This is a genomic window from Pseudarthrobacter sp. lyk4-40-TYG-27 (assembly GCF_030209295.1).
GTDB lineage: Bacteria > Actinomycetota > Actinomycetes > Actinomycetales > Micrococcaceae > Arthrobacter.
The window spans coordinates 1-230686 of record NZ_JARVSH010000006.1; the positions used below are offsets into that span (position 1 = coordinate 1).

A 230686-nucleotide genomic window follows, 5' to 3' on the forward strand; every position below is an offset into this window, starting at 1 on the left:
CATATCTCCACCTACGCCGGGGCCGCGACCCTGTACGAGGTCGGGTTCAACCACTTCTTCCGCGGCAAGGACCACCCCGGCGGCGGGGACCAGGTCTTCTTCCAGGGCCACGCCTCCCCCGGCATGTACGCCCGGGCGTTCATGGAAGGACGCCTCTCCGAGGAAGACCTCGACGGGTTCCGTCAGGAAAAGTCCCGCGCCGGCCACGCCCTGTCCTCCTACCCGCACCCGCGGCTGATGCCGGACTTCTGGGAATTCCCCACCGTGTCCATGGGCATCGGGCCGATGAACGCGATCTACCAGGCCCAGAACAACCGCTACCTGCACAACCGGGGCCTGAAAGACACCTCGGACCAGCAGGTCTGGGCGTTCCTGGGCGACGGGGAAATGGACGAGCCCGAGTCCCGCGGCCTGCTCCAGCTCGCCGCGAACGAGAACCTGGACAACCTGAACTTCGTGATCAACTGCAACCTCCAGCGCCTCGACGGCCCGGTCCGGGGCAACGGGAAGATCATGCAGGAACTCGAAGCGTTCTTCCGCGGCGCGGGCTGGAACGTCATCAAGGTCGTCTGGGGCCGGGAATGGGATGACCTGCTCACCCGCGACACCGACGGCTCGCTCGTGAAAATCATGAACGAAACCGTCGACGGCGACTACCAGACCTACAAAGCCGAATCCGGCGGCTTCGTCCGCGAACACTTCTTCGGTAAAACCCCGCAAACCAAAGACCTCGTCGCGGACCTCACCGACGACCAGATCTGGAACCTCAAACGCGGCGGACACGACTACCGCAAGGTCTACGCCGCCTACAAAGCCGCCACCGAGTTCAAGGGCAAACCCACCGTCATCCTCGCCCACACCGTCAAAGGCTACGGACTCGGACCACACTTCGAAGGCCGCAACGCGACCCACCAGATGAAGAAACTGACCCTGGATGACCTGAAGAAGTTCCGCGACCACCTCCGGATCCCGATCACCGACGAACAGCTCGAGAAGGATTCGTACCGGCCGCCGTACTACCACCCCGGTAATGACGCGCCGGAAATCAAGTACATGATGGAACGCCGTGCAGCACTGGGCGGCTCCGTGCCCGAGCGGCGCAGCAAGCACTCCGAGATCACCTTGCCGGACGCGAAGTCCTACGAGGTTGCCAAGCGCGGGTCCGGCAAGCAGCAGGCCGCCACCACCATGGCATTCGTTCGCCTGCTCAAGGACCTGATGCGGGATAAGAACTTCGGCAAGCACATCGCCCCGATCATTCCCGACGAAGCCCGGACGTTCGGCATGGACGCGTTCTTCCCGACCGCGAAGATCTACAACCCCAAGGGCCAGAACTACCTCTCCGTGGACCGCGACCTCGTCCTGGCCTACAAGGAATCCCCCGCCGGCCAACTCATCCACCCCGGCATCAACGAAGCCGGCGCCGTGGCAGCCTTCACCGCCGCCGGAACCGCCTACGCCACCCACGGCGTGCCGCTGGTCCCGGTCTACGTGTTCTACTCCATGTTCGGCTTCCAGCGCACCGGCGACGCCTTCTGGGCCGCCGCGGACCAAATGACCCGCGGCTTCATCATCGGCGCCACCGCAGGGCGGACCACGCTCACCGGCGAAGGCCTCCAGCACGCCGACGGCCACTCTCCCCTGCTGGCCTCCACCAACCCCGCCGTCCTCACCTACGACCCCGCCTACGGCTACGAAATCGGACACATCATCCGCTCCGGCCTCGAACGCATGTACGGGCCGGACTCCACGGACAAAAACCTCATGTACTACCTCACCGTGTACAACGAACCCATCGTCCAACCCGCCGAACCCGAAAACCTCGACATCGAAGGCCTCATCAAGGGCATCTACCTGCTCGCCCCGGCAAAGATCGACGGTCCCCGCACCCAGATCCTCGCCTCCGGCGTCTCCGTGCCCTGGGCCATCGAAGCCCAACGCATCCTCGCCGACGACTGGAACGTCTCCGCCGACGTCTGGTCCGTCACCTCCTGGAACGAACTGCGCCGCGACGGCCTCGCCGCCGAAGAAGAAGCCTTCCTCAACCCCGGCCAACCCGCCCGCACCCCGTTCGTCACCCAGCAACTCGAAGGCGCCACCGGCCCCATCGTCGCCGTCACCGACTACATGAAAGCCGTCCCCGACCAGATCCGGCAATTCGTCCCCAACGAATTCGCCACCCTCGGCGCCGACGGCTTCGGCTTCTCCGACACCCGCGCAGCAGCCCGCCGCTACTTCAAAAACGACACCCACTCCATCGTGGTGCGTGCCCTTGAAATGCTGGCGCGCCGTGGCGAGGTGGATGTTGACGCCCCGGTCAAGGCCATCGAGAAGTACAAGCTGCTCAACGTCAATGCCGGTACCACCGGCAATGCCGGCGGGGAGGCCTGACAGCCTTTCGCAGCAGAACCAACGGCGGCCCCCTCCATCACGGAGGGGGCCGCCGTTGTCCGTTCCGGGGTGCCTGCCTGCTGTGACGCAGCGCAAAGCGGATTGTAGCCTTCGCACAAATGGAGCTTGCGCGGTGGGGGCCGTATGCTCAAAGAATGCCAGCACCAGCCAGCCCGTCCGCCAAACGGAAACCGAGCCCGCCGAAGGTCACACCGGAGAAGTCCGAAACCCTTAAGCAGCTGCGGGCCAACGTCGGCCAGCTTTCCACAACCACCATGCGCAAGCTTGAGCAGTCGCTGCCCTGGTACAGCCGGCTCAGCTCCGACGAGAGGTCGGCCCTGGGCATGGTGGCGCAGAACGGGATCGCGGCATTCGTCACCTGGTACGAGCGTCCAAGCTCTCCGTCGTGGATCCTGACGGATGTGTTTGGGACGGCGCCCACGGAACTGACCCGCTCCATCAGCCTGCAGAAGGCGTTGCAGCTGATCAGGATCGTGGTGGAGGTTGTCGAGGACCAGGTTCCCGTCATTGCGCCGGAGGCAGACCAGCCGTCCCTGCGCGAAGCAGTCCTTCGGTACTCGCGTGAAGTCGCGTTCGCCGCAGCCGATGTCTACGCCCGGGCCGCGGAATCGCGGGGATCCTGGGACACCCGGCTGGAAGCCCTGATCGTGGATGCGATCCTTCGGGGTGAAAACACTGATGCGCTCCGCTCCCGCATCGCGGCCCTCGGCTGGAAGGCGCAGGAGCGTTTCACGGTCATGGTGGGGAACTCGCCGTCCGAACCCAGCGCCAGCTACGTGAGCGAACTGCGGCGGATGGCCGGGCGTTTCGCAGAGGACGCACTGGTGGGGATCCAGGGTGACCGGTTGATCCTCATCCTGGGCGGGGTGCAGGACCGCGAATCGGCCTATGTGAAGCTGAGCGAAATGTTCGCACCCGGCCCCGTGGTCTACGGCCCCGAGGCCGGTTCCCTGCTGGAGGCCAGCGGATCGGCGCAATCGGCGTTTGCCGGCCTCACTGCCGCCCGGGCTTGGCCGTCGGCGCCTCGGCCGGTAGCGGCCGACGATTTGCTGCCGGAACGGGTGATTTCCGGCGATGATGCCGCACGGCGTTCCTTGGTCAAGAATATCTACCGGCCCCTCGTGGCAGCGTCCAACGGCCTGGTGGAAACCCTGGGAACCTACCTTGAGCTGGGACATTCGCTGGAGGCAACGGCACGGGAACTCTTCGTCCACGCCAACACCGTCCGGTACCGGTTGAAGCGTGTTTGCGACGTCACCGGCTGGGACCCGCTGCTGCCCAGGGAGGCTTTTGTGCTCCAGGCAGCGCTCGTGGTGGGCCGCCTTTCTGCCCCGCCAAAGGCCGCCACGGAGCGGCAGTCGTCCCGGAACCAAGCGTGAGTCATTGTAGACTTCCTACAACCTGACCCCGTGAGCTTGGTGCGGTGAAACACCGCTGGATCACACAGTAATTTGGAAAGCTGGTTACGTGCTTGCAATAGTCTGCCCTGGACAGGGCTCGCAGACCCCGGGTTTTCTGGCCCCTTGGCTGGAACTACCTTCGGTGGCAGGCCAGCTGGCCGCCCTGAGCGACATCGCGGGGATCGACCTGATCGCCCACGGGACCACCTCCGACGAGGAAACCATCAAGGACACTGCCGTTGCGCAGCCCCTGATCGTTGCCGCAGGCCTGGTCACGGCGGCTTCCCTCTTCGACGTGGAGCTCAATTCCCTTCCGGTTATCCTCGCCGGCCATTCGGTGGGTGAAATCACTGCTGCCGCCCTCGCCGGCGTGCTGACCGAGCAGGAAGCCATGACCTTTGTCCGCGAACGGGCCAACAGCATGGCCGCCGCGGCTGCCGTCACACCCACCGGCATGAGCGCCGTCGTGGGCGGCGACCCCGCCGAGGTGCTGGCTGCCATTGAGTCAGCCGGCGCGGCCCCTGCGAACGTCAACGGCGCCGGCCAGACCGTTGCGGCCGGAACCTTCGACCAGCTGAAGGCGCTGGCCGCGAACCCGCCCGCCAAGGCCCGGGTGATTCCGTTGAAGGTGGCCGGCGCGTTCCACACCAGCCACATGGCACCGGCCGTTGACGCGCTTAAGGCGCTGGCGCCGCAGCTGAACCCGGCAGCCCCCAAGGTGCCCCTGCTGTCCAACTACGACGGCGGCGAGGTCACCGACGGCGGTGCCGCCGTCGAGAGCCTCATCGCCCAGGTTTCCCGCCCGGTGCGCTGGGACCTCTGCATGGACGCGATGGTCAAGCGCGGTGTCACCGGACTCATCGAACTCGCCCCCGCAGGCACCCTGGCCGGACTCGCCAAGCGAGGCATGCCCGGCGTCAAGACGGTAGCGGTCAAGACTCCCGAAGACCTCTCTGCCGCCCTGGCACTGTTCGCAGAACTGGAGGGCAACGCATGAGCGTCCCCACGCTGAAGCAGGCTCCCATCCATGAGCACACCCGCATCCTCGGGCTGGGGGCGTACCGTCCGGACGTCATCGTCACGAATGAGGACGTGTGCCAGTGGATCGACTCCTCCGATGAGTGGATCCGCCAGCGCACCGGCATCGTGACCCGGCACCGTGCGGCCGCGGACGTGAGCGTGATCGACATGGCTGAGGGCGCTGCCCGCGAGGCCATGCAGAAGGCCGGGATCGAGGCTTCGCAGCTCGGCGCAGTCATCGTGTCCACCGTGACGCACCCGTACGCGACACCCTCAGCCGCTGCCAGCCTGGCGGACCGCATCGGCGCCACACCGGCACCGGCCTTTGACATCTCCGCAGCCTGCGCCGGTTACTGCTACGGCATTGCCCAGGCCGACGCCCTGGTCCGTTCCGGCGCCGCCAAGTACGTCCTGGTGGTGGGCGCGGAAAAGCTCTCGGACGTCATCGACAACCGGGAACGCACCATCTCTTTCCTGCTCGGGGACGGCGCCGGCGCCGTCGTCGTGGGTCCCTCCGACACTCCCGGCATCGCCCCGTCGGTCTGGGGTTCGGACGGCAGTAAATGGGATGCGATCGGCATGACCCGTTCCCTGCTGGACGTCCGCGATCTCGGCATGGCGGCCCGGCAGTCCGATTCCACCGGCGACCTTGCCCTCCTTGAAGAAGCGCAGGAACTTTACCCCACGCTCCGGCAGGACGGCCAGACCGTGTTCCGCTGGGCCGTGTGGGAGATGGCGAAAGTTGCCCAGCAGGCGCTCGACGCTGCCGGCATCGAGGCGGAAGACCTGGTTGCGTTCATCCCGCACCAGGCGAACATGCGCATCATCGACGAGATGGTGAAGAAGCTGAAGCTGCCCGAGACGGTTACAGTGGCACGGGACATTGCCGACGCCGGCAACACGTCCGCGGCCTCCATCCCGTTGGCAACGCACCGTCTCCTGCAGGAGAACCCCGGGCTGAGCGGCGGGCTGGCGCTGCAGATCGGTTTCGGCGCCGGGCTGGTCTTCGGCGCGCAGGTAATTGTCCTTCCCTAGATACGCCCAAGGGCCGCGACCGCGACCCGACCGTTTCCGGCAGCCCCTGCCGGCAATACAAGAAAAGGAGCCACCAATGGCTAGCAACGAAGAGATCCTGGCCGGCTTGGCTGAAATCGTCAACGAAGAGACCGGCCTGGCCCCGGAGGCCGTCGAGCTGGACAAGTCCTTCACCGAGGACCTGGACATCGACTCCATCTCCATGATGACCATCGTGGTCAACGCCGAGGAAAAGTTCGGCGTCCGCATTCCGGACGAAGAGGTCAAGAACCTCAAGACCGTCGGCGACGCCGTCAGCTTCATTGCCGGAGCACAGGCCTAATCCAGGCTTCCGCCGTCTCACGGCTTGGCTGGGCTGCCGATCCGGATTGACCGGATCGGCAGCCCGCCGCATCTAACCGGCACAGTGCCCCCGACCGGGACTGGCCGATCATCAAATGTGCGGGACCCTGCGGTTGGCGCAGGCGGATTCCCCACCGACGAAAGAGTGATCCCATGACGCGCAAAGTAGTCATTACCGGTCTGGGTGCCACCACGCCCATCGGCGGCGATGTACCCACCATGTGGAACAACGCCCTCAAGGGGGTCTCCGGTGCCCGCACCCTGGAGGACGACTGGGTAGCCAAGTACGAGCTCCCCGTCCATTTCGCTGCCCGCTGCAGCACACCCGCGCTGGACGTCCTGAGCCGGGTTGAAGCAAAGCGGATGGACCCATCCACGCAGTTCGGCGTCATTGCGGCCCGTGAGGCCTGGGCCGACTCCGGCATCACCGAATTCGACCAGGACCGGTTGGCTGTTGCGTTCGCCACCGGCATTGGCGGGGTCTGGACCCTGCTGGATGCCTGGGACACCCTCAAGGAGAAGGGCCCGCGCCGGGTCCTGCCCATGACCGTTCCCATGCTGATGCCCAATGGCGTGGCCGCGGCCGTCAGCCTGGACCTGGGCGCCCGAGCCGGCGCCCACACCCCGGTGTCCGCATGCGCCTCAGGCACCGAAGCCATGCACCTCGGCCTCGAACTCATCCGCTCCGGCAAGGCGGACGTAGTGATGTGCGGCGGCGCAGAAGCCGCAATCCACCCCATGCCGTTGGCGGCCTTCGCCTCCATGCAGGCACTGTCCCGCAGGAATGACGAGCCCGAGCGCGCCTCCCGTCCCTACGACACCGACCGTGACGGCTTCGTGATGGGCGAAGGGGCCGGAGCGCTGGTCCTGGAGGCCGAGGAGCACGCCCTGGCCCGTGGAGCACGCATTTACGCCGAGCTCGCCGGTACGTCCGTCACTGCCGACGCGTACCACATCACCGCTCCGGATCCCCAAGGCCTCGGCGCCACCCGCGCGCTCAAGGCAGCGATGTTCGACGGCCGCATCCAGGCCGAGGACGTGGTGCACGTCAACGCCCACGCGACGTCGACCCCCGTAGGCGACAAGCCGGAATACACGGCACTGCGTGCCGCCCTGGGCAGCCACGTGGACAACGTGGCGGTTTCCGCCACCAAGTCGCAGATGGGGCACCTCCTGGGCGCGTCCGGCGCGGTGGAGGCGGTCCTGACCGTCCTGGCCGTCCACGAGCGCAAGGCTCCGGTCACCATCAACCTCGAGAACCAGGACCCTGAGATCCCGCTTGACGTTGTCACCTCCGCCCGTGACCTGCCTGCCGGCAGCATCGTGGCACTCAGCAACTCCTTCGGCTTCGGCGGACACAACGCCGTGGTGGCCATCCGCAGCATCTAGCCCCCGGTCCTGCACAACGCGTGGACAGCAAGAGGAGGCCCCGCCGGCTGGCGGGGCCTCCTCTTGTGCTATGGATGGGTACTCGTTTGGCCGCCCGGCAGGACGACGTCGGTCAGCCCACCTGGTGCAGCCAGCGGACGGGGGCGCCTTCGGCAGCGTGGCGGAACGGCTCCAGTTCCTCGTCCCACGCCTCGCCCAGGGCCAGCGAAAGTTCGTGATAGACGGCGGCGGGATCGCCCGCACCTGATTCGTAGGCGTAGCGGATGCGGTCCTCCGACACCATGATGTTGCCATGGACGTCGGTGACGGCGTGGAAGATCCCCAGCTCTGGCGTGTGCGACCACCGGCCGCCGTCCACGCCCTGGGTGGGCTCCTCGGTCACCTCATAGCGCAGGTGCGCCCAGCCACGGAGGCAGGACGCCAGCTTGGATCCCGTGCCGGGGGTTCCGGTCCAGGAAAGCTCCGCACGGAACATTCCGGGCGCGGCAGGCTGCGGGGTCCACTCCAGGTCCGTCCGCTTATCCACCACAGCCCCGATTGCCCACTCGACATGGGGGCACAGGGCCGTAGGGGCTGAGTGAACAAACAGCACACCGCGGGTCATTGCAACAGACATTCCATCCTCCATAGCTCTAGGTACGTCTTCCCCAACGACCTCTGCCCGGATGGAACTGCCGTGCCCTGCACTGCGGCGGTGGTTCCCGATATTCAGGTGTATCAGATTAAGCTGTGTCCGGACTTGCCGAGCCGCATGAAGCTCAGGGAGCTTCAAGCGGGACTTGAAAGTTGCCGGACGTGACTCTCATTGTGCCGTACCCCGTGGAATTACGCCAGTGCGATGAGCCACACCGTCAGGCCCGGGGGTGAGCCTGCTGGTAGCTCTTCCGCAGGCGGTCAACCGAGACGTGGGTATAGATCTGGGTCGTGGCGAGGCTGCTGTGGCCCAGGATCTCCTGCACGGCACGCAGGTCCGCTCCGCCGTCGAGCAAATGCGTTGCAGCGGAGTGCCGCAAGGCGTGGGGCCCGGACACGGAGGTGTCACCGAGGGCACCGAAAAGAGTGTTGACCAGGGTGCGGACCTGGCGCTGGTCAACCCGGCCACCGCGGGCGCCCAGGAAGAGCGCCGGCCCGCTGGTGCCCGTCGCCAGGGCAGGGCGGCCCCGCCGCAGCCAATCGTCGACAGCGAGGGCGGCCGGAACCCCGTAGGGCACGGTGCGCTCTTTGTTCCCTTTGCCGATGACCCGCAGCGTCCGGCGGTCCGGGTCCAGATCGTCGACGTCCAACCCGGCAAGTTCACCTACCCTGATGCCTGTGGCGTAGAGGAGTTCCACGATGGCACGGTTACGCACGGCCAGCGGTTCACCGTCCAGTGCCGCGTTTTCGAGCCCTTCCAGCATTCGCGCCAGCTGGGACGCCTGGAGTACTCCCGGCAGTGATCCTTCGCGTTTGGGGGCTTTCAGGCGCAGGGCGGGGTCCGTCTCCAGAAGTTCTTCCCGGAGGGCCCAGGCAGTGAATGCCCTGGCCGTAGCGGACCGGCGCGCCAGCGTTGAGCGTGCGGCACCCGCCGAGCTCTGGCTGCCGAGCCAACGGCGGAAGGTTCCTAGTTCAAGGTCCTTCAGCCCGGTCGCGCCCTCGGATGCGGCGTGCGCCAGGAGGCTCCGCAGGTCCCCCAGGTAGGCACGCCGGGTATGCTCCGACACGGCCCGCTCCCCCGACAGGTAGGCGGCAAATGCGTCCAGTGCCGAGCCGAGCTCCTTGGGCAGTTCGTCATGGTCCACTCCTACACTGTCTCAGGCTTGCCCTCGTTCACCGCAGCCGGACACGGTCATACCTTGCCTCGTTTCCAGCCGCCGCGTTCAGAGACGGCCAGCCCGAGCAGCCCCAGCCGGCCGAGGCCGGCGCGCACCGAGTCCTGTCCCAATCCGGCCACCGCCGAGAGCTTTTCCACCGACGTGGTGGAGCGCAGCGGAAGTGCATCCAGCAGGATCAGGTCCTCCAGGGTCAGCCCGTCCTGCACGGCGGCTGCACCTGGGCGTTGTTCGGGCAGCCCCGCTCCGCTGGGCGCGGCGAGTTCGGCCACTTCCGCGGCATCGGTGACGCAGACCGCGCCGCCGTCCCGCAGGAGCCGGTGGCAGCCGGCCGAGTTGGCACTGTGGACTGATCCGGGGACCGCCCCCACTGCCCGCCCCAGGGTTTCGGCGTGGTGGGCTGTGTTCAGCGCACCGGAGCGCCACCGCGCTTCCACCACCACTGTCACTGACGAAAGCGCAGCAATCAGCCGGTTCCGCTGCAGGAACCGGTACCGCGTGGGAGCCGATCCCGGCGGTACCTCCGCCAGGACCGCGCCTTGGTTGGCCACGGCCCGGAGCAGGTCCTCGTTTCCCGACGGATAGAACCGGTCCACTCCGCCGGCCATCACAGCGATGGTCGGGACGGCCGAGGATCCCCCCGCGAGGGCGGCCCGGTGCGCGTGTGCATCGACGCCGTAGGCGCCGCCCGACACTATCGTGAAGCCCCGTTGCGCCAGCGAGTAAGCCAGATCCCCTGTTACCGCAGCCCCGTAGCTGGTGCTGTCGCGGGAACCTACCAGGGCGATGGACATGGCTGCGTCCGGCAGCGGGTGTTCCTGACCCCGCCACCAGAGGCACAGGGGCTCCTGGATGCCGAGGTCGGCCAGCTGGGAGGGCCACAGCTCGTCCGTGGGAATGATCAGGCGGCCACCCAGCCGTGCCAACGTGGCCAGGTCACGTTCCGGAGCCAGGTCAGGGATCCGCGGCTGCCAGCGCTTCAAGGCTGCAGCCATTCCCGCCCAGCTGCTCGCCCCGCTGTCAGCCAGCAACGAGGTGATTTCGCGCTCCAGGTCAGCCCCGGCCGTGACCCGACCGGTGGCAATCCGAAGGGCATCCGTTGCCCCCGCAACATGCACGAGGGCCAGGCCTGCGGCGTCCTGGGGCTCCATGAGGCGGGACAACGCTGCCCGGGACAACCGCTCGTCAACCTTTGCTGGATGGTTTGCCGAATCGTTTGCCACGCGCAGTTCCTTTAGTTCGTTCACGTTTGCCGTCCTCCTCACGCCACCGCCGCGGCAGCCTGCCGCAAGCCAAGCGCCTGCCCGATGTCGTTGGCGTCCGGCAGGTCCCGCCGGCCCAGGTCGGCCAAGGTCCATGCCAGCCGGAGGACGCGGTCATAGCCGCGGGCGGTCAGGACCCCGCGCTCCAAGGCCTGGTCCAGGATCCGGGTGGCTGCCGGAGCGAGCCGCAAGTCACCGCGCAGGATGCGCCCCGGGACCTGCGAGTTCGTTTCCAGGCCAAAGCACCGCAACCGCTCTCCCTGCCGCTCACGCGCTGCCCTGACCCGCAGGGCGACCGTTGCGGTATCTTCCTCCCGGCCGGCCTGCCCGAACTCGGCCAGGGACACCCTTTCCACCTGCAACTGGATGTCCACCCGGTCCAGGAGTGGGCCGGACATCCTGGCGAGGTAACGGCGGCGCATCACGGGGGTACACGTGCAGTCCAGGCCTTTGCCGGAGGCCTTCCCGCACGGGCAGGGGTTTGCGGCCAGCACCAGCTGGAAGCGGGCCGGGTAGGCGGCAGTCCCGGCCGCCCGGTGGATCACCAGCTCACCGCTCTCCAGGGGCTGACGCAAGGCATCGAGAACCCGGCGTTCATATTCCGGGGCCTCGTCAAGGAACAGCACGCCGCGGTGGGCTCGGGATGCCGCCCCCGGCCGGGGAAGTCCTGAACCGCCTCCGATGATGGCCGCCGCAGTGGCTGAGTGGTGCGGGTTTTCAAAGGGTGGCCGGCGCAGAAGCTGGACCGCGGACGCCGGCAGGCCGCACAGCGAGTGGATGGCCGTGACCTCCATGGACTCATGGTCACCAAGATCCGGCAAAAGGCCCGGCAACCGTTCCGCAAGCATGGTCTTACCTGCTCCGGGAGGAAAGCGAATAACGGTGTGAGCGAGGGTGCTGCGATTCTTGCATTATCAGGCAGAACGGTGCGAACACCACATGAACACCAGGGTCGGACTTCTTCCTGCTTAGGCGCATGGACGCGCCGGGAGACAGGAGCCGCGGCATGGACGGATAATGAGCGGCTATGGAACCAAATGCTGAGGTTCCCGCGGTCCCTGTCCAGGGGAAGAGTGGGCCTCGCCTGGTTCAGTTGATGTCCGCGCGACGCATGCCGGGCCTCGGCATATCCAAGGGTTCTTGCCAGTCCGGTCTGCATGACGAAAGAAAGAACCCCGACAGCCGGGGCTGTCGGGGTTCCGTCGAGGCCTGTCAGGAGCCGCTGATCTTCCCTGCCGCGATGAGCTGCTGGGCGCGATGCTGCTGCTCATCGTCGCCAAAGCGCGTCACCGCCGTCATCAGATCCATGCCATCCTCAAGTCCGCCATAGATCTCCTCCAGCCGCTCGCGCGAGCCGCCGAGCAAGTTGATGCCGCCCAGCGCGTTGATCTGCTCGAGCTGCAGGTAGGCGCGGTACACGAGGTCGACGTGTACACCGTCATCGGCGGTGAAGGGGTTCGGGACGTAGTCGGCGTCCGGCGTAAGGCCATCCGTGTCGAGGCCCAACTGGGCCAGCTCGTTCTTGTTCATGGATGCTTCTCCTTGGTTTTGGGACTGTCACTCGGCTGTGACGACTCTCGATCTGAGACGGTCAGGATGCCCCCGGCCGGGCTCCGCCTGGCTGGAACGCCTGCGGGCCGACCATGATGATCACATTGATTTGGACGTCACTTACCTGGCGTACCAGGACGTCATCGACGCCTTTCAGCATACCGATGGGTGGACCAGCAAGCGTGGCAGGAAAGCGTAAAGACCATGTGTGCGCGCCCTGCTGACATCGAAATTCTGGCTGATTGGTGGACGGTAACCAGGATCGGTCCGACCAGCTCTGGGGTTCTCGTGGGTACCGCAGACCTACAAATTCCGTTGCATGTCCTCCAGAATGGGGATACACCAGGGCTAGGCTGGCGGAACACAAAGTCGGAGGAGGATCCCCTGAAGCGCAGAACCGGGTTGTTAGCGGCCAGGAATACTGCCCACAGGGGCGGGGAAGCCCGGGTCAACCGCCGCTTCGAAGCGTTTCGCGAGGTCCGCCGGCTATTGAACGGTGACCCGGTGGTATCTAGGCGAGGCTCTAGCTGCGCTTTTCGAGCGGACGATACCTGTCGCCGAGCATGCGCGCCCAGGCACAGGGGCGCGCATGCTGTACCTTCTCGTCACTGGAGACAGTCCCTGTCCGGGTCCGCCTAATGAATTCCGGCCGCAGCGGGGGCGTTGGCCTGTGCCGCGGTTCGGGAAGGCAAGGTAGCTGCAGCCAGTATTCCTGCAGCCACCAGCAGCCCAGCCGCGACGGCAAGTGCGCTGCCGTATCCGGCGACCAGTTGGCCTGCCTCGGTGACGGCCGAATGCTGGCTGCTGTTGCTGACCGTTGCAGCAACGCCTGCCAAAACGGCCAGTCCGAGGGCAACGCCGATTTGCTGGGCCGAGTTCAGCAGCGCAGAGGCAATTCCGGCCTCGGTTTCCTTCGTGTGATATACGGCGGCCTGGGTCAGGGCGATAATGCCGAGACCGAACCCAAGGGCGAGGATGAACATGGCCGGTGCCAGGTGCAGCCAGTAGTTCGTGTTTACCTGGATGAAGGAGAACCAGAAGGCAGCCCCGGCACTGAGCAGTGCCCCCGCTGCTGCGATGAGGCGCGTGGCCATCTTCAGCAGCAGCTTAGGCGCGGCCCCTGCCCCGAGCACCAGCCCTGCCGCGAACGGCAGCCAGCTGGCACCGGTCCGCAGAGGGCCGTAATGCTGAACCTGCTGGAGATAGAGGGTGATCACGTAGAAGCTGCCCATGGGACCAATGGCTAGCAGCAGCATGGAGGCGTATGCGCCAGCGCGGCCACGGTCCCGGAACAGCCCCAGTGGGACCAGCGGCGTGCTGCTGCGGGATTGCAGGGCGATGAAGGCAGCCAGCAGCAGGGCTGCAGCGGCTACCAGACCAAGGCCCAGAGGGTCAGCGAAACCCTCCTCGCCAAAGCGGGTAATTGCGTACACCAGGGCGACCATGCCGCTGGTTCCCAATACGGCGCCCCTGACATCGAGACTCCCGGCGTGCCGTCCTGCGCTCACCAAGGTCCGGCTGCCCAGGAGCACGAGGATGCCGATGGGTACGTTGATGAAAAAGACCCACCGCCAGCCGAGGGTGTCGGTCAGGCCGCCACCAAGAAGCAATCCCACCACAATTCCGAGAGCGGACATCGCGCCGTACAGCGACAGGGCTGCATCACGGGTCTTGCGTTCGGAGAAGGTTGTCGCAATGAGGGCCAGGGCGTTGGGCGCAACCAGTGCTGCTCCCAGCCCCTGAACCGCTCGGGCGGCGATGAGGGTCTCGCTGTTGGGGCCAAGACCCCCGGCCAGCGATGCGATGACGAAGAGGGCGAGACCGGCCTGCAATGCATGCCGCCGTCCGTAGAGATCGCCAAGCCGACCGCCCAGGAGCAGCAGAGCCCCGAACGTGAGGTTATAAGCATTCACAATCCAGGGCAGATGCACGGCGTTCACCCCGAGTTCCTGCTGGATGCTAGGCAACGCGATGTTCACGATGGAGTCGTCGAGCACCAGCATCAGCTGTGCGGTCGCGATCACCAGCAACGGCACCAATCCGCGCCGCTGTCCTGTTTTTCCGGTCATAGCATGTCCTCTACAAATTGGCGGGCAGCAGAGCCCGCAGAAAGTTCAGGGGGTACCCGAGTCGGGTGTTTTTTGGGGTTGCGCGGCCTGCTGGGGTTCGGGTGGACCCCGCTGGCCAGTTGTGGAGGGATTCATTCGCCCGCGGGCGCGCTTCGATGCCTCCTGTTTCGGGAGGGGGCGCCAACTTCTGGGCCGTTTTTGCGGCGTGAAGTTCCAGGGAATTACTAGCCGCTAACCACGTAACCGGCGGCAATGACGGCTTGGCGTACAGCAGCCGCGGCGGCTTTGCCGCCCATCAGGAGGCGGGAAAGGCCACCAGGAACGAGCTCAATAGCCACAGAATCCACTCCCTCAAGGACCAGGACGGCCTTCTCGACTGTCTGGGCACAATGCCGGCAGGTTAGGCCCTCGAGAGTGAGCTCAGCAGCGGAGGAGGTGGGCTGCGAAAAGACGTTGGCTGTGCAGCAACTGCATCCCGCACTCGAGGCGAGGGGAAGCTCAGTGCGGTTTCCAGATTCAAACATGTCAGTTTCCATTCCTTGATGGAGCATCAATGGGCGCTGGGGTTGACGGGCCGTGAAAGCGGGTGTTGGCACCGGCCGGGACATGCCTTGTCACTGACAACGCATCCACTATACCCCCCGGGGGTATAGTGGATGCGTGGGTAGATTTGAGCGCCGTTTATGCGTGCCTGCGGTATGGGGGTCAGTACAGCTTTCGTACTTGTCCGGTAGAGAGAGCAGGTCGCTGAATTGAAACAAGGCGTCACTGCGGACGCTTTACACGACGAAGGAGCAGAGGAAGAACTATGGCTGTAGACCTCACACGTATGCAGAAGGCCAATTTTGTCGACGAGGACAAGTACGAACTCATTACTATCGGGCGGATCACGAAAAGGATGGTGACCCTTGACGGGGCCAGCGCCCTTCTCGTCCGTTTCCCGGTGGGAGCATCAGTGACGGAGGATGCGGTCAAGACCGGAATTCTCGACACGGATATGTGTCCCATGCCGCATGTCGCCTACATCCTGGAAGGCAGTTTGGGGGTGCGCCAGCGTACCGGATCCGAGGAGGAATTCTCAGCCGGAGATCTTATGATGCTGCCGCCGGAGCATGAAGCATGGACCGTCGGGGACAGGGACTGCGTCTTTATCGAATTCATGCGTGGGACCAGTGACGTCTACGACTACTGGCCGGAGCACTGAGCGGGCGCGTAGGCGCCATGTGAAGTGCGGGCACGATGAGCGCTGAAGATAGCGCTCATCATGCCACGTCTCCCGTTGGGCAAGTCGCCGCGCCTAACGGGAGGCGTGCCAGAAGTCATCATCTAACTGTTCGCCGGCTTCGTCCCAGAGGGGATGGCGGCGCTGTAACATCGAGGGTGTCGACGACAGTCAGGCTGCCTACTTCCGTCGTCGGCGGTCTGCCTGTTCGACCAGTTCCGTAATCCATGGCCGATGTCCGCGTCGAAATTCCATCCACTCAGGCAGGCCCTGAATAGAGGGGCCGGACCTATCGATGTCGATGGTGATCCGGCCGCCACCCACAGGTGCGTTGGTGATGTGCAGATCACCATAGGCTTCCGGAAGCACAGGATCCATCCACAGTCCCCGACGGGAGACATGAACGTCGTACCGCATCAGGTTCGTCACCAGGAGGATCGGGGCCGTTGCTGCCCAAGCCTGGGGCGAACACGCCGTTGGATAGGGTACGGGTTCGGCGAACTGATCACGGCTGAAGCCGCAGAAGAGCTCGGGCAAGCGCCCGCCCGAGAATTCGGCGGCTTCCAATATCGCAGTGGTAATGCGCTGTGCTTCCGCCACGAAGCCGTATCGCAACAGACCGGCAGCGATGATTGCATTGTCGTGGGGCCATACCGAGCCGTTGTGATAGCTGGCCGGGTTATATGCGCCCATGTTGCTGGCCAAGGTCCGTATACCCCAGCCGCTGAACATCTCCGGAGACATAAGCCGCTCGGCAACCTGCGGAGCCTTGTCCTCGTCTACGAGTCCGTAGACCAGACAGTGGCCCATGTTGGAAGCACACGCGTCCACCTGTCGCTTCCTGCCGTCGAGTGCGATTGCATAGTACCCCCGGTCCGGCATCCAGAACTGCTCGTTAAATCTCCGCTTCAGTTCCGCCGCCCGATCGGCGAGATCATCTCCCCGTGCCGTGTCGCCCGCGTCGTATGCCATCCAGGCACGCGCGGTATACGCAGCATAGACATAGGCCTGGACTTCACAGAGCGCGATCGGGGGCTCCGCAAGTGTTCCATCGGCAAAATTGATGCCGTCCCAGGAGTCTTTCCAGCCTTGGTTTATCAGGCCCTGGTCGTTGAGCCGTTCATATTCGACGAAACCGTCGCCGTCCTTGTCCCCGTAGTGACGTATCCATTCCAGGGCGCGGTCCGCGTGGGGCAGCAAACCGGCGATAATATCTGCTCCGAATCCCCACCGGCTGACGGCTCCGAGCACATCCACAAATAACGGAGTCGCGTCGACGCTCCCGTAGTAGGCTGATTTGCCTCCAAGGGCCAAACCGGCATTGAGGCTAAGCCTTACTTCGTGCAGGATCTTGCCGGGCTCCTCCTCGGTCAGCGGGTCCACGATGGTTCCTTGCCGGTCCGCCAGCGTCTGCAGCGTCCCCAAAGCCAGTGAGGGATCCACCGGTAACGCCATTTCCGAGGCCCACAGGGAATCCCGGCCAAAGAGCGTCATGAACCACGGCGCACCTGCCGCCACCACAACGCGTTCGGGATGATCCGGATCCTCGATCCGGAGGGCACCCAAGTCGTCGTAGCTCCGCCGTAACGTACGCTCAATGGATCGGTTACCCATGCGAACGACGGGAATCCTGGCAACCCATTCCTTGCGGCGCCGGTCACTGGGGGACAACTCCTCCCCCTCAGGGTGGACAAGGGTGGCGCTCCGGCCAGAGCCTTCAACCTCAACCCGGGCACTGACGACAGCGCTCCAGTCCCCTTGCGGTGGGACAGATACCAGAAAGGTGACCCCCTCCGGCTTCACCTCTGCTCCCGGAGCCTGAATGACGACCCGTTTTCGCATGCCTTGCCAGACACCGGAAATGGTCAGCTGGTCCCCATCCACGTACCGGGTTGCGTCCCACGCACGCTGGATCCGGGCTTCCTTCACTTCAAAAAGGTCCGCGAAGTCAGCTTCAACCTCGAGGGAAATCGCGCATTCGACGGGTTTGGTTGAATAATTGCGGACGGTAAGTCGCTCCTGAATACCCGCGCCGACTTCCCGCAGGCGCTCCACGATCAGCGGGCTGTCGGCATATCCGTCGGAACGGGGAACGCGACCTGCAAACAGGGCCCGGAACGGCTCGCGCGTCTCGGCAGCGAGGGACTCAAGCGGATGACTGTTGACTGTCAGGTTCCAGCGGGACAGGAATCGGGTGTCCTGCACGAACAGGCCATGCGGGTGCTCGGGATGAATGTCGCCATTGGGCAAAGAAATGCAGAACGAGGTTTCCTCGACCAGGGTGACGGTCCCTGCCCCTACTGGGCCGGCAGCCGTGTCAGCATTCCATCCAGCCATCCTGGTTCCTCCAAGAAAGCAGCGCCGGCACAACGTGGTCTCTTAGACACGCTTGGGCGACGGCACCTCTGTTTACTTGACCCTACTCTCCCCCGGCTAAGGGGTGTAGACCCTGTTTCATATCCCTGCATGGCATCCAGAAACAGGACCCAGTGCAACGTACCTGTATAGCAGGAAGCCGGGAAACGGCGGGCCTGTCAACCGCGGGGCACCGTATGGTGGGCGCTGACCGTTAGGAAGCTGCCCGAGGGGCGAACCAGCCGGAGAAGTCCGCAGCCCACTCTTGCGGGCCAACAAACCCGATGGAGCCCAGCTGCCGCGCCTCCTCACAGCGGCGCAGACCCCACCAGAGGTCGTAGAGCACCCGCGGGGCGACATGAACCTGAAGATCCGGGACACGTTCTGCGCGGCCGATGCTCGCGGTTGTCTTGCTGTTCTCTGTGCAGATCCAGCCATGAAGGGGAGCTCCCCTGACGTTGTCGAACTCGAACCCCAGGACAATCGACTTCCTGGGCAGGGAATCTGTCACAAGGCTGCGGCCCATGTGTTCGAGCAGCGTGCCAAGCCCTGTCCGCAGGTCATTCTCAAAGGGCGCATGCCAATGACTCGCCCAGAGGCCCAGCGACTCCAAGGTCTGCCGCAGCGCGTAGCCGACCGGCGTCAGTCTGTAGCGTCGTGAGCCGCGGGGGCCGGTTTCATCGTTGCGAACGACAAGCTCCAGCTGGACCAGGCGCTTGAGCCGCTGGGAAAGCAGTGTCCGCGAAAGGTCAGGCAGGGCCCGGGACATATCGTTGAACCCCATTTCACCGCAGAGGAGTTCGCGCACGATCAATAGGGACCAGCGGTCACCCAGCAGCCGCAGCCCTTGTGATATCGACCAATAATCGGCACTCGGGCGCCCTGCTGTTTTCGCCAGGTCGTCTTGTTCCCGGGTGAACTGCTCCGAAATGGTCGTCATCGTCCCTGAGCTCCAAGCGATCCGTGAGTTGTGCTGCCACCATTCTTCCCGACCCTTCGAGGTGCTGTGTGTGCGCCACGCACATAAGTTGATGCCCGCCTGTCCGTCGCAGGCCTTCACCGGTTCTGCCTTTAAGCAAGAATCGAAGGTTGGCCGATAACCGTCCAACCTTCGATTCTGCGGTCCGTTTGCTAGAGCCGGATGTCTGCAGACTCCCCCGGTTTCAAGGCGATGAGGAGTTCGCTGAGCCCGGCATCGGCGAAAAGCTTGCTGATCTGGTCCGCATTCTGGCTGAAATGTTCCCACGAATCCTCGTGCACTGGAACGACCTTCTTGACACCCATGATCTTGGCCGCCTCCAGGGCCCGGTCATTGCTGAGGGTGATGTACGCGCCATCTGCGATCACATCGAATTTTGCGCCGCCGACGAAGAGCACAGCGATATCAATGGCTGGAAAACGATCCGCAATTTCGCGCACGATATCCAGCTCGGAGTTATCACCGCTGATGTAAATCGTCGGCATGCCCTCTGCTTCGAGGACAAAGCCAATAACGGGCCCGAGTGCGTCCCACACGCCCTCCGGGCCATGATGCGCCGGCACTGCCGTGATTTTCATCTGCCTGCCATCGGGAAGCGTAACGGTATGAGTCTCGTAGTCGCTGGTCCCGCGGACGTTGGGGCCGAAGTTCTTCGCAGCCTCCGTCGTGGTGAGGGCAAGCGGCACCATCGTCAGAAAACCCCGGCCGGCCACGTCCAGGTTGTCGATGTGCTCGTGGGAGGCGAGTGCCAGGTCAACGTGGCCAAGCTCCTCGGGGGTGGCGCTGGGGGCGAGCTTCTTGATGACGGGTCCGGCGATTGGGTGGTGGTAGACCTGGGGGGAATCGAAGGTGGGGTCAGTGATCATCCGGTAGCCGGCGATCTCGAGGAGCAGGGTCGGTCCTCCAATGAGGGTTGCTTTGACGTCGTCCATAATTTCAGTCCTTTATCGGGTCGGTGGCGGCCGGGGTTCAGCTCTTGCTCGTCATTTGAGCCGTGATGTCTTCCGCCCCGTGCAGGACATAGACGAGCTTGCCGTCATCGTCGAAAGCCGGAGCGTTCAGGGGCTGGAACCACCGGGGCTCGAAAATCCCGTCTGAGTTCTCGATGTCATAGCGAACAGGCGGAAGAATATCGATCTTGCCGGTTTCGACAACACGCTCGATGGAGCTGCGCAGAATCTCTGTTCCCTTGGCGTCAGGGTTGTCCGGGTTGTCCGGAAAAGCCTCGAGGATGTCCATGCCGACGATTCCCTCGCGGCTCTTTCCCGTAGATGCAAGGAACGAGTCAGTGGCAGCGACGATCGTTCTGTCGGGGGTGACGATGATGTATTGGTTCGGCAGACTTTCGAAGATTTTCTGAAAGTCGGGGTTATGTGCATCTGAGGATGACACTTCGACTCCTTTCCCTGATGAGCGACTCTTTCGCGTCTCGTATTGCCATTGCAGCAGGTGGGGCCGCCCCCCACTAGTGCAATACATGGACTGGAAGGAGTCAGCGTCCCTGCTGTTTCGCCGACCAGGGCCTGCCGCAGATGTCGGGAAAAACGGGGATGCCCTTTGGCTTGGGCCATCGGCGGCATTTGTCCCAGATCCCTAGAGTCCGAAGGCGGTTCCGTGGCCATGCTCGAACACGAGGTTGGTCTGGGTGCCTGCGACGGCAGGATTCGATGACAGATGGTCCAGTACGAATTGACGGATGTGCTCGGTATTCCTGGCCGTGATGTGGATCAGGAAATCATCTGCACCGCCAAGAACGAAGAATTGCTTGATCTCGGGCAGGTCCCGCAACTCATTTCCGAAGGCATTCATCAGGTGCCGGGCCCCAGGCCTAAGCCGCACGCTGACCAGGGCCTGGAGGGGCAGGCCCATTGCTTCGGGTGCGACTTCGACGGTGAAGCGCTTGATTACCCCCGACTCTTTGAGCGCCTTGAGGCGGGCAAGACAGGTTGACGGCGCAAGTCCGAGGGCCTCCGACAACGACTGATTGGTACGCCTTGAATTATTGGACAGCAGGCCTAGAAGCTTGTGGTCCACTTCGTCCAATGGCACCTGTTGCAGTTTCTGCGAGTCCGACACTCTGTAACGCTCCTCACAATGCAGGAATTAATGAGCTGCTTCCATTCTGCCGCAGATCCTGCGAGCAGGGCTCACGTTTCCGCATTTTCTGTCATTCTTTTGCCCACAAGCATCAATCCCCTCAGAAAGCATGAGTCATGATCATCTCCGTCCCCAAGGAAATCAAGAACAACGAGTTCCGCGTCGCGATCACTGCCGCCGGCGTCCACGAATTCAAAGCAAACGGCCACGACGTGCTCGTGGAAACCGGCGCCGGCGCCGGTTCCGGCATCAGCGATCAGGAGTACGCCCTTGCCGGAGCCGAGATCGTCGAGACCGCAGAGGAGGCCTGGGCGCGGGCCGACATGGTGATGAAGGTCAAGGAACCCGTGGCATCCGAATACCGGCACTTCCGTGAGGGCCTGCTACTTTTCACCTACCTGCACCTTGCAGCGGAACCCGCACTGACCCAGGCGCTTGTCGAATCCGGTGTCACCGCCATCGCGTACGAGACCGTTCAGGAAGGCCGGGCACTGCCGCTGCTCGCCCCGATGTCCGAAGTGGCCGGCCGGCTCTCCGTCCAGGTCGGTGCGACCTCGCTCATGGCGCCGGCAGGGGGCAAGGGTGTGCTGCTCGGCGGCGTTCCGGGCGTCCGTCCCGCCAAGGTTGTCGTCCTCGGTGCAGGCGTCGCCGGCACCAACGCCGCGGCCATGGCGCTCGGCCTCGGCGCCGACGTCACCATCCTGGACATCAACATCAACCGGCTGCGCGAGCTGGACGCCCAGTACCAGGGCCGCCTGAAGACCGTAGCGTCCAACTCATACGAGATCGAAAAGTCCGTTATCGATGCTGATCTCGTCATCGGCTCCGTCCTGATCCCGGGCGCCAAGGCACCCAAGCTCGTCACCAACGACCTCGTGGCCCGGATGAAGCCCGGCTCGGTGCTCGTTGACATCGCCGTGGACCAGGGCGGCTGCTTTGAAGATACCCACCCCACCACGCACCAGGAACCCACGTACAAGGTCCACGAGACGATCTTCTACTGCGTGGCCAACATGCCCGGCGCTGTCCCGAACACCTCCACCTACGCCCTGACCAACGTCACGCTCCGCTACGCGGTGGCTTTGGCCAACTACGGCGTCAAGGGTGCTTTCGACCGGCTCCCCGCTCTCGCCGGCGGTCTGAACGTGGCGGCAGGCAAGGTCACCCACAAGTCTGTCAGCGATGCCCACGGGCATGACCTCGCCGACTGGCAGGACCTGGTAACGGTTTAAGGCATCGGCCGTGTCTGCCCGATAGAAGGCAGACACGGCCCGCTTCACAGGAAGGGAAAGCATCGAATGGCATTTCACCTGCAACCCAAGTGGCAGCCGCTGATTGGCCAGCCGGTCATTGTTAAACTTCAGGATGAGGAGATCCGGCGCGGAGTTGTCGATGCAGTCACCGACGATGATCAAATCCTGTGGCTCGACAGTGACGGCGCTGAGCCCCGCCGGCTATTTCACCGGGCAGACGGTTTCAACGTGTGGGTCGACTACAAGTGGGAAACCGAGAGGTTCAGCCGTTGCCCTGACTTCCAGCGGGAGGCTGCATCATGAGGGGCGGGCAGTCCAAGGCGGCTGGATACGTACAGCATCGGGAACGGTTTCACAGTGATAATGAATTGTCAGCAGCAATCACCAGGCTGCGTTCCCAACGGGACAACAGTGAAGCGTCAGGTGTTCTTGTCACCTGGCACGGCCCCTGGTCCTACACCCTGGAGCTCTGCCACCGGATTCCTCCCGGGCTCGTCTACGAGTGCATCGCGTCTGAACGACTGAATATGGCACTCTAATTCAGACCCGGCCTGACGGGCCGCGCCCATCAGCGCTCCCCCAGCAGGCTCGTAACCTCAACGACCGTCCTTTCCGATGGGCGCCAGGCACACGGTCCGCGCGAATGATGTGCCCGCAGTACATGTCGATCACCTGAACCGCCACGAAAATGGTCGAAGATGAACAGCCGCAAGCCCCTCCCCTACCTGGTGTGTCAGAGAGCGGGGAGCGCCACCGGCCCTGTGCAACCTGGCAACGACAAAGGAGCCCTGATGTCCGAACTCACTGTTGAAAGAGCAGATCTCGGCATGGCATGGGCGGTCAAAGACAGCTTTGTCCGCTACGTGCAGTCCATGCATGACGGACGCATACTCTTGCGTGACGGTGCTGCCGTGACCAATACCCGGCAGTTCTATTTCCCGTTCAAGAGCCTGGACCAGTCTGCCGGTGACCACTTTGTGCTCCAGTTCGGTGGGGAGGCGCGCTTCCTCGCCCACCATGGGCTTATGTCGGTCGCAATTTGCAACCCAAAAATAGAAGTCGGGCCGGACGGGGCATGCCTGTCCATCGAGCAAGGAAACGAGACGGTGCAGCTCGCCGATCTCCGTTTGCCGGCGGTGTCGGTGGAAGACGGCGTAACCATGTGGGCGAATGTCCAGGTAGCGTTGACCAGCGCAGGAGCGGCTGTCTTCGCAGACAGCTACTCAGCCGGAGAGACCCTGGCTCCGCTGACCATGAGAGCACCATCCTTCGAGAAAGTACCGTGACGTCGTCTTTGAGGGAACCTGTTCGACACCGCTTGGGGCCGGTGCTGGGAAACACCTGAAGACACGGGTGCGTTTGTTTGTTGCAAGGAGCTCAAGATACGTAGGCGCTTCAACATACCTGGCCCTTCGCGTTTAGGCATGGTTCGTTTGTTTGATCCGGTAGGGGCGGTGGCCGCCGGCGGCGAGTAGGCATCTAAGTCTGTAGTTAGTGAAGTTGCGGAAGCCACGGGCGATTCTGCGGGTGGTTTCGATGACGCCATTTATCGCTTCGGTGGGTCCATTGGAGGCGCCGTTGGTGTCGAAGTAGGCCAGGATCGCTGCCTTCCATTGTTTGAGCGTCCGGCCCAGTCGTGAGATTTCCGGGATCGGGCAGGACGGGAACGAAGCGATCACTTCGTTGATTAGTTCCCTGCCTCGCTCGACCTCGTGGTGCGGGTCCCCGAGGGTGAGCTTCGCGTCGAGCCGGGCGGTTTGTTTGTCGGTGAGGTGTTCGGCGCCGACTTGCAGCGCCCGGCGGATGCCGTAGAGCGGATCGCCCTTGCGGCCGCGGTGTCCGAGGGTGTCCTGCTGGACGCGGCGGCGGACCTCATCGACCATGGCCGATCCGAGTTTTACGACGTGGAACGCGTCCAGGACGGTGATGGCTTCTGGCAATTCATCGCGGATTGCGTTCGCGTAGCCACGGAACGGATCCAGGGCCGCTGTCTTGATGCCGGTGGTGAAGGCGGCACCGCGCTCTTTGAGCCAGTCGGCGTAGGCCTTCCCGGACCGTCCTGGAACGAGGTTCAGCAACCGGGCGTGAACTATGCCGCGGGCGTCCCGTGTGTGGTCCACGATCCCGGTGACCATGCCGGATCCCGGCGGGCCCGTGTGTGACCAGACATGCTCGTCGACGCCGAGCGCGTTCACGCCGGCCAGCCGTTCCGTGATGCCGATGCGCCTGGTGGCCTCTGCCTTGATGGCGTCCCAGACGGTGTGCCAGGAAAAGCCGAGCTGATGGGCCAGGGCTGAAACGGAAGTGTCGAAACGCTGCAGCGCGTCGGTCGCCCATGCCACTGCCCGGGCGGTGAGTTTCGCCCGCGGCCCGGCCAACGGGTGTTCCTCGGTGAAGGTGTTCCCCCGGACAGTCCGGGTCGGGGCAGCGCCAGACGCGATTGGCCCACAGCAGCCGCACCGGACGACCGAAACACGGGGTGTCATGGAGACGAACCGGCCGGCGGCCGTGCCCGACCGCGACGACGCCGCAGCCCGGACAGCCACTGAGGGTTTCACCGGTTTCGACGTGCAGAACCAGGCCGTTGGCGGTTGCTGTGACGGAGTTGATGTGGAGGCCCTCGACACCGAGCAGCGCATCCGGCGCGCGTGCACCAGCGGCCACCGGAACAAGACATAGAGTTATTCATGTCAGGGTCTCTTTTGGGTGTTGGTTTGCTTGGCCGCAACCAATTCAAAGAGGCCCTGACCTTATTCCCACCGCACCACGCCGCACCGACAACATCCAATGCCCGGCGGGGACAGTCTCAGCCAGCACTAACCACGCTCATCTGCGAAGGGCCACATACCTGGCGCATCCGATCACGACGGATATGGCATGTTCCCGCCCCCTTGGAATGACTGGTGCCGGGGGCAGGAGGCGCGGCGCCGGATGTCCAGGACACGTCCAAGCCGCAACGGCAGCGCCGCCACACCACTTGGTCTACTGGGAAGCCACTGTTGCGGTCGTTCGGACCAGGTGGGCGAAGCGTCGTGCCATTGCCTCAGTATGCTCCCTCACAATCTGGTCTTGATTCTCGAACGCCTGCATACCATGCCCTGCCCGCTCCATGGCAACCGCGTCATTCTCGTCGACCAGGGATAGCCACTGGCGGTAGACCGCCGGCGACAGCTCAGGGTGAAACTGAACTCCCCACGACATTTCGCCTACCCGGAAAGCCTGATGCGGATACTGGGCGGTCATCCCGAGCCAGACCGCCGAAGGTGGCAGGTGGTCGATCATGTCCCCATGCATGGCCCCGGCGCAGAAAGGGCCCGGTAACCCGGCCATCAGGGGATCCCCGGCCGCCTCGGACCGTAATGCTACCTCTACGACTCCCGCCTCGAGGCCCTGGTCGCCCCTGGTCACCGTACCGCCGAAAGTCTGTGCCATCAGCTGAGCTCCGAGGCATATCCCAAGTGTGGGCTTCCTGTGGCTGGCAGCAGCTGCCATAAGGCTGCGGATGTGGGCAAGCCAGTGATAGACATGGTCGTCCAGCGAGCTCATGTCACCGCCCAGGACCACCAGGGCGTCCTCCCGAAGTATTTCCGGGATCACGTCGTCATTAAATGGCTGGACAATTCTGGTGGTTATACCCTCATCGTGCAGCCACAGGCCGAGACGGTCGATCGGGCAATAGGGATCCGGCTGTATGACGAGGGCCTGCAAAGTGCCGGCGCCTCGGGAAAGATCTGGCTGGTAGGTCATGCTCGAATTCCTTATCGGGCGATCGGAGTTTCCAATACTTCAAGGTAGCGAACGGCATCGCCGCGACCGCAGTGCCATTTGCACATGGAGATCCGAATGTGTGTGCTTGCAGAGCTGAGGCATTGGCGCTTCGGATGGCTGGGGTCGACACTATTCACACCATGGGACGGTCCTTGAACAGGAATTTAGTTTGGGCGGCCGTTGCCGTCACTGAAGAACCGCGCGCTGGCCTTCCCGCACCGCCAACCGTGCGGCAATGCCTGTGGGTAGCCAGTCTCCGGATTCTTCGAAGGAATGACCGATGAGCTGCTCTACGCGCTGGAGGCGTTGCCGGAGCGTGTTGCGGTGGATGTGCAACTTGGAGACCGTGTCCGCAATGGATCCCTTGTTGGATAGCAGCATGGCAACTGTTTCGGCCAACTGGGTTCCATTTTCTGCGTCGTAGCGCATGAGGGACCTGAGTTCAGCGAGCACGTCCTTGATCTCCGCAGACATCCCTTCCCCTACGAGCGGCACGTCCTGCAGATGTTCTATTTCGCTGAAAGAGGTGACCCGTCTCCCGGACGTCCTGGCAACCAGTTCTGTCCATGCCAGTGCGGTCTCGGCGTCGGAAAGCGCAGGCTGCAGGGAAGCGACATCGCGGGCCACCGGACCGAGGCCGGCGAAGGCTGAGACGCCGCGGTGTTCGTCGAGCTCAGAAAGAGTTGTCTCCAGCTTCGCCTTGATCTCCTCTCCCGTACCGGAGGGGGTATCAATAAAGAGCAGGCTGAGGGGTCCCTCCGTGAAGACGAGGGACCGTGGGCCGGCCAGTTCCTGCAGGTAGGGGGCAATGCGCCTGGACACCGCATCCGAGTCGAATTTCAGCCGTTTCACCCGTACCAGGACAGGCAGTGTGCGGCCCTTTGACCAGCCTGACTCCTCCAGAATGCGGGCGAATGTGCTCGTGCCGACGCTTCGAAGCAGGCGTGAAGCATGGGAGGAACCTACCGATTCCAGTTCTACTGCTTCAAACAGGGCGGCCAGTTGGGAGCAAATGGCGCTGAGTCGGTCAAGTTCCCTGGCGGAATAGCGGCGTGGACGGTAGCAGGTGACGATGCCCCGGGTGCTCGTCAGGCCGAAGGAAACAGATATCCGCTCATGTCCGGCGAAGTTGGATTCGATAAATTCGGAGGTTGCTGTTCGTGAGTGAGTGGTTCGAACCACTGTTCCGCTTCGCTCGCCCTTGTCCATTGCGATGGCAGTGGGCGGGGATGTGGCTGGACCACGACCGAAATATTCGATGACGCAACCGTCGGAGCTCATGTGCTTGAGGATCGACTGGGCGGCCACTTGAGCGCATTGCAGAACCGAAGTGGCGGAGTTGATCGGGAAATCTACAAGGAAATGTGCTGCTGCAGACTGACGCCGCAAGTCATCAACAGTCTCAGCCTGCAGCAGGCCGCTGGCAAGCAGCATGCCCACCTCGTCGGCAATCAGCTTTGACTCCCACGTGAAGGTTTCCTCGACATACGACCAGAGGCTGAATACACCCAGGAGCGTCCCGGTCGGAGCCACGATCGGGACTACCAGCATCGAGTTGAAATCTTCTTCCTGCAGTTCGCTGATGCTGACGAACCGCGGATCCTGCTGAATGTTTTTGTTAAGGACAACTGACTGCCGGGTAAGCCCCACCCAGCCGGTTACCCCCTCGCCGAGGCGAAGGGTGACCCTTCCAACTTGCTGGCTCTGCACTCCAGCGGTACCTGCACGCATAACAAGAACTTGTTCCTGTTCATCCCACAGGTAGACGAAAACCCCTGCTGAGTTTGTTGCCCTGGCAACCAGGTCCACTGCCCTTTGAGCAAGCGCGAGCGGATCGGGTCCTTCCATCATGAGCTGCGTGAGCTCAGACAGGGTATCTGCCCGGAGCTCTGCTATTTGGAGTTTTTGGCGATAGTCAGCCGGCAGGACCTCGTTCGGTTGCGGCGCCGCGGGCTCAGCAGGGGTATTCATCTTTTCAGCTTAGGAGGCTCATGCCCATGGAGGCCCGACTGAACTGCCTTGGCGCGTTGACGCCAATCCAGGCCGCCTCCTCCTCCGCGGATCCGATCCGGTACAAGGCGGCGTTGCGTTCCTCGGCAGCGTAGACCTGCACAAGTTCGCCTTCCGGCGGAAGCATCCCGTGTACCTGGACCTTTCGACCAAACTGCTCCGTCCATCCGTACGGAGCCTGTTCCAGTTCAATGGATTCGAAGCCGGCGAAGTATTCAGCCAGGGCTGCACCGTGCCGTTGCGCCTGAGTCCAACTCTCGAACCGCCGAAACGTTCCGTCCTCGGCCTGCCGTGCCGAAACGTCTCCGATAGCGAAGATCCCGTCAGCGATTTCACCGCTGGTCAGCAGCGCCTTCCCGTCGGCAGTGCAACGGACTCCGTTGGAAATGTCGAGGTCGCTGTAGGTCAGCCATTCAGTATTGGGCCGGGCGCCGACAGCGCTGATAACAAGGTCGGCGTGCAGGTCCAGGCCGCTGACCTGGACTGTCCATGCGGCATCGGTTTTCTGAATGGACTCCACAGCAACTCCAAAGTGGGTTACAACACCGGCCGAGTGCATCCATGCCTTTGCTTCTTCCCCCAGATGTCCTGAAAAGAAGCGCTGCATTGGTTGCGGAGCCAGATCCACTACGGTGACCGCAAGCCCACGCTGGGCCAGTGTGGAGGCGAGCTCCGCACCAATGGTTCCGGCGCCGATGATGATCGCACTGGCAGCCCCTGCATCCACGGCATTGCGCAGGGCGAGGGCATCCTCGGCGGTTCTCAGGCTGAGAACGCCTGCCGGCTCTTTTGGCAGTCTGATGGAACCGGCTCCGGATGCGATGACGACCGCGTCAGCCGCCACTTCTCCGAGCTTGTCCAGCAGAACAGTCCGCTTGTCAGGGAGCAGCCCGATCGCCTTTGCGTTGAGGATCGGCGTAGCCTCCGGCCACCACTCGGCCGGTTCGACGGAACCAGTGCCTAAAAGAAACTGCTTGGATAGCGGGGGCCGGTCGTAAGGCGCATTCGGGTCGGAATCTATGACGATAAATTCGCCTGCAAACCCAAGCTCACGGCTGCGTTCAATCAGCATCGCCGATGCAACCGAAGCGCCAATAATCGCGACCCGGTCTGGCAGATGTGTCACGACGCCGAAACCTCTGCGGCTTTTTCGCCGGCCTCGGTCGATTCCCGTTCAAGGATTGCCCGTTCAGGGCAGTTCCGGATGGCCTTGCGGACGTTCGGCTCGTCGCCGCTGTTTTCGCGGCCAGGAATGACGTGCGCATAGCCTTCCTCGTCGATCTCGAAGGTTTCGGGTGCCAGCGCCCAGCACCGGGCGTGGCCCTGGCAACGCCCTCCATCGACCCAAAGTTCTCCCATAGTGATCAAGCTCCAATCTTGAGGGTAAGCGGGCCGACGCCGTGCCACGGCTCGTCGTCATTCGCCCGTTCAAAGTGAGGGACAGCCTTCAGGAATTCCTCCATGGCAATAACCATCTCGGCGCGGCCAAGGTTCGATCCAAGGCACCGGTGGATACCGCCGCCGAAGGCCAGATGGCGGTTGTCTTCACGGTCAATCTTGATTTCATTGGGTTCTTCGTAGACCTCCGGGTCCCGGTTGCCCGCGCCGAAGACGAGCACGACGCGTTCCCCGGCCTTGATCTCCTGGCCACGGACAACTGTGTCTGCTTTTGCTGTGCGGGCCATGGCCTGGACCGGAGAAAGCGTCCGCAGGAACTCCTCGGCAGCTGTGGGGATCAGGTCCGGGTCTTCACGCAACTGCTGCTGGGCGTGCGGGTTGCCGGCAAGGTACCAAAGGGCGGACCGGATTGCCCAGGCGGTCGTATCCAGCCCGGCCAGGAAGAGCAGGTAGCAGTACGACAGCAGATCTTCACGCGTGAGCTTCCGTCCCTTCACCTCCGCTTTCAGAAGCTGGGTGATCAGATCGTTGCTGGCCTCTGCTTCCGGTCCGGCCTTTTCCCGTTCGTCGAGAAGGCGGTCGAAGTAATCGTTGAGCTCGCGTCCGGCCGCGTAGGCCGTTTCAGGATGGGCCGTGCGCTCATAGATGATCTCATCGATCCACCGGTCGAAAATCGGCCAGTCCTGCTCCGGATATCCGGCCAGGCGGCTAAAGATGATTGTCGGCATCGGGCGGGCAAGCTTCGCCGAGACATCAACGACGTCGCCCGCCGCGAGGACCTCCTGGCAGAGCTGCCGGGCGGTCTCCCGCATTCCCGGGCCCAGCTTGGAAACATTCATGGGAGTGAACATCGGCAGCAGGATCTTGCGGAAGTCAGCGTGGGTCGGCGGATCGATGTCAATCGGGATAAGGGGGACATCGGTGCCGAAGGCAGGGAGGAGCATGGAGGGACCGACAGCGAAAGTGTCAGGATCCTGCTCTGCATTGAAGATGTCTTCGCTCTTGGTGATGTACCAAAAGCCCCCATACTTGTCGCTGTGACCGACAGGACCGTTGGCGAGCATGTCCTGGTAGTCGTCGAAAATGTTGTCGAGTGCCCGTCCGTGGAAGTCAAAGTCTGACTTGTTGTGGCTGAGCCCGCGCTCGGTTTCTGTGCTCATGAGAATTGCTCCTGAAGTAGTTGCTCTGACTGTGCGTGTGCCGCGGCCTTCTCCACGAGATCCACGAAGAGAGCCTTCTGGGCTTCGTCATAATCGACCATGTGTTCGGGATGCCACTGCACCCCGATCAGGCTGGCATCATCGGCTTCGATTGCCTCAATAACATCGCCTTCCCGTCCCACAATGCGAAGGGCTTTCCCGAGCCTTCCCAGGCCCTGGTGGTGGTAGCTGTTCACCGGGATGCTCAGGCCTTTAGCGATCCGGGCAAGTTCGGAATCAGGTTCCAGCTGCACCCTGTGCCACGGTTGGTGCGAAGGGTTGTCCTGCCAGTGCCCTCGGTCCGGGCTTACTTCCTGGACCAGGGTTCCGCCGCGAATGACGTTGACAAGCTGCATTCCCCGGCAGGTCGCCAGGACCGGTATGCCACGAAGCATGGCCTCGTTGTAAAGCTCGATCTCGAAATCGTCCCGGATATCGCAGACGTCATAGACCGTGTCGATCGGGTCCTCGCCATACAGTCGGGGGCTGATGTCGCCGCCGCCGGTGAGGATGAGCCCGTCGAACCCTTCAAGGGCCGCATCGGGGATTGTTGCCGTTGACGGAAGAATGGCAGGACGGCCGCCCGCGGCAAGGACGCCGTTGGCGTAGGCCATGTTCTGGACTGTTGAAGGCATCGGGCCGAAGGCGGTATCGACGGTTTGCCGAGCCGCTGAAATGGCAATAAGGGGCGCCCTCATGTCAGTAAACCAGCCAGCCACCGTCGACGTGGATGGTGGTACCGGTCACCCAGCTGGCCTCGTCGCTGGCCAGGAACGCGACGGCGTTGGCAACGTCGGACGGGCGGCCGATACGTCCGAGCGGCGTACGGTCAAGGAGGAACTTCACGGCCTCTTGGTTCTCCAGCACGGACTTGGTGAACGGGGTCTCGATGAAGCCCGGGGCAACAGCATTGACGCGGATCTTGGAAGCCGCGGTTTCGATGGCCAAAGCCTTCGTGAACATCAGGAGTGCACCCTTGGAAGCGTTGTAATGCACCTGGGGGTGCCCGCTGCTGGCGATGACGATATGGGCCTCGACTGATGTGATGTTGACGATGGCGCTGGTTGAATCGTCGCCTCGGGCGGCGGCGCCCTTCTCCAGCAGCGGACGTGCAGCCTGGCTGACCAGGAACGGGCCTGTGGAGTTCACGGCGAAGACCTGGTCCCATTCGGCAACGCCGAGGTCATCGAAGTTGCTGCCCTTGACGATGCCTGCGTTGTTGACGAGGGTGTCGAGCCGGCCGAACTTGGCATCGATCTCGGCCATGCCGCTGCCGACCGAAGCCTCGTCGGCGACGTCCATAACAACAGGAACCATTTCCGGGTGCTGGCCAACCAGGCGCTCGAGCGCGGCCTCGTCACGGTCGAGGGCTACGACGGTAGCGCCCTCCTTGAGCAGCTTTTCTGCGATGGCAAGGCCGTTTCCGGACGCGGCTCCGGTGACTGCGGCGATCTTTCCGGGGTGAGTAGTCATTGGGTGTTTCTTCTTTCTTGGTAAGGAAAATGGTGGATTGAACGCTTCTCAGCGCTGCACTGGGCGCTAGATTCGTTCCAGGTAACGTGCGATTTCGAAGTCGGTGACACTGGTCTGAAGCTTGCGGAGCTCCCAGCGCCTCGTCTGGACGTAGTGCGTGACGAAGGTTTCACCGAAGTACTCCTTGGCGACCTCGCTCTTCTCGAACTGTTCGATGGCCTGGCCGAGTGTTGCGGGGAGCTCCTTTACCTGGTGTCCCTCCTCCAGGGCGTATGCGTTGCCTACCACCCGCTTGGGAGCGGTCATCTTTGTGTCCACGCCGTGCAGGCCGGCGGCGATGCTGGCAGCGATGACCAGGTAAGGATTGGCGTCAGCGCCAGGTACCCGGTTTTCGATGCGCGCAGCACTGCCCGTTGACGGGATGGACCTGATGGCAACCGTACGGTTGTCCAGGCCCCAGGTGGCGCTGGATCCGGCCCATTGCCCGCCTTCGGTCCGCTTATAGGAGTTGATGGTGGGCAGGTAGAGGGCGGTAAGCTCCGGCGCCGTCTCGACGACGCCCGCCAGGTAGTTGTACCCGACGGCGCTCAGCTCGCCGGGCTCCTCGGCATTGGCGAAAGCTGACTTGCCGGATTCCGGATCCCAGAGACTCTGGTGCATGTGGCCGGAGGAGCCGGCCCACTCCGGGTTGATCTTGGCCATGAACGATGCCGTGTAGCCGGCTTCAGCTGCGACCTCCTTGACGGTGGCCTTAAGCCGGAGGGCGTTGTCCGCGGCTGCGAGAGCATCCGAGTAGTGGATGTTCATCTCGAACTGGCCCGGGCCGTTTTCGCTGTTGCTGGCCTCGATGAAAATGCCCTGCTCAGACAGGCGGCGGCGGATCTCGCCGATGAGGAACTCGGTGCCTGTGTCCCTGACGAGGCTGTAGGTGTGGCTGCCAGCCGTGATGGGAGTCAGGTCACGCCAGCCGTTGGCGGCAAGCTCGGTTGGAGTCCCCTTGAACAGGTAAAACTCGAACTCGTAGGCGCAGACCGGCGAGTAACCGAGGTCTTCGGCTTTCTTCACAACCCGCTTAAGAATGCTCCGGGGACAGATCGCCGCCGGCTCGCCGGACATTTCGTAGGCATCGCAAATGACGGATGCGACCCCAGGTTCCCCCGGAACAACCTTCAGGGTGTTGAGATCCGGCAGCAGGGTCACGTCAGGGTAGCCCGAGTCCCACCCCGTGTAGCTGAGATCAGAAATGATCTCATCCTGAATGTCCCAGCCGAAGATGATGTTGCAGATGTTTGTGCCGCGCTCAGCGACACTTTCCAGGAAGTACCGGGCGGGGATGCGCTTGCCGCGCCACACACCGTCCAGGTCCACGACGCCCACTTTGAAGGTTTTGATGTCGTTTTCGGAGACGAACTTTTGCAGTTCGTCGTGGGCTGACCCTGCGGCGGTTTTATCCTGCATGTCGATTGCCTCGAGTTCTTGGAGGTCCTCCGGGACCTGTGTGATCGGATTCACTGTGTACCTCTTTATCCTCATTGATATCGGTTACTAAAGACACTAAATGCGGGGTCTCGCGGGCGTATGTGCAAAGTGCACATCATGATTGCCGGCTACATGCATTCGGTAAGCCACGTCACATTTGAGACCGCGTCCCTGCACTCAGGCCAAGGCTTTGTTGTGTTCCTGCCCGGTTCCAGGGGTGCGAAAATCCCCGGAACCGAGCGGGCAGGCAGGCTTAGTAGACGTCCTTGACGTAACGTCCTTCGCCTTTCATGGACTGCAGGTAGTCGTGCGCCAATTCGGGCGTCATTCCACCGTGGCTGATGAGCACGGCCAGCAAGGCTTCGTCAACGTCAGGTGCTATTTGTTTGCCGCCGCACACGTAGACCGAAGCACCGCCCGACAGCCAGGCAAAAACGTCTTCACCTTCCTCGCGGATCCTGTCCTGGACGTAGACCTTGCCCTGTTGATCCCGGGAAAACGCCAGGCTGAGCCGGTCCAGCACTCCATTGGTCTGCAGTTCTTCCATTTCATCCTGATAGAGCCAGGACGGCTTCTCGTGACGGTCCCCGAAGAGCAGCCAGTTCCGTCCCCGGGCCTGTGAGACTTCGCGCTCACGAAGGAAGCCGCGGAACGGGGCAATTCCGACGCCTGGGCCGATCATGATCACATCAGTTGAGCTGTCGTCGGGCAGGTGGAACTCGTGGGCCGGCAGCGGGAACACTTTCATGGCCGTCTTGGTTTCCGCGGCGGACTGGAGGAAACCGCTGCAAGCGCCCGAATGCCGGCGCCCGGCAGCCTCGTACCGCACGGAAGAGACCGTCAGGTGGACACGGTCACCGTCAGCAAGTGGACTGGATGCGATGGAGTAAGACCGGTGCTGCAAAGGCCGCAGCATTGGGATGAACTCGTGCGGATCAACATCTGTTGATCTCGTTTCCTGCAGGACGTCCAGCATGTCCCGTCCCCACAGCCAATTCTCCAACGCCAGGCGATCACCGGACTCGACGAGGTTCCGCACGGGATGATCGGGCGCGAGATCTTCAACCAGCCAGGCCACGATGCCCAGATGAGGCAGCCGAAGCTCATAGTCGTTTTGGAGGGACTCGCGTACTGTCTTGCCGTCGTTACCGAACACCTCGCTTCCCTCGAGGCCCAGAAAGGCGAGGAGGTCATCGACGAGCTCGCCGGAGTTGGCCGGGATTACGGCGAGTGAGTCACCCGGCCGGTAGTTGCGGCCGTCGCCGCTGACCTCCAGCTCATAGTGCCAGACCTCTTTTTCAGACTCCGGAGCGCTCAGGAGGCGGGCCTCGACGACAGTGGCCGTATCAGGTTCCCGGCGGGTGGTTTTGGGCTGCTCAGCGGGCGTTGTTCCCGGGGCGGAGGAGGCTTGCGGGGTTTTGCCTGGCTTCTTGGGAACAACTGTCTTGAAGGTCTCAAGCATGCCCTTGATCCACTTGCCCGACGTCAGGTCATAGTCGACATCGCAGTCAAGGCGGTCAAGGATCCGCTTGCCGCCGAGTTCGCCAAGACGTGTGTCAAGGTCGATGCCGGCCTTGCAGAAGTCTTCGTACATCGAGTCGCCAATGGCAAGGACCGCGAAGGGCACATCCTCAAAGAGGTCTGCGCCAGCGCTCTGAAGTTGATCCCAAAACGGTTGCGCGTTATCGGGCATGTGGCCGTTGTCGTGTGTGGCGGTAACGATCAGCAGCCGGTCCTTGCGCGCCGCATCTTCGGGGGTGAGCATGTCCAGGCTCATCAGCTCGGCTGCATAGCCCTGGGCGTTTGCCTTGTCCACGATCTTGGATGCCAGGAATTCTGCGTTCCCGGTCTGGCTGCCGTAAAGCACGCTCAGGGTCTGCACAGCACTGTCTGTTGCACCGGAAACTTCGGAAGAGATGCCTTGGTCGGTGCGGACCAGTTCCCCTGTCTCAGTTGTCACGATCAGTCCTTACAAAGACGGTTTTGAGTTCGGTGTAGGCCTCGATGGCTGCCTGGCCCAGTCCGCGGCCGATGCCGGACTGCTTGAAGCCGCCAAAGGGCGTTTGCATCCGGATCGAAGAGTTGGAGTTGACGGACAGAGCCCCGGACTCCACTCCCCGTGCTGTCCTGAGTGCCTGGCCTACATCGTTGGTCCAGATGGAGCCGCTGAGCCCGTAGATGGAGCTGTTTGCCAGGGCGATGGCTTCTTCCTCGGTGTCAAAGGGGATGACCGAGGCGATGGGGCCGAAGATCTCATCAGTTGCCACCCGGCTCTTGGGGTCCGGCGCAATAACGATCCGCGGTGCCATCCAGAAGCCGGGACCCTCCGGTGCCTCGCCTGCGGTGACAACGTTCAGTCCGTCACCGAGGAAGCTGGACACGGATTCGCGGTGGCTGGCCGATACCAGAGGGCCGAGATTTGTTGTGGCATCGAGCGGGTTACCGATCTTCAGGGCGCGGGTCGTTTCGATGAACCCTTCAACGAACTCGTCGAAGACTCCCCGCTGAACGAGAAAACGGCTGCGGGCGCAGCAGTCCTGACCAGTGTTGTCGAAGACAGACATAGGCGCCGCCTGGACGCACTTTGCAAGGTCTACGTCGTTGTAGACGATGCTGGCGGACTTGCCACCCAGTTCGAGGGTGACCCGTTTCATCGTCTTGGACGCTGCCTGGATAATCGACCGGCCGGTTTCGGTGGAACCGGTGAAACTGACCTTGTTAACGCCGGGGTGTTCGGCAAGGGCGTTACCGACGCGTGCCCCAGAGCCGGTGAGGACCTGCAGCGCGTCGCCGACGACGCCCAGTTCGTTCACGATTTGGCCAAGACGGACAGTGGACAGCGGGGTGAGGGCCGCAGGCTTAACGATTACGGCGTTGCCGCAGGCGAGGGCAGGTGCGATACCCCATGACGCGATCGGCAGAGGGAAGTTCCACGGGGAGATGACGGCTACGACGCCCATCGGCTCACGGAAGGTCATGCTGATGCCACCGTCGACGGGAATGGTGTCGCCGAGGATCTTGTCGATAATGCCCGCGTAGTACTTGAAGCATTCGGCTACTCCGAGCACTTCCTGCCGGGCGGCGGCCAGCGGTTTGCCCACGTCGGTTGATTCGAGCAAGGCCAGCTCGTCGGTGTGCGCGATGACAGCGTCCGCGATGGCCCAGAGGGCGTCACGGCGTTCGGCGATAGGCTTCCGCGCCCAAATGCTCTGCGCCTTCCGGGCACGCTCGACGGCCGCGTCAACCTCAGCCAAGTCGTACGAAGGGACTTCACCAATCAGTTCCTCTGTAGCGGGGTTGTAAACGGAAATAATGCTGCTCATACTCGGGTGCTCCTTCAGGAGAGTGGATTTCGTCAAAGATTCCTAGTCCCATGTGGAGTCTGGGAAGCTCCGTTGGTATCGAGCATGCCCGGGCTCCGGCCAGGGAGCGAGTGCGACGGGCACCACATCGATGTCAGGCATGTGCAACCTGCACACCGGGGTGACATGCGCCAAAACTGTGCATTGCGACCATGAGCGGTGGGGATAGTGTGCAGAGCTGACACAGCAGCGTGTAAGGAGCGACTTTAGGCTGTAACCCAGTTCACAGCAGCCGTGGCAAGGGGGCCACGACTGCAGTTGGATTTCAGCGGTGCTACTCATTTTCGCCCTGTCGAAAGCATCGTGAAATGACTAGGCTTCAAACGTCCGGGAGGGACGAATGGCAACTAATAATGTTCAATTTGAGCCGGTGGATGCCGGACCCAACGGACTCCTGACCCCCGACAAGTTACTCGGCCGCGGGCTAGGTGTCGGATCAATCGTGTTCATGGTTGTGGCTGGTGCCGCACCGATGACAGCTGTCGTGGCCGGCTGGCCTGTGGTGGTATCTGCCTCGGAAAGCACGGGCGGTCCACTGTTCTTCCTCATCGCCACGGCGATCCTGTTTCTGTTCGCGATTGGCTTCACGCGTATGACGCCGTTCGTGAAAAATGCGGGGGCCTTTTACTCCTACATACAGACTGGCCTCGGCCGGGGCATGGGGCTAGGGGCTTCCACCTTTGCACTGGGTACTTACCTGCTCCTGTTTCTTGCGCTGTGTTCATACCTGGGATCAGCGGCCCAGACCACTGTTCACGATCTGGGCGGCCCGGATCTGCCTTGGTGGCTGTGCAGTCTGGTGCTGATGGCGATCTGCGGTGCTCTTGCGTACCGGGACGTCGAGCTCTCCGCCAAGGTGCTGGGTGTGGTCCTGGTCATTGAAACGGTCGTTCTGTTGGCAGTAAACATCGGGGTGGTTGTCCACGGCGGTGCGGAAGGTTTGAGCGGTGACTCACTGTCCCCCGCCCGTCTGGGTGAAGGTGTCCCGCCGCTGGGCGTCATGTTTGCCTTCTTCTCATTCATTGGTTTTGAGGCCACCGCTGTTTTCCGCAACGAAGCGCGTGACCCCGACCGCACAATACCGCGCGCAACGTACATCGCCGTCCTCGCTGTCGGCATCTTCTACACGTTCACCGCATGGGCCATGCAGGCCGGTATCGGTGACAGCAACATCGTTGAAGTGGCTACGAATGATCCCACCAGCATCGTGGTCGGTTTGGCCGCGAAGTACGTCTCCCCTGTCCTGGCAACTCTCCTTCAAGTCTTCCTGATCAGCAGCCTCTTCGCCTGCATTCTCACGTTCCAGAACGTGCTGACGCGCTACCTGTTCACCCTCGGAACGCAGGGCGTGCTCCCCTCCGGGCTTGGCACGGTCCATCCCCGACACCGGGCTCCTTCCAGGGCCTCGTTGACTGTGTCGGTCGTGGCAATTGCCCTGCTTGGGGTCGAGGCGCTCCTCGGGCTAGACCCGGTGACGCAGGCGTACACCTGGTTTTCGGGATCAGCAACACTCGGCGTGGTGGTTCTGATGGCCCTCACGTCATTCTCGGTGCTCGTGTTCTTCCGGAGAAAGGCAACAGGAAAGCTGTGGGCCACGCTGTTTGCTCCCGCTCTTGCTGTGATCGGTCTCGGCGCGATTGTCTTCCTGGTCGTGCAGAACTTTGGGCTTCTTGTCGGCGGTGACCTGGCTGCAGGCATCCTGCTAACGGTCATGGGAGCCCTGTTTGTCGGCGGTTTGGTGACCGCACTGGTGATGCGCTCAAAACGGCCCGAAGCATACGCCGCGCTTCTGCCCCCGGTATCAAGCCAGGAGCACGAACCGGCCAAAAGCGAGAACTGCGCTACGGCGGAAAACAAGAGCTAACCCCCCGGGATTCCGGACTCGTGCCGGGCCCGAGGCACTGCTGTGGTGACCTCCAGAACGACGTCACCACAGCAGTGCCGAACCCGTTGATCTCTGATCACCCCACTTCTGGTCATACCTGACGGGGTCAACTCGATGGCCCGGCCTGCATCTTCTGAGGCCTGTGCAACACCGCCGGACCTCCACTGAGGCAAGCGACCATCTATCAGCCCTGGTACAAACGCCTCAGAAGGCTCGCCAGGACAGTAAAGGAGTATTCCATTTCTGAGAGCGCTCTGTTGAAGCAGACCATTGATAAGACATACCCGGTGGTCACCCATGGCCGGGGGGTCTACTTGTATGACTCAGCCGGTCTGCAGTACCTGGACGGGTGCAGCGGGGCCATGACTGCAAACATCGGCCATGGCGTAGAAGAAGTTGCAGAGGCGATGAAGGCGCAGTCATGCCGGGTGGCCTTTACTTACCGAACCCAGTTCACGAATGTGCCCGCCGAGGCCTTGGCAAGGCGGCTCACCGATCTGGCACCGGGAGACCTTGACTGGGCATTCTTCGTCAACAGCGGATCAGAGGCGTCCGAGTTCGCCATCCGGACAGCAGTCAGCTACTGGCGCGAAAGGGGGCTCCCGGGCAAAGTCAAAGTTCTCGGCCGGAACATCAGCTATCACGGCATGACCATGGGAGCCCTGTCAATGTCGGGACATGCAGCACGCCGCCCCGACTACGGGCCGTTGTTGCATGCGTTCTCCTTCGCCCCGCCGGCCTACGCGTATCGCTTCGCGCAGCCGGGCGAGAACGAAGAAGCATACGCGCTGCGGGCTGCGCAAGCCTTCGAAGATGCCATTCGGAACGAGGACCCTGGCACGGTCGCAGCAGTGATCGTGGAACCGATCGTTGGAGCCGCCGGCGGGGTCCTGACGCCTCCGGCTAGCTACCTCTCCCGGTTGCGCGAAATCTGTGACCGGTTGAATGTGCTGCTGATCATTGATGAGGTCATCACGGGCGTCGGGCGGACGGGAGATTGGTTTGCGAGTTCCTACGAGAACGTCGTCCCGGACCTTCTTCTCATCGGTAAAGGATTAAGTGCCGGTTATTCCCCTGTTGCCGGCGTCCTGCTCCGAGGCCATGTTGTCGAGGCGCTCAGGGAAGGCAGCGGTGTCGCTCCGTTCGGGCACACCTTTTCGGGGAATCCCCTGGGGGCAGCCACCTGCCTGGCGGTCCTGGACTTCATGGAACGCCGGAACGTCCTTGCAAACGTCCGGCAGCGGGGGAAGCAGCTCAAAGAAGGACTGCTCTCCCTGGCAGCCAGGTACCACTGCATGGCCGATGTCCGTGGCCGGGGCCTGCTGTGGGGCTTCGAGTTCGTTACGGACCAGGAAAGCAAGCAGGCGCCCGATCCTGCGCTCGGAGCGGCCAACACCTTCGTGCAGGAATGCCTCGCCCAGGGGCTTATTGTCTATCCGGCAGGCATTGCTCCGCTGAACAACGCGGTGATCCTGTCCCCGCCCTTGGTGATCAGCGAAGAGGAGACCCGGGTACTGCTGGCGAAGCTGGAGGAAGCCCTTCGCGCCATGGAACACCATGTTGAGCGGTGGGCCGCTGTGGATGACAGCCGGAGCGGATCCCGAGTTGGAAGCGGAAGCTGACTTTAATCCCTGTCATTCCACCATGTGCCGACGCTGGTCACCTTGCACATAGTGGCCGTAAAGGCTGTTCCCTCCACACACTTTTGAAACTCTGCCAGGGCCGAAGATGGTCGAAGCGATCCATCTGCAAATGCCTAAACCCTCAAGGAAGCCAAGTGCCTACACCCATTCTTGCCGCCGTACTGGAAAAGCCCGGAACACCTCTCCAGATCCGCGAGCTGCTGCTGGATGATCCGGAGGACCATGAGGTCCTCATCCGGACGGAGCGAGTTGGCCTTTGCCACAGCGATCTGCACTACCTGAAGGGGGCCCTGGATATCTCCCTGCCGGCGGTCCTCGGACATGAAGTCGTAGGCATTGTCGAGCGCGTCGGCTCCGGCGTCACAAGAATTAAGACTGGAGACCGCGTCGTAACAACCGTAACCCCGTCCTGTGGCGCTTGCCGCAACTGCATCAGCGGGCGCCCGACCCAGTGCGAACGGGTCGACTCGATGCGTGAGCGGCAGCGGCCCAGACTCATCTCACATGATGGATCAAGCGTCGAGTCGCTCGGCGGTATCGGCGCATTTGCGGAGGCCTTCCTGGTGAAAGAGGCATCCGTTGCAGTGGTCGGCTCTGACCTGCCTCCCCAGGTGGCATGTCTTCTCGGTTGCTGCATCAGTACAGGAGTCGGCGCGGTCATTCACGGCGCAAAAGTAGGGCCAGAGGATACTGTCGCCGTAATCGGCTGCGGCGGCGTCGGAATAGCCGCCATCCAGGGTGCAAGGCTGGCTGGGGCTCGACGGATCATTGCCATTGACGCCGTGCCCGCGAAGCTGGAGCTCGCCCGCAACTTCGGTGCCACGGACACAGTTCTCTCATCACCTGACCCGACAGAAACACTCATCCAGGTCCGGTCACTTCTTCCCCAGGGTGTTAGCCATGCAATCGAGGCGGTCGGCCGCAGTGAGACAGCGGAACTCGCCTTTTCGCTCCTGAGCCCGAACGGAACCGCCAGCATACTCGGTCTCATGCCCACCGGGTCCGAACTGCGTATCCCTGCAGATGCACTCATCTACGGCGACCGACACCTCCAAGGCGCGTACATGGGTGCGAACAGGTTCCTCAGCGATGTCGACATGTTCACCGACCACTACCTGAACAATCGGCTGGATCTCGATGGAATGGTTACCAAAGAGCTGCCCTTCGACCGCATCAACGAGGGATTCGAAGCGATGGCGGATGCGTCGACGATCCGCGTCGTGCTGAACATGACCAACAGGCAATCGTGATCCAGATAACTGCGTAGATCGTTGCGGCGTCGGCCTGGTTACCGGTGATCGCGATCTTGCTTTGCGCCACAGCCGGGCCGGAACGAACGTTAGGCCGCTGCACAGCCTTCCGAACATGAACAGCAAACATCGGGGGCCAGCCCCTGCCGTCACTGGTTATGGACGACAAAACCCACAAACGAAACCAGAGGAGCAACCCTTAAATGACTGAAGGACTAGCCCAACTGACTGATATTGCCCCCGACCTCGTCGAGCAACGCTCCTTTGTCAATGGCACATGGCTGCAGCTCGAGGAAAACGGCCGCTACCTTACCAACCCAAATACTGGCGAACCCCGGCAGCCGATGCGCAAGACCGCAAAGGATGATGTCGAGCGGGCACTCGCGGCAGCAGCGACCCTTCACAGGTCCGGGAAACTTGAAGACATCAAACTCCCGGACCGCCTTGAGCTCTTGACGAAGGTAGCCGCGTCCCTCGATGCGAAGAGCGAAGAAGTCGCCCTCCAGGACAGCATCAACACCGGGGTTCCTATCCGCACCACCCGCCTGATTGCCGGTGCACTGGGTGACAGAGTCCGCGGAACTATTGCTGAAGCGGAACAGCTTGGTGAATCGGAGACCCTTGACCATGCCAGGTCTGTGGTCATCCGGCGCAAGCCCCTCGGCCCAGCCCTCATCGTCGGCCCCTGGAATGCCCCAACGTTCACCGTGGTCGGCAAGGTGGCGGCAGCCATGGCGGCCGGTTGCCCCGTCATCCTCAAACCCTCCGAGAACGCCCCCAGCGGTTGCCAGCTCTTCGCTGAGGCGATCGTGTCTGCCATGACCGAACTGGGATACCCGGGCGCCGCGTTTCAGCTGATTCATGGGAATTCGGAGACAGGAGCACTGCTGACATCGGACCCCAGGATCGAGGCTCTTTCATTTACGGGTGGCGATTCCGCAGGCCGGACGGTTGCGCAGGCTGCCGCGTCCAACCTGGCGGTCATGCAGATGGAGCTCGGATCCAACAATCCCGTGATCATTCTGAATGACGCCGACGTCAGCTCGGCGGCGCGGTCCATTGTGCAGGGCATGACGCGTCTCAACGGCCAGTGGTGTGAGGCGCCAGGCAAAGTACTGGTTGACGAGTCGATTCACGACCGTTTCGTTGAAGCTATGAAGTTTGAACTCAGTAAGCTTCGGGTCGGAAACGCCTTGGATGAGTCGACGCAAGTGGGTCCCCTGGCATTCCAGCGGCAGCGTGATGGCTTGAAAGCCTCAGTGAATCGGCTCCTCGAGCTGGGGGGAAAGCTCGTCACTGGCGGCGAGCTGCCGGGTCTTGACGGCTGGTTCATGGCACCGGGGATGATCGTCGGATGTGCCGCCGAGGCCGCCACGGAAGAGCTTTTCGGGCCGCTGGTAACGGTACATCCGGTGCATTCGGTCGAGGAGGCACTTGCCCATGCGAACGGCCCCGCAACCGGCCTGGATGCCTACGTATTCGGTGCCAATGAAGCAAGGGCCATCGAAGTGGGATCCCGTATTCGTGCCGGTGAAGTCCGCATCAACGGCACATTCATGAGCGACCTCGCCGGCAGTTCACGCCAGAGCTTTTGGGGCACCAGCGGTATCGGTGGCCACGGTCCGCAGTATGGCGTCCGCTTCTTCACCGGCGACCGCGTGGTTGGCGTGGACAGGACGGATTCCCCGCTCTAGGCGCCATATCCGACCCCAACAAGCGTAGGCCAGGCCCCGTGGGGGCCTGCGACAAACAGTCCGGGAACGTGACGCGTGGCTAAGACGGGGGTCCGCGTCCTCTCGGGAAAGCAGCAGGCCAGAGCCTGGCAACATGAGACGAGAAAGTCCTTCAATGACAGATACTTCAACGACAGATACGGTGCGGTTTTCACCGCTGAGTTTCCTTGAGGACGCCACAGCGGCGATCCCGGCCTATGGAAGCGACCTGGTCGATTTCCGTAGGGAAATGCACGCCGATCCTGAAGTCGGCCTGTATCTGCCCCGCACCCAGGCCCGGGTCCTTGAGGCACTCAAGGGACTCGACCTCGAAATAAGCCTGGGAAAAGCAGCCTCGTCCGTGGTTGCGGTACTACGCGGCGGGGCCACCCAGGCCCCCGTCGGGAGCCGTCCCACTGTACTGCTCAGAGGTGACATGGATGCCCTTCCTGTGGCAGAAAAGACGGGAATACCCTTTGCCTCGACTAATGGAGCGATGCATGCCTGCGGTCATGACCTGCATACAGCGGGCCTGATTGGTGCCGCCCGGTTGCTTTCGTCCGTACGTGACAGCCTGACCGGTGACGTCATCTTCATGTTCCAACCGGGGGAGGAAGGACATGAGGGGGCCCGCATCATGCTGGAGGAAGGCGTTCTTAACGCAGCCGGCAGGCGACCGGATGCTGCCTACGCCTTGCATGTCGTTTCGGACATCCCGTCAGGCGTGTTCACGACCCGTGCCGGCTCCTACATGGCTGCCTTCGGAGATCTGTCCGTCAAGGTTATCGGGCGTGGCGGGCACGGTTCACGCCCCTTCCAAGCTCTGGATCCCATACAGGTAGCTGCTGAAATGCTTGGCGCGCTCCAAACGTACATCACCCGGCGATTCAACGTTTTTGATCCCGTGGTACTGTCCGTGGGCCAATTCCATGGCGGTTCCGCCTCTAATGTCATACCTGATTCGGCGGAATTCAGGGCCAGCGTCAGGTCTTTCAGCCCCGGTGTCGAAGCGCGGCTCGCACAGGAGTTGCCGGATCTCATCCGGCAACTGGCGACTGCTCATCAACTGACAGCCGAGGCAACGTTCACTCCGGTTATGCCGGCCACCGTCAATCACGAAAGTGACGCCGAACTCTGGGGCAGGACCGCACGGACGTTCTTCGGAGAGCACCGGTTCGTGCCCAGCCCGTCCCCCAGGACCGGCTCTGACGATTTCTCCCGTGTCCTCGTGGAGGTCCCAGGAGCGTACGGGCACCTCGGAGCTGGGTCTCCAGATATCGACCCCATGGAGTGGGCCCCCATGCACTCGCCCAGGGCAGTGTTTGACGACAGTGTCCTCGTCGACCAGACACAATTTATGGCGGGCGTGGCGCTTGGAAAGCTCCAGGAGTTGGAGGTCCTGGGGTAGCCCCGGGCGCAGCTCGGAGGGCTTCCGGAGCGGCCCACGCCTCACTTGAGGCAGCGGACCTAGCAGGACCGGTCTCGAAGCCCCGAATGGATGGCAGTTCAACCACTATCAGATTGGTACACCCAACGTGACGTCAGCGCCCCATCCGGGTCCTGTCACAATAGAGTCCTCTTCTTTCCTTCCTGACAAGGACACGAGTGGGTCCTGGAATGCAATCTGACACATGGGGGCGAAGACGTTCTCCCCTTTGGAGCGCACAGCCCACCCATGGACCACTTCCGCCTTACCCCTGGCACCCGTGGCGCAAGCTGCTAACTCATGCCTACCATCCTTCTTACCGTTGGCCCGGTCGTCCTGGCGGGGTCGATGCAGGCGTGCGAAAGAATGTGCCGAGGCCCAGGGCTGATGGAGTTCAGTACCATCTGAAGACCAGACACTGTTAGCAATAGGGGTGGGTCCGAGAACGTTGCCTCATATGACCAATGAACCCCTCCGTGACTGATCAGGACCCATCTCACTAGATCTGACCGTCTTGCCGGAGACCGCCGCCCAGGCGAGGGCAGCAGCTCGGCCGGGCTCGTGCAGGCGCTGCATCCGCGATGAAAGTCACGAGCACGTTTTGACTGCAATTCAGCCACCGCTCGCGCCTTCACGCATGCATGGTTAAGGACATAGACCCGGAGGAGTGCGAATAACGTGGTAATGCAAGGTGCTGCAATCCCTGCAATAGCAGGCGAAACGGTGCGATTATCACATGTACATAAGGCACTGCATGATGAGTCATCCTTTAGTGCACAAGGAATCACGTCTCCAGACGAGACGATTGTCCGCGCGATGCATGCGGGGCCCCGGCATATCCAGGGGTTCTCGCCAGCCCGGTCTGCATGACGAAAAGAAAGAACCCCGACAGCCTGGGCTGTCGGGGTTCCGTCGAGGCCTGTCAGGAGCCGCTGATCTTCCCTGCCGCGATGAGCTGCTGGGCGCGCTGCTGCTGCTCATCGTCGCCAAAGCGCGCCACCGCCGTCAGCAGGTCCATGCCGTCCTCAAGTCCGCCATAGATGTCCTCCAGCCGCTCGCGCGAGCCGCCGAGCAGGCTGATACCGCCCAGCGCGTTGATCTGCTCGAGCTGCAGGTACGCGCGGTACACGAGGTCGACGTGCACACCGTCATCGGCGGTGAAGGGGTTCGGGACGTAGTCGGCGTCCGGCGTAAGGCCATCCGTGTCGAGGCCCAACCGGGCCAGCTCGTTCTTGTTCATGGATGCTTCTCCTTGGTTTTAGGACTGTCACTCGGCTGTGACGACTCTCGATCTGAGACCGCCAGGATGCCCCCGGCCGGGCTCCGCCTGGCTGGAACGCCAGCGGGCCGACCACGATGATCACATTGCTTTGACGTCACTTGCCTGGAGTACCAGGACGTTATCAACGCCTTTCAGCATACCGATGGGTGGACCAGCAAGCGTGGCATGCAGAAAGTGATTGAGCAGTTGCACAGGGGCCTGCCGGGAGGGCTTGAAGAGCTTGCCCGGCTGGGCCGGACGCTGTGGCCCGGACGGGCTCAGGTGCCGGCGTTCTGCAAGCGTGGAGGCGCATCGAACGGTCCGGGCGGCTGCGTCCATGCCCTTCTGCCGCGTTTCCGCAGCTAAGGGACCGAGGAATGGGCCTGGACAATGTAGTCCGGTTCACCGTCAATCTGCTCGATTGACCGTGAATACAGACCCGCACCGTCAACCTACGGGGTCTTGAGTACTGGCCTGCCCTTTTCATCGACGGCAAAGCTTTCGATGACCTTTCCTGTCGCTGTATCGAAGATGACCACTGACTTGGCCGGCCAGTTGGGATCCTGGACAACGTCGAAGTGAACCTCTGAAATCAAGGTTGGCTCGTCTGCGCAACGCGGCGTTTCGCGCTGGAAGGCATGAATTTTCAGTGATGCCCAGGTTCAGCCCGGGCAATGTCCGCGCCCTCGCCGCCCTGCGGAGAGGGAACTGGCATGCCACCAGTTACAGGGACTCCCAGCGGAACCATGGGATCCCAACCATGGCAAACAGGATTATGTATCCGGCGCAGGCGAGCAGGGCCTTCCCGTCAGAATCGCTCCAGGCTGCGTTGTTCAGCACTTCGGAGAAGAATGTCATGAGCGCACCGATGGTTGCCCACTCTGCGATGGCCTTCAGGGTGTCGCCCAGGATTCCGGTTCTACCAAGGAGGCCAAGGAGTACCAGGATGATGAAAAGGACCCGGCCGCTAGCGTTGACAGTGGCAGTGGATTTGACCAGGGCAACGAGTGCCTGGCCGATGGAGAGGAACACGGCCGCGCAACGGACGGCGAGCCCGATAAGGAGGGCGAACTGGGCGATGCTGAGCGAGAGCCCGCGCAGGATGGCGCAGGCTCTGACGACGATGACGGAAGCTACCAGGGTGGAGGTTATCTGCACGATGACGTAGCCACCACGTAGGGAATTCTCGTCGCCGCTGACATGAGTTGCAGGGGTCCTTAGCCCGTAGTTGCAGCGTGCTCACCCGGGAATACTTCCCTTATGGCCTACATCGTGAACTACAGGACCGGAACCAGCACCGGCTGGTTCAGGGTGGAAGGCTTGCACCTCAGCGATGCTCTCGCCAAAGCGAAAAACGCACTACGGGGTTTGAATTGTGCCTATGCAGTGCTGCTTTTTTCCATCTACCCAGCCCAGTCCGGCGGTGAAGTCTCCGTCGTCGCGACATACACCCAAGCCGAGGGATGGAGCGTCCAGGAAACTTGGGATGATCATTAGCCTGCCTCCCCGAAAGCCTGAGGATCGATGACCCAACTGCGGTTCCGCCATCGCCAGGACAATGACTTGACGATTGCTAAGGGCGCGAGGGGTTCCTGACCCCACACCTGGTTTTTAGGGCAGAGGACGACATCGCCAGATGGCACGATCATGATCTCAGCGATGCTGTGGTACCTGCTGGTCTTACATCTGTCGATTTAGGCCGTGGCGGCGACCGCAGTCCGTCCCCGGACCGGTTCTTCCGTCAGCTTGCCCTGCTGCAGCCGGAACCGGCGGTCGGTCTTGTTCGCAAGTGCCCTGTCGTGGGTGACCACCAGGATGGTGGTGTTGTGGTCGCGGCTCAGCGAGCTGAGGAGCTCGATGATGTGGTCGCCGGTCTGCTCATCCAGGTTCCCGGTGGGCTCGTCGGCCAGGATCAGTTTCGGCTCGTTGGCCAGGGCACGGGCGATGGCCACGCGCTGCTGCTCGCCGCCGGAAAGCCTGTTGATCCGCCGGTCGTGCTTGGACGGATCAAGCTGCACCTGTTCCAGCAATCCCTTGGCCCGCTCCAGCCTGGCGGACTTCCGCATGCCGGCGAATTCCATGGGCAGCATGACATTGGCAGCGGCGGACAGGTTGGGGATCAGGTTGAACTGCTGGAACACGAAGCCGATGTCCCGGCGGCGGTATTCCGTCAACTTGCTGCCCGGCAGGCTTGCCAGGCTGACACCGTTGACGACGACGTCTCCGCTGGTGGGTTTGTCCAGTGCACCAAGGAGGGACAACAGGGTGCTTTTGCCGCTGCCGCTCTTGCCAACGATCGAGGCGAGGGTGCCCTGCTCCAGGACGAAGCTGACGTCGTTGACCGGCTTGATGGTGCGGTCACCTGAGTTGAAGGTCCGCACCAGGTTCTTGACTTCAATCACGACTATTCTCCTCGCAGGACTTCGATGGGACGGATACGCGCCGTGAGCAGCGCGGGAACCAGGGCCCCGATGATGGCCACGCCGAACACGGCGGCGATGCCGCCGGCAATCACGCCGGGTGAGGCGCTGGCGGTCACAGAGTTCAACAGCTGGGAAGCGCCGCCGCCAAACCCGCCCCCGAAGGATCCGCCCTGGCCGCCGGGGAACCCGCCGGCCCCGCCCCGGGCGGCGGCTCCGGCTGCCCTGCGCGTCGCTCCGCCCGGGGTGCTTGTGGCGGTGTTGCTGCTGATCAGGGCCGAGGCGATCCCGCCGCTGGCGAACGACGCAATGGCCGCGCCGACTGCGCTGCCCAGAGCCGCGAGGACCAGGGCTTCGAGGACGAACTGCAGCCCGATGGTCCGGTTGGGCGCACCGATGGCCTTCAGGACGCCGATTTCGCGGCGGCGTTCACGGACCAGCATCACCATGATGAGCAGGATGATCAGGCCTGCGGTTCCCAGTGCGGCGATGAACGCGATGAAGGAGATGTTCTTGACGCTGTCAAGGGAGCTGACGGCCGTCTGCAGGCTCTGGCTCTGGGTGACGTCGGCCTTATCGGTGCCCAGAGCGGATTGCAGTGCGGTCTTGGTGGAGTCCACGTTCTCGAGGCTGTTGACGGTGACGATCATGCTGGACAGCTCATCGGACGTCCCGGCAAGTGTTTGGGCCGTCGGGAGCGTGACGTAGACGGCGTTGTTGCCGAAGGCTGTGCCGGCGTCGAATAAGCCGGCAACGGCAAACCTCTGGTTGTTGATGGTGAAGGTAGAGCCGACGTCGAGGTTGTTCTTTGCCGCCAGGGTGGTTCCCAACAGAGCACTGGTGGATGCTGCCGAGTAATCGCCGAGCCCGGTGCCTTCCGTGATATTCAGTGGCTGGCCCGTGGTGTCGGTCTCGGCGCTGATGCCGGTGGCAGTGATTGGAAGGAGGCGGGGCGTTCTGGTGGCGCCGCTGCCGTTCGTTCCGTTCGCCTGGTTGCGATTGCCCAGGGTGCCCGCGTCGATTGCGGCCGTAAGACTGGTTGTCAGGGTAATGGTGTTCTGCCCCCCGGGGCCTCCTTGGCCTCCGCCACGGGCGCTTTGGGTTCCGCTGGCTGCCTCGGCTGCCGCCTGCGCGGCGTTGTTGAGCCGAAGGGCCTTGGTGCCGACAACGGAACTCACGTTTGGCACGGCAGCGGCAGCGGATGCCTGTTCGGCTGTCAAGGGCTCGCCGCCACCTTCAAAGCCCTGGCCGCCGGCAGGATTGACGGTCAGGACGGTACCGACGGAGGCGTTCAGCTCCTGGACTTTGGCTCCCACGGCCTGGTTGGCCACCAGCATGGCCAGCGCCAAGCCGATCGCCACGGCCAGCACCGCTACAACTGCTGCGGTCCGGACCTTATTTCTGAAGGCATTACCTACGCTGCGCGCAAGGACACTCACGAGACTCCTAGATGATCTACTGCCGGCGTGGCAAACAAGCCAGGAGGCAAGGATGGCAGCCGTTGCTGTAAGCAAGCGGGACCAAAGCTGGATGACACCTGAGAGGGAACAGAGGCACGATGGCGACTCGACCTGTATCCCGAGTCGTGCGTAGCTCAGGGTAAACCGTTGTAGCGAAAGCATTGAAAATCTTCCGCATACCCGGCCGACGCCCCGCTCGTGGGTCCCTGAAAGCACCAATGCGTGGAGAGAGAAGCGCAATGGGCCAGTGCAGATTGATAGTTCTGGAGGGGTGCATGCGAGGTTTCCCGGTGGACTCCCAGGCTGCGAGGGGCATAATGAACCGAAGTTTTGATCGGGAGGTTCGCCAACGACAGTTGGGAGGGAAAGCAGAGCGTGCGGGGCGTGGAAATGTATTCACGAATTGTTGGTCTTCAGTGCCCGCCCCCAGACTCAAAGCCCGCAGGCAATCGAACATCGCCGGAATCGCCGCGACCGGGCCCGGCGGCCGGCCCAACCAATTAGCTGCCTGTCCCGCCTAATCACCGCAAGGGAAAATTCCATGCAAGTACCGATTTTGTCCACCCGAGATTTAAAGAAAACCTACGGGCGCGGCCCGGACCGGTTCGACGCCCTCAAGGGCGTCTCCCTCGACATCGAGCGCGGCGACTCCGTGGCAATCGTGGGCAAGAGCGGGTCCGGTAAATCCACCCTGATGCACCTGCTCGCCCTCCTGGACGCCCCCGGCGGAGGAGAAGTCCACGTTGACGGAACCAACGCGAAGACCCTCAGTGGCCGGAGACTGAACATGCTGCGGAACCAGATGTTCGGCTTCGTCTTCCAGCAGTTCTTCCTGAACCACACCACCAGTGTCCTTGAGAACGTCGTGCTGCCTCTGAAGATTGCCGGAACAGGGGCGCGGGAACGCCGCGCCCGGGGCATGGAGGTCCTGGAACAGCTCGAACTGGCCGACAAGGCCCGCAACAAGGCCGGGAACCTCTCCGGCGGCCAGAAGCAGCGCGTCGTCATCGCCCGCGCCCTGGCGAACAACCCGCAGGTCCTCTTCGCTGACGAACCCACCGGGAACCTGGACACCGCCACCGGGACCATCGTCGAAGACATCCTGTTCGACCTGAACCAAAACCACGGCATCACGCTCATCACGGTGACCCACGACCACGACCTCGCCGCCCGATTCAACCGCCGCCTGTACATCCGCGACGGTCAACTGATCTCCAGCGACGAGGAGCACGCGGCATGAAACCGCTCGAAACCCTGACAACGGCCATCGCCAACAGCTTCCGCAGCAAACTCCGCACCACCTTGACCATTTTGGCGATCTTCGTCGGAGCCTTTACACTCACCATCACCAACGGGCTGGGCACCGGCATCTCGAACTACATCGACAGCCAGGTCGCCGCCGTCGGCCCAGGCAACGCCTTCACCGTCACCAAAACCGATACCAGCAGCTCCCCCGGATCCGGCCCCCAAAAATACGACCCCAACACCCGGGTCCTCGCCGCGGGAGGACGCCCCGGCTCAACCCAGGTCGCCCTGAACCAATCCGATCTCGACACCATCGCCGCAGTGTCAGGGATCACCGGGGTTACCCCGGTCAGCCGGCTCAACCCCGCCTACATCCAGTGGAACAACCGGGACAAATACCAGCTTTCCGTCAGCCCCCTCGCCGGGGCCCAGCCGCAGCTGGCCGCCGGCGAAGCCCTGGACGACGCCGGAACCCAGCCCCAGATCATCCTCCCCACCAGCTACATCACCCCGCTCGGCTTCACCGGCAACGACCAGGCCATCGGCCAGGATGTGATCATCGGGATCCAGGACGCCACGGGCACCATGCACACCGTCACCGCACGCATCAACGGCGTTGAAGACAATGCCCTGCTGGGCTCCGGCGGCGCGTTCGCCAACAAGACCCTCACCGCCGCCCTCACGGACGCCCAAAGCACCGGCGCGCCAGCGACAACGAAAAACACCTGGACCGCCGCGACCGCGACCTTCGCATCGGCCTCAAAAACCCAGATCAGCGACATGAAATCTCAGCTCAGCGCCGCCGGCTACACAGCCCAGACACTTGAGGACCGCATCGGCACCGTAAAAACCGTCATCAACGGCATCATCGGCGTCCTGGACGCCTTCGCGGTCATTGCCCTCGTTGCCGCCGGATTCGGCATCGTGAACACGCTGCTGATGTCGGTGCAGGAGCGGACGCGGGAAATCGGCCTCATGAAGGCCATGGGCATGGGCAGCGGCTCCGTTTTCGCGCTCTTCAGCACCGAAGCCGCCTTCATCGGCCTGCTGGGCAGCCTCATCGGATCCGGCGCTGCCATCGGCCTGGGCACCGCCATCAGCGGCGCCCTCGCCCGGGGACCCCTGAGCGACCTCGCCGGGCTGCAGATCCTCAGCTTCGCCCCCGCACCGGTCGCCGGGGTGATCCTGCTGGTCATGGCCATCGCCTTCATCGCCGGCACCCTGCCCGCCTGGCGCGCGGCACGGCAAAACCCCATCGATTCCCTACGCTACGAATAGCCCGGAACGGGCGATGAGCGGCAAGTCAAAGGACGAGCGGGGACGATAAGAGGTGGACATGAGGGGACCAGAGGCCCTGGCATACTTCGCGGCCGACGCCCGATGGTCGGGTGGACCCCACTTCATCGGCATGAAGGTCGGAGTGGCTCTTCTGGCGCTGATCGTGATCCTTCGCCTCCGTCGGCGCCTGCTGGTGAGGGTCCGGGGGCTGGGATGGCGGCGCCTGGCAATCGGCTGCGGGGCAGCGTCAACCCTCTTCTACGTGGCGTGGATTCTCTACCTGAGCCAGACGATGCCGTCGGTAACCGTCGCCTACAACTGGAACATGGCATGGCTGGCTTTGGACGCTTTCGAGTGCCTCACCGCCCTGCTGACCGCGGTGTTTCTCTTCAGAAACAGCATCGGAGCAATCCTTACTGCCGCAGCGTTTTCGACCAGCCTGTGCATTGACGCCCTCTTCGACGTCACGACAGCCCAGCAGGGTCCACCCCTTCTCACCGCGGTCCTGGAAGCGGTCCTCGTTGAACTTCCCTTCGCGGCCCTCTCGGCAACCCTTGCCGTGAAGCTCCTCGCCGCGGCCGCACGGGGAAACCCCGCCCGTGCCGGCCAGGGCCACTGACGCCAATAGGCGTGCCGGTCAGGTCAGGGTTTTGGCCACGGCAGCGGTGATCTCGTGTATGATTGCGGTCCGCTCGGGGACATCGGTGATGTCCCCTCCTTTGGTGTAGATCACCAGGACGACGCTGCGGGCGGGTGTGCTCAAGATGGCGGCGTCATGCAGCTCACCATCGAGCAGCCCGTATTTGTGGAAGACGGCCACTCCGGCTGGCACGGCTGCGGGGATGAGATCCTCATCGTTGGTGTTCTGCATGTAGGAAAGCAGTTGCTGGGTGTGTTCCTGGTTCAGGAGCTTTCCGCCGTAAAGGTCGGCGAGAATCTGCGCCATCCCGGCGGGGGTAAGGGTGTTTTCTGCAGAGTCGTACGCCACCCCCATGGCCGCCGCATCCCCCTCCAGCGCGGACAGCCCCACAGCGTTCACCAGCAGTGACCAGGAGTCGTTATCGCTGTCCTGGATCATCTCCCGGATCTGGAAGCCGGCCGTGTACTCCCCCATGGGATCGTCAAGAGAGGCCTGCCCTGCCTCCACCAGCTTGTAGTAAGAGACGGCCGTCAGGACTTTGGCGGTGCTGGCCGCCTCAAAGGGCGCGTCCACGCCGTACGTCCGCAGTGCACCCGAGTCCGGGTCCCGGACGGCCACACCCACCTGATACTGGTTGTTGTCCGCCAGTACGCCTTGGATGGCAGCGTCCAAGCCGGCAGTGTGCCCGTCAGGCACTGGAGCCGCGGAAGAAGGAGCGGGAGCGGGAGCAGGGGCAGCAGCAACGCCCGGCTTGACTGCGGCGCTTCGCTGCGGCGCCAGCTGCAGGAAGACGAGGATCGTGACCCCGAGGGCGGCGACGAGAAATAGCGTCCTCGCCAGACGGAATGAACGGCGCTTGCGCCAGGAAAAGGTCACCACCCGAAACTAGCAAGGACACATAAGTATCAGCTGTGAATGCCCGCCCACCTCACCAGCGCCAGCGCCCCAGTGAACAACCAGTCAGGTGCAGTGAGCGCGGAGCCGGAGACACGACGAAGAAGAGCCGAGTGTCGGCGGGTGCCGGTGCCGCCCTGGGGAGCCGTACATACGGGAAGCGATGCACTGCTCCTCTGACCTGCCAGCCAACCGGGGCGGTGCGGTGGGTGTCTCCCTGTCCACGACAACACAGCGTCCATTGGCTCGAGGCCGGGATGGGCCCGCGTGGTGGACGTCTTATACGGCGATCGTCACTGAAGTGGCCAGGACGGCGCCGGTCCGGTCCAGGGCCTGCACGGCCAGAAATGGTGCTGCGGCGATCGCTGCAGAGGTTTCGAAGCCGCGTTTCGGAATCGTTGCGGCGACACCCAGCGAATTAGGTGAGCCTCCTCTGAGGAACCGCCACGAGGCGATCTCGGTAGCGCCGTTCCAGCTCGCGTAGACCTGCATCGTGGAACCGTTGCCCGGGACGCCCGCGATGTCCGGCTGTGTGTGGGGCTGGGCGGTCCAATCGCTGCGGTAGGCGCGGTACGACCCGTTTCCGACGCGGGTGGCCTCAAAGACGGCTGTCCCGTCCGGGGTGAACTCTGTGAGGGCGGGATCGGTACCCCACCCCACCAGCACGTTGCCGTTTGGCAGGGACTGCAGGCTGCCCATGGCGTTGCAGCGGTGCCCGGCGTTGCTGAATTCGGAATCGACGACGGCGGTCCGCGCTTTCTCGTCCACGGCCAGTACTAAACCGCGGGAGTTCCCGGCAGAACCGGAATAGTAGTGGTTGTCGAACATGCTGATCGAGCCGTCAGGGCGGCGCCGGGCATCGTGTTGCCAGGCAAATTCCGCCCTCGGGCCCAGGCTGAAGTCGCTGCGTTTGCCCCCCAGCCGCCATCTGACGGATCCGGTCGTCCGGTCCACCAAGTACAGGGTGTGGGCGTGCCGGGCGGAGACCAAAAGGGCATCCCCACTCTCCTCCACAGAGTTCAGGTGGTAGGGGTCGTAGGCTTTCTCCGGCGTCGAACCATCACTGCTGGCATCGTCTGCAGGCCGCAGGTAGGAATCGGAGAGCGGGATATGCGCAAGAGCATCCCAGTCCATGAGGACGGCGCCACTGGCCGTCCACTTCCTGGACGTGGCAGTTGTACATGTACCCCGCCGCCGGACCGCCGACCTCGCTGAGATCGTACTGGATGGTCGGGTAAGCCATCAGAAGGGCAGTGCCAGCGGCCGGTGCCAGGCCCGTCGTGGCCCAGCCAGTGACGTGCGGTGCGGTCAGGTGGGTACTGATACCGTGTGACATGAGCGGCCGCCGGACGAAATGTCACCGCGGCAGTAACGAGTATGCCGTTATGGGCGACCCGCGCCAGGCAGCATTGGACATGGTGCAACAAAACAAGGCTGACATCGAAGCCACCTGGTTGAGGTACTTTGCTAATGGCGGCAACGCCGATCAGATTGACTTCGAGGCCTGCGTTTACGGTCTTCTGGACTTGGACGAGTACGACGCTCGTATTTTGTCTTGGGCTGTCGAAGAAATATCGGCTCTGTAGCTCATTTTGCATTTCGGCGTACCCCGCGCAGCGATGTCGTTCCTCCCGGCAAATCGGCTACAGCGTTTCCGTCGTCGAGGGATCATCGGCGCAACCCATCTGCCCGAAGTTGACCGGATGGTGGCCTCCAGATCGTGGGCGGGATCGCAAAGAAGGCAGCAGCGCCGATCCGGAGGCAGGTTCTCCGCGGGATGGTCTGGAGTTTGAACAACCGGCGCAGTACCCGCTTCTTATCCAGAACTGCGCCCGAAGGTCTGTACTCGCAATACACGTCTGGCTCCGCGCCCTGAAACAGTTGGTTCAACAAGGCGGGTCTTTGGACCGTAGCCCGGACTTATCCAACCTGAAGTCCAGGGACGCTCAACAGCGGCCGGTTGGTAGATGCAGTTATGTCAGTGCTGTGTGCCCTGGCACGGTGAGTTGCTGTCGCAGTACCCGGACCGGTTCCGGGGGTACGGTCAGTTTCTCCCTTTAAGCTTGAGCCACCGCGGCCTGTTGGGGGCCGCAGTGGAGGGGATGCGTTCAGATGACGGAAGTGAATGAACCGCCAGCGCAGTCGTTGCTGGAGATCAGCGACCTGCGGGTCGCTTACGGGGCACGCACAGTAGTGGATGGTCTGACTTTGGAAGTGAGGCGGGGAGAGATCTTCGGACTGCTCGGCCCCAATGGTGCGGGGAAGACGAGCACACTGAGCGTTCTGGAGGGGTTGATCGAACCCGTGTCCGGTCGCGTAAGCGTCAATGGGATGGATATTCAACAGCATCCCTTGGAGGTGAAATCCCTCCTCGGTGTGCAATTACAGTCCTCCAGCTTCCAGGACGAACTGAGCATCGGCCAGATAGTGAAGGTCTACGGTGGCCTTTACGGGGTGAAACTCTCGAGGGAGCAGATCAGCGGGAGCATGAACAGCATCGGACTCGGCGAGGAACTGCGTAAACGGTTCAAACAGCTCTCCGGTGGCCAGCAACAACGCCTCGCGCTCTTCATCGCCTCTCTCCACAACCCAATGTTCCTCCTGCTGGATGAACCGACGGCAGGACTGGACCCACAATCCCGGCGGGCACTATGGAGCCGGATCGAGCGGCTGCGCGGTGAAGGCAGCAGCATCCTGCTCACCACCCATTCCATGGAAGAAGCCCAAGCGGTGTGTGACCGGGTGGCGATCATCGACCACGGGAAATTGCTCACCGTCGGGACACCCGCCCAGCTGATCGCTAAACATAAGGAAGATCCTGAGGTGCTGGCCGTAGCACGCGGTACGGTCACCCTTGAGGACGTCTTCATCGGCCTGACGGGAAGTGAAATCCATGACTGAAGCAAGTGTCGGTAGTGAGCGCGGACGGACGGGCCTTGCAATGCGGTCCCTGCTTCGTGCGGATGCCACGGTGCTGCTCCGCAGCAGGGTCTCGACGGTGCTGAGTGTTCTCCTGCCGATCGTGATCATAGTGGCGACGACTTTCGGCAAGGCCCAGCCGCGGCTCGGGAGCCCCGAATCCGTCCTCGGCCTGGCACTGACGCTGGGCCTGGTCACTTCCTGCCTGCTGGGTTACAGCCTGACCCTGGCGCATGACCGTGAAGTCGGCGTGCTGCAACGGCTTCGCGTGACGCCCGCACCAACCTGGATGATCATGGCCAGCAGGCTCATCGTGCAGCTAACTTCCAACCTCGTCGCCTCGGTCATCGTCGTGATTGTCGGAAGCATCCTGCGCGGGCTCTCGCTCAGCATCGGTCAGTATGCTCTTGTTGTCGCCGTCGCCGTCCTGGGCGCAGCAATGTTCCTTTCCATCGGCCAGGCACTTGTTGCCCTGGTGAAATCTACTGCCGCGATCAACGCTGTCGGGCGGGTCCTTTTCATCATCCTCGTACTCCTGGGCATCCTTGGTGGAACCGGGATCCTGGGCGACACCTTGAAGGTCATCGCTGAGTGGTCACCGATCGGCGCCCTCATGACGCTCTTCGCCGACGCGCTGAACAACGCCTCCTGGAGCGATCAGGACGGCTACTCACTTCTGGCCTGCGCCGCATACATCATTGCGTTCTCTTTCGTCGGAATCCGGTGGTTCCGCTGGGAATCCCGATAACCGGAGGCGTGCGGGACCTTCACCCAGTTCGCGCTGACGACGAGGATACCCGCGCCAACGACGGCGATGATTTCTCTGCCGGCGCATTCTACACCGTTGGTGACTTCTAGGCGCCCCCACCCCGCCGTGGTCTTGAAGGTACCGGACCAATGGGTTTCCGCCATCTCGCGCCTGGAACGCGGACATCTCCGTAATGACGACCTGGCGCCGACGACAATGACCCACCCTGCAAGGAACTGGTTGTGAAGACCTACATGCGGAATGTATCAGCCGCGTGCCCCGCTGATTTAGCGGGACACGGGATCAATGGTTGTCGTGTTTGGTGTTCCCTGTGACAATTTGCAGGTGGCGACTCCAATAGAAGTATCGTGGCAGCTGGACGGCATCACAATGGAGGGAACCACTGTCCGGCCGGATGGAGCCGACCCCTGCAGTGATCATGGTCGCGGGGTCCAATCTGATCTAAGCACTCCGCTGACGCTAATCCGAAAACGCCGAAGTGACATTCCAACGCTGACGCAAAGGTAGGGGTGCATGACCAAAGCCCAGGGAGAGGCGCTGCAATACCTTGTTACACCAGTGATCACGTGAGCCTACTTGAAAGGCAGTTCCGCGCCCTTCGGAAACGGAAGGGCCCCTTGTTCAGGCTCCACGGTCACGCAATCTCTTCCCTGCTCAGTCGCGAAGATGATGACACGATCCGAAGTCTGAAGCGGGTCCCCGTTTGGGTAAGACTTGCCCCCGGTGCAAGTCTGAGGCATAGACAAAATGCGGACATTTCCCGTCCCAGGATTTCCCTTGAGCACCTGTTCTACCTGGACCAGGTGGCCAGTCGCTTGGTAGCCGTAGATGACCCTAAGTACGGATACGTCGGCGTCGGCACGGTCACGGGCGAAGCGGTGCCCTTCAGGTACGCCGAGGTACTTCTGGATGGCACCACCCGTCTCGCCGATCTGCCCCTTCAGGGGACCTATGGGTCACCCCAGGACACCACAGAGTCCGCGGAGTATGTCGTCCCCGTCAATTGGAATTCAACCACGACCCGAGAGCGCGCATACCGGCAGAAAGGCATGTTTGCCAACCAAAACAGCGCCTGCCCACTGCGCAATCAGTTCACCATCGACCAACTTGCCGCGTTCTTCGGCATCGAGGCCTGAGCACACCCCCATCAATGGCCGGCTGCCTGACAACGTACCATCCGGTAGAGGATCCGCCTACGGTACGTTCCTCGTGGAGTCATGTTCCCGCCGGAGACTCGTTGTTAGTCTGCTAATTGCACACCCCTTGTGAGCACGTAACCGGTTAGCTATTATGGGATGAATCACATACTTTTCCCTTGGCGCGTAGACACAGGAAGCGCAAAGTGCAGAAAATATCCCACCTTTCGTGCCTTGTATCCGCAATCTAGCACCAAGATTGTGACGTAACCGGTTACGCAGCGCTGTGGGAACGTCGTCCTCTGCGGCTGTCGCCAATCAAAAGAACAAAGGAGATCTGCGATGGGTGAGTACATGACTTCCAGGCGTTCGATACTGAAGTTGGGGTCGGGGGTGTTGTTGAGTGCGGCAGCGGTGCCGCTCCTGTCGGCATGCGGAGGAGGTGCAGGCAGTGCAAAGGAGCAGCTGAAGCTCAAGATGTCGTCCTCAATGTCGGGCCAGCCCGGCAACGCTCACAGCACGTGGTTCACCAAGTTCCAGACGCTGCTAAAGGACAAGGTCGGCGACGCCGTAACGGTCGATTATTTCCCCGACAGCCAACTGGGCGATGAGGCGAAAATGGTTCAGCAACTGAAACTTGGGGCTGCAGACATGATGATCTCGGGCTCGTCCATCTGGTCTCAAGTTGCACCAGAGTTCGGAGTGTTGGACATGGGCTATATTTTCAACAGCTGGGACGGTGTTGGAAAGGCATTGGACTCCGGGGCGGGAGATCAGCTGTCCGGGATACTCAAGGCCAAAGGCGGGGCGCAGATCGTTGGCTGGGCATACAATTTTGGCGCCAGGAACATGATGACCAAAAACGCCGTGGCCGGGCCCGGCGATCTGCACGGGATGAAGATCCGCACCCTGCAGGCCCCGCAGGTGATCGCCACGGTCAATCTCATGGGTGCTGTTGCAACCCCCTTGCCCACGACGGAGGTCTACACTTCCTTGCAGACCGGCCTGATTGACGGGCTTGGGCACGATGCCCCGACGATTCTGCAGAATAAATGGTACGAGACGGCTAAGCACCTCGCGCTGACGGAGCATATTTTCAACCCACTCACCGTGGTCGTTGCCGCCACGACAATGGACAAGATCCCAACCGAGCATCGCGATGGCTTCATGAGTGCGGCCAAGGAGGCCACAGCCTTCCAACGGACCCAGGCAGTAGACGCTGAAAAGAAGGCCATGACTGACCTCCAAGCCCAAGGCGTGGCCGTGACCAAGGTGGACAAGGCAGAATTCAAGAACCTGGTTAAGCCTCTGTGGGAAAAGTTCACCAGCGACAATCCGGAGGCCAAGCCGATTCTGGATGAGATCCTGAAGCAGTCATAACATGGGACCCTCCGAAGAGCACATGCACGCAAGTTTGGCTGCTTCGCCGGATCCATCCGTGGACCGTCCTGGAGGCGTACTGGGTCCGGTCTTGCCGATGGCCAGGGGCCGTTTCGCCAGAGGGTTGGAAGTGGCGATCGCAATAGCCGCTTCGCTTGCCCTGGTAGCAAGCCTGGTCGTGGTCTTTATCTCTGTCATCTCGCGTTATTTCTTCAACAACCCCCTCGCCTGGGCTGGCGAGGTCAGCGGAACGATGCTGGTGACTATCGGGTTTTTCGGCGGCGCATTGGCCTTGGCACGGGGTGAGCACCTGGGCGTAGCCGCGCTTCGAGATCGGCTGCACGGCTGGGTCGGGGAGGTCAATGAGGGGCTGATCGCCTGGATTGTGGTGATCGTCGCTGTGGCGCTGTGCTGGTCAAGCAGGGCCATTATCGGCGCAGTGGCGGGTCAGACGATGTCCAGCGGGCTCCCGGAATATCTCAACTTCTATCCCGTTCTGATCAGTGGCGTCGTAATGGCAGTATTCGCCGTCGTGGATCTGGTTCGCCTCAGGGTGCGGGCACTGCTGAGCTCAGCTGGCGTACTTGTTGCGCTTGCTGGAATCTGGATGCTTTGGGTGTACCTTCTTCCGGGCTTCGCGCCGTTGCCGATTGTGGTGTTGTTGGTGGGGTTTGCCGCGGCGCTGATCATTGGCGTGCCGATCGCGTTCGCGCTTTGCCTGGGTGCCCTGTTGTTCTTCTGGACCGGCGGTGGTGTACCAATCGCCCTTTTTGCCCAGCAAATGGAGTCCGGGATTTCCAACGGGGTGCTGCTCGCGATTCCGTTTTTTGTCTTGGCAGGCTTGGTTATGGAAATCAATGGCATGTCCAAGAGGCTTATTGATCTGCTGTTGCTTGGTGCGGGGCGCTCCCGTGGCGGCCTCCGGATTGTGATGATCGGTGCGATGGCACTCTTCTCCGGGATCTCGGGGTCGAAAAGCGCGGACGTTGCGGCGGTCGGGACGACCCTATTGCCGGCCATCCGGAAGGCAGGTCAGGATGATAAGGACGCCGTGGCGCTGCTGGCCGCCACGGCCGTGATGGGGGAAACGATTCCGCCTTGCATCAACATGATTATCCTGGGCTACGTAGCCAACCTCTCCATCGGTGGCCTGTTCGTGGCCGGTGTTGTGCCGGCCGCTGTCATTGGCATTGCCCTGCTGGTTGTAGCTGTCGCCACGGCACCGAGTATTGGCGACGCTGCCAAGCTGGGCGCAGGCGCTTTTGTGCCGCGACGAAGCGGATCGCAGATTTTGAAGCTGGTCGCCGGGGCATCAACAGCCCTGGTTATGATCGTGATCATCTTCGGCGGCATCCTCGGAGGAATTGCCACCCCAACAGAAGTCGCTGCTTTCGCGGTCGTCTATGCTTTCGTAGTCGGCGGCCTCATTTTTCGGGAAATGAAATTGGGCATGACCGCATCATTCCTCGTACGCTCCGCTTCCCTGTCCGGAATGATCTTGTTTATCGTCGCAGCAGCCCAGGCTGTCACCTACGTACTTACGGCCCAGCAGGTCCCTCAGGCCATGGCGCAGTTCCTCGTCGGACTCGCCCATGCGCAAGGAACGTGGTTGTTCCTGTTGGTCTGCACGGCGATGCTAGTCGTGATGGGCTCTGTCCTGGAGGGTGCTCCGGCATTGATTATCTTCGGTCCCTTGTTGCTGCCAATTGCTGTTCAGCTCGGCGTGAATGAGCTTCAGTTCGGGATTCTGCTTATTCTGGCCATGGGTCTCGGGCTGTTCTCGCCACCATTAGGAGTAGGCCTTTACACGGCGTGCGCCATTGGGGGTGTGCCGATGGAAAAGGTTGCCCGGCCCATGATCAAGTATCTCGTGGCGATCGTCGCAGTACTCATCGGGATCATTTTCATACCCTGGCTGACTCTGGCACTGCCCCATGCTTTAGGGCTGGGATGATGACCATTATGAACGGTAAAAACCCTGTGCCCACGATCCGGGCAGTGGCCGTCGAAGCTGGCGTCTCCGTCGCGACCGTCTCCGCTGTCATCAACCAGACCCGTTTTGTCAGCGCGGAGACTGCCCGTCGGGTAAACGAGGCCATCAAACGCAGCGGCTACCGGCCCAATCGGCTCGCCCGTGGCCTCAGTACCCGGCAGACAAAGACCATCGGCATCGTCATGCCGACCATCCTGAGCCCCATTGCTCCGCTGCTTCTCAAGTCGGCTGCTGACGTTTTGCACGAGCACGGCTTCGCTGTCCTCTTCTCGAATACGGAGATGCAGGCGACATGGGAGGAGCAGGCGATCGAGCTGATGTTCGATTCACAGGTGGACGGCCTTCTGGTGGTGCCTGCCAGTGAAACGCTGGACACCCTCAAGCTGTTCGCCGATGCAGGGAAGCCAGTGGTTCTGCTTCTTCACGGGCTCAGCGGGGTCAGCGGATGCGACGTCATACGGTCAGGAAACTTCAAAGGATCGCTGGATGCTGTGAACCATCTGATTGGCCAGGGAGCCCAGCGCATCGCGGTTCTCGCACTTCCTCTGGTCAGCGAGTCGGAGAAGGACCGCATGGATGGATTCCGTACCGGGATCCTGGCAGCGGGAAGGACCCTTGACCCCGAACTAATCCGAGTGGGCGCGCCCAGTGAAAGCGGCGACAGTGAGCAGCACGGCTACCAGGAAACCCTAAAGCTCATGACCCTGCAACACCCCCCGGACGCGATCTTCGCGATGAATCAGTACATGGCTATTGGCGCCCTGTCGGCTCTTAAGGAACTGGGTCAGCGAATACCGTCGGACGTGGCCCTGATCGGGTACGACGATCTCATTTGGACAAGAAACCTTGAGCCGCCACTGTCCGTGGTCGCCCAACAAGTAGAGCTTATCGGGCGTATGGGTGCCATGCGTCTCATCGGCAGGCTCGAGAACAACGACAGGTATGACACCCCGGAGTCTGTCACCGTTGACACCCACCTCATCGTCAGGGCATCCAGCGACCGCGCTGGCACGGCCACCGGTTGAGCCCCCCCTTCCTGTTCCACTTTCCCCAATAGCGCTCGTTCGGCGGGAACACGCCCCCGATGGGCTTACCGACTGATATGGAGATTACCTGAATGGCACTTTTACTCACCAACAAGAACGTCCTGGTCACTGGCGGAGGAATCGGCATTGGAAGAGAAATTTCCCTCGAGCTTGCCCGCTCCGGCGCCAACGTGGCGATCACCTACTTCACCCACCACCCCGACGAGGAGTTGGCCCGGGAAGTCAAGGAGGCCTCGGGCAGGGAACTCACGGCAGTCCAACTCGACGTCACCTCTGAGGCTGACGTTCGGAAAGCCCTGAGCGATATCGGAACCCGGTTTGGCAGCATCGACGTACTTGTCAACAATGCCGGCGGTCTCATTGAACGGGCATCAATCGATGAAATGGATTTCGCGCTGTGGAACAAGGTCATGGCCGTCAACCTTGACAGCACGTTTCTCGTTACCCACTACGCTCTGCCTTTCATGACTACCGGCTGGGGCAGGATCATCAACATCGCTTCTTTGGCCGGCCACAATGGCGGCCACCCCGGCGCGGTTGCGTATGGCACTTCGAAGGCTGCGATCTTTGGCTTCACCAGAGGCCTCTCCAAGGAGGTTGCCGCCCGGGGAATCACAGTGAACGCCGTGGCCCCCGGCTTCATCGAAGCCACACCGTTTCACGACACCTTCACGACAGCTGAATCCAAGTCATCAACCATCGCCTCCATCCCACTACAGCGGGCCGGTAACCCGTCCGATGTTGCCGGCGCCGTAGCCTGGCTTGCTTCACCCCAGGCCTCATTTGTGACCGGGACCACCGTCAACGTCAACGGAGGCCAATATTTTGCGTAGTGCAGAGGCGACACAAACCGGAGCGGAGAGGGAAAGGGCGTGATTACCGCTAGACTCACACACCCGAACATGCTCGCAGCCCTTGCCGCCGCCGGGCATGGTTCCTCTGTGCTCCTGACCGACGGTCACTACCCGGCCAAAACAGCAGTGGGTCGCCATGCCCAGACGGTCCATCTGAACCTCACATCGGGCACGCCGACAGTTCCCGAGGTCCTAACCATTGTGCTTGACACAATTCCTGTAGAGCAGGCTACGCTGATCAGTCCAAGTGCCGACGCCCTGCCCTCAGTGGTCCAGCACGAAATCCTGCAATTGCTTCCCGACCCGATTCCTATCGCATACGTGGGGAGGCATGATTTCTATGCACTTGCGCGAACTACTGATCTGGCCCTGTGCGTGGTCACCGGCGATAACCGCAGGTTTGCCAACGTGCTGCTCACCATTGGTGTCCTTAACCCTAGATAAAGCGCCTGCCGTCACCGCCCGGGGCAACCGCGGGCTCCATCTTCACGGCAGCGAAGTGGACGTGCTCCACACGCTGACCCCGGCCCGCCTCGGCGCCATGGATGAGCGACGCGACTCTGCGGCTGCCGCGATCACTCCGGCAGCGTTTGCGGTACGGGCACTTCAATCAATGGTCTCGACAACAGGCCGCTGAGCAAGCAGCTTGCGTGGATGCGACAGGACCAACGCGAGTCGTAGGGCCGCGGGACTGTGTCGACGGAACAACTGACCCTAGTAATAGTGCGGGACAAAGGGGACCCTTCGTGCCGTTGGCTCTTGTCGAAAGCCGGTAGTTAGCGGGGAGTACTGCAGTGGCGGTGTTCTACCTTGCTGGGGAGGTTCCTTCTAGCCTTCATCGAGGAGCTCCGCCAAGGGTTGGCTCCTGGTCTCAGGAAAAATTCAGGAGCCAACCCGACCTCTGCATGTGCCATCCCAAAGAGGGTCGATGTGAGTTCAGTAGTGTGCTGCAGCGTCGCAGTGTTGTTGCTCGACAAACAGCGCACTATCCGGGCGTAGGCCGACTCCCGCGCTGCTACAGGAGTCGGCTTACAGGGCCAAGCGCCGCATCTGCTTCACGGGCCGCTACATCTTCGCTTCTGCGCCTCAAGGTTGCCCCAAGATCTCTCCACCATGCCCGCAATCTTGGATTTCAGTCCGCAGAGCGGAGGCCTCAGCCTATGAAGAAGGCCCGCAGGTTGGGGGGAACCGCGGGCCTTCGACGAAATGATATAAAGCAATCACAAGAATAACGAATGGACAATTAGGACCGCAGCTTCGCGGCCGGTTCCATTTGTCGGGGCATACTATTTTCGCAATCAACGAGAGCTGGTGCGCCACCAGCGGCAGAACCGCAAACAATAAGCCGAGGGGGCCATGAGTCAGGAACAGGGCGCTCAAGCTCATCCTGCGCCGTCGGAACGGACGATACACAAGGCACCGAACGCTGAGTCGGTGGCAATGTACCGGAATGGCATTCCGACATCGAAGATCGCTTCTAGTGCGGGCGTGGAGGGCAGTACCGTCCGCTACCATCTGGGCATCGCAGCCCCGGCCGAACCTGACATCAAAGCCGAGCACAAGGCGGCCAAGGGCCCTGTCGCCGGGCGACAGCAGGTGGGCTGCAGAACACGGCCGACACCATCAGCTTCCATGAAAGGGAAGGCCGGCTCCCATCCAGCAGTGGTTACACGCCCCGTGAACGAGCCTTGGCCTCGTGGCTCCTTACGCGATCGAGGGCGGCGGCCCGCGGCACCCTCTCCCCGGCATACCGTGAGGGCCTGGCCGTCATTCCCGGCTGGGACAGGCAGCTGACGCGGGCGGAGGAGAACACGGCCCGTTGGGACCGCCGTCTGGCCGAGCTGGTTAAATACCGGCAGGACGGTAACGACTGGCCCCTGCTCCAGAAAGCGTCCAGCGAAGAGTACGGATGCTGGGGGCGTGGTTGCACGGGCAACGAATCAGCTTCCGCAAGGGAACCCTCAGCAAGGAACACGAACGCAAGCTGGATGCCCAGTTCGACGGTTGGCGGCAAGGCAGATCACACAGACGTGCCGGTGACAAAACCAGTCACGCCGCGGTTAAGGCCATGCACGGAGCCCCGGCGCAGCACAGGCACGCCATCGACTGATGCGTGCCCGGTTTTTCGGGTTACCTGTGGGAGCACTGTTTTTTCTTGGACGCCGGACGTACTGTAAGCGGAATCCCTCGACTTTGGGATTCGGGTTCAACGGGAATGATGAGGATGGGCTGAAGGAGATGACGCTCAAAGAGGAGTGGGACCGGCTTGATTCAGAGACACGCCAGTGGCTTCTCGATAATCCAGGATGCGTCCTTGTGCCGAACACGATCACAGCCCGGATCCAAGACACTTCCGCTAGGCAGATCGAAGTAGATGAGCACGGTCAGATGATCCTCTCCTCTCTCGTGAAGATCTCGATTTCATCCGCGAGAAGGGTACTGGCGTGGGCGCAGCCCACATCAGTGACGACCTGCGGTTCTTCGATGCAACCAAGCCCAGGGAAAGCGAATAGAGACCTTTAGGCCTCGCAGCATGCCTTTGCTGACCAGGCCCGCACTACTTATTTCAATGCTCGAAGCCAGGGTTGAGGACCTGAACGACCAGGTGCGGGCTGCGCAGTCCATCAACCGGACCATGATGAAACAGAAGGACTAGCGGGCTCCAGAGGTTCGCGACCTGTTCGGCGGTCATGCCGGCTTCCCGGATGTGCCGCCGGCCGCTGCCAGTTCACCGGCTTCCTTGCCGACCGCGGTGATGCCCATGATCCGGCCGATGCTGCCGTCGGCAAGGATTTTGATAAAGCCGCGGGTGTCGCGGTTCACGAGGGGACCGGTAGAAGGCCTGCCGGCCACGGACTACCTGACCTCCACCACCGCAATGGAACTGGAGGAAGTGCCCGACCCCCTACTTGTCTTCGGCGGTGGTTACGTCGCCCTGGAACAGGCACAGCTCTTTGCCCGCCTCGGATCCCAGGAATCATGCTGATCCCTTCCCGCCTCGCCTCTGCAGATGACTTCAGAAGCCCCCGGGCCCTGAAGTCATCGCAGACGAGGTCGTCCGGCGGGTCAGTGCGCGGACGTAACTTCCGTCCGCACGGACCCCGACACAGCAGAAGTGATCGCCAGAGCCACAATCGCCGGAGGCCAGGAGGAGTTCCGTGCCTCGACACTGCTGGTCGCCACCGGACGCCGCGCTGTCACCGCCGGCATGAACCTGGAAACTGTCGGCGTCAAAACCGGAGACCGCGGAGAGATCCTGGTCCAGAACACGCTCGTTAGCTCCAACCCCAGGATATGGGCCGCCGGAGACGTGACCGGGGCACCGCGAATTGGTCTACGTGGCCGCCGCGCACGGCTCCATCATGGTCAAAGACGCGTTCAACGACCCCGGGAGCGACGTGGACTGCGGCACCGGCCGCTGTCAGGTTCACCAGCTGGGCCCTGGCCGCGGTGCGCATGACCGACAAGGAAGCTAGGGACGTCGGCATCCAATGCGAATGCCGGGTCCCGCCGCTCGAATACGTTCGCGGGCGGCGCCCAGGGGCTCGATTCGGTGGTGACGAGGTAGTGGGCGGCGCGGACCTCGCTCCGGGCACCGTCGGGGCCTGTGAATTCAGGACGGCTGACACAGTCAAGCGCATGCATTAACTCAAGATCATTATTGAGTGCATCTTATTACTGTTGGTCGAGCACATGCTTTGCGGTTTACTCAGGTTTTTGGATCTCGTCCGGCTTGCACGGTAGGACGACTGATTTCAAGGGCGTTGTCCGTGGCGCCGAGCCGGTCAACGTGCCTGGTGACTGACGTGCGATGGCGGCTCCCATTCGCACTGGAAGTCAGGCATCCATCCCTCGGAACACAGCTTCAGCGGCGGCCCCGAATGCCAGGTGCGGAATTATGTCCGCCGCCCAGTCGGCGACTGACCATTGCCGCGGGTCTGTGACCCGCAGCACGATCATTGGGGCGTTGCCGGCCAGCAGCGCCATCGCGGACGCTGCTACGGTGCCGGCTGTCCGTCCCGGCCTCCACCCGGCTGTACGCAGTCCTGCCGCCGCAATTCCGGCGGCTAGCCCGGCGCCCACCCCCACCAGCGGGCCGAGACCGGCGACCCGGTTTTCTTGTTCCTTTTCGCTGCCCTGGAGGCGAATTCCGAATACCTCCGCCACCTTACGGACGGATTTTTCCGGAGTGCTGCTGCCAGGGCGCCCGCGCAGCACCATGTCCAGATAGGTCAAACTGTTCAGCGCAGTAGTCCCAGCGGCGCCGGCCGCAGCACCAACAAACAGCGTTCGCCGCAGAGGTCCACTTCCTAACATCACCATCGCTTCCTCCCTCTCCGCTCTCTCCCAAGTTTCCTCTTCGGCAGGCCTTAACCCGGCCACGGGCCGGGGCATCCGATCAGTCGCGTCCCCGGTCGACAGCGGTCTGCGCTGCGGCCGGTGGGGTCTCCCCAGGGGAAACGCCTCCTCCGGGTTCCAGGCCGGTTATTGGCTCATCTGCAGGATTGGGGTTTACGCCGTCATAGCTGTCCGTGGGGCCTTCCTTTGATGTCACATCGTCATTGTCGGGATTGTCCAAACTGGAAGGGTCCTTATCCGGATGGTCGTTGCTCATTGTCCTGCCTCCGAAGCGGTCACCGTGACTATAATCAAAGCCCTTTCAGTGTCTCCTATTCGGACCGCTCGCTCCAGCAAATCTTTGTCGCACGTACACAGTGAACCGTCACAGCGGGCTCCCGGTATTGCCCAAGCCGCGATGTTCGTGGCCTTTCCTATCGTGGCGGCCATCCTCGGATCGGTCATCGACATTTTCCGGCCCCCCGGGGGGCGAAAACCACAAGTGCTGTGCAGCACTTCGCGGCCGGGTGGTGATGGCCGCTCTGGCTGGTGAGGTGCTCCCGGACCTGCGCAAAGAAGGAAGCCTGCTGTTGGCTGTCGTCGGGTTCGTTGCTGGCACGGCCGTCATGCTGACACTGGCCGCGGTCGGTCGGAGGCTTGACCGGAAGCAGGGATCGTCTGAGGCGGGGCTGCCCGTGGGCTTGCTCGCGGCGGTGGGAATCGATCTGCTCCTGGACGCCCTGCTGGTTGGCCTCGGCGCGGCGCTTGGCGCGAAGCAGGGTCTCATCCTGACTGTCGCCCTGACCATCGACATACTCTTCATTGGTCTGACCGTAACGATTGAGCTGACTCGGCACCGCCTGTCCCGGATGAAGGCTGTCCTCACGACCAGTGGTCTCGGCTTACTCACAGGTGTTGGAGCGCTGGGCGGGGCCGCTGTCCTGGGCGGCGCCAGTCACCAAATCCTCGCCCTGGTCCTTGCCTTCGGCGCTGCGGCACTTCTCTACCTCGTCGTTGAGGAGTTGCTGACCGAGGCCCACGAGCACGCCGAAACCGCATTCCTGGGCTCGATGTTCTTCATCGGCTTCCTCACCATCTACATAATGTCTGCTCTATAAGCCCCGTTGGAGCACAGAAAGTCAGGTGTCTTGTCCAATTTCTTCCGGCGGCGATTCAGGTCAGGATCCCCGCAGGACCTGCCACCCAGCGCCATATGGTCCACATGTTCGCCGGACGCATCGGAATGGTCACCGTCGCATCGGCTCTCGCGCTCTCTTCCCGGGCCCGGCTGTACCAACTCCCCGAGGAAGGCCGCGTCATCGGATAGCTCCTCCAGCGCCTTGTGCGGACCCTTCCCCGACCGGCGCTCAGTTTAGGCTTGGAAAAGAATAGGGAGGTGGCTGTGGCTACTGCACTGTTGTTGTCTTTCGCTGTCCTGCTGCTTATCGGGGTGCTGATCTCCGAGCGGGCCCACCGAACGGTGCTGTCCACCGCCGTTCTCTTCCTCGTCGGGGGTTTCGTCCTGGGCCCCGGAGCTATGGGGGTCATACCCGTCACCTCCGGTGACCCGATCGTGAGCGGGTTGGCGGAACTGGCGTTGTTCTCGGTGCTCTTCACGGACGGGATGCGCGTCGGCTTCCGCGACTTGGCCACTGCATGGCGGCTGCCCGGCAGGGCATTGCTTCTCGGCCTGCCGCTTACGCTCGCCCTGACCGCTGTCTTCGCCCACTACATCGTCGGTATGCCCTGGCTGGAGTCCTTCCTCCTCGGGGCCATCCTCGCCCCCACGGACCCGGTCTTCGCCTCCGCGATCGTCGGCAGGGAAGAAGTCCCCGGCCGGCTCAGGCACCTGCTCAATGTCGAATCCGGCGTCAACGATGGCCTGGCGCTGCCGATCGTGCTGATCCTGCTCGCCGCCGCCGGCGGCAGCAACACCCGTGGCGAGGATCTCCTCGTCGAAATCGTCCTCGGCGTCGCGGTTGGAATCGTCGTCCCGATCATCGTGCTTGGACTCGAACGCCTGCCCTTCCTGCAGGCCATCCAGTCCCTGCAGCCCTTGCTCGCGGTATCCATCGGGCTGCTGGTCCTGGCGATCTGCCAGGCGACCCATGCGAACCTCTTTCTGGGCGCTTTCGCCGCCGGCATCACCGTGGCCACCTTTGGCACCGCACTCCGCCACGAGTTTGAGCAGTTCGGAGAACTCGTCACCGAACTGCTCAAACTGGCCGCCATCATGGTTTTCGGGGCCTTGATTACGCCAACCTTCCTGTTCAGCGAGATCTCCTTCGCCGGCTGGGTTTTCGCCCTGCTCGCCCTGATCGTGGCCAGGCCCCTGGCTCTGCTGGTGGCCTTCATCGGCGCCAAACTCAGTCTCGGGGAACAAGTCACTGCGATGTGGTTCGGCCCCAAGGGTTTTGCCTCGGTCGTCTATGGCCTGATCATCCTCGAATCAGGCATCGCACGTGCCGACCAGATCTACCATCTCGTCGCCCTGGTCATCGTCCTTTCCATCTTGTCCCACTCCTCCACCGACGTCCTCATCGCCCGCCGGTTCGCCCGCAATCAAAAGGCAACGCCAGTTGCCGCCAAGGATTGATGAAAGCGGGCCTCATGCTCCGGAACGAACAGTTCCGTCCGGAGCACGGATTCTCTCCCCTGACACTCTTCGCCAGGACGCACTCGATGGGTCCACCCTCGCCGCCGCAGCACCCAAATTTCGCGACTGCGGACAATTTACGCCCTGCCGTGGCAGCCCCCACCAGCGTCAGCGCAACATCGTGTCTATCGAGATGGATGTCCGCTAGAAATTCGGGGCATCATTGCGCGTGAAAGCTGTTATTCGCGTCCGTCCTGCCTTTTGATGGGCATGTGGTTCTCCCGTAGTCTTCGTCCCCGCCGAATGTCCTCTTTCTCCTGCTCATGGAGCTTCTCGCTCTTCTCGGTGTCCCTAGGTGGCAACTGAATGCTCTCCTCGGCTTTGATGCCTGCCTGAAGTTCCCGGCCGCGCTCAATCTCAGCGTCGAACTCTGCTCCAAAAAGCAGCGAGAGGTTAAGGATCCAGAGCTACAGCAGCATAATGATCACACCGCCGATCGCTCCGTAGGTCTTGTTGTAACTACCGAAGTTGGCGACATAAAAGCCGAACGCAAGAGATGCCAGCACGAAGACCATCAGTGCTATGAAGGAGCCGGGGCTCAACCAGCGGAACCTGGGCTGTCGGACGTTGGGGGTGGCGTAGTACAGGACGGCGATCACCACAATGACCAAGATAGTAATGACTGGCCACTTAGCGATGTTCCACACCATCACGAACAGCGCGCCAAGTCCCAGTACCTCGCCTATCCCTTTGGCCAAAGGGCCGGTGATCACCAGCATGGCCGCAAGCAGGGCCACGATCACGATGGCAAGGACCGTCACGCCCAGCATCGTCGCGCGGAACTCGACGAAGCCGCGGCCTTCATCTATTTCGTAAATGCGGTTCATGGCACGGCCAAAGGCGCTGACGTATCCTGAGGCCGTCCAAAGAGCGGTTAGGACACCGATAATGAGGGTAAAGCCTGCCGCCGGTGATGTGGTCAGCTCCTCGAGGGGCTGACGGATCATGTCCCCCGTCGAACCGGGGGCTATGTTCCTCACGACGGCCAGGAGGGCGCCCGTCGTTTTCTCAGCCTGACCAAAGATTCCCAGTAGGGACACCAGGGCGAGCAGCGCCGGGAAGAGAGACAAAACGGAGTAGTAGGTCAAAGCGGCCGCAAGGTCGGGACATTGGTCTTCACTGAACTCCCGAAAGGTTCTCCTGAGGATATATTTCCAAAACAGCCGGGTCAGGTCCGTAGGGCTGTCGGGTTTGCGGTCATCATCCGGAGCCGGCGCGGCCGCCTTTGCTGTGCTCGATTCTGGATGCTCACGAGTTGCCATGCCAATCCTTCCTCGATAAGCAGGTTAATATCAACCCGCAGGGAAACTTCATCAAGAGATCGAACCGTTCGTGCGGCTGCCATCGGGACAGCACGTAATTCGAGCCCCACAACAACGCATCCCGGAAACGCCTTTAGCTGCCGGCACCTGTGCCGGAGGGCCCGTCCCAGCCTGTCTGGGCCGTGGTGCACTTCTCACGAAAGACGTATTGGGAGGGCTCCTTGCGTTCGCGGCTGGACCAGTCGATGACGGGCCGGCGCTGCTCCGGCGGGAGGTAACCCAGCCGATACACGGCCATCAGTTGGAGGTCCTGGGGAACCTGCAGCAATTCCTCGATGCGCTTCCAGTTCTCGGGAACTTCCATCGGGAAGGAAACGAACTGGATGCCCATGCCGAGTTGCACCGTAGCCAGCCACAGATTTTCCACCGCTGCACCCATGCTGAAGACGGAATAGAATGCCGAGAGTTGGCCCACTTGGTATTCGGCCCGCTCCAGCATCACACCCAACAGCAGTGGCGATCCGGCGACCAGTTTGCGGTTCTCCTGGCCTAATGTTTGGGGAACGCGCAGCAGATTCATCAGGGCTTGCCCGGACGAGGTCAGAGCTGTTTTGGCGAACGGGCGCAGCAGGGCTGGTAACTGGTCGAAGAGCATCCCGCTGCGGTGTTCGTCCATTTCTTCGCGACTGAACCGAAAGTACTTTTTGTAGCGTCGGAAGAAGCTCCCCTCGGCCATCACTTTGGTCATGCTGGTGCCGCTGATCCGGGCTATGTGGTCAATTGTGTTCCTGTCCTCGATCAGGACGAATCGCCACGGCTGGCTGTTGAACTGTGATGGCGCTGCCGCGCCGGCTCTAACAAGCAGCTGCTGGTGTTCTTCGCTGACCTTGTCCGGCAGAAACGGCCCGTTTGTAGTTTTTCGGTTGAATACCACATCCAGGAATTCCATAGCTTTACCTCCACGCGTTGAGATACTGATCAAATACAAGAGGGGACGCAGCCAGTGCGATGAGTGCGTGCCGGAGGGTGCTACAGGATCCGGCCACCGGCAGAGCAGCAAGCGGCACGGCCGCCGGAAGCAGAAACCATCCAGCCCGAGAGGAGGACCAGTGGACTGACCGCCACGGCCGCGAGGACACAGGTGGCGATGAACGGAATTGTGATGCACTCGGCGGGCACGGGCAGAACGGCGCCTCGCCGGACAGTCACTACTCCCCACCCGCAGCTCCCCACGTAACTGGCTTCGGCGAGCCCAAAACAGGCTTGAACGCCCGTCACCAGCTTCCCCTCTCGGTTCCAGCGCACCTGAGGCCCTCGGTCCTGTCCCGGGGGTGCCCCGGAAGGGGATAATGCCATGCCAAGGACGCGGCGTCCTGTCCTTCGAAACCACCCGGACTCCGAAATCGGTCCCTGGCCTGAAAATTCCCAGTCAACACCTTCGGTGATGGCAGGGTAGGCAAGGTACGCATCCACCAGCGCCTGGACATCGTCGGGCAGGTATCGGACATGGACCCCGTGCTCCTGATCGGCGGCTGATTCTTCCAGCACCGGCAGGACGGCCTGCCTGAATGTTGGGTCTTTGTCGGTGAGGAACTGGATGTAGGAGTCGGGCAGACGTGACAGGACGCCCTGTCGTTTTTCTGTAACCGAGGAACCGGCCCCTTCCTCAAAATTGTCGGGTCCAAGAGGAGCAGGTGCCAGCCACTCAAACGTCTCGCCGAGTACGCCTCCGTAGAGTTGCTGCCAGGTAAGGTTGCGGCCCGTTGCCGCAGGGAGCAGCTGCTCAGGGTGCGGTGGCCAGGTTCCCGAGGGTGACGTGCAGGGTCTGTGGTGTTGAGTCGCGCTGCACCACGATGTCGACCTGCTGTCCGGGATCCTGCTTCCTGAGGGCCACGAGCAGGTCCGTAACGTTTCCAACCTGGGTTTCGGCGAATTTGGTGATGATGTCACCAGCTTTCATGCCGGCGCTCTCCGCGGGACCGCCTGGGGAAACGTTGACGATCAACGCTCCGGCCGTAGCAGGCAGAGAGAACCGTTGGGCCAGTTGCGGTGTGATATCCGTGGGCACGACACCAAGCGCAGCGTGTTTGACCGCTCCACGGGCCAGGAGTTGGTCGGCAACGACGGTAACCGTGGAAGATGGGGTGACAAACCCGATTGCAACCGCGCCGGAGCTGGGTGGCAGGTACGCCTCGGATAGTCCGATGACCTGTCCGGAGGAGTCTGCTACTGCCCCGCCGGAGTTACCGGGAGAAATGGGGGCATCGGTTTGCAGTAGGTCGATGGCTCCGTGTGGAGATTCCTTGGAAGGCGGCATGTTCCGGTGCAGACTGGACACGATTCCTGCGGTGACTGTTTCCTCCAACCCCAAAGGACTTCCGATCACAACGGTCATTGAGCCCACTTCCGGATCGGAAGAAGCGAATTTGGCTGCCGGAAGGCCATTGCGGTCGACCTTGATGACGCCAACGTCCGTGACATCGTCCACGCCCAGGACGGTGCCTTGGGACTGCGAGCCGTCGGCGAACTGCACCTGAACGTTCTTGAAGGGCTGTTTCTGCTCGTTCTCGACGACGTGGGCGTCGGTGACGATGGATCCGTCGCTGTGGTAGATGACTCCGCTGCCGAGGCCGATATCTGTGCGGATCGTCACGACTGACGGTTCAACTTCCTTGACCACGCCCGGAACCGCAGGCAGTCCCCCACTTGCCGGCGGGGCAGCCGCTGGAACGGAAACCGTCGATGATGCTGCGGAGGAGCTGGATGTTGGCGTGGAATTCCCGGTGCACCCAGCCAAGGCGAGTGCCGCTGCCGTCACTGCAGCTGCCGGGCAAATCCTGAAGCATTTCATGGGGTTACTCCTTCTTGAGAGCCCCCAAGGAAGCGGGCCCCTTGCGCCTCTGAAACTGTTCCGGCAGCACCGTTTTGGCTGGTGAGAAGCATTCGCACCCCGCCCGCCTGGATTTTCCGGGTTGCCAGGAAGAACTAGGTAGTTTTATTCAACCGCACTAATTGCGTAAACGCAACGGTCACTGCCTGGCAGCTCGCTGAAGGCATGACCTCAGGATGAAGACTTCCGCCCCCTCGGGAGGCGGTGGAAGTTGTGCTTTTCTGAGATTCGCATCTTGGTGAGTGGTTGTTCGGGGTGCTCGACGCTCCGCGGCGCCGCGGTGTCGATGGTCCCATGTGCGCTGACTGGTACTGGTCTTCGGGTCCGCTGGACGTCAGCGGGATGGGCTTGGAGATGGAATGTACGGCCGGTACTGGTCAAAGGTTCCGTTCTGGATGGGCACGTTGATTGAGGCCTGTTGCCCTTTCACTGTTACCAGTAGATCGGTACGGGCACCGGGCGGCTCCTGCGTGCTGTTGAAGATCAGACGTGACTGGTCAAACTCGACGTGTCCCAGAGCGGGGATCTTCACTGGATGTTGTTCATCGGAGTCGGCAAGGACCATTTGTATGTCCGTAGCGGTCGTATTGAAGATCGTTCCCAGGACGCGCCCGGGTTCGCTCTGCCCGGACGTCACGATCAGGACGCTCCGCAATTGCAGTCCCGAGAAGTTCAGGTCCGCGCCGAGGGCAATGGGGTCGCGATCTCCTTCAGAGGAGTGGTAGCAGCCGGTCAACACAGCCGCTGATATCGCCAGGGCCGGGATCAGGCGGAAGAACTCTGTGATGCTTCGGGCGGGTTTCATGGGAGGTCCTTATCGTGGTGCTGTGAATTGATTGGCTGATCAAACCTGAAGCCGCAGGCGCAACTGTAGGTGATGACAACGTCGTGGACGGTGCTGGTGCGGCATTCTCCAAGGGGTCCCTGGCGTGATGTCGTCATTGGCTCGCCGCAATGGGTGTGCGTTGTGAGCATCCGAAGAAGCTGGGGATCGATTGACATTGCTTTCAGGCCTTCCGTCCCGCGTTGTTTCATGACTCATCACGGCCTGTTTTGACCTCGGCGCCGGTGGATCTTGTATGCATTGTGGCCTCTCTGGGATATGTCGGTGGTGGGATGGCCGCCCCTCGCCGGCCGGTAGCGCCCCTGCCTGTGAAGGAGTGGATCGTCTAATTACGCCGGGCGGGAAAGCAAGGGCTCGCCCGTTCGCCGGTTAGCTGGCTCATCCTCGAGACGCCAACGCCCGTCCTGGCATCCAGATAGTGCTTGATGCCCGCTGATTCCATGACCAGCCCGTACAGCCGCTGAAAGTCGTCGTCGAGATTCTGGCCGCTCATGCTTCCCACCTAAAAAATGTGGCTGCGGGCGCGCAGTACGCCCGCGGGTCCTGTGCCGGATCGAGGACGGAGCCGCGCCGGCCCCGTGCCGGCAGGTGGTGCCGGCGACGAAAGTAGATATTGCGGACATCGACGCCTCATCTCAGGCTGAGCCGGAGGCGGGAACCGGCTCGGTGTCTTTTTGCCATGGCCACCGTCCGGTGATTTCCAGCTCCAGAGAGAAGCTTAGGAATGTCCGGATGACCACGATCACCGACAGGACGCCGACACTGGTAAAGGTGGGCGTCACGGCCACGGTGCGAATGATGTCTGCGGCGACCAGGAGTTCAAGGCCAAGAAGGATGGACCGCCCCAGCAACTGCCGGTATTCCCGGTAGAGCGACCGGTTTAGGGGACGGCTGCCTTCCTCGAGGTTTCGGCGGCGTACAGCCAGCGGCACGGAGACCACGGCGCCGATGACCATGACGGCCACTCCCGCAAAGTCCAGGTACCGCCCGCTGGTTTCGATAATGAGTCGCAAATCCACGTCTGTCTCCCCGCAAGCTGCGTCTCGCCCGGTCATGCCGACAGGACCCAGCCTGCTCGGCAGCTCCTGGCATGTCCGTCCCCTAATGAAGAGGCCTTAAACAAGTCTGGCCCATCACTTGCGAACAAGCAATCAATTGTCCGCGCCTCGCTCCCTTCCTGCTGCATCGTTGCACTCCTGTAACCACTCACGGCGCCGGCACGGGCAATGGGGCGATAGGGTTATTTGCTAATTGGTAACTATTCGAAAGGTGCGTCCTAAACCGCAGCGGCGTTTCGACCGCCTCTTGGCATGCCCCGGCAGGGCTTAATAGCCTTACCTCTGGCGTGCGATACGAACGAAGGAAGTCTTGCATGCTGATCAAAGACATTCTGTGGAAGAAAGCCGGGGCCTTTATCGCCGCCGCCGTTATCGGCGGCTTCCTGGTCGCCGGACTCCTGGCCCCGGCGGCCGCGTTGAGCTCGACGGCGGCAGGGGCATCCATTAGGTTCTTTGATCAACTCCCCTCGAATCTGGAGCTGGAGCCGCCGGCCAGGAAATCCCGGGTCCTGGCGAAAAACGGGTCGGTCATCGCCACTTTTTACGCCCAGAACCGGGCCCCGGTGGACCTGGAACAGATGTCACCGTTCATCCGGGACGGGATCGTGGCGATCGAAGACGCACGTTTCTACGACCACGGCGGAATTGATCCCACCGGCATCCTTCGCGCGCTCTTCGTGAACGCCCGGGGCGGCAGGCAGGGCGCATCGACAATCACCCAGCAGTACATCAAGAACGTCCTCATCCTGTCATCTGCACCCGGCAGCAGCAGCGCAGACGTCGCTAAGACAGACGCCTCCCGAAGCATCGGCGACAAGCTTCGGGAAATGAAGCTTGCCATCGGGCTTGAGGAGAAATACTCCAAAGACCAGATCCTGCAGGGTTACCTGAATCTCGTCTATTTTGGCAATGGGGCCTACGGAGTTCAGGCGGCAGCGAAAACATATTTCGGAGTGCCCGCCAACGCTCTGACCCTTCCCCAGGCCGCAGCACTGGCCGGGATAGTGAACAGGCCAGCTTACTACGATCCCCTCACACAGCCAGACCACGTGGTGGCCCGGCGGAACGAAGTCCTGGACAAAATGCTTCAGCAGGGAAATATCTCCCCCACGCAGCACGACAAAGCTACGGCATCACCCTTGGCCTTGGACGTCCAACACACCCAACAGGGCTGCGCCGCTGCGACCGCACCCTATTTCTGTGACTACATCCAACGGCTGATCCTCAACGATCCCGCCTTCGGAACAGACGAGGCAGCCCGGCACAGGCTCCTCTACGAAGGCGGACTGACCATCCGCACCACGCTGGACCCGGACCTGCAAAAGACCGCCCAGGAACAGGTCAACGCCTCACTGCCCGCAACAGACCCCCTGCAACGCGGCGCCGCCCTTGTCAGCGTTGAACCCGGCACCGGCAAAATCCTGACCATGGCCCAAAACACCATCTACGACCCGACCCCAGGACCCGGACACTACACAGGCAACCTCACCCTTCCCGAGAAGGACAGCAACGGCAATCCGCTTCACGGAGCGGGCGGCTTCCAGATTGGATCCACCATGAAACCGTTCGTGTTCGCCGAGTGGCTGAACTCCGGCCGGTCCATGGCCACAATACTGGACGGCTCGGTCCGCATCTACAAAGCCGGTTATCCGTGGAAAAACAGCTGCGGCACGACAACCGGCTCCTACGATCCAGCCCTGGGCCAGACTCCCCTGCCCAACGACGACCCCTACCACTACTACCGGATGAGTGTCCTTCAGGGCCTGTACCAATCAATCAACACCATCACGTTCCAGTCAGCGGCCCGGTTGGACTTTTGCAACATCCAAAAAATGGCCACGGCCGCCGGAATCAAGAACGGCCACACCAACAAGCCCTACGACCTCTCCAGCATCGCGAGCCTGATCGGTACCCAGGACGTCGCACCACTGGACATGGCGAACGCTTATGCTACGTTCGCCGCAAACGGAGTCCACTGCAAGCCGGTAGCACTGGAGTCCGCCACCGGCCCCGACGGCCGCAACTATCCGATGCCGGCAGCCGACTGCCGGCGGACCATCAAGTCGGACGTCGCCGCGGGCGTCACATATGCCCTTAAACCCGTGCTCACCAAGGGCTCGGGCTACAACATCCCCGTGGGCAAGGAACAAGATATCTTCGCCAAAACCGGCACCACCGACGGCCACACCCAGACATGGACGGTAGGGGCTACCACGGGCATCTCGACCGCCTCCTGGTTCGGCAGCTACAAGGGATTCGGACCAAAGTGGGCGAACGAGAACATCACCATCAACGGAACGTACTACACCGGACTGGACGGGGCTAACATCGCCGGCACCCAATGGGCCCGCCTCATGAACGCCGCAGCGCCGCAATATCCAGGCCACCGGTTCCCCACACCGCCGCCATCAATGTTGCGCTGAACGCGGCGGTCGGCAGCACCCAGACGGCCGGGACGACAGAACCCGCCGAATTGGTCCTAGTCAACGCCTTCGGTGACCTGAGGATAGGGAACGGCGGGATCTACGAGTGCCTGCACCCCTCCGGGGACGAAACGCACGTGAACGCCATGTTCCTCCGTTGCTGCCGACTGTTCCAGGACCGGCAGCACTGTCGCGGTGAAGGCAGGATCCTTGGCGGCAAGGTAGGAGACGTACGAATCCGGTAGCCGGGACGGAAGGTCAAGGGGGTACACATTGCCTGAAGGCGCGGACGCGCCACCAAGCTCAGCAGGGACACGCTCCGCCAGGACCCGCCTGCCAAGGGCTTTGCCCAGCACGGCGCCGTAAAGCAGATGGGCGGCCAGCATCGTCACCGCCCTGCCGGCCTTGTCCCGGTGCGCAGGGGGCAATATTCCCATCGCCGGCAGCCAACCCTCGTACCCCACCGCCCACACAAGTGCACCATAGGCGAGGCCCGCGCCCGAGGTGGCCTGCTTCCTGCGTACCACGGCATAAAGACATCCACCGGCCGCCCCATACCCAAAATGGGCAAGGACAGCAGCCGCGTCCCTGAGCGGTACTGGAAACCGGGGAAGGAACTTATCGATGATTTTCCGGGGCGGCTCGTAATTCATCATGCCGGTGACATCGGCGGCAACGAGCAGCGCGCTCATCACTCCTGTAGCGACCAGCCCCGCCAAACCGCCGCTGGCAACAGTCTCGGACGTTGGTTCACTGCTATAGATATCCATCCCTTCATGGAACCCGGATATTTGTGTGAGCGCAAGCAAGCTCATGATTAGACGGGCTTTCCCCAATCACGGCAGCCTGACAACATGAGTCCCGTTGGATGCGGCAACTTGAGAAGTCCAACTGCTTGCCCGGGTTACGAAACCCCTGTCCCGGACACCCCCATCAGCGGAATTTTGCCCGAGGGGAGGAGGCGATACAAATAGCCATTGCGGACTGGTAACTATTGCGATACGCTTCCTATCTCTTCCGCATAAAGCGAAAGGAGAGTTACAGATGGAAACAGCAGGCAGGGTTGTCCTCGTAACGGGAGCCACCGGGGGGACCGGCAGGGCCGCGGCGGCCCTGAGTCGAAAGGATGCCCCGTGAGACCTTTGGAAGTGGTCAGAGCAGGATTTGGCAGCGCGGAGCTCCTGGCTCCGGGAGCGGCGGAATGCTCCCTGATCGCCCGCGGCCCCGATGCCCACGCCCGCACGTTCATCCGTGTTCTAGGGGCACGGCACCTAGTACAGGCCACCGCCACTACCATCTTCGGTGGCGGCGCTCCCCTGCACTGGATCAGTGCCGCGGTCGATGCCCTTCATGCCTTGACGATGTTGGGCCAGGCCGCGGTGGACCGGCGACGGCGGCACGCCGCGGTCGCCAATGCGGCCATCGCCCTGGCTTTCGCCGCGGGGGAACTTCGATCAGGGACCCTCAGAGGCCGTCTGCACCTAGACAGAGAGCACCGCGCCGGCATTACGGGGCAGGCGGTGGGCCACGAGCAGGCAGACGCACTGGTCAGCGGTGCGCGTCATACAAGGATCGGACCATGACTACCGATCAAAGCAGTGGCGAAGGGGCCGGCTTCTTCACCAGATTCACCTCCAGGACGGCAAAAGTTCTGGGCCACGCCTGGATCTTCGCCGCGGCCGTCGCCGTTCTGGTGCTGTGGGCCTGCACCGGGCCGCTGCTGGGTTTCTCCAATACCTGGCAGCTGGTGATCAACACTGGCACGACGATCGTGACGTTTTTGATGGTGTTCATCATCCAGAACACGCAGAACCGGGACTCCGCCGCGTTGCACCTCAAACTTGACGCCATAATGCACGAGCTTCGCGTCACCAGCTCCAAACTCTACGAAGCTGAAGACCAGGGCGAAGACGAAATCGAGCGTCAGCGCAAGCACATCGAAGCACAATCCGAAGAGCCTCCGGGCAAAGTAGAGCGGCACGTCAATCAGGCGAACAAGAACGAGGAGAAATGAGTACCCGCCATGGCCAGCGATTACGACGAAGTCCGCCCTGAGGTAAAAGAGTCCCAGGAAAGTTCCCTGGAGGCGCTCCGGACAGAAAACACCCCCGACGCACACAGCGTCGTGAGGGAACTCGAGGAGGCCGACAGCATCGACGGCGTCGACCTGCCCGGCGACTTCATCGCCGAGGAGCTCATCGTAGAAGTTGTGCCCCGAAAGAAGGATGAGTTCGTATGCTCCTCCTGCTTTCTGGTCCACCACCGTTCCCAGGTGGCCAAGGAGAAAGACGGACACGTCTACTGCATTGAATGCGAGGGATGAAGCAGTGACGGTCCTGCCAGCCCCTGACCACAACCATGTGACCTTGAGGGGCGTGGGCCTGCCACCCCAGCAGCTTGGCGGCTCCGTCCAATGAACAGCGGTCGTGCGCGGGTCGAGCAGAACAGGCAGAAGCATTTCCGCTTAGGCGGCGGCTACAGGGTCGCCACCGGCCGGTTCCTGGTTCTTCATGCCGTATCACTGTGCCTGGTCCTGGCAGGCATGTCCTCGTTTGTACTGACCCTTGGCGACGTGCTGAACAGCAGCGGGCTTGCAACCATCGACGGACCCCTGACCGACTGGTTCGTCGATCATCGGACGGATACAGCCACGGTGGTTATGGCCGGATTCGCCTTCGTTTTCGGGCCCGCGGCGCTTCCCGTGATCATTTTGGTGGCCGTCGTTGCGTGGGCTTTGGTGACCCGTCGCCTGTGGCGCCCAATACTGCTGGCCGGGACGATGATCACCGGGGTGGTCCTAACGGAGGTCATCGCTCACGTGGTCGGACGTTCGAGGCCCCCTGCCGAAATAATGATGCTTGGCGCAGACGCGACATCCTCTTTTCCCTCCGGACATGTCGTTGGCGCCTCGAACTTTCTGCTCGTCGGGGCTTACCTGCTCTTTTCGCGATCCTCCCGCAGAACTGCCCTGATCGCTGCCTTCGGTACCGCTGCGCTCGGCATCACAGTGGAAGCAGCAAGCCGTGTCTACCTCGGCTACCACTGGTTCACCGACACGGTGGCCTCCGCTTCCCTCTCCATCGTTCTCCTCGCAGTCGTGATCCTGCTGGATGTTAGCCGCGGTGAGCGGTCAGGTCCTGAACACACAGAGTGATCTCTCCCGGGGACCTGATCCCCCGCTTCCTCCTGCCGGAACGCCTCCGGGGGCGCGCCCCGAGGGTCCGATGGTACAGGGAGCCTCGCCGAGTGACACACGATATCAGGGACCGGGAAACGCTACGGCCAGGAAAATTCAGTCGGCCGGTGGCAACCGGTGAAGGTGCATCGCGCCCGCAAAGCCTGCCCGGAACTCCGACTGCCCCAACTGAAGCCCTTGGGGAGGCAGGCCCGCTTAAGACCTTTCTTCTGCAGCAGGTCCCTGACGTAGGCTGTGTTTTTCCCGGAGCTCGCGTCCGCGCCGGATCTCTTCTTCCTCCTGCCGGTGCAGTTTGTCGCTCTTCTTTGTGTCCCTTGGCGGCAGCTGAACAGTTACTTCGGCTGTGAAGCCGCCGTGGAATTCCCTGCCCCGCTCTGTCTCGGCATCGAACTCGGCTCAGAAAAGCATAGAAACATTCAGAATCCACAGCCACAGCAGCATGATGACTACGCCTCCGATGGTGCCATAAGTCTTGTTGTGATTGCCGAAGTTGCCTGTAGGCACCGAAACCCACAGATGCCAGCACGAAGGGCCCACCAGCGCGATAAACGTCCGTGGGCTCAACCAGCGGAACCGGGGCTGGCGCAGCTTGGGGGTGACTTAGTAAAGAACCGCGACGCTGACGACTACCGGTAAGATAATGACTGGCCATCTAGCAATACTCCACACGGTCAGGAACAGGCCGCCAAGTCCCAGCAGAGGGCCCACGGCCTCGGCGATGGGGCTCGTGGATACGAGCAGGGCCGCCAGCATCGCAACGAAAACCACGGCAAGAATCGCTACGCCGGTTGGTCAGGCAGGTGGGACCACCGCTGCGCTTCTCGATATGCTGCCCAGCATTGCGCCCCGCTCCACGGTCAACGTGATTCGCGGCCCCATTGAGGAACTGAGGACATCACAGACGGCCGGCGTCGCCCTCACGATCGTCATCGTAGCGGCCTTCTGGACCGCTTCACGAAGGGGCGTAGTGCAGGAAAGAGAGCGGGCTGCCGCAACCTGGTCTGTCACGTTTGCCAGCCGATTTACTGCCGATGCCCCATCCTGGCCCCTTCATATCGCAGACTGTTGCAATATCGCCGACTGTTGCGCAAACGCAACTAGTGCGGGAAGCTTGACAAGGAACGGTTTTAATCTGAGGAGGAGAAGTTATGCGTGCGTTGACAGTTACTCCCGGAAAAAAAGATTCAGTCAAACTGCGCGATGTGCCGGAGCCGGCCAGTGGGGAGGGTGAGGTGCTGGTGGAGGCCCTGGCGGTGGGCCTGTGTGGAACCGACAGCGAAATCATCGCCGCGGAATACGGTAAGGCGCCCCCTGGGCAGGATTATCTGGTGCTGGGGCACGAAAATCTGGGCCGGGTGCTGGATGCTCCCCCGGGCTGCGGCGTGGCCGCCGGCGACCTCGTAGTGGGTATTGTTCGCAGACCCGACCCTGAGCCCTGCAAAGCCTGCACCGCCGGGGAATGGGACATGTGTCTGAACGGCAAGTACACCGAACACGGAATCAAGGGCGTGGATGGCTTCGCAAGGGAACGCTGGCGGGCGGACGCCCACGCGATGGTAAAACTGGACCCCGGCCTGGCGGATGTGGGCGTTCTGCTGGAGCCCACCACCATCGTGGCCAAAGCATGGGAGCAGATCAACCGGATCGGACAGCGCGCATTTTTTGACCCCCACACCGCCGTCGTGACCGGGGCGGGCCCCGTTGGCCTGCTGGCCGCGCTGCTGGGAGTCCAGCAAGGCCTGGACGTCCACGTGTTCGACATCGTCACGGACGGCCCCAAGCCGGACCTTGTCCATGATTTGGGCGCCACCTACCACAGCGAACCCCTGCCGCAGTCAGGCATCAAGCCCAACATCCTGGTCGAATGCACCGGCGTCACCCCCGTGGTCCTGGACGCCCTCAAATGCCGCGCCCAGGACGCCATCACTTGCCTGACCGGCGTTTCCGGAACAGGTAAGCAAACACCTGTCGACGTGGGTGCACTCAACCGCGAGGAGGTACTCATGAACGGCGTGATCTTCGGCAGCGTCAACGCAAACCGCCGCCACTACGACGCCGCCGCTCAAGCACTGGCCAAAGCGGACGGGGTATGGCTGCGCAGCCTCATCAATCGCCGGCTCCCGCTGGATAGCTTTGCTGAGGCCTTCAAACGCCAGACCGACGATGTCAAAGTCGTCCTCGATGTCACCCGCGGCACCGACGAAAGCCTAAGCCATGAGTGAGGGGGCGCAGTGGGACGCCGGGACCGGCCATTGCCTCCCCTCGGGACGTCAATATGAAATTTCCTTTGAACGGCAAAGGGCCCTAGTGACCGAAGTCGGGGGCGCCCTCCGGGATTACCTGCTGGACGGATGGCCCCTGCTGGACGGTTATGGGCCTGATGAGATGTGCACGGGCGCGCGTGGCCAGTCCCTGATTCCCTGGCCCAACCGCATCCAGGGCGGCAGTTACGAGTGGGAGGGCCAGCGGCTGCAGCTCGACCTGAGCGAGCCGGACAAGGGCGGGGCCATCCACGGGCTCACGCGTTGGCGGAACTGGGGGACCCCGGCGGTGGAGCACACTGAGGACTCCATCTCCTTTACCTACACGCTCCACTCCTGCCAGGGCTGGCCCTGGATCCTTGACTGCCTTGTGGAGTACCACCTGGGCCCGGGAGGTCTGACCGTGCGGACCACGGCGATGAACCGAAGTGCGTCACGGTGCCCCTACGGGACAGGGGCGCATCCTTACCTCAGCACCGGAGTCAGCACTCCAGGGGCCATCAATGCCGCGTTGGTCCAGGTGCCAGGTCGCACTTTCCTGCCCGTGGACGGGCGTGGCATACCCACCGGCCGGGAGCGGGTTGAGGGCACCGCGTACGACCTGCGGGAACTCCAACAACTTGGCGGGCGGCACATCGACGTCGCCTACACGGACCTGGTCCGTGACACTGAGGGGCGGGCCCGGGTGAAACTCCTGCGCCCGGATAACTCCGGAGGAGTTGAGCTGTGGGTGGACGGTTCCTATCCGTACCTGGAAATCTTCACCGGGGACACGCTCCCCCAGCCCGGCAGGCATCGGAGCGGGCTGGGGGTTGAACCAATGACGTGCGCCCCGGACGCTTTTAACTCGGGCGAGGGCCTGATCACCCTTGAGCCCGGGCAATCCCACACCGGCGAGTGGGGGATCACGCCGCTCTGACCGGCCCGCTAGGTCCTCGCAGCGGTATTGGCACTGCCATGAGCCGTTCGCCAACTATTGCTTAAACGCAATCATTGGGGTTCAATGAAGACATGGCTTGCGGCACCGGGACTTCGTCATTTCATGTGTTGGCTCCCAGGGTAAAGCGGCCGTCAGTGGTGCCTTGGACACCGGCGGCGGCCGCGAAAGCCTCAAGTGCCGCAGCCAGTGCCGGGCGGCGACCCGATGGCATCCTCAAGATAACCTCCGCGATGGCTTGCCGCCGGTGCTCGAGCACGGAGTTCACCAGAGCTTTTCCTTTTGCGGTCAGTTCGAGGCGGATGTATCGCCGGTCGGCGGGGTCTTCGCGCCGCTCAAGCAGGTCAGCAGCGACGAGCCGGTCGCAGATGCGAGTGGCGTTGGAGGCATGCACGCCCAGTTCCGCGGCCACGCCGCCCAGATTTTGCGGTCCCCGCGTGTGGATGAGGACCAGGACCCGCAATTGCGGGGTGTTCACCACGTCCTCGACCTCTGCCACTGAGCGGGATACGACGCGCAAAAGGGTATCCGCGGCCCGCATTACCGCTTCAACTTCCCGGCTCGAAGGTTCCGGGACTAATTCAGATCCACCAGCTGTATCCATGAGTACCAGTTTCCTCCGGTAGTTGCTTTCCCGCAAAATTTGAAGATTACAGAGCCGCAGTACGGGAAATCCCGGATAAGGAGAAATTGTGGGAACACAACGGGTAAAGGGCGCCTTGGCCGGAACCGTCGATGGGATCGGCCCGTTCACCGGGAAGGTGCTGGCCGGCCGGTTTGAGCGGTCCCGTTCGGCACTGACCTCCGTGAGGATCTTCCCCGAGCCATCAGAGCCAGCAAAGGGAGGTGCGGCCTCCGGCCCCGACCCCTTTTTGAGCAGCGGCGGGGGTGGTGCAAGCCTGCCGCCGCACAGCCAAGAATAGAGCTTCCTGTGAGGTCCATACATATCGGACCCGCTACACGTTGACAACAATGGAAAGGATTCATCCTGTGAAAATCCTGCGAACCGAACCGGCACCTTGCCTCCTGGTGGGGATACTGTGATGCCCGCATGGTTGCTGGCATGGATGTGGGGCACCATCGCCGGCGGCGCGCTAGTCGTGGGGTGCGGCCTGGCGTGGAAGTGGAAGATCCCGTCCAAGGTCGTGTCATCGGTGATGTCCTTTGGCGCGGGCGTCTTGATCTCGGCCCTCGCCTTTGAACTCGTGGAACAAGCTGTCAACGGCGGGGGCCTGTGGCCGACGGTCGGCGGCTTCGCCACCGGCGCTGTGCTCTACGTAGCCGCGAACGCCCTGCTGGCCCGCAAAGGGGCCAAGCACCGGAAGCGGTCAGGCGGGAAACAGCCCTCCGAGCAACAAAAGCCGGGCAGCGGGACGGCTATCGCGATCGGGGCCCTCCTGGACGGTATCCCGGAATCGGTCGTTCTGGGCGTGGGTTTGGTGACCGCCGGTGCAGTCAGCCCCGCCATGCTGGCGGCCGTCTTTATCTCCAACGTCCCGGAAGGCCTCTCCAGCACCGCGGGCATGAAAAAGGCCGGCCGGAGCGCCAAATATGTGTTTGGGGTGTGGGTGGGAATTGCTGTCATTTCCGGTCTCGCAGCCTTGGTTGGCTTCCTGGTCCTGCAGGACGCACCGGCGGAAGTTGTCGCCTTCATCACCGCCGTGGCCGCCGGGGCGATCCTGGCCATGCTCGCCGACACGATGATCCCCGAAGCCTTCGAAGAACACCACCTGCTCACCGGCCTCATCGCGGCCGTCGGATTCCTGGCCGCCTTCACCGTCGATCAGGTAGGCGGCTGAACCACGACTGAAAGGAAACCCATGACCTCCAATCCAGACAAGGCCGGCCGCGCCAACCCTGAGCCACTGAACCCTGACCCCACGGGCCAGGACCCCAGCGCCACAGACCCAGGCGTGGACGCAAAACTGCAGCTCCAGCTCGCTATCTTCGGCGTCACCAAGGACGCCCAGGGCAAAAGCCTGCAAGAGATCCTGCAAAGGCTGCGGTCTGCCTTCGCAGACCACGGCGTTCAAACACCGCCGGGCACTTGGCTCGAGTCCGTGGCTTCCTCGGCGTTCTACGGCGAGCCCTACATTATCGACCTCCCCGCGGCTCTTGCGGCCGACAGTACCCTGCCCGCCCCAAGCACAGACGTGCGTCGCAGGCTTGCCATCCGACGCCGGCTGCGGCAGGAGAAACTACCGGCCGGCACCTTCCCCTCCCCGGCCGCATGGGATGTACCGGCCAACGAGATCACCCACCCCGGCAGATCCGGGCACATCCACCCGGTCACCATCTCCCGGACAGCAAGAGGGACCCGCATGGTCCTGGCGGCTGTCGGGGCGGTAATGGCGGTGCTTATGGCCATCCGGGCTGTCCGGGGGCCCAAAACACACCCCAGCGCTGCCGCTCCAAACACTCGACGGTGCGGGCCGGAAGGATAACAATGCCTGAAATCAGTGATTACGCACTCATCGGTGACCTGCACACAGCCGCACTGATCAGCACCAGCGGGTCAATCGACTGGATGTGCCTGCCAAATTTCGACTCCCCCGCCTGCTTCGCCGCCTTGCTGGATACCACTGCAGCGGGGCGCTGGCTCCTGGCACCTGCCGGGGCCCAGAAGTGCACCCGCCGGCGGTACCGCCCCGGCACACTCATCCTGGAAACCGAATGGGAATCAGCCGACGGAAGAGTCAGGGTCACAGACTTCATGCCGATCCGCGACGACGCCGCCGACCTGGTACGGATCGTCGAAGGGCTCAGCGGCACCGTACAGATGTACGGGGAACTATGTATCCGCTTCGATTACGGCCACATCGTCCCGTGGGTGCGGCGCAAAGACCACGGGCTCAGCGCTGTCGCCGGCCCCGACGCCGCCTACCTCACCACCGAAGCCCCACTCGAAGGCCGGGACATGCGCACGATCAGTGAATTCACGGTCCGGGCCGGCGAAACGGTGCCCTTCGTGCTGACCTGGGTTCCCAGCAGCAAACCAGCCCCGCGCCAAACAGACCCCGACAGGGCACTCCGAGTAACGGAGGACTTCTGGCAGGACTGGCTCAGCCGGAGCAGGATGGAAGGAAAGTACAAGGACGCCGTAGAACGTTCGTTGATCACCCTCAAAGGGCTCATTTACGCTCCAACGGGTGGCATCGTCGCCGCCCCAACCACTTCCCTGCCAGAGGACCCGGGTGGATCCAGGAACTGGGATTACCGGTTCTGCTGGCTTCGCGACGCGACCCTAACGCTGCAGTCACTGCTCGCGGGCGGCTACACAGAAGAAGCAGCCGCCTGGCGGGAATGGCTGCTGCGTGCCGTCGCCGGGGACCCTGCCGACCTGCAAATCATGTACGGTATCGACGGCACCCGCCGGCTCCCCGAGACGGAACTACCTTGGCTGTCAGGATTCGAGAACTCCAAACCTGTCCGGATAGGAAACGCTGCCGCTCCCCAGCTGCAACTGGATGTATGGGGTGAGGTCCTGGATGGTCTCTCCCTGACCCGTTCGGCCTTTCCGGATACTGTTGATGATTCCTGGGACATCCAGGTGGCCCTCATGGAATACCTCGAAGGGGCATGGGACAAACCAGACAACGGGCTCTGGGAGATGCGCGGCCCCCGCCGCCAGAACACCCACTCAAAAGTCATGGCCTGGGTCGCCGCAGACCGCATGGTCAAAGGAATCCACAAATACGGCCCCCCAGGTCCCGAGGCCCGCTGGGCCGCACTTCGCGACACCATCCATAAAGATGTCATGACGCACGGCTTCGACACCGAGTGCAACACCTTTGTCCAGTCTTACGGAAGTAAAGAGCTGGACGCGAGCCTCCTGCTGATTCCCCGCGTCGGTTTCCTGCCCCACGACCATCCCCGCGTCGTCGGCACCGTCGACGCCATCCAGCAGCACCTCACCGAAGACGGCTTCGTGCTCCGCTACCGCCCACAGGCGAGCAATGATGGCCTGCCCGGAACGGAAGGCGTCTTCCTCGCCTGCTCCTTCTGGCTGGTCGACGCCCTGCTGGGGATCAACCGCCGCCCCGAGGCCGAGGAACTTTTCGAGCGCCTCCTCAGCCTCCGCAACGACGTGGGCCTGCTCAGCGAGGAATGGGACCCCAAGAACCAGCGGCAACTGGGCAACACCCCACAGGCATTCAGCCACTTCCCCCTCATCCACTGCGCCCTGCAACTCCACCAGGGGCGTGCCAGGCAGAGCGACACGCCTCTGCCGAGCCCCAAAGACGGCGACCGCGGCCGGCCCGACGGGCACGAGGAACCCGTCAGAGGAAGCGCCACGTGAAGGCTGACGCTGTAGTTGTGGGGGCGGGACCCAACGGGCTCGCTGCTGCCGTAACCTTGGCGCGGGCCGGGCTGAAGGTGCGGATGATTGAGGGAGCACAGACGGTCGGGGGCGGAGCCCGGACGGCAGAGCTGACGTTGCCCGGGTTCCGCCACGACGTGTGTTCAGCCGTCCACCCCATGGCCCTTGCCAGCCCTTTCTTCCGGGCCTTTGAACTTGACAAGCGCATTGAGCTCCGTGTGCCCGAAATCTCCTACGCCCATGCAGTGGACGCAGCCACAGCCGGGATCGCACACCACAGCCTTGCCCGAACCGCTGAGGACCTGGGCCCTGACGGGGAACGGTACCTCCGGCTGTTCCAACCCCTCGTTGAACGGGTCGACGGGATTACTGATCTCACCATGCACCAACTGCTGCGTATCCCCCGCGACCCCCTCGGATCGCTCCTCTACGCGGCCCGGACGTTGGAACAGGGAGGGCCCTGGTGGAACGCACGCTTCAAAGGAGACATCGCCCCAGCCATGATCACTGGCGTCGGCGCCCATTGCATCGGGTCACTGCCCGGGCTTGCGACCAGCGGCACGGCGATGTTGTTGGGCGCGCTCGCCCATGCCGGCGGCTGGCCGCTCCCCGTCGGCGGATCCCAATCGATCGCCAACGCCATGGCAGAGGACCTGCTGAACCATGGCGGTGAGATAGTCCTCGGCTCACCGATCACCGACTTGGCTGAAGTCCGCGACGGTTTCCGGCCCAGGGCCATCCTTGTGGACCTCTCAGCAGCGGGGCTTGCCCAAGTCGCCGGAGCCGAGCTCCCCACAAGCTACCTTCGCAAACTTGCCTCGTTCCGGTACGGAAACGGGGTCAGCAAGGTCGATTTCGCACTCTCAGAGCCCGTACCGTGGGCAAACCCTGCCCTTGGCGCAGCCCCCACCGTGCACTTGGGCGGAACCAGGGCAGAGATGTCACGGGCGGAGGCGGAGGTAGCGTCCGGAGGGTATCCCCGACAACCTTTTATCCTTGTGTGCCAACCATCAACCCTGGACAGCGGCCGTGCCCCCTCCGGGAACCACATCCTGTGGACCTACACTCACGTCCCTGCGGGCTCGGGCGTGGACTCGACCGAATCGATCATCCGGCGGGTCGAACAATTCGCACCGGGCTTCCGGGACGTCATCCTGGGTACGCACTCCATCACAGCCCACCAATACAGCCAGTACAACCCGAACTACGTTGGAGGCGACTTCTCCGCAGGCGCACTGTCCGCCCGTCAACTACTCAAACGGCCGGTTATTTCATCCGACCCCTGGCGGACGCCGGCAAAAGGTGTCTATCTGTGTTCATCCTCAACGCCACCGGGGCCCTCGGTCCATGGCCTATGCGGGTGGTACGCCGCCCAATCCGCCCTTAAACGAGAATTCGGTCTGCCCTCACCGGAACTGACCTACAGGACGGTGCCACGGGGTAAGCAGGCACTGGATGACGGGGCAAGGTAGCCCCAAAGAATCAGGCTCCAGAAGATCGGGGGCGGACTGAGACCTGGGGCCTGGAAGAGGAATAAGCGAATGCTCGAGTGTCCTCGGTAAGGGGACGGTCCGAAAACATTTCATTTGCGTTATCGCAATGGTAGCGTAGTGACAAGGACCTAAGGCCAGCGTCCGGCCGGCACCCCTTCGGAAAGGGAAAATCATGGATCAAGGTTCAACGGCCTTCCTCCAGTGGCTGTGCTGGATAGTTGCCGTGGTCAGCGCCGGCACCGCACTGATACGGGCCGGTGTGGCTTCCACCGCTGGGGTCATTCGGCAGAAAAGCGGACAGATAGGCGCGCTCTGGATCCTGTGCGCCGCTTCTGTTCTCACGGGCTTTATCCTCGCGGCAGCCGCTGTCCGGAGCGGCAGCTGAACAAACGCCACGGTGCGCGAACCGGTGGTCCTCAGTTAGGCCCGAACTGGTCACGATCATCATTCGGTCAACACCAAAAAAGCAGGAGGAAGAACCATGGCAACTGTCAGCGATTTTGTAGTCCAGCGCGTGAGGGATTGGGGGGTCAGCCGCATCTTCGCTTTTCCCGGCGACGGGATCGGCGAGTTCGACGGTGCTTTGGAGAAAGCCCAACGCGCTGCAGCGGGCCTGAAGTATGTGCGCCCCACACATGAGGAGATCTGTTCGCTGATGGCCACGGCCCACGCGAAGTTCACCGGTGAAGTTGGCGTCTGCGTTGCCACGTCCAGCCCGGGTGCTTTCCACATGCTCAACGGACTCTATGACGCGCAGATGGACAATCAGCCGGTCGTGGCAATCGTGGGCCAGCAGGGGCTCAACGCGCTGGGCACCTTCACCCAGCAGGAGAGCAACCTCGAACGCACCCTTGCCGATGTCGCCGTCTATGTCCAGACGATCGTCTCCCCTGAGCAGGCCCAGGCCGTGGTTGACACCGCGTTCCGTACCGCCAAAGTTCGGCTGGGACCTGCCGTGATCATCTTTCCCCACGACGTGCAGGGAATGAAGATGCCCGAGCTTGCCCCCCAGAACTGGGTATCTCGCTCCAGCGCTGTTGCGCCGTCCATCTCAATCGTCCCCCCGCAAAGTGAGATCGAGAAGGCAGCAGCAATCATCAACGCGGGCAGTAAAGTCACGTTCATCGTCGGCCATGGGGCGAACGGGGCCACGGATGAGGTTCTTAGGGCCGCAGAACTCTGCGGAGCGGGCCTGATTACGGCCTTACGCGCGAAACAGGTGATCCCCTCCGACGTGCCGCACCATTCCCAACAGCTCGGTCTCCTGGGTTCCCTGCCAAGCGCGCATCAAATGAGCGGCTGCGACACTCTCGTACTTCTCGGCACCAACTACCCCTACAGCCAATTCCTGCCCAAGAGCGGGCAGGCGCGGGCGATTCAGATCGATCTCAAACCCGAGCAGATGGGGCTGCGCTACCCCACCGAACTCAACCTGTGGGGAGACGTGAGAGCAACCCTCACCGCGCTTATCCCGCATCTGAACTCGAAAACCGACCTCTCCTGGCAGAAGACCGTCGCCGAGGAGATGCTGGAATGGGAAAGGGAGATGGAAGCGCAGGCCATGCTGTCCTACCAAGACGGCGTCAACCCCCGGCGCGTCTATCACGAATTGAACAAGCGCCTGCCCGCGGGCGCCATCGTCACCGCGGACGCCGGTTCAACGGCAGACTGGTACGGCCACCACATCAGGCTCCGCCGCGGCATGCTCGGTGATCTTTCCGGGCGGCTCGCCAGCATGCTCGCCGCCATGCCGTACGCCACCGCAGCCAAGTTCGCCTACTCCGACCGGTCAGTTATCTGCACCATCGGCGACGGCGCCTTCCAGATGCTTGGCATGAACGAACTGATAACCATCAAAAAATACCTGCAGGAATGGGAGAACCCGCAACTGATCATCATGGTCCTGCACAATAACGACCTCACACAAGTGTCCTGGGAGATGCGCACCGAGGACGCTAACCCTGTATGGTCCACCTCCCAGGACGTTCAGTCAGTTGACTACGCTGGGTGGGCGGAATTGCTCGGCTTCAGCGGAATCCGGGTCAAGACCGACGACGAGGTCGCGGGCGCTTGGGACACGGCATTCGCGCACCAGGGGGTCACCGTCATCGATGCCTACACGAGCAAAAACGTACCGCCCCTTCCGCCGCACATCACCCTTGAGTTCGCAAAGCACACTGCGGAGGCGCTACTCAAGAAAGATCCGGACGGGGTGGACGTGGTGCGCGACTCGGCCAAGGCGCTCCTTACCGAAGGAATTGAACGCGTCAAAGGAACACTCCACATCGGCCAGGACCACGACGAGAACGAACACTAACGAGAGCACCAACGGAAGCCGGGAATTGGAAAACTGATCTAGTCGGACCACTGTGGATGACCTGCGGAAGCGTCAATAAGGCTGTACCAGTTGATTAGCGCGAACCGCTGCTTGCGGTAAAGCAACAATTGCGTGAAAATAAGAGCAGGGTTGCATCATGAAGCCTCCTCCTCAGCCGGCTGAGGGGTGCGTTCCATTGTTGGCGGCCCAACATGTAAAAGTCCTGCTCGTTCCGCCCAGGTAGCGGAAAGCGGACCGCCGGGGTCCGCGGGAGAGCAACAGCGTGCTGGGGCGCGGTCCCATCGGCCATATTGCGAAGGAGCAACTCTGATGGCACGCAACGTGACGTCCGCCCCTGCCGTGGGTAATGCCCGGTGGAAGCGGCTGATTCCCGTCGCAATCATCGTCTACATCATTTCGTTCATGGACAGAACCAATATCGGGTTCGCCCTCAACGGACTCCACCAGGACCTGGGCATTGATGCCGCCCAACAGGGACTGGCTGCCGGTATCTTCTTCATCGGCTACCTCGTCCTGCAAATCCCCGGTGGCCATCTGGCCGAACACTGGAGCGCGAAGAAATTCGTCGGCATTATGGTGCTCATCTGGGGTGTGCTGGCTGTCCTTTCCGGATTCATCCAGGATTTCACCCAACTGCTCGTGGTGCGATTCTTCCTCGGCGTCGCCGAAGCCGGGATCTGGCCGGCGATCCTTGTCCTGATCAGCCACTGGTTCCCCGCCGCTGAACGCGCCCGGGCCTACGCGTTCTGGATGATGAACATCGCCATTGCGTCCATCATCACCGCGCCCCTTTCCGGGTGGATCCTGTCGTTCTCAGACTGGCGGTGGCTGTTTATCATCGAAGGTCTTTTCCCGTTCGTGGTCGCGGCACCGCTGTGGTGGGCCCTGATCGCCGACCACCCGCGTGAAGCGAAGTGGTGCTCGGTGCAGGAGCGTGAGTACATCGAGAAGGGACTGGCTGCTGACGCCGCGGCCCATCCCCAGCAGGAAAAGCTGGGCCTGCGCCATGTCCTGTCCAACGCAGTGGTGTGGCGCCTGACCCTGGTGTACTTCCTCATCCAGATCGGCTTCTACGGAATCAACATCTGGCTGCCCCATGTGATCAAGACGATCACCTCCGGATCCTCCATCGAGGTCGGCTTCGTCACGGCGATCCCGTACGTGCTGGCTATGTTCGGCCTCTGGTACAACGCCAAGGCAGCCGACCGCTCCGGCCGTTACTCCACCCACGTGCTGCTGTCCATGGCCGTCGGTGCTGTTGCCCTCGTCATCTCGGTGGCAACCGGGGACAATCTTCCGTTCCTCGCAGTCACCCTCATCAGCATCGCCGTCGCCGGCGCCCTGGCCTACGACGGCCCCTTCTGGGCCTCCGCGTCCCGCGCGATGCCCGTAGCCGTCGCCGGAACCGCCATGGGGCTGATCAACGCGGTGGGCAACCTCGGTGGATTCGTCGGACCCTACGTTGGCGGGTACCTGCAAGACGTGACACATGGCAGCTTCCTCGCGACGTCGGTCTTCCTGGCGGCATGTTTGCTGGCTGCGGGCCTGGTGATGCTGACTCTGCGGCGCGGCGGCGACCGGCCGGTGCACGGCCGGTTGCGGGAGGAACAAGGGCGAACGATACGAACGGAAAAGCACGCCTAGAAGATAAGATGCGGGCACTCAGGTCACCGGCCGTCGGTTTTGGCCGGTGACCTGAGTGCAATTCACGCCCTCTCGGGAGGAGGATCAGGCAGCGAGAAGGGAACGAGGGAGCTGAACCGACTCCGGCAGTTCTTTGAAGGCCTGCTGGCTGGACGGAGGAGCTTGGCCCTTCCCCGGGGGTTGCTTTGGTGTTCAGGTCAAACAACACCGCATCAAACAACCCGACCAATCGTATGACGGCGATTTGTGGTTACCTTTCCGATGGCGGACGCCTGGATCTGATCGGCCACACCGGGAGGCGCTGCCAGGCTCATAATCCTCCCCTGATAACCCTCGACGATGGCGCGGCTGAGTGGGGACCTGGGGTTTGGGCAGGTGTCTGCCACGTTTGTCTAACCCACCCGGTACTTTTCGACGGCCGCGGTGCGAAAGGTCAGACCGTTGCCTGGGGAGTCTGCATCAGGTGCGATCGTGCCGCCGCTGGGGTCCAAGGTCCCGTCAAAGAACATCCCTTCGATCCGGACGTGGTCGTGGAACCACTCCAGATGACGAAAGTTTCCTGTCGCGGCTGCGACGGCAGCGCTCAGGTTCGGCGCACAGTGCCCGGACACCTGAAGTCCATATGCTGCCACCGCAGCGGCTATCCGCAGCCACTGGGTGATGCCGCCGCAGCGTGAGACGTCCAGCTGGACGCAGTCCACGGCCTCGGCTTGACATAACCGCTGGAAGTAAAACAAGTCGGTACCGTATTCCCCCGCGGCGACGTCGGCAGTTATTGCCTCTTTGACGGTCCGCAGTCCGAGCAGGTGATCCGAGGACACGGGCTCTTCAAACCACGCGAGCCGAGATTCCTGAGCCGCTTCGAAAACCCTTATCGCTTGTTTTGCCGTGTAGGCGCCATTGGCGTCGACGAACAGTTCTGCACCGTCCCCGATGATGGTGCGTGCCTCGTGAATGCGCCGCAAATCCCGTGGGATGTCATTTCCGTTGTCCTGACCGATCTTTATTTTCACCCGAGGGATCTGCTGGCCGTGGGCCCAGCCGCCGAGCTGGTCCTCCAGTTGCTGGCGCGAGTAGGTGGTGAACCCGCCGCTGCCATAAATGTTGACCGTGTCGCGCGCCGCTCCCAGGAGGCGGTATAAGGGAAGGCCAAGCAAGCGTGCCTTCAGATCCCATAAGGCACAGTCCACCGCGGAGATGCCGTAGCCGGCGAGCCCGCTCCGGCCGGCATTGCGAACGGCCCCCAGCATCGAAAGGGCAGCGCCTGTGGTGTCCCAGGCAACCCGACCGGAAACAGCCGGTTCGAGCAGTTCTGTGATCAGCTTCGAGCAGGAGGCAGGTGCATACGTCCAGCCGATCCCTTCGCAGTCGCCGGCCCGGGCGCGGACCACAACAACCGTGGTGGAATCCCAGGCGAAAGTGCCGTCTGCCTCCGGGCTGTCGGTGGGAATTGTGTACGTGCCGACGTCCAGACCGATGAGGACCGGATCGGATGTAGTTCGCGTGGCGGCCATGGTCAGCCTTTCTTGTTTGAGAGGTTTCCTGAAATTCTGCTTTGGCTCCACCATGCCGCCGTTAGCACCAACTACTGGAGCCGGAGGCTTCCCCGCAGCTCCTTGGCAACTCTGCAAAGGAGGAAGCATCGGACGTTCGGGTCTCTTTTGCCGTTGTTTGTTCATTTTGCGAGCGGTGGCTGGGCTCATAAGCCGGGGGCTGGACGTGCGGGCCGTGCGGGTTAGGTGGTTTTGCTGGCACCGCCTGCGATCAACCGGTTCGCGGCGCGGGCTGCGACGGCCATGATGGTTAGTGCTGGGTTGGCACTTCCCTGGGTCGGCAATACGCTTCCGTCCGTGATGTAGAGGTTGGGTACGGCGAAGCTGCGGCAATCTGCGTCGACAACGCCGTGCTGTTCGTCGGCGGCCATTCGCGCTCCGCCCACAAGGTGGGCAAAACGTCTAATGGTGATGACTTCCTGGGCGCCTGCAGCCTGCAGGATCTTCTCCATGGCTTCCTGGGCGGCCTGCATCAGTTGGCGGTCATTGTCACATTGGGAGTAGTGGAAATGCGCCACTGGCATTGAATTCCTGTCCTTTTCCGACGCGAGTGTTACTCGGTTGTCGGTCTGGGGCAAGAACTCGCACAGGGCTCCCAGGCAGGCCCAGTGTACGTAGTCGCTCATGTATTCACGCAGTTTCCCTCCCCAATGACCCTGGGCAGCGACGTGTTCTGCCCAGGTGATGGGCAGCGGCGAGACCGTCTGTATGGAGAATCCGCGCTTGTACGGTTTGGATGGGTCGGTTTCGTAGAAGTCCTCGGAGCTGACTTCCGGCGGTGGGGCCTTCCACATCCGTACCTCTGACTCGAACCTACCCGCCGTCTGGGGTGCCCCCTGGACCATCAGGTATCGCCCCACCTGGTCGAAGTCATTGCATAGCCCCTCCGGGAATCGTTTGCAGGCGGAGTTGAGCAGCAGGCGTGGGGTCTCGATGGAATATCCGGCGACGGCGACGATCCGGGCACGTTGGAAGCGGGCCCGTCCGTGCCGGACGTAATGCACCCCGGTGGCCTTGCCCGTTGTGTCGTCTATTTCAATCCTGGTGACCATCGAGTCGGCCCGAACTTCCGCCCCGTGGTGCAGGGCGTCGGGGATATGGGTGATCAGAGGGGAGGCTTTTGCGTTGACCTTGCAGCCCTGAAGGCAGAACCCGCGGTAAATGCAGTGCGGCCGGTTGCCGAAGCGGCCATTGGAGATGGCAACCGGTCCAACTTTGGCCGTAATGCCGGACGCGAGGGCACCCCGCAGGAACAATTCGCCGTTTCCCGATACGGGGTGCGGGCTGTGGGGATATGAGTGTGGGTCGCCCCACGGCCAGTGTTCCCCTGCTACGGGCAGTTCTCCCTCGATGTCTTCGTAGTAGGACTTGAGGTCCCCATACTCCAGCGGCCAGTCGGCGCCCACGCCATCCGTGCTGTAGGTATGAAAGTCGCTGGGATGGAACCTGGGCGTGTAGCCGGCGTAGTGCACCATGGAGCCGCCCACTCCCCTCCCGGAGTTATTCGAACCGAGCGGTACCGGATCGTCCCCGGAAATGATGCGGGGTTCGGTCCAGTACAGATGGTGCGACCCTGCCTCGTCGCTCACCCAGTCGCGTTCCGGGTCCCAAAACGGGCCCGCGTCCAAGGCCACAGCCTTCCAACCTGCTCGGGCCAAGCGCTGCAGCAGGGTCGAGCCGCCCGCACCACAGCCGACGATCGCTACGTCGACCTCTTCCTCGTCGCGAAACTGGGCCATGTCGGTACGCATGGCATGATTTGTTCCAGGCACGGGAGGCAGCAACCACGCAGAGGCGTTGCGATCTTTTACCGAAGCCATCAGCGTTGCCTTCCTGTTCGGGACTTGGCCGTATGTGCTGCAGGATCCTGGGCCGGGCGCGCGTCCGCCACCTCGAAAGGTTCGCGGGCGTTGAGACCGAGATTCTTGTATCCCCGGGGATAGGCGGGCCCGGCGAAACCTATCTCATCCCAGGCCAGGGGGTGCGAGTAGAAGGCCGTGCATGCGTACCGCGTCCACAAGCTCCAGACCCGCGACGCCTGTCGGCCCCGCCACGTTTCCGCTGCCTGGATGTCGGTCAGGAGCAGCGTTTGTTCTTCCCAGGAAAGCTCGACGAATGGCCTTTTCTGGCGTTCACGGGCCTCGGCGTCCAGCTCGGCCAGGGTGCTGCGCCAGGCAGCCGGGTCCGGTTCCATGTCTTCGTAATGCCAGCCGTCAGTCTGTTCCTCCGCCAGCCGGGCATCGACCATGTTCACCACTGGAACCCGGGGCTCGTGGCGCTGGTCAAGCAGCTGATCAAAGAGCGCCCTGGCGGCCGCCTCCTCCGCTACGGTAAAAAACCGCAGGTCTGTGGGCCGTCCCAGGCGGGCCAGCACCACGCCCTGGGTCACCCGGTCCCAATGCGGGGACTGTCGTTGTGCGTCGAAGCCGGGAAAGCGTCCGCCGCCGTCCTTGGGGTCAAGCGGGAGTGCTGTCACTTTTCCCTCCTCAGTACTGCGGCAAGCAAACCCATCCCGCCGACCAGCGTCACCAGAAGCGGTGCCAGTAACGGTGGTCCCATTTCCATGTTGTAGGTCAGGTTGGAGAAACCTCCCGGCTTTTGGGCGATGCCCCGCGCGTGCAGATACGTCCCCTGCAAGCCGTTGGCGACGATCGCCGCGGACGCCAGGGGCAGCGCTGTCTTGGCCATCCTCTTGCTAAAGATTCCGGCGATCCCGGCAGCCGCTCCCACCGGACCGAGGGCGACCGGGAGCCACATGAGTTTGTTGCCGAAGCTTGCCTTGTCGTGTTCAAAATATATTTCCGCAGCCGTAACCAGGGCGCCGACCGCAGTGAGCCCGGAAAGTGAACGCTCAAAGCGTCCGGTTTCCACATTCCGGATAATGCGGTCTATCCCGTGAATGGTTGCCTTTGTTGGAACTGGTGTTTTCATGCCGCTCCCCGTTCTCACGCTGCTTCTCTCTTTATTCCACAAAACTTTCCCTACAACGCAAACCTGGTGCTGATCCCACGTGACCCAATCAGCACCGCATCATCCGCGCCAACGTCGCTCCGGGGCGGGAGAGCCTCTTTTGCGCCGTCCGGCGACCACGAATTCCATGCCTGCGAACAACCCGGCGATCACCGCGTCCAGGGCGGCTGGCCTGCGGCGCCGCCGGTCCGCGATGGCCAGGGCAATCATGCTGACGGAATGCAGTGAGTCCACCACGCCGGCACCCAGATGGAGGGCGGTTGAGGTCGGAACTGCCCCGACGGCTACGGCTTGAATGAGGTGTCTGGCACCCAGAATCCGCATCACTGCCCGGACACGCGAATCCGGTTGCTGGCCTACCGCAACACGGTAAATCGGCGCCGGGAACACCACCTGGCATACGCCAAAGACAGCGCGGGACGCCTCCAGCGCCCTCATCACCGATGCCTCTTTCCCAGCACCATAGGGAAGCACGTCAACAAGCACGCTGCCGCTGCTCCGCTCACCGCGAGAAGGGCACCGTGGTGATGGGATGCCCACAATTGGACGCTTCGGCCTGCTGAGCGGGCATCGAATGCGCCATGGGTGCCGAAGTCCCGCTTTTCGTCGGCCGGTTTCCAGAGGTTGGCTGGCTGTTCGGGGTCGCGCGGTTGCGGCATTTGCTGGGATTTGAATCCTGTCCGGGCAAGGTACCTGTCGAGCAGCCCGGGGGCGACGGCATTGGCCACGAGGGTGCCCATGGTGCTTCCTCCCACCCAGTACTCCCGGCGCTGCGGGTGGGCGGCGGCGTAAAGGACGCCTCGCGCTGCAACTTCGGGCTGGTAGATCGGCGGCACCGGCTGGGCTTTTTTCGGCAGACGGGAAAGCACCCAGCTGAACTGTGGGGTGTTGACAGCCGGCATCTGAACCATCGTTGTCCTGATCGGGATTCGATCGTGCAGCAGTTCGCATCGAAGGGATTCATTGAAGCCCTGGATGGCGTGCTTTGCACCGCAGTAGGCTGACTGGAGCGGGATTCCCCGATAGGCAAGTGCCGAGCCCACCTGGACAATAGTGCCCTGCCCCCGCTTCTTCATCCGATCCAGAGCAATCATTGTTCCGTAGACATACCCGAGATAGCTGACCTCGGTGACGCGCTTGTACTCCTCGGGTTCAATCTCCATAAAGGGCGCGAAGACGGAAGTGAAAGCGACGTTAACCCAGATGTCGATTGGACCGAGTTCCCGCTCAACTTCGGTGGCTGCCGCGTCGAGGGCCTCGTGATCGGAGGTGTCCACCGTGATCGTCAGTGCCCGTCCCCCAGCAGCCTCCACTTCCTTTGCTGCACCAGCCAGCCCTGCTTCTCCCCGTGCCAGCAGAGCGATGGAGGCTCCTTGCTGACCGAAGCCGATCGCCGTAGCCCGACCGATGCCGCCGCTCGCGCCCGTAACGACCACTGTCTTGCCTTTAAAGGTGTTCATGCAATGCTCCTCGTCGTGTCTTGGTTACTTCCCCGAACATGTGGTTGGTGGTGATCGCGGTCAGGAACCCAGGCCTCGCCACGGGGGCGGAGGATCCGCGAGCCGACGCGAGGTTTCGAGCATGGCCGCGTGCACAAAGGCCTGCGGGAAGTTGCCACGAAGTTGGCGCTGCTCGACGTCGTACTCCTCCGTGAAGAGGCCGGGGGAACCACAGGCGGCCCGGTTTCTTTCGAACCAGCGGATCGCTTCGGTGGTCTCTCCGCTCTGATGCAGGGCCATGGCCATGTCAAAACCACAGAGCAGGAAAGCGCCCTCGGACTTGGCCAGGGCCCGTCCATCCTGGCGGAAGCGGTACAAGTACCTGTCCCGGGCCAAGTTGTCCTGCACTGTTTTAAGGGTGGCCACGGACCGGGGGTCATCCGGCGGAAGGGCACCACGGATCACCGGAAGAAGCAGGGAGGCGTCCACGCGGTCATCATCCGGTGCGCGTTGCCACCGCCCGCTGGGGTGCAGGCAGTCGCTGGCCACGTCCGTGATCAACCTGTCAGCCTGTGAGGTCCACTTCGCACCCTGTTGCGATGGGGCGTTGCGCCCAATGGCCCGCAGACCGGCAGCACAAATGAGGCGGGAGTGGGCCCACCGGCGGTTGTCCAGTTCCCACATGCCCGCATCGGGTTCCTGCCACCGCCCCATAATGGCATCTGCGCAAATCTCTGCCGCCTTCCAGTGCTCTAGGTTCAGCCGGTCGTTCTCGGCGGCGGCGGCGAACAGCAGCAGCGACTCCCCGAAGGCGTCCAACTGAAACTGCTTATTGACCCAGTTCCCGGCCCGGCCCGCGCCACCGGGGTATCCTGGCAGCCCAACGTCCCATTCATCCGGGACCTGGCCGCCCTCGGTGGTGTAAGCCGGCCGCATGTCCGGTCCGTCCGCGAGCAGTCTGGAGGCAACAAAACCCACCGCGTCGTCCAGCAGCGGAAACATCTTGCAGGCCGCGACTGCCTGGCCGACATAGCACTGGTCCCGGATCCACGCATAGCGGTAGTCGTAATTCCTCTTCTGCTCCGCCCGCTCCGGCAAGCCCATGGTGGACGCCGCCACCATGGCTCCCCCCACCCCTGTCATTCCGCGGAGAACAGCATATGACTGCCGGCAGTCATCGGCGGATATTGTGTTATCGAACCGCGGGACCACCGAATGCCAGGCATTCTCTGTGGCACTCCAAGTAGGGCCCGGTTCCGCCGGCTCTCCGGGCAATTGCTGGTCGGAGATTTCAAGCACCAGATCGTGGTATTCGCCTTCCGCCAGGTCAAAAACAGCTTCAAGACCGTCGTTCGCGGCCTTGGCCCCCGCCGCACCTACCAGACGTACCCTCAGGTTCCCCGAACGCCCGGTCCAGACACCGCCTTGACAGGAAAGTCTGGTCATTTTGTGCTTGCCGAAGTTCGCCCGTGCGTCCAGAATCATCCGAACGGACGCGGGGCCCAGGGCAGCAGAAATCCGCCGGAGCAGTACGGCACGGGCAGGATCACCTGGATATGCCAGCGCTTCGCGGCACTCTATAATCCCTGTCCCGGTTACCCACCTGCTCACCCAAATCAGGGTGCCGTCCTCGTACTGTCCGCCCCACTCATACCGGGAATCAGTCGGACTTACAGCGAAAGTCCCAGGCCCACCCAGCAGGCCCGAGAAGGTGGCATCATCATGCCAGCGTGGGGCACACATCCACACCACATCTCCGCGGGGACCTATCAACGCCGCCCGGGCACCGTCAGCAACCATCGCATACTCGCGTAAGACATGCGGGGGGAAGTCGGTTGACGCGTCAGCCATACGAACGAGTATAGAGACAATAGTTGCTGGACCGCAATAGATATCCCGAAACCCTGGCTGCTGGAATACTCCGATCTCCTGCGTTCAGTCGCAGCTCTTCTTGCGATTCTTTTACCTTCAGCAGTCAGACAGGGTCCGGTACCACCAATATCGCCGAAAGGGTCAGAAGCATCCTTTTCATTGCGCAACCGCAATGGTATGTTGTAGGCAATTACATGTGGGTTTCCTGTTACCGTCCCGGCAGGAACCTGGAAGAGTCAGAATCGGGAAATGCGCTGCACTGCAGGCGGACCTACCCGTCGGGAACGCCCCAGCAATGCTCACTTTCCATTGATCAGACGTCAAGAGGGAAAGACAAGATTACAGGGAGGTGCTGGCGATGGCTGGGTTTGTAGGCGAGATGCGCCGGAGCGGCAACGGCTTGCTGTTGCGTGCCTCGGTTATCGCGGCGGTAGGTGGTTTGCTGTTCGGTTACGACACCGGCGTAATTTCCGGTGCGCTGCTGTTCATCAAGAGTGATCTGAATGCGAGTGCGACCGCCCAGGAATGGATCGTGTCCTCCCTGTTGCTTGGTGCGATGCTTGGTGCCCTGATCTCGGGGTATCTCGCGGACAAAATCAGCCGGAAATGGACGAAGGTCATTTCCGGTTCCATTTATGTCGTCGGCGCTTTGGGATGTGCCCTTTCGATGAGCGTTCCCATGCTGATCGGCTTCAGGTTCCTGCTGGGGGTATCAGTTGGCACAGCCTCCTTTGTGGCCCCGTTATACATTTCCGAGGTAAGTCCGCCACGCGTCCGGGGCGGGCTGGTGTCCTTTAACCAACTCGCGGTCACCGCCGGAATCCTGCTGGCCTATATAGTGAACTTCCTGTTCCAGGGCTTCACTAACAATTGGCGCTGGATGCTCGGCTTCGGTGTCATCCCCGGCGCGGTCCTGGCCATCGGTATGCTGACCGTCCCACACACCCCTCGCTGGCTCGTGCAGCAGGGCCGCAGCGGGGAGGCGCACAAGGTGCTGGAGCGTTTGCGCGAGGGCGTTAAGGGCGCGCAGGTGGAACAGGAAATCCAAGACATAAAAGAGGCCAACGACGCTGAATCCGCCGCGAAGGTCCGGGACCTGCTTAGGCGCGAAATACGTCCGCTGCTGTGGATCGGTTTAGGTTTGGCCGTTTTCCAGCAGTTCGTGGGTATCAACACGGTTATCTACTACGCCCCGACAATCCTCTCCGACACCGGCCTGACCAAGAGCACCTCCATCACTCAGACCCTGTTCGTCGGGCTGACCAACCTGATATTCACTGTAATCGCAGTACTTCTGATCGACCGGCTGGGCCGCCGCAAACTGCTGCTCACCGGGACAGTGGGGCTTACGCTGTCCTTGGTATTGCTTGCCGTCTACTTCAGCTCCGGCGCCCTCCAACAGCACGCAAGCTATCTTGCGCTGGTGGGTCTGCTGCTTTACATCGCTTCTTTCGCGATTGGCCTGGGCCCGGTCTTTTGGTTGATGATCTCCGAGATTTACCCTACGGGGATCCGCAGCAAGGCCATGTCCGTGGCCACTCTCGTGAATTGGGGCGCCAACTTCCTGGTTGCCGCCACGTTCCTGAGCCTGGGACAGATTATCACCCGCCAGGGCACGTTCTACCTCTATGCCGGCCTTGGCATCCTGGCGTTCCTGTTCTTCCTGAAGAAGGTCCCCGAGACGAAAGACCGTTCTCTTGAGAACATCCAGTCCGACCTGCTCGCGAAGAACACCAGCAGAGACTAGCCCCCGCTCCCTCGACAGCGTTTGCCGGGACTTGTGTTGTTTTATGGCGGACTCGCCCCTGTTTTCCCCCACCAGCCGATGCCGAAATAGCAGCAGAAAGAGGACGGAAATGGATCACTTGTTCGACCCCCGGGGTAGCCAGAGATCCTCGGCACACGAACGGTTGTATGCCACTATCGAGTTCATCTACACTGTGGTCGATTTCTCCGCTGCGGGCCTTTTCATTATCGGAAGCGTCCTGTTCTTTTCTCCCGAAGCAACGACCCCGGCGCTATGGAGCTTCCTCATCGGATCCACCTGTTTCGCCCTTAAGCCGACGCTGCGCCTCATCCGGCAATTCCGCTACCTCAAGCTGGACAAGATCGACACACTGGCCCAAAAAGAAAAAAGCCACGGGTGAAGGGCCATCTCGTGCTGGCGTCACCACCGCTTTTTTGTGCAGCGTCTCAAGCTGGACACCTACTGCGCCTCCCCGGGCCCGGGCCACCTGACACCGCGTATTTTTCGGAGCAACCAGTTCGCTAGAAGCGCCACACCGCCAGCCACAGCAATAACCATGGAAAGTCCGCCCCAACCTGGCGGGCTGCCGGATGAACGGAACGCCGCCTCGGTTCGGGCACGCTGTGCTTGATCCGCCACAGATTCCAACGCTACCGGGGTTGGGAGTTTCCCGAGCCACTGGCGGTCCCTCGTGTGCCGGCTAATTTCGCTGGAAGGGGCGCCGGGGCCACGCCCCCTTAGAAGTGCGGCGCGCAGGTGAGCGAGTTCTTGTTGGACGGTGTCGGTGCCGTAACGGGCCATACCCACCAGTCTGAGCCGAGTCGTTCTTTTCCGCCAGTAGAGCGGAGGCGGCCAAGTGCCACACGTTTATTTGTCGCGGCGAGGCGTCCAATCGTCATCGCCGGGTAATGAGGAGGACGTATGCCTGAGTTTTTTCCCGTGTGGGTGGTGGTAACCCATTTTCTGAACCTTGCCCTGATGCTGATGCTCTTCCGGTCCGGCATAGAGGTACTCTCAGCCTTCCCGAAGTTGTACTGGCATGATGACTGCCCGCCAGGACGTCAATGGCTCCGGTTGTCGAAGAAGAATTTCGGGGCCGACTCGCGTAAACCATGGTCGTCTCTTGACGAGGAGGAGTCCTGGTCTCCGGTGGTTGCCCTTCCGGGCAGAAAAAACCTCGGCCTGGGCCGCCACTGGCACTTCATGACCGTCCAGTTCTGGATACTCACTGGCATCGTGTATGTCGTCACCATGTTTGTTACGGGCTATTGGCAGTACATTGTTCCCACCCATTGGTCGATCATCCCCGATTCGCTGAAGGCAGTCGGCACCTATCTGCAATTCGAGTTGCCGGCCAAGATCCCCGGCGAACCCTTCGAACCGGCACAAAAACTGGCCTACTTCGTAGTGATCTTCCTGATGGCACCGCTACAGATTCTGACCGGCGCAGCTATGTCACCTTCAGTGCTTGCCCGCTTCCCCCGCTACGGGAAGCTGTTCGGCGGGAAACAAGGAGCGCGCAGCCTGCACTTCCTGATCATGTGTGCGTTCGCGGCGTTCACCGTCGTACACGTGTTTTTGGTCATCATCCATGGCCTTCCGCAGGAATTCGCTGCCATCGTTCTCGGGAATCCCAACGGGGACCGCCGGCTTGCCACGGGCATCGGCCTGGCAGGGCTCCTGGCGATCGCAATTTTCCATGTGGTTATCACCTGGTTCTCCCTGCGTTACCGTCGCCGTACCCAACGGCTTCTGGGCCGGTTGGTGAATCCATTTGAGCGGGTCATATCCCGGGCCAGCATTTCGCGTCAGCGTTTCTCCCGAAGCGATATTTCTCCCTTTTTCCGTGTCAACGGTTACCCGCCGCCCAGCAAAGCCTACGAGCAGATGGCAGCGAACGGCTTCCGTGACTACCGCCTGACCGTCGGCGGCCTCGTTGCAGAACCAATGACGTTCTCGCTGCCGGAATTGCGTGAGCTCGGCGAACAACGGCAGATCACCAAGCACAACTGCATCCAGGGCTGGACCGCCATTGCCGAATGGGCAGGAATTCCGCTGTCCGACATCATGCGACAGGTGCAACCCCAGCCCGACGCCAAGCACGTGGTTTTCTACGGCATGGACGACAAAGGCTTGACCGAAGGAGACGGGCGGTACGGTTTCTACTACACATCCATCCCGATCTACCTCGCGTGGCAGCCTCAAGCCCTCCTGGCCCTGGAAATGAACGGCGCACCACTGCCCATCGAACACGGAGCACCACTGCGCCTCAGGCTTGAGACCCAACTCGGATACAAAATGATCAAATGGGTCCAGGGCATCGAATTCGTCACCGACGTCAAGGACATCGGAATGGGCATGGGCGGCTGGCGCGAAGACCAACAGTTTTACGCCAACGCCGCAGGGATCTGACACGATCAGCGAAGCATGCTGTCCCGCACCTGTATCCCAGACCGCCCGGAACCCTCTTTCACCGGGCAACGAGGACGCCCTCAAATGGATCTTTCCCCCAACACCGATACTTCGTATCGTAGATGTCTTCCGCCGATCAAGGCATGAGGTAGGCGTGGACTGGACCACGACGATTCCGGACCATGTCTTACATGGCGCAGCGCTCAACCACTATGGGACAGTGCCGACGTCCTCGTCAATAGCGCCGGCATCATGCTCCTCGGCCCATTCAGCCCTGAGCAGCACCAGGACTACAGGGCCATGATCGAGGCCAACCTCCTCGGCGCCATCACCGCCACCGAGGTCTTCCTCGAGCAGCTCAGGGACGGCAGTGCCGGAGATTTGATCAATATCTCCTCTGTCGCCGGCCGCACGGCCCGCGCCGGGAACGGCGTCTACGCCGCCTCCAAGTGGGGCATGAACGGATGGTCGGAGTCCCTGCGCCAGGAGCTCCTGCCCGGCGTCCGCGTCACCCTCATCGAGCCCGGCGGTGGCGACACGGAATTGCCGACCCACATCACACACGTGGCCACCCGCGAGACCGTCCAGAAAGGCTACGACCAGGCCACCGTCAAGCCCGAAGAGGTTGCCGAGATCATCGCCTTCGTCCTCGCCCGGCCCCGGCACCTGGCGATCAACGAGGTCCTGCGCCGCCCCGCCGACCAACTCGGCTGAGCACAGTAAAAAATCGCACAGAAATCCTGCCATATTGAGCACGACTCTGGGGCGAGGTTCTCCTCATCCTCGAGGCATCCACCACCAGCTCACTTAAAGGTGGAGCCCCGGCGGCCCCGTGAGGAGCAGGTGGTGTGCCCCTGCGGCAGCAACTTCCAACGCCTGGCGTGCCTCGGACTGGCCGGCGACATCGGCCATGTCCGGACACGGCCCGGCCGCCGGGTGTCCATCGTCAACATCGTCGGCGTCGTCCGGTTCAAAGTCCAAGGCGAGCTCCTGCGGATCCGCCCCGAAGTCCAGGGCCAGGCGCGCCAGCGTGCGGTAGCCGCGGACACTGGCGCCAGGCACGAGCGATGCCTCGGCAAGGTTTGCCTGCGCCACCACGACGTCCGGATAGCCGGCTTGTACCGCGGCCATTACGGCAGGCAGGATTCCCCGCACCGGCCGCAGCCGTCCGTCGAGGCCGAGCTCGGCAATGAAGACGGTACGTCCGGTGGCTTTGACATCGTTCGATGCCCTCAGCACGGCCATGGTGACCGCGAGGTCGAAACCCGAACCACGTTTAGGCAGCGACGCCGGGATGAGGTTGGCGGTGATCTTCCGGCGGCTGAGCGGGATGCCGGAGTTCTTCGCGGCAGAACGGATCCGTTCCTTGGCTTCGTTGAGGGCCGCGTCCGGGAGCCCGAGGATGACGAAAGCCGGCAGTGTTTGGCCAATGTCGGCCTCCACTTCGACCACGTAGCCGTTCAGGCCTACCAGGGCGATGGAGTAAGTCCGCCCCAGGGCCATCACCCAACCCCCTTGAGGTGCTCCACCACAGGGTGGCCGCCGCCGTCGTCCACCACGGCGATAACGTCCACGCGGCGCAGGGGCATCCGCAATTCCCGGTCGCGGCACCAGGCGGCGCCGAGCCGGTGCAGGCGTGCCAGCTTCTCCGGCCCCACGGCTTCAAAGGGATGGCCAAAGTCCAGGGAGCGGCGTGTTTTGACTTCTGCGATGACCAGCGCGTCACCGTCAAGGGCCACGATGTCGATCTCGCCCTCGGTGCATCGCCAGTTGCGCTCCACCACCAGCATGCCCAGGGTTTCCAGATAACCGGTGGCGAGGTCTTCGCCGCGCCGGCCCAGCAGGTCCTTCGATTTCATGTCTACCTCCGGAACCAGCTTGGCGGCGAACCGCTGCAGGGTACAGAAGGGCCCTGCCGTATGTGGACAGGGCCTTTCTGTGGAGGAAGAGTCGGAGCGCTGCTAGTTGCCCAGGTCCACGTCCTTGGGCAGGGCCAGCTCCTCGTTGCGCGGCAGTTCCTCGACGTTGACATCCTTGAAGGTCAGGACCCTGACGCTCTTGACGAAGCGCGCTGAGCGGTAAACGTCCCAGACCCAGGCGTCCTGGAGGGTCAGGTCGAAGTAGACCTCGCCGTCGGCGCTGCGGGCCTGCAGGTCCACGTGGTTGGCGAGGTAGAAACGCCGCTCGGTCTCGACAACGTAGGTGAACAGGCCGACGACGTCGCGGTATTCACGGTAGAGCTGAAGCTCCATGTCGGTTTCATAGTTCTCAAGATCCTCGGCACTCATGCTTCCATCTTGCACCATGTCCGGGGGCGCCGGCGCCGGGAGCAGGACTCAGGCTTCGTCCCGCGGGTCTTCGTCAGGAGATTCGGTGCCCTGCAACTCGCCGCCAAGCAGCCGCCAACTGACCCGGTGGTAGGGAGTCGGTCCGGCTGCGCGCAGGACATCACGGTGGGCTGCGGTGGCGTAACCCTTGTTGATGTCCCAGCCGTAATCCGGGTACTCGAGGTGCAATTCGCGCATCATCCGGTCACGCTCCACTTTGGCGATGACGCTCGCTGCGGCCACACTCAGGCACTGCATGTCCGCTTTGACCTTGGTGTGGACGGGCGCTTCACAGGCGGCTTCCACCACCGGCTGGTCGAACAAGGAAAGCTGCTCTGCCGGGGAAAGCCAGTTGTGGCTTCCATCCAGCAGCACCGCTTCCGGAATGACTCCGGCTCCCAGGATGGCCCCCCAGGCACGGGTTCCTGCCAGCCGCAGGGCTGCAATGATGCCGAGCGAATCGATCTCGGCGGCGGTCGCATGGCCAACCGCCGACGCAACGCTCCACCGCCGCACCAACGGTTCCAGCCGCTCGCGCTCGGCCGGGCTGAGGAGCTTGCTGTCCCGCACGCCCGCCAGCGGTTTTTGGCGCTCCAGGTCCACGACAGCAATTCCCACGCTGACCGGCCCGGCAAGCGCACCGCGGCCCACCTCGTCAACGCCGGCCAGGAGCCGCACGCCCTGGGCCTTGAACGTACGCTCGTGCCGCAAGGTGGGCGCCTTGGCCCCGCGCGCCGGCGTGGCTCCGACGCTTCTGCGCGGCGCTGCTGCGGGGACGGTGCGGGTGGCGGACGGCATGGTCAGCGGGCCGCCGGGACGTTGCGGAACACGTCCGGGTAGTTGTCCAGGGTCTTGATCCGGTTCAGCGGCCACGCTATGACGGCGGCCTTGCCCTCAAGGTCCTTGAGGTCGATGAAGCCGCCGTCGTTTTCCATGTGTGACCGGGAATCCGCCGAATGGTTACGGTTATCGCCCATCACCCACACTTTGCCCTCCGGAACGGTGACGTCAAAGTTACGGACCTGCGGGACTTCGGCGGGGTTGATGTAGGTCTCGTCCACGGCTGTTCCGTTGATGGTCAGTTTACCGCCGGCGTCGCAGCACACCACGTGGTCGCCGGGCAGCCCGATGACCCGCTTGACCAGGTGCTGGTCGGTGTTGTCGGGCAGCAACCCCACAAACGTCAGGCCGTCCTGGACCCAGGTGAACGGCCCCTGGGTTTTTGCTGCTGTTGGCGGCAGCCAGCCCTTGGTGTCGCGGAACACCACCACGTCCCCTCGGCTGAGCGCAAACGGCTCCGGGACGAGGAGATTGACGAAGATCCGGTCGTCCACATCAAGGGTGTTCACCATGGACTCGGACGGGATGAAGAACGCCCGGAAGAGGAAAGTCTTGATGAGGAAGGACAGCACAACGGCGATGACCACGACGGTGGCAATCTCCTTGAGCCACCCGAGCAAAGGGTTGCCCGTGGCCTTTCCGGCCGGTTTGGAGCGGGAGCCGCCCTTCCGGTGGGAGTTCGTGCCGGCCTCGGGACTGTCGCCCGGCTCTGCGGGGGTTGGAACGGCCTGGTTCCCTGCGGCGCCGTCATGGCGCGGTTCAGGATTCCGCGCTGGGTTCTCGGGCATTTACCGTCCGTTCTGTGTTGTCGGCCCCACCACTGGCGGCCGCTCTACTGGAGCAAATCTATCAAGGGGCCACAGGATCTGGACCGGCCGGCCGATGACGCGCTCCAGCGGGACCATGCCGCCTCCTGGAGCTCCCAGCAGGCTGCGCGAATCGGCGGATACCGACCGGTGGTCCCCCATCAGCCACAACCTGCCCTCGGGGACCACCGAGTTGAACTTCTGCGTGCTCGGGACCTCTCCGGGAAAGATGTACGGCTCATCCAGCGGTACCCCGTTCACGGTGACCTTGCCGCCCGCGTCGCAGCAGACCACCGTATCGCCCGGGAGGCCTATGACCCGCTTGACGTAGGTGGTGTCGCTCCCGGTGAGGCCCAGCCACTGGGCGAGGCCGCCCACTGCGTCCATCAGCGGACCCCTGCCGCTGTTCAGGGGCGCGAACGTACCGCGTCCGTCAAAGACGACGATGTCCCCGCGCCTGATGGGGTCGGCCTGGAAATCGGTGCGCGAGACCAGGATCCGGTCACCGCCTTGGAGTAGCGGCTCCATGGACTCGGAGGGAATGTAGTAGACATCGATCCACAAGGAGCGCACCACGCCGCTGATGGTGACGGCAAGGACCAGGGCCAGGAACACAAAACGCCAGCCCATGGTGCGGGGCTGGCGTTTTGTCTGGTGCATGGTCCGTATCCTGGCGCTGGTGGATTGCTCCGGCGCTGGCCGGTCACGGCCGCGTCCCAGCCGAGTGGCAAGTCCGAAAGGAACTTACTTGCCGGTGGCGAAGTCGCGCTTTTCCTTGATCTTCGCAGCCTTACCGCGCAGTGCGCGCATGTAGTAAAGCTTGGCGCGACGGACGTCACCCTTGGTAACGACCTCGATCTTTTCGATGATCGGGGAGTGCACCGGGAAGGTACGCTCCACGCCGACACCAAAGGAAACCTTGCGGACGGTGAAGGTTTCGCGGACGCCATCGCCCTGGCGGCCCAGGACGAAGCCCTGGAACACCTGGACGCGGGAGTTCTTGCCTTCGATGATGTTCACGTGGACCTTGAGGGTATCGCCCGCGCGGAATTCGGGAACATCGTTGCGCAGCGAAGCTGCATCGAGGGAATCGAGAATATGCATGGTTGCACTCCTGGTGAACGCCACAGGTCATTCACTTTGGGTCACGGCAGGCAGGTCCGGCCGCCGAAAAGCGGGCCGGATTGTTGCCGCCGAAGTAAAGGGGTCCGGCCGCTTCAATGGTTGTTGAGGCCGGTTGTCCGGCTGTTGGCCGCGCTACCCCCTGTGGCAGGTGCGGACCCAGCAGACACAAAGACCAATTTTGCCACAGTGCAGGGGTTACGCCAACTCGGGTCCGGCGCGGAAGCTATTCCTGTACCCCCGGCCCGGCGTCCGGGCGGCGGGCCAACCTCCCGGCCACGATGTCATACCCCAGGTCGTGCAGTTCGGTACGGTCGGCACGCGGAAGATTGCCGGCGTCGAACGCCTCCAGGAGGTCCGGGCGGCGTTCGGCCGTCCTCCGGTATTGCTCGTGCCGGCGCCACTGCGCGATCTTGCCGTGGTTTCCGCTGAGCAGGACCGCGGGGACCTCGCGGTCCCGCCACACGGACGGCTTGGTGTAGACCGGATATTCCAGCAGGCCGTCGGAGTGGGACTCCTCAACCAAGGACTCAGGGTTGCCCACCACACCCGGCAGGAGCCTGCCGATGGCCTCGACCATGGCCAGGACAGCGACTTCCCCGCCGTTGAGCACGTAGTCGCCAAGGCTTACGGGGCGGACGGTGAAGTGCTCCTGCGCCCACTCGATGACGCGCTCGTCGATGCCTTCATAGCGGCCACAGGCGAAAGCAAGGTGCTCTTCCTCTGCCAGTTCATAAGCCAGAGCCTGCGTGAACCTCTCGCCGGCGGGAGATGGAACGATCAGGACAGGTTTGTGCTGCGGATCGGGACGGCCCTGGGCCACCGCTGAGAGGGCCTGCGCCCACGGTTCGGGCTTCATGACCATCCCCGCGCCTCCGCCGTACGGAGTGTCGTCCACGGAACGGTGCTTGTCAGTGGTGAAGCTGCGGAGGTCGTGGACATGCAGGTCCAGGATCCCGTCCTGGCGGGCCTTGCCGATCAGTGAGAGCTCCAGCGGGGCAAGGTATTCGGGAAAGATGCTGACGACGTCGATCCGCATCTATTCCCGGCCTTCGGGTTCCGGGGATGCGGCGTCGCCGGCGTTCAGTTCAAAGAGGCCGTCCGGCGGGGTGAGCAGGACGAAGCCCTCCTCAAGGTTGACCTCGGGCACAATCTGCTCCACGAAGGGGACCAGGATCTCTTCGCCCGCCGGGGTGGTCACGGTCAACAGGTCCTGGACGGGCATGGTGGCCAGGGCTGTCACCTTTCCCACCACCTGTGAGCCGACCCGCGCCTGGAGGCCGACGAGTTCGTGCTCGTACCAGCCTTCGTCGTCATCTTCCTCGAGTTCTTCCGTCTCGATGAAGAGCTTGGCGCCGCGGAGGGTTTCGGCCTGGTTCCGGTCCTTCACTTCCGCGAAGCCCAGGAGCAGGATGTCCTTGTTCCAGCGCGCACTGTCCAGCGTCAAGGGCCCGGACGCGGCGGGTTCAACGACGAACTCCGTGCCGGGGACAAACCTGTCGTCGGGGGCATCGGTCAGCACCTGGACCGTGACTTCCCCGCGAATGCCGTGCGGCTTGCCGATCCGCGCCACCTGAAGCTGCATCTCTTCCTCTGTTCCGGGTTGTGGTTGGTGTGGGGTGAAACCACTGTGTTGATCAAAGCAGTCCGGCCCCTCCACCAGGTGGTGGAGGGGCCGGAGCAGAACTAAGTGTTGCCGAGCGCTCAGCGGCGGCGGTCGGTATCGACGACGTCGACCCTGACCGGTTCGCCGCCGGCCAGTGCTGCCACCACGGTGCGCAGTGCGCGTGCGGTGCGGCCCTGGCGGCCAATCACCCGTCCGAGGTCATCCTGGTGAACCCGCACTTCGAGGGTGTCCCCGCGGCGGTTGTTCTTCGAACTGACCTTGACGTCGTCCGGGGAATCAACGATTCCACGGACCAGGTGCTCCAGCGCTTCTGCCAGCAATCTACTCAGCCTCGGTGGTCTCAGCTTCGGCGTCGGCCGGGGCCTCGGCAGCGTCAGACTTGGAGGCCTTCTTGGTGATGGCTTCCGGGATGATGACCGAGCCCTTCTCCGGCGCTACGAAGGCGTCCTTCGCGACCTTGGTCTTGAGGGTGCCTTCCTGGCCCGGGAGGCCCTTGAACTTCTGCCAGTCACCGGTGATCTTCAGGATGGCGGCAACCTGCTCGGACGGCTGGGCGCCGACGGACAGCCAGTACTGGGCACGCTCGGAGTTGACCTCGATGAACGAGGGCTCTTCGGTGGGGTGGTACTTGCCGATCTCCTCGATGGCGCGGCCGTCACGCTTGGTGCGTGAGTCCGCGACGACGATGCGGTAGTACGGGGCGCGCATCTTGCCGAAGCGCTTAAGGCGAATCTTTACGGCCACTTTTGTGGTCACTCCTGTTTCAGAAAAGGGGTGAACCCGGCGTTCTGCACCCGTGGGGCGGGCCGTACTTGCGGGTTCGAAGGACAGGATCCGGACGCGGAGAGAGGGGCCACGCAGATCGAGTACCTGTTTATTGTGCCAGATCAGCGAACTTATTTCGACTCGACGTCGCCGCGCTTCGCGCCGGCGCCGGCCGCGGGATGGGCCCTGCGGCGCCGGTCAGGCGGACCAGACGTACAGCCCGGTCCGCTCGGCGTCGTCCAGCCCGGCCGCGAGCCTGGCGAGCTGCTCCACGTAGGTCCGGGCCTGGGCCGCGCCGAAAGGCATGTCGTCCTGCGCGGCCCACTGCTCGGCGACGTCTTCGAGGACGTTGCCCTCGCCTTCGGTCTCGTAGGACAGGAGGTCGGCCAGCGCACGGACCATGGCAGGCGGAACTGCAAGAAGGGAGTCGCTGGCGACATCCACCATGGTCAGCTCATAGTCGGCACCACCGGCGTGGACAGCAGTCCCGGCGACGTCGCCGAGCTGTTCGATTTCGAAGTCGCTGACTCCCTCGATCCGCACGGCCTGGCTGCCAGGACCGACGTTCGCCGCGGGCGCGCTCCCTGCATCAAGGAGGCCGGCGCGTTTGAGCGCGGCGTCATGGGTGGCAACAAAGATCTCGGTGAAGCCCATGGCTGTTTGCCCTTCTTCCGTTGGCGGAACTGCGCGCCGGGCGCTGCCCGCGTCCCGGCCGTACTGAATCAGCCTAGTAGCTGGGGACCGGCAGGGGCACGCGCCGGGCCGGGCCGCACAGGACAGTTCTCGGCGCTGGCCGGCCTCCGCCGGCAGCGCAGCTCAGCGGACGGCCACCCGCAGCCGGTTGCGCCACGGATCCTCGAACCGGAGTTCGGCGCCGGTGTGGTGCGCGGTCACTCCGGCGACCTTGAGGCGGTCAGCCAAGGCGCCGACGTCGTCCCCTGAAGGAACTTCGATGAGGACTTCGCCCAGCCCAAGGGTGTCCTTGCGGGGGCCGGCCCCGCGGCTGTTCCAGACGTTCATCGCCATGTGGTGGTGGTACCGCCCGGCGGAAACGAACAACGCCTGCCCGTGCCAGCCCGCCGTCTTTTCGAAACCGAGGGTGCCCACGTAGAAGTCGCGCGCCGTCTGGACGTCTCCCACCTGGAGGTGGACGTGCCCCACGCCTGCGGCCGTCACGCGCTGGCCCTCAAGCGATTCCTCGGTGAGGTGCTGCTCCAGGTAGCGCTGCGGGGGCAGGGCGAGGCTGTCCATCACCACGTCCGTCCCGTTCCAGGACCAACTGCTGCGTGGCCGGTCCCAGTACAGTTCGATGCCGTTGCCTTCCGGATCGGTGAAGTAGAAGGCTTCGCTGACCAGGTGGTCGGCGCTGCCGGTGAAGGACATCGGCTCGTATTGGGCCGCGGTGGCGATGGTGGCGGCAAGGGAGGCCTGGTCTTCAAACAGCAGCGCGGTGTGGAAGAGTCCGGCCTCTCCCCTGCCGGGCAGGTTCAGCCCGGGGGCCGGAGCCAGGTGGACCAGGGGGCGGCCAAGGCGGCCCAGGTACAGTCCGCCGTCCTGCTCGGCCACCACCTCCAGGCCGAGTGCGCGCTGGTAGTAGTCGGTCATGACCTTCATGTCCCCCACTTTGAGCATCACCGTGCCCATGGCGAGGTCGGCAGGAAGCAGGTCCTGGCTGTTGGCTGATGCGGTCATTGGAGGCTCCTTGGATTGGCGGCCGTCCCGATGGCGGCCTGTCACTTCTTAAAATTACTTGAAGCTTCAATTTATTCCAAGTCCCGGGCGCCACGTTGGGTCAACGGATAATGCGGCCGCCCAGCACGACGTGTTCCAGCCTGCCGATGGTCTCCGGGACCGCCCGTGGATCCTCACGACAGACGATCACATCGGCGCGTGCGCCTTCTTCCAGGCCGTCCGCTCCGAGCCAGCGGCGGGCTGCCCAGCACGCTGCATCCAGCGCTGCAGTCATCGGCAGGCCCGCACCGTGCAGGGCGAGGATTTCGTCCGCGATGCGGCCGTGGCCGATGACGCTGCCGGCGTCTGTTCCGGCGAAGATGCGCACCCCCGCTGCGTGGGCCTCGGCCACGCGCTCCAGCCTCCGCTCCCAGAGGGACCGCATGTGGGCTGCGTACCGTGGAAACTTCGGCTCCGCTTGGGCGGCAATGTCCGGGAAGGTGGCGATGTTGATGAGGGTGGGCACGATCGGCACGCCCTGCCCGGCGAACCGGGGCAGGTGCCGTGGCAGCAGCCCGGTGGCGTGCTCGATGCAGTCGATGCCGGCGTCGAGCATCTGGTCCAGGGTGTCTTCGGCGAAGCAGTGGGCCGTCACCCGGGCACCTTCGTCGTGTGCAGCCTGGACCGCGTCGCGGACGACGGCGGCAGGAAAGGACGGCGCCAGGTCACCGGCGCCCCGGTCGATCCAGTCCCCCACCAGTTTGACCCAGCCGTCCCCGTCCCGGGCCTGCTTGCGCACGGCCTCAACGAGGTCCTCGGGTTCGACCTCGTGGGCGAAACCGCGCAGGTAGCGCCGGGTCCGGGCAATGTGCCGGCCGGCGCGGATCAACACCGGGAAGTCCGTGCCGCCCTGCATCCAGCGCGTATCGGCGGGCGAACCCGCATCACGGACCAGGAGGGTTCCGGCGTTGAGGTCCGCAAGCGCCTGTTCCTGCGCTACGGCGGCCTCCACCGGACCGGCCGGCCCCAGCCCGATATGGCAATGGGCGTCCACGAAGCCCGGCAATACCCAGCCGTCGAGTACCCGGTCGGGTGGCTGTGCGGGCCGGCGGAACGTGAGCTTGCCGCCCACGGACCAGAGTCCCTGCCGCAGGCTGTCCGGTGCAGCCAGGACGGGTCCGCGAAAGTGAATTATTCCTGCCATCCGGGCATCCTTTCGTTGCCCGGTCAGGCTAGCATCATCGATTGTTACAACGGGCTTCCGAAGGGCTGTGGTAGCTTCGTTGCTGACCACACGGGTGCCCCTGCAGGGGCTGAGATCGGGCTGCCGCAGCCTGCGACCGTTGAACCTGTCCGGGTAATGCCGGCGAAGGAAGTGAGTATTCCCTTGAGTACACAAAACACCCAGTTGAACCCTGCCCTGGTGCCGTCCGGTTCCGATGCGGCCAACGGTCCCGGCACCGGATCCAGTGGCGAATCCCAAGTGCGGGTGACGCAGTCGCTGAAGTCGCATTCACTGGCTTACATCGACGACGCCGGTTCCGGCATCCGGGTCCCGGTCACCGAGATCGCGCTGGAGCCATCACCCAACGGGCAGCCGAACGCACCTTTCCGGACCTACCGGACGGCCGGACCGGGAAGCGACCCCGTCCGCGGCCTGGAGCCCTTCCGTGCCGAATGGATCGTGGCGCGCGGGGACACCGAGGCCTACACCGGCAGGGAACGCAACCTGCTCGACGACGGCCGCTCGGCCGTGCGCCGGGGCGCTGCCTCCGCGGAGTGGAAGGGCGCCCGGCCGGTGCCCCGCCGCGCCGTCGACGGCCATACGGTGACCCAGATGCACTACGCCCGGCAGGGCACCATCACGCAGGAAATGCGTTTCGTGGCGCTGCGGGAAAACTGCGACGTGGAACTGGTCAGGAGCGAGGTAGCCGCCGGTCGGGCCATCATCCCGAACAACATCAACCACCCTGAGTCCGAGCCCATGATCATCGGCAAGGCGTTCCTGGTGAAAATCAACGCCAACATCGGTAATTCTGCCGTGACGAGCTCCATCGCCGAAGAGGTGGACAAGCTGCAGTGGGCCACCCAATGGGGTGCCGACACGGTGATGGACCTGTCCACGGGGGACGACATCCACACCACCAGGGAATGGATCATCCGCAACTCCCCTGTCCCGATCGGAACGGTTCCGATCTACCAGGCACTGGAAAAGGTCAACGGCGAAGCCAACGCGCTGACCTGGGAAATCTTCCGGGACACCGTCATTGAGCAGTGCGAGCAAGGTGTGGACTACATGACCATCCACGCCGGTGTCCTGCTGCGGTATGTCCCGCTCACCGCCAACCGGGTGACGGGCATCGTCTCGCGCGGTGGTTCCATTATGGCCGGCTGGTGCCTGGCCCACCACCAGGAGAACTTCCTGTACACGCATTTTGACGAACTTTGCGAAATCTTCGCGAAGTACGACGTCGCGTTCTCCCTGGGGGACGGGTTGCGGCCCGGTTCCACGGCGGACGCCAACGACGCGGCGCAGTTCGCTGAACTGGATACGCTGGCCGAGCTGACGCAGCGCGCGTGGGAGTACGACGTCCAGGTGATGGTCGAAGGCCCCGGGCACGTGCCGTTCCACCTGGTCCGGGAAAACGTGGAGCGGCAGCAGGAGCTGTGCAAGGGTGCGCCGTTCTACACACTCGGTCCGCTGGTGACCGATGTCGCGCCCGGCTACGACCACATCACCTCGGCAATCGGGGCCACCGAAATCGCACGGTACGGCACCGCCATGCTCTGCTACGTCACGCCCAAGGAACACCTGGGCCTGCCCAACAAAGACGACGTGAAGACCGGCGTCATCACGTACAAGATTGCGGCCCATGCAGCGGACCTGGCCAAGGGCCACCCGGGGGCGCGCGAGCGGGACGATGCTTTGTCCAAGGCCCGGTTCGAATTCCGCTGGCGCGACCAGTTCGCGCTGTCGCTGGACCCGGAGACGGCGGAATCGTTCCACGATGAGACGTTGCCGGCCGAGCCCGCCAAGACAGCGCACTTCTGCTCCATGTGCGGACCCAAGTTCTGCTCGATGCGGATCAGCCAGGACATCCGGAATGAATACGGCTCGGCTGAGGCGCAGGCGGCGCTCACTGAGGCGGCGTCGGGGATGCGGGCGAAGAGCCAGGAGTTCCTGGCCGCCGGCGGCAAGGTCTACCTTCCGGAGTTGCAGGTGCCCGCCGGCAGCTAGGAGGCCCGGGCCGGCTCGCTGCGGCTGACCTCGCCGATGAACTGCCTGATGGTCCGGTCGCCTTCCACCGAATCATGGGGCCGGTGCCCGCCCGCGGCAACGCGGTGCAGGGCACCGGTCTCCCGCAGGTAACCGGCAATCTCCTCGTACAGCGGCTCCCAGCCCCCGGTCAGGACCAGAGTGGGGACCCCGGGAACAATATGCAGGGGCGCTTCCCACGACGGGACCTGGAGCCGCAGCCGGCGCGCGGACCGTTTCTCCTCCGCGGTGGCAGGCTGCTGCAGGTCCGTGGCATAGACCCGCCGGACGAACTCCCGTTGGAAGTCCTCGTCACTGAGCTGGTGGCGGACCTCGAGAAGCGGCTTCATCAGGCTGATGTGTGCCGCCGTGGCCGGCAGCTCCGCGGTCAGGGAGAGGCACGCCGGTTCCACCAGGGTCAGGGAGTAGACGAGGTCGGGGCGTTCGACGGCCGCCATCATGGCAGGAATGGCTCCCTGGGAGTGCGCCACCACGTGTCCGCCGGCGGCGCCGCGGCCATCATCGGCCAGGGACCGCAGCACGATGGCAGTGTCCTCCGCAAATGATGATTCCACCGGCTCCGCGACGGCGTCATAGCCCTGCCTGCGAAGGAACAGGGCGTCGAAGGACAGCGCCATGCCGTGCTGGCGGGGCCACGCGGCGGCGCCGAAAGCACCGGCGCCGTGCACGAAAACTACCCGCTGCTTGAACATGACCCAACCCTATTCCACGGCACCGACATCCGTGGGGAACCGCTACTTGCCCAGGAACTTGTCGAAGCCCTTGGGGAGGTTCAACTGCGACGGATCGAAGTCGCCGCCCTGCTGGCCGAAAGCGGTACCGGTGGGCAGCGCCTTGCCCGCATTGGCGCGCCGGGCCTCGGCCTCCTTGCGTTCCTGCGCAGCCTTGGCCGGATTGCCGGACTTCGCCTTCTTCTTCGGCGCGTTCTTGGCGTTCTTCCGCGCACCCCCACCGGCACCGGGCATACCCGGCATCCCGGGCATTCCCGGCATGCCGCCCTGGGCCATCTTCTTCATCATCTTCTGGGCCTGCGCAAAGCGTTCCAGCAGGCCGTTGACCTCGGAAACGTGGACGCCGGAGCCGCGGGCGATGCGCGCCCGGCGGGAGCCGTTGATGATCTTCGGGGCGAGGCGCTCGTGCGGCGTCATGGACCGGACGATTGCCTCGACGCGGTCGATTTCGCGCTCGTCGAACTGCTCCAGCTGCTGCCGGATGTTCTGCGCGCCCGGCATCATCATGAGCATCTTCTTCATGGAGCCCATGTTGCGGATCTGCTGCATTTGGGCGAGGAAGTCCTCGAGGGTGAAGTCTTCCTGGTCGGCGAACTTCTTCGCCATCCGGGCTGCTTCGTCTTTGTCCCAGGACTTCTCGGCCTGCTCAATGAGGGTGAGGATGTCGCCCATGTCCAGGATGCGCGAGGCCATCCGGTCCGGGTGGAAGAGTTCGAAGTCGTCCAGGCCTTCGCCGGTGGAGGCGAACATGACCGGCTTCCCGGTCACCGAGGCGACCGACAGTGCGGCACCGCCGCGCGCATCGCCGTCGAGCTTGGACAACACGATGCCGGTGAAGTTGACGCCCTCATCGAAGGCGAGGGCCGTGTTGACCGCGTCCTGGCCGATCATGGAGTCGATCACGAAGAGGACTTCGTTCGGGACGATGGCGCGGCGGATCTGGCGGGCCTGCTCCATCATGTCCGCGTCGACGCCCAGGCGGCCGGCGGTGTCCACGATCACGACGTCGTGCAGGGTGCGCTTGGCTTCCTCGACGCCGGCACGGGCGACGGCGACCGGGTCACCGGCAGGGTGGTCCAGCTCGGTGGACGTGGCGCCGGGGTGCGGGGCGAAAACGGGCACGTTGGCGCGCTGGCCCACCACCTGGAGCTGGGTGACGGCGTTGGGGCGCTGGAGGTCGCAGGCCACCAGCATGGGGCTGTGGCCCTGGGCCTTCAGCCACTTGGACAGCTTGCCGGCCAGGGTGGTCTTGCCTGCACCCTGGAGGCCGGCCAGCATGATGATGGTGGGGCCGCTCTTGGCCAGCCGGATCCTGCGGGTTTCGCCGCCCAGGATCTCCACGAGTTCCTCGTTGACGATCTTGACGATCTGCTGGCTGGGATTCAGGGCAGCCGAGACCTCGGCGCCGAGCGCACGTTCGCGGACCTTCCCGGTGAACTCGCGGACCACCGGAACGGCGACGTCTGCGTCCAGCAGGGCACGGCGGATCTCGCGGACCGTGGCATCGACATCGGCCTCGGTGAGGCGGCCCTTGCCGCGGAGATTTTTGAAGGTTGCTGTCAACCGGTCAGAGAGTGAATTGAACACGCGCCGTGAACTTCTTTCAAGAGATGATCGGGACTCGACTACCTAGGGTATCAAGTCAGCCACGTCAGATGGCATGCTGGCAAAATGACGAGCCAAACATCTGTGCAGACCTTGCTCATCCTCGGCGCCTCCGGCGACCTCACCGGCCGGCTCCTCCTTCCCGGCCTTGCCCGGCTGGCGGCGGCGGGCCGGGCGGAAGGACTCCGGCTGGTAGGTGCCGGATCGGATCCCTGGACCAAGGAACAGTGGCAGGACCGGGTCCGCTCGTCCTTCGCCGCCGCAGCCGGCGCGGCGGACGGCCCGGGGAAGGAAGCCCTCGAAGCACTGCAGCAGGAAACGGCGTACCACCAGGTGGATGTCACGGCCAAGGATGCCCTGGCGTCCCTGCTGGCAGGGCTCAAGGGCCCTGTGGCCGTCTACTTTGCACTTCCGCCCCGCATCAGCCAGCAGGCCTGCGAGACACTCCAGCCGGAGGAGGTTCCCGAGGGCACCCGGCTGGTCATGGAGAAGCCGTTCGGTTCCAGCGAGGAGTCGGCGCGCTCCTTGAACCGTACGCTCGCCCGACTGGTTCCGGAGGACCACATCCACCGCGTGGACCACTTCCTGGGCAAGGCGACAGTGCTTAACATCCTGGGCCTGCGGTTTGCCAACAACTTCCTGGAGCCGGTGTGGAACCGGCAGCACGTGGAGAAAGTGGAGATCTTCTTCGATGAGGACCTTGCCCTTGAGGGCCGGGCCCGCTACTACGACGGTGCCGGCGCGCTCCGCGACATGATCCAGAGCCACTTGCTGGAGGTCATGGCCCTCATGGCCATCGAACCTCCAGCCACTATCGGCGAGCGCGACCTCCGCGACGCGGTATCCAGCGTGCTGCGGGCCAGCAGCGTCCGTACACCGTTCACCGGCACTACCCGCCGGGCGCGCTATACGGCGGGATCGATTGCAGGGAAGGCCGTCCCCGACTACGCAAAGGAGGCGGGGGTGGATCCCGGCCGAGGAACGGAGACGCTTGCGGAGATCCAGGTGGACATCGACAACTGGCGCTGGCGGGGAGTGCCGTTCATCCTGCGTTCCGGAAAGGCGCTGGGCGACAAGCGCAAGGAGGCGGTGGTCACCTTCCTTCCCGTACCCCACCTGCCGCGGGGATTCACGGGGGTGGACTCCCCCAACCAGCTGCGGATCGGGTTTGGTCCGGACACGCTGGAGTTCGACGTCGACGTCAACGGCCCGGGGAACATTTTCAGCCTGGGCCGGGTCACCTTGGAGGCGGAGTTGAGTGCCTCAGACCTGCTGCCGTACGGGGAGGTGCTGGAGGGCGTCCTGACCGGAGACCCGTTGCTGTCTGTCCGCGGCGATACCGCGGAGGACTGCTGGCGGATCGTGGAGCCGGTGCTCACGGCGTGGGCGAAGGGTGAGGTCCCCTTGGAGGAGTACGACGCCGGTTCGGCCGGCCCGGCATCGTGGCCCACCAACCGCGAAACGGGCGCGGGCGGCGGCGACTGATAAGGGAAGGGCACCAGCACACGAAACAGCACAGCGGGCGGGAACCTTTCGGTTCCCGCCCGCTGTGCTGTTTCGTTCTGTCGTTCCTGGCCCCAGGGCCGGTGTGGCCTGCCTAGATGGCGGCTACTCCGCGTTCCCCGGTCCGGACGCGCACTGCTTCATGGACGTCGATGGTCCAGACCTTGCCGTCCCCGGCCCGGCCGGTGTTGGAGCTGGCGATGATCACGTCCAGGATGTCGTCTGACTGTTCGTCGGTGGCCAGGACTTCAACGCGGATCTTGGGAAGCAGGTCCACATTGTATTCGGCTCCTCGGTACACCTCGGTGTAGCCGCGCTGGCGTCCATATCCGCTGGCCGCGCTGACGGTGAGTCCTTGGACCCCGTAAGCTTCCAGTCCTTCCCGGATGGTTTCGAGCTTTTCCGGCCTGACGATTGCAGTGATCAGTTTCATGCCCCCACACTTTCCTTGCCTGTTGCCGGCTGTGCCTGCTGTGCTCCGGCTGCGGATTCCCGGCTTTCCGCCTGGGTCTTGCCCGTCACCATGTCGTGCAGCGGCTGGAAGCTGCCACCGTGGCCGCCGACGCCGAACTCGTAGGCGGTCTCGGCGTGCAGGCTGAGGTCTGCGCCGGCGATTTCCTGGTGCTCGGAGATGCGGAAGCCCATGGTCTTGTGGATGGGGTAGGCGATGATCAGGGTCATCACCGCGGTGAAGGCGATGGAGAGCAGCGCTGCCAGGACCTGTGCCACCAGCTGGGTGGCGCCGCCGCCGTAGAACAGGCCGGCAGCCCCCTGGTCCGGGGTGGCGAGGAAGCCGATGGCAACGGTGCCGATGACACCTGCAACGAGGTGGACGCCCACAACATCCAGGGAGTCGTCATAACCGAGCTTGAACTTCAGCCCGACCGCCAGGGCAGAGGCGATACCGGCGACGACGCCCAGGGCAATCGCGCCGAGCGGGGAGACGTTGGCGCAGGCCGGGGTGATGGCGACGAGGCCGGCCACCACGCCTGAAGCAGCGCCGAGCGAGGTGGGGTGTCCGTCCCGGATGCGTTCCACAGCGAGCCAGCCAAGCATCGCGGCGGCCGGGGCTGCCAGGGTGTTGATCCAGATCAGGCCGGCCTGTTCGACGGTGGCGGCGGCGCCGGCGTTGAAGCCGAACCAGCCGAACCACAGGATGGCTGCGCCGAGCATGACGAACGGGATGTTGTGCGGGCGGTGGTTGGGGTCCTTGCCGAAGCCCTTCCGGTTACCAATGATCAGCACCAGCACCAGGCCGGCAACACCGGCGTTGATGTGCACCACGGTGCCTCCGGCGAAGTCGATGACCGGAGCGAAGGTCTGGCCGAACCAGCCGTCCTTGGAGAACAGGCCGCCGCCCCACACCATGAAGGCCAGCGGCGCGTAGACCAGCGTGGCCCAGATCGGCGTGAAGATCACCCAGGCCGAGAACTTTGCGCGGTCCGCGACGGCGCCGGAGATCAGGGCGACGGTGATGATCGCGAACGTTGCGGCGTAGCCCACCTTCAGCAGGTCCGCCGGATCCGTGAAGTTGTGCAGGCCGAAGTGGCTGAACGGGTTGGCGAAGATCTGGAAGAAGTTGTCCTCGTTGCTCGTGGACATGGAGGCGCCCCACAGCACCCACGTGATGCCGACCGTTCCGATGGCGACGAAGCTCATCATCATCATGTTCAGTGCCGACTTGGCGCGCGTCATGCCGCCATAAAAGAATGCCAGGCCCGGGGTCATGAACAGCACGAGTGCTGCCGCAACCAGGAGCCAAACGAGACCTGCGGTGAGTTCCATGGCCTACGTCCTCTCTTGCTTTCGGTGCGGACTTGTCCGCCTGCCAACGCCTTTTTGCGTCCTGTAATGAGTTTGTGGGTGGCGTGTTTCGGCCGCGGAGGATTTAGATTGCGGGCCTGTTACAACAACCTCTAGGAAGTAAATGGTGCATATCCGCCTTGTTACGGTTATGTTTCCGCACCCGCGCAGCCACCCGGCTCCCTTTCCAGCAAGGACTTCAGCACCATGACGGCACCACCCCCGGTAAACGGCGCCACCGCAAGGATTTGGGCCCGCCTGAGGCCGCAACGGGAGAAGCTTCCGCGGGACATCAAGGTGATGCTTGCCGCAGCGTTCCTCATCGCGCTGGGATTCGGCCTTGTTGCCCCCGTATTGCCGCAATTCGCAACAACCTTTGGGGTAGGAAACACCGAGGCCGCCGTCATTGTGGCGATCTTCGCGTTCATGCGCCTTGCTTTCGCCCCTGCCGGGGGTGCGCTGATCGGCAAACGCGGCGAACGCCCCGTTTACGTCGCAGGCCTGTTGATCGTGGCGCTGTCCACTGCGGCGTGCGCGTTCGCCCAGGACTACTGGCAGCTCCTGCTGTTCCGCGGCCTGGGCGGCGCCGGCTCGGTAATGTTCACCGTTGCCTCGATGGCCCTGGTGATCCGGTTGGCGCCCCCGGAAAGCAGGGGCCGGGTGTCGGGCGCCTATGCGTCGGCGTTCCTGATCGGAAACGTCTGCGGCCCGATCGTGGGCGGGCTGCTGGCGGGGTTGGGCCTGCGGGTCCCGTTCCTGGCGTACGCGGGGGCCCTGCTCGTGGCAGCCTTCGTGGTGCAGACCCAGTTGAGCCATCAGCGCCGTGGCACCGGCGAGGCCCGGGAACGCGCACCGGACATGCGTTTCGGCGATGCCCTGTCAACCGGAACCTACCGGTCGGCGCTCCTGTCCAGCTTCGCGAACGGTTGGGCAACCTTTGGCGTCCGGATGGCAACCGTGCCGCTGTTCGCCGCGGCCGCTTTTGGGGCGGGGCCGCAGGCGGCAGGCCTGGCGCTGGCCGTGTTCGCGGCCGGGAACGCGGCCGCCCTGGCCTTCTCGGGCCGGCTCGCTGATTCCCTGGGGCGCAAGCCCATGATGATTTCCGGGCTGCTGGTGGCCGGCCTGTCAACCGCGTCGATCGGTATCACCCACGATCTGCCCTGGTTCCTCGCGGCGTCGACGCTGGCCGGCGTCGGATCCGGTCTTTTCGGTCCTGCGCAGCAGGCCGCCGTGGCGGACGTGATCGGCAACGGGCGTTCCGGCGGCAAGGTGCTGGCCGCCTACCAGATGACGTCCGACGTCGGGGCGATCGTGGGACCGGTCGTGGCGGGCCTGCTGGCGGACGGCCTGGGTTTCGGCTGGGCGTTCGCGGTCACCGGCGCCATGCTGCTGCTGGCGGCCGGCGGCTGGTTGCCCACCCGGGAAACCCTCCGGGTTAAACCCAACTGACTCGCATTTGTTGTCGTTGTGAGCCCTCAAAACGACAACAAATGCGAGCCAGCGGGGCGGGCAGCTAGTTCAGCAGGGCTTCAACAAAGCTTTCGGTATCGAACGGGGCGAGGTCGTCGGCGCCTTCGCCCAGGCCCACGAGTTTGACGGGCACGCCGAGCGCCCGCTGGATGGCGACGACGATGCCGCCCTTGGCTGTTCCATCCAGTTTGGTCAGCACGATGCCGGTGATGTTGACCACCTCGGAGAAGACCCTGGCCTGGTTCAGGCCGTTCTGGCCGGTGGTGGCGTCCAGCACCAGCAGGACCTCGTCCACCTCGGCCAGCTTCTCCACCACGCGCTTGACCTTGCCCAGTTCGTCCATCAGGCCCACCTTGTTCTGCAGGCGCCCGGCGGTATCGATCATGACGACGTCGACTTCCTGCTCGATGCCTGCCTTCACCGCTTCGTAGGCGACCGACGCAGGATCGGCGCCGTCGATGTCGGACTTCACGGTGGGAACGCCCACCCGCTGGCCCCAGGTTGCCAACTGCTCGGCGGCGGCGGCCCGGAAGGTGTCCGCTGCGCCGAGCAGGACGTCCTTGTCCTCGGCCACCAGGACCCGCGCGAGCTTGCCTACGGTGGTGGTCTTTCCGACGCCGTTGACGCCCACCACCATCATGACGGCGGGCTTGTCCGCATGCCGCTCCACGTTCAGGCTGCGGTCCATGGTGGGGTCGACCAGTTTGATGAGTTCTTCGCGGAGCATGGCTTTGACGTGTTCGGGGGTCCTGGTGCCCAGGACCTTGACCCGCTCGCGGAGTGCATCCACCAGCTGCATGGTGGGTTCGGTGCCCAGGTCAGCGAGCAGGAGTGTTTCCTCCACCTCGTCCCAAACGCTCTCGTCGATCCGGTCGCTGGACAGCAGTGCCAGCAGGCCCTTGCCCATGATGTTGTTGGAGCGGACCAGCCGTTCCCGCAGCCGGGTAAGGCGCCCTGCGACCGGCAGAGGTGTTTCGACCGGAATGGTTTCGAGTCCGGCGGCATCGTCCGGGACGGTGGTGGTGTCGACAACGTCGGTGCCGGCACCGCCGGGGGTCCCGCGTTCGATGGTTCCGGTGCTGTCATCCACTGCCGTGCCGCCCCCGGAGCGGACCTCGGGATCGTTCGCGTCCCGGGTGTCCGGGTAGCGGGTGATGTTCCTCCGCGTCTTGATCAGGACCGGGATCAGCGCGCCGATGACCACCACGGCAGCAAGGATGGACAGGACAATGGGAAGGATGTCATTCACTCCCCTAGCTTCTCATACAGGGTCCGCCCGGTCCGGGCCCCCGGCGGGGCGCCTGACCTGCTCCGATGCCGGAGGTGTGGCTGCTATACCTCGGCCCCGAGCCGCTGGCTGATGACGGTGGAGACGCCGTCGCCCCTCATGGTGACGCCGTAGAGCGCGTCCGCCACTTCCATGGTCCGCTTTTGGTGGGTGATGACGATCAGCTGGCTGGACTCCCGGAGCTCCTCGAAGATGGTGATCAGGCGCCCCAGGTTGGTGTCGTCCAGCGCCGCCTCCACCTCGTCCATGACGTAGAACGGGGACGGCCGGGCCTTGAAAATGGCCACCAACAGGGCCACCGCGGTGAGTGAGCGTTCGCCGCCGGAGAGCAGGGAGAGCCGCTTGATCTTCTTGCCGGCCGGACGGGCCTCCACGTCAATGCCGGTGGTCAGCATGTCGGCGGGGTCGGTGAGGACCAGGCGCCCCTCGCCGCCGGGGAACAGCCGCTCGAAGACCCTGACGAACTGGGCCTGGGTGTCCTCGAAGGCTTCCGCGAACACCCGTTGCACCCGGTCATCCACCTCTTTGATGATATCGAGCAGGTCCCGGCGGGACGCTTTGAGGTCTTCCAGCTGGGTGCTGAGGAACTGGTGCCGCTCCTCCAGCGCCGCGAATTCCTCCAGCGCCAGCGGGTTGACCTTGCCCAGGCTTGCGAGGTCCCGTTCGGCCCTCCGCAGCCGCTTCTCCTGTTCCTGCCGCACGTAGGGTTTGCCTTCGCGGATCTCCTCGCCACCGGCATCGACAGGGGCACGAAGGGCAGCCCATTTGTCGCCGGACTCTTCCGCCGGGACCGGCACGGGGACGTGCGGTCCGAACTCCGCGACCAAGGCCTCCGGCGTGATGCCCAGTTCGTCCACGGAACGGGTTTCCACCGCCTCGATCCTGGCCCGCTGCTGGGCCCGGGCAAGTTCGTCGCGGTGCACATTGTCTGTGAGGTCCGCCAGTTCGCGGGCCAGGGCGTCGTTGGATTCCCGGATGTCCCGGAGCCCGCGGTCCCGCAGCTCCCGGTTCTCCTCTGCGAGGTCGCGTTCGTGCCGGGCGAGCTCGACGGAGACATCCACATAGCCAAGGGCCATCTCCACGCCCGCGGAAACGGCTGCGGCCCGCCGGGCCTGGATGCGGCGGCGCCGCGCGCGGTCGGCCGCTTCCTCCCGTGCCCGGCGCTCCGTGGCGGCCGCGCGTTCCAGGGAGGCTGCCCGGTTGCCGGTGGCTGCCAGTTGCTCCTCGGCGCTGCGCAGGGACAACCGTGCTTCAACCTCGGCGGCGCGGGCGGCCGACGCGGCTCCCGCCAGCTCATCGCGGTGTTCGGTGGAGGGTTCCTGCTCGACGGGAGCTTCCTGGGCCGCCGCGAGCCGGGCGGTGATGGCTGCGAGCGCCTCTTCCTCGGCGGCCACGTTCTCTTCGGCGCGGGCCAGGGAGGCTGCCAGTCGGTCGCTTTCTCCGACGGCGCTGCGCAGGACCGAATTGAGGTGCCCCAGGCGTTCGGCAACGGCGGCGAGCCGGGCATCGGATTCATGCAGCCGGTCCAGGGCAGCGTCCGCGGCCTCCTGCGCCGCGGCGCGCCGGGCCTCGGCGGCGGCCAGGGCGAACCTGTTCCGCTCCAGGTCCGCCGTCACGGCCGACAGCTCACGCCCGGCGTCGTCCACGGCCGCCTGAACCTCCAGGAGGGATGGTGCTTTGGCCGATCCGCCAGTGGCCGAGACGGCGGTGAACACGTCGCCCTCCCGGGTGACGGCCGTCAGGCCGGGCTGCGAGGCCACGAGCGCCGCCGCCGCATCCATGCCGGGGACGACGACGGTTCCGGACAGCAGGTGCCGTACCAGGGAGACCTCCACCGCCGGGCCGTCCACCAGTCCGGCAGCCCACCGGGCCTCGCCGGGAAGCTCCAGGTCCGGGGCGTCCTGTGGCTGGTCCACGTCCGCGGACGCCAGGAGGAGGGCCGCGCGGCCGCCGTCGTCGTCTTTTAGGGCCTGCAGGACCGCGGCCGCCGTGCCGGCGTCGTGGACGAGGACAGCATCCGACGCCTGCCCCAGTGCAGCAGCGATCGCGGCCTCGAACCCGGCGTGCACGGTGAGTGCGGCGGCGAGGCTGCCCCGGATGCCCGGAAGACCGGACTCCAGCGCGTGCCGGGCGCCGTCTTTGCGGTCAAGGCCGAGTTTCAGGGCGTCCAGGCGCGCGACGAGGGCATCGCGTTTGCGAATTCCTTCGTTGACTGCGGTCTTGAGGCCGGCGATGTCGCCCAGCACCGCATCGAGCACGTCACTGGCGGCCTCGTACTCGGCGTCGAGGGACTCCTCTCCCTCCTCCACTCCCGCCACCTGGTTTTCCAGGGCCGTGAATTCGGATTGTGCCTTCGCGCGCCGTTCGGTGCCGGCAGCAAGGGATTCGCGGAGCCGGCCCAGCTCCGCCTGGGCCGACTCCACCCGGGACCGTGCCGCTGCGACCTGCCCGGCGAGGCGCGCCAGGCCTTCCCGGCGGTCAGCGGCCGCCCTCAACTGCGCGGTGAGCCGCTGGTCCTCGGCGCGCGCAGCCTGTTCGGCGTCGGCCTTCGCCGTGCTTGCGGCGTCCAGGACTCCGCGACGGCGCACGATGTCCGCTTCGAGTTCGGCCACCTCCTGCCGCACCCGCGCGGCTTGGCGTTCCAGTTGTTCCGGGTCCCGCCCGGACGGTGCCGGGGCGTCGTCGGAGCCCAGCAGGCGGCTCCGTTCGGTGGCCAGGGTACCCAAGGAACGGAGCCGTTCCCGGGCGGTGGAGAGCCGGTACCAGGTGTCGCGGGCAGCGTTGAGCCGGGGGGTGGCCTCCGCTGCAAGCTGTTCCAGCGCGGCCTGCTGCCTGCGGCCGGCTTCAAGTTCCTGTTCGACGGCGTTCCTCCGGGCCTTGAGCGCGGCTTCGTCGGCCACGTCCTGTTCCAGGGCCTGCTGGAGCTGGACAAGGTCATCGGCCAGGAGGCGTGCCCGGGCGTCCCGGACATCGAACTGGACACGCTGGGCGCGGCGGGCCACTTCCGCCTGCTTGCCAAGCGGCGTGAGCTGGCGCCGGATCTCCCCTGTGAGGTCCGTCAGCCGCTGGAGGTTGGCCTGCATCGCCTCCAGTTTGCGGACCGTCCGCTCCTTGCGCCGCCGGTGCTTGAGGATGCCGGCCGCCTCTTCGATAAATCCGCGCCGGTCCTCCGGGGTGGCGTGCAGGACCCGGTCCAGCTGCCCTTGGCCCACAATGACGTGCATTTCCCGGCCCAGCCCGGAATCGGACAACAATTCCTGGATGTCCAGCAACCGGCAACCGGCTCCGTTGATGGCGTACTCGGAACCTCCCGTCCGGAACAGGGTCCGCGAAATGGTCACTTCGCTGTATTCGATGGGCAGGGCGCCGTCGGTGTTGTCGATGGTCAGCGAGACGTGGGCGCGTCCCAGCGGCGGCCGGCCGGACGTCCCGGCGAAGATAACGTCCTCCATCTTGCCGCCGCGAAGCGTCTTGGCCCCTTGCTCGCCCATCACCCAGGCCAGGGCATCAACCACGTTGGACTTGCCGGAGCCGTTGGGACCCACGACGGCGGTGACGCCGGGTTCGAAGTCGAAGGTGGTGGCCGACGCAAAGGACTTGAACCCCCGGACGGTGAGGCTTTTGAGGTGCAAGGCTTTCCTGGTCTCCTGGCGGGGGTAGGGAACGATGCTGGAACCGGCTCCCTATAATCTACTGCGCAGGAGCGACATTTCCCGTCCAGCACTCCGCGGCCGGCGGCGGCGCCCCCGGCCAATATGCATGATCGGGCGCAGCAAAGGCATAGTTAAGCTCTTGGGCCTGCACTGATGTGGGTACAGTCACCGCGTGGCTGCAGGACAAAAACGAAGAGGGGCTTGAATTGGCAGGTAACGCAACCTTCCGGCACAGCAATACCGCGCTGCTTTCCGTAAGCAGCGTCGAGGCTCCGCGGATCGTCAGCTCCACGGATTTCGACCGCAAACTGGCTTCCACCCTGCAGAGGCTGAAGTTTCCGCCGCGGCTGCTCGAGCGCGTGGCCGGTATCACGCACCGCCGCTGGTGGGCCGCGGGGACCTCTTTCGATGATGCTGCCATCGAGGCCGGCGCCAAAGCTTTGGCCGAGGCGGGCATCGAAGCGTCGGAGGTGGGCCTGCTGATCAACACGTCAGTGACGCGGCGGAACCTGGAACCATCCGTTGCGGTGAAGATCCATCACGGACTCAGCCTGCCGTCGTCGGCCATGAACTTCGACCTCGCCAATGCCTGCCTGGGGTTCGTCAACGCCCTGACCCTGGCCGCCAACATGATCGATTCCGGCCAGATCCGGTACGCAGTGATCGTTAACGGCGAGGATGCCCAGCTGACCCAGGAAGCCACGCTTGCCCGGCTGCAGCGCCCCGAAACGACGCGTGACGATTTCAACCGGGAATTCGCCACCCTGACGCTCGGTTCCGGGGCGGCCGCCGCCGTCCTGGGTCCGGCGGACCAGCACCCGGGCGCCCACCGGATCGTGGGCGGTGTGATGCGGGCCGGCACCGAGCACCACGAACTCTGCGTGGGCGGCATCGACGGCATGGCCACCGACACCAAGGGCTTGCTCGACGGCGGCCTGCAACTGGTGGTCGATGCCTGGCATGAGGCCCAGCCGGAGTGGGACTGGGCGGAGATGGACCGCTACGTCACGCACCAGGTGAGCAATGCCTACACCCAGGCGATCATCAACGCGATCGACCTTGATCCGGACAAGGTACCCATCACCTTCCCGCACTGGGGCAACGTGGGCCCCGCGTCGTTGCCGATGACGCTGGCCGCCGAGACGCAGACGCTGGGAAGCGGTGACAGGGTCCTGTGCATGGGCGTCGGTTCGGGCCTGAACACCGCAATGCTGGAAATCGTTTGGTGACCGCGGCCTGGCCGGGAGTGGACGCCGAATGGTCGCGCCGGATCGAGGTTCCGTCCACCGCTGCCGCGGACCCGGCAGGCACGGTGCGCCGCTGGCATGTGCTCGATAACGGCCCGCAACTGGAGCGGCTGGGCCTGGCCCCGGCCGGAACCCTGCTGTGCGTGCACGGCAACCCCACCTGGTCCTACCTCTGGCGGAGTTTCCTGGCCGCCGGAACCGATCCGGTCCATCCCTGGCGCGTGGTGGCGGTGGACCAACTGGATATGGGCTTCTCCGAACGCACCGGTGTGTTCCGCCGCCTCGCCGACAGGATCAGGGACCTCGGCGACCTCACCGATGCGCTGGGCCTGCACGGTCCGGTGGTCACCGCCGGCCACGACTGGGGCGGCGTGATCAGCCTCGGATGGGCCCTGGCCCACCAGCACCAGCTCGCCGGCGTGGTCCTCACGAACACCGCCGTCCACCAACCCGGCAGTTCCCGGATCCCGGCCGCCCTGCGCCTGGCGCTTCACCCCGCCGTGCACAAGTGGGGAACCACGACGTCGGACGCTTTCCTGCGGGTGACGCACTCGCTCGCCAGCCCGCCGCTGCCCGCGGATATCCGCGATGCCTACATGGCCCCCTACCGCGGGGCTTCCCGCCGTGAGGGGGTGGGAAACTTCGTCGCCGATATCCCCGTGGACGCATCCCATCCCAGCCATCCGGAGCTGGCGCGTGTGGCCGAGGGCCTGCGCGGCCTGGACGTCCCCGTCCTGATGTTGTGGGGCCCGCGGGACCCGATCTTCTCCGACCGGTACCTCAAGGACCTCATCCAACGGATACCCGCAGCCAAGGTGCACCGCTACGAGGGCGCCGGACACCTGCTCGTGGAAGACCGGGACATCGCACCGGCCGTCTTCGACTGGCTCACCGCCAACATCGCCGGCAGCGGTGCCGGGACGGACGGAACCGGGGCGGCCGGCAGTGCCGGGACGCAGGGCACCGGACAGTGCCACCCCGTCCCCGCCGCGCAGGACACGTTCCGCCCCCTCTGGGCACTCCTCGGTGAACTGTCGGCCGGTCCTTCCGGTACCGGGACCGCCATTTCCGAGATGGCGCCCGACGGCAGCGCCGGCCGCTCGCTCACCTGGGCAGAACTGGAAAAAAACGTTGCCGACGTATCGGCCGGGCTCGCCGGAATGGGCGTCGGCAGCGGAAGCCGCGTGAGCCTGATGGTCCCTCCCGGCGTGGACCTCACGGTGGCGCTCTATGCCTGCCTGCGCCTGGGAGCCGTGGTGGTGGTGGCCGACGCCGGCCTGGGCACCAGGGGGCTCAGCCGTGCCGTAAAGGGTGCCACCCCGGATGTCATGGTCGGGATCGACAGGGCACTGGCGGCAGCCCGGGCCCTCGGCTGGGCTGCCAGGCTCGTCAGCGTGCACGACCTGCCCGCCGCGCGCCGCCGCATCCTTGGGGTGGAAACGTCCCTCACCGCCTTGGCACGGGCAGGTTCCCGCAGTGGACACCGCACCGCCGTCGGGCCGGACCCGGACCAGCCCGCAGCCGTCCTGTTCACGTCCGGTTCCACCGGACCCGCAAAAGGCGTCGTCTACACGCACCGGCAGCTGGCAGCGATGCGCGACACCGTGGCGGAAACCTTCGGGATCCATCCGGGTGACCGGCTGGTGGCGGGCTTCGCGCCGTTCGCCCTGCTGGGGCCGGCCCTGGGCGCCGTCTCGGTGACGCCCGCCATGGACGTCACGGCCCCCCGAACCTTGACGGCACGTGCCCTCGCCCGAGCGGCCGCGGCTGTTGACGCAACGGTGGTCTTCGCCTCCCCTGCGGCACTGCGCAACGTCCTGGCCACCCAAGACGGCCTCACCACCGGCGACGCCGCGGTGTTGTCCCGCGTCGAACTGCTGCTCTCCGCCGGCGCCCCGGTTCCGGAACCCCTGCTCGCCGGGGTGCAGCGGCTGCTGCCCCGGGCCTCGCTGCACACGCCGTACGGAATGACCGAAGCCCTTCCCGTCACCGACATCAGCCTCGAACAAATCCGCGCCGCCGGTACCGGGAACGTAGCGGGGGCCGGCAACGGGGTTTGCGTGGGCCTGCCCGTCCATGGCGCCCGGGTTGCCATCCTCCCGCTGGCCGCGGACGGCACCGTTCCCGGCGACGGCACCACTCCCGGCGACGGCACCAGTCCCGGGGCCGAGCCCGTGACGGCGCCCTGTGTCACCGGGGAGATCCTGGTCAGCGCCCCGCATGTCAAGGAGTCCTACGACCGGCTCTGGCTCACCCAGCAGGCGAGCGCGGCCTCGGCCGGCTGGCACCGCACCGGGGACGTGGGACACTTCGACGCCGAGGGCCGGCTGTGGGTGGAAGGGCGCCTGGCGCACATCGTGACGGCTCCGGGGTCGGTGGTAACGCCGGTGGGCCCCGAACAGGCCATCGAATCCCTGGACAGTGTCCGAATGGCCGCCGTCGTGGGAGTGGGACCGGTGGGGACCCAGGCCGTCGTCGCGGTCGTGGAAACCGTGCCGGCCGTCCGCAAGGCCGGTCCCGCTGATCCCCAGCTGGCCGTACGGGTGCGTGCGGCGGCGGCCGCAGCCGGCGTGTCCGTTGCAGCTGTCCTGGTGGTGCCCGCCCAGCCCACAGATATCCGCCACAACGCCAAAATCGACCGGACCCGCCTGTCCCTCTGGGCGGCGAAGGTGCTCGCCGGCGGCCGTCCGGGAACGCCATGAAGGTCCTGGTCACCGGCGCGAGCGGGCTCCTGGGCCGGGAGGTGGCCGCTTTGCTGGTACGCCGGGGCCACGCCGTGGCCACCTTCCAGCGGCGTCCCTCCAGGGTCGACGGCGCCGAGGACCGTTGCGGCTCCCTCACCGACGATGCAGCGGTCCGGGACGCGGTGCGGGACATGGCCGCGGTGGTCCACCTTGCCGCCAAGGTTTCCTTCACCGGCCGTGCAGCGGACTTTGACGAGGTGAACGTCCAGGGAACCCGGCGCCTGCTTGACGCCGCCCGCGAAGCCGGGGTGCGGGACCTGATGTACGTGTCATCCCCCTCCGTGGCCAACACGGGCGCCGCAATCGCCGGGCAGGGCGCCGAACCGGCGGACCCCGGGCACGCGCATGGGAACTACGCGCGCACCAAGGCCCGCGCCGAACTGCTGGCCCTCGCAGCGGACGCCCAGGACTTCCGCACCACCGCGGTGCGCCCGCACGTCGTATGGGGTCCGGGAGACACCCAGTTGGTGGAGCGTGTGCTGGAGCGGGCCGCGCGGGGCCGGCTGCCCCTGCTCGATGCCGGCGCTGCCCTGATCGACACCACGTTCATTGACAATGCGGCGGCCGCCATCGTCGCGGCACTGGACCGCATGGGGCACGTCCACGGCAAGGCCCTGGTGGTCACTAACGGGGAACCCCGGCCTGTCGGGGAGCTGCTGGCAGGCATCTGCGCTGCAGGCGGAGTGCCGGCTCCGTCGTGGTCCGTGCCCGGCAGGCTTGCGCGGATTGCCGGCTCGGTGGTGGAACGGGCCTGGCTCCGGTTTGGCCGCCAGGAGGAACCTCCCATGACGGCCTTCCTTGCCGAGCAGCTGTCCACGGCCCACTGGTTCGACCAGCGAGAAACCCGGAGGCTCCTGGACTGGACCCCGGAGGTATCGCTGGACGAGGGTCTGGCGCGGCTGGCCGGCTACTACCAGCCAGGTTCAACGGCCGGCCCGCGGCGAACCTGAGGGCCGCGGAGCCGCCTTGTCAGCGGACGACGGCGGGCGACCAGGCATGCTCGATGAACAGCCGGGGTGCCGCACCGGGTTCCAGGGACAGCGACCAGATATCGCTGTCCGGGCCCGCCCCTTCCCTGGGCATCCCGTACAGGATGGTGCCGTTGTCAAGCCACTCGATTTGGTCGTCCAGGTCCCGTTGCTCACCCAGGACGGTGACGTTCCCGGTGGCCAGCTCGAGGACGGCGGGCTGCCGGGCTCCTGCCAGGGTTCCCGATGTGCTCTTCTTGAAGGCGATCCGTTGCCCGTCGGGAGAGACCGAAGGGCACTCGACCCCGGACGCGGCGATGGTGAGCGTCCGGGCGGCGATATCCCCGTGGACCAGCCAGATATTGCCCTGCGACGAGGCGGTGGCATAGAACTCATTCGGCTTGCCAGGGCTGAAGGTCACGCCCCAAATATTCCTGTCGGTGGCCTTGATCCGCGCGCCATGGTCCATCAGGGCGTAGTCCTCGAGGTTGGAATGGCTGCTTCCGTCCGCCGGGCCAATCAGTGTTTGCGTTGAGAAACTCGACGACGCATAGGAATGGCCGGAGACGAAAACGGTGGTGGCCACCAGGGAACCATCCGCACTGACCCGTGTCCTGTTGGGGATCCCGCCGAGTGCCCACGTCCCCTGCTGCACCAGCGACCCGTCATAGGTTGAAGCCTCGAAGGAGGTGGGCATCCCGTTCCTGGTCTCCAGGCAGCTGACCAGATTCCGGGCCGCGTAGACCCTGTCGCAGGCCTTGCCCAGGAGGGTCCGCCGGCCGTTTGGTTCAGACAGGGCCGCAGTGGCTGCCTCCCCGAATCCTTGGCCGGGGGCCGTGTTCCTGAACAGCACGAAGGGGCCGGACGGCAATGCACCGGCGGAGGCAACCTGCACGTCCGGGGCGGCCTGCCGGCTCGCGCTTGACTGCTGGTAGGCGGTGAACGCCTGGGCACCTGCGGCGCCAAGTGTGGCTATGACGACCGCAAGCAGTAAGAGCAGCCGCTTCCTCACGAGGCGGGCACCGCTGCGGTGCTGCCGCGGAACAGCAGCGCTGCTCCTGCGATGGCTGCCGCCAGCAACGCAGTCGCGATGGCAACGGCCATGCCCGGCCCGGCCGCGAACCAGAGGACGCCAAATCCGGATGCGGCCGCCATCCGGCTGACGGCCACCACCGTCTGCGCGGTGCCCAGGGCGGTGCCCAGCCTTTCGGGCGGTGCCAGCTGGCTGACAAGCGCCGCCAGGACACCGTCAGTTGCCGCGTAGAAGAGCCCCAGGAGCAGCAAACAACCGATGGTGGCGGGGATCCCTGCAGTTTGCAGCCCGGCCAGCAGGTAGCAGGCCAACAAGGCACCGTGGCCGGCCAGGAAGACCGGTACTCTCCCCCACCGGTCCGCGATCCTGCCGACCGGCACGGCGAACAGCAGGAAGGCGGCGTTGGTGCCCACGAACAGCAGCGGGAACCACTGGCTGGCGAAGGACTCACGGTGCTGGAGGAGGAGGTAGATGAAGCCGTCGCCGATGGTGAGGACGCCCAACAAGCCGGCGGCGGCCATGGGGCGGGCCAGGCCCGGTTCCCGCAGGCGCGACCACCGCAACAGATTCCAGCTGACGACCGGCCTGGACCGGCCGGGGTGTTGCCGCCGCCGCTGGAGCCGGTCCGGCACCACCAGGAGAAGCACCGCGACGCCGATCACGGCGAAGGCGAGTGAGACGCCAAAGACGGTGCTGAAGCCATTGGGGATCAGCATCAGGACCAGGAACGCGATGAGCGGGCCGGCGGCCGCCCCGATGTTGTCCAGCATCCGGTGGATGCCGAAGGAGCGCGCCAGGTACTCCGGCTGGGCCTCCGCCGCGATCATGGCATCCCGTGGCGCTGTGCGGATTCCTTTGCCGATCCTGTCGCCGGTGACGATGCCGGCAAGGGCCCAGAAGCCCCCGGCCACGAGGAACCCCGCCCGCGCCAGCATGGACAGCCCGTAGCCGGCAGCTGCCACGTACTTGGGATGGCCGGTGCGGTCGGACACCCAGCCCGCGCCGATCCGCACGATGGCGCTGGCGCCCTGGTTTATTCCGTCGATGACACCGAATGCGATGGTGGACAGCCCCAGGTAGCCCGTGACGTAGAGCGGGAGGATGGCGGCGACGGACTCGGACGATATGTCCGTCATCATGCTGACCACGCCCAGCCAGATGATCACCGGGGACAACCGGAAAGCCGGGTGGACCGAGGCAGGACCGGCGCCGGCCTGGTCCTGTTGGCCGCCTTTGCGGTCCGAGATCGAGATGTACAAGGGCTGCCTGTCCTTCCCGGGGCGGGAAGCGGTGCGCGTGCAGCGGGCCCCACCCGAAGTTCGTGCAGACAGTCTTGCAGCCGGCCCGCAGCCGCGGGTACCGAAGAATCCGCAGACCTGTTGTGGAAACCTACCAGCGGCCGTTCCGCGGCCGGGGCTGGCAGACCGGGCACGTGTGGGACGAGCGGTTCATGAACTGCTCGCGCCGGATGATCGACTGGATTCCCGCTGCGGCACAGCGTTTGCAGGGCTCGCCCTGGCGTCCGTAAGCGTTGAGGGACCTGTCGAAGTAGCCGGAGGCTCCGTTGACGTTGACGTACAGGGAGTCGAAGCTGGTGCCCCCGGCCGCCAGGGCGTCCAGCATCACCTCCCGGGCGCTGTCCAGGACCCGCTGGGCCTCGGCGCGGCGGAGCGTGTCGGTGGCCCGCGCGTAGTGAAGTTTTGCGCGCCACAGGGCTTCGTCGGCGTAGATGTTGCCGATCCCGGACACCAGCCCCTGATCCAGGAGTGCCCGTTTGAGCCCGGTTTTGCGTTTCCGGAGGCGTTGGTAGAAGAGGTCGAAGGAGAATGCGGGGTCCAGCGGGTCCCGGGCAATATGGGCTGCCTCCGCTGCGATCAACGGAAGCGGCGATTCGGCGAGACCGCCGGGGCCGCCGTCCTCCGTAGGCACCAGGGCAGTAACGAAAAGGCCGCCGAAGATCCGTTGGTCAACGAACCGAAGCTGGTCCGGCATACCCTCACGTGGACTGAGCCCCAGCCGTACTTTGAGGTGTTTTTCGTCGGGAACGCCGGGGCCCTGCATCAACAGCTGGCCGCTCATCCCCAAGTGGGCCATCAGTGCCACCGCCGGTGCCTGGTGCTGTTCGGCGTGTCCCGGCCCGGCCATGCCGTTGTCCGTCAGCGGCAGCCACAGGAATTTGCCGCGTCGGACGACGTCGGACACTGTGGCGCCCTCAAGGTTGCCGATGAAGTCCCCGGCCCCAAGGGCGTGCCGGCGGATGGAGCGCGGGTCCAGGACGTCGACGGTTTGGATGGTCCTGCCGCGGACCCAGCGAACCAGGCCGCGGCGCACCACCTCAACCTCGGGCAGTTCCGGCACGGAGGCTACTTCGCAGCTGCGGAGCCGGCGGACGTACCAGCGGCATCGTGGGCTTCAGCCCCGGAAAGCACCCGCCAGGCGTCGGCGGCCGCTTCCTGCTCGGCTTCCTTTTTGGAGTGCCCGGAGCCCTTGCCGTAGGCGTTGCCGCCGATGTTCAGGACGGCAGTGAACGTGCGGGCGTGGTCCGGACCCGAGCCGTCCACGGCGTAGTGGATGCTTCCGAGCTGCCGGCTGGCAGCCAGTTCCTGGATGCTGGTTTTCCAGTCGGTTCCGGCGCCCAGGACGGCGGCATCCTTCAGCATCGGGCCGATCAGCCGCATAACCAGCTGGCGGGCGGTCTCGATATCGTTGGAGACGTAGGTGGCGCCGATCAGGGCCTCCATGGTGTCCGCGAGGATAGAGGCCTTGTTCTTCCCGTGGGTGAGCTTTTCGCCCTGCCCCAGGTAGATGTATTCGCCAATGCCCAGGCTGCGTCCAATGCCGGCCAGGGCACGGGTGCTGACGACGGCGGACCGGCGCTTGGCGAGCTCGCCTTCGGGCAGGTCCGGGTTGTCCCGGTACAGGGCATCGGTCACGGAGAAGCCCAGGATGGAGTCCCCCAGGAACTCGAGCCGCTCGTTGGTGGGTATGCCGCCATTCTCGTAGGCATACGAACGGTGGGTGAGCGCAAGACGAAGCGTCCCGGCGTCAATAGAGACACCGAGACGCTTCAGAAGCTCTTCAGTTGACGACATCAGTCAGCCTGTTGGGCCGATTAGACGTCAGCGACCTTGCGGCCCTTGTACTCAAGGAACAGCGCGGTGCCAGCAGAGTCGGTAACGACCTTTGCCTGGTGCGGCAGGCTGTAGGTGACCTGGCCGTTCTCAACGGTCTTCACCAGGTGGGGGGCGGTCGCCTTCCACTGCGAGCGGCGGGCGCGGGTATTCGAGCGAGACATTTTCCGCTTGGGAACAGCCACGGCTAACTCATTTCTCTCTAGACAAACACGTACAAATCAATTTTGCCGGTCAGGCTTAGCCATATCAGCTAGGGCAGCCCAGCGAGGATCCAGGACCTCGTGGTGGTGCCCCGGCTCGTCTTCCAGGCGAACTCCGCATTCGGAGCAAAGGCCCTGGCAGTCTTCCCGGCACACCGGCTGGAACGGCAGGTTGGTGACAACCGCGTCCCGCAACACCGGTTCAAGATCGATTACATCGTGCTCGACTCGACGTTGCTCTTCATCTTCTTCTCCGTCCGAAAGCTCAGCGCCTTCATAGAAGAAAAGTTCTTGCACATTGACCTCAAGGTCATACGCAAGGGGATCCAGGCATCGGCCGCATTCGCCGGTTACTTCGACGGCTGCAGTTCCTGATACCAGAATTCCTTCGTGTACGGCCTCAAGCCTCAGGTCGAGCTCGACATCCGAGCCTTCCTGAACACCAATGAGCGCCACACCAAGATCACCCGGTGCGGGTACATGTTCCTTCAGTGTCCGCATGCTTCCCGGGCTGCGCCCGAGGTCCTTGACGTCGAACGCCAGGGGCGAACCAGCATCTCTTTTAATGAGAACTCCTGTTGAACATATGACCGACGTACCATCTTAGCCTGAAGAGCCATGGTGACTCAAACCGGCATGCGGCGGCGCCGAAGTACCCATCCAGCCTACCGTCTTGGCTGCTGATCCGGGCCAGGCTCGCCGGTCACCAGGCGGCGGTGCACCGAGCGGGGCACGTAATCGGAGACGCTCCCGCCCAGTGCCGCCACCTCCTTGATCAGGGTGGACGACAAGTGGACGTAGCTGGCTTCCGCCGGGAGGAACACCGTTTCCACCCCGCTCAGCTGCCGGTTCATCGTCGCCATGGGCAGCTCGTAGTCAAAATCCGACGACGAGCGCAGCCCTTTGACGATGGCGGACACCCCACGGTGGCGGCAGTATTCCGCCAGGAGTCCCGCGCCGACAGGCTCCACCACGATCCCCTTGAGCGAAGCCAACGTCTCACGCGCCATGTCCAGCCGCTCTTCCAAGGTGAACATGTACTTCTTGGCGTAGTTGGTGGAGATGGCCACGATGACCTCATCAAAAAGGCCGGCAGCCCTGGCAATGACTTCGAGATGGCCGTTGTGGATGGGGTCGAAGGATCCGGGGCACACAGCGCGTCTCATGCTCCGAACCTACCCCATGGAAAGGCCGGGATACCATGACTGGATGCATCCTCCACGGGAACATTCCACGCCCCTGGCACCTGCTCCCTGGCAGCGGACCGCGCTCGGCGCCAACCTGCTGGCGCCCGACGGCGGACTGGGGGTCACCATCTTCGAAGAGATGACCACCCTTGCCGTCCGGACCGGTGCCATCAACCTGGGCCAGGGCTTCCCGGACGAGGACGGGCCGCTGGAGATCAGGGAGGCGGCGCGTGCGGCCATCGCCGCCGGAGCCAACCAGTACGCACCCGGCAGAGGCATCCCCGAACTCCGCGAGGCGGTGGCCGCGCACCAGGAACGCTTCTACGGGTTGACGCCCGATCCCGCCACGGAGGTCATCATCACCACCGGGGCCACCGAAGGCATCGCTGCCTCGCTGCTGGCGTTCGCCGGGCCCGGCGACGAAGTCCTGACGTTCGAACCCTTCTATGACTCCTACGGTGCGGTCATCGGCCTCACGGGCGCCACCCATGTGACCGTGCCGCTGGCCGCGCCGGACTTCATGCCCGACCTCTCCGCCCTGGAATCGGCATTCAGCGACCGCACCCGGGTGGTCCTGCTGAACAACCCGCACAATCCCACCGGCGCCGTTTTTCCGGAAGCCGTGCTGCAGCGCGTCGTGGACCTTGCAGCCAAGCACGGAAGCATCATCGTCACCGACGAGGTGTACGAGCACCTGACGTTCGGCGTCCACCATATCCCGGTGGCAACGCTGCCCGGGGCCGCCGGGATCACCATCACCATCTCCTCCGCGGGGAAGACGTTCTCACTGACGGGATGGAAGGTGGGCTGGCTCACCGGGCCGGAGGACCTGGTGGCCGCGGTGCGTACCGTGAAGCAATTCCTCACCTACAGTTCCGGGACCCCGTTCCAGGCGGCAATCGCCACGGGCCTGGGCCAGCCGGACGCTTTCTTCCACGGCATTGCGGCCACCCTGGAGAAAAAACGGGACATCCTCAGCGCGGGACTCAGGGACGCCGGGTTCGATGTCTTCACGCCCCGCGGCACCTACTTCGTCAACGTGGACACCGCACCGCTCGGCATCACCGATGCCCTGGACCTCGCCCGGCGCCTGCCGGCGTTGGTGGGAGTTGCCGCCATCCCGGTCCCCGTGTTCTGCCACCCCGAGGGTGCGGAACGGACAAGAAGCCTGCTGCGCTTCGCCTTCTGCAAGAAGACCGATGTCCTGGAGGAGGCCGCCTCACGGCTGGCAACGCTCCGCGGCAGGCTCTGATGTCCGGCGGCGTCGCGGGACCTGCGAGCCGGTTCCTGCGGACCACCGGACAGCACGCCACCATCGAACCGGACACGTTCACGGACGGCGGCTACGTGCTCAGCATCGGCGGGGCGGAACAGTCCCATGTCAACCTCAGCCGGCCCGACGAGATTTTCTACGAATACCTGCGCAGGATCGGCCACCTGGTGGATCTCGCCGCACCGTCAGGGGAACCGGTGAAAGCCCTGCACTTGGGCGCCGGTGCGCTGACCCTTGCACGCTACATCCAGGCCACCCGGCCCGGCTCACCGCAGTACGCGGTGGAGCTGGAACGCGAACTGCTGGACTTTGTCCTGCGGCACCTGCCCCTGCCCGAAGGCACGGACCTGACCACGATGATCGGCGATGCCCGGGAGGCACTAGGCACGCTGGCCCCGGGACTGGCATTCGACGTCGTCATCCTGGACATCTTTTCCGGGCCGGAGGCGCCTGCCCACATCGCGTCCAGTGGTTTCTACCGGGAGGCGCGGGGACGGCTGAGCCCGGACGGGGTGCTGATCGTCAATGTGGGCGACGAGCCCGCCCTCACGCTGGTCAGGAGCCAGGTGGCGGCCATGCGCGAGGCCATGGCCGATGTTGCCGCATTCGGGGAAGCCGGAATGTTCGAGGCACGGTACCCGGGAAACGTCATCCTGGCAGGAACGCAGGGCCCCTGGCCGGAGTCGTGGACAACAGAGCTGGCGGCCCGTGGCCCCCACCCTGCCCGGGTCCTGTCCGGCGTGGACCTGGACCCCTTCTCGGCCTAAGGCCAGGCCCTACCCCTCGGTCCCGTCCGGCAGGTCGTCGGCGGAGATGGCATCGGGCACCGACGGCTCGGCGAACCACAACCGGGTCTCGCCGTACTTCTTGTCCGCAAACCGTGCCATCCCATCGGGCCACTCGGGCTCCGGAGAACGCGAGGACCGCTCCACCACCACCACAGCCCCTGCTGCCAGGTGGCCGGCGAGCTTTTGGAGCACCGCGGCCAGCGCCGCTTCCTCCAGGGGATAGGGCGGGTCCAGGAACACGAGGTCCCAGGCAGCGTTGCCGGGCGCGCGGTCAAGGAAGGGCTCCACCCTGGCCCGGTGCACGCTGACGGTCTTGCGGCCAAGCACGCCGTCGATGAGGTCCGCATTGCGCTGGCACACCGCGCTGGCCTTGGCGTCGGACTCCACCAAATCCACGGACTGCGCTCCCCTGCTGGCACTTTCCACCCCCAGGGATCCGGAGCCCGCGTACAGGTCCAGAACCCTGGCTCCCGAGATCACGCCAAAAGCGTCGAGCCGGGAGAACAGCGCTTCCTTGACGCGGTCGGTGGTGGGCCGGGTCAAGGAACCCGGGACCGCGTTCAGCGGGGTACCGCCCGCGGCGCCGGAGATTATCCGTGTCATCGCGGCCGCCGCCGTCCGTCCGCGCCCTGGGGCCCTGCCGTGCTAACCGCGTTCAAGGAACGCCTCCTTCTCGGGGTTGAGGTACTTCTCGATGGCATCGGCGAGTTCGGGGTGGCCCGCCAGCAACGGGTCCCCGCCGACGATGTGCTGGGCGTCTTCCCTTGCCCGGGCGATGACGTCTTCGTGTTCGAGGACGCGCAGGAGTTTAAGGGTGGAACGTCCGCCGGACTGGGAAGCGCCCAGGATATCGCCTTCGCGGCGCAGCTTGAGGTCTTCCTGCGAGAGGACGAACCCGTCCGTGGTGGCCACCACGGCTTCCAGTCGCCGCCGGCTGGGATGCCCCGGCTCCAGGGCGGTGACCAGCAGGCAGGTGCCGGGCAGTCCGCCACGGCCGACGCGCCCGCGGAGCTGGTGCAGCTGCGAGATCCCGAACCTGTCGGCGTCCAGGATGACCATCAGGGTGGCGTTGTGCACATCCACGCCCACTTCGATCACGGTGGTGGAGACGAGCAGCTTGATGCGGTTGGCGGTGAAGCCGGCCATCGTCTCCGTCTTCAGCTCCGGCTCCTGGCGTCCGTGCAGCGGGGCTAGCGGCACCCCTGCCAGGGACGGCTCGGCCAGCAAATGCTCCACGACAGCGGTGACGGACGCAAGCTCCCGCCCGTCCTCTCCCTCCGCCCCCGGAGGTGCGGCTTCGCCGGGGCTGAAGTCGCCGTCGTCGTCCGTCCCGATCTTGGGACAGACCACGTACACCTGGCGCCCGGCATCGATCTCCTCGCGGGCGCGCGCCCAGATCCGCGCCGCCCAGGCGGGATTCTCCGCGAGGCCCACGAGGTGGGTGGTGATCGGGGCCCGGCCTTTGGGCAGTTCGCTGAGGGTTGACGTCTCCAGGTCCCCGAAAACCGTCATGGCAACGGTCCGCGGGATGGGGGTGGCTGTCATGACCAGCAGGTGCGGGGGCTTGCGCGCCTTGGCCCGCAGGGCGTCGCGCTGCTCCACGCCGAAACGGTGCTGCTCGTCCACCACGATGAGTCCGAGGTCGTAGAAGGAGACGTTGTCACCCAGGAGCGCGTGGGTGCCGATGATGATTCCGGCCGTCCCGGAGGCGGCATCCAGCATGGCTTGCCTGCGCGCCGCGGTGGGCATGGAGCCGGTCAGCAGCGTGACCTGCACGGAAACGCCGCTTCCGCCGGCCAGACCGCCCAGCAAGCCGTCGCCGGACAGCGCGCCAAGGCTGCGCCGGATGGAGTCATAATGCTGGGCCGCGAGCACTTCGGTAGGGGCCAGGAGCGCGGCCTGGCCGCCGGCGTCGATGACCTGCAGCATGGCACGCAGCGCCACGACGGTCTTGCCCGAGCCGACCTCGCCCTGCAGCAGCCGATTCATGGGGGTGTCGCGCGCCAGTTCCGCAGCGAGGGTTTGGCCGACGGCGGATTGGCCGGCTGTGAGCGTGAACGGCAGGTTGGCGTCGAAGGCGGCCAGGAGGCCGTCGCCCACCGGGCGGCGGGCCGTGGCTTCCTCGGCAGCGAGCTGGGCGCGGCGCCGCGCCAGCGCTGACTGCAGCACCAAGGCCTCGTGGTAGCGGAGGCGGTCCCGGGCCCTGTGCCAGTCGTCGGCGGACTCGGGTACGTGGATCAACCGGTAGGCGCCGGACACCGGCAGAAACCCTTCACGGGCGGAAACCTCGGTTGGCACCGGGTCCGGCAGGGCGTCGAGGTCGAGTGTCTCCAGGAGCGTGGCGATGGTCTTCTGGATCTTCCAGCTGGGAAGCTTGGCGGTTGCCGGGTACACCGGGATGGGCATGGCGGCGAGTTTCTCCGGGTCCTGGCCACTGTCGGTGAACGGATCTTCGTCCACCAGCTGGAAATCGGGGTTTGTCAGGCCCAGTTGTCCCTTGAAACTGGTGACCTTCCCGGAAAACAGGGCCCGCCGCCCCTGCAGGAGTTCTGTTTTGGCTTTGTACCCGTTAAAAAAGCTGATTTTGAGGGTTCCGGGCACCTTTCCGCGGAAGTCCCGGCCGCCCACCAGCCGGAGCCCCTGCTGACCGTCGTCGTCGGAGACGATGACGTCGGTGATGGTTCCCCGGCGGGCCTGCATGGTGCGCGTGCTGCTGGACAGCACCCGGGCGATCAGGGTGACGTCCTCGTCCAGCGGCAGCTCACTGATGGGGGTCAGCTCACCGCGGCTCATGTAACGGCGCGGGAAGTAATTCAGGAGTCCGTCCACGGTGGTGATCCCGAGGTGTTTCTCAATGACCGCTGCCGAGCGCTTGCCGATGCGCCGCTCCAGGGCCAGGTCGAGCTCAGCGTTCATGCCCGCCGGTGTTCACTGCGTCCATGTCCGGGTCCCGGGGCAGCGCAAGTTCGCTGACGCTGATCTGGGACGGCTCGCCCAGGGACCTGATGACGGCGACGGCCTGGTCCGGGTGCGGCACGTGCACATGCACCCGCCACCGGTACTTCCCGTCCGGGTCAACGCCGCCGCCAACCTGGCTCATGATGACGGACTCGCCGATTTCGTCCAGGCGCTGCCGGAGGGTGGCGGCGTCCAGCGGCGACAGGCTGATGGTGCACATGACTTCCACGCCGTCGGCGTCGGGCATGGCGGTGTGGATGTGGGGATCGGAGACGTCGTAGCCGTGCAGGCCGTCGAGGAGTTCGTTCTGCAGTTCCTCGCCCAGGACCGCCGAGCGCAGGCAGTCCAGGATGAGCAGCATTCCCACCCCGCCGGCATCGACGACGTGGGCGGACTGCAGGGCATCGAGCTGCTCTTCGGTGTGGATCACCGCTGCCAGGGCCCCCTCCACCGCGGCGTCCAGGGCAAGGCCCAGCGCGTGGTTGCTGTCGTCCCCGTCCTGGGCCGCGTCCACGGCGGCCGCGGCGCGGGCGGCTGCTTCCATGACGGAAAGCATGGTTCCGGGGACGGGATCGCTGAGGGCGGACCAGGCGCGGATCTGGGCGCGGTTCAGTGCGGCCGACAGGAGCGTGGACGTCACCCTGGTGTGGCCGGCCAGGGGCTCGGCCGCTGCGCACAGGAACACGGAGAAGAGGGTGCCGGAGTTTCCCCGGGCTTCCTCCATGGCCGCCTGCCCTGCCGTGGCGAGGACTTCACCGACGTCCACCGGGGCGGGCTGGTCGTCGGCGAGCACCAGCGAGCGGGCTGCGGCGCGAACGGTGAGGTAGAGGTTGGTACCGGTATCGCCGTCGGCCACCGGGAAGATGTTGATGGCGTTGAGCCGGTCGCTGTGGTTGCCCAGGGCCGTTTCCGCCTTGCCCAGCCACCTCTTCATCGCCAGCGCGTTGGCGGCAACCTTAGTGTGCAAAGTGATCCCATCCCCCGGTGTCCGCGGCCCGGCCCGCTATCAGGACGCCCGGGCCTTCGTCGGTTCCGAGTGCATGTACCGAGCCTATCGCAGTGAATCCGGGTGGCAGCTGAATACCGGCCGGGAAAGTGGCCAGCAGGCCGTGGTCCTCGCCGCCGGCCAGCACCCAGGGTGCCGGGTCCGCGTCCAGGAGGGTCGCGGCCGGGCGCAGCAGTTCGGCAAGGTGCGCCAGCCGGGCGGGATCGAGGTCAACGGCGACGTTGCTGGCGGCCGCCAGCCGGTGCCCGTCCCGCAGGAGTCCGTCCGAGATATCAAGCATGGCAGTCGCCCCCGCCGCCCGTGCAGCCGGTCCCGCCCACAGGGGCGGCCGGGGCCGGCACTGCAGCTCGGGGTAGATCCGTTCGGCGGGGCCGAGGGTGTCCGCGGCGATGCCGGATTCCAGCAGGGCCAGGCCGGCAGCGGCGTGCCCGACGGTTCCCGCCAAGGCCAGGATGTCTCCCGGCCGGGCCCCGGAACGCAGGACAGCCCGGCCGCCGTCGAGCGATCCCAGGACGGCGACCGTCACGGAAATTTCGCGGCCTCGGCCCAGGTCCCCGCCGGCAACGGAACACCCGGTGGCTCCGAGGGCCTGGATTCCGGCTCTCAGGCCGTCCGCCAGGTCTTCCACCCAGCTGACCGGCGTGTCCACCGGCAGGGTGAGGCTGACCACCATCGAGGTGGCGGTGGCACCCATCGCGTTGATGTCGCTGAGGTTCTGTGCGGCGGCTTTCCACCCGACGTCGAATCCTGTGGTGCGGTAGCCGTTGGGCCAGAGGAGGCGGAAATCCTGGTCCTGGACTTGGGTGTCGATGCTGACCACGGCCCTGCCGTCCGGGGCAGCGACGATGGCGGCATCGTCTCCAGGGCCCAGCAGCGTGCTTGCCGTGTGGGAGCCCGCCATCCGCAGGCGCGGGAAGATCCGGGCCAGCAGGTCTGATTCGGAAAGGCCCGCGACGGTGGGCTGGCGGTCAACGCGGTTTCGGAGGTCTTCAGGCACGCCACTACGCTACCGCGACCGGCCGACATCGTGTCCTGGCGGGGGCGCCGGCGGCGATAGGCTGGAACCATGCACCATCCCCAGCTGCCCCTGACCGCCCGCGCCACCAGGATGGCAGTTTTTGGGGCAGTCGTTGCCCTGTCCATGACTGCGTGCTCCCCCGCAGTCGACGTTACCGCCGCCAAGGACGCGGCAAACCCTGCCTGCGCGCCCATGATGGTGGCCCTGCCGGATGCGATCGGCGATTCCCGGCTGCGAAAGACCAACAGCCAGGCAACTGCCGCGTGGGGTGATCCGTCGCTGGTCATCCTCCGCTGCGGCGTCAACGTACCGGGTCCGACGACGGACCGCTGTGTGACCGTCAACGGCGTCGACTGGGTCATCAAGGAAGGCGACCCGGTGTGGACGCTGACCACTTACGGCCGGGAACCGGCCACCGAGATCCTCATGGACCCGGACAAGATCAGCTCCGCAACCGTCCTTGCGGACCTCGCGGGCGCCGCCGCGAAGGTCCCGTCGGTGCGGAACTGCGTGGGCCAGGAAGACCTGCAGAACCTCCCGCAGAGCAAGTAGGTTCTGCGGGCCCACCCACCGGGATGGGCCCGCAGTCCAGCCCGAGGCCTCAGCGGAGGCCGGTCTTCCGGTGCAGCGCCAGGTGGATGAGCTCATCGATCAGGTCTGCGTAGCCAAGTCCCGAGGCCGCCCACATTTGCGGGTACATGCTCTTGGGCGTGAACCCGGGCATGGTGTTGATCTCATTGATGATCAGCTCGCCGTCGGGGGTGTAGAAGAAGTCGACCCGGCTCAAGCCCTCAGCGCCCACGGCTTCGAAGGCCAGCGCAGCGAGCTCACGGACCCTCGAGATGGCTTCCGCCGGAATGTCCGCCGGGCAACTCAGCGCGGCGGCATCGTCCTCGACGTACTTGGCGTTGAAATCATAGAACTCGTGGGTGCCGCCGGCGACTGATATCTCCCCCGGCATGGAGGTCCGGGGAGCGTCCGTTCCCCTGCCTTCCAAGACCGCACACTCAATTTCGCGTCCCACGATTCCGGCCTCGATGACCAGTTTGAGGTCGTGCCGGCGTGCTTCCTCAATCGCGGCGTCGAGCTCGTCGAGGGAGTCCACTTTGGAAATGCCCATGGATGAGCCAGCGCGTGCGGGCTTGACGAAAACGGGGAAGCCCAGCCGGTCCACTTGTTTGCGGACGGATTCGGGGTCATTGCGCCATTGCCTGTCGGTGACCGCCAGGTAGGGGCCAACGCGGAGCCCGGCGGCTTCGAAGACCACTTTCATGTAGTGCTTGTCCATGCCGACGGCGGAAGCCAGGACACCGGCGCCGACGTAGCGGGTGTCCGACAATTCCAGGAGCCCCTGAATGGTGCCGTCTTCGCCGAAGGGTCCGTGCAGGAGCGGGAAGACGACGTCCACGGCACCCAGTTCCTGGGGTACTTCGTTGGGGGAAGCGACAATCAACTGGTGTTCGCCGCCGATCTCGGCCAGGGTCACGGTCTGGGCAGACGGCGAAACTTCCGGCAACGATGAGGCCGCCAGGGACCATTGCGCGGTATCGGCCGGCGCCAGGACCCATTGCCCGGTCTTGGCGATCCCGATCGGGATGACCTCGTACTTGTCCCTGTCGATGGCGCCGAGCACGCCGGCTGCCGTCACGCAACTTACGGCGTGCTCGCTGGAACGGCCGCCGAACAGCACGGCTACCCGCGGTTTCCTGCTGCTCGCCGTTTCCCCTGTGGTGGGTGTGTCTTGGGACATGGTCAGTGATCGCCTTCAGGTTTCAATTCCCGGGACAGCAGGACAGGCCCCAGTTGGTCAACGGACAGCTTGCCTGCCAGCACCGCGACGACGGCGGCGGTGATAGGCATTTCGACGCCGAGCTTACCGGCAAGTTCGTGCACGGCCTGGCCGGACTTGATGCCTTCGGCGGTCTGGGTCATTTTGCGGCCCACCTCCTCCAGGGTCAGCCCCTGGCCGAGGAGCCGGCCGGCGGTGTGGTTGCGGGACAACGCGGATGAGCAGGTCGCCACCAGATCCCCGAGCCCGGCAAGGCCGGCCATGGTCTTGGCTTCACCGCCGAGGGCCAGCGCAAGGCGGGAGGTCTCCGCCAGGCCGCGGGTAATGACCGAGGCTTTGGTGTTGTCTCCCATTTCCTTGCCTTCGCAGATGCCCACGGCCAGCGCGATCACGTTCTTGACGATGCCGCCGATTTCGACCCCGACGACGTCCGACGTGGTGTAGGGACGGAAGTACGGTGCCGTGCAGGTCCGTGCGAGCCATCCGGCGGTCGCGGAATCCGTGCAGGCCACTACCGACGCCGTCGGCTCTTCGCGCGCGATTTCCATGGCCAGGTTGGGTCCGGAGACCACGGCGATGCGTTCGGGCGGCAGGCCCAGTTCCTGGCTGATGACCTCGCTCATGCGGGCATCCGTGCCAAGTTCGAGGCCCTTCATGAGGGATACGACGACGGCTCCGGGCTCGATCATGTCCTTCCACTCCCGCAGCTGCGGGCGGAGGGATTGGGCAGGGACGGCCACCACCACAAGATCGGCCCCGGCCAGCACCTCCCGGACGTCGGTGGAAGCGGTGATGCTGGCGGGCAGGACGATGTCCTTGAGGTAGTCGCTGTTGCGGTGGTCCCGGTTGATCTGGTCCACCACCTCGGCGCGCCTGCCCCACACCTTGATCCCGCGCGGGCTGCCGGCGGCCCCGGCTGCGTCTGCGAGGATCTTGGCGAAGGTGGTCCCCCACGAACCGGCGCCCAGGACAGCCACGGTCCGGGCCGATCCCGGCTTTCGGTCAACGGTCACTGTGCTTCCGTTTCCGGGCCGGGCTGTCCGCGGTCGATGAACCGTCCGTGCTTGGCTTGTTGCTGCTTGGCCGGATCCCAGCGTTCGGCCGGCGGCTGTTCGCCGCGGAGGCCCGCCAGCAGGCCGGTGATCGCGGCCATGATGACCTCGGTGGCTTCGGTCAGCGTCGCTTTGTCCAACGGGCGGCCGCTGAAGGCGCTGAGGTCCACCGGGTCCCCCACCACTACCCGGGAGAGCTTCCGCGGGAACACGTGGAACCGCTTGCCGTAGCGGGGGAACACCTCGTGGGCGCCCCAGTGGGCGATCGGGACGACGGGAATTCCGCCTTCAAGGGCGAGCCTGGCCGCACCCGTATGGCCTTTCATGGGCCAGAGTGCGGGGTCGCGGGTCAATGTGCCCTCCGGATAGATGATAATTGCTCCGCCCTCGGCCACGATCTCCTGGGCCACCTGCAGCGACCGGTTCGCGCCCGTCGTCGAACGCTCAACGGGGACCTGCTTGGTCGCGTTCAGGAGCCAGCCCAGGCCGGGGACTTTGAACAGGCCGGCCTTGGCCAGGAAGTGCGGGGCACGCCCTTGGTTGTAAAGCATGTGGCCCACAACCAGGGGATCGATCTCGGTGCAGTGGTTGGGCGCGGCAATGAAGCCGCCGGCAGGCAGTTTCTCGGTGCCTTCCCATTTCTTGGCCATCATGAGGTTCAGCAGCGGGCGGGCGATCCCGGCGATGAACACAAACGTGGCCCTGCTTTTGGCAGTTTCCTTCACGGTCCGCCGCTACTTCGTGGTGGCGATGTCGAAGTCGGCACCGAGGCCGGCGAGCTTTTCGGTGAAGCGCTCGTAGCCGCGGTTGATGATGTCGATGCCCGTGACCCGGGAAGTTCCGGTGGCGGCCAGGGCAGCGATGAGATGGCTGAACCCGCCGCGCAGGTCCGGCACGTCGATATCCGTTCCCTTGAGCTGGGTGGGACCGGAGATAACGGCCGAGTGCAGGAAGTTGCGCTGGCCGAACCGGCACGGGACGCTGCCGAGGCACTCCCGGTGGACCTGGATGCTGGCGCCCATGCGGATGAGGGCGTCGGTGAAGCCAAAGCGGTTCTCGTATACCGTTTCGTGGACGATTGATACGCCCTCGGCCTGGGTCAACGCGACCACCAGCGGCTGCTGCCAGTCCGTCATGAACCCGGGGTGCACGTCTGTTTCAAGGACCAGCGGGTTGAGCTTGCCGCCCCTGTGGTAGAACCGGATGCCGTCCTCGCCGATGTCCATCCCGCCGCCCACTTTGCGGTAGGTGTTCAGGAAGGTCATCATGTCGCGCTGGGATGCGCCTTCAACGAAGATGTCGCCGCGGGTAACCAGGGCGGCCGAGGCCCAGGATGCGGACTCGTTGCGGTCCGAGAGCGCGCGGTGGTTGTAGCCGCCCAGATCGCGGACGCCCTCAATGCGGATGGTCCGGTCCGTCTGGACGCTGATGATGGCGCCCATCTTCTGCAGCACGGCGATCAGGTCGATGACCTCGGGCTCGGTGGCGGCACCGGAGAGCTCCGTGATGCCTTCCGCGCGGGTGGCGCTGAGGAGGACCTGCTCGGTGGCTCCGACGGACGGGTACGGCAGCGAGATCTTGGCGCCGTGCAGTCCCTTGGGTGCCGAGATGTGGATCCCGCCGGGGCGCTTTTCCACGACGGCGCCAAACTGGCGCAGGACGTCCAGGTGGTAGTCGATGGGGCGGTCGCCGATCTTGCAGCCGCCGAGGTCGGGGATGAACGCTTCCCCAATGGCGTGGATCAGGGGGCCGCACAGCAGGATGGGGATCCGGGAATCGCCGGCGTGCGCATCGATGGCGGTGCTTGAGGCCGTCTTCGCCGACGTCGGATCGAGGGTAAGGTCTCCGCTGACCGGGTCCTTCTCCACGGTCACGCCATGCAGCTTCAGCAGGGACGTGACGACCTCGACGTCCTTGATCTCCGGCACGTTGCGCAACACCGAGGGTTCGTTGCCCAGCAGTGCTGCCACCATGGCCTTCGGTACAAGATTCTTTGCCCCGCGGACGCTGACGCGGCCTGTAAGCGGGACTCCGCCGCGGATTGTCAGAACACTACTCATATACCGGTTTCCTCACGATCACTAGCCCACAAATCCTTGCAAAGGCTCCAACCAAGCATAGGAGGTCGTGTTACCGAACCGAAATAAGCGGGCACCGGCGGCAGTCCGTGGCGGGGTATTTCCTGCCGCCGGGCCCGTTCCTGCGTGCTAGGACAGCCGGGCGGGAAGCGTCTTCGGCTTGAAGCTGGGCCGGGTGGCCTCGTAGGCCGTGATGTCGGCTTCATGCTGGAGGGTCAGCCCGATGTCGTCCAGGCCTTCCAGCAGCCGCCAACGGGTGTAGTCGTCGATCTCGAAAGGCGCCACGATGGGGCCGCACACGACGGTCTTTGACTCAAGGTCCACCGTGACTTCGGTTCCGGGCGCGTTTTCCAGCTCTTTCCAGATCAGTTCAATGTCATCCTGGGCCACCTGGGCGGCCAGCAGGCCCTGCTTGCCGGAATTGCCGCGGAAGATGTCGGCGAAGCGGGAAGACAGGACGGCCTTGAAACCGTAGTCCTTCAGCGCCCAGACGGCGTGTTCGCGGGAGGAACCGGTGCCAAAGTCCGGGCCTGCCACGAGCACCGAACCGGTAGTGTAGGGCTCCTGGTTCAGGATGAACGAGGGGTCTTTCCGCCAGGCGGAGAACAGGGCGTCCTCGAACCCGGTCCGGGTGATGCGCTTGAGGTACACCGCCGGGATGATCTGGTCGGTGTCGACGTTGCTCTGGCGCAGCGGGACGCCAACGCCGGTGTGCTTGGTGAACTTTTCCATGGTGCTGTCCTAGGCTGCGTGGCTTGCGGATGGGGTTTCGACAGGCTGAACCGCCGGCTCGGGAGCCGGGTCAAGGTCCGACGGCGAGCTGAGCGTGCCCCGGACGGCAGTGGCTGCTGCCACCACCGGGGAAACCAGATGGGTGCGGCCGCCCTTGCCCTGCCGGCCCTCGAAGTTGCGGTTGGAGGTTGAGGCGCAACGCTCCCCCACTTCCAGCTGGTCCGGGTTCATGCCCAGGCACATGGAGCAGCCGGCAAAGCGCCACTCGGCACCAAAGTCCTTGAAGACCTTGTCCAGCCCCTCGGCTTCCGCTTCGAGCCGGACGCGGGCGGAGCCCGGGACCACCAGCATCCGGATGTTGGGGTCCTTTTGCCGGCCGCGGATGATGTCGGCAGCGGCGCGCAGGTCCTCCATCCGGGAGTTGGTGCAGGAGCCCAGGAAGACGGTGTCCACGCGGATGTCCTTCATGGGCGTGCCGGCTTCGAGTCCCATGTACTGCAGGGCGCGCTCGGCAGCGGCCTTGGCGTTTTCGTCGCCGAAGTCCTCCGGTGACGGGACGGACCCGGACAGGGACACACCCTGGCCCGGGTTGGTGCCCCAGGTGACGAACGGCTCAAGCGTGTTGGCGTCCAGGTCCACCTGCACGTCGAAGGTGGCGTCGTCGTCGCTACGCAGCGTGTTCCAGTACTCGACGGCGGCGTCCCAGTCCGCGCCTTCAGGCGCGTGGGGGCGGCCCTTCATGTACTCGTAGGTGGTCTCGTCCGGGGCCACCATACCGGCCCGGGCGCCGGCCTCGATGGACATGTTGCAGATGGTCATCCGGGCTTCCATGGAGAGCGCGCGGATGGCGGAGCCGCGGTATTCCAGGACGTAGCCCTGGCCGCCGCCGGTGCCGATCTGGGCGATCACGGCGAGGATGATGTCCTTGGCCGTGACGCCCGGGCGCAACGTGCCCTCGACGTTGATGGCCATGGTCTTGAAGGGCTTAAGGGACAGGGTCTGGGTGGCCATGACGTGCTCCACCTCGGAGGTGCCGATACCCATGGCCAGCGCGCCGAAGGCGCCGTGGGTGGAGGTGTGCGAGTCGCCGCAGACCACCGTCATGCCGGGTTGGGTCAGGCCGAGCTGCGGGCCAACCACGTGGACGATGCCCTGTTCGGCGTCGCCGAGGCTGTGCAGGCGGACGCCGAACTCGGCGCAGTTGTTGCGCAGGGTCTGGATCTGGGTCCGGCTGGTGAGGTCGGCAATCGGCTTGTCGATGTCCAGCGTGGGGGTGTTGTGGTCCTCGGTGGCAATAGTCAGGTCCGGCCGGCGCAGCGGGCGGCCGGCGAGCCGCAGCCCTTCGAAGGCCTGCGGGGAGGTAACTTCGTGGATCAGGTGGAGATCGATAAAGAGGAGGTCGGGCTGGGCGTTGGCTCCTTCGCCGTCGCCTTTGCGCACCACGTGCGCGTCCCAGACTTTCTCGGCCAATGTCTTTGCCATGGCCATCTCCCTTCACTGCTGTTTGGCTGTTGAGTCCAACTGAATCAGGACGGCTCCGCACTGCGCCAGCCGAAAGATTTGCATCTCAGATATTGAGACGGCAATATCATTACATGGACAATTCTAGTGGAGTCGGCGTCATTGATAAAGCAGCCCAGGTGCTCGATGCACTCGAGGCCGGCCCCACCACGCTGGCACAGCTTGTGGCCGCCACCGGGCTGGCCCGGCCTACGGTTCACCGGCTCGCGCTGGCACTCGTCCACCACCGGCTGGTGAGCCGCGATATCCAGGGCCGGTTCGTCCTTGGCAGCCGGCTGGTGGAACTGGCCTCGGCCGCGGGCGAGGACCGCCTGATCGCCTCCGCCGGCCCCGTCCTCATGCAACTGCGGGACGCCACGGGCGAAAGCGCCCAGATCTTCCGCCGGCAGGGCGACTGGCGCGTGTGCGTTGCCTCCGCCGAGCGCCCCATCGGCCTGCGCGACACCATCCCGGTGGGCACGCAGCTGTCCATGAAGGCCGGCTCCGCCGCCCAGGTGCTTCTCGCCTGGGAGGACCACGACCGGCTGCTCGAGGGCCTGCAGTCAGCTCGCTTCACGCCCACCGTCCTGGCAGGCGTACGACGACGCGGCTGGGGACAGAGCCTCGGCGAACGTGAGCCCGGTGTCGCCTCCGTCTCCGCGCCGGTGCGGGGACCGTCCGGCCGGGTGATCGCCGCCGTCTCAATTTCCGGCCCGATCGAGCGGCTGACCCGCCAGCCGGGGCGCCTGCACGCGGAGGTGGTCTGCAACGCCGGCCGCATCCTCACCGAAGCCCTGCGCAAGAACAACGACTAAGGGGATCCGCCGCGTTGTCCGCTCCTGCGGACGGCGCGGCCACTAGGCTGTGGCCATGGGCAGCTACGCAGTCTTCCTCCGTGGAATCAATGTTGGCGGAATCAACATCAAAATGGCGGACCTCCGGGACGCACTGAAAGCTTCGGGCTTCGCCGATGCCAGGACTCTGCTGGCCAGCGGGAACGTGGTGCTGACCAGCAGCCTGGATGCAACCGGCGTCAAACGCGAAGCCGAAGAATGCCTCCGGGCAGCGTTCGGTTATGAAGCCTGGGTGGTCGTCGTGGACGGCGGACGAGTGGCCGAACTGGTGGATGCCTGCCCTTATCCGGAGGATGACAAATCCACCCACACCTACATCACCTTCTCGTCGGATACCGCCGTCCTGGACGAACTGGAAGCGGCCGGCGCAGCCATAGAGGGCCAGGACCAGAAGCGCCTTGGACCTGAAGCGCTGGCGTGGCTGGCCCCGGTGGGGGGCACCCTGGACAGCCCCTTCAGCAAGGTCAGCTCGAAGTCCAGGTTCAAGGCCGCTACCACCACCCGCAACCTGCGCACCCTGATCAAGGTCCGGGATGCAGCGGCCGCATTGGAGGCGGACTCCTAAGCGGCTCCGCGGAAGACTCCCCGCACGGAGGACCACTCCCCGCCGGGCGGCGCGGGGTTCAGTCCATTGAGCGGGGATTGTCCGCCAGCGAATTTCGGGCAAATAAAAAATGGTCCCGGGCTGATGCCCGGGACCATTCCATGGTGACCCCAGCGGGATTCGAACCCGCGTTACCGCCGTGAGAGGGCGGCGTACTAGGCCGCTATACGATGGGGCCGCGTACTTTCCGGCAGCGTTTCCGCTGCTCGGCTCAGTGAGTATTTCACACACTTTGCCGTGGTTTCAAATCGGCGAACCGAGTGGAAACCTTCTGTTTTGCCTGCCCGAATGGGCTTCAAACCAGAGCTGGGATACCAGGACTCGAACCTAGAATGACGGTACCAGAAACCGTAGTGTTGCCAATTACACCATATCCCAATGGCACTTTCGGGCCGGATTCCAGGGCGTTTTCCCTGCTCCGTGCGCCTCAGCACGAGAAATTACTTTACCCGAGACTTGGGGCTCGCACAAATCCGGCGCGGCCTGCGCCTCCGGGCTTCGCGAAAGCGAACCGTCCAAACCCTTGCCCGGCATCCACCGTTATGGTTACCCTCGAGTAAGTTACCGATCAGTAACAAGCCCCCTGCCCTGTTTCCACGGGCACCCACGAGGTCAAGGGACCGCCCTGCCAACCACGGTTTCGCCACCGGACACCGCTGTCCGGCGGAAGTTAGGAAGTGTCAGCGTTGACAACCCGTACAGCAGCCATTGCAACCGCAACCCGCAAACCCCGGCCACAATTCATCGCCATCATGGCCCTCTCCCTCCTGCTCGTCCTCTTCCTCGCCTTCTATACCTACCTCACGGGCCAGATCGCCAACGGCTCTGCCCAACTGATGGACGGGGCGGAACAAGCCGCAGCAGGCGCCGCCCGGCTCAAGGACGGCTCGGGCCGGCTGGCAGCGGGCGCAGGCGCAGCGAACAAGGGCGCAGCGCAAGTGCAGGACGGATCGCTCAAGGTCAAGGACGGCACCACCCAACTCAACAACGGAGCCCTCGCCCTGCAATCGGGTGCGGGCAAGGTCTACTCAGGTGTCAGGGACCAGCTCGCCCCCGGCGTGGACAAGCTTCATGCCGGCACCACCAAGCTGCAAAATGACGTCCTGAACAAACTCGTCCCTGGCGTCTACCAGGTGGATGACGGAGCCCGGAAGCTCCAGGCCGGCGCCGTCGCGCTGTCCGCCGCGCTCACCCCCACCGCGGGCGGCAACGCCCCCAACAACCTTGCCGACGGCGCCGGACAGCTGGCGGCGGGAACGGGCCGGCTCGCGGCCGGCGCAGGTCAGCTCGACGCCGGCGCCACCAGCCTGAGCGCAGGGACAGCGGCGTTGAAGAACGGAACAGCGCAGCTGACGGGCTACCCCGGCGCGGGGAACGATCCAACCAAGGGAGACGGGCTGGCCGCGCTCAGCCAGGGGCTGGACCAGCTGGAAGCAGCGGCGAACGGGCCCCAGGGCCTGGTTCCCCTGGCCCTCATCAAGGACCAGATCGCCAAGTTGGCCGACGGCGGCCGGCGCGCCTACGCGGGAGCGGGGCAGCTCGATGCGGGAGCAGCAAAGCTGAACGACGGAGCCGGGCAGCTCAAGGCCGGAACCGGCAGTCTGACCGCGGGAGCCGCCCAGCTGGATGACGGGGCGGGCCGGCTGAAGGCGGGCTTCGCCACCCTGGCGGAGAAGCTCAACGCCACCGACCCCCAAAACCCCGGCGTGGTGCTGGGTACCTCGATGCTGGCGGATGGCACGGCGAAGATCCGGAACGGCATGGATGGCGTCCCCGGCGATCCGGACAGCCCCGGCCTGATCTACGCCGCCAACAACCTCCAGGACGGCACCACCAAGCTCAGTGCCGGCGTCAACGGCGGCGGCGATCCTGCCAACCCGGGACTCCTGGCCGGGACCGAGGCGTTGTCGGAGGGCACCACCGCGCTGAGCCAAGGCACGGGACAATTGCAGTCGGGATCCGCCCAGCTGGCGGATGGAACCGGGAAACTCGCCGACGGCAACGGCAAGCTTGATGACGGTTCGGGCCAGTTGGCGGACGGTGCCGGCACGCTTGCCGAGGGCAATGCCAGGATCGCGGCCGGAACGCAGGAACTGCACACGAAGGTGGCCGCCGTGTCGCCGTCGTCCTGGCTGGACAGCCCCGTCACGGCATTGCTGCTGATCGCCCTGCTGGTGGGAGCCGCCGTCGGCGGATATCTCCTCCTTCGCCGCGCCGCCCGGCTTAAGGCCGCCTGATGGACGGCCGCCCGGACAGGACTTAGGCGAAGAGCGGGAGGAGATCCGCCAACGTGGTGACCGCGGTTCCACCAAAGTGGGCCGCGGTCTCGGCGTTCCGGTTGAGCCAGACGCCAACCAGTCCGGCCGCCGTCGAGCCTTCCGCGTCCAGCAGCCGGTTATCGCCCACGTACATGGTCTCGGCCGGGACGGTGCCCAGGAGCCGGACGCCTTCCAGGTAGATGGCGGGATCCGGCTTGGCCACGCCCAGGGTGTCAGTTCCGACGAGGTGCTTCACGCGTTCAAGGCCGGCGCCGTCCAGCTTGGCGCGCTGGTAATCGTGGACGTTGTTGCTGACGGCGCCGTACGGGATCCCGGCAGCGTCCAAGACGTCAAGAAGCGGCGAAACATCCGGGAACGGCTTCACGTAGGACGGCTGCTTTTCCACGTACGCGGCCAGCCAGCGGTGCGATTCATCGCCGTCGCCCAGTTCCACGCCAAAGTGGCCCAGTGCGGCGCGGCCCCGGAGGAGGCGCTGTTCGTTGAACGTCAGCTCGCCGGCCAGGTAGCGGTCGTAGTAGTGCGTGGTCTCATGGGTGAAGATCCGGCCGAACCGCTCCCAGCCGGCCTGGTCCAGGCCGGGCAGGAGGTGTTCACTGACCTCGCGCAAGGCGGTGGTCATCGAGTACTCAAGGTCCACCAGGGTGTCGTCGATGTCGAACAGGACGCCCCTGACCACTCCCCAGGGCGTATGCCGGGCACCCGACCGGGCTTCGCTCGGTGCCGTCATCAGCCGCGGAAGGCGCGGAGCCTGCGCAGGGAGGACTCCTTGCCCAGGATGACCATCGATTCGAACAGGGGCGGGGAGATCCGCCGGCCGGAAACAGCCGTCCGTACCGGCCCGAAAGCGAGCCGCGGTTTGATGCCAAGGTCCTCCACCAGGGCCTGCTTCAGGGCTGCCTGGATGCTCTCCGCTGTCCAGTCTGCCACCGGTTCCAGCGCGGCAAGTGCCGCGTCCAGCACCTCGGAAAGGTTCTCGGGAAGGCCCTTGCGGGCGTCATCTGCGACGTCGACGGCGTCGTCCGCCTTGAACAGGAAAGCCAGCATGTCCGGCGCCTCGCCCAGCAGCGTGATGCGCTCCTGGATCAGCGGCGCGGCTTCGGTGAGGATTTCTTCCTCGCGGTCAGTGAGGATCTCCCCCACCAGGCCTGCGTCGCGCAGGTAGTGCGCCACCCGGTCGCGGAAGACCTTGGGCTCAAGCATCCGGACGTGCGTGCCGTTGATGGCCTCGGCCTTCTTCAGGTCGAAACGCGCGGGGTTGCCCAGGACGTCGTGGATGTCGAAGTGCTCAACGAGCTGCTCGACGGTAAAGATGTCTTCGTCGGCGCTCAGCGACCAGCCAAGCAGGGAAAGGTAGTTCAGCAGCCCTTCCGGGATGAAGCCCCGCTCGCGGTGCAGGAAGAGGCTGGACTCGGGGTCCCGCTTGGAGAGCTTCTTGTTGCCCTGGCCCATGACGTACGGCAGGTGGCCGAACTCCGGCATGTACTCGGCGACGCCGATGGCGTAGAGGGCCCGGTAGAGGGCGACCTGGCGCGGCGTGGAGCTGAGCAGGTCTTCGCCGCGGAGCACGTGCGTGATCCCCATCAGGGCGTCGTCCACGGGGTTGACCAAGGTGTACAACGGGGCACCGTTGGCACGCACCACGGCGAAGTCGGGCACCGATCCGGCCTTGAACGTAATTTCGCCGCGGACCAGGTCGGTGAACGTGATGTCCTCGTCCGGCATGCGCAGGCGCAGGACGGCCTGCCGGCCCTCGGCCCGGTACTGTGCCAGCTGTTCCTCGGTCAGGTGACGGTCGAAGCCGTCGTAGCCCAGCTTCGGGTCCCGGCCGGCGGCGCGGTGGCGTGCCTCGATCTCCTCCGGGGTGGAGAAGGACTCGTAAATGAATCCGGCGTCGTGCAGGCGCTTGATGACGTCCTGGTAGATGTCGCCGCGCTGGGACTGCCGGTACGGTTCGTGCGGGCCGCCAACCTCGACACCCTCGTCCCAGTCGATGCCCAGCCACTTCAGTGCGTCCAGCAGCTGGTGGTAGCTTTCCTCGCTGTCCCGGGCCGCGTCCGTGTCCTCGATCCGGAACACCAGGGTGCCCTTGGTGTGGCGGGCGTAGGCCCAGTTGAAGAGCGCGGTCCGGATCAGTCCGACGTGCGGGGTCCCCGTGGGCGAGGGGCAAAACCGGACGCGAACGGGGGTCTCGGCGGTGACGGGCGGAATGGAGGCGGCAAGCGACGAAGAAGCGATAGTCATAGTGGCTTCAACTTTACCCGCCTGGCCGCCCTCCGGCCTTCCGCGCGGCAGCCGGGGTCAGCGGCGGACGATCGGGTTGGAGAGCCGGCCGATGCCTTCGATTTCCACCTCGAAGCGGTCGCCTTCCTTGACCAGTCCCACACCGGCCGGTGTTCCGGTCATGATCACGTCGCCGGGCAGTAGGGTGAACGCGTGCGAGACGACGGACACGAGCTCCCGGACGCCGCGGATCATCTGGCTGGTGCTGCCGTCCTGGCGGATTTCCCCGTTGAGCCGGCCCTGGATCTGCAGGTCCTCGGTGTCCAGGTCCGTCTCGATCCACGGGCCCAGCGGAGCGGAGGTGTCGAAGCCCTTGGCGCGGGTCCACTGCAGGTCCGTCTTCTGGACATCGCGGGCAGTGAGGTCGTTGCCGCACGTGTAGCCAAAGATGACATCGTCAACGCGGTCTTCGGGGACGTCCTTGCAGATCCGGCCGATCACCACGCACAGTTCGGCTTCAAAGGAGACTTCTTCGGAAAACTCCGGCAGGACCACGGGGTCGTTCGGACCTACCACCGCGGTGTTGGGCTTCAGGAACAGCAGCGGCTGGGCGGGCACCTCGTTGCCCAGCTCATGTGCGTGCTCCACGAAGTTCCTGCCCACCCCGATGACCTTGCTCCGCGGGATGATGGGCGCCAGCAGCCGGACATCCTCCAGCTTGTGGCGCACGGAAGTGCGCTCCACACCGTTGAAGAAAGGGTCGCCGTGGATGACAGTGATTTCCTCACTGCCGCTATCACCTTCCACAACGCCGTACAGGGGATCGGAATCGACAACAAACCTCGCAATACGCATGGCTCCTACCCTACCGTTTCGACGGCGCCGTCCTGCCTGCCGCCTTCGTGCCCGCGAAGGTAGGAAAGCTGTGCGGCCACGGACAATTCGGCGGCGCGCCGGACGGAAGGGTCGACGCCGGCATAGACGGCGTCCGCCACCTCAGGTACGGATGCGTCCCCGCCGAGGCCGCGGAGCGCGGCACGGATCTGGGCCAGCCGCTCCTCGCGGTGCCGGCGGTACTCCCGGACGATGTCCCGCAGGGACGGCAATACCGGGCCGTGGGCCGGCAGCACGGTCGCGTTCCCCAGGGCCTCCAACCGGTCCAGGGTGGCGAGGTAGTCTCCCAGCGTGCCGTCAGGGAAGTCCAGGACGGTGGTGCCCCGGCCCAGGACCGTGTCCCCGGTCAGCACCGAGCCGTGCTGCCCGTCGGCCGGCAGGTGGAAGCACACGGAATCCGAAGTGTGGCCGGGGGCAGCCAGCACCGTGATATCCAGTCCCGCTGCCTGGATCAGTTCGCCGCCGGCCAGCGGCGCTCCGCCGCCATGGCAGTGGCCTGGGTCCGCTGCCCGTACCGGCGCTCCGGTGAGTTCGTGCAGGCGGGCCGAACCGGCAGTATGGTCCGCATGCCGGTGCGTGACCAGGATCAGTTCGACGACGCCGGCGCCCGACAGTGCCTCCAGGTGCGGTTCATCGTTGGGTCCCGGGTCAACCACCACGACGGCGGACCGGCCGGGGACGCGCAGGAGGTAGGAGTTGGTGCCGTCCAGGCTCATGGGGCCCGGGTTTGGTGCCAGGAGGAACTGGGTAAGGCCGGAGCTGCGCTGCAGGCCGGGGCCGGTAAGTGGGGTCACTGATCCATCCTTGCATCAAGCCCCGCACTCCCCCACCCCCTTGTCCCGGAGGGCAGCGGCGGAATAGATCGGCCGCCCGCGGGGGTTGGCAACCTGTGACAGCACAACGATCTCCACCAGGAAGCCGGACACCGCCCCATGAGCACACCTTCACTCGCCGACCTTCTCGCCCGCGCGGACGCGGACGGCCACGACCATTCGGCGACCGAAAAGGCCACCGGCCTCCTGCACATCCACAACCACGCGACCGGCAGCATCATCTGGTTTCCCACCTGGAGGAAGTTCCGCGAGACAACCGACTGGACGGACGCCGTCACCGGCATCACGGCGGAACTGTCCGCCGCCCCCGCGCCCGCTGACCAGGCCGGCGCCGCCCTGATCGCCGCGGACCTGGAAGCGCTGCTGGACCAGGCCTCCCGCTCCGCTGACGCCGCCGTCTTCGTCCAGGAAAACCTCATCCGCCACCTGACCCGGACCTGGGCTGTCGGCGACGCAGTGGCCCAGGCAGGCGGCAAGGACCTGTTCACCAGCGGCCCCACCCCCGCCGTCTTCGCCGGCTATCCCTACGACGTCTACGCCCAGGACGGCGGCGTCTTTGCCACCACGCTCTGGAACGACCTGATCGACGCCCGGCGCAACCGCGCCCTGGCGGAAGAAGCTGCCCGCAAGGCACTCAAGCCCGTGTCCCGCAAAGCGATGAGGAACGCTGCCCGGAAAGCCGCGCGCCGCTGACCCGGCACCCCTGCGGCAACGTAAAACGGCGCCTTCCGGACAAAAGTCCGGAAGGCGCCGTCGTCAGGGCAGAACCTAGGCCAGGCGTGTCAGCCAGCCGTGCGTGTCCGGTTCGGCGCCGGTCTGGATGCCCAGGAGCTTTTCGCGGATGGCCATGGTGGTTTCGCCGGCTTTGGCGTCCTCGGAACCAATGAACTCGGTGGCGTCCTTCAGCACCCCGATGGGGGTGATCACGGCAGCTGTGCCGCAGGCGAACACTTCGGCAATATCGCCCGAGGCCACGCCGTCGCGCCACTCGTCAAGGGTGATCTTCCGCTCCGCCACGTCACGGCCCATGTCCTTGGCCACCTGGATCACGGACATCCGGGTGACGCCTTCCAGGATGGTGCCGGTGAGGGCGGGCGTGACCAGGGAGCCGTCCTTCATGACGAAGAAGACGTTCATGCCGCCCAGCTCTTCCACGGCGTTGTCATTGGCCTGGTCGAGGAACAGGACCTGCTTGCAGCCGTTGGCCTCGGCCTCCTGCTGCGCGATGAGCGAGGCGGCGTAGTTCCCGCCGCACTTGGCGTCGCCGGTGCCGCCGCGGCCGGCGCGGGCGTACTGGCGCGAGATCCAGATGGAGACCGGCTTGAGTTCGCCGCCGAAGTAGTTGCCCGCCGGAGAGGCGATCACCCGGAAGGACACCTCGCGGGCGGCGCGGACACCCAGGAAGGCCTCGGTGGCGATCATGAAGGGGCGCAGGTAGAGGGCTTCGCCGTCGCCGGAAGGAACCCATTCCTTGTCGGCAGCCACCAGTTCGCGGATGGCGCCGAGGAAGTATTCGGCCGGCAGTTCGGGCAAGGCCAGCCGGCGGGCCGACTTGTTCAGCCGGGCCGCGTTCGCCTCGGGCCGGAACGTCCAGACGGAGCCGTCAGCGTGCCGGTACGCCTTGAGTCCCTCGAAGATTTCCTGGCCGTAGTGGAACACGGCGGCGGACGGGTCAAGGACGATCGGGCCGTAGGGCTCGATCCGGGCATCGTGCCAGCCGCCGTTGCCGTCTGCGTCAACGCTGTAGTCGACGATGGCGGTGTGGTCGGTGAAGTAGTTGCCGAATCCCGGGTTTGCCAGGATGGCTGCACGCTCTTCGGCGGACTTCGGGTTCTCCGAAAGCTGCCGGGTGAATTCGACGCCATGGGCGGTCTGAGTCATGGTTCCTCCACGATCGGCCGCCCCGGGGTTCAGCGCTGAACAGCGAGGCGGCATTTGGTGATTCGAGTCAAGCTTACGCCCGAAGCCGGAGGCCCCGGCGTGGGCTAGAGTCCGGCGGCGATGGCGTCGCCGACGGCGCTGGTGCTGCGGGCGGTTCCGTCGCGTTGTTCGACGTCGGCAACCACAGCGGCTTCGATCCGGCGTGCGGCTTCCGCGTACCCCAGGTGGTCCAGCAGGAGTGCCGCGGAGAGGATGGCCGCGGTGGGGTCGGCCTTGCCTTGGCCGGCGATGTCCGGCGCCGAACCGTGGACCGGCTCGAACATGGAAGGCGCCGTGCGGTCCATGTTGATGTTGCCGGACGCCGCCAGGCCGATGCCGCCGGTGACGGCGGCAGCGAGGTCGGTGATGATATCGCCGAACAGGTTGTCGGTGACGATGACGTCGAAGCGGGACGGGTCCGTGACCATGAAGATGGTGGCGGCATCAACGTGCAGGTAGTCGTGGGTGACGCCCGGGAATTCCTGGGCGACAGCCTCGACGGTGCGCTTCCAGAGATGCCCGGCGAAGACCAGGACGTTGTGCTTGTGGACCAGGGTGACGTGCTTGCGTTCGCGGAGGCTGGCGCGGCGGAAGGCGTCGCGGACCACGCGCTCCACACCGTGTGCGGTGTTCAGGGAGACTTCCGTGGCGACCTCGTGCGGGGTTCCGGCACGCAGCGTGCCGCCGTTTCCCACGTACGGCCCCTCGGTTCCCTCACGCACCACGATGAAGTCGATGGTCCCGGGGTTGGCCAGTGGGCTGCCGACCGTCCCGTAAAGCCGCGACGGCCGCAGGTTGACGAAGTGGTCCAGGCTGAAGCGGAGCTTGAGGAGCAGTTCGCGTTCGATGATTCCGGAGGGGATGCGGGTGTCGCCCGGGGCGGCGCCGACGGCACCGAAGAGGATCGCGTCGCGCGTCTTCAGGTCCGCCAGGACGTGGTCCGGCAGGGTTTCGCCGGTGGCGAGCCAGTGCTCGGCGCCGAGTTCGTAATGTGTCGGCTTGAGCTGCACGCCCTCCGCGGCCACGGCCTTCTCGAGGACTTTGAGGGCCTCGGCAATGACTTCGGGGCCGATGCCGTCGCCGGGAATAACTGCAAGATCGATGGAGGATGCGCTCATATTTTCAGGGTAGCCAAGTCATCCATATGGTGGGCAAGCCGTCCCACATTTCGGACACGGCGTCTGTGGGCGGCGTGGCGGGCGCGGCGGCCGGAGAAGGATCAGCCCCAGGGATGAGGCACTCGCCACCACGACAGCATAGAGTTCCGGGGTGGAATTACGGCACAAGGTTTATCACTGGATCCGGGTCAACACTTTCCGGGTTGACTTGGTCCTCATGCTGGCGGTCCTGCTGATGTGCGGTCCCGTTTACCTCATGGCGGACCGTCCCTGGCACTTCCTGCTGTCCTCCGCCCTGGTGGTGCCGCTGGCGTGGCGGCGCACCAGGCCCGTGCACGCGGCCGGCGCCACTGTACTGGCGTGCCTGGTTTTGTGGGCAACAGGGCTGGAGCCGCTGGCCGGGCTGCTGGCTGTTCCGCTGATTATCTATGCCGTTGCCGCGTACGGTCCTGCCCGGGCCAGCCGTACGGTCCTGGGACTGGGGCTGCTGGGCGGCGTGCTGCTGACCACCCGCAATCTCAGCAGCACGGCTGAGACAGGCGTGCTGGGCCTGACCATCAGCGCTGTCTACACGGTCCTGATCTGGATGCTGGTGCTGTTCAGCTGGACCCTCGGAGACCTGACACGCGTGCGCCGGCAGCAACTGCAGACCCTGGCGGACCGTGCCCGCCGGCTCGAAATCGAACAGCAGCAGGAACGCTCCCTGGCGGCAGCCGATGAACGGGCGCACATTGCCCGTGAGATGCATGACATCGTGGCGCATTCCCTGTCAGTGATCATCACGCAATCTGACGGTGCGCGGTACGCCGCGGCTGCCGACCCCGCCGTGGCCACGGAGACGCTGGCCACGGTTGCCGCCACGGCACGGACGTCACTGGCCGAAATGCGCCGCCTCCTGGGTGTGCTGCGGCACGGCGATGAGTCCACCACCCGCCCGTTGCCCGGACTTGCGGACCTCGATGAACTGTTCCTGGGGTTCCGTGCGGCAGGCCTTCCGCTGGACGTCGAACAGCTTGGTTCTCCGCGGCGCACCCTGCCTCCGGGCGCCGAACTCACGGCATACCGGGTCCTCCAGGAATCCCTGACGAACGTCCTCAAGTATGCAGGTCCGCAAGCCCGGGCCCGGGTCTTGGTGCGGTGGCAGCCGCGCGGGCTGCAGCTTGAGGTGCACGACGACGGCCGGTACGCTTCTGCCCATCCGGCAGTCGGAGCCGGGGAAGGCGGCGGTAACGGGCTGCGGGGCATGCGGGAGCGGATCAGCCTTTACGATGGTTCGTTGGCGGCCGGCCCGGCCGCGGGCGGGGGCTTCCAGGTTTCGGCCTTCCTTCCCTACACCGAGGCCTGAGCATGACTTTGCCACTAGACCGCGACAGCACCGCTCCTATCCGCGTGGCGCTGGTCGATGACCAGCAACTGGTGCGCTCGGGATTCAGCATGCTGATCAACTCCCAGCCGGACCTTGACGTCGTGGTCGAGGCCGGGAACGGGCTCGAGGCACTCCAGGCCCTCGGAGCAGCAGCCGCGGACGTCGTCCTGATGGACGTGCGCATGCCGGGAATGGACGGCATCGAGGCCACCCGCAGGCTCATCGAACGCGCCGCTTCCGCCCCGGCCGGGTCTGCCAGGGCTGAACTTCGCATCGTCGTGCTCACGACCTTCGACCTGGACGAGTACGCACTGGCGGCCATCGAAGCCGGAGCCAGCGGTTTCCTCCTGAAGGACGCACCACCGGAGGAACTGCTGGACGCCATCCGCACGGTGCACCGCGGGGACGCCGTCATCGCCCCCTCCACCACCCGCCGGCTCCTGGACCATGTAGCTCCGCTGCTGCGCGCACAGGGCAACGAACGGCCCGAGGACCAGGAGGCCGTCGAGCGGCTCACAGCCCGCGAGCGCGAAGTCTTCACCCTCATGGCCCAAGGTCGGTCCAACCCTGAGATCGGGGCAGACCTGTTTGTCTCCGAAGCAACCGTCAAAACGCACGTAGGGCACATCCTGGCCAAGCTTGGGGCACGCGACCGGGTCCAGGCAGTCGTGATCGCCTACGAGACCGGGGTGGTCACTCCCGGAGGCTGACGCCCGGCACGGTGGTGTCAGACCTGGGTATGAGTCCGGCCCCGGCAGGACCAGACCACCGGCCGATTCCCGGGCGCCGGGCCCGGCCATAGCGTGGAAACATGACAACTTCCGCGCATGCCCATACTGCTTTGAACAGGCAAAATATCCCATCCGCTCCCGCCGTGCAGGCCCTCTCCCTGGCCAAGACGTACGGCCGCGGCGCCACCCGCGTCAGCGCCCTGCGCGAGGTCAGCGTCACGTTCGATGCCGGCCGCTTCACCGCAATAATGGGCCCTTCCGGCTCCGGAAAGTCCACCCTGATGCACTGCCTCGCTGGACTCGACAGTGCCGACTCCGGCCAGATCCTGGTTGGCGGAACAGACATTACGGCCCTCAATGACAAACAGCTGACAGCGCTTCGCCGCGACCGGATCGGATTCGTGTTCCAGGCCTTCAACCTGGTGCCCACACTGACCGCCGAACAGAACATCACATTGCCGCTGGCGCTGGCGAACAAAGCCACGGACGCGGCCTGGTTCGACACGGTGGTGGCCACGCTCGGCCTCAAGGACAGGCTCCGGCACCGGCCGCATGAGCTCTCCGGCGGCCAGCAGCAGCGGGTCGCCGTAGCCCGGGCCCTGCTGACCCGTCCCGACGTGGTGTTCGGGGACGAACCCACCGGCAACCTTGATTCGACCGCCGGCGGCGAGGTCCTCGCACTGCTGCGCCGCAGCAGCCGGGAAATGGGCCAGACCATCATCATGGTCACCCACGATCCGGTGGCGGCCAGCTACGCCGACCGGGTGGTCCTGATGAACGACGGCGGCCTGGTGGGCGAGATCGCCGAGCCCACCGCCGGGTCCGTCCTGGCCGCCCTCGGCAAACTGGGAGGCTGAGCGTGCTGCGCGTTGCCTTCTCGCAATTCCAGTCCCACAGCCGCCGCTTCATAGCCGTCGGCCTGGCAGTCATGCTCTCCGTGGCGTTCCTGTCCACCACCCTGATGGTCGGGGCGAGTACCCGTGCTTCGCTGGGTGCCAGCCTCGGGGAGGCCTACAGCAAGGCCGGCCTCATCGCCACCCCGGACACGGGAACCTTCAACGATGCCGCGCTGGCAGCAGCCCGTGCGGTGCCCGGCGTGACCGAGGCCTATGGCCGGATGCAGGCGTACGCCGAGTTCACCGCAGGCGGCCAGGAGGTGTTGGCGCAAGCCCGGAACCTGGCGCCGATGGCCTTGGAAACCGCGACCGTGACCGACGGCACCCTCCCGGAGAGGGCTGACGGCGTCGCCGTGGACGGGGCTACCGCCGCCCGCTACGGGCTGCGCGTCGGCGACTCCCTGACCCTCAAGGCCCCCGCCGCCGCCACAACAGTGGCCATGACCGTCACCGGGATCCTGCGCGGCAGCAACGACCCCTTCGCCTCTGCCCTCCCGCAGATCCTCGCCGGGACACCGGCCGTCAGTGCCCTGGCCGCCGGCGCCCGGGACGCTCAAGGTGGTACCGGCGCCGCTGGCTACGGAAGCATCCAGCTGGCCCTGGCTTCGGGCTCCGACGCCGCCGCAACCAGCAAGAACGTGGCGGCGGCGCTCACCGGTGCCGGCGCCGGGGTGCAGGTGAAGACAGCAGACGAACAAGTCACCGCCCAGGTGGCGATGATGACCGGAGGCCAGGATGAACTGACGATCATCCTGCTGGCATTCGCCGGGGTCGCCCTGATTGTCTCCGGACTGGTGGTGACCAACACCTTCGCGGTGCTGGTGGCCCAACGCACCAGGGAACTGGCGCTGCTCAGGTGCCTGGGGGCGGGCCGGAACCAGGTGCGCAACTCGGTCCTGGCCGAAGCCCTGGTGGTGGGCCTGGTCTCCTCCGCCGCCGGTGTGCTCGCCGCCGTCGCCCTGATGGCTGCCCTCATCGGCTGGGCCGGGACGCAGCCGGACATGGCGTTTGCCACCATGGCCGTCCCGCCGTCGTCCGTCATTGCGGGGCTGGCGGCAGGCACACTCCTGACCCTGGGCGCCGCCCTGGTTCCCGCGAAAGCTGCCACGGCCGTGGCTCCGCTTGCTGCCCTGCGGCCGGTTGACGATGCCGGAATCGGGAACCGGCGGGGCCGCGTGCGGCTGGTGCTGGGCCTTGCCGCCCTTGCCCTCGGGGTTCCGTTGCTGGCCCTCGGCGCCGCGGGCGTGATGCTGGTGGTGGCCTTCGCCGGCGGCGTGCTCTCCTTCGTGGGCGTCCTGCTCTGCGCCACCCTGTTCGTGCCGCGGCTGGTGGGCCTGGCGGGACGGTTGGCCTCTCCTGCCGGCGTCCCCGGGAAGCTGGCCGCCCTCAATGCCGTCCGCAACCCGGCCCGGACCTCCGTCACTGCTGCCGCCCTCTTGATCGGCGTCACGCTGGTGTCCCTGATGATGACCGGGGCTGCCACTGCCCGGCAGGCGTTCGATGACGCCCTCGCCGGCACCTACCCCGTGGATATGGTGATCACCGGGGATGCCCTGACAGCCGCCGAGCGTGACGCAGTGGCACGGGTGGACGGCGTCGCAACCGCGGCTTTGCTGCCGGCAGCGGGCACCTTGGCCGGCGAAGGGATGGGCAGCCCCGTCTATGCCCTCGACGCGGCAGAGGCCGGCCGGCTGCTCCGCGACACCGCGCTCACCCTTGAGCCGGGCAGGATCTACCTTCCGGAAGGCTCCACGGCCGGACCGGTTGAGGTCACCGGGCCGGCCGGGCCGGCCTCCCTGGAAGCGGTGGTCTTGCGGACCCGCAACATCCCGGCACTGGTCTCCACCGACACCGCCCGCCAGTCGGGCCTGACGGGCGGTGGCGTTGCCCCAACAGACACTGCGCGGACAGATGGCACCGGTCCTGCGGCCAGTGCCGTGTGGCTGCGCCTGGCCGACGCTCCCGGCGGCTCCCTGTCCGCGGACCGGATCAAGGACATCCAGTCCGCTGTTGCTGCGGCAGCAGGCGTGTCCGCGGGTGCGGTCAGCGGCGCCGCCATCGAGCGGGTCACCTTCAATGAGGTCATCGACGTACTGCTCTTGGTGGTCACGGGCCTGTTGGGGGTGGCGGTGCTGATCGCGCTGATCGGCGTGGCCAATACACTGTCGCTGTCCGTCCTCGAACGGACCAGGGAAAACTCCCTGCTCCGGGCGCTGGGTCTTACCAAGGGCCAGCTGCGGGGCATGCTGGCCCTCGAGGCAGCCCTGGTGGCCGGCGTCGCCGCATTGATTGGTGCTGCCCTGGGAAGCATCTACGGCTGGCTGGGCGCGCGGTCGGCCCTCGGCAGCCTGGCCGAGGTCACCCCCTCCGTCCCCTGGCTGCAGTTGCTGGGCGTGCTGGGGGTGGCCGTCGTCGCCGGCCTGCTGGCGTCGGTCATTCCTGCCCGGCGCGCGGCACGGCTGTCACCCGTCGAGGGACTTGCCACCGCATAGCCGTGACGGCGGGCCAGTGCGCCTGCAATGGGAAAGGGCAGGTGGCGCGGAAGTCCGCGCCACCTGCCCTCATCCGCACCGGAACCTCAGGCTTCGGCCGGTTCCTCGAATTTGGGGAAGACGGGAACCGGGGCGGGCAGCGCCGTACCGGGAACGATCGGGGTCGCGATCGCGGTGAACTGGCGTGCGTCCCCCCCAGGCTGGCCCAGGGCGTCCAGGAGCTTCGCGGTGGCGCCGGGCATGACCGGCTGGGCGAGGATCGCCACTATCCGGAGCACCTCCAGCGTCACGTACAGCACCGTGTTCATGCGCTCGACGTCGGTCTTCCGGAGCACCCAGGGCGCCTGCTCGGCGAAGTAGGCGTTGGTGTCCCCCAGCACGGCCCAGATGGCCTCCAGGGCGCGGCTGAACTCCTGCTTGTCGAACGCGGCCCGAGCGGCGTCGAGCAGGCCGTTGGCCTGGGCAAGGATGGCGGTGTCGGCGGCTGTGAGCTCGCCGGGGGCGGGTACGGCGGCGCCGCAGTTCTTGGCCACCATGGACAGGGAGCGCTGGGCGAGGTTGCCGAAGTTGTTCGCCAGGTCCGAGTTCATCCGGCCCACGATGGCCTCATGGTTGTAGCTGCCGTCGGCCCCGAACGGGACTTCGCGCAGGAAGAAGAAGCGCACCTGGTCCAGGCCGTAGCGGGCCACGAAGTCGGCGGGAGCCACCACGTTGCCCAGTGACTTGGACATCTTGACCCCGTTGTTGTTCAGGAAGCCGTGGATCATGACGCGCTTGGGCAGTTCCAGCCCGGCGCTCATCAGGAACGCCGGCCAGTAGATCGCGTGGAAGCGTGAAATGTCCTTGCCGATGATGTGCACGTCGGCGGGCCAGTACTTCCGGAACTTTTCGGACTCGACATCCGGGTATCCCACGCCGGTGAGGTAGTTGGTCAGCGCATCCACCCACACGTACATGACGTGCTTGTCGTTGCCGGGGACGGGGACACCCCAGTCGAACGTGGTCCGGCTGATGGAGAGGTCCTCCAGGCCGCGCTTGACGAAGCTGATGACCTCGTTGAACCGGTACTGCGGGGCGCCAAATTCGGGGTGCGCCTCGTAGAGCGCCAGCAGTTTGTCCTGGTAGGCGGACAGCCGGAAGAAGTAGCTCTCCTCCGCCGTCCACGTCACCTCGGTGTCCGTCTCTTTCGAGTAGCGCACGCCGTCGTCCTTCACCACCGTGTCATCTTCGCCGTAGAAGGCCTCGTCCCGGACGGAGTACCAGCCTTCGTACTTGGAGAGGTAGATGTCGCCGTTGGCTTCCATCTTCTTCCAGATGGCCCGGGATGCGGCGTAGTGGTCCTCGTCCGTGGTCCGGATAAACCGGTCGTAGCTGACGCCCAAGGCAGCGTGTGCCGCCTTGTAGATCTCGGCGTTCCGGGTCACCAGTTCCTTGGGCGTAATGCCTTCCTTCTCCGCGGCCTGGGCGATCTTCATGCCGTGCTCGTCCGTGCCGGTCAGGAACATCACGTCGTAGCCGTCCAGCCGCTTGAAGCGCGCCATGGCGTCGGTGGCTATGTACTCGTAGGCGTGGCCGATGTGCGGCACGCCGTTGGGGTAGGTGATGGCCGTGGTGATGTAGAACGGCGTTTTCTCTGAAGCAGTCACGGTCGGACGTTACCTTCGGTGCGTGAGTGGGTGGGCTAGATCAGTTCTGTCAGGGTATCGCTGAGCCGGACCAGTTCGTGGTCGTGCGAAGCCACCAGGACGGCGATGCCGTCGGAGGTGGTGTCCTTCAGGATGCTGATGATGCGGTTGGCGGAGGCGCGGTCCAGGCTGGCGGTGGGTTCGTCCACCACCAGGACGCGGGTGCCCAGGATCAGGGCCCTGGCGATGGCCACGCGCTGCCGTTCGCCACCGGAGAGCTGGGCCGGGCGGTGGCGCATGCGGCGGCCAAGTCCCACCAGGTCCAGCAGGTCCTTGGCCATGTCGCGCCGCTGCTCCACTTCGCCGTCGGGCACGGCGGGCAGCAGCACGTTTTCGAGGGCACTCATGCCGTCGATCAGTGCACCGCCCTGGTCCACGTAGCCGATGAGCGCACGGCGGCGGTCGGCGATTTCGTCGTCGCCCATGCTTTCGAGCGAGTCGCCTTCCCAGAAGACGCGGCCCGACGTCGGCAGGGTCAGCCCCGCGCCAACGGTCAGGATGCTGGTCTTGCCCGAACCGCTTCGGCCGGCGACGCAGTGCATCTCCCCCGCGTGCAGGGTCAGGTCGAAGCCCTCCACCACGCTGACCGCCTCGGCGCCGCCCTTTCCGCCACCGTAACGGATGGTGATGTCGCGCATCTCCAGCGGGGTGGCGTGATCGGCAGACTTGACGATGGTGTTGGCCCGGGTCTGCAGGGGGACCTCAGTGGAGCCGCTCCGGCGGCTGCGCTGGACATTCGTCGGGTTTGTCATTGGACCACTTTCGTTGCAATCGGTATCCAGCAAAGTACGGCCACCAGCCCGGCCACGGCGGCCCAGATGGCCGCGTAGGGTGCCAGCAGCAGGCCGATGCCCAGGGCGCCCAGCACGCCCAGCGGCAAGGCCACGGTTCCCACCAGCGCGTTCTCGAACAAACGTACCTGGCGAAGCATGTCCGGGTTCCAGCCCATGGCCTGGAGGATGCCCAGGTATTGGCGCTTGGAGTTGAGCTCGAAGCGTCCGGTCACCAGGGTGAGCACCAGCCCCACGGCCACGCCGGCCACTGCCAGCAGGATGCTGGGCAGCGTCACGCTGGCCGCTGCAAGTCCGCTCAGGGCGCTGGCACCTGCGGCCCGCGGAATGTCGATCAGCAGGGCGATCAGGCCGCCGACGGCGGCGCCGAAGACACCCACCGCCACGGCCAGGGACAGGGTGTTGAACTTGTTGGTGCCCAGCTGCCGGTTGGCGAAGGTCAACGGCGAATCGACGGGGATGAGCCGCTCGTCATGCTGCGGTTCCTGGTCGATCACGTCGCGGTGGCGGAGTTGTTGCGCGGCGAACAGTGCCGCGCCGCAGTAGAGGACCACGACGGCGGCGCACACCAGGGCGGTCGGCAGGCTCCAGCTCAGGAGGCTCAGCAGGATCCCTGCGGCAGCGAGGAGGACGGCGCCGACGCCGAACTCCTCAAGGACCCAGGTGCGGATCCGCCGTTGGGTCCAGCCCATGGCCCGCAGTGTTCCGGCCTCGCTCCGGCGTTTCCGGATGTAGCTGACGGTTGACGCGCCGGTCAGCAGGGCCGCACCGCAGAGGGTAAGGAACAGCAGGGTGACGTTTGTTCCGGACAGGGATCCTGCCACGGCGTCGGCGGCGTTCTGCCGGACCCAGGACTGCTGGACCGTGCCCAGCGCGGATTCCTTGCCCGCCCCGTCCTTTGAGTAGCCGGGGACGGCGATGCTGGTGTCCTCGCGGGCCGAACCGGCCACGATGGTGGCGTCCAGGCCCATGTCCCGGATTTCGGCGGCAAGCTTCTCCACCTCGGGCTGGGCTTCCTTCCAGCTGCCCGGAGCCTTGGCCCGGACGCGGACGGCGTCGATGACCGCGGCGTTCTGCTTGTAGCCGCGGGCAGCCGCCAGGCCGTAGTAGTCGGTGATCGCACCGGCGGACTGGCTCGCCAGTCCGGTGGCGCTGAGGGAAGGCTTCAGTTCCGCGGCGGGGACATCCTTGCCTGCGGCGTCCTTGACCAAGGTGAACGGCGTGGGGTCGTAGCCGCCCAGCGGAAGCTTGTTGACGTCACCCGAGGCGGCGGCAACGGCAGCGGGGTCGAACGTGCCATAGACCATGGGCAGCGGCTGGGCCGGCTGCTGCTGGCCGGTGGACAGGTTGTCCCGGTACGAGCGCTCGTCTACCGGGTCGCGCTGGGTCTGGTCCACGGGGGCGCCGCTGGCGGCCTTGTCCGGCAGCCGGTTCACCGTTACCCAGTCACCGGGAACTGCGGTCTTGTCCACGGCACCGTTGGCGGCGGTGTCGCCGTCGGTGTACTTGGGGGCGCCGGCAAAGTTGGTGCTCCACTTGGCGGGCGTGTAGAGGCCCTGGTTGAAGTTGCCGTTGTTCCCCAGCAGGGACGAGTGGTCGGTGGAGCCGGGCCAGGAGAGCACGAAGGGGTCCTTGGACACGAACGGCAGGTAATCCTTGCCCAACGACTTGGACACCGTGCCGACGTCCTTGACCACCTTGCCGGCGTCGTCGATTTCCTCGATCTTGACGTTGTACTTCAGGTCCAGCGACGTGCCCGACCGGACGATCAGCGGCACGGCCTGTGAGCCGCCGCTGAGCTGGCCGCTGCGCTTGGCCTGCTGGTACTGGGTCATCAGGGGTGCCCAGTACTTGAGCTTGACGCCGAGGAAGTCGGGGCCTTCCTTGAGCTGGTCCATGCTGATGCCGTTGGTGAAGAGGCCTTCCAGGTACCGTCCCACGGCGCCGGCGTCACGGGCGTCGGCGGGGGGAGCCTTTTCCAGCGGGGTCAGGAAGTCGCCTGCGGAGCCCAGGAGGGCGCGCTCGGCCGCCGGGTCCACTGCCACGACGGATTCGGTGACCTCGGGGGCGAGCGGCAGCGCCACGGAGAGGTTGAAGAGGTTGTGCTCGGACCCGCCGGCAGGGTTGGGGAATTTGATGCCGGTCTCCCCCGCCGGTGCGGCGATGCGGATGCTGCTGCCGCCCTGGGCCTTCTCTTCGACGAGCCGCGCCTTGCCCAGGGTGCCTTCGGCGGTGGTCTTGAAGAGGGTCTGCTCGGAGTTTCCGTCGGAGCTCACGGCGCTGGCAGTCAGCCGGTACTTCTTTGCAGTGTCGCTGAGGACGGATTCGGCTGCCGGCCACTGATTCGGGGCGGTGGCCCCTGCGGCCTGGTCGGCGGTGGCGGTGCCGGCGAGCCCGGCGTTGTAGCCGAGGTAGTCCATGGCGTCGAGCCGGGGCGTCTCAAGGTTCTGCGTTACCCGCGAGACCAGGCTGATGGGTGCGGCCACGGACGTGCCGGAGAGTTTCCGGATGGAGTCCAGCTGGTCGAACCCAATGCCGCCGGCGCCATTGGCGATCTCGGGCTGCAGGAGTGCTCCGGAGGGCGCCTTGGCCTGGACCAGGATGTCGTAGAGCCCCCTCGAATTTTCGTCGATTGTCCGGTTGAGCGCGGCCTGTGACTGGCTCTGGACGACGACCGACAAGCACATTGCTGCGATCAAGATGGCCGCGGTCAACAGCAGCACCCTGCTTCTGATGAACCTCTGGACGGCGTTCATGGAACTCCCTGAAACCTGGATTGCGTGCGCGCACTTCCAACCGCCGGGCAGACGTGGGCGATGGCGGACGGATGTGCAAAAGGTATTGGCCGGCCTGCCGGCTATGGTCCTGAACCAGGACCAAGCCATTTTAAGCAGACCGGCCAATCATACGTGGCTCCGCCCGGGCGTGCCTGCGCGGAGGAGCGGCTTCGGCGTTTCGGCCGGTGTGTCGCGTTAGTCTTCCAGGTCCACTTCCCGGACCATTTCAGCGCCGATGCCGGCCTTGATGGCGTCCAGCACCTGCTGGGGCACGGAGCTGTCGATGGTCAGCAGGGCCAGGACCTGGCCGCCTTCGTCGGAGCGGGCCACCTGCATGCCGGCGATGTTGATGTTGTTCATGCCGAGGATGTGGCCGATGGTGCCGATGACGCCGGGGCGGTCGGTGTAGGCCACCACCACCAGGTGCTCGCTGATGGGGATTTCGACTTCGAAGCCGTTGATGCCCACCAGCTTCTCCACCTGCTTGGGGCCGGTCAGGGTCCCGGCCACGGAGATCTGGCTGCCGTCGCTCAGGGCGCCGCGGAGCGTCAGGACGTTACGGTAAGACTCGGTGTCGGGGGTGGTGATCAGGCGGACGTTGATGCCGCGCTGCTCGGCGATGACGGGTGCATTGACATAGGACACCTGTTCGGTCACGATGTCGGCGAAGATGCCCTTCAGCGCAGCCAACTCCAGGACCTTGACGTCGAGGGAGGAGATTTCGCCGGCCACTTCGACGTCGAACTGGGTCAGGGAAGCGTGGGTCAGCGCAGTGAAGATGCGGCCCAGCTTCTCGATCAGCGGGATGCCCGGGCGGACGTCGGGGGCGATGACGCCGCCGGCCACGTTGACGGCGTCCGGCACCAGTTCGCCGGCCAGGGCCAGGCGGACGGACTTGGCCACGGAGACGCCGGCCTTTTCCTGGGCTTCATCGGTCGAGGCACCCAGGTGCGGGGTAACCACCACGTTGTCGAGCTTGAAGAACGGCAGGTCGGTGCTGGGTTCCTTGGCGAAGACGTCGACGCCGGCTCCGGCGATCTCGCCGTCCTGCAGGGCCGTGAAGAGGGCTTCCTCGTCCACGAGGCCACCGCGGGCGACGTTCACCACGTAGGCGGTGCTCTTCATCTTCTTGAAGGCGTCAGCGCCGAGCATGCCCACGGTCTCCGGCGTCTTGGGCATGTGGATGGTGATGAAGTCGGACTGGGCCAGGAGCTCATCCAGGGTGACCAGCTGCACGCCCAGCTGCGCCGCGCGGGCGGACGTGATGTAGGGGTCGTAGGCCAGGATCTTGGTGTCAAAGCCCTTGAGGCGGGCTGCCACGAGGGCGCCGATCCGGCCGAGTCCGATGATGCCGATCTTTTTCTCGAACAGCTCGATGCCGGTGTACTTGGAGCGCTTCCACTCGCCATCCTTGAGGGCGGCGCTGGCCTGCGGGATGTGGCGGGCCAGGCTGAGGATGTGGCCCACGGTCAGCTCGGCGGCAGAGACGATGTTGGACGTGGGGGCGTTGACCACCATGACGCCGGCCTGCGTGGCCGCCTTGATGTCCACGTTGTCCAGGCCCACGCCGGCACGGGCGATAACCTTCAGGTTCTTGGCGGCGGCGATGGCTTCGGCGTCCACCTGGGTGGCGGAGCGGACCAGGATGGCGTCTACGTCACTGATTGCCGAGAGCAGCTGGGAACGGTCTGCGCCGTCAGTCTGGCGGATTTCAAAGTCCGGGCCGAGGGCCTCGACGGTGGCGGGGGAAAGTTCTTCGGCGAGCAGTACTACGGGTTTTGACACGGCTGATCCTCTGCGTTGCAGTCCTGGGGATGGAAACAAGTCTAGGCCGACGGAAAGGCCGGGCTCACATTGTTAAGTGTGAACCCGGCCTCACCGCTGCGGTCTGCGTGGTTGGGCTGGCGGCCTTAGCGGGCTGCGGAGCCTTCCACGTAGTCCACGTCCTGCTGCTGCCAGGAGAACAGGGAACGCAGTTCGCGGCCCACGGCCTCGATGGGGTGCTGTTCAGCCTTGGCGCGCAGTTCCTTGAACTCGACGCCGCCGTTGTCCTGGTCTTCGATGAAGCGCTTGGCAAAGGCGCCGGACTGGATGTCGGCCAGGACGGCCTTCATGTTTTCCTTCACCTCGGGGGTGATGACGCGGGGGCCGGAGACGTAGTCGCCGTACTCGGCGGTGTCGGAGACGCTCCAGCGCTGCTTGGCGATGCCGCCCTCCCACATGAGGTCAACGATGAGCTTGAGCTCGTGCAGCACCTCGAAGTAGGCAATCTGCGGCTGGTAACCGGCTTCGGTGAGGGTTTCGAAACCGTACTGGATCAGCTGGGACACCCCGCCGCAGAGCACGGACTGCTCGCCGAAGAGGTCGGTTTCGGTTTCCTCGGTGAAGGTGGTCTTGATGACGCCGGCGCGGGTGCCGCCGATGGCCTTGGCGTAGGACTTTGCCAGCTCCCAGGCGGACCCGGAGGCGTCCTGCTCGACGGCGATGATGTCCGGGATGCCGCGGCCGGCTTCGAACTCGCGGCGGACGGTGTGGCCCGGCGCCTTCGGGGCGATCAGGATGACGTCAACGCCCTCGGGGGCCTGGATGTAACCGAAGCGGATGTTGAAGCCGTGGGCAAAGGCGAGGGCCTTGCCGGGGGTCAGCTTGTCCTTGATGGAGTCGTTGTAGATCGCGCGCTGGTGCTGGTCCGGCGCCAGGATCATGATGACGTCGGCCCATTCGGCGGCGTCGGCAACGTTCTTGACCGTGAAGCCGGCGTCCTCGGCCTTGGCGGTCGACTTGGAGCCTTCCTTCAAGGCGATAACGACCTCGACGCCGGAATCGCGCAGGTTCAGCGCGTGGGCGTGGCCCTGCGAGCCGTAGCCGACAATGGCAACCTTGCGGCCCTGGATGATGGAAAGGTCGGCGTCGTCGTCGTAGAACATTTCAGTCACTTGCGTAACTCCTCTTGAGTGGTTGTAGATAGTGGTCTTGCGGTGCTGCGGTTACGGGCGCCAATTCCCGCCGGGGCTGGTGCCTAGGCGGAACGGAGGGCCCGGTCACTCATGGAGCGGGATCCCCGTCCAACGGCCAGGGTGCCGGACTGCACGATTTCGCGGATGCCGAAGGGCTCCAGCACTGAAAGCAGGGCTGTGAGCTTTTCCGGATGGCCGGTGGCCTCAATGACGACCGAGTCGGTGGACACGTCCACCACTGAGGCGCGGAACAGGTCTGCGGCCTGGGTTACCTGCAGCCGTGTAGCGGCATCCGCCCGTACCTTGACCAGGATGTGGTCGCGCTGTACGGAAGTTTCTGGGGTCAGCTCAACGATCTTGATCACGTTGACCAGCTTGTTGAGCTGTTTGGTGACCTGCTCGATGAGGTCGCCGTCGGCGTCGACCACCACGGTCATGCGGGACACGCCCGGCACTTCGGTGGGGCCGACGGCCAAGGAGTTGATGTTGAAGGCGCGGCGGGCGAACAGGCTCGCCACGCGGGTCAGGACGCCGGGCTTGTCCTCGACCAGGACGGAAAGTGTGTGGCGGCTCATGCTCAGTCTTCCTCTTCCCATTCCGGGGTCATGTTTCGGGCAACCTGGATCTGGTCGTTGCTCACTCCGGAGGGCACCATCGGCCACACCATGGAGTTGGGGCTCACCACGAAGTCGATGACCACGGGGCGGTCATTTATTTCGAGTGCCTTCTGGATGGTGGCGTCGATGTCCTCTTCGCGTTCGCAGCGGAACGAGGCGCAGCCGTAGGCCTCGCCCAGCTTGACGAAGTCCGGGATGCGGACGGTGTCATGGCCGGTGTTGAGGTCCGTGTTGGAGTAGCGGCCCTCGTAGAAGAGGGTCTGCCACTGCCGCACCATGCCCAGCGAGGAGTTGTTGATGACGGCAACCTTGATGGGAATGTTGTTGATGGCGCAGGTGGCCAGCTCCTGGTTGGTCATCTGGAAGCAGCCGTCGCCGTCGATGGCCCAGACCACCCGGTCAGGCTCGCCCACCTTGGCGCCCATGGCCGCGGGAACGGCGTAGCCCATGGTGCCGGCGCCGCCGGAGTTCAGCCAGGCGTGCGGGCGCTCGTACTTGATGAACTGGGCAGCCCACATCTGGTGCTGCCCAACACCCGCCACGTACACGCCTTCGGGGCCGGTCAGCTGGCCGATCCGCTCGATGACCTTCTGCGGGGCGATCAGGCCGTCGTCCGGTTCCGTCCAGCCCAGCGGGTAGGTTTCCTTGAGGTTGTTCAGGAAGGCCCACCAGGTGGTCAGGTCAGGCGTGCCGGAAGCCTCGAACTGGCTGCGGACGGCCTCTGTCAGTTCCGGAATGATCTCCTTGACCGAGCCCACTATGGGGACATCGGCGGTGCGGTTCTTGGAGATCTCGGCGGGGTCGATGTCGGCGTGGATGACCTTGGCATGCGGTGCGAAGGTGCGCAGCACGCCGGTCACGCGGTCATCGAAACGGGCGCCGAGGGTGATCAGGAGGTCCGACTGCTGAAGGGCCGTGACGGCGGAAACGCTGCCGTGCATGCCCGGCATGCCCACGTGCTGCGGGTGGGAATCCGGGAAGGCGCCTTTCGCCATCAGGGTGGTCACCACGGGTGCTCCCGTGGCCTCGGCCAGGGCGCGCAGTTCAGCGGAGGCGTGCGCCTTCACCACGCCGCCACCGACGTACAGGACCGGCTTGGAGGCGGCGGCGATGAGTTTCGCCGCCTCGCGCACCTGCTTGTTGTGGCCCCGGGTGACCGGCCGGTACCCGGGCAGGTCGATCCGCGGCGGCCACGAGAACGTCATCTGTCCCACCTGGGCATCCTTGGCAACGTCCACCAGGACGGGCCCGGGACGGCCGGTGGAGGCCAGGTGGAAGGCCTCGGCCATGACGTGGGGGATGTCGTTGGGGTCGGTCACCAGGAACGAGTGCTTGGTGATCGGCATGGTGATGCCCACGATGTCGGCTTCCTGGAACGCATCGGTGCCAATGACGCCGCTGGCGACCTGGCCGGTGATGGCCACCAGGGGCACGGAGTCCATGTGGGCGTCCATGATGGCGGTAACGAGGTTGGTGGCGCCGGGACCCGAGGTGGCGATGCAGACGCCAACCCGCCCGGTAACCATGGCGTAGCCTTGCGCGGCGTGGCCGGCTCCCTGTTCGTGACGGACCAGCACGTGGTTCATGGTGGAGGCCATCAAGGGGTCGTAGGTGGGCAGGATCGCGCCACCAGGCAAACCGAAAATGTCGTCGACGCCGAGTTCTTCGAGCGAACGGACGATTGCTTGCGAGCCGGTCATCACCGTCGGGGGTACGACGTTGTTCGGCCCAAGGACAGGAGAGACAGCAGCAAGGTCGGCGACGACGGCGGCATGGTCAGCCGTCCGGTCGGCGCGTTCCGGAGCCTTGGCGGCTCCAGCGGACTTGGTGGCCATCAGCGAGGGGCTGATGGGCGATCCTTTGCTCATCGGACTCTTCCTTGTGGATCTTCTCTGGTGTTCGAATGTGACTGGAAAGGCGGGAAATAAAAAAACCCCTCAGCCTGGTGGCTCTGTGAGGGGTTCGCGCGTGACGGTTCGTTACCAGGGCTAATGTGCCACGCGCTTGGTAAGGACGACGACGATGCCGGTAACGAAAGTCATGCGTTCAGTTTTCCCTCTGGTGTGATGGGTGTCAACGAGCAACAACCCTATCTCACCATGTGGACAACACTGTCCACTCTTTGATCCTATCTCGGAAGGACCAGCCTAAAACCGGACGTCAGCCGGTGTAGGCACCCTGGCTGGCGCTGTGTACCAGCTTGGCGTACTTGGCGAGCACTCCCTTGGTGTAGCGGGCCGGAAGCGGCTGCCAGTCCACTTTGCGGGCCTCAAGTTCCGCGTCGTCCACCAGCAGGTCGAACGTGCGGGCGGCGATGTCCACCCTGATCCGGTCGCCGTCCTTGACGAAGGCGATCGGGCCGCCGTCGACCGCTTCCGGCGCAACGTGGCCGATGCACAAGCCGGTGGTTCCGCCGGAGAAGCGGCCATCCGTCAGCAGGAGGACGTCCTTGCCCAGCCCGGCACCCTTGATGGCGCCGGTGATCGCCAGCATTTCCCGCATGCCGGGGCCGCCCTTGGGACCTTCATACCGGATGACCACGACGTCGCCGGCCTTGATCTCGCCGTTGTCGAGTGCGTCCAGCGCCCCCTTCTCGCGCTCGAAAACCCGGGCAGAGCCCTCGAAGACGTCGGCGTCGAAGCCGGCGCTCTTGACGACGGCGCCTTCCGGAGCCATTGAGCCGTGCAGGATGGTGATGCCGCCGGTTTTGTGGATCGGATTGTCCAGTGCGCGAAGAATCTTGCCGTCAACGTCCGGCGGGTTGATCGCGTCGAGGTTTTCGGCGACGGTCTTGCCCGTGACGGTGAGGCAGTCGCCGTGCAGCAGGCCGGCGTCGAGCAGGGCCTTCATGATGACGGGAACGCCGCCGATCCTGTCGACGTCGGTCATGACGTAGCGGCCGAAGGGCTTGAGGTCGCCCAGGTGCGGGATCCTGTCGCCGATGCGGTTGAAGTCGTCGAGGGTGAGCTCAACCTCGGCTTCCCGGGCGATGGCCAGCAGGTGCAGCACGGCGTTGGTGGAGCCGCCGAAGGCCATGGTGACGGCGATGGCATTCTCGAACGCTTTCTTGGTCATGATGTCCCGGGCGGTGATGCCCTTGCGCAGGAGGTTGACCACCGCTTCGCCGGACTTGCGGGCGAATTCATCACGACGGCGGTCTGCCGAGGGCGGGGCGGCCGAGCCGGGGAGGGACATGCCCAGCGCCTCGCCGATGCAGGCCATCGTGTTGGCCGTGTACATGCCGCCGCAGGCGCCTTCGCCGGGGCAGATGGCCTTTTCGATCCGGGTGAGGTCTTCCATGCTCATCTTGCCCGCGGCGCAGGCACCCACCGCTTCAAAAGCGTCGATCAGCGTGACTTCCTTTTCGGAGCCGTCCTCGAGCTTGACCCAGCCGGGCATGATGGACCCGGCGTAAAGGAAGACGCTGGCCAAGTCCAGGCGGGCGGCCGCCATCAGCATGCCGGGCAGGGACTTGTCGCAGCCGGCCAGCAGGACCGAGCCGTCGATCCGCTCCGCCTGCATGACGGTCTCCACGGAGTCGGCGATGACTTCACGGGAGACCAGGGAGAAGTGCATTCCCTCGTGGCCCATGGAGATGCCGTCCGAAACCGAAATGGTGCCGAATTGCATGGGGAACCCGCCGCCTGCGTGGACGCCTTCCTTGGCGCCCTGCGCGAGGCGGTTCAGGGAGAGGTTGCAGGGAGTGATCTCGTTCCATGAGCTCGCCACGCCAATCTGGGGCTTGGCAAAGTCGTCATCGCCCATGCCGACAGCCCGGAACATGCCGCGCGCGGGCGCCGCATGGATCCCATCGGTGACGACGCGGCTGCGGGGCTTGATGTCAGGCGTGTTTGCGGTTGCGGTCTGGGCGTCACTCATAGGGGAAAGTCTAGGGCGCGCACCGCTGCCGGACGACCGTCACATCAGCTTCCCGTTGAAATAACGGGAAAAATTCGCCAAATAGTGGACTCATGTCTCACATAATGAGACGTCGATGGTGGTCGAGGCTCCGTCCGGCCACCCGCACGACCGGGGAGGACGCCAGCCTGCGGCCCGCGGCTTCTCTGGACAGCAGTGCCTGCCCGACGTAGCGTCGGGGACAGGACACCCCCGCCGCCCGGATCGAGAGGCCTGCCATGGACATTCTTTTCTGGATCATTCTCATCGTTGTTCTCGCGGCAGTCGTTTGGTGGCTGCTGAAGCGCAACAGGTCAACCAGTACCCCTGGCGCCTCCGGCACCAGATCGGACGGCGCCCTGGAGGGAGGCAGCGCCGCTGCCTCGGCCGAGGCTGCCGCGACCACCGGGATACCCACGGCAGCGGGCTTCGGCCGCGCCGCCGAACCGGCAGCCCCGCCAACGGCTGAGGAACCGGCGGATTCATCGGCGACGCCACGGACGGCGACACCCGCGGCTGCCGAGGCCACCGACAACCCGGTCCAGGGCCCTTCCGGCGCCGATGCCGGCATGGCTGCACCCGGCTCCGTCGGCGCCCGGGAAGATGAGCGCAGGCTGCAGGATGAAGCCGAGTGGGAAACCCAGTGGTCGGAGGCCGGGCCGTCCGGGCCACGTCCCGCCCCGTCCGCCACCAACGATGCAGCGGCCACGGCCGCAGCGTCACAGGCAGCCCCGCCCGCCGCAGGGGCCGAGTCCGACGCGGCGGACGACGGCGCCGGGGGGCAGGAATCCCGGGCGCACAACTCCCCCGCACCGGCCCATCCTGTCCATCCTGTCCATCACGACGAATACACCGCCCCCCACGCCCCGACGCTGCCCGGCGCCGAGACGGCCGCCGGAGAGGAGACGGCAGCATCCGAGGCGACGGAGCATGCGGAGGCGACGGAGCATGCGGAGGCCTCCGCCCCGACGGAGGAAGCATCAGGCCACCACGACGCCGCCCCGGGGCACAGCGAAGCGGCGGGAGAACCAGCCGGGCACCTTGCGGCAAAGGAACCGTACGGGGCAGGCTCGGCATCGCCGGCCGCCGATGGAAGCGGTCCGGCGGACTACAGCGTCAAGGGAGACGCCACTGCGATGGTCTACTACGAAGAAGGACATCCCGACCATGAGCACATCCGGGCGGATGTCTGGTTTGAGTCTGCCGCGCACGCCGAGGCTGCCGGTTTCCGCGCTCCGCGCCGCAAACGGCCCTAGCCGGAGGCGGGGCCGCCGTATGACGCTACGCCCCTACTGGATGGCCTGCCTGCTCTTCCTGCTGGCAGCGTGCACCGGCTCGCCCGGCCCAACACATGGCACGGGCTCCGGCACCACGGCCGAGCCGCCCGTCTCCGTACCCGAGGTGCAGGAAAAGCTGGAACTGAAGCTGGCCGTCCCCTGGGCGGCCGTCTTCCTTCCGGACGGCACGGCAATCATCTCCGAGCGGGGAACGGCGTTGTTGAAGGCGGTCCACGACGGACAGGCCACCACCGTGGGCAAGGTCCCGGGGGTGGTGCCCGCCGGTGAAGGGGGCCTGCTGGGCCTGGCGCTGTCACCGCATTTCGACGTTGACCGCTACCTCTATGCCTACGTGACAGGGCAGGAGGACAACCGGGTGGTCCGGCTGACGCTGCAAAGGGACGCCGACGGCGCACTCTCCCCCGGTCCACCGCAGACCGTCTTTGCCGGCATACCGAAAGCAACGACGCACAACGGCGGGAGGATCCGGTTCGGCCCGGACGGCTTCCTCTATGTTGGCACCGGCGACGCCCAGCGCCGGGAACAGCCCCAAGATCCGGACGCCCTGGGCGGCAAGATCCTCCGGCTCGCCCCGGACGGCAGTCCGGCGCCCGGGAACCCGTTCGGCAATGCCGTGTACAGCCTGGGTCACCGGAACGTCCAGGGACTGGCCTGGGACGGCGAGGGCAGGCTGTGGGCCAGTGAATTCGGCCCCGACGTCAATGACGAGCTCAACCTGATCCTTCCGGGCGCCAACTACGGATGGCCCGAAGTGACGGGCGCACCCCACCGGCCGGAATTCCAGGATGCAAAGGTCGTGTGGCCCTCCACCAGCGAATCATCGCCCAGCGGCCTGGAAATAGACGGCGGCACCGCGTACCTGGGCGCGCTGCGCGGGGAGCGGCTGTGGGCCGTCCCCCTTCAAGGCACCGAGGCAGGTAATCCTGTGGCCTATTTCACAGGAATGTACGGGCGGATCAGGGACGTGATCCGGACCCCGAACGGCGGATTGTGGCTGATGACGAACAACGAAAACCCTGATTTCGTGCTGGTTTTGGGGCTGCGGCGGTGACGGCACTTCCTCCGTGGGCGCCGATTTCACTTGCACCGGAAGTTCGTGTAGAGTTTCATGTCGTTGCGGAGATCAACGGGAAAGAAAAAGCCCGAAAGATTGAAGCAAACAAGATGCACCTCTAGCTCAATTGGCAGAGCAATTGACTCTTAATCAATGGGTTCCGGGTTCAAGTCCCGGGGGGTGCACCAAAGGAACCCCGTCTTTACTGGCCGAGAGGCCACGTAAAGGCGGGGTTTCGTTTTGCGCCTGTAATGGATGGTGTGCCGCACGGCGACCCAGAGGTTCACATCCAATGCCTCCGAATCTGCCTGGTGGCTTCCCGAAGGTAGTCGGTATCCTGCCCTGGTGAACCCGGCACGCCGCCGGACGAGATCGGTAGGCCCGGCGAAGCTGTGTCTGGTCTTCTTGCAGGTTGCCATGATGTCCTGTCAGGGTGCGACCGCGGCCTGCCCGGGCTGCAACCGGGTTAAGCCGGGACCCGGGGTTCCGCACATATGACCGGGGTACCCGTTTCCTCATTGAAAGTAGTCCCAGTTGAAAAAACAGCTCGCCGTTACCGCTGCCCTCGCCGGGATCACCCTGGCCGTCGCAGGATGCTCCGCGACCGCCACCTCCGGCCCTGGCACCGCCGTGTCCACGCCCGGCATGACAGCTCCGCCCACCGCGTCCTCCTCCGCGGCATCCACCGGATGGGAACTGAAGCCACAGGGGGGCGGTGACCGAATCAAGGCCGCCGGGCTTCAGGTCCTCAACGCCGAAGGCGCTGCAGAGCATTTCCACGCGCACCTGGACGTCCTCGTGGACGGCAAGCCGGTCGCCGTTCCGGCGGACATCGGCTTCAGCTTCACCCCGGCCGGCCAGCCCAACGGGATCTCCGCGCTGCACAGCCATGACAAATCCGGGATTATCCACATCGAAGCACCAACCGCCGGCGCCACGTACACGCTCGGGCAGTTCCTCACCGAATGGGGTGTCCTGGACGGCACCGACCCAACGCCAGGAACGCCACATTCCGCCCAGGATGGCTGGAGTGTGGCCGTCAACGGAGTTCCGCACGACGGGAAGATCTCCGATGTGGTCCTAAAAGCCCACGACGAGGTCGTCCTGTTCCACGGCGCGGCGCCAGTTCCGGTCCCCGCCACGTTCACCTTTCCGGCAGGGCTGTAGCCCCCTCACCGGCGGCCGCCGACAAGACCCCCATGTGCTCCGCGCGCACCTAACAGTGTGGCCTCCGGACACAAAAAAGCGTGGCCCCGGCAGTCCTTGCCGGGGCCACGCTTGACGGCGTTATGAAAAGCCGGTTACTTGGCGGAGTCCACCAGCGCAGAGGCGTTGCTCGGCGTCGTGGCGAACTGGCTGGCGAGTTCACGGACCACAGCCTTGAGCTCCTGGCGCAGGACCTCGGGGTCGATCGAAGAGGAAGCCAACACCGAACGCTCCATCTCCACGGCCTGGGCTACCGCTTCCTTGCCGCGCTCAGTCAGCGAGACCACATGGCTCCTGCGGTCCGACGTGCTCCGCACCCGGGCGATATGGCCGTGGGACTCAAGCCGGCTGAGCGTCTTGCCCATGGTCTGGGCCTGGACGCGGACATACTGGGCGAGCTGGGCCTGGGTCATGGGGCCTTGCGCAGCCAGCACCTCTATGGCGATAACACCGGCGTGCGTGAGTCCGATGGCGCCAAGTTTTTCGTTCCAGGAGTGTTCAACGAGGCGCGCAGCAGTGGACAGGAGGCGCCCTGTGGGCCAGTGATCCATATCAGGCATAGCAGCCAGTATAACCAAGTGCCGATTAGCACTCGCCCCACCCGCTTACTAGGCTGTTGTGTCCCGCCCGCAACAAGGAGAAAAACAATGGCTGAAAGACTCGTTACCGGCGACAAAGCACCCGCATTTACCCTGCAGGACTCACGCGGGAAGGAGGTCAGCCTGGACCCGGCCTCCGGCCGCTCCACCATTGTCTACTTCTATCCGGCAGCGTCCACGCCCGGGTGTACCAAAGAAGCCTGCGACTTCCGCGACAGCCTTGCCTCCCTGCAGGCCTCCGGATACGACGTCCTGGGCATCTCGCCCGACCCCGTCGAAAAACTGGCAAAATTTGCGGCGAATGAAGCCCTGACGTTCCCCCTGCTCTCCGATGAGGACCACGCAGTGGCCGAGGCATACGGCGCCTGGGGCGAAAAGAAGAACTACGGCAAGACGTACCAAGGCCTGATCCGCTCCACCATCGTGGTGGATCCCGACGGCAAGGTTTCCCTCGCACAGTACAACGTCCGGGCGACCGGACATGTGGCCAAGTTGCGGCGGGACCTCAACCTGGACGCCTGACCACGGCGCACCTGCCGGACCACCCCGCCGGCGCGACGCTACAATGGACACTGGCATCCCGCCGTCGAACGCCCTGCGTTCCTGGGGGAAGCCTGCGCGCGAGTGGTGAAATTGGCAGACACGCAGGATTTAGGTTCCTGTGCCTTCGGGCGTGGGGGTTCAAGTCCCCCCTTGCGCACACCGCGGATCCCCCGGCTTTGGCCGGGGGATCCTTTGTTTTAAGCCGTCTCCCTCATGCCGGTTCGTGCCCCGAATAGAAAAACTCCACGGATCCACCCATCCACTTCCGCCCACCGGCCGAATAGCCATTGAGACACCAGCCAAGGGCAGGTGCTTACCCCCAAGTCAGACTGCACGCCACGGACACCGCTCCACGGGCAGCAGGCTCAACGATCCAAGGAGTACTGAAATGCAGACCTTCAAGCGCACCACTTTCACCGTCGCAGGCGTTGCAGCGGCCGCTCTGCTCAGCCTCACCGCGTGTGGCGGTTCGGGCAGCACCTCCGGGTCCTCGGCATCTTCGGCGCCGATGTCCTCCGCCCCCAGCTCCAGCATGGCCTCACCGTCATCCAGCGCCATGGCCAGCTCCTCGGCCGGCAGCATGGACCCGGCAGCAAACCTGGTCGGCCCCGGCTGCGCCGCTTACGCCCAGCAGGTTCCCACCGGCGCAGGCTCCGTAGCCGGCATGGCCCTGGATCCGGTGGCCGTCGCCGCCTCCAACAACCCCATCCTCACCACGCTGACCGCGTCGGTATCCGGCAAGCTCAACCCCAAGGTCAACCTGGTGGACACCCTCAACGGCGGCGAATTCACTGTCTTCGCACCGGTGGATGACGCCTTCAAGAAGATTGACGCCGCCACCATCGACACCCTGAAGACGGACGATGCCCTGCTGAGCAAGATCCTGACCTACCACGTTGTTCCCGGCCAGATCACCCCTGACAAGATCGCCGGCACCCACGCCACCGTCGAGGGCGGCTCCGTCACCGTCACCGGCAGCGGCAACAACCTCAAGGTGGACAACGCCAACGTCATCTGCGGCGGCGTCAAGACCAAGAACGCCACGGTCTACCTGATCGACTCGGTGCTGATGCCCAAGTAGCCCTCACAGGCAACAAGCGTTCTTCGACCAAGCCGGGTTCCACTGGTTATCCAGGGGCCCGGCATTGGCGTGTCCGGATCCGGGCAGTGCCCGGGTCGTGTCCATTAGACTGGATCCCGGCCCGCAACCGGCGGAGCCGGCAGGATCCAGAGGTGATAAACGAGTGCCCAGCAGTACATCGCGGCGGACTGCCCTCAAGGCCGGCGCCGTCCTCATGGCGCTGGGCGTGACATCATGCACAGGCACACCGGCTCCCTCTCCCACGCCCGGCCAGGACAACTCCACGCCCGCGGAACCGGCAGCCACCTTCAGCTTCGGAACCGCCGCCCAGCCACTGGGCCTTGACCCGGCATTGTCCAACGACGTCGAGTCCCAGCGCATCACGCGGCAAATCATGGAAGGCCTCGTGGGAGTTGACCAGACCACGGGAAAGCCCACGCCCCTGCTGGCCACCGAATGGAACGAATCCAACGAGGGCCGCACCTACACCTTCAAGCTTCGTACCGGCGTTACCTTCCAGGACGGGACCCCGTTTAATGCCGACGCCGTCTGCACCAACTTCAACCGCTGGTTCGCCTTCTCCGCCGAACTGCGGAAGCAGGCACCGGGCAGTTCCTTCAAGGGGGTCTTCAAGGCCCACTCGGACGAAGCCGGCCTCTCAATCTTCAAGAGTTGCACCGCCGTGGCCGCGGACACCGTGCAGATCGACCTCACGCAGCGCTTCACGGCGTTCCTGCAGGCATTGACATTGCCCGCCTTTGCGATGGCCTCCCCCGCCGCCCTCGCTGCCGGCAAAGCCGACGTGCTGGACCAAAACCGTGGCGGCCAGGCCTTGTCCGTTTTCGCCACCAACCCGGTCGGCACCGGCCCCTTCACACTCGCTGCCTGGGGCAGCGACAACGTGACCCTGTCCAGCAACAAGACCTACTGGGGCGACCGCGGGCAGATCGCCACCATCAACTTCCTCGCCTTCAACTACCCGCAAACCCGCCTTCAGGCCCTCCTGGACGGCAAGATCGACGGCTACGACGCCGTGACCGTGGGGAACTTCGACCAGCTGGTCAAGCGAGGCAAGCAGATCGTCCAGCGCGACCCGTTCTCCGTGATGTACGTGGGCATGAACCAGGACGTCCCGGTGCTGCAAAACCAAAAGATCCGGCAGGCGGTGGAGCTTGCGATCGACAAGGAAACGCTGATCCGGAAGTTCTTCATCGACAACACCGCCAAAGCGACGCAGTTCGTCCCGCCCAAGATCAGCGGATTCAACAACGATGCCCCGGCACTGGGCCATGACCCGGAAAAGGCCAAGAGCTACCTCAAGGACGCCGGCTACGCGGGCGAGGAACTCAAGTTCTACTACCCCCTGAACGTCACCCGGCCCTACCTCCCGACCCCCGAAAAGGTCTACGCCGAGCTCAGCCGCCAGCTGACCGCCGTCGGCTTCAACATCCGGCCCGTCCCGGTGGACTGGGCCGATGGCTATCTCCAGAAAGTCCAGTCCCCCGGCGACCATGCCCTGCACATACTCGGCTGGAACGGCTCGTACTCGGATGCCGACAACTTTGTCGGCCCGCTGTTCGGCGAGAAGAACGGCGAATTCGGGTATCAGGATCCGCAGGTGTTCTCGAAAATCAACAGGGCCCGTGGCCTGCCGGACGGCAAGGAGCGCGATGACTTGTATCACACCATCAACACCCAGATTGCGGCGACGGTGCCGGCCGTTCCCATCGCCTTTCCCATCTCCGCCCTTGCCCTTTCGGACCGGGTCCTGAGCTACCCGGCGTCCCCGGTCTTAAATGAAGTTTTTACGAAGGTCCAACTAAAGCCTTGACGGGCCGGTCCAATTTCAGTATGTCGGCTGCCCGGGGATATTCTGTGACAGCCAGAGCCGCTGCAATCGGAGACTGATCGTGACTTTCATTTCCAAGACCCCACATGCCGACGTTGTCCTGATAGGCGGCGGCATAATGAGCGCGACGCTGGGGGCATTCCTCAAGCAGCTGGAACCGGACTGGACCATCTCGCTGTTCGAACGGCTGGACCAGCCGGGGCTCGAGAGCTCAGATCCCTGGAACAACGCGGGGACGGGCCACGCGGCCCTCTGCGAACTGAACTACTCCCCCGCAGCCAAGGACGGCTCGGTAAGCCCCAACAAGGCGCTGCTCATCAATGAACAGTTCCAGCTTTCCCGCCAGTTCTGGTCCCACTTGGTGGACAACAACCTGATTGGCTCCCCCAAGGGTTTCATCAACACCGTCCCGCACATGAGCTTTGTGATTGGCGAGGACCACACCCGGTTCCTGAAGACGCGCTACGAGGCCCTGAAGCCGCACACCCTTTTCCGGTCCATGGAGTACTCCGAGGACCACGCACAGATTGCCAAGTGGGCGCCACTGATCGTCAAGGGCCGCGACCCCAAGCAGCGTGTCGCCGCTACCCGGGCAGCTGAAGGGACCGACGTCGACTTCGGCGCGCTGACCCGTGAGCTCACCGGCTACCTGGGGAACAACGGCGTCGAAATCAACTATGGCCATGACGTCACCGGCATCTCCCGGGCGTCCGACGGCGGCTGGGACCTGACGCTGAAGCACCCGCGTTCCGGAGAGCACGGCAAGATCCACGCCAAGTTCGTCTTCGTCGGCGCCGGCGGCGGCGCGCTGCACCTCCTCCAGGCCTCGGGCATCCCCGAAAGCAAGGGTTACGGCGGCTTCCCCGTCTCCGGGCAGTTCTTCCGCTGCACGGACGAGACCATCGCCGCCCAGCACAGCGCAAAGGTCTATGGCCAGGCCTCGGTTGGCGCCCCGCCCATGTCCGTACCGCACTTGGATACCCGCTACGTCAACGGCAAGCGCTCGCTCCTGTTCGGACCCTACGCCGGCTTCTCCACGAACTTCCTCAAGAACGGCTCCTACCTGGACCTGCCGCTGTCTATCCGCCCGGGCAACATCATCCCGATGCTCGCCGTGGCCAAGGACAACATGGACCTCACCGCGTACCTCATCAAGGAGGTTGCAAAGCGGCACGACCAGAAGGTCGAGGCCCTGCGCGAGTACTACCCCGAGGCAAAGGGCGGCGACTGGGAACTTATCACCGCCGGCCAGCGTGTGCAGATCATCAAGAAAGATCCGCAAAAGGGCGGCATCCTTCAGTTCGGAACCGAAGTGATCGCCGGCCGCGACGGCTCCATCGGCGCGCTCCTGGGCGCGTCGCCCGGGGCTTCGACCGCTGTCCCCATCATGATTGAACTGCTGCAGAAGACGTTCCCCCGGAATTTCAAGGGCTGGCAGTCCAAGCTCAAGGACATGATGCCCGGTTACGGGGTCAAGCTGGATGAAAATCCGGACCTGGCCGCGGAGCTGGAACGGGCCACGGCCAAGTCCCTCCAGCTGGAGAGCGTTTCCGCCAGCCATTGACCCTGCCGGGGCCAGCGGCTGGCACCCAGGGCATGTACCAGTCACTAAACCCCCAGGAGAGCATCCATGTTCCGGCTGGCGCACCTTTCCCTTGCCAACAGGGCCCTGATCGCGCTGATCACTGTCTTTGCTTCGGTCTTCGGCGTGATCACCATGTCCTCGTTGAAGCAGGAGCTCATCCCGTCCATTGAGTTCCCGCAGATCACCGTGCTCAGCTCCATGCCGGGCGCGTCGCCCGAGGTCGTGGACAAGCAGGTCAGCGGCCCGCTGGAGAAGGCACTGAACGGCGTGGAGGGGCTGGAATCCACCTCCTCCACGTCACGCACCGGCGTCTCGCAGATCACCTTGGTGTTCACCTATGGTTCCAATCTTGACCGGGCCCGGAACCAGATCGACCGGGCGATCTCCAACGCCAAACGGACGCTTCCCAGCGATGTCCAGCCGCAGGCCATCGCCGGGAGCATCAGCGATTTCCCCATCGTGTTCCTCGCGGTGTCCTCGGACAAGTCCCTGAGTGACCTGAACGCTGACCTGCAGCGCCTGACCGTGCCCCGGCTGCAGAAGATCGACGGCGTCCGCAGCGCCGACGTGACCGGTGGCGCGTCCCAGCACATCGAGATCCTGCCACGCACCGATGCCCTCGCCGCCGCGGGCGTGGGCGTGACCGCGATAAAGGACGCCCTTTCCAACAACGGAGCCCTGGTCCCGGCCGGAACCCTCGAGGACCAGGGAAAGACCCTCTCCCTGCAGATCGGCAGCCCGGTGGATTCCCTTGACGCCATCAAGGCCCTTCCGCTGGCCGGGGCGAAGAACGCAGCGACCGTCGGCTCGGTGGCCGACGTCTCGCTCAAGGACGACGAACGCACTTCCATCACCCGCACCAATGGGGCCGAGACCCTGGCTGTTTCCGTCACCAAGAAACCCGAGGGTGACACGGTGGGGATTTCCCATGCGGTGCGGGACTCCCTGCAGGATCTCCAGGCGGAGCTGGGCTCGAACGCAAAGTTCACACCTGTCTTTGACCAGGCACCGTTCATCGAAAAGTCCATCAAGGACCTCACCACGGAAGGCCTGCTGGGGCTGGGATTCGCGGTCGCGGTCATCCTGCTGTTCCTGATGTCGGCGCGTTCCACGCTGGTCACCGCCGTCTCCATCCCGCTGTCGCTGCTCATCACGTTCATCGGTCTTTCGGGCACGGGCTATTCGCTGAACATCCTGACCCTCGGCGCACTCACCATCGCGATCGGACGCGTGGTGGACGACTCGATCGTGGTCATCGAGAACATCAAGAGGCACCTCAGCTACGGCGAAGAAAAGTCGACGGCGATCCTCACCGCCATCAGGGAGGTGGCCGGTGCCATCACAGCCTCCACGCTGACGACGGTGGCCGTGTTCCTGCCGATTGCCTTCGTCGGCGATCTGGCCGGCGAACTGTTCCGGCCGTTTGCCCTGACCGTCACCATGGCGCTGCTGGCGTCGCTGCTGGTGTCCCTGACCATCGTTCCGGTGCTCGCCTACTGGTTCCTCAAAAACCCCAAGGGCGCCCCGGACGGAGCACCGGCCGGTTCCGCCGAGGCCCGCCGGATTGCCGCGGAAGCCCGAGCCAAGGCGCACGACGCCGAGCAGCGCAGCCGCCTGCAGCGCGGCTACCTGCCCATCCTCCGGTCCACCCAGAAACACCCGGTCATCACCCTGGTGGCCGCCGTCCTGGTGCTCGTCGCCACGGGCGCCATGACGCCACTGCTGGCTACCAACCTGCTGGGGAACTCGGGACAGAACAGCCTGACCGTGCGTCAGGTGCTGCCTGCCGGAACCAGCCTCGCGGACACCAGCGCCGCCGCAATCCGGCTCGAGGAGGTCCTGCGCGGCATCGACGGCATCAAAGACGTCCAGGTAACGTCGGGCAATGCGCAGGCCGGGTTCGCCGCGCTGACCTCCACCGGGTCCTCGAACTCCACTTTCACCGTGGTCACTGACGAGAAGGCCAACCAGGAACGGCTCCAGGACACTGTCCGGACCGAGCTGGCCAAGGTGCCTGATTCCGGCAAGATCTCCGTTGGCACCCAGCAGGGCGGCTTCGGTACCTCGTCCACCGTGGACATCACGCTGAAGGCCGCCACCAGCGCCGACCTGCAGTCCGCCAGCGACACCATGGTTGCCGCCATGTCCGGCGTTCCCGGCACCAGCGAGGTGGCCAGCAACCTGGCGGCCAGCAACCCCGTGGTGCAGGTGAAGGTGGACAGGGCAAAGGCGGTGGCCGCAGGACTGAACGAGCAACAGGTTGCCGGGGTCCTGGCTTCCACCATCAGCCCCATTCCCGCGGGGACGGTCCGCATCGACACCAATGATTTCCCGGTGCGGATCGGCCAGGGCACAAAATTCACCAGCATTGACGCCGTCCGCAACATCCCGCTGCCGGCTGGCGGCAAGCCGGTAACGCTGGGAAGCATTGCCTCCGTGGAGCAGGTGGACGTCCCCGTCTCCATCACCGCCAGCAACGGTGAGCGCACCGCCAAGGTGTCCATCACGCCGTCGGGCTCCAACCTGGGTGCCGTGAACACCGAGGTCCAAAAGCGCCTGGCGGACGTCCAGCTGCCTGCCGGCGTCACCGCGACGATCGGCGGGGCCACCACCCAGCAGGCGGACTCCTTCCGGCAGTTGGGCCTGGCCCTGCTGGCTGCCATTGCCATCGTGTATGTGATCATGGTGGCCACGTTCAAATCCCTCATCCAGCCGCTGATCCTGCTGGTATCGGTTCCCTTCGCGGCCACCGGTGCCGTGGCCCTGCTGCTGGTCACGGGAGTTCCGCTGGGCCTGCCGTCGCTGATCGGCATGCTCATGCTGGTGGGCATCGTGGTGACCAATGCCATTGTGCTGATCGACCTGATCAACCAGTACCGCCAGCCGCGTGAGGGCCGGCCGGGCATGAACGTGGCGGATGCCATTACCAACGGTGCCCGGCAGCGCCTGCGCCCCATCCTGATGACGGCACTCGCCACAGTCTTTGCCCTGACTCCCATGGCCCTGGGCCTCACGGGCGGGGGCGGTTTCATCTCGCAGCCGCTTGCCGTTGTGGTCATCGGCGGCCTGGTGTCCTCCACTGCACTGACCCTCATCCTGGTCCCCGTGCTGTACCGGCTGGTGGAGGGTCGCCGCGAAAAGAAGGCGTTGCTTAAGGCTCTTCAGGCCCGGCCTGAACGCGGCCCGGGGTCCGACGTCGACGCCGGGTTCAAGGACTGGACCACCGGCCAGATGCCCAAACTCAGCGGCCGCCGCGCCGCCCCCGGGGGCGCCGAGTAGCAACAGCACACCTCCCTGATGCCCGTACCGCCCAGCGGTGCGGGCATCAGCTTTTGAATGCCCGCCTGCGAACGCACGCGGGAATATTCGCCGCGTCGGGGCGTTACAGCAGGCGATAGATGCAAATGCATCTAAATTGGTTTACACTTAAACCAAGACGGAAAGTCCAGCAACGGAAGGGCACATCATGCAGATCGGTGTTTTCAGCGTCAGCGACATCACCACGGACCCCACAACGGGCCGCACCCCCACCGAGCAAGAACGCATCAAGGCCTCGGTGGCCATCGCCAAGAAGGTCGAGGAGATCGGCATGGATGTCTACGCCCTGGGCGAGCACCACAACCGGCCCTTCTTCTCCTCCTCACCCACCACAACGCTGGCCTACATCGCAGCGCAGACCAACCGCATCATCCTCTCGACGGCCACCACGCTGATCACCACGAACGATCCCGTAAAAATCGCCGAAGACTTCGCCATGCTCCAGCACCTGTCCGATGGACGCGTGGACCTCGTCCTGGGCCGGGGCAACACCGCCCCCGTCTATCCCTGGTTCGGCAAGAACATCCAGGACGGCGTGGAGCTGGCCATCGAGAACTACAGCCTCCTGCGTAAACTCTGGGACGAGGACACCGTGAACTGGTCCGGCAAGTTCCGTACCCCTTTGCAGAACTTCACGTCCACGCCCCGGCCGCTGGACGGTGTGGCGCCCTTCGTGTGGCACGGCTCCATCCGGACGCCGCAGATCGCAGAGGTGGCCGCCTACTTCGGTGACGGTTTCTTCGCCAACAACATCTTCTGGCCCAAGGAGCACTACCAGCAGCTGATCGGCCTCTACCGCGAGCGTTACGAGCACTACGGCCACGGCACGGCAGACCAGGCGATCGTTGGCCTCGGCGGCCAGTTCTTCATGCGGAAGAACTCCCAGGACGCCGTAAAGGAGTTCCGCCCATACTTCGACAACGCTCCGGTGTATGGCCACGGCCCTTCGCTGGAGGACTTCACCTCGCAGACTCCGCTGACCGTGGGCAGCCCGCAGGAAGTCATCGAGAAGACCCTGACCTTCCGCGAGTACTTCGGCGACTACCAGCGCCAGCTGTTCCTGATCGACCACGCCGGCTTGCCGCTGAAGACCGTGCTGGAGCAGCTGGACCTGTTCGGCGAGGAAGTCCTGCCTACGCTGCGTAAGGAATATGCAGCACGCAAGCCCGCACATGTTCCCGAGCCGCCCACCCACGCCGGGCGGGTCGCCGCGCTGCTGGCCGCCCAGGACGCCGAAAAAGCCACCTCGGAGGCATGATGGCCGGGCAAGGATCCGACTCGCCGGTCCGGCTGGCAGCCGAAACCTGGGAGTCACTGTTCCGGGCGCAGGTTGCGGTGATGCGCAAGCTCCAGTCCGGGCCGGCGTTCCGGAAACTGGCACTGAACGAATATGACGTGCTGTTCACGCTCTCCCGCTGTCCCTCCGGCTGGCTGCGGCTCAACGAGCTCAACGACAACGTCCTGTTGAGCCAGTCCAGCCTCAGCAGGCTGGTGGAGCGGCTCGAGAAGCGCGGCCTGGTGGCCCGGATGCCGGCGCCCGAGGACGGCCGCGGAGTGCTGCTCAAGCTCACGGACGAAGGGCGGGAGCTGCAGAAGGAGATCGGCCGCGAGCACGTCCGCGACATCTCGGCACTGGTGGCTCCCGCGCTGACGGCGGCAGAGCAAAAGGAACTCAGGCGGCTCACCGACAAGCTGCGGGCCTCCTTGGGTACCCTTCCCCGGTAATCCCGACGCCGGGCAGCCGGGTCCGGCGTCAGCCCAGCGCCACCAGCCGGGTGGGGTCTTCAACCGGCAGCTCGCCGTTGACCACGGCCGTGATGCGCAGCTGGGTCAGGGTCAGGCTGCCGCCCACGGTGGACAGGAACGCCGTGTCCGACGAGTCCCGGCCCGCGGTGATCCGGAGCATTGATTCCCGCGGGGCAAGCCCCGTGGGGTCGATGACGTGCCAGGCACCCTCCACGTAGGCTTCCGCCACCGCATGGAAATCCATGGGGCTGAGGCCTGGGGCGTAGACCGCCGCAAGGCGGGCGGGGATGTCCTTGGAACGGAGCAGGGCGATGGCCAGGTGCGCGAAGTCCCGGCACACGCCGCGGCGGCTCAGCAGGGTCTCCACTGCCCCGTCCGTGCCCCGGGAGGAACCGCTGATGTAGCGCAGCTCGCCGTTGACCCAGTTCCGGACCGCATGCAGCAGGGCGGCCCCATGGATCCCGCCGAATTCGGCGTAGGCGGTGGGCAGCAGCCGGTCGGATTCCGCGTAGCGGCTGGGGCGGACGTAACGGATCCGGTCGGCCAGCTCCGCTTCTTCGGGAACGGCGCGTCCGGACACCGTGGCGGTATATTCCACAGCAACCTCGGTGGGTTCGTCGAACTCCATGTAGTGGAACCGGCCGCCGTGGTGGTCGGACACCTCCGTGAGCGGCACGTCCGCACCGCCGGCCGTGACGGACAAGGATTCCGCAAAGGACGAATAGCCGCTGTTCCTCGCCGCGGCAATGGCCATGGCCACTTTGGTATGGGCGGTGGTCCTGAAGGCCAGGCGTGCGGAAACAGAGCGTTCCATGTCTCTCCGGGGGTGTTGGGGGTGGACGGCAAGTCGCGGTCCCCGGCACCGGGTGAGTGCGGGCAGCGGGACTAGTTTTTGACCTTCAGCGACATTAGCATCCGCTGTACGTTGGCGAAGTCGGAACTGTCATTGACATACTGGGCGGCCTGGGCGAGGGTGTCGAACGGCATCGCCGGGGCCACTTTCTCGTCCGGTGCGAAGGCCTTCAACGACACCACGTCGCCAAACGAGTAGTCGCCTTTCCCAGCCGGTCCGCGCACCACGTTGCGCAGCTCGCACGCCTGCCCGTCGCTTCCGCCCACCAGGTTGGTGATGCCGTAGGAGCCAAAGTAGCGGTTGCCCTGGATCACCCGGTAGACCATCCGGGGCGGGATGGTTCCTTCCCCGCCCTGGACGGCGAGGTCGAAGGGCACGCTGCTGATCACCGTGTAGGGGTGCCTGGCGCTGTCCGGGCAAGCGCCGGAAGACGGCGGCAGTCCCGTCCGCAGTGCGGCGACATACGTCCCGTCGGGCTTCTTGACCTCGATTTTCAGGCCGCCGGGGAGCACGCCTTCCTCCGGCGCCACCGACTGGGCGATCCAGTCCTGCGGCAGGTCGAAGCTCACGGTCTTCGCCGGGTCCGAGAAGGTCTTCCAGGAGGACGCCGTGGCGGCGCCCTGGGGTTCGGAGGGTGTGGCGGACGAAGGAGCGGAGGCGCTGCCTGACGCGCCCGGCGATGCCGTTGCCGCCCCAGATCCGGTGGTTTCCGAGGCGTCCGGCTGCGCCGTCCAGCCCGGTCCACTGCCGGCCTGGGGTCCCGAGCAGCCCGCCAGCAGGAGCGCGGCTGCCAGCAGGGACATCCGGGAAAGAACGGTCAATGGTGCCTTGCCTGTCATGGCAGCCAGCCTAACCGTGCCGTGCCGCCTTCCGTGGCTGGCGCGGCAGGTGTTTCCGGGCCACCGACCGGTTCCACCACCCGGGCACCCGGCCTGCGTGTCGCCGTCGGACGTTACCTGCCTTGGCCGGGGACTAGGCTGGAGGCTATGGCGGAAGAGCAGCACGGCACAGCCGAAGAGAATCCTGCGGAAATGTCCGCCCTCGACATCGCCGACTGGCGGCTGAGGACCTTTGCCCTCTACGACAACGTCCGCAAAATCTCTGCGGAGGACCCGGCCGAGGCGCACTCGTACTGGCGCCACCAACGCGACCTCATGTTTGCCACCCACCCTGCGTCCGCGCTCACGGCAGCGGACAAGGCACGCTTCTCCGGGCTGAAGACAGCGGACTACGATCCGATCTACCGGTTCCACGTTCCGCTGACCAAGGAAGGCGCCGGCCGGCAGATGAGCGTGGACACCGGAACCGACGGCGTGGTCAATTTCGTGCGCCTGGGCACGTTCGACCTGCCCGAGATGGGCCAGCTTGGGGTCTGGAAGATCCACGGCTACGGCGGCGGCATCTTCGTCCCGTTCCGGGATGCGACTGCCGGTCAGCCCGGTGGAACGTACGGGGCCGGCCGCTACCTGCTGGACACCATCAAGGGCGCGTTCCATGGTGTGCAGGGCACCGGCCCGGACGCCATGTTCGTAATCGACTTCAACTTCGCCTATAACCCCTCCTGCGCTTACAACGAGGCCTGGGCCTGCCCGCTGCCCGGGCCGTCCAACCGGCTGGCAGTGGAAATTCCCGTAGGAGAGCTGTACTGACCATGGTTTGCTCCCCCACGTACATGCGGCATGCCCTGTTCCCGCTGGACAGCCCGCGGTCCCCCGAACCCGGCGCCAACAGCGCCCCCGGTGGGACCGCGTGAGGGACGGTACATCCGCACCCGCCGTCCAGGAGACGCCAACCCGCCGTCTTCCCGCCACCAGGCACTACCGCGGAGTCCTGCGCTTCCCGGTCATCCGGCAACTGCTCCGCTTCACCGGGGTCGGCATCATCTGCACCGCCGCCTCACTTGGGCTGTACGCTCTGCTGCGTCCGTGGCTGGGCGCGCAGTTGGCCAATGCGGTGGCCCTGGTCCTCACGTCGCTGTTGAACACGGCCTTGAACCGGCGGCTGACGTTCAAGATTGCCGGTGGACAGCGGCGCACCCGCGACCACCTCAACGGCCTGGTGGTGATCGTCGTGGCACTGGTAATCACGGGCAGCAGCCTGGGCGTGCTGCACTGGTTCAACCCGGACGCCACCGTGGGGGACGAACTGGTGGCAACCACCCTGTCCGGCTTCCTGGCCACCGCCGTCCGGTTCAGCATGCTGCGGCACTGGATCTTCCGCCGCGCACGGCACCGCTGACCCGATGGCACGAATCCGCTAGCGTCCCTGGCCCGCGCCGAGGTTTTTGACACTGGCGACGGCGCCCCTGACGGCTGCGGCGGCCTGGTCCAGTTCCTGCGGGGTTACCGATGCGTCGAAACTGAAGCGGACGGCGGTCTGGGCAAGCTCTGCGGAGAGTCCCAGGGCAGTGAGGACCGGTGAGGGAGCATCGGAGCCGGCGGCGCAGGCCGAACCGCTGGAGCACACCACGCCGCGGCGTTCCAGCTCCAGGAGGACGGATTCGCCGCTGGTGCCCGGGAAGCAGAATGATGCCACCGACGGCAGCCGTTCGGCGGGATGGCCGGTGAGGACGGCGTCCGGCACGGCGTCCAGCACCGCTGCGATGAACCGGTCGCGCAGGACAGCCACCCTCTCCCGTTGCTGTTGTTGTCCCGCTTGGGCCAGGGCGAGCGCTGTGGCCAGGCCCACCGCACCGGCCACGTTCTCCGTGCCTGAACGGCGTCCGCGCTCTTGGCCCCCGCCGTGGACCACCGGTTCGAGCCTGGTGCGGCTGCGGACGTAGAGCATCCCGCACCCCTTGGGAGCACCCAGCTTGTGCCCCGAGATGCTCATTGCGTCCACACCCAGGGCCTTGGTGTCCAGCGGCAGCCAGCCGGCTGCCTGGACGGCATCGGTGTGGAACGGGATGCCCTGGCTGCGGGCCAGTTCCGCCAAGGCCTTGATGGGCTGCACGGTACCGACCTCGTTGTTGGCGTACATGACGCTGACCAGGGCTGTTCGCGGTCCGAGCAGCGCGGCGAGGGCATCCGGGCTGACCCGGCCGGACGTGTCCACCGGCACCACGTCCACCGTAAACCCGTGGAACCGCTCAAGGTAACGGGCGGATTCCTCCACGGCGGGGTGCTCGACGGCGCTGATCACCACCCGGTCCAGTCGCGGGTTTGCGGCCTGCCGGGCGAGCGCGATTCCTTTGACGGCAAGGTTGTCCGCTTCCGTCCCGCCGGAGGTGAAGACCACTTCCCCCGGACGGCAGCCCAGGACGGCGGCCGCGGCGGACCGTGCCCCGGCCAGTGCCGCCGCCGCAGCCTCACCGAGCGTGTGGTGGCTGGAGGGGTTCCCGAACCCGCCGGTGAGGTACGGCCACATGGCGTCCAGCACCTCGCGGCGGACGGGCGTGGTGGCGGCGGCATCAAGGAAGATCACGGGTCACCCGGCAGTCAGTTCGACGTCCAGGCCCAGGTCCAGGGCGGCCACGGTGTGCGTGAGGGCCCCTACCGAGATGACGTCCACGCCGGTGGCGGCGATCGCCGCGACAGTCTCGAGGTTGACGTTGCCGCTGGCCTCCACCAGGGCACGTCCGGCAACCAGGGCCACTCCGGCCTGCAGTTCAGGCACCGTGAAGTTGTCCAGCATGATGGTGTCCACCCCTGCCGCGAGGACGGACTCGATCTGGTCCATCCGGTCGACTTCCACTTCGAAGTGGGTGGTGTGTCCCAGCTGTGCCTTGGCTGCCAGCAGGAGCCCGGTGAGTTTGGCAGGGTCTCCGCCCGTCATCACGGCCAGGTGGTTGTCCTTGGCCAGGACGGCGTCCGAGAGGCTGTACCGGTGGTTGGAGCCGCCGCCGCACCGGACGGCGAATCGTTCCAGGACGCGCAGGCCGGGGGTGGTCTTGCGGGTGTCGGTGATGCGGGCGCGGGTGCCTTCCGTGAGCCGGACGAACCCGGCGGTCTTGGTGGCGATCGCGGACATCCGCTGGACCAGGTTGAGCGCCACGCGTTCGGCCAGCAGCACCGAACGCGCTGATCCGCTGACCCGGGCCAGGTGGGTGCCGGCGTCGAACGCCTGGCCGTCCGCCAGGAGCAGTTCCACCCGGGTGGCAGGGTCCACGAGCTCCATGGCGTCCCGGAAGACGGTGGCTCCGCTGAGGATGCCGGGGACGCGGGCGTTGAGGACGGCGGTGGCGCGCGCTCCGGCGGGGATCAGGAGTTGGGAGGTGATGTCCCCGGAGGGTGCGTCCTCGGCGAAGGCCCGTTCCAGGATCTCCCGTACGGGGGCCGCCGGAAGGGTCAGGTCGAGGGGACGCACGGCAGGGGCGTGGTCGATTACGGCGGGTTCAGTCATGGAGCAGGCTCGCTTTCGGGCGCGGAGGGCAGGTGTTCTCAGGTTCGGCGGCTTCATCGCTGCGGTAGTGGGCGCCCAGCGATTCGGTGCGGTCCAGCGCGGCGGCCACCAGCAGCCGTGCGGCCAGCAGAAGGTTCCGGTCCTCAGACACCACGGGGTCAGCAGAGGAGGAGCCGGCATCAGGACGGACGACGGCGGCCCAGGACTCGAGCGTGGCGGCAGCCTCCCGCAACAGATGCCCGGAGCGCAGCACGCCGGCATGGGACGTCATGAGGCGGCGAAGAGCGCCCCGCGAAAAGGGCTCCCCCACCTCCCCATCCCCGCCGAAGCCGGACGGCCAATTTCCGCCTGGCCCACCTGAGCGATCCGCCGTTGGCCCTTCCAAAGTGGCACCCATACCGGACCGAAGCTCGGCGCCTGGGGGTGCTCCGGAAGCGAGCGTCAAGGGGAGGCCGCCCGCGGCCGAGACAGCGAGCGGAGGAGCGCCGTCAGGCGCCACCCAAGCCCCGTCGTCGTGGTTACCGGAGAGGAAGTCTTCAACAGCGCGGCGGCCGAAGACGAGTCCCTCAAGGAGCGAGTTGGACGCCAGCCGGTTAGCACCTTGGACGCCCGTGCACGCAACCTCGCCGGCGGCGTAGAGGCCGGGGACACTGGTGCGGGCGTTGAGGTCGGTGGCCACCCCGCCCATCCAGTAGTGGGCGGCGGGGGCGACGGGGACCAGTTCGCGGGTCCAATCGATGCCGGCCTCAAGGGTTTTCCTGGTGAGGGTGGGGAACCGCCGGCGGAGGAAGCCCTCGCCCTTGGCCTGCTCGATGGCGCGGGCGTCAAGGTAGACGTGGCCGTTGGCGTCGCCGAGCTTGGCCAGGTGCAGGGCGATGCTGCGGGAGACGACGTCGCGGGGCGCGAGCTCGGCGTCGGGATGGTAGGCCTGCATGAAGCGCCTGCCTCCGGCGTCCAGCAGGGTGGCCCCTTCGCCGCGGACCGCCTCGGAGATCAGCAGCGGACCGTCCAGCCGGCCGGGGTGGGCGGTGGCGGAACTGACGAGGCAGGTGGGGTGGAACTGGAAGAATTCGAGGTCTTTCACGGCTGCGCCGGCGCGGACGGCGAGCGCCAGCCCGTCCGCCGTGGCCACGGCCGGGTTGGTGGTTTGGGCGAACAGCTGGCCTGCTCCCCCGCTGGCCAGCAGCACGGCATCGGCCGCCAGGACGGCCGGCCGGCCCGCCTGGAGGTATTCGACTCCGCTGACGCTGCCGCTTGAGATGACCAGGGCGGTTGCCTGGGCTTGGGAAAGAATGCGGAGCGTGCCCCGGTCACGCCGGTCCCGGACCGCCTGGATGAGCGCAGCGGCCACCCGCGCACCCGTGGCGTCCCCGCCCGCATGCAGGATGCGCGGGGCACTGTGTGCGGCTTCGAGCCCAAGCGCCGGGCCGTCGTCGTGCGCGGCGTCAAAGCGGACACCGTACCGCTGGAGCCCGGCGATGTCCCCGCGCGCCTGGGTGCACATCAGCCGGACGGCGGCCTCGTTGCAGTGCCCTGCCCCGGCGCGGAGGGTGTCGGCGATATGCGCGGCAACGGTGTCCCCGGGCGACGGTTCGGCGAGCACCGCCGAGATACCGCCCTGGGCGTACCAGGTGTTGCTGTCTTCCAGGGCGCCTTTGGTCAGCAGCACCACGTCCGTACCGGCGTCGGCGGCGAGCAGCGCAGCGTAGAGGCCGGCGATGCCGCTTCCCACGACGGCGAGGCGACCCGCAGGCGTGCCGGGCTCGCGGGTCATTACGGCCTCGCAGCGAGCATGCGCTCGAGTGCCGTCCTGGCGTTGGCCTGCACATCCTCGTCCACGGTGATGCGGTTGACGATTCGGCCGGCGACCAGTTCCTCCAGGACCCAGGCTAGGTAGCCGGGGTGGATGCGGTACATGGTGGAGCAGGGGCAGATCACCGGGTCCAGGCAGAAGATGGTGTGCTGCGGGTATTCGGCGGCGAGACGGTTCACCATGTTGATTTCGGTGCCAATGGCGAACGTGGTGGGCTCGGTGGCGGCCGCGATGGCTTTCTTGATGAAGTCGGTGGAGCCGGCTGAATCGGCGGCGTCCACCACCTCCATGGGGCATTCGGGGTGCACGATGACCTGCACGCCCGGGAAGTCGGCCCGGGCCTTTTCGATCTGCGCCACGTTGAACCGCTTGTGCACGGAGCAGAAGCCGTGCCAGAGGATCACCCGGGAATCGAGCAGTGCCTGTTCGTCGTTGCCGCCGAGGTCCTTGCGCGGGTTCCACATGGGCATCTGGTCCAGGGGAACGCCGAGCGCCTTGGCGGTGTTGCGGCCCAGGTGCTGGTCGGGGAAGAACAGCACCCGCTGCCCGCGCTGGAACGCCCACTCCAGGACGGTCCTGGCGTTGGAGGAGGTGCAGACGATGCCGCCGTGTTCGCCGCAGAACGCTTTCAGGGCTGCGGAGGAATTCATATAGGTGACGGGGATGACCGGAACCCGGCCCTCGGCGTCGGGCTCGGTGCCGAAGATTTCTGCCAGCTGCTCCCAGCATTCCTCCACGGAGTCTTCGTCCGCCATGTCCGCCATGGAGCAGCCGGCCGCGAGGTTGGGCAGGATGACGGCCTGTTCCGGGGTGGACAGGATGTCCGCCGTCTCGGCCATGAAGTGGACCCCGCAGAAGATGATCGCTTCCGCCTCCGGCCGGGTCAGGGCTGCGTTGGCGAGCTGGAACGAGTCACCCACGAAATCGGCGTACTGGACCACCTCGTCGCGCTGGTAGAAGTGGCCCAGGATGACGGCACGCTCACCCAAGGTGGCTTTGGCCGCCCTGATCCGTTCACCCAGTTCGGCATCGCCGGCCAGCTTGTATTCCTCCGGCAGCTGGCCCTGGCGTGGCGTGGAAGCGGGAGCGGGGTCGGCGCTTGATGCGCCCGGGCCGTATGCCGGGATGCCTGCAAGCGCCTCGGCGAGGTCGTAGTCCCAGGGACCTTTCGCCAGTGCCGGGCTGCAAGTGCTGCGGTCCGCGGCGGCGCCCTTTTCGGCTTGTTCGCGCGTGATCAGCTGGATTGCCGTATTGACGCTGCTCATGGTGTGCTCCTGTTGTCTGGGTCAAGGCCTGGCCGGCCGGTGTAGCGGTAGAGGCGTGGCGGACGGTGCTTGCCGCCCTGGAGGTATTCCCCGGTTTCTTCGATTTCCGGGGTGGACTTGAGTTGGCGGCGGAAGTTGGCAGGATCCAGCTGGCGGTCCAGGACGGCTTCGTAGACTTCGCGGACCTGGGCCAGGGTGAAGTACTCCCCCAGCAGGTGGTAGGCAATGGAGCCGTAGGCGAGCTTGTTGCGCAGGCGCCAGAGGGCGTAGTCGACGATCGCGTTGTGGTCGAAGGCCAAGTCCCCCAGGCGGTCGGCCCGGAACCACCTGACGTTCTCGGACTCGTCCGCGAGCGCCGCTTCCGTGGGCTGGACCAGGGCCCAGTAGACGATCGAAACCACGCGCTGGGTGGGTGAGCGGTGCAGGCCGCCGAACGCATACAACTGCTCGAGGTAGCTGGGGCTCAGTCCCGTGGTTTCCCGGAGGTTCCTGGATGCGGCGTCCTGCAGCGACTCGTCGTGGCTCAGGGGCCCGCCCGGCAGCGCCCACAGGCCTTTGAAGGGTTCCCTGATCCGCCGGACCAGCGGCAGCCACAAGGTGGGACGGCCCGAGGTGGCGCTCGGGCGCAGGGCGAAGATTACCGTGGAAATGGCGAGCGACGGCGGCGCGGCCTGCCGCTCGGACACGTTGGCTGAGCTGTAGTACACCGTCACACCCCCTTCCACCACCCCGACCTCGAGGCCCGAAATCCTAGTTATGGTCACTTTGACCAAAACTAATTTTACGGCCAGCCCGACGGAAAAGGAAATGTTTCCGCGCCGGCAGCCCAGGCGCCGCCGCGTCCCCGGGAAGCCGCAACCTGGTGCAGGGACGGGGCGCGCGTTTTTGGCCGGCTGCCGGAAGCGGTAAATTCAAGTGGTCCCACAAGGACCTCCGGCCCACGGGACCGGACCCCGAACCAACCCCAAGAAGGTTTACCGCCCCATGACGATGAAGTCCGCCCCGACCACATCCACCACAGCGCCACCCAAGGCTCCGGCAGGCCACAGCATGAAGCCGCGCCAGCTCACCATGATGGGGCTGGGCAGCGCCATCGGTGCCGGATTGTTCCTGGGATCGGGCGCCGGCGTGCAGGCGGCCGGCCCGGCGGTCCTCATCTCCTACCTGGTGGCGGGTACCCTCATCATCCTGGTGATGTGGGCCCTGGGTGAGATGGCAGCCGCGAACCCGAACAGCGGAGCGTTCTCGGTCTACGCCGCACGCGCCCTGGGCCGCACCGCGGGAGCCACCATCGGGTGGCTTTGGTGGCTGCAGCTGGTGGTGGTGATCGCGGCCGAGGCCCTGGGCGCGGCCGGCCTGCTGTTCTCCGTCTGGCCCGTGGTGCCGGTCTGGGCGCTGGCACTGCTGTTCATGGTGGTCTTCACCGGAATCAACCTGGCCGGCGTCCGGAACTTCGGCGAGTTCGAGTTCTGGTTCGCCATCCTCAAGGTGGCCGTCATCGTCGTGTTCCTGGCGGTCGGCGCCGCCTTGCTCCTGGGCCTGCTGCCAGGCGTCGAGTCCCCAGGCGCGTCAAACCTCACCACCAACTTTGCCCCGCAGGGACTGGGCGGGGTGGCGTCGGCCCTCTTCGTGGTGATCTTCGCGTTCGGAGGCACGGAAATCGTCTCCGTCGCCGCGGCCGAAACCGAGGATCCCCAGCGCAGCGTCGGCAAAGCCATCCGGACCGTGGTGTGGCGGATCCTGGTGTTCTACATCGGCTCGGTCTTCGTCATCGCCGCGGTCCTTCCGGCCACGTCCGCGGGCCTTGCCTCGCCTTTCGCCGGAGTGCTCGACGCCGCCCGGATCCCCGGCGCGTCCACCGCCATCACCCTGGTGGCCGTCGTCGCGCTCCTCTCGGCACTGAACGCGAACCTCTATGGCGCTTCCCGCATGGCGTACTCCCTGGCGCGGCGGGGCGAGGCGCCGCACCTCCTTGCCCGCCTCAACGCCGCCGGCGTCCCCATGCTGGCCGTTACGGTCTCCGTGGCCTTCGGCTTCATCGCCACTGTGCTGGAGCTGCTGTTCCCGGAACGGGTCCTGCCCGCGCTGTTCCAGCTGGTGGGCTCTACCTGCCTGGTGGTGTGGGGCAGCGCGCTGGTGTCCCAGCTGATCCTGCGGCGCCGCGCCGACCGGGACGGGGCAGCGCTGCCGCTGCGGATGAAGGGATTCCCGGGCTTGACCATCCTGGGACTGGTCCTGCTGGGCCTGATTTTCGCCGTCGGCTTCAGCGCCGAGGCCAGCCGGGCCCAGCTCCTGGGCACCTTGGCCCTGATCACCGGCATAGCGCTGGCCTGCGCTGCAGCCGCCCGGCTCACCAGCCGGAACGGTGCTGCCAGCAGGTAGAGTGAAACTACCTTTCCAAGGAAGACGCACCGACGCGCCGGGTCCGCCTGGGCGCCGTACCTGATGAGGAACTGACAGCATGAGCGGCAGGCACACCGGACAGCAGCAGGCGCACACGGTCGAGGGCACCGACCCGCAACTCTTCGTGGCGGTGCACGAGCCGGCGGAGGACGCCGGGCTCCGGCCGGTGCTCCTGCTGCACGGGTTCTCCTCCTCGTCCAAACTCAACTGGGAGGACACAGGCTGGGTGGCCGCCCTCCTGGAGGCCGGGCGGCGGGTCGTCACCGTGGACCTTCCCGGCCATGGCCGCAGCGGCGCCCCGGAAGACCGGGACTCCTACTCCCCCAGCAGGATCAGGGCGGACCTGCTTCAGGCAGCGTTCGACGCCGGTGCGCGGCCGCTGCACGACGGCGATCCTTCCAGCGGCCTGGACGTGGTGGGATATTCCCTGGGTTCCCGGCTCGCCTGGGAGTTCGCCGCAACCCAGCCGGAACTCGTCCACAGGCTGGTGCTGGGCGGACCCAACAATACCGACCCGCTGGCAGCCTTCGATCTGCGGGCCGCGCAGGACTACCTGGCGGACGGCACGCCGATCGCTGACGAATCGACGGCCCAGCTGCTGAAGATGGCGCTGCTGCTGCCGAGCAACAACATCTTCGCGTTGTTGTCGCTCGTGGAAGCCATCAAGGCGGAGCCCTACGACCCCGCCGAAGCGGTGCCCCACGTACCCATGCTCCTGGTTGCCGGGGACCAGGACGAACGGGCCGGCACGCTGCCCCACCTCGCAGAACTGGCGCGCGGAGCCGGGTCCATGGCCGAGCAGCTGCTCCTGCCGGGCCGGAACCACACCAACGCCATCACCAGCAGGGCCTTCAAGCAGGCCGCCATTTCCTTCCTGGGTGTGTAGCCACCGGCGGCACCCGGCCGCCCCACGGGCTTTCGTTCACACCGGGCCCGGCCCGCGGGGAGGGACAGATGCCGACGCGTTTTGAAGACCGCACGGAAGCGGGGGTGCGCCTGGCTGCCGCGCTTTCAGCGTTCCAGGAGCGGCCCGGCACCGTGGTCCTTGGCCTTGCCCGCGGCGGCATCCCGGTAGCGGCGGCCACAGCACGTGCCCTCCACCTTCCCTTGGGTGCTGTCCTGGTGCGGAAGCTGGGGATCCCCGGCTATGAAGAAACCGCCTACGGTGCCCTGGCCTGGACATCCGGAAGGATCGTCCGGCTGATCAACAAGCCCCTGCGGGAGCGGGTCCTCCAGCACGGCGTTCGCCGGGAGTGGCTGGATGGCGTGGAGGACCGCGAACGCAGCGAAATCCTGCGCCGGGCCGCCCTGTATCCGGGAACCGGCCTGGACCTGGCCGGCAAGGCCGTCCTGCTCGTGGATGACGGCCTGGCCACCGGCGCCACCATGCGGGCCGCCGTCGAGGCCGTGCGCGCCGGCGGTGCGGCAACCGTGGTGGCCGCAGCTCCGGTGGGTTCCGTTGACGCCGAGGCCTCGCTGGAGCGCGTGTGCGACGCCGTCGTATGCCTGCACCTGCCGGGAAAGTTCCGGGCCGCGGGCAGCTTCTACCGGCACTTCGGGCAGCTGACCGACGACGACGCCATCACCGCGCTGCGACAGGGACCGCCGCTGCCGCACGCCGCAGGCCCGGAGCAAAGTCCGGGCCTGCGGAGCTGAGGACCGGCGAGCCGGCCACGCAACGGTGTTAGTGGTGGCTGCTGACGCCCAGCGGCCGCCCCTTGGTTTCCTTGGCCAGCACCACGCCGAGGGCGGAGATGACGCACAGGACCATGATGTAGATGCCGATCGAACCGGCCCACTTGGTGGACTGCAGCAGGGACTCGGCGATGGTGGCGGCAAAGGCCCCGCCCAGGATGGCGCCAAAGGCGTATCCAATGGAGATGCCGGAGTACCGCACTTCGGCCGGGAACATCTCGGCGTACATGGCGGACATGGGGCCGTAGGAAAGGCCCAGGCCAACAGTCAGGACGAACAGGGCCACCCCATACAGGACGATGTCTTTGGTGTCGATCAGCGCGAACATGGGGATCATCCAGGCGAACACGATGGCGTAGCCGATCAGGAACGTCTTGACGCGGCCGATCCGGTCGGACAACCAGCCGCCCACCAGCGTGAAGATCAGCCAGCCGAAGGAGGCCAGGGTGGTGGCGAGCAGGATCTGCGGGGTCGGCATCTTCAGGGTCTTGGTGGCGTAGGAGATGAAGAAGGCGATGAGCAGGTAGCCGGCTGCGTTGTTGCCGATGAAGATCATGGTCGAGTAGAGGACGGGCTTCTTGTGGTTGCGGACCAGTTCACCCAGGGGCGCCTTACTTTCCTTCTTCCGCAGTGCCATTTCCTGGAAGACCGGGCTCTCAGCCACAGCGCGGCGGATCAGGTAGCCCACCACGATCAGCACGATGGACAGCAGGAACGGCACCCGCCAGCCCCAGGCTGCGAAGTCTTCCTTGGACATGCCGGTGTTGAGGAAGAACAAGAGGCCGGTGGCCAGGATCATGCCCACCGGGACACCGATCTGCGGGTAGGCGCCGAACAGGCCGCGGCGGTTCAATGGTGCGTGCTCAACGGCCATCAGCGCGGCCCCGCCCCATTCACCGCCGGCCGAGAAGCCCTGGATGATCCGCAGCACGATCAACAGGACTGGGGCCCAAGCCCCGATCTGCGCGTAGGTGGGGAGCACGCCGATCAGTGCGGTGGCCGCACCCATCATCACCAGGGTGAAGACCAGCATGGCCTTGCGTCCCAGGCGGTCGCCGAGGTGCCCGGCAATGACGGCGCCCAGGGGTCGGAACAGGAAGCTGATGCCGATGAGGGCGAAGGACAGGATCTGCGCCAAGCCCGGGTTGGACTCGTTCAGCGGTGCAAGGAACAGCGGCGACAGCAGCGTCGCGGTCAGCTGGGCAAAAATGAAGAAGTCGTACCACTCGATGGTGGTGCCTACGAGGGTGCCCGCGAGGACTTTGCGCTCTTCAGTCCGGCTGCTGGGGCCGGCGGGTGTGTCCACCTTGGAAGGTGTGGTCATTTAAACTCCATTGTTTTTATTGGGCAGCGGTGCCGCCCGGACGCCTCAGGATTACCGACAGAACGGTCAGTTAGTTAGCAGGGTACTACGAAAACGTGATGCGGGACACGGAAGGACCGGCCTGGGTGGGGCCCGCCACCGATTGCGTGTTCGATAATGGAACTCACTGTTCGTATAGAGGACAATACAGTCACGACGCGGCGAGGACAAGGGTCCTGTGCCCGCAGTTTCGGCAACCTAGGATGGACACATGACTCCTCCCGCCGCAGCGCAGGCCGGAGCGGCCCTGCCGCAGGCTTCCCCGTCCCAGACCCTGTCGCGCGGTATCCGTGCCCTCGAGATCCTGGCGGCCGCTCCGGGACCGTTGACCATCGCCGAGCTTGCGGACGCCATGGGTGTCCACCGCTCGGTCGCCTACCGGATCCTGCGTACCCTGGAGGACCATTCGCTCCTGGTGCGCGACGATGCGGGCCGGGTGCAGCCCGGCCCGGGCCTCGCGGTCCTGGCCCGCGGCGTCTCCCGCAACCTGCAGAGCGCCGCGCTTCCTGAGCTGACCCAGCTGGCAAACTCGCTGAACATGACGGCCTTCGTGGCCGTGTGGGACCACCATGACTGCATCACCCTGGTCACGGTCGAACCGCGGCACTCCGGAGCCACTGTGGCCCAGCACCCGGGAACCCGGCATCCCATCAACGCCGGGGCACCCGGGATCGCCATCCAGTCCGCCCTGACGGAGGCCGAGTGGAACAGGCTGGGGACCGGGATTCCCTACCGTCCGGAGGCCACCGAGGCGCGCCGGAAGGGATACTCCGCCAGCCATGACGAGGTCATCGCCGGAGTTTCCTCCCTGGCGGCGCCTGTCCGGGTGCCCGGCGGCCGGCCGGCCGCCCTCGCCGTCGTCTACATCCGGTCGGCCCACGACCCCGAGGCCGTGGGTACCGCCATTGCCGAGAGCGCGGCCCGGATCGAGAGCCAGCTGGCCTGAGCCGGTGGACCGCCGGCCACGGGTTCGGCCGTCAGCGCCGCCGGCGGAGTGCGACGGCGGTCCCCGCACCAAGCAGCGCCAACGCTGCGGCCGCGCACACCGGGACCAGGAACGCCGCGCCGGCCCCATGGATCTGGGCCAGCTGCCCGCCAATGGCTGAGCCCACCGCCGTACCGGCGACAATGCCGCTGGCCAGGCCGGTCATCACGGTGCCCAGGCGGCCGGCGGGAGCCAAAGTGCCGCCGACGGCAAACACCGTGACCATGACCGGCCCGACCGGAAGCCCAAGGACCAGCAGGACTGCCGCCATCATGGGCAGGGACGATGGCAACAGCAGCAGGACGGCAAGCGCGGCCATGATGACTGCGCACACCACCCAGCGCAGGGCCAGGCCTGCCTTGCGCGGCCAGTAGGCAACCGAGAGCGCAGCGGCCGCAGAGCTTAGGCCCATGACCGCGTACAGCAATCCCGCGATCTCCGCACCCGCCAGGCCGGCGGAGAAAGCACTGAGGGCCGCTTGGGTGGACCCAAAGAACGTGCCCATGCAGACCATCGCCACCACGGGCAGTGCCACGGCCAAGGGCAGCTTTCGGGATGTCTCAGCGCCCGCGCCTTTCCTGCCCCGGGCGTGCCGGGTGACCGGCACGGCCCGATGGGTGGGGTGAACGGCAAACGCCGGGACAAGCGTGATGGTCAGGGCAGCGGCCAGGGCCAGCGGCAGCCAGGGCGCCACCAGGCTGGCAAGCGCCCCCACGAGCGCGGGCCCCAGGACAAAAGTCACTTCGTCAGCAGTACTTTCGTAGGAGAGCGCGGTGTCCAGGTCGCGTTGGCCGCGGACGTCGGCGCCGGCACCGGCCGCGGCACTTGTCAGTGACATCCACCGGACCCTGGCCAGCGGACCCACCTGCGGGCACGTTGCTCCGGCAGCAAAGGCCGCTGCCAGGACTCCCAGCGGGAATCCGCCGGTTTTTCCGGCGGCAAGGGCGGCCAGGACCAGCACCAGCACGGCCACTGTGTTGAGCACTGCCGATACCAGCAGCACGGGGCGTTGTCCACGCCTGTCGGCCAGTGCCCCAAGGAAGGGAGCGCCCAGTGCCGAGCCAATGCCTACTGCGCCGGCGGCCGTCCCTCCGACGGCAAAGGAGCCGCTGACGGAGGTCACCAAGGTCAGGGTGCCGACGGTCAGCATGGCCAGCGGCAGCCGCGCGAAAAGTCCCAGCGGAAGAAAAGTCTTGCCGGCGAGTTCGGGGAGGCGCGCGAAGCGGCCTGCTGCCGTTCCACCGGAATCCCGGGCAGAGTCGTCCCTGGCGGAAGGGCCCGTGCTTCGGGCCGGAGCGTCGCGGGTGGTTGAAGGGGTGGTGTGAGGTGTCAATTCCGGGCTCGTTCAATCCATGCGCATCGTCCCTCCTCCCGATGCGCGCAACCCGGTAACGCGGTTCAGTATATCCGCCGGGGTCAGGAAAGTGCGTCCACGCTTTCAGATATCCGCAGCGTGGAGCCGTTCCGGCTCTTGAGCACCTGCAGCTGGGTGGCAATCCGCTGTTTCATCTCGGCCACATGGCTGACCAGCCCCACCACGCGGCCGCCGTCGCGGAGGCCTTCGAGGGCGTCCATGACTTGTTCAAGGGACTGTTCATCCAGGCTGCCGAAGCCTTCGTCAACGAACAGGGTCTCAATTTCAACGCCGCCTGACTCCTGCTGGACCACATCCGCCAGGCCCAGGGCCAGCGACAGCGACGCCATAAAGGATTCGCCGCCGGACAGTGTGGACGTGTCGCGGCGGAAGCCCGTCCACTGGTCCACCACTTCAAGGCCCAATCCCGATTTAGCACCGCGGGCCGCCTTGGCATCGGTGTGCTGCAACAGGTAGCGGCCATCGCTCATGGCCACCAGGCGCTCCGATGCGGCGAGGGCGACCTGTTCCAGCCGCGCGGCCAGGACGTAGCTGTTCAGGCTCATCCGGTAGGTGTTCTCCCCCCTGCCCGCGGCCGCTTCGGCCAGCCCGGCGAGCATCTGTGCCCGCTCGGCCGGTTCCCGGGACGAGGACGCCAGGTCCTCATATTCCGCCGCTATCGAGGTAAGGGCCGCCAGGCACCGGCGGGCCAGTCCTGCGGCGAGATCAGCCTCCCGGGCGTCATGGTGCGCGGCAGCAGCCTGGCTGCGGAGTACCTCGAGCCGTTCATCGTCGGGTATGAAGCCGTCTCCTGCTTCGGCCATGGCCAGCACCAGGTCCTCCGACTCGAACAGCCCGGCTACCCGGGCAGCTTCTTCCCCGGCCGTGCGGACCTCAGCTTCGAGTGCTGCCACTTCCGCAGCTCCCAGCAGTTGGCTGCGAACCTCGGCGGCAGAGGCGAAACCCGCCCCCGGCAGGGCAAGCTCGAGGTTCTCCTCCGCTTCGGCGGCCTGCGCCCTGGCGGTGTCCAGCCGTGATTGCGCTTCAACAGCTTTGTCCAGGACCGCCACGGCGTCTTCAAGGACCCGCAGCCGCCGGTTCAAGGTGCGGTGGTTTCCGCGCAGGCCGGCAAGGGCCCCGTCCAGTGCGGCAGCCTGTTCGGCGAGGTCGGCGAGCAGGACAGCGGTGTGGGACAGCTCAGCCTCCGCGTCTGACAGCGCGGAGCGGGCCTGTTCGATACCTGCATCGAGTGCCTCCAGCCGTTGCCGCTGTTCCTGGAGCTCTTCCGCGGCCTGTTCGGCGGCCTCTGCCGCAGCCAACGCCTCCTCGGCCCCTGTGCGGGCCTCGGCCACGGGGATGGTCCCGCCTTGTCCGGCGAGGACGGCCACCGTTTGCTCGGCTTCGGCGCGTTCGGCGCTGACAGCGCCGTGGGCTGCCTCGGCCGCTTCATAGGCGGCGTGGGCCTCTTCCTCGGCCTGGGCCAGCGACGGTCCTTCCGTGCCGGATCCCGCCGGCGCCGGATGTTCTCCGCTTCCACAGACCGGGCAGGGCTCACCGGCCACCAGTTTGGCGGCAAGCTCGGATGCGGCGTTGGCGAGCCGGACCTCCCGCAGGTCCAGCCACCGGCCTTTCGCCTCCAGCAGGCTTTCCCGTGAGTCGTCGTATCGGGCGTTCACGAGGTCCCGGCCCTTCATGGCCGTCCCGTACCGCCGGACGACGTCGAGAAGTTCCGTGGCAGCGGCCGCCTCCTTGCGGCGGAGCGCGGCGTCGGCGGCACGGGGCTCCAGCTGGCCCATGGTTCCGGCCAGCAGCTCCCGGTCCGCCAGCAACTGCGCAACCCGGCTTCCCAGCGTCTCCACGTCCAGCCTGACTCCGTCCTGCCGGCCGGCCAGGCTGCGGTGGCGCCCATACAGCTCCTGCAGCCTCTGCTCATCCGGCAGCCGTGCTTCGACGACGGCCAGCAGCGACCGAAGCCGGGCCAGCTCCTGGGCGGCCCCCGGCACGATTTCCGCCGTATTGTGGCCTGCGGAGCCCTTGTGGGTTTGGACCGGCGGCACGGCGGCTTCATCCGCGCCCAAGTTGAGCTGGGCGAGTTCGGTACTGTCCGCGGCAGCCATCCTGAGGAGGGTCATGGCGGCCTCAGCGGCGCCCCCGGCGCTTTGCACTTTGCCGGCCGCCGCATCCACCGCGCGCAGCTGTCCCTGGAGGACTTCCGCCTCGCGGTGCCGGCCCAGCCGGGCAGCGAGTTCTTCCTGCCGTGCTGCCCCGTCCTTCACGGCCTGCTGCCGCACGGTGGCCGCTTGGAGTTTGCGGGCCCGCTCGTGCCGTGCGGTTTCCCGTTCCACGTCACTGCGGCGTTCCTGGCTGAGGGATGTCGCGCCCGCTGCGTGCTCCGTGAGCTCTGCCAGTCGCGCAGCAACAGCGGCCTGCAACCAGCCAAGCCTGCCGGCGGTATCCTCTGGCGCCGGTGCCGCCTCCTGCGGGAGCTGGAGCGGCGCGGCCTCGGCTTCGGCACGGGCCGCCAGCACACCCAGCTGGCCGACCAGGGCGGCAACGTCTTCCCTGGCCGCGGCGGCCTGGCGGGACAGTTCCTGTTCCAGGGCTTCAAACCGCTGCGTCCCGAAGAGTTTCTGCAGCAGGTCAAGGCGGTCCGCAGCTTTGGACCTGAGGAACGCGGCGAATTCCCCCTGCGGCAGCATGATGACCCGGGTGAACTGTTCACGGTCCATGCCCAGCAAAGCCATGATCTCTGCTCCGGCCTCGTCATTGCGGGCAGATTTTTCCACCCAGGTTCCGCCGACGCGTTCACGGAGCAGGGTTTTGGCCTGCTGGGTGGTGAAACCGTTCCTGCCCCGTGCACTGGGCTTGTCCCATGCGGGCGAGCGGGTGACCTCGAAGCGGCGCCCCTGGGCGGAGAATTCGCAGGTTACGGCCGGCTCCTGGCCGGGCTCCGCATGGTCGCTGCGGAGCCGCTTGCCGTCCTGCCGGGCACCCGGAACGGATCCGTACAGGGCAAAACAGATGGCGTCGAGGACGCTGGTCTTGCCCGCACCGGTAGGCCCGTTCAGCAGGAACAGGCCGTGGGCGCTGAGCCGGTCGAAATCGACGTCTTCTGTTCCGGCGAACGGGCCGAAGCCTGAGATGCGCAGATGGTGGATCCTCACCGCGAGGCCTCCAGCAGGCGGACGTTCTCCAACGCGGCGGCGAGCGCCTCTTGTTCATCCTGGTCCGCGCTGCGCCCGCGCACGTGGTCCAGGAAGCCGCAGCACACGGCGAGGTCGTCCGGGGCGTGGGCAAGCCTGCTGCTGTAGCTTGCCTGGTCCGGGTTGTTCCCGCCTTGCGGGTCGAAAGCCAGGACCAGGGTCTCAGGGAACCGCGCACGGAGCCGCTCCATCGCCCGCACGGGACGCTGGGCATCAGTGAGGGTGACCTGGCAGTAGGCGGTCTCGGCCCAGGCATGCCCGGGCTCAACAAGGAGCTCGGCCAGGGTGCCGCGCAGCACAGCGAGGGTTCGCGGGGCATCCCACTCGATCTCCTGCACCGAGGTGACTCCATCCGGCTCCAGGTCCACGAGCCAGGCACCTTTCCGCTGCGTGGACTCGGAAAAGGAATAGGCCAGCGGGGAGCCCGAATAGCGCACGCGCTCAGACAGCGCCTGGCGTCCGTGGAGATGGCCGAGTGCGGTGTAGCCGAATCCGTCGAACAGGTCCAGGGGAACGGCACCCACGCCGCCGATGCTGAGGTCCCGCTCGCTGTCCGAGCTGATGCCGCCGCTGGCGAAGGTGTGGGCCAGGACCACCGAATGGACGGTGGCGGCGGTTGTACGCCGTGCGATGTCGGCCCGGATAAGGGCGGTGGCCGCCCGGGTCACCTCGAAGTGGCTTGCCGTTTCCACGCCCAGCTGGTCGGCAACGAGCCGGGGTTCAAGCCAGGGAATGCCGTACAGGGCCAGGACGGCGTCCCGGCCCGCGGCGTCCTGCCCGAGCGGCAGCAGCAGTGGATGGTCAAGCTCAGCCACCTTGGTGCGCAGGTGGACTCCCCCGCGTTCCAGCAGCCGTGAGGCGAAACCCAGCCGGATTGCGGAGTCGTGGTTGCCACTGGTGATCATCACCTTGGCTCCGGCGGAGGTGAGCCTGACCAAGGCGTCATCGAGCAAGTGGACCACGTCCACCCCTGGCAGTGCCCGGTCGTAGACATCGCCGGCAATCAGGACGACGTCGATGCGCTCCCGTTCCACCGTTGCCACCATCTGGTCGATGAAGGCCCGCTGGGCGTCCAGCATGCCAACGCCGTGGAAGGACCGGCCCAGGTGCCAGTCCGAGGTATGAAGTAACCGCATATAGCTACGCTATCGGCAGCCACTGACAGTGGCGGAAACCGCCGCGGCCCGGACTGATCAGGATCGCTTGCCCTCGAAGAATTCCTGGGCCTCGCTGACGTTGCGTGCCTGCCCCTCCGGTGCGGCAGTGCGTGCCGCCGGGAGTTTCGGCTCCGCACGCGGAGCGTCGGCGTCATCGTCGATCCGGGACTGGACCGGCGAAGACCCGGCCCCGGCGTCCCCGCCACCTGTTTCCACACTCGCGTCGTCGTCGTGGTCGGCAGCGTCCGCCGCTGCGGCGCTGTGCGGGGCGTCAGCCGTGCCTGAAATCCGGAACACCAGGCCTGCGATGGCGGCGCCGGCCAGCGGGGCCACCAGGAAAACCCACACCTGGCCCAGCGCCGCACCGGAGCTGAAAACGGCAGAGGCGAGGGCCCGGGCGGGGTTGAAAGGCAGGTTGCCGACGGACTGGCCCACCTGGAGCAGCGACGCGAAGGACAGGCCGACGGCAACGGCGGCAACCGTCCGGCTGCTGCCCTCCACGCCGGCGTTATCGCGCAGGCCGCCGTTGTCCCGGCCGGCAGCGCCCAGGAAGATTGCCACGATGATTGCGGCTCCCAGCAATTCCAGCAGCACAACCGCGGCAAGGGGTGCCTGGATGAGGGAATGGTCGCCGAAGCCGGCGGCCACCGTATCGAAGGCGGTCCGGCTGTCGGGAATGCCGGGCAGGGTACGCAGGATGCCGAACAAGGCAAGGGCACCCACCAGGGCGCCCACGAGCTGGGCGGCGGCGTACGCTGCGGCCGCCCCGGCCCGGATCCGGCCGGCCAGGAGATGGCCCAAGGTGATGGCCGGGTTGAAGTGGCCACCGGAGATATGCCCGAAAGCGAGCATGGCGGCCGTGATGGCGAGGCCGGCAGCCAGGGCCGCGGGTACCGGGCTGGACTGCGGAATGCTGAACAGCGGTACGCCCAGCCCTGCCACCGCCAGGAAGAGGCTGCCGAAAGCCTCGGCTGCCAGGCGGGGCAGCAGTGCCCGGCTGGCGGGATCCGTGCCGCCGGGCTGCAGTGCGTCGCGGGCTGGGACAGGGGTGCTCATGGCTGGACCTTCGCTCGTCGGGTGCTTTCTGGGGTTGCGGAGCCGCCCCGGCCGGCAGGGGCGGCGGGCAGCGCAGGCAACCCGAGCAGTATTCCAGCCCAGTCTGGGCGTTTGCTGGACACCTGCTGTCCACACCCGCTTCCCGGTTCCCCACTGCCGGACGCGCCCCCAACCGTTCGGAGTGCGTCCGGACGGTAAATTTGTCTCCATGAGCATCGACCACGGCACGCCCACTCCCCAGTCCCGGATCCACGGCTCCCTCTTGGGCGGGGCCCTGGGCGACGCGCTGGGCTACGCCGTGGAGTTCGATTCCATCGACGAGATCCGCCGGCGGTTCGGCGCCCACGGCCTGACAGACTTTGAAGACCTCTCCGGCCCCTGCCATTTCTCCGACGACACGCAATTGACCCTCTACACCGTGGACGGCCTGGTGGAGGCGCTGGAGTGGGCCAACTCCGGTGTGGGCGCGGACGTGAATGCGTGTGTCTGGCTGGCCTACCTGCGCTGGCTGGCCACTCAGGGCATAGACGCCGGGCCGTCCGCACCGGCTCCCCAGCCGCGCTGGATCGACGGCAACGACGTGCTGCGGCAGCAGCGCCACCCGGAGCAGGACTGCATCAGCGGCCTGGCCACCGGTGAGATGGGAACGTCGGTGCGGCCCGTTAATCCGGACTCGAAAGGTGCCGGCACGGTGATGCGCTCGGCGCCGTTCGGGTTGATCCCGCACATCTCGCCCGAGGCGGCCTATAAGTTGAGTTCCGATGCCGCGTCACTGACCCACGGCCACCCCGCAGCACGCCAAAGTTCCGGTGTCTTCAGCCTCCTGATCCACCGCCTGGTCGCCGGAGAGGAGCTCCGGGAAGCCGCCGCCGCCGTGACCGCGCACGCGGCCACCATCCCGCACGTGGCACCGGAGCTGCCCCACCGGCTTGAAGCGGCCCTGCGGCTCGCAGACACGGCAGTTCTTCCGCCCGAGGAACTGATCCAGGCACTGGGCGAGGGCTGGTTCGCGGAGGAGGCTCTCGCCGTCGCACTGTACGCCGTCCTCGCCACGCTTCCGCCCGGGGGCGCCCCGGTGCTGCCGGAACAGCACTTCCGGGACGCCATGGCCGTGGCGGTGAACCACAGCGGCGGCAGCGACACCGCCGGCTCCCTGGCGGGCAACATCCTGGGCGCCTGGTACGGCGAGGACTGCCTGCCCGCCCCATGGCTCGGCGCCTTGGAAGGCCCGGAGGTGGTCCGTGGGATGGCGGATCAGCTGGTGCGGGTCACGACCGGCGAAGGCTGATGTTGCTGCAGGCCTCGCAGACATCCTCGGGGATCACTCCGCGGCGCTGCAGGAAGCCGAAAATCGTGCAACCCAGGCAGAATCCGGCAAACGCTTCAAGCGATGCCGCGACTACCAGGATCCCCAGCAGCAACCACGCTGCCAGGCCCAGGCCGGACGCGAAGAGCAGCAGGGCGGCCGTGGAGACGGCCGCGCCGATGCCCTGGGCAAAGCGCTTTGGCGGCCCGGGAACGAGCTTCACCTTTCCCAGCCGCGGGGTGATGACCTTCACGGAGAGGACGGCCAACGGTGAGATCCGCGGGCCGAAGAGCAGCCGCAGCCAGAACCCGACGGCGATGGCCAGCAGGCCCCACACGGAACCAGTCACTGCCGTGACCACCGAGAGCAGTACCACCAGGGCGGCCGTGGTGCGGGCCGCGTACTCGTTGACCGGGTTGGGGAAAGCGAACAAGGAGCTCATCACGCAAGGCTAGGAGGGTAGCGCCCGGCGGCCAAGATTTGTTGCGCCCGATGAACCCGGGAGGATACCGCGAGGCCGCCTCAGGCGTTGAGGGCCGCCGCGAAGGCATCCGCTCCGGCGGGTTCGGTGCGGGCGTTCAAGCGGGCCCCGGGGACGGCTGCACTGCCCACCATCTGCAGGAACTCGCCCTCGGACAACACCTCGATGGCCTGCCCGCGGTCATGGAGCTCCAGGACACGCCGTGCCTTCCCGGTCAACCGTCCGGAGCGAAGGTCCGAGGCCACAAACCCATCCCCCACCACCAGGACGGTGGTGCGGCCGGTCACCCGGCTCTCGGTTCGGGCACCGTGGTGGGCCGACCGGAGTTTGGCGTCCGGGCGGCCGATGGAAAGCTGCCCGGTGAATACGACGGTCTGGCCGTACAGCGGGTGGCCGGGCTCGGCGTCGGCGTTTGGTTCGGGATTGAGCCCTTCTTCGGGCCAACCGGACTGGAACCGCCGCACCAGCGCCGCGCCGTTGCCTGAGGCGCCGGACATGGCCGCCAGGCTGGGCTTCGACACTTCGCCGGTGGCGGGATCAAACGCCTGCTGGCGCGGCATGGCCAAACCCAGGGACAGGTACAGTTCGGCGATGCTGTTGGCACCGTTGCGGGCTGCAATGTCGATCAGGATGCCGGCGCAGGCCCGGGCATCCTCCGCAGCATCGTGGTGGTTCACCAGCGGCACGCCCGCTTCCTCTGCGGCAAAGGGAAGCGAATTGGAGACCAGCGAATAGCAACGGCGCGACAACATGACCGTGCAGACGTAGTCGTAGGCCGGGCCCGGCAGCCCTGACACTTCCAGCGCAGAGCGGATGACGCCCAGGTCGAAGGCTGCGTTGTGCGCGGCCAGTACGTCCTCGCCGATGAACGCCCCGATTTCAGGGAACAGCTCCCCGAACCGCGGCTGCACCGCAACGTCGGCAGGGGTGATTCCGTGGATCCGGACATTGTGGTGGTCAAAGTGGTCGTAGCCGGCCGGCGGCCGCATCAGCCAGGAGGCCTCGTCGACAATTTTGCCGCCCCGTACCTTTGTCAGGCCCACCGAGCAGGGGGAGCCCCGGAAGCCGTTGGCTGTTTCGAAGTCGATCGCCGTAAAGTCCAAACCCACGGCCCCCACCTTACCGCCGACGGCGGCCCCGGGCCGGCAGGGACAGGCCCGGGAGGCGCAGGCCGGTCAAGTACGCTTGAGGGGTGAACTTTCCTGTGATGAACCACCTCGCTGTGTCCATGCTGGGCGGCGCGGGTCCGGTGCAGCCGCCAATGGCCTCCTTCCTGCCCGACTGGCTGAACCCCCAGGTCTTCCTGGCCGATCCGGCGCTCGCCCCCTGGGTGGTCCTGCTGGTATGCGGCATCGTCTTCGCCGAGACCGGCCTGCTGGTGGGATTCTTCCTTCCCGGCGACTCCATGCTGTTCACTGCCGGCCTGCTGGTTGCCACGGGCACCATCAAGTTCAACATCTGGCTCCTGGCCCTGCTGATCGTGGTCTCCGCCATCATCGGCAACCAGGCGGGATACCTGATCGGTTCCAAAGCGGGCCCTGCCCTCTTCAACAAGCCCGACTCCAAACTCTTCAAGCGCGAGAACGTCGAGAGCGCGCACGCGTTCTTTGAAAAGCATGGCGGCAAGGCGCTTATCCTGGCCCGTTTCGTTCCCATCATCCGGACCTTTGTCCCCGTGATCGTCGGCGTGGCGCAGATGAGCAAGCGCAAATTCTTCATCTATAACGTCATCGGTGCGGTGCTCTGGGGTGGCGGCGTGACACTGCTCGGGTTCCTGCTGGGCGACACCGTTCCGTGGGTCCGGGACAACCTGGACATCATCTTCATCGCCATCGTGCTGGTCTCCGTCGTGCCCATCGGCATTGAACTCCTGCGCGGCATGTCAGCCAGGCGCCAGGCGCAGGCCTACGGCACCGACGCCGTCGACGAATTTATCGAGGAGCACGGACCCGAAGCGGAGCAGAAGACTCCGCGCAAGCTCCCCGGCGGCCGGCAGGAATAGTCCGGCCCCACATCCGGAAAAAGGTGCGCACCCCGGCGGGATGCGCACCTTTTCTGTTGTGCGGCGTGCCGCTTCCTTCAGCCCGTTGCTTCCAGGGCTGCCACGATGGCGGGCAGCAGGGCACGGAAGGCCTTGCCGCGGTGGCTGATAGCGTTCTTCTCGTCGGCGGAGAGCTCGGCGCAGCTCCGGTTCTCACCGGCCGGCTGCAGCACCGGATCGTAGCCGAAGCCGCCGGCACCCCGGGGTTCGCGCAGGAGGACGCCCTCCAGCTGGCCGTACTCCACCACCTCGCGGCCCGGCCCTGCGGTGCCGGCGGGCACTGCCAGGGCTGCCGCGCAGACGAACGCCGCGCCGCGATGCTCATCGGGAACGTCCGACAGCTGGTTCAGCAGCAGTTCAAGATTGGCGGCGTCGTCACCGTGCCGTCCCGCCCAGCGGGCGGAGAAGATGCCCGGCGCCCCGCCCATGACATCCACGGCAAGCCCGGAGTCGTCGGCGATGGCCACCAGGCCGGTGGCCCCGGCCACCGCCCGGGCCTTCAGCAGCGAATTCTCGGCAAAGGTCACCCCGGTTTCGACGACGTCCGGCGCACCTGCCGCCGCAGCGTCCACCACCTGGGTGTCGACGTCGAGCCCGGGCACCTGCCCGCGCAGCAGTTCACGGAGTTCGCGCAGTTTCCCGGCGTTGTGCGTGGCGAGCACGAGCTTGGGTGAGGGTGCACTCACAGGGCGTCCGCCAAGGTTTCGCGCTGGATGGCGGCCAGCTGCGTGGTGCCCAGCAGGGCCAGGTCCAGGAGCTGGTTCAGCTCCTCCCGGTCAAACGGGGCGCCTTCCGCTGTGCCTTGGACCTCGACGAATTTGCCGGAGCCGGTGACCACGACATTCATGTCTGTTTCGGCCCGGACGTCCTCCACGTACGGCAGGTCCAGCATGGGAACGCCGTCGATGATACCGACCGAGACGGCGGCAATGGTGTCGAGGAGTGGCTGGGCGTTCTTGGCGATGAGCTTGGTGTCGCGGGCGAACCGGATGGCGTCCGCCAGCGCCACATAGGCCCCGGTGATAGCGGCGGTGCGTGTGCCGCCGTCGGCCTGCAGCACGTCGCAGTCCAGCACGATGGTGTTCTCGCCCAGCGCCTTGGTGTCGATGATGGAGCGCAGCGAACGCCCGATCAGGCGCGAGATCTCGTGGGTGCGGCCGCCAATCTTGCCCTTGACCGATTCCCGGTCCGAGCGCGTATTGGTGGCACGGGGCAGCATGGCATACTCGGCGGTGACCCAGCCGCGGCCTTCGCCTTTGAGCCAGCGGGGAACGCCGGCAGTCAGGGAGGCCGTGCACAGCACCCGGGTGTTGCCGAACTCGATCAGTGCCGATCCCTCAGCCTGGTTGGACCATCCGCGGGTGATGCTGATGGGCCTGAGCTGGTCGGGGGCACGGCCGTCGGCGCGCACGATGGGCACTGCAGTTGCTTCAGATGTCATGCCTTTAGCTTATCGAGTGCGGCCCGCCGCTAGATCGCGTAGTGGACACCGGCCACTGCCACGGCCACGTCGCCGGGAAAAACCGGCCGGGCCTCGGCCATGACGGTGGTGGGCGATGTCCACACCGGAATGTGGGTCAGCAGGAGCCGGCGGGCCCCGGCCACGGCTGCGGTCTCCCCCGCCCGCTTTCCGGTCAGGTGCACGTCCTTGATGCCGTCGTCGCGGCCCTCTTCGAAGGCTGCCTCGCACAGAAACAGGTCCGCGTCCTTGGCGGCTTCCTCAAGCCCGGCGCAGGAGTCGGTGTCGCCGGAGTACGTGAGCGTCCGGGTGACGGGGACGCCGTCCTTGCCGGGTTCCACCACCTCCACCCGCAGGGCGTAGGCCTCTTCGATGGGGTGGTTGACGGCGAAGGGCGTGACGGTAAACGGCCCCACGGTCACGGGTTCACGTTCGGTCCAGTTGCTGAAATCGAATTCCTCGTGCATGCCGGGATCCGGGTCCAGGCCGTAGGCGGTGGCCATCCGGTTGGCCGTCGCGGCAGGGCCCCACACCGGGATGCGGCCGCGGCCCCAGCCGCCGGGCTTCCAGCGGATGGCGACGTGCAGGCCGCACAGGTCCATGCAGTGGTCCGGGTGCAGGTGGGTGAGGAAGATGGCGTCGATGTCCTCCAGGTCGGTGTACCGCTGGATGGCGCCCAGCGCACCGCTGCCGAGGTCCATCACCACCTTCCAGGTCCGCTCGCCGTCGGTGGCGGTCAGCAGGTAGCACGACGCCGGGGAGCCGGGCCCGGGGAAGGAGCCAGTGCACCCCACGATGGTCAGCTTCACGGGCGGGGTCCTCCGGCTCGGCCGGCGTCGGCGAGTCCGCCGCCCACGAAATTGGAGATCCGGGGGCGTCCGCGCGCGGCCTGGGCGGCGGCAATCATTTCCGGCGTGATGCGGGCGAGGCTGCCGGTGGGGTATTGCGCGGCGACGTGGTCCACGTGCCGGACGGAGAGGACCTCGGGGCCCAGGAACCTCCGGGCGAGCGCCTCGAACTGGCCGGCGTCGCCGGTGGCCACGAAGTGGTGCTCGGGCGGGGTGTCGGACGGGCGTTGCAGGTTGTGGGTGGCCAGCGCGCGGTAGACGTCTTTGGCTGTCTCCTCGGCGCTGGAAACCAAGGTGACGTCCGCGCCCATCACGTAGGAGATGACGCCGGTCAGCAGCGGGTAGTGCGTGCAGCCCAGGACCACCGTGTCCACCCCGGCGGCCTTGAGGGGCGCCAGGTATTCCTCTGCGACGGCCAAGAGCGCCGGCCCGGTGGTGATGCCGGCCTCGACATAGCTGACGAATTCGGGGCATGCCACGGACGTGATGTCCAGGTCCGGCGCGGCGGCGAAAGTGTCCTCGTACGCGCGCGAGCCCACCGTGGCGGAGGTGCCGATCACGCCGATTTTCCCGCTGCGGGTGGCGGCGACGGCACGGCGCACGGCGGGCTGGATGACCTCGATGACGGGGATGCCGTATTTGGCGGTGTACCGCTCGCGGGCATCCCGAAGGACCGCGGCCGACGCCGAGTTGCAGGCGATGGTGAGCAGCTTGACACCGGAGTCCACCAGTTCGTCCATCACGCCCAGGGCGTTGGCGCGCACCTCGGCGATGGGCAGCGGGCCGTACGGTCCGTGGGCGGTATCGCCGACGTAGAGGATCGATTCGTTGGGCAGCTGGTCAATGATGGAGCGGGCCACGGTGAGCCCGCCAACACCGGAGTCGAAGACGCCGATGGGCCGGGTTTCCGGTGCGGCGGCCGGGAGGTCGCCGTCGCCGGCAGGCTGCGCATCCAACGTCGGGTCCGTGCTCGAGGCTGTTGTCATGATTATTCGAGGATAGGTCTTCCCGGAAGGCTCAGCCATCATCTTGTGTCCAGCGACTCATGTCGAATGTGTCACAACCAACGGCCTCCCCCTGGCCGCCGCAGCTCACCGGCGGGTTTCCAGGGACTGCAGCATGGCCTGGACCACGGACTCTTGAAGCCACGTGGTGAAGTTGTACACCAGGGCCAGGTAGCTTTCCACATCCTCGGCCTGGGACCAGTCCTGCATGCGGTGGACGTGTTCGGCGTCGGCCTCGTCGCGGATGTCCAGCCGCTCTGCCAGGACGAGCCGGACGTCATTGAGCGCCATGGACCAGTACTTTGCCCCCTCCGGCGTCAGGACGATCTCATCCTTGTCCAGGTCCAGCGCCGCCGCACGGAGCGCCCCGATTTTTGTTTCCCGCAGCGAGCGCTCGGTGAGCTGGCGGAACTCCAGGGACGCGGCGTCGTCGTTCTTCGAGATGTTGGGAAGGAGCCGCTTGACCGCGCGGTCCGTAGGTTCGGCAACGTCCATGTCCAGGCCAATGAGGGCAGCCAGCGGGTCCTGTCCGTCGCGGTCCTCCGGCTGGAGCATGGAGATGACGTCATCGATCAGGCTGCGCAGCAGGTCCCGTTCGGCAGGTTCCAGGAACCCGGTGATGCCCTTGAGGCCGTATTTGAATGCCTTAGCCACGCTTCCCCTTACCCTGGCCCGGACCGCCGGACTTACCCGTTTTGCCGCCGTGGCCGCCGCTGGCCTTTTCCACCGTGGCCCACAACCCGAACCCGTGCATCGCCACCGCGTGGCGTTCCACCTGTTCCTTGCTGCCTGCGGCCACGATCGAGCGGCCCTTCTTATGGACCTCCATCATGAGCTTGTTGGCTTTGGTCTCGGAGTAGCCGAAGTAGCTTTGGAAGACGTAGCTCACGTAGCTCATGAGATTGACGGGATCGTTCCAGATCACCAGGTTCCAGGGGATGTCCGGAGCGGTGAGGGAGTCGGTGGACTCCGCTGTGCCGGTCCGGACGCCCTCCCGTGTATCGGGGCCGGGCGCAACGCTTATGGTCATCTGTCCATTCTATGGGTGGGCCCACACTGGCGAGGGCCCCACGGCGAAGCGAAGCGAGACGAGGGAGCCGGTGGGTGGGCCCACACTGGCGAGGGCCCCACGGCGAAGCGAAGCGAGACGAGGGAGCCGGTGGGGACTAGAGTGACTTTCGTGAGCACCTCCGCCGGCTGGGACCATCCCCGCACGTCCTTTTACACCGACCATTACGAGCTGACCATGCTGCAGGCGTCCCTCCATTCGGGGGCGGCGCACCGCAAATCGGTGTTCGAGGCCTTCGCCCGGCGGCTGCCGGACGGCCGGCGCTACGGAATTGTGGCGGGTACCGGCCGCCTGCTGGAGGGCATCGCAAGCTTCCGGTTCGGCGAGGCGGAGCTGGACTTCCTGGAACGTACCAGGGTGGTCAACCGGGAAACCCTGGAGTACCTGGCCAACTACAGGTTCTCCGGGGACATCTGGGGCTACGCGGAGGGCGAAGCCTACTTCCCGAACTCCCCCATCCTGATCGTCGAGGCCTCCTTCGCCGAGGCGTGCATGCTCGAGACATACCTGCTCTCCGTCCTTAACCACGACAGCGCCATTGCCTCCGCAGCGTCCCGGATGGTCAGCGCGGCCGGCGGCCGGCCGTGCATCGAAATGGGTTCGCGCCGGACGCACGAGGAGGCTGCGGCGTCCGCCGCGCGGGCTGCCGTGATCGCCGGCTTTGACAGCACCTCCAACCTGGAAGCGGGCGCACGCTACGGCATCCGCACGGTGGGTACGGCCGCGCACTCGTTCACGCTGCTGCACGATAACGAGCGGGCGGCTTTCGAGGCCCAGATCGCGTCGCTGGGCGAAGGCACGTCCCTGTTGGTGGACACATACGACGTCGAGAAGGCA

Annotated in this window: 200 protein-coding genes, 4 tRNA genes, 7 pseudogenes and 1 riboswitch (1 of these 212 cut by a window edge); of the genes and pseudogenes, 87 read left to right on the forward strand and 124 right to left on the reverse strand. The window is 65.0% G+C overall.

The features are described 5' to 3' along the window. The 6 genes from aceE to fabF all read left to right on the forward strand — a co-directional run. Positions 1-2391, forward strand: a 2391-nt coding sequence (aceE, locus tag QRM96_RS11805) for a pyruvate dehydrogenase (acetyl-transferring), homodimeric type (RefSeq protein WP_285319830.1), incomplete at its 5' end; no start/stop codon positions are given. A 155-nt stretch (positions 2392-2546) separates the two neighbouring features. After that, positions 2547-3791: a PucR family transcriptional regulator gene (locus QRM96_RS11810; RefSeq protein ID WP_018759983.1), complete on the forward strand. Its 1245-nt coding sequence runs from the start codon at positions 2547-2549 to the stop codon at positions 3789-3791. Positions 3792-3879: 88 nt separating this feature from the next. After that, entirely contained in the window at positions 3880-4809 is a 930-nt protein-coding gene (locus QRM96_RS11815; RefSeq protein WP_285319832.1) for an ACP S-malonyltransferase, read from the forward strand. Beyond that, positions 4806-5867: a beta-ketoacyl-ACP synthase III gene (locus QRM96_RS11820; RefSeq protein WP_109044990.1), complete on the forward strand. Its 1062-nt coding sequence runs from the start codon at positions 4806-4808 to the stop codon at positions 5865-5867. The genes QRM96_RS11815 and QRM96_RS11820 overlap by 4 nt, the downstream gene beginning before the upstream one ends. 76 nt (positions 5868-5943) lie before the next feature. Next, complete coding sequence (locus QRM96_RS11825) at positions 5944-6189, forward strand: acyl carrier protein (RefSeq protein WP_009359314.1); 246 nt, start codon at positions 5944-5946, stop codon at positions 6187-6189. 173 nt (positions 6190-6362) lie between these two features. After that, the gene (gene fabF / locus QRM96_RS11830; protein WP_018759986.1) at positions 6363-7598 is read left to right on the forward strand and encodes a beta-ketoacyl-ACP synthase II; all 1236 of its coding nucleotides are present in this window, start codon (positions 6363-6365) and stop codon (positions 7596-7598) included. Between the two features lie 112 nt (positions 7599-7710). Here the strand turns inward: fabF and QRM96_RS11835 are convergent, their stop codons facing one another. From QRM96_RS11835 to QRM96_RS11865, 7 genes and pseudogenes are all read right to left on the reverse strand, one after another. Further along, positions 7711-8214: a DUF3145 domain-containing protein gene (locus QRM96_RS11835; protein ID WP_026264214.1), complete on the reverse strand. Its 504-nt coding sequence runs from the start codon at positions 8212-8214 to the stop codon at positions 7711-7713. Between the two features lie 235 nt (positions 8215-8449). Continuing rightward, complete coding sequence (locus QRM96_RS11840; RefSeq protein ID WP_109044991.1) at positions 8450-9376, reverse strand: tyrosine recombinase XerC; 927 nt, start codon at positions 9374-9376, stop codon at positions 8450-8452. 47 nt (positions 9377-9423) lie between these two features. After that, complete coding sequence (dprA, locus tag QRM96_RS11845) at positions 9424-10557, reverse strand: DNA-processing protein DprA (protein ID WP_285320036.1); 1134 nt, start codon at positions 10555-10557, stop codon at positions 9424-9426. A 110-nt stretch (positions 10558-10667) separates the two neighbouring features. Next, positions 10668-11540: pseudogene (locus QRM96_RS11850) on the reverse strand (YifB family Mg chelatase-like AAA ATPase); the annotation flags it as partial. Between the two features lie 340 nt (positions 11541-11880). Next, entirely contained in the window at positions 11881-12198 is a 318-nt protein-coding gene (locus QRM96_RS11855; protein WP_133830821.1) for a hypothetical protein, read from the reverse strand. 656 nt (positions 12199-12854) lie between these two features. Continuing rightward, positions 12855-14288, reverse strand: a complete 1434-nt coding sequence (locus tag QRM96_RS11860; RefSeq protein ID WP_166183129.1) for an MFS transporter — start codon at positions 14286-14288, stop codon at positions 12855-12857. 224 nt (positions 14289-14512) lie between these two features. Continuing rightward, complete coding sequence (locus tag QRM96_RS11865) at positions 14513-14812, reverse strand: heavy-metal-associated domain-containing protein (protein WP_133830822.1); 300 nt, start codon at positions 14810-14812, stop codon at positions 14513-14515. Positions 14813-15096: 284 nt separating this feature from the next. Between QRM96_RS11865 and QRM96_RS11870 the strand changes: the two genes are divergently transcribed. Beyond that, a complete protein-coding gene (locus QRM96_RS11870; protein WP_133830823.1) occupies positions 15097-15492 on the forward strand; it encodes a cupin domain-containing protein in 396 nt (131 codons plus the stop codon). A gap of 198 nt (positions 15493-15690) precedes the next feature. Here the strand turns inward: QRM96_RS11870 and QRM96_RS11875 are convergent, their stop codons facing one another. The 5 genes from QRM96_RS11875 to QRM96_RS11895 form a co-directional block, all read right to left on the reverse strand. Then, positions 15691-17847 (reverse strand): amylo-alpha-1,6-glucosidase, encoded by a 2157-nt coding sequence (locus QRM96_RS11875; protein ID WP_285319834.1) that lies wholly within the window; start codon positions 17845-17847, stop codon positions 15691-15693. A 232-nt stretch (positions 17848-18079) separates the two neighbouring features. Then, complete coding sequence (locus QRM96_RS11880) at positions 18080-18805, reverse strand: winged helix-turn-helix transcriptional regulator (protein ID WP_285319835.1); 726 nt, start codon at positions 18803-18805, stop codon at positions 18080-18082. Between the two features lie 191 nt (positions 18806-18996). Further along, a complete protein-coding gene (locus tag QRM96_RS11885) occupies positions 18997-19776 on the reverse strand; it encodes an MBL fold metallo-hydrolase (protein WP_133830826.1) in 780 nt (259 codons plus the stop codon). A gap of 37 nt (positions 19777-19813) precedes the next feature. Continuing rightward, on the reverse strand, positions 19814-20236 hold the full coding sequence (locus tag QRM96_RS11890) for a PAS domain S-box protein (RefSeq protein WP_205679365.1): 423 nt from the start codon (positions 20234-20236) through the stop codon (positions 19814-19816). Between the two features lie 201 nt (positions 20237-20437). Then, a complete protein-coding gene (locus QRM96_RS11895; protein ID WP_056387789.1) occupies positions 20438-20920 on the reverse strand; it encodes an Lrp/AsnC family transcriptional regulator in 483 nt (160 codons plus the stop codon). Positions 20921-21057: 137 nt separating this feature from the next. Between QRM96_RS11895 and ald the strand changes: the two genes are divergently transcribed. The 3 genes from ald (at position 21058) to QRM96_RS11910 (ending at position 23480) form a co-directional block, all read left to right on the forward strand. Then, a complete protein-coding gene (gene ald, locus QRM96_RS11900; RefSeq protein ID WP_166183130.1) occupies positions 21058-22173 on the forward strand; it encodes an alanine dehydrogenase in 1116 nt (371 codons plus the stop codon). Between the two features lie 66 nt (positions 22174-22239). Continuing rightward, positions 22240-22497, forward strand: a complete 258-nt coding sequence (locus QRM96_RS11905) for a hypothetical protein (protein ID WP_133830829.1) — start codon at positions 22240-22242, stop codon at positions 22495-22497. Between the two features lie 488 nt (positions 22498-22985). Continuing rightward, on the forward strand, positions 22986-23480 hold the full coding sequence (locus QRM96_RS11910; RefSeq protein WP_285319836.1) for an HtaA domain-containing protein: 495 nt from the start codon (positions 22986-22988) through the stop codon (positions 23478-23480). Positions 23481-23612: 132 nt separating this feature from the next. Here the strand turns inward: QRM96_RS11910 and QRM96_RS11915 are convergent. The 11 genes and pseudogenes from QRM96_RS11915 to QRM96_RS11970 form a co-directional block, all read right to left on the reverse strand. Next, positions 23613-24883, reverse strand: a pseudogene (locus QRM96_RS11915) (ISL3 family transposase). Between the two features lie 293 nt (positions 24884-25176). Beyond that, positions 25177-25941, reverse strand: a complete 765-nt coding sequence (locus QRM96_RS11925; protein ID WP_133830830.1) for a type 1 glutamine amidotransferase — start codon at positions 25939-25941, stop codon at positions 25177-25179. A 207-nt stretch (positions 25942-26148) separates the two neighbouring features. Next, positions 26149-27933: a helix-turn-helix domain-containing protein gene (locus QRM96_RS11930; RefSeq protein ID WP_133830831.1), complete on the reverse strand. Its 1785-nt coding sequence runs from the start codon at positions 27931-27933 to the stop codon at positions 26149-26151. 4 nt (positions 27934-27937) lie between these two features. Then, positions 27938-29098 (reverse strand): NAD(P)/FAD-dependent oxidoreductase, encoded by a 1161-nt coding sequence (locus QRM96_RS11935; RefSeq protein WP_285319837.1) that lies wholly within the window; start codon positions 29096-29098, stop codon positions 27938-27940. After that, entirely contained in the window at positions 29095-29331 is a 237-nt protein-coding gene (locus tag QRM96_RS11940) for a ferredoxin (protein WP_133830832.1), read from the reverse strand. Before QRM96_RS11940 ends, QRM96_RS11935 begins: the two co-directional genes overlap by 4 nt. A 5-nt stretch (positions 29332-29336) precedes the next feature. Next, a complete protein-coding gene (locus tag QRM96_RS11945) occupies positions 29337-30530 on the reverse strand; it encodes a cytochrome P450 (protein WP_285319839.1) in 1194 nt (397 codons plus the stop codon). Further along, positions 30527-31267, reverse strand: coding sequence for a gamma-glutamyl-gamma-aminobutyrate hydrolase family protein (locus tag QRM96_RS11950; RefSeq protein WP_133830834.1), 741 nt, complete (start codon positions 31265-31267; stop codon positions 30527-30529). Before QRM96_RS11950 ends, QRM96_RS11945 begins: the two co-directional genes overlap by 4 nt. Position 31268: 1 nt before the next feature. Further along, complete coding sequence (locus QRM96_RS11955) at positions 31269-32042, reverse strand: SDR family NAD(P)-dependent oxidoreductase (protein ID WP_133830835.1); 774 nt, start codon at positions 32040-32042, stop codon at positions 31269-31271. 66 nt (positions 32043-32108) lie between these two features. Further along, complete coding sequence (locus QRM96_RS11960) at positions 32109-33554, reverse strand: glutamine synthetase family protein (protein ID WP_243835349.1); 1446 nt, start codon at positions 33552-33554, stop codon at positions 32109-32111. 220 nt (positions 33555-33774) lie between these two features. Then, positions 33775-35481 (reverse strand): diflavin oxidoreductase, encoded by a 1707-nt coding sequence (locus QRM96_RS11965; RefSeq protein ID WP_133830836.1) that lies wholly within the window; start codon positions 35479-35481, stop codon positions 33775-33777. Beyond that, positions 35471-36844: an aldehyde dehydrogenase family protein gene (locus tag QRM96_RS11970; protein WP_133830837.1), complete on the reverse strand. Its 1374-nt coding sequence runs from the start codon at positions 36842-36844 to the stop codon at positions 35471-35473. Before QRM96_RS11970 ends, QRM96_RS11965 begins: the two co-directional genes overlap by 11 nt. Before the next feature lie 379 nt (positions 36845-37223). On the opposite strand from QRM96_RS11970, the gene QRM96_RS11975 reads away from it, so the two are divergent. The 5 genes from QRM96_RS11975 to QRM96_RS11995 all read left to right on the forward strand — a co-directional run bounded on the left by QRM96_RS11975 (position 37224) and on the right by QRM96_RS11995 (position 44781). Further along, entirely contained in the window at positions 37224-38747 is a 1524-nt protein-coding gene (locus QRM96_RS11975) for an APC family permease (protein ID WP_133830838.1), read from the forward strand. A 308-nt stretch (positions 38748-39055) separates the two neighbouring features. Next, complete coding sequence (locus QRM96_RS11980; RefSeq protein WP_285247761.1) at positions 39056-40390, forward strand: aminotransferase family protein; 1335 nt, start codon at positions 39056-39058, stop codon at positions 40388-40390. Between the two features lie 155 nt (positions 40391-40545). Continuing rightward, positions 40546-41661, forward strand: a complete 1116-nt coding sequence (locus QRM96_RS11985; protein ID WP_166651676.1) for a Zn-dependent alcohol dehydrogenase — start codon at positions 40546-40548, stop codon at positions 41659-41661. Between the two features lie 203 nt (positions 41662-41864). Further along, positions 41865-43355, forward strand: a complete 1491-nt coding sequence (locus QRM96_RS11990; RefSeq protein WP_285319841.1) for an aldehyde dehydrogenase family protein — start codon at positions 41865-41867, stop codon at positions 43353-43355. A gap of 154 nt (positions 43356-43509) precedes the next feature. Beyond that, the gene (locus QRM96_RS11995; RefSeq protein ID WP_133830840.1) at positions 43510-44781 is read left to right on the forward strand and encodes a M20 metallopeptidase family protein; all 1272 of its coding nucleotides are present in this window, start codon (positions 43510-43512) and stop codon (positions 44779-44781) included. A 940-nt stretch (positions 44782-45721) separates the two neighbouring features. Here QRM96_RS11995 and QRM96_RS12000 read toward each other — a convergent pair. The 3 genes from QRM96_RS12000 to QRM96_RS12010 form a co-directional block, all read right to left on the reverse strand. Next, the gene (locus QRM96_RS12000) at positions 45722-46039 is read right to left on the reverse strand and encodes a hypothetical protein (RefSeq protein ID WP_285247716.1); all 318 of its coding nucleotides are present in this window, start codon (positions 46037-46039) and stop codon (positions 45722-45724) included. Between the two features lie 473 nt (positions 46040-46512). Then, positions 46513-46656 carry a hypothetical protein gene (locus QRM96_RS12005; RefSeq protein ID WP_285247715.1) on the reverse strand — a complete coding sequence of 48 codons (144 nt, stop codon included), beginning with the start codon at positions 46654-46656 and terminating at the stop codon, positions 46513-46515. Between the two features lie 127 nt (positions 46657-46783). Beyond that, a complete protein-coding gene (locus tag QRM96_RS12010; RefSeq protein ID WP_285247714.1) occupies positions 46784-47218 on the reverse strand; it encodes a hypothetical protein in 435 nt (144 codons plus the stop codon). Between the two features lie 102 nt (positions 47219-47320). Between QRM96_RS12010 and QRM96_RS12015 the strand changes: the two genes are divergently transcribed. Beyond that, positions 47321-47557: a hypothetical protein gene (locus tag QRM96_RS12015; protein ID WP_285247713.1), complete on the forward strand. Its 237-nt coding sequence runs from the start codon at positions 47321-47323 to the stop codon at positions 47555-47557. A 197-nt stretch (positions 47558-47754) separates the two neighbouring features. On the opposite strand, the gene QRM96_RS12020 is transcribed toward QRM96_RS12015, so the two are convergent. Together QRM96_RS12020 and QRM96_RS12025 are read right to left on the reverse strand one after the other, a co-directional pair. Further along, complete coding sequence (locus QRM96_RS12020; RefSeq protein WP_285247712.1) at positions 47755-48462, reverse strand: ABC transporter ATP-binding protein; 708 nt, start codon at positions 48460-48462, stop codon at positions 47755-47757. A 2-nt stretch (positions 48463-48464) separates the two neighbouring features. Beyond that, positions 48465-49919: an ABC transporter permease gene (locus tag QRM96_RS12025; protein WP_285247711.1), complete on the reverse strand. Its 1455-nt coding sequence runs from the start codon at positions 49917-49919 to the stop codon at positions 48465-48467. 562 nt (positions 49920-50481) lie between these two features. Between QRM96_RS12025 and QRM96_RS12030 the strand changes: the two genes are divergently transcribed. The 3 genes from QRM96_RS12030 to QRM96_RS12040 are packed head-to-tail and all read left to right on the forward strand — an operon-like array spanning position 50482 to position 53082. Then, positions 50482-51180 (forward strand): ABC transporter ATP-binding protein, encoded by a 699-nt coding sequence (locus QRM96_RS12030; RefSeq protein WP_285247710.1) that lies wholly within the window; start codon positions 50482-50484, stop codon positions 51178-51180. Next, complete coding sequence (locus QRM96_RS12035; RefSeq protein ID WP_285247709.1) at positions 51177-52463, forward strand: ABC transporter permease; 1287 nt, start codon at positions 51177-51179, stop codon at positions 52461-52463. Before QRM96_RS12030 ends, QRM96_RS12035 begins: the two co-directional genes overlap by 4 nt. A gap of 58 nt (positions 52464-52521) precedes the next feature. Continuing rightward, positions 52522-53082: a hypothetical protein gene (locus QRM96_RS12040; protein WP_285247708.1), complete on the forward strand. Its 561-nt coding sequence runs from the start codon at positions 52522-52524 to the stop codon at positions 53080-53082. An 18-nt stretch (positions 53083-53100) separates the two neighbouring features. Here the strand turns inward: QRM96_RS12040 and QRM96_RS12045 are convergent, their stop codons facing one another. Beyond that, a complete protein-coding gene (locus QRM96_RS12045) occupies positions 53101-53979 on the reverse strand; it encodes a serine hydrolase (protein WP_285319842.1) in 879 nt (292 codons plus the stop codon). Between the two features lie 297 nt (positions 53980-54276). Next, positions 54277-55215, reverse strand: a complete 939-nt coding sequence (locus tag QRM96_RS12050) for an arylsulfotransferase family protein (RefSeq protein ID WP_285247760.1) — start codon at positions 55213-55215, stop codon at positions 54277-54279. 167 nt (positions 55216-55382) lie between these two features. On the opposite strand from QRM96_RS12050, the gene QRM96_RS12055 reads away from it, so the two are divergent. The 10 genes from QRM96_RS12055 to QRM96_RS12100 all read left to right on the forward strand — a co-directional run bounded on the left by QRM96_RS12055 (position 55383) and on the right by QRM96_RS12100 (position 66750). Then, positions 55383-55583, forward strand: coding sequence for a hypothetical protein (locus tag QRM96_RS12055; RefSeq protein ID WP_285247706.1), 201 nt, complete (start codon positions 55383-55385; stop codon positions 55581-55583). 526 nt (positions 55584-56109) lie between these two features. After that, positions 56110-56898, forward strand: a complete 789-nt coding sequence (locus QRM96_RS12060; protein WP_285247705.1) for an ABC transporter ATP-binding protein — start codon at positions 56110-56112, stop codon at positions 56896-56898. After that, positions 56891-57664 (forward strand): ABC transporter permease, encoded by a 774-nt coding sequence (locus QRM96_RS12065; RefSeq protein ID WP_285247704.1) that lies wholly within the window; start codon positions 56891-56893, stop codon positions 57662-57664. The genes QRM96_RS12060 and QRM96_RS12065 overlap by 8 nt, the downstream gene beginning before the upstream one ends. Positions 57665-58500: 836 nt before the next feature. Further along, entirely contained in the window at positions 58501-58821 is a 321-nt protein-coding gene (locus QRM96_RS12070) for a DUF8606 domain-containing protein (RefSeq protein WP_285247703.1), read from the forward strand. A gap of 342 nt (positions 58822-59163) precedes the next feature. After that, a complete protein-coding gene (locus QRM96_RS12075) occupies positions 59164-60201 on the forward strand; it encodes a TRAP transporter substrate-binding protein (RefSeq protein WP_285247702.1) in 1038 nt (345 codons plus the stop codon). Positions 60202-60331: 130 nt separating this feature from the next. Next, complete coding sequence (locus QRM96_RS12080) at positions 60332-62155, forward strand: TRAP transporter large permease subunit (protein WP_285247701.1); 1824 nt, start codon at positions 60332-60334, stop codon at positions 62153-62155. After that, complete coding sequence (locus tag QRM96_RS12085; protein WP_285319844.1) at positions 62152-63219, forward strand: LacI family DNA-binding transcriptional regulator; 1068 nt, start codon at positions 62152-62154, stop codon at positions 63217-63219. Before QRM96_RS12080 ends, QRM96_RS12085 begins: the two co-directional genes overlap by 4 nt. 92 nt (positions 63220-63311) lie before the next feature. Then, entirely contained in the window at positions 63312-64073 is a 762-nt protein-coding gene (locus tag QRM96_RS12090; protein WP_285247699.1) for an SDR family NAD(P)-dependent oxidoreductase, read from the forward strand. Positions 64074-64112: 39 nt separating this feature from the next. After that, on the forward strand, positions 64113-64538 hold the full coding sequence (locus tag QRM96_RS12095) for an RbsD/FucU domain-containing protein (protein ID WP_285247698.1): 426 nt from the start codon (positions 64113-64115) through the stop codon (positions 64536-64538). A gap of 2089 nt (positions 64539-66627) precedes the next feature. Continuing rightward, entirely contained in the window at positions 66628-66750 is a 123-nt protein-coding gene (locus QRM96_RS12100; protein WP_285247766.1) for a hypothetical protein, read from the forward strand. On the opposite strand, the pseudogene QRM96_RS12105 reads toward QRM96_RS12100, so the two are convergent. Next, positions 66739-66920 (reverse strand): annotated as a pseudogene (locus QRM96_RS12105) (oxidoreductase dimerization domain-containing protein); the annotation flags it as partial. The gene QRM96_RS12100 and the pseudogene QRM96_RS12105 overlap by 12 nt on opposite strands. 52 nt (positions 66921-66972) lie before the next feature. Between QRM96_RS12105 and QRM96_RS21020 the strand changes: the two are divergent. Further along, positions 66973-67554 (forward strand): annotated as a pseudogene (locus QRM96_RS21020) (FAD-dependent oxidoreductase). A 377-nt stretch (positions 67555-67931) separates the two neighbouring features. Here the strand turns inward: QRM96_RS21020 and QRM96_RS12120 are convergent. Continuing rightward, positions 67932-68330 (reverse strand): hypothetical protein, encoded by a 399-nt coding sequence (locus QRM96_RS12120; RefSeq protein WP_285247696.1) that lies wholly within the window; start codon positions 68328-68330, stop codon positions 67932-67934. A gap of 163 nt (positions 68331-68493) precedes the next feature. Continuing rightward, a complete protein-coding gene (locus tag QRM96_RS12125) occupies positions 68494-68709 on the reverse strand; it encodes a DUF6480 family protein (RefSeq protein ID WP_285247695.1) in 216 nt (71 codons plus the stop codon). A gap of 313 nt (positions 68710-69022) precedes the next feature. Here QRM96_RS12125 and QRM96_RS12130 point away from each other — a divergent pair, with 313 nt between their 5' ends. Next, positions 69023-69550, forward strand: coding sequence for a ZIP family metal transporter (locus tag QRM96_RS12130; RefSeq protein ID WP_285247694.1), 528 nt, complete (start codon positions 69023-69025; stop codon positions 69548-69550). A 284-nt stretch (positions 69551-69834) separates the two neighbouring features. Next, entirely contained in the window at positions 69835-71028 is a 1194-nt protein-coding gene (locus QRM96_RS12135) for a cation:proton antiporter (protein WP_285247693.1), read from the forward strand. 239 nt (positions 71029-71267) lie between these two features. On the opposite strand, the pseudogene QRM96_RS12140 reads toward QRM96_RS12135, so the two are convergent. From QRM96_RS12140 to QRM96_RS12165, 6 genes and pseudogenes are all read right to left on the reverse strand, one after another. Next, a pseudogene (locus QRM96_RS12140) lies at positions 71268-72350 on the reverse strand (YihY/virulence factor BrkB family protein). Positions 72351-72483: 133 nt separating this feature from the next. Continuing rightward, a complete protein-coding gene (locus tag QRM96_RS12145) occupies positions 72484-73299 on the reverse strand; it encodes a nitroreductase family protein (RefSeq protein ID WP_285247692.1) in 816 nt (271 codons plus the stop codon). A gap of 834 nt (positions 73300-74133) precedes the next feature. Further along, positions 74134-75003 carry a S1C family serine protease gene (locus QRM96_RS12150; protein WP_285247691.1) on the reverse strand — a complete coding sequence of 290 codons (870 nt, stop codon included), beginning with the start codon at positions 75001-75003 and terminating at the stop codon, positions 74134-74136. 571 nt (positions 75004-75574) lie between these two features. Next, the gene (locus QRM96_RS12155; RefSeq protein WP_285247690.1) at positions 75575-76045 is read right to left on the reverse strand and encodes a hypothetical protein; all 471 of its coding nucleotides are present in this window, start codon (positions 76043-76045) and stop codon (positions 75575-75577) included. Positions 76046-76409: 364 nt separating this feature from the next. Next, entirely contained in the window at positions 76410-76577 is a 168-nt protein-coding gene (locus QRM96_RS12160) for a hypothetical protein (RefSeq protein WP_285247689.1), read from the reverse strand. A gap of 142 nt (positions 76578-76719) precedes the next feature. Next, positions 76720-77103, reverse strand: coding sequence for a DUF1622 domain-containing protein (locus QRM96_RS12165; RefSeq protein WP_285247688.1), 384 nt, complete (start codon positions 77101-77103; stop codon positions 76720-76722). A gap of 353 nt (positions 77104-77456) precedes the next feature. Here QRM96_RS12165 and QRM96_RS12170 point away from each other — a divergent pair, with 353 nt between their 5' ends. After that, positions 77457-79565 (forward strand): transglycosylase domain-containing protein, encoded by a 2109-nt coding sequence (locus QRM96_RS12170; RefSeq protein WP_285247687.1) that lies wholly within the window; start codon positions 77457-77459, stop codon positions 79563-79565. A 56-nt stretch (positions 79566-79621) separates the two neighbouring features. Here the strand turns inward: QRM96_RS12170 and QRM96_RS12175 are convergent, their stop codons facing one another. Next, positions 79622-80380, reverse strand: coding sequence for a DUF6789 family protein (locus QRM96_RS12175; protein ID WP_350224069.1), 759 nt, complete (start codon positions 80378-80380; stop codon positions 79622-79624). A 318-nt stretch (positions 80381-80698) separates the two neighbouring features. Between QRM96_RS12175 and QRM96_RS12180 the strand changes: the two genes are divergently transcribed. The 4 genes from QRM96_RS12180 to QRM96_RS12195 all read left to right on the forward strand — a co-directional run bounded on the left by QRM96_RS12180 (position 80699) and on the right by QRM96_RS12195 (position 82719). Further along, positions 80699-81148, forward strand: a complete 450-nt coding sequence (locus QRM96_RS12180) for a hypothetical protein (RefSeq protein WP_285247685.1) — start codon at positions 80699-80701, stop codon at positions 81146-81148. Then, the gene (locus tag QRM96_RS12185) at positions 81145-81579 is read left to right on the forward strand and encodes a low affinity iron permease family protein (RefSeq protein WP_285247684.1); all 435 of its coding nucleotides are present in this window, start codon (positions 81145-81147) and stop codon (positions 81577-81579) included. Before QRM96_RS12180 ends, QRM96_RS12185 begins: the two co-directional genes overlap by 4 nt. A gap of 9 nt (positions 81580-81588) precedes the next feature. Further along, a complete protein-coding gene (locus QRM96_RS12190) occupies positions 81589-81888 on the forward strand; it encodes a DUF4193 domain-containing protein (RefSeq protein ID WP_285247683.1) in 300 nt (99 codons plus the stop codon). Positions 81889-82107: 219 nt separating this feature from the next. Further along, positions 82108-82719 (forward strand): phosphatase PAP2 family protein, encoded by a 612-nt coding sequence (locus tag QRM96_RS12195; protein WP_285319845.1) that lies wholly within the window; start codon positions 82108-82110, stop codon positions 82717-82719. Positions 82720-83157: 438 nt separating this feature from the next. Here the strand turns inward: QRM96_RS12195 and QRM96_RS21025 are convergent, their stop codons facing one another. After that, on the reverse strand, positions 83158-83349 hold the full coding sequence (locus tag QRM96_RS21025) for a YhjD/YihY/BrkB family envelope integrity protein (RefSeq protein ID WP_350224070.1): 192 nt from the start codon (positions 83347-83349) through the stop codon (positions 83158-83160). A 560-nt stretch (positions 83350-83909) separates the two neighbouring features. On the opposite strand from QRM96_RS21025, the gene QRM96_RS12200 reads away from it, so the two are divergent. Both QRM96_RS12200 and QRM96_RS12205 read left to right on the forward strand, forming a co-directional pair. Continuing rightward, entirely contained in the window at positions 83910-84983 is a 1074-nt protein-coding gene (locus tag QRM96_RS12200) for a glucose 1-dehydrogenase (protein WP_285247680.1), read from the forward strand. After that, on the forward strand, positions 84976-85941 hold the full coding sequence (locus QRM96_RS12205) for an aldose 1-epimerase family protein (RefSeq protein WP_285247679.1): 966 nt from the start codon (positions 84976-84978) through the stop codon (positions 85939-85941). Before QRM96_RS12200 ends, QRM96_RS12205 begins: the two co-directional genes overlap by 8 nt. Before the next feature lie 121 nt (positions 85942-86062). On the opposite strand, the gene QRM96_RS12210 is transcribed toward QRM96_RS12205, so the two are convergent. Beyond that, positions 86063-86500: a MarR family transcriptional regulator gene (locus QRM96_RS12210; RefSeq protein WP_285247678.1), complete on the reverse strand. Its 438-nt coding sequence runs from the start codon at positions 86498-86500 to the stop codon at positions 86063-86065. 502 nt (positions 86501-87002) lie between these two features. On the opposite strand from QRM96_RS12210, the gene QRM96_RS12215 reads away from it, so the two are divergent. From QRM96_RS12215 to QRM96_RS12240, 6 genes are all read left to right on the forward strand, one after another. Continuing rightward, a complete protein-coding gene (locus tag QRM96_RS12215; RefSeq protein ID WP_285247677.1) occupies positions 87003-87758 on the forward strand; it encodes a ZIP family metal transporter in 756 nt (251 codons plus the stop codon). A 21-nt stretch (positions 87759-87779) separates the two neighbouring features. Further along, entirely contained in the window at positions 87780-88403 is a 624-nt protein-coding gene (locus QRM96_RS12220) for a hypothetical protein (protein WP_285247676.1), read from the forward strand. 2 nt (positions 88404-88405) lie between these two features. Next, complete coding sequence (locus QRM96_RS12225; RefSeq protein ID WP_285247675.1) at positions 88406-90259, forward strand: glycoside hydrolase family 15 protein; 1854 nt, start codon at positions 88406-88408, stop codon at positions 90257-90259. Continuing rightward, positions 90256-91752, forward strand: coding sequence for a phytoene desaturase family protein (locus QRM96_RS12230; RefSeq protein ID WP_285247674.1), 1497 nt, complete (start codon positions 90256-90258; stop codon positions 91750-91752). The genes QRM96_RS12225 and QRM96_RS12230 overlap by 4 nt, the downstream gene beginning before the upstream one ends. A 502-nt stretch (positions 91753-92254) precedes the next feature. Next, positions 92255-94090: a thiamine pyrophosphate-requiring protein gene (locus tag QRM96_RS12235; RefSeq protein WP_285247673.1), complete on the forward strand. Its 1836-nt coding sequence runs from the start codon at positions 92255-92257 to the stop codon at positions 94088-94090. 330 nt (positions 94091-94420) lie between these two features. Beyond that, positions 94421-95755 carry an MFS transporter gene (locus tag QRM96_RS12240; RefSeq protein WP_285247672.1) on the forward strand — a complete coding sequence of 445 codons (1335 nt, stop codon included), beginning with the start codon at positions 94421-94423 and terminating at the stop codon, positions 95753-95755. Positions 95756-96147: 392 nt separating this feature from the next. Here QRM96_RS12240 and QRM96_RS12245 read toward each other — a convergent pair whose 3' ends face one another. The 8 genes and pseudogenes from QRM96_RS12245 to QRM96_RS21030 all read right to left on the reverse strand — a co-directional run. Next, on the reverse strand, positions 96148-97269 hold the full coding sequence (locus QRM96_RS12245; RefSeq protein WP_285247671.1) for an enolase C-terminal domain-like protein: 1122 nt from the start codon (positions 97267-97269) through the stop codon (positions 96148-96150). A gap of 221 nt (positions 97270-97490) precedes the next feature. Continuing rightward, entirely contained in the window at positions 97491-99059 is a 1569-nt protein-coding gene (locus tag QRM96_RS12250; protein ID WP_285319846.1) for a GMC family oxidoreductase, read from the reverse strand. A 68-nt stretch (positions 99060-99127) separates the two neighbouring features. Continuing rightward, positions 99128-99784 (reverse strand): gluconate 2-dehydrogenase subunit 3 family protein, encoded by a 657-nt coding sequence (locus QRM96_RS12255; protein ID WP_285247669.1) that lies wholly within the window; start codon positions 99782-99784, stop codon positions 99128-99130. After that, a complete protein-coding gene (locus QRM96_RS12260; protein WP_285247668.1) occupies positions 99781-100239 on the reverse strand; it encodes a hypothetical protein in 459 nt (152 codons plus the stop codon). The genes QRM96_RS12255 and QRM96_RS12260 overlap by 4 nt, the downstream gene beginning before the upstream one ends. A gap of 99 nt (positions 100240-100338) precedes the next feature. Next, positions 100339-100716, reverse strand: coding sequence for a hypothetical protein (locus tag QRM96_RS12265; protein ID WP_285247667.1), 378 nt, complete (start codon positions 100714-100716; stop codon positions 100339-100341). Beyond that, positions 100716-101738, reverse strand: a complete 1023-nt coding sequence (locus tag QRM96_RS12270) for an SDR family oxidoreductase (RefSeq protein WP_285247666.1) — start codon at positions 101736-101738, stop codon at positions 100716-100718. Before QRM96_RS12270 ends, QRM96_RS12265 begins: the two co-directional genes overlap by 1 nt. A gap of 60 nt (positions 101739-101798) precedes the next feature. Further along, the gene (locus QRM96_RS12275) at positions 101799-102860 is read right to left on the reverse strand and encodes a glycoside hydrolase family 15 protein (RefSeq protein ID WP_285247665.1); all 1062 of its coding nucleotides are present in this window, start codon (positions 102858-102860) and stop codon (positions 101799-101801) included. A gap of 309 nt (positions 102861-103169) precedes the next feature. Further along, positions 103170-103568, reverse strand: a pseudogene (locus QRM96_RS21030) (trehalase-like domain-containing protein); the annotation flags it as partial. A gap of 379 nt (positions 103569-103947) precedes the next feature. Between QRM96_RS21030 and QRM96_RS12280 the strand changes: the two are divergent. From QRM96_RS12280 to QRM96_RS12295, 4 genes are all read left to right on the forward strand, one after another. After that, the gene (locus QRM96_RS12280) at positions 103948-105336 is read left to right on the forward strand and encodes a sugar porter family MFS transporter (protein ID WP_285247664.1); all 1389 of its coding nucleotides are present in this window, start codon (positions 103948-103950) and stop codon (positions 105334-105336) included. Positions 105337-105445: 109 nt separating this feature from the next. After that, a complete protein-coding gene (locus QRM96_RS12285) occupies positions 105446-105736 on the forward strand; it encodes a YrhK family protein (RefSeq protein WP_285247663.1) in 291 nt (96 codons plus the stop codon). 521 nt (positions 105737-106257) lie between these two features. Then, positions 106258-107748: a molybdopterin-dependent oxidoreductase gene (locus tag QRM96_RS12290; protein WP_285247662.1), complete on the forward strand. Its 1491-nt coding sequence runs from the start codon at positions 106258-106260 to the stop codon at positions 107746-107748. 159 nt (positions 107749-107907) lie between these two features. Next, positions 107908-108462: an SDR family oxidoreductase gene (locus tag QRM96_RS12295; protein ID WP_285247759.1), complete on the forward strand. Its 555-nt coding sequence runs from the start codon at positions 107908-107910 to the stop codon at positions 108460-108462. 105 nt (positions 108463-108567) lie between these two features. On the opposite strand, the pseudogene QRM96_RS12300 reads toward QRM96_RS12295, so the two are convergent. From QRM96_RS12300 to QRM96_RS12365, 14 genes and pseudogenes are all read right to left on the reverse strand, one after another. Next, positions 108568-109251: pseudogene (locus tag QRM96_RS12300) on the reverse strand (magnesium chelatase domain-containing protein); the annotation flags it as partial. After that, complete coding sequence (locus QRM96_RS12305) at positions 109251-109607, reverse strand: YraN family protein (RefSeq protein ID WP_018759991.1); 357 nt, start codon at positions 109605-109607, stop codon at positions 109251-109253. The gene QRM96_RS12305 and the pseudogene QRM96_RS12300, both read right to left, overlap by 1 nt. Before the next feature lie 102 nt (positions 109608-109709). Continuing rightward, positions 109710-110036, reverse strand: coding sequence for a DUF2469 domain-containing protein (locus QRM96_RS12310; RefSeq protein WP_018759992.1), 327 nt, complete (start codon positions 110034-110036; stop codon positions 109710-109712). 48 nt (positions 110037-110084) lie between these two features. Then, positions 110085-110873, reverse strand: a complete 789-nt coding sequence (gene rnhB / locus QRM96_RS12315) for a ribonuclease HII (protein WP_285319849.1) — start codon at positions 110871-110873, stop codon at positions 110085-110087. Positions 110874-110875: 2 nt separating this feature from the next. Next, positions 110876-111703 carry a signal peptidase I gene (lepB, locus tag QRM96_RS12320; RefSeq protein WP_018759994.1) on the reverse strand — a complete coding sequence of 276 codons (828 nt, stop codon included), beginning with the start codon at positions 111701-111703 and terminating at the stop codon, positions 110876-110878. Next, positions 111704-112381: a signal peptidase I gene (lepB, locus tag QRM96_RS12325; protein ID WP_285319851.1), complete on the reverse strand. Its 678-nt coding sequence runs from the start codon at positions 112379-112381 to the stop codon at positions 111704-111706. It lies immediately after the preceding gene. Positions 112382-112465: 84 nt separating this feature from the next. Then, the gene (gene rplS, locus QRM96_RS12330; RefSeq protein ID WP_018759996.1) at positions 112466-112825 is read right to left on the reverse strand and encodes a 50S ribosomal protein L19; all 360 of its coding nucleotides are present in this window, start codon (positions 112823-112825) and stop codon (positions 112466-112468) included. 244 nt (positions 112826-113069) lie between these two features. Beyond that, positions 113070-113882 carry a tRNA (guanosine(37)-N1)-methyltransferase TrmD gene (gene trmD, locus QRM96_RS12335; protein WP_133830842.1) on the reverse strand — a complete coding sequence of 271 codons (813 nt, stop codon included), beginning with the start codon at positions 113880-113882 and terminating at the stop codon, positions 113070-113072. After that, positions 113883-114428: a ribosome maturation factor RimM gene (rimM, locus tag QRM96_RS12340; protein ID WP_133830843.1), complete on the reverse strand. Its 546-nt coding sequence runs from the start codon at positions 114426-114428 to the stop codon at positions 113883-113885. A 119-nt stretch (positions 114429-114547) separates the two neighbouring features. Next, positions 114548-114790 (reverse strand): RNA-binding protein, encoded by a 243-nt coding sequence (locus tag QRM96_RS12345; RefSeq protein WP_018759999.1) that lies wholly within the window; start codon positions 114788-114790, stop codon positions 114548-114550. Position 114791: 1 nt separating this feature from the next. After that, entirely contained in the window at positions 114792-115214 is a 423-nt protein-coding gene (gene rpsP / locus QRM96_RS12350; RefSeq protein WP_018760000.1) for a 30S ribosomal protein S16, read from the reverse strand. Positions 115215-115433: 219 nt separating this feature from the next. Next, complete coding sequence (locus QRM96_RS12355; RefSeq protein ID WP_285319854.1) at positions 115434-115889, reverse strand: hypothetical protein; 456 nt, start codon at positions 115887-115889, stop codon at positions 115434-115436. A 162-nt stretch (positions 115890-116051) separates the two neighbouring features. Then, the gene (locus tag QRM96_RS12360; protein ID WP_285319856.1) at positions 116052-116927 is read right to left on the reverse strand and encodes a VOC family protein; all 876 of its coding nucleotides are present in this window, start codon (positions 116925-116927) and stop codon (positions 116052-116054) included. Between the two features lie 100 nt (positions 116928-117027). After that, complete coding sequence (locus QRM96_RS12365) at positions 117028-118110, reverse strand: amidohydrolase family protein (protein WP_018760003.1); 1083 nt, start codon at positions 118108-118110, stop codon at positions 117028-117030. Positions 118111-118190: 80 nt separating this feature from the next. After that, positions 118191-118298, forward strand: a riboswitch (TPP riboswitch). Here QRM96_RS12365 and thiC point away from each other — a divergent pair. Continuing rightward, entirely contained in the window at positions 118294-120144 is a 1851-nt protein-coding gene (thiC, locus tag QRM96_RS12370) for a phosphomethylpyrimidine synthase ThiC (protein ID WP_109044999.1), read from the forward strand. Its footprint overlaps the riboswitch before it by 5 nt. Here thiC and QRM96_RS12375 read toward each other — a convergent pair. Both QRM96_RS12375 and ffh read right to left on the reverse strand, forming a co-directional pair. Next, a complete protein-coding gene (locus QRM96_RS12375) occupies positions 120141-120875 on the reverse strand; it encodes an alpha/beta hydrolase (protein ID WP_018760005.1) in 735 nt (244 codons plus the stop codon). The two genes, thiC and QRM96_RS12375, sit on opposite strands and share 4 nt — an antisense overlap. A gap of 42 nt (positions 120876-120917) precedes the next feature. Beyond that, a complete protein-coding gene (gene ffh / locus QRM96_RS12380; RefSeq protein WP_285319859.1) occupies positions 120918-122501 on the reverse strand; it encodes a signal recognition particle protein in 1584 nt (527 codons plus the stop codon). 84 nt (positions 122502-122585) lie between these two features. Here ffh and QRM96_RS12385 point away from each other — a divergent pair, with 84 nt between their 5' ends. Beyond that, positions 122586-124004: a glucose-6-phosphate dehydrogenase gene (locus QRM96_RS12385; protein ID WP_285319860.1), complete on the forward strand. Its 1419-nt coding sequence runs from the start codon at positions 122586-122588 to the stop codon at positions 124002-124004. A gap of 112 nt (positions 124005-124116) precedes the next feature. Here QRM96_RS12385 and QRM96_RS12390 read toward each other — a convergent pair whose 3' ends face one another. Next, positions 124117-124455, reverse strand: a complete 339-nt coding sequence (locus QRM96_RS12390; protein WP_018760008.1) for a P-II family nitrogen regulator — start codon at positions 124453-124455, stop codon at positions 124117-124119. After that, complete coding sequence (locus QRM96_RS12395; protein WP_018760009.1) at positions 124452-125807, reverse strand: ammonium transporter; 1356 nt, start codon at positions 125805-125807, stop codon at positions 124452-124454. Before QRM96_RS12395 ends, QRM96_RS12390 begins: the two co-directional genes overlap by 4 nt. A 225-nt stretch (positions 125808-126032) precedes the next feature. Between QRM96_RS12395 and QRM96_RS12400 the strand changes: the two genes are divergently transcribed. Beyond that, positions 126033-127274, forward strand: coding sequence for an MFS transporter (locus tag QRM96_RS12400; RefSeq protein WP_285319862.1), 1242 nt, complete (start codon positions 126033-126035; stop codon positions 127272-127274). 64 nt (positions 127275-127338) lie between these two features. On the opposite strand, the gene ftsY is transcribed toward QRM96_RS12400, so the two are convergent. Together ftsY and smc are read right to left on the reverse strand one after the other, a co-directional pair. After that, positions 127339-128544, reverse strand: coding sequence for a signal recognition particle-docking protein FtsY (ftsY, locus tag QRM96_RS12405; protein ID WP_285319864.1), 1206 nt, complete (start codon positions 128542-128544; stop codon positions 127339-127341). 83 nt (positions 128545-128627) lie between these two features. Then, complete coding sequence (smc, locus tag QRM96_RS12410; RefSeq protein WP_285319866.1) at positions 128628-132215, reverse strand: chromosome segregation protein SMC; 3588 nt, start codon at positions 132213-132215, stop codon at positions 128628-128630. 227 nt (positions 132216-132442) lie between these two features. Between smc and QRM96_RS12415 the strand changes: the two genes are divergently transcribed. From QRM96_RS12415 to QRM96_RS12425, 3 genes are read left to right on the forward strand one after another with little or no spacing between them, the layout of a single operon-like run. After that, the gene (locus tag QRM96_RS12415; protein ID WP_026264216.1) at positions 132443-133465 is read left to right on the forward strand and encodes a 3-oxoacyl-ACP synthase III; all 1023 of its coding nucleotides are present in this window, start codon (positions 132443-132445) and stop codon (positions 133463-133465) included. Next, positions 133459-136185 (forward strand): alpha/beta fold hydrolase, encoded by a 2727-nt coding sequence (locus QRM96_RS12420; RefSeq protein ID WP_285319868.1) that lies wholly within the window; start codon positions 133459-133461, stop codon positions 136183-136185. Before QRM96_RS12415 ends, QRM96_RS12420 begins: the two co-directional genes overlap by 7 nt. After that, positions 136182-137177 carry an NAD-dependent epimerase/dehydratase family protein gene (locus tag QRM96_RS12425; protein ID WP_285319869.1) on the forward strand — a complete coding sequence of 332 codons (996 nt, stop codon included), beginning with the start codon at positions 136182-136184 and terminating at the stop codon, positions 137175-137177. The genes QRM96_RS12420 and QRM96_RS12425 overlap by 4 nt, the downstream gene beginning before the upstream one ends. A 19-nt stretch (positions 137178-137196) precedes the next feature. Here the strand turns inward: QRM96_RS12425 and QRM96_RS12430 are convergent, their stop codons facing one another. The 7 genes from QRM96_RS12430 to coaD all read right to left on the reverse strand — a co-directional run bounded on the left by QRM96_RS12430 (position 137197) and on the right by coaD (position 142728). Then, positions 137197-138207 (reverse strand): TolB-like translocation protein, encoded by a 1011-nt coding sequence (locus tag QRM96_RS12430; protein WP_285319870.1) that lies wholly within the window; start codon positions 138205-138207, stop codon positions 137197-137199. Beyond that, entirely contained in the window at positions 138204-139487 is a 1284-nt protein-coding gene (locus QRM96_RS12435) for an MFS transporter (protein ID WP_285319872.1), read from the reverse strand. Before QRM96_RS12435 ends, QRM96_RS12430 begins: the two co-directional genes overlap by 4 nt. Positions 139488-139617: 130 nt before the next feature. Then, complete coding sequence (mutM, locus tag QRM96_RS12440; RefSeq protein WP_285319873.1) at positions 139618-140586, reverse strand: bifunctional DNA-formamidopyrimidine glycosylase/DNA-(apurinic or apyrimidinic site) lyase; 969 nt, start codon at positions 140584-140586, stop codon at positions 139618-139620. Positions 140587-140591: 5 nt separating this feature from the next. Beyond that, positions 140592-141320: a ribonuclease III gene (gene rnc / locus QRM96_RS12445; RefSeq protein WP_109045009.1), complete on the reverse strand. Its 729-nt coding sequence runs from the start codon at positions 141318-141320 to the stop codon at positions 140592-140594. 20 nt (positions 141321-141340) lie between these two features. Continuing rightward, the gene (rpmF, locus tag QRM96_RS12450) at positions 141341-141544 is read right to left on the reverse strand and encodes a 50S ribosomal protein L32 (protein WP_009356569.1); all 204 of its coding nucleotides are present in this window, start codon (positions 141542-141544) and stop codon (positions 141341-141343) included. A gap of 36 nt (positions 141545-141580) precedes the next feature. Next, positions 141581-142105, reverse strand: a complete 525-nt coding sequence (locus tag QRM96_RS12455) for a YceD family protein (RefSeq protein ID WP_081624091.1) — start codon at positions 142103-142105, stop codon at positions 141581-141583. 122 nt (positions 142106-142227) lie between these two features. Then, positions 142228-142728 (reverse strand): pantetheine-phosphate adenylyltransferase, encoded by a 501-nt coding sequence (coaD, locus tag QRM96_RS12460; protein WP_026264218.1) that lies wholly within the window; start codon positions 142726-142728, stop codon positions 142228-142230. A 43-nt stretch (positions 142729-142771) separates the two neighbouring features. Between coaD and QRM96_RS12465 the strand changes: the two genes are divergently transcribed. Both QRM96_RS12465 and QRM96_RS12470 read left to right on the forward strand, forming a co-directional pair. Continuing rightward, entirely contained in the window at positions 142772-144001 is a 1230-nt protein-coding gene (locus QRM96_RS12465) for an aminotransferase class I/II-fold pyridoxal phosphate-dependent enzyme (protein WP_285319876.1), read from the forward strand. Next, entirely contained in the window at positions 144001-144789 is a 789-nt protein-coding gene (locus QRM96_RS12470) for a spermidine synthase (RefSeq protein ID WP_285319878.1), read from the forward strand. Before QRM96_RS12465 ends, QRM96_RS12470 begins: the two co-directional genes overlap by 1 nt. Before the next feature lie 9 nt (positions 144790-144798). Here QRM96_RS12470 and rsmD read toward each other — a convergent pair whose 3' ends face one another. From rsmD to thiL, 4 genes are read right to left on the reverse strand one after another with little or no spacing between them, the layout of a single operon-like run. Further along, positions 144799-145413: a 16S rRNA (guanine(966)-N(2))-methyltransferase RsmD gene (gene rsmD / locus QRM96_RS12475; RefSeq protein ID WP_018760025.1), complete on the reverse strand. Its 615-nt coding sequence runs from the start codon at positions 145411-145413 to the stop codon at positions 144799-144801. Positions 145414-145455: 42 nt separating this feature from the next. Beyond that, complete coding sequence (locus tag QRM96_RS12480; protein WP_285319880.1) at positions 145456-147726, reverse strand: ATP-dependent DNA helicase RecG; 2271 nt, start codon at positions 147724-147726, stop codon at positions 145456-145458. Beyond that, positions 147716-148702 (reverse strand): DAK2 domain-containing protein, encoded by a 987-nt coding sequence (locus QRM96_RS12485; protein ID WP_018760027.1) that lies wholly within the window; start codon positions 148700-148702, stop codon positions 147716-147718. Before QRM96_RS12485 ends, QRM96_RS12480 begins: the two co-directional genes overlap by 11 nt. Before the next feature lie 22 nt (positions 148703-148724). After that, on the reverse strand, positions 148725-149771 hold the full coding sequence (gene thiL / locus QRM96_RS12490; RefSeq protein WP_018760028.1) for a thiamine-phosphate kinase: 1047 nt from the start codon (positions 149769-149771) through the stop codon (positions 148725-148727). Positions 149772-149840: 69 nt separating this feature from the next. Between thiL and QRM96_RS12495 the strand changes: the two genes are divergently transcribed. Beyond that, a complete protein-coding gene (locus tag QRM96_RS12495; RefSeq protein ID WP_018760029.1) occupies positions 149841-150344 on the forward strand; it encodes a DUF3515 domain-containing protein in 504 nt (167 codons plus the stop codon). A 49-nt stretch (positions 150345-150393) separates the two neighbouring features. On the opposite strand, the gene QRM96_RS12500 is transcribed toward QRM96_RS12495, so the two are convergent. The 6 genes from QRM96_RS12500 to leuC form a co-directional block, all read right to left on the reverse strand. Then, entirely contained in the window at positions 150394-151542 is a 1149-nt protein-coding gene (locus tag QRM96_RS12500) for a D-alanine--D-alanine ligase family protein (RefSeq protein WP_285319883.1), read from the reverse strand. Between the two features lie 2 nt (positions 151543-151544). Continuing rightward, positions 151545-152594, reverse strand: coding sequence for an NAD(P)H-dependent glycerol-3-phosphate dehydrogenase (locus QRM96_RS12505; protein ID WP_018760031.1), 1050 nt, complete (start codon positions 152592-152594; stop codon positions 151545-151547). Continuing rightward, positions 152591-153358, reverse strand: coding sequence for a lysophospholipid acyltransferase family protein (locus QRM96_RS12510; protein WP_026264221.1), 768 nt, complete (start codon positions 153356-153358; stop codon positions 152591-152593). The genes QRM96_RS12505 and QRM96_RS12510 overlap by 4 nt, the downstream gene beginning before the upstream one ends. Positions 153359-153367: 9 nt before the next feature. Continuing rightward, positions 153368-154693, reverse strand: a complete 1326-nt coding sequence (murA, locus tag QRM96_RS12515; protein ID WP_285319885.1) for a UDP-N-acetylglucosamine 1-carboxyvinyltransferase — start codon at positions 154691-154693, stop codon at positions 153368-153370. A 147-nt stretch (positions 154694-154840) separates the two neighbouring features. Then, positions 154841-155443: a 3-isopropylmalate dehydratase small subunit gene (gene leuD, locus QRM96_RS12520; protein WP_018760034.1), complete on the reverse strand. Its 603-nt coding sequence runs from the start codon at positions 155441-155443 to the stop codon at positions 154841-154843. A 9-nt stretch (positions 155444-155452) separates the two neighbouring features. Next, positions 155453-156925, reverse strand: coding sequence for a 3-isopropylmalate dehydratase large subunit (gene leuC / locus QRM96_RS12525; RefSeq protein ID WP_285319886.1), 1473 nt, complete (start codon positions 156923-156925; stop codon positions 155453-155455). 113 nt (positions 156926-157038) lie between these two features. On the opposite strand from leuC, the gene QRM96_RS12530 reads away from it, so the two are divergent. Together QRM96_RS12530 and QRM96_RS12535 are read left to right on the forward strand one after the other, a co-directional pair. Next, positions 157039-157758, forward strand: coding sequence for an IclR family transcriptional regulator (locus tag QRM96_RS12530; RefSeq protein WP_009356552.1), 720 nt, complete (start codon positions 157039-157041; stop codon positions 157756-157758). Positions 157759-157813: 55 nt separating this feature from the next. Beyond that, on the forward strand, positions 157814-158362 hold the full coding sequence (locus QRM96_RS12535; protein WP_109045014.1) for a DUF1697 domain-containing protein: 549 nt from the start codon (positions 157814-157816) through the stop codon (positions 158360-158362). A 141-nt stretch (positions 158363-158503) separates the two neighbouring features. Here QRM96_RS12535 and QRM96_RS12540 read toward each other — a convergent pair. Further along, positions 158504-158579: transfer RNA gene (locus tag QRM96_RS12540), tRNA-Glu, on the reverse strand. A 128-nt stretch (positions 158580-158707) separates the two neighbouring features. Continuing rightward, positions 158708-158779 (reverse strand) — tRNA-Gln (locus tag QRM96_RS12545). Between the two features lie 299 nt (positions 158780-159078). Here QRM96_RS12545 and QRM96_RS12550 point away from each other — a divergent pair. Continuing rightward, on the forward strand, positions 159079-160638 hold the full coding sequence (locus QRM96_RS12550; RefSeq protein WP_285319887.1) for a hypothetical protein: 1560 nt from the start codon (positions 159079-159081) through the stop codon (positions 160636-160638). 22 nt (positions 160639-160660) lie between these two features. On the opposite strand, the gene QRM96_RS12555 is transcribed toward QRM96_RS12550, so the two are convergent. The 4 genes from QRM96_RS12555 to QRM96_RS12570 are packed head-to-tail and all read right to left on the reverse strand — an operon-like array spanning position 160661 to position 164588. Continuing rightward, on the reverse strand, positions 160661-161407 hold the full coding sequence (locus tag QRM96_RS12555) for an HAD family hydrolase (protein ID WP_018760038.1): 747 nt from the start codon (positions 161405-161407) through the stop codon (positions 160661-160663). Beyond that, positions 161407-162921 carry a glutamate--tRNA ligase gene (gene gltX, locus QRM96_RS12560; protein ID WP_018760039.1) on the reverse strand — a complete coding sequence of 505 codons (1515 nt, stop codon included), beginning with the start codon at positions 162919-162921 and terminating at the stop codon, positions 161407-161409. Before gltX ends, QRM96_RS12555 begins: the two co-directional genes overlap by 1 nt. Positions 162922-162978: 57 nt before the next feature. Further along, positions 162979-163755, reverse strand: coding sequence for a fumarylacetoacetate hydrolase family protein (locus QRM96_RS12565; protein WP_018760040.1), 777 nt, complete (start codon positions 163753-163755; stop codon positions 162979-162981). 5 nt (positions 163756-163760) lie between these two features. Beyond that, positions 163761-164588, reverse strand: a complete 828-nt coding sequence (locus tag QRM96_RS12570) for an MBL fold metallo-hydrolase (RefSeq protein ID WP_018760041.1) — start codon at positions 164586-164588, stop codon at positions 163761-163763. Positions 164589-164726: 138 nt separating this feature from the next. Between QRM96_RS12570 and QRM96_RS12575 the strand changes: the two genes are divergently transcribed. Further along, a complete protein-coding gene (locus QRM96_RS12575; RefSeq protein WP_285319888.1) occupies positions 164727-165320 on the forward strand; it encodes a hypothetical protein in 594 nt (197 codons plus the stop codon). Between the two features lie 75 nt (positions 165321-165395). On the opposite strand, the gene QRM96_RS12580 is transcribed toward QRM96_RS12575, so the two are convergent. Both QRM96_RS12580 and QRM96_RS12585 read right to left on the reverse strand, forming a co-directional pair. Then, a complete protein-coding gene (locus QRM96_RS12580) occupies positions 165396-166508 on the reverse strand; it encodes a branched-chain amino acid aminotransferase (protein WP_133830865.1) in 1113 nt (370 codons plus the stop codon). 104 nt (positions 166509-166612) lie between these two features. Beyond that, positions 166613-167665, reverse strand: coding sequence for a 3-isopropylmalate dehydrogenase (locus QRM96_RS12585; RefSeq protein ID WP_018760045.1), 1053 nt, complete (start codon positions 167663-167665; stop codon positions 166613-166615). A gap of 151 nt (positions 167666-167816) precedes the next feature. Here QRM96_RS12585 and QRM96_RS12590 point away from each other — a divergent pair, with 151 nt between their 5' ends. The 4 genes from QRM96_RS12590 to QRM96_RS12605 all read left to right on the forward strand — a co-directional run bounded on the left by QRM96_RS12590 (position 167817) and on the right by QRM96_RS12605 (position 173150). Continuing rightward, positions 167817-169010 carry a sensor histidine kinase gene (locus QRM96_RS12590; RefSeq protein WP_285319889.1) on the forward strand — a complete coding sequence of 398 codons (1194 nt, stop codon included), beginning with the start codon at positions 167817-167819 and terminating at the stop codon, positions 169008-169010. Positions 169011-169012: 2 nt separating this feature from the next. Continuing rightward, positions 169013-169741: a response regulator gene (locus QRM96_RS12595; RefSeq protein WP_285247618.1), complete on the forward strand. Its 729-nt coding sequence runs from the start codon at positions 169013-169015 to the stop codon at positions 169739-169741. A 101-nt stretch (positions 169742-169842) separates the two neighbouring features. Beyond that, positions 169843-170619 carry an ABC transporter ATP-binding protein gene (locus QRM96_RS12600; RefSeq protein ID WP_026264225.1) on the forward strand — a complete coding sequence of 259 codons (777 nt, stop codon included), beginning with the start codon at positions 169843-169845 and terminating at the stop codon, positions 170617-170619. A gap of 2 nt (positions 170620-170621) precedes the next feature. Then, a complete protein-coding gene (locus QRM96_RS12605) occupies positions 170622-173150 on the forward strand; it encodes an FtsX-like permease family protein (protein ID WP_285319890.1) in 2529 nt (842 codons plus the stop codon). 86 nt (positions 173151-173236) lie between these two features. Here the strand turns inward: QRM96_RS12605 and metG are convergent, their stop codons facing one another. The 8 genes from metG to ilvD all read right to left on the reverse strand — a co-directional run bounded on the left by metG (position 173237) and on the right by ilvD (position 185856). Then, positions 173237-174796, reverse strand: a complete 1560-nt coding sequence (gene metG / locus QRM96_RS12610; protein WP_285319891.1) for a methionine--tRNA ligase — start codon at positions 174794-174796, stop codon at positions 173237-173239. Positions 174797-174831: 35 nt separating this feature from the next. Beyond that, entirely contained in the window at positions 174832-175587 is a 756-nt protein-coding gene (locus QRM96_RS12615) for an ABC transporter ATP-binding protein (protein WP_018760051.1), read from the reverse strand. Beyond that, entirely contained in the window at positions 175584-178382 is a 2799-nt protein-coding gene (locus tag QRM96_RS12620; RefSeq protein WP_285319892.1) for an ABC transporter permease, read from the reverse strand. The genes QRM96_RS12615 and QRM96_RS12620 overlap by 4 nt, the downstream gene beginning before the upstream one ends. A gap of 216 nt (positions 178383-178598) precedes the next feature. Further along, positions 178599-180188: a phosphoglycerate dehydrogenase gene (gene serA / locus QRM96_RS12625; protein WP_109045023.1), complete on the reverse strand. Its 1590-nt coding sequence runs from the start codon at positions 180186-180188 to the stop codon at positions 178599-178601. A 125-nt stretch (positions 180189-180313) separates the two neighbouring features. Then, a complete protein-coding gene (gene ilvC / locus QRM96_RS12630; protein WP_026264226.1) occupies positions 180314-181339 on the reverse strand; it encodes a ketol-acid reductoisomerase in 1026 nt (341 codons plus the stop codon). Positions 181340-181422: 83 nt separating this feature from the next. After that, positions 181423-181935: an acetolactate synthase small subunit gene (gene ilvN / locus QRM96_RS12635; protein WP_018760055.1), complete on the reverse strand. Its 513-nt coding sequence runs from the start codon at positions 181933-181935 to the stop codon at positions 181423-181425. A 2-nt stretch (positions 181936-181937) separates the two neighbouring features. Further along, positions 181938-183845, reverse strand: coding sequence for an acetolactate synthase large subunit (locus tag QRM96_RS12640; protein ID WP_018760056.1), 1908 nt, complete (start codon positions 183843-183845; stop codon positions 181938-181940). A 292-nt stretch (positions 183846-184137) separates the two neighbouring features. Next, complete coding sequence (gene ilvD / locus QRM96_RS12645) at positions 184138-185856, reverse strand: dihydroxy-acid dehydratase (RefSeq protein WP_109045024.1); 1719 nt, start codon at positions 185854-185856, stop codon at positions 184138-184140. A 257-nt stretch (positions 185857-186113) separates the two neighbouring features. On the opposite strand from ilvD, the gene QRM96_RS12650 reads away from it, so the two are divergent. From QRM96_RS12650 to QRM96_RS12665, 4 genes are all read left to right on the forward strand, one after another. After that, on the forward strand, positions 186114-187130 hold the full coding sequence (locus QRM96_RS12650) for a sunset domain-containing protein (protein WP_285319893.1): 1017 nt from the start codon (positions 186114-186116) through the stop codon (positions 187128-187130). A gap of 19 nt (positions 187131-187149) precedes the next feature. Then, a complete protein-coding gene (locus tag QRM96_RS12655) occupies positions 187150-188223 on the forward strand; it encodes a PQQ-dependent sugar dehydrogenase (protein ID WP_285319894.1) in 1074 nt (357 codons plus the stop codon). A gap of 115 nt (positions 188224-188338) precedes the next feature. Next, positions 188339-188414, forward strand: a tRNA-Lys gene (locus QRM96_RS12660). Positions 188415-188760: 346 nt separating this feature from the next. Then, complete coding sequence (locus QRM96_RS12665) at positions 188761-189393, forward strand: hypothetical protein (protein ID WP_285319895.1); 633 nt, start codon at positions 188761-188763, stop codon at positions 189391-189393. A 134-nt stretch (positions 189394-189527) separates the two neighbouring features. Here QRM96_RS12665 and QRM96_RS12670 read toward each other — a convergent pair whose 3' ends face one another. Then, positions 189528-189983, reverse strand: coding sequence for a MarR family winged helix-turn-helix transcriptional regulator (locus tag QRM96_RS12670; protein ID WP_018760060.1), 456 nt, complete (start codon positions 189981-189983; stop codon positions 189528-189530). Positions 189984-190079: 96 nt separating this feature from the next. Here QRM96_RS12670 and bcp point away from each other — a divergent pair, with 96 nt between their 5' ends. The 8 genes from bcp to QRM96_RS12710 all read left to right on the forward strand — a co-directional run bounded on the left by bcp (position 190080) and on the right by QRM96_RS12710 (position 200132). After that, positions 190080-190553 carry a thioredoxin-dependent thiol peroxidase gene (bcp, locus tag QRM96_RS12675; RefSeq protein WP_133830874.1) on the forward strand — a complete coding sequence of 158 codons (474 nt, stop codon included), beginning with the start codon at positions 190080-190082 and terminating at the stop codon, positions 190551-190553. Positions 190554-190649: 96 nt separating this feature from the next. Then, a tRNA-Leu gene (locus tag QRM96_RS12680) sits at positions 190650-190731 on the forward strand. 231 nt (positions 190732-190962) lie between these two features. Next, the gene (locus QRM96_RS12685; RefSeq protein WP_109045029.1) at positions 190963-191655 is read left to right on the forward strand and encodes a fasciclin domain-containing protein; all 693 of its coding nucleotides are present in this window, start codon (positions 190963-190965) and stop codon (positions 191653-191655) included. A gap of 163 nt (positions 191656-191818) precedes the next feature. Then, on the forward strand, positions 191819-193486 hold the full coding sequence (locus QRM96_RS12690; RefSeq protein ID WP_285319896.1) for an ABC transporter substrate-binding protein: 1668 nt from the start codon (positions 191819-191821) through the stop codon (positions 193484-193486). 79 nt (positions 193487-193565) lie between these two features. Beyond that, a complete protein-coding gene (locus QRM96_RS12695; protein WP_018760064.1) occupies positions 193566-195068 on the forward strand; it encodes a malate:quinone oxidoreductase in 1503 nt (500 codons plus the stop codon). Positions 195069-195134: 66 nt separating this feature from the next. Then, a complete protein-coding gene (locus QRM96_RS12700; RefSeq protein ID WP_285319897.1) occupies positions 195135-198368 on the forward strand; it encodes an efflux RND transporter permease subunit in 3234 nt (1077 codons plus the stop codon). Between the two features lie 187 nt (positions 198369-198555). Continuing rightward, positions 198556-199665, forward strand: coding sequence for an LLM class flavin-dependent oxidoreductase (locus tag QRM96_RS12705; protein ID WP_285319898.1), 1110 nt, complete (start codon positions 198556-198558; stop codon positions 199663-199665). Beyond that, positions 199665-200132 (forward strand): MarR family winged helix-turn-helix transcriptional regulator, encoded by a 468-nt coding sequence (locus tag QRM96_RS12710; RefSeq protein WP_018760067.1) that lies wholly within the window; start codon positions 199665-199667, stop codon positions 200130-200132. The genes QRM96_RS12705 and QRM96_RS12710 overlap by 1 nt, the downstream gene beginning before the upstream one ends. A gap of 28 nt (positions 200133-200160) precedes the next feature. On the opposite strand, the gene QRM96_RS12715 is transcribed toward QRM96_RS12710, so the two are convergent. Then, positions 200161-200967, reverse strand: coding sequence for a transglutaminase-like domain-containing protein (locus QRM96_RS12715; protein WP_109045033.1), 807 nt, complete (start codon positions 200965-200967; stop codon positions 200161-200163). A 71-nt stretch (positions 200968-201038) separates the two neighbouring features. Continuing rightward, positions 201039-201845: a hypothetical protein gene (locus tag QRM96_RS12720; RefSeq protein WP_285319899.1), complete on the reverse strand. Its 807-nt coding sequence runs from the start codon at positions 201843-201845 to the stop codon at positions 201039-201041. Positions 201846-201992: 147 nt separating this feature from the next. Between QRM96_RS12720 and QRM96_RS12725 the strand changes: the two genes are divergently transcribed. Next, entirely contained in the window at positions 201993-202655 is a 663-nt protein-coding gene (locus QRM96_RS12725; RefSeq protein WP_109045035.1) for a DUF1684 domain-containing protein, read from the forward strand. A gap of 100 nt (positions 202656-202755) precedes the next feature. Next, a complete protein-coding gene (locus QRM96_RS12730; protein WP_018760071.1) occupies positions 202756-203244 on the forward strand; it encodes a GtrA family protein in 489 nt (162 codons plus the stop codon). 18 nt (positions 203245-203262) lie between these two features. Here the strand turns inward: QRM96_RS12730 and QRM96_RS12735 are convergent, their stop codons facing one another. From QRM96_RS12735 to QRM96_RS12755, 5 genes are read right to left on the reverse strand one after another with little or no spacing between them, the layout of a single operon-like run. Beyond that, a complete protein-coding gene (locus QRM96_RS12735; protein ID WP_285319900.1) occupies positions 203263-204429 on the reverse strand; it encodes a cysteine desulfurase family protein in 1167 nt (388 codons plus the stop codon). Positions 204430-204432: 3 nt separating this feature from the next. Beyond that, entirely contained in the window at positions 204433-205347 is a 915-nt protein-coding gene (nadC, locus tag QRM96_RS12740) for a carboxylating nicotinate-nucleotide diphosphorylase (RefSeq protein WP_285319901.1), read from the reverse strand. Next, the gene (nadB, locus tag QRM96_RS12745) at positions 205340-207121 is read right to left on the reverse strand and encodes an L-aspartate oxidase (protein ID WP_285319902.1); all 1782 of its coding nucleotides are present in this window, start codon (positions 207119-207121) and stop codon (positions 205340-205342) included. The genes nadC and nadB overlap by 8 nt, the downstream gene beginning before the upstream one ends. Further along, positions 207121-208425, reverse strand: coding sequence for a quinolinate synthase NadA (gene nadA, locus QRM96_RS12750; protein ID WP_018760075.1), 1305 nt, complete (start codon positions 208423-208425; stop codon positions 207121-207123). The genes nadB and nadA overlap by 1 nt, the downstream gene beginning before the upstream one ends. Further along, positions 208422-209132, reverse strand: a complete 711-nt coding sequence (locus QRM96_RS12755; protein ID WP_026264229.1) for an NUDIX hydrolase — start codon at positions 209130-209132, stop codon at positions 208422-208424. The genes nadA and QRM96_RS12755 overlap by 4 nt, the downstream gene beginning before the upstream one ends. A 277-nt stretch (positions 209133-209409) precedes the next feature. Here QRM96_RS12755 and QRM96_RS12760 point away from each other — a divergent pair, with 277 nt between their 5' ends. The 3 genes from QRM96_RS12760 (at position 209410) to QRM96_RS12770 (ending at position 212484) form a co-directional block, all read left to right on the forward strand. Continuing rightward, positions 209410-210807, forward strand: a complete 1398-nt coding sequence (locus tag QRM96_RS12760) for an amino acid permease (protein ID WP_285319903.1) — start codon at positions 209410-209412, stop codon at positions 210805-210807. A 79-nt stretch (positions 210808-210886) separates the two neighbouring features. Beyond that, complete coding sequence (locus tag QRM96_RS12765; protein WP_285319904.1) at positions 210887-211714, forward strand: alpha/beta fold hydrolase; 828 nt, start codon at positions 210887-210889, stop codon at positions 211712-211714. Positions 211715-211782: 68 nt separating this feature from the next. Beyond that, positions 211783-212484: a phosphoribosyltransferase gene (locus QRM96_RS12770; protein WP_285319905.1), complete on the forward strand. Its 702-nt coding sequence runs from the start codon at positions 211783-211785 to the stop codon at positions 212482-212484. Between the two features lie 28 nt (positions 212485-212512). On the opposite strand, the gene QRM96_RS12775 is transcribed toward QRM96_RS12770, so the two are convergent. Beyond that, positions 212513-213847 (reverse strand): MFS transporter, encoded by a 1335-nt coding sequence (locus QRM96_RS12775; RefSeq protein ID WP_018760081.1) that lies wholly within the window; start codon positions 213845-213847, stop codon positions 212513-212515. A gap of 250 nt (positions 213848-214097) precedes the next feature. Here QRM96_RS12775 and QRM96_RS12780 point away from each other — a divergent pair, with 250 nt between their 5' ends. Next, a complete protein-coding gene (locus tag QRM96_RS12780) occupies positions 214098-214832 on the forward strand; it encodes an IclR family transcriptional regulator (protein ID WP_018760082.1) in 735 nt (244 codons plus the stop codon). Between the two features lie 31 nt (positions 214833-214863). Here the strand turns inward: QRM96_RS12780 and QRM96_RS12785 are convergent, their stop codons facing one another. From QRM96_RS12785 to QRM96_RS12800, 4 genes are all read right to left on the reverse strand, one after another. Then, positions 214864-216204, reverse strand: a complete 1341-nt coding sequence (locus QRM96_RS12785) for an MFS transporter (protein ID WP_109045039.1) — start codon at positions 216202-216204, stop codon at positions 214864-214866. A gap of 83 nt (positions 216205-216287) precedes the next feature. Continuing rightward, on the reverse strand, positions 216288-219389 hold the full coding sequence (locus QRM96_RS12790; RefSeq protein WP_285319906.1) for an AAA family ATPase: 3102 nt from the start codon (positions 219387-219389) through the stop codon (positions 216288-216290). Beyond that, positions 219386-220564 carry an exonuclease SbcCD subunit D gene (locus QRM96_RS12795; RefSeq protein ID WP_285319907.1) on the reverse strand — a complete coding sequence of 393 codons (1179 nt, stop codon included), beginning with the start codon at positions 220562-220564 and terminating at the stop codon, positions 219386-219388. The genes QRM96_RS12790 and QRM96_RS12795 overlap by 4 nt, the downstream gene beginning before the upstream one ends. Positions 220565-220621: 57 nt before the next feature. After that, entirely contained in the window at positions 220622-221641 is a 1020-nt protein-coding gene (locus QRM96_RS12800; RefSeq protein ID WP_285319908.1) for an MIP/aquaporin family protein, read from the reverse strand. Between the two features lie 208 nt (positions 221642-221849). Between QRM96_RS12800 and QRM96_RS12805 the strand changes: the two genes are divergently transcribed. Continuing rightward, on the forward strand, positions 221850-222929 hold the full coding sequence (locus QRM96_RS12805) for an ADP-ribosylglycohydrolase family protein (RefSeq protein ID WP_285319909.1): 1080 nt from the start codon (positions 221850-221852) through the stop codon (positions 222927-222929). Here the strand turns inward: QRM96_RS12805 and QRM96_RS12810 are convergent. Together QRM96_RS12810 and QRM96_RS12815 are read right to left on the reverse strand one after the other, a co-directional pair. Further along, complete coding sequence (locus tag QRM96_RS12810) at positions 222910-223389, reverse strand: DUF4395 domain-containing protein (protein WP_026264232.1); 480 nt, start codon at positions 223387-223389, stop codon at positions 222910-222912. The genes QRM96_RS12805 and QRM96_RS12810 overlap by 20 nt on opposite strands. An 80-nt stretch (positions 223390-223469) precedes the next feature. Continuing rightward, entirely contained in the window at positions 223470-224537 is a 1068-nt protein-coding gene (locus QRM96_RS12815) for a 3'-5' exonuclease (protein WP_285319910.1), read from the reverse strand. A 98-nt stretch (positions 224538-224635) separates the two neighbouring features. On the opposite strand from QRM96_RS12815, the gene QRM96_RS12820 reads away from it, so the two are divergent. Next, complete coding sequence (locus QRM96_RS12820) at positions 224636-225430, forward strand: DedA family protein (protein ID WP_285320037.1); 795 nt, start codon at positions 224636-224638, stop codon at positions 225428-225430. Positions 225431-225507: 77 nt separating this feature from the next. On the opposite strand, the gene rdgB is transcribed toward QRM96_RS12820, so the two are convergent. The 6 genes from rdgB to clpS form a co-directional block, all read right to left on the reverse strand. Beyond that, positions 225508-226155 (reverse strand): RdgB/HAM1 family non-canonical purine NTP pyrophosphatase, encoded by a 648-nt coding sequence (rdgB, locus tag QRM96_RS12825; protein ID WP_018760091.1) that lies wholly within the window; start codon positions 226153-226155, stop codon positions 225508-225510. Then, on the reverse strand, positions 226152-226910 hold the full coding sequence (gene rph / locus QRM96_RS12830) for a ribonuclease PH (protein WP_026264233.1): 759 nt from the start codon (positions 226908-226910) through the stop codon (positions 226152-226154). The genes rdgB and rph overlap by 4 nt, the downstream gene beginning before the upstream one ends. 29 nt (positions 226911-226939) lie before the next feature. Continuing rightward, complete coding sequence (locus tag QRM96_RS12835; protein WP_018760093.1) at positions 226940-227737, reverse strand: MBL fold metallo-hydrolase; 798 nt, start codon at positions 227735-227737, stop codon at positions 226940-226942. Continuing rightward, positions 227734-228762, reverse strand: coding sequence for a glutamate racemase (gene murI, locus QRM96_RS12840; protein WP_285319911.1), 1029 nt, complete (start codon positions 228760-228762; stop codon positions 227734-227736). Before murI ends, QRM96_RS12835 begins: the two co-directional genes overlap by 4 nt. A 105-nt stretch (positions 228763-228867) precedes the next feature. Beyond that, the gene (locus QRM96_RS12845; protein WP_285319912.1) at positions 228868-229434 is read right to left on the reverse strand and encodes a DUF2017 domain-containing protein; all 567 of its coding nucleotides are present in this window, start codon (positions 229432-229434) and stop codon (positions 228868-228870) included. Then, positions 229427-229810, reverse strand: a complete 384-nt coding sequence (gene clpS, locus QRM96_RS12850; protein WP_018760096.1) for an ATP-dependent Clp protease adapter ClpS — start codon at positions 229808-229810, stop codon at positions 229427-229429. Before clpS ends, QRM96_RS12845 begins: the two co-directional genes overlap by 8 nt. 150 nt (positions 229811-229960) lie before the next feature. On the opposite strand from clpS, the gene QRM96_RS12855 reads away from it, so the two are divergent. Beyond that, a protein-coding gene (locus tag QRM96_RS12855) for a nicotinate phosphoribosyltransferase (protein WP_026264234.1) crosses the window boundary here: on the forward strand, positions 229961-230686 show its 5' portion. It continues 603 nt past the right edge of the window; the window shows 726 of its 1329 coding nt (coding positions 1-726); its start codon is at positions 229961-229963; the stop codon falls past the right edge of the window.

Excerpts from the sequence above, each read along its gene's own strand:
- QRM96_RS11865 (WP_133830822.1), bottom strand. The coding sequence starts at position 14,812 with ATGTTTGAATCTGGAAACCGCACTGAGCTTCCCCTCGCCTCGAGTGCG.
- QRM96_RS12055 (WP_285247706.1), top strand. The coding sequence starts at position 55,383 with ATGGGCGACCCGCGCCAGGCAGCATTGGACATGGTGCAACAAAACAAG.
- QRM96_RS12760 (WP_285319903.1), top strand. The coding sequence starts at position 209,410 with ATGACGATGAAGTCCGCCCCGACCACATCCACCACAGCGCCACCCAAG.
- QRM96_RS11950 (WP_133830834.1), bottom strand. The coding sequence starts at position 31,267 with ATGAGGGCGCCCCTTATTGCCATTTCAGCGGCTCGGCAAACCGTCGAT.
- rsmD (WP_018760025.1), bottom strand. The coding sequence starts at position 145,413 with ATGACACGGATAATCTCCGGCGCCGCGGGCGGTACCCCGCTGAACGCG.
- QRM96_RS12535 (WP_109045014.1), top strand. The coding sequence starts at position 157,814 with ATGGGCAGCTACGCAGTCTTCCTCCGTGGAATCAATGTTGGCGGAATC.
- QRM96_RS12465 (WP_285319876.1), top strand. The coding sequence starts at position 142,772 with ATGCATCCTCCACGGGAACATTCCACGCCCCTGGCACCTGCTCCCTGG.
- QRM96_RS11880 (WP_285319835.1), bottom strand. The coding sequence starts at position 18,805 with ATGACGACCATTTCGGAGCAGTTCACCCGGGAACAAGACGACCTGGCG.
- QRM96_RS11930 (WP_133830831.1), bottom strand. The coding sequence starts at position 27,933 with ATGAATACCCCTGCTGAGCCCGCGGCGCCGCAACCGAACGAGGTCCTG.
- nadC (WP_285319901.1), bottom strand. The coding sequence starts at position 205,347 with ATGACTGAACCCGCCGTAATCGACCACGCCCCTGCCGTGCGTCCCCTC.
- QRM96_RS12355 (WP_285319854.1), bottom strand. The coding sequence starts at position 115,889 with ATGGGCTTCACCGAGATCTTTGTTGCCACCCATGACGCCGCGCTCAAA.
- ilvN (WP_018760055.1), bottom strand. The coding sequence starts at position 181,935 with ATGAGCCGCCACACACTTTCCGTCCTGGTCGAGGACAAGCCCGGCGTC.
- QRM96_RS12100 (WP_285247766.1), top strand. The coding sequence starts at position 66,628 with ATGCCTTTGCTGACCAGGCCCGCACTACTTATTTCAATGCTCGAAGCC.
- QRM96_RS12710 (WP_018760067.1), top strand. The coding sequence starts at position 199,665 with ATGGCCGGGCAAGGATCCGACTCGCCGGTCCGGCTGGCAGCCGAAACC.
- QRM96_RS12765 (WP_285319904.1), top strand. The coding sequence starts at position 210,887 with ATGAGCGGCAGGCACACCGGACAGCAGCAGGCGCACACGGTCGAGGGC.
- QRM96_RS12705 (WP_285319898.1), top strand. The coding sequence starts at position 198,556 with ATGCAGATCGGTGTTTTCAGCGTCAGCGACATCACCACGGACCCCACA.
- rimM (WP_133830843.1), bottom strand. The coding sequence starts at position 114,428 with ATGCAGCTTCAGGTGGCGCGGATCGGCAAGCCGCACGGCATTCGCGGG.
- murI (WP_285319911.1), bottom strand. The coding sequence starts at position 228,762 with ATGACAACAGCCTCGAGCACGGACCCGACGTTGGATGCGCAGCCTGCC.
- QRM96_RS12285 (WP_285247663.1), top strand. The coding sequence starts at position 105,446 with ATGGATCACTTGTTCGACCCCCGGGGTAGCCAGAGATCCTCGGCACAC.
- QRM96_RS12655 (WP_285319894.1), top strand. The coding sequence starts at position 187,150 with ATGACGCTACGCCCCTACTGGATGGCCTGCCTGCTCTTCCTGCTGGCA.
- QRM96_RS12065 (WP_285247704.1), top strand. The coding sequence starts at position 56,891 with ATGACTGAAGCAAGTGTCGGTAGTGAGCGCGGACGGACGGGCCTTGCA.
- gltX (WP_018760039.1), bottom strand. The coding sequence starts at position 162,921 with ATGACTATCGCTTCTTCGTCGCTTGCCGCCTCCATTCCGCCCGTCACC.
- QRM96_RS12480 (WP_285319880.1), bottom strand. The coding sequence starts at position 147,726 with ATGAACGCTGAGCTCGACCTGGCCCTGGAGCGGCGCATCGGCAAGCGC.
- leuD (WP_018760034.1), bottom strand. The coding sequence starts at position 155,443 with ATGGAAAAGTTCACCAAGCACACCGGCGTTGGCGTCCCGCTGCGCCAG.
- QRM96_RS12225 (WP_285247675.1), top strand. The coding sequence starts at position 88,406 with ATGCCTGAAATCAGTGATTACGCACTCATCGGTGACCTGCACACAGCC.
- ilvD (WP_109045024.1), bottom strand. The coding sequence starts at position 185,856 with ATGAGTGACGCCCAGACCGCAACCGCAAACACGCCTGACATCAAGCCC.
- nadB (WP_285319902.1), bottom strand. The coding sequence starts at position 207,121 with ATGACCCGCGAGCCCGGCACGCCTGCGGGTCGCCTCGCCGTCGTGGGA.
- QRM96_RS11955 (WP_133830835.1), bottom strand. The coding sequence starts at position 32,042 with ATGACTACTCACCCCGGAAAGATCGCCGCAGTCACCGGAGCCGCGTCC.
- QRM96_RS12395 (WP_018760009.1), bottom strand. The coding sequence starts at position 125,807 with ATGGAACTCACCGCAGGTCTCGTTTGGCTCCTGGTTGCGGCAGCACTC.
- lepB (WP_018759994.1), bottom strand. The coding sequence starts at position 111,703 with ATGCCCGAGAACCCAGCGCGGAATCCTGAACCGCGCCATGACGGCGCC.
- QRM96_RS12305 (WP_018759991.1), bottom strand. The coding sequence starts at position 109,607 with ATGAAATCGAAGGACCTGCTGGGCCGGCGCGGCGAAGACCTCGCCACC.
- QRM96_RS12215 (WP_285247677.1), top strand. The coding sequence starts at position 87,003 with ATGCCCGCATGGTTGCTGGCATGGATGTGGGGCACCATCGCCGGCGGC.
- QRM96_RS12485 (WP_018760027.1), bottom strand. The coding sequence starts at position 148,702 with ATGAAGAGGTGGCTGGGCAAGGCGGAAACGGCCCTGGGCAACCACAGC.
- QRM96_RS11885 (WP_133830826.1), bottom strand. The coding sequence starts at position 19,776 with ATGGACGACGTCAAAGCAACCCTCATTGGAGGACCGACCCTGCTCCTC.
- QRM96_RS12185 (WP_285247684.1), top strand. The coding sequence starts at position 81,145 with ATGACTACCGATCAAAGCAGTGGCGAAGGGGCCGGCTTCTTCACCAGA.
- QRM96_RS12795 (WP_285319907.1), bottom strand. The coding sequence starts at position 220,564 with ATGCGGTTACTTCATACCTCGGACTGGCACCTGGGCCGGTCCTTCCAC.
- QRM96_RS12365 (WP_018760003.1), bottom strand. The coding sequence starts at position 118,110 with ATGGCAGGAATAATTCACTTTCGCGGACCCGTCCTGGCTGCACCGGAC.
- clpS (WP_018760096.1), bottom strand. The coding sequence starts at position 229,810 with ATGACCATAAGCGTTGCGCCCGGCCCCGATACACGGGAGGGCGTCCGG.
- lepB (WP_285319851.1), bottom strand. The coding sequence starts at position 112,381 with ATGCACCAGACAAAACGCCAGCCCCGCACCATGGGCTGGCGTTTTGTG.
- QRM96_RS12000 (WP_285247716.1), bottom strand. The coding sequence starts at position 46,039 with ATGAACAAGAACGAGCTGGCCCGGTTGGGCCTCGACACGGATGGCCTT.
- QRM96_RS11970 (WP_133830837.1), bottom strand. The coding sequence starts at position 36,844 with ATGAGCAGCATTATTTCCGTTTACAACCCCGCTACAGAGGAACTGATT.
- QRM96_RS12360 (WP_285319856.1), bottom strand. The coding sequence starts at position 116,927 with ATGACCGCATCAGCCAACAGCCAGGACCTGCTTCCTGCCGACCTCGCC.
- QRM96_RS12240 (WP_285247672.1), top strand. The coding sequence starts at position 94,421 with ATGGCACGCAACGTGACGTCCGCCCCTGCCGTGGGTAATGCCCGGTGG.
- murA (WP_285319885.1), bottom strand. The coding sequence starts at position 154,693 with ATGAGTAGTGTTCTGACAATCCGCGGCGGAGTCCCGCTTACAGGCCGC.
- QRM96_RS11975 (WP_133830838.1), top strand. The coding sequence starts at position 37,224 with ATGGCAACTAATAATGTTCAATTTGAGCCGGTGGATGCCGGACCCAAC.
- QRM96_RS12195 (WP_285319845.1), top strand. The coding sequence starts at position 82,108 with ATGTCCTCGTTTGTACTGACCCTTGGCGACGTGCTGAACAGCAGCGGG.
- QRM96_RS12075 (WP_285247702.1), top strand. The coding sequence starts at position 59,164 with ATGGGTGAGTACATGACTTCCAGGCGTTCGATACTGAAGTTGGGGTCG.
- QRM96_RS12425 (WP_285319869.1), top strand. The coding sequence starts at position 136,182 with ATGAAGGTCCTGGTCACCGGCGCGAGCGGGCTCCTGGGCCGGGAGGTG.
- QRM96_RS12090 (WP_285247699.1), top strand. The coding sequence starts at position 63,312 with ATGGCACTTTTACTCACCAACAAGAACGTCCTGGTCACTGGCGGAGGA.
- QRM96_RS12260 (WP_285247668.1), bottom strand. The coding sequence starts at position 100,239 with ATGAAAACACCAGTTCCAACAAAGGCAACCATTCACGGGATAGACCGC.
- rph (WP_026264233.1), bottom strand. The coding sequence starts at position 226,910 with ATGACATCTGAAGCAACTGCAGTGCCCATCGTGCGCGCCGACGGCCGT.
- QRM96_RS12400 (WP_285319862.1), top strand. The coding sequence starts at position 126,033 with ATGACGGCACCACCCCCGGTAAACGGCGCCACCGCAAGGATTTGGGCC.
- QRM96_RS11810 (WP_018759983.1), top strand. The coding sequence starts at position 2,547 with ATGCCAGCACCAGCCAGCCCGTCCGCCAAACGGAAACCGAGCCCGCCG.
- QRM96_RS12035 (WP_285247709.1), top strand. The coding sequence starts at position 51,177 with ATGAAACCGCTCGAAACCCTGACAACGGCCATCGCCAACAGCTTCCGC.
- QRM96_RS11940 (WP_133830832.1), bottom strand. The coding sequence starts at position 29,331 with ATGGGAGAACTTTGGGTCGATGGAGGGCGTTGCCAGGGCCACGCCCGG.
- QRM96_RS12390 (WP_018760008.1), bottom strand. The coding sequence starts at position 124,455 with ATGAAACTGATCACTGCAATCGTCAGGCCGGAAAAGCTCGAAACCATC.
- QRM96_RS12585 (WP_018760045.1), bottom strand. The coding sequence starts at position 167,665 with ATGAGCGCATCCTCCATCGATCTTGCAGTTATTCCCGGCGACGGCATC.
- QRM96_RS12810 (WP_026264232.1), bottom strand. The coding sequence starts at position 223,389 with ATGAGCTCCTTGTTCGCTTTCCCCAACCCGGTCAACGAGTACGCGGCC.
- QRM96_RS12575 (WP_285319888.1), top strand. The coding sequence starts at position 164,727 with ATGAGCACACCTTCACTCGCCGACCTTCTCGCCCGCGCGGACGCGGAC.
- QRM96_RS12670 (WP_018760060.1), bottom strand. The coding sequence starts at position 189,983 with ATGGATCACTGGCCCACAGGGCGCCTCCTGTCCACTGCTGCGCGCCTC.
- QRM96_RS12580 (WP_133830865.1), bottom strand. The coding sequence starts at position 166,508 with ATGACTCAGACCGCCCATGGCGTCGAATTCACCCGGCAGCTTTCGGAG.
- nadA (WP_018760075.1), bottom strand. The coding sequence starts at position 208,425 with ATGAGCAGCGTCAATACGGCAATCCAGCTGATCACGCGCGAACAAGCC.
- QRM96_RS12775 (WP_018760081.1), bottom strand. The coding sequence starts at position 213,847 with ATGACCACACCTTCCAAGGTGGACACACCCGCCGGCCCCAGCAGCCGG.
- QRM96_RS11820 (WP_109044990.1), top strand. The coding sequence starts at position 4,806 with ATGAGCGTCCCCACGCTGAAGCAGGCTCCCATCCATGAGCACACCCGC.
- QRM96_RS12700 (WP_285319897.1), top strand. The coding sequence starts at position 195,135 with ATGTTCCGGCTGGCGCACCTTTCCCTTGCCAACAGGGCCCTGATCGCG.
- QRM96_RS12555 (WP_018760038.1), bottom strand. The coding sequence starts at position 161,407 with ATGACGGCACCGAGCGAAGCCCGGTCGGGTGCCCGGCATACGCCCTGG.
- QRM96_RS12725 (WP_109045035.1), top strand. The coding sequence starts at position 201,993 with ATGGCGGAAGAGCAGCACGGCACAGCCGAAGAGAATCCTGCGGAAATG.
- QRM96_RS12145 (WP_285247692.1), bottom strand. The coding sequence starts at position 73,299 with ATGGAATTCCTGGATGTGGTATTCAACCGAAAAACTACAAACGGGCCG.
- QRM96_RS12250 (WP_285319846.1), bottom strand. The coding sequence starts at position 99,059 with ATGCGTACCGACATGGCCCAGTTTCGCGACGAGGAAGAGGTCGACGTA.
- dprA (WP_285320036.1), bottom strand. The coding sequence starts at position 10,557 with ATGGAGCCCCAGGACGCCGCAGGCCTGGCCCTCGTGCATGTTGCGGGG.
- QRM96_RS11905 (WP_133830829.1), top strand. The coding sequence starts at position 22,240 with ATGGCATTTCACCTGCAACCCAAGTGGCAGCCGCTGATTGGCCAGCCG.
- rplS (WP_018759996.1), bottom strand. The coding sequence starts at position 112,825 with ATGCATATTCTCGATTCCCTCGATGCAGCTTCGCTGCGCAACGATGTT.
- QRM96_RS12600 (WP_026264225.1), top strand. The coding sequence starts at position 169,843 with ATGACAACTTCCGCGCATGCCCATACTGCTTTGAACAGGCAAAATATC.
- QRM96_RS12650 (WP_285319893.1), top strand. The coding sequence starts at position 186,114 with ATGGACATTCTTTTCTGGATCATTCTCATCGTTGTTCTCGCGGCAGTC.
- QRM96_RS12125 (WP_285247695.1), bottom strand. The coding sequence starts at position 68,709 with ATGAGCAACGACCATCCGGATAAGGACCCTTCCAGTTTGGACAATCCC.
- QRM96_RS12170 (WP_285247687.1), top strand. The coding sequence starts at position 77,457 with ATGCTGATCAAAGACATTCTGTGGAAGAAAGCCGGGGCCTTTATCGCC.
- QRM96_RS12310 (WP_018759992.1), bottom strand. The coding sequence starts at position 110,036 with ATGAGTGCCGAGGATCTTGAGAACTATGAAACCGACATGGAGCTTCAG.
- leuC (WP_285319886.1), bottom strand. The coding sequence starts at position 156,925 with ATGGCAAAGACATTGGCCGAGAAAGTCTGGGACGCGCACGTGGTGCGC.
- QRM96_RS11990 (WP_285319841.1), top strand. The coding sequence starts at position 41,865 with ATGACTGAAGGACTAGCCCAACTGACTGATATTGCCCCCGACCTCGTC.
- QRM96_RS12085 (WP_285319844.1), top strand. The coding sequence starts at position 62,152 with ATGATGACCATTATGAACGGTAAAAACCCTGTGCCCACGATCCGGGCA.
- QRM96_RS12200 (WP_285247680.1), top strand. The coding sequence starts at position 83,910 with ATGCGTGCGTTGACAGTTACTCCCGGAAAAAAAGATTCAGTCAAACTG.
- QRM96_RS12275 (WP_285247665.1), bottom strand. The coding sequence starts at position 102,860 with ATGACAGGGGTGGGGGGAGCCATGGTGGCGGCGTCCACCATGGGCTTG.
- rnc (WP_109045009.1), bottom strand. The coding sequence starts at position 141,320 with ATGTCGTCAACTGAAGAGCTTCTGAAGCGTCTCGGTGTCTCTATTGAC.
- QRM96_RS12220 (WP_285247676.1), top strand. The coding sequence starts at position 87,780 with ATGACCTCCAATCCAGACAAGGCCGGCCGCGCCAACCCTGAGCCACTG.
- QRM96_RS12770 (WP_285319905.1), top strand. The coding sequence starts at position 211,783 with ATGCCGACGCGTTTTGAAGACCGCACGGAAGCGGGGGTGCGCCTGGCT.
- QRM96_RS12265 (WP_285247667.1), bottom strand. The coding sequence starts at position 100,716 with ATGAGGGCGCTGGAGGCGTCCCGCGCTGTCTTTGGCGTATGCCAGGTG.
- QRM96_RS12375 (WP_018760005.1), bottom strand. The coding sequence starts at position 120,875 with ATGTTCAAGCAGCGGGTAGTTTTCGTGCACGGCGCCGGTGCTTTCGGC.
- QRM96_RS11860 (WP_166183129.1), bottom strand. The coding sequence starts at position 14,288 with ATGACCGGAAAAACAGGACAGCGGCGCGGATTGGTGCCGTTGCTGGTG.
- QRM96_RS11825 (WP_009359314.1), top strand. The coding sequence starts at position 5,944 with ATGGCTAGCAACGAAGAGATCCTGGCCGGCTTGGCTGAAATCGTCAAC.
- QRM96_RS12595 (WP_285247618.1), top strand. The coding sequence starts at position 169,013 with ATGACTTTGCCACTAGACCGCGACAGCACCGCTCCTATCCGCGTGGCG.
- QRM96_RS12235 (WP_285247673.1), top strand. The coding sequence starts at position 92,255 with ATGGCAACTGTCAGCGATTTTGTAGTCCAGCGCGTGAGGGATTGGGGG.
- coaD (WP_026264218.1), bottom strand. The coding sequence starts at position 142,728 with ATGAGACGCGCTGTGTGCCCCGGATCCTTCGACCCCATCCACAACGGC.
- QRM96_RS12470 (WP_285319878.1), top strand. The coding sequence starts at position 144,001 with ATGTCCGGCGGCGTCGCGGGACCTGCGAGCCGGTTCCTGCGGACCACC.
- QRM96_RS12685 (WP_109045029.1), top strand. The coding sequence starts at position 190,963 with ATGCAGACCTTCAAGCGCACCACTTTCACCGTCGCAGGCGTTGCAGCG.
- QRM96_RS11945 (WP_285319839.1), bottom strand. The coding sequence starts at position 30,530 with ATGAGCACAGAAACCGAGCGCGGGCTCAGCCACAACAAGTCAGACTTT.
- QRM96_RS12715 (WP_109045033.1), bottom strand. The coding sequence starts at position 200,967 with ATGGAACGCTCTGTTTCCGCACGCCTGGCCTTCAGGACCACCGCCCAT.
- QRM96_RS12155 (WP_285247690.1), bottom strand. The coding sequence starts at position 76,045 with ATGAAACCCGCCCGAAGCATCACAGAGTTCTTCCGCCTGATCCCGGCC.
- QRM96_RS11875 (WP_285319834.1), bottom strand. The coding sequence starts at position 17,847 with ATGGCTGGATGGAATGCTGACACGGCTGCCGGCCCAGTAGGGGCAGGG.
- QRM96_RS12800 (WP_285319908.1), bottom strand. The coding sequence starts at position 221,641 with ATGAGCACCCCTGTCCCAGCCCGCGACGCACTGCAGCCCGGCGGCACG.
- QRM96_RS11855 (WP_133830821.1), bottom strand. The coding sequence starts at position 12,198 with ATGAACAAGAACGAGCTGGCCCAGTTGGGCCTCGACACGGATGGCCTT.
- QRM96_RS12060 (WP_285247705.1), top strand. The coding sequence starts at position 56,110 with ATGACGGAAGTGAATGAACCGCCAGCGCAGTCGTTGCTGGAGATCAGC.
- QRM96_RS12565 (WP_018760040.1), bottom strand. The coding sequence starts at position 163,755 with ATGCGTATTGCGAGGTTTGTTGTCGATTCCGATCCCCTGTACGGCGTT.
- QRM96_RS12030 (WP_285247710.1), top strand. The coding sequence starts at position 50,482 with ATGCAAGTACCGATTTTGTCCACCCGAGATTTAAAGAAAACCTACGGG.
- QRM96_RS12270 (WP_285247666.1), bottom strand. The coding sequence starts at position 101,738 with ATGAACACCTTTAAAGGCAAGACAGTGGTCGTTACGGGCGCGAGCGGC.
- QRM96_RS12280 (WP_285247664.1), top strand. The coding sequence starts at position 103,948 with ATGGCTGGGTTTGTAGGCGAGATGCGCCGGAGCGGCAACGGCTTGCTG.
- rnhB (WP_285319849.1), bottom strand. The coding sequence starts at position 110,873 with ATGCCGTCCGCCACCCGCACCGTCCCCGCAGCAGCGCCGCGCAGAAGC.
- QRM96_RS11910 (WP_285319836.1), top strand. The coding sequence starts at position 22,986 with ATGTCCGAACTCACTGTTGAAAGAGCAGATCTCGGCATGGCATGGGCG.
- QRM96_RS11995 (WP_133830840.1), top strand. The coding sequence starts at position 43,510 with ATGACAGATACTTCAACGACAGATACGGTGCGGTTTTCACCGCTGAGT.
- QRM96_RS12175 (WP_350224069.1), bottom strand. The coding sequence starts at position 80,380 with ATGAGCTTGCTTGCGCTCACACAAATATCCGGGTTCCATGAAGGGATG.
- QRM96_RS12620 (WP_285319892.1), bottom strand. The coding sequence starts at position 178,382 with ATGAACGCCGTCCAGAGGTTCATCAGAAGCAGGGTGCTGCTGTTGACC.
- QRM96_RS12500 (WP_285319883.1), bottom strand. The coding sequence starts at position 151,542 with ATGTCCCAAGACACACCCACCACAGGGGAAACGGCGAGCAGCAGGAAA.
- QRM96_RS12205 (WP_285247679.1), top strand. The coding sequence starts at position 84,976 with ATGAGTGAGGGGGCGCAGTGGGACGCCGGGACCGGCCATTGCCTCCCC.
- QRM96_RS12210 (WP_285247678.1), bottom strand. The coding sequence starts at position 86,500 with ATGCGGGCCGCGGATACCCTTTTGCGCGTCGTATCCCGCTCAGTGGCA.
- QRM96_RS12640 (WP_018760056.1), bottom strand. The coding sequence starts at position 183,845 with ATGAGCAAAGGATCGCCCATCAGCCCCTCGCTGATGGCCACCAAGTCC.
- QRM96_RS12040 (WP_285247708.1), top strand. The coding sequence starts at position 52,522 with ATGAGGGGACCAGAGGCCCTGGCATACTTCGCGGCCGACGCCCGATGG.
- QRM96_RS11870 (WP_133830823.1), top strand. The coding sequence starts at position 15,097 with ATGGCTGTAGACCTCACACGTATGCAGAAGGCCAATTTTGTCGACGAG.
- QRM96_RS12720 (WP_285319899.1), bottom strand. The coding sequence starts at position 201,845 with ATGACAGGCAAGGCACCATTGACCGTTCTTTCCCGGATGTCCCTGCTG.
- QRM96_RS11835 (WP_026264214.1), bottom strand. The coding sequence starts at position 8,214 with ATGTCTGTTGCAATGACCCGCGGTGTGCTGTTTGTTCACTCAGCCCCT.
- QRM96_RS12805 (WP_285319909.1), top strand. The coding sequence starts at position 221,850 with ATGAGCATCGACCACGGCACGCCCACTCCCCAGTCCCGGATCCACGGC.
- QRM96_RS12160 (WP_285247689.1), bottom strand. The coding sequence starts at position 76,577 with ATGAGCGGCCAGAATCTCGACGACGACTTTCAGCGGCTGTACGGGCTG.
- trmD (WP_133830842.1), bottom strand. The coding sequence starts at position 113,882 with ATGCGGATCGACGTCGTCAGCATCTTTCCCGAATACCTTGCCCCGCTG.
- QRM96_RS12820 (WP_285320037.1), top strand. The coding sequence starts at position 224,636 with ATGAACCACCTCGCTGTGTCCATGCTGGGCGGCGCGGGTCCGGTGCAG.
- QRM96_RS12495 (WP_018760029.1), top strand. The coding sequence starts at position 149,841 with ATGCACCATCCCCAGCTGCCCCTGACCGCCCGCGCCACCAGGATGGCA.
- QRM96_RS12530 (WP_009356552.1), top strand. The coding sequence starts at position 157,039 with ATGGACAATTCTAGTGGAGTCGGCGTCATTGATAAAGCAGCCCAGGTG.
- bcp (WP_133830874.1), top strand. The coding sequence starts at position 190,080 with ATGGCTGAAAGACTCGTTACCGGCGACAAAGCACCCGCATTTACCCTG.
- QRM96_RS12385 (WP_285319860.1), top strand. The coding sequence starts at position 122,586 with ATGACGAGCCAAACATCTGTGCAGACCTTGCTCATCCTCGGCGCCTCC.
- QRM96_RS12015 (WP_285247713.1), top strand. The coding sequence starts at position 47,321 with ATGGCCTACATCGTGAACTACAGGACCGGAACCAGCACCGGCTGGTTC.
- QRM96_RS12245 (WP_285247671.1), bottom strand. The coding sequence starts at position 97,269 with ATGGCCGCCACGCGAACTACATCCGATCCGGTCCTCATCGGTCTGGAC.
- QRM96_RS12290 (WP_285247662.1), top strand. The coding sequence starts at position 106,258 with ATGCCTGAGTTTTTTCCCGTGTGGGTGGTGGTAACCCATTTTCTGAAC.
- ald (WP_166183130.1), top strand. The coding sequence starts at position 21,058 with ATGATCATCTCCGTCCCCAAGGAAATCAAGAACAACGAGTTCCGCGTC.
- QRM96_RS12780 (WP_018760082.1), top strand. The coding sequence starts at position 214,098 with ATGACTCCTCCCGCCGCAGCGCAGGCCGGAGCGGCCCTGCCGCAGGCT.
- QRM96_RS12190 (WP_285247683.1), top strand. The coding sequence starts at position 81,589 with ATGGCCAGCGATTACGACGAAGTCCGCCCTGAGGTAAAAGAGTCCCAG.
- fabF (WP_018759986.1), top strand. The coding sequence starts at position 6,363 with ATGACGCGCAAAGTAGTCATTACCGGTCTGGGTGCCACCACGCCCATC.
- QRM96_RS11925 (WP_133830830.1), bottom strand. The coding sequence starts at position 25,941 with ATGACCTACCAGCCAGATCTTTCCCGAGGCGCCGGCACTTTGCAGGCC.
- QRM96_RS12615 (WP_018760051.1), bottom strand. The coding sequence starts at position 175,587 with ATGACAAACCCGACGAATGTCCAGCGCAGCCGCCGGAGCGGCTCCACT.